The sequence below is a fragment of the Sorangium sp. So ce394 genome, from assembly GCF_051474665.1.
Taxonomy (GTDB): Bacteria; Myxococcota_A; Polyangia; order Polyangiales; family Polyangiaceae; genus Sorangium; species Sorangium cellulosum_D.
The window spans coordinates 2,249,191-2,479,876 of sequence record NZ_CP150339.1 but is presented as its reverse complement, the minus strand read 5'-3'; the positions used below and the strand labels follow the sequence as shown (position 1 = coordinate 2,479,876).

Sequence of the window (230,686 nt, the reverse complement as noted above, 5' to 3'; positions counted from 1 at the left end):
GCAACCAGGCTGGGATGTTCGCGACCAACAAGCGCGCCGACTTCGATCTGTTCACGTACCGCGACGGGTTCACCTGGATCCCGGCCGCGGAGGCGAACCAGCAGTCGGGCGCCGGCGTCGCGTCGAGCAAGAAGGCGGGTCCGGTGCTGGACGGGCTGGAGAACGGCGACTGGGCCATGTTCGGCAGCGTCGACCTGGGCAGCGGCGGCGTCCACGCGAAGGCGATCCAGCTGAAGGCCTCGAGCGCCGGCCAAGGCGGCGCCGTGGAGGTCTGGATCGATCCGCTGGCCGGCGGCTCGGCCATCGGCACCTGCGACATCCCCGACACGGGCGACTGGGACAAGTGGGAGACCGTCACGTGCGACGTGAAGCCCACCGAGGGCACCCACGAGGTCTATCTCAAGGCGACCGGCGGCACGGGCGAGCTGATGCGCCTCGCGTCCCTGCGGTTCGTGCCGGCCAAGTGACGGCGCTGCGCTAGCGCACCGGCGGCTTCAGGTCATCCGGCAACCTGCCTGCGGGCGGCCGCGGCAGCTCGGGCGGGCGCTCGAGCGGAGACGCCGGTGACGCCGCGCCTGGCCCGGCGTCGGGATCGCCCGCGTCGGGCTGGCCGCCGGCGTCGGGTTTGCCGCCGGCGTCGGGTTTGCCGCTGTCGCCCGCGTCGCTCCCGGGATCACCCGGGGGCGGGCGCGTGTCGTCGGTGCAGGCGCAGATCGCGCAGGCGGCGATGAGGGGGAGCCACGCTCGCATCGTCTGGCTCCCCGCTCAGTACTTGACCCAGATCTCGGTGCCGGGATGGATCGCCGTCAGCACCTCCGTATCCGGCTCGGTCATGATCAGGCTCTGGGTGTTCGGATTCGGGCTGTAGGCCGCCTTCCCCGCCCAGACGATGAGCGCGTCCTTGAAGACAGCGAAGTCGTGGACATGCTCGTTCACCGTGTACTTGTTCCACCCGGGCGAACGCGGCGGAAGGACCGCCAGCGACGGCGCTGGATTCGTGGCCGGGGTGCCCGCGTCCGCGTCGTGGTTGCCGTGCTCGCCGGAGGTATCCACCCATTCGGCGATGGTCTCTGTGCCATCCGGGGTGCGGCAGGTCTGGAGGGTCGGGAAGAACAGCGTCTTGAACGGCGCGTCCGGGACCTTGAACCGCACGGTCAGCTTGTAATAGTTGGTGTCCGCCGGAAGCACGTCCGCAACGGGCTTGGTCCAGACGACGGCGGTGACGTTGCCCTCGCTGTCCTTCTCCAGGACGGCCTTGCCGAACGTGCTGTCCAGCGGCCGCACCGACGTCACCCCGGCCGGGATCTGGACCTTGACCCGGTAGGTGTCCGCGCCGTCACAGCCGTGGCCGACACCGAAGGTGGCCTCGTGCGTGGCGCCGGCGAACGCGGGGCCCGACACGGAGATGTGCGCGCGGGCGACGGTCGCGACGGACAACGAGCCAGCGACGATCAGGCAGCTCTGCAACACCCTGTTCATCCCAAACACCTCCACCGAGGAAAGCTCGAGCACTCTAGTGGGGCCGTCATCCCTTGGAAATGCGACCTGTTGTCGCAGCGCCCCGCGACCGCGCGCGCTGCGGCCGAGCGTGTGGCCCGGGCGGGGCGGGACGGCGGGGCCGTGTCACCCGCCGTCACGGGGGTCCCGGGATCGCCGGCCCCGCCGCGATCAGCCGGCTCCCCTCCATCAGCCAGATGGCCGAGAGCTCCTGCTCGGCGTTCGTCCAGAGCACGTCCGCCTCGCCGTCGCCGTTGAAGTCGTTCGCCGCGACGACGATCCATCCATCGCCGGCGGGCCCCGGGATCAGCGGCCCCGGCGCGAGCAGCTGACTTCCCTCCATCAACCACACCGCCGTCAGGTTCCGCTCCGGATGGTCCCAGACGACATCCCCCATCCCGTCGAAGTTGGCGTCGCCGACCGCGAGCGCCTTCCAGCCGTCGCCGGCCGGACCGGGGATGAGCGGCCCGGGCGCGAGCAGGCGGTTTCCTTCCATCAACCAGATCGCCATCAGGTTCTGTTCGGGGTTGTTCCAGACCACATCGGCCATGCCGTCGCGGCCGTGGTCGGTCAGGTTCGGGACGACGACCCAGCCGTCGCCGATCGGCCCCGGGATGAATGGGCCCGGCGCGAGCAGCCGAGTTCCCTCCATCAGCCACACCGCCATCAGGTTCTGCTCGGGGTTGTTCCACAGCACGTCCGCCACGCCGTCGTGGTTGAAGTCGGCCGCCGAGGGCACGACCCAGCCATCGCCGATCGGCCCCGGGATGAATGGGCCCGGCGCGAGCAGCCGAGTTCCCTCCATCAGCCACACCGCCGCCAGGTTCTGCTCGGGGTTGTTCCACAGCACGTCTGCCATGCCGTCGTGGTTGAAGTCAGCAGCCGCGGCGGCGACCCAGCCCTCGCCGAGCGGCCCCGGGATGGCTGGGCCCGGTGCGAGCAGCCGAGTTCCCTCCATCAGCCACACCGCCATCAGGTTCTGCTCTTCGTCGCCCCAGAGCACGTCGGACATGCCGTCGAGGTTGAAGTCGGCCCCCTGCACGGCCTTCCATGCGCTGCCGTTCGCGCGCTGAGCCGCGGCGCCGAGCGACGCTCCCGCGGGCTCCAGGGTCCGCGGCCCTCGGTCTCGCTGGCCGGCGTCCTGCGCGCAGCCCAGCGCGACGAGGAGCCAAGAGGCCGCACACAGGACCTCCGGCGCCCTCCTGAGGCCTCGCAGCCGCATTCTCCTGCTCAAAGCGCGGGCGTCGGGATCAACCTCCGTCATACGGTCCCGGGATCACCGGCCCCGGCGCGAGCAGCTGGCTCCCCTCCATCAGCCACACCGCCATCTCGCTCGCCTCGCCCCGCTGCCAGACCACGTCGGCCATGCCGTCGAGGTTGACGTCGGCCGCGGTGCGCGCCACCCAGCCGTCGCCGATGGGCCCGGGGACGAACGGCCCCGGCGCGAGCAGCTGGCTTCCCTCCATCAACCACACCGCCATCAGGTTCTGCTCGGCGTTGTTCCACAGCACGTCCGCCATGCCGTCGCCGTTGAAGTCGGCGCCCCAGGCGATGGCCCAGCCATCGCCGATCGGCCCCGGGATCAGCGGCCCCGGCGCGAGCAGGTGAGTGCCTTCCATCAGCCACACCGCGATCAGGTTCTGCTCGACATGGCGCCAGACGGCGTCCGCCATGCCGTCGGCGTTGAAGTCCCCCACGGCGGCGACGTCCCAGCCGTCGCCGAGAGGCCCGGGGATGAACGGCCCCGGCGTGAGCAAACGGGTGCCTTCCATCAGCCACACGGCCATCACGCTCCGTTCCGCGTGGCTCCAGAGCACGTCCGCCATGTTGTCGGCGTTGTAGTCGATCGCCCTCGCGAACCAGCCGCTGCCCCCCGGTCCCGGGAGGATCGGCCCCGGCGCGAGCAGCTGGCTTCCGTCCATCAGCCATACCGCCATCGCGCCCTGTTCTTCGTGGCGAAAGAGCACGTCGCCCATGCCGTCGGCGTTGAAATCGCTCGTCTTGGCGAACCAGCGAGCGCCGACCGGCCCCGGGATGAGCGGCCCGGGCGCGAGCAGCCGGTTCCCCTCCATCAACCACACGGCGACGAGGCTCCGCTCGGGGTCGTTCCAGAGCACGTCGGCCATACCGTCAGCGTTGAAGTCGAGCGCCTGGGTGATCAGCCATCCACCTCCGTTGGCCCGCTGCACCGCCGCGTCGAGGGTGGCCCGGACGACCCCGGCGGCAGGCGCCTCGCGCTGCGGATCGACGCTTTGCGCGCAGGCGATGGGGGTGAGGATCGCACAGGCCACGATAGCGGCCTTCACGACAGCAGCAGGCTCTCTCATGCTCGCCTCGCTCGCACCTCGTGCGCGGTCATGGATCGGTCGCTGGCGGCGCCGCTCTGGCCCCCGTGAGCGCGCCGGTCACGCGCGCGGGGTGGCGGCAAGCGCCGGTCCATCGAATTCCGCACATGCGCTGGATCTCGGGGCGGCGCCCACATGCGCGCTCGACCCGGCATTCCCCGCTTCTTGCATGGCGGAGCGTCGCATAGGCCTGCTGTGCTCATCGAGCGGTTCGCTCTCCAGGGATCCGGACCCACGCGGCGCTTCGTGAGCCGGCGTCTGCGCCGTGATCACCGGTCTCGGGAGGAGCGGCCTCGCGCGGCGCAGGAGCGCCGCGGAGGCGATCGTTCTCTGGAGCTCTCCACGCCTGGGTAGCTCGCTCATCGCGATTCTGACGGCACCCCGAGGTTCAAGGATGTTTGCACCCGACGTAAAGATTGCGCTCGTGATGGCGGTGACGCTCGTTCCATCCCTCACCTGCGTGGGACCGCGCGAGGCGCCGGGGCCCGCGGACGGCGGCGGGGAGCGCGCCGGCGCCGGCGAGGCGCGCCAGGCCCTCTGTCATGGCCTGATCATCGCGAATGTGACGGTGCTCCCGGAGACGTATCACTGGGAGGACGCCGCCCACCTGCTCAGCGTGTCGGAGGGGTTTGGACCGCGGACGCTCGAGGTCGCGGTGTCGTCGAGCGTCGAGCCCACCGTGAGCATCGAGGGGACCGCCACGGGCACCTTCCCGTCCGCGGGCAACCAGCCCGCGCCGGGCGCGCTGGGCATCCCGGGATTCCCTCCCCTCAACGAGCTACCGGGCGTGCCTGGCACGCTGTTCCCGCCGGGGGCGCCTGGCACCCCCTCCGCGCCGGGCACACCGCTTGGTCCTGGAGCGCCAGGCACGCCGGGCACCCGCTCCCCCGCAGACTGCCCGCCCTCGTGGTGGATGCCGGGCGGCTGCATGCCCTCGGACGGCCAGCCCTCGTGGAACATGCCGGGAAACAGCGCGCCATTCAACGGCCAGCCCTCGTGGAACATGCCGGGGAACGGCGCGCCTTCCAACGGTCAGCCCTCGTGGAACATGCCGGGAAACGGCGCGCCTTCCAACGGTCAGCCCCCGTGGAACATGCCGGGAAACGGCGCGCCCTCCAACGGCGCGATGCTCGGCATACCAGGCGGCTGCGCGCCGACGCTCTCGGACATCTCCGCGGCGGTTGGATTCAGCGTGAGCGAGAACGTCACGCTCCAGGCGAGCTCGGTCTACTTCGTCCCGACGGCGGCGTACGCGCGCGTCTCCGCCTATCCCGTGTTCCAGAAGATCACCTGGGATATCGTCAGCCTCGGCGGCTGGAACCTGGGAATCGGTCCGGCAGGAGGCGTCGTGGTCGGCTCCGGCGTCGTGCTCAAGCCGGTGGGGGTCTACTTCGCGACGTACCGCATCTATGACCTCGCCGCGATGGGCGGGGGTGTGCTGAACCCGGGCCCGATCCTGGATCCTCCGACGAACGGCGCGGGCGGCAACGGCCCTGGAGGCAATGGCGCCGGCGGCGCAGGCGGAGATACGGGCCCGGGCGGCGCTACGGGTGCAGGCGGAGATACGGGTGCAGGCGGCGCAGGCGGCGATATGGGCGCGGGCGGCGCAGGTGGCGGCGCAGGCGGCGGTCCTGGCGCCGGCGGCGCAGGCGGCGATGCGGGCACCGGTGGCGCGGGAGCTACCGGCGGTGCGGGAGCCACCGGCGGCACAGGCGGCGCCGGCGGTTCGGGCGGGGGCCCATGAAATCCGCCGCCGGGAGCTCGCGCGCTCGGCGCGCCTCGCGGGCCGGCCAGCGCCGTGACGCGCGCCGGCCCGAGGCGCCCTGTCAAGGTTTGACCAGCTCGACCGGAGGGATGGACTCGCACACGATATCGCTCAGGACGCTGACGTCCGAGCCGCGGACGGCGATGCCCACGCAGCGCGCATGGGCGTAACGGCCCGGTCCCACGCTTCGCCCGATCGTGACCTTGTATCGCAAGACGTGGCCCCGCCCGGCGATCGGCATGGCCTCCTCGACCCCTATCACGTCCATGTGGTATCGCCAGCCCACGAACTCGACGATGCGCTGGAGGCGATCGACGCCGAAGAGCGGCGCATCGCCGAACACGATTCCACCGGGATCCAGCAGGTAATCGTGATGTCCGTTGTTGTCCCAGTACTCGCGCCCGGCGGCGACGACCTGGATCGCGAACCGCGCCGGCTCCGGGTAGTCGGCAGGATAGAAGATCCCGGAGAACACCCACCGCTCGGGGGAGCCCCACGGCGGCGCGGAGTCGTACCTGGCCGGGGCGACCCGCCATTCTCCGGCGGCGTCGCGGTAATGGACGAGCACCTGCTTGTCGTAGGCGATGTTGTCGACGAGCACCACGCCGGAGACCTCCGACACCGGCGGATCGCCGCCGCGCCGGCGCTTCGCATGTTCCAGGCGAACCACGTTCGTGCCGCTCATTGCGCTCCTCTGACCCAGCGCAGCACTCGCCGGGCCGCCTCGACGTGGGCACCGCGGGCACACGCCTCCTGGATACGGGCGCCTCTCACCCATCGAAGAGCATGCCGTGCACGGACGAGACACGCGCGCGGCCGTCATGAGCTCCTTCGAGGAGCGGCCGTGCTCGGCGCGCTTCCGGGTCGGGAACCGGCTCCGCTCCATGGCGCCGCGGAGACCCAGCACGACGGTGGCGCGCCCCCGTCGTTTCGTGTCAGAGAGGCCCCCCATGACCATGACCTCGCTTGCCGGCATCCCGGCGAAGCAGCTCGCGGCGGCCGCGGACGACAACCTGGCCGTCCACTCGAGCTGGGCGCAGGCGCATCTCCCCGGCGCCCACGTCGCGCGCGACGCCGGCCTCGTCGTCGTCGACTCCGGGCTGCCCTGCGACACCTTCAACTTCGTCCTCCGCGCCCGCCTCGACGCCGCGACGGCAGAGGTCCGCGTGGCGCAGGCCATCGACCACTTTCGCCGCGCCGGCCGCCCCTTCTCGTGGTGGGTCGGCCCCGCCGACGCGCCGGAGAACCTCGGCGATCTCCTCCGCGCCGCGGGGCTCGAGGCCGCCGAGTCGGAGGTCGCCATGGCCGCCGATCTCCACGCGCTCCCCGCCGATCCCGCCCCGCCGCGCGGCCTCGAGATCGCGCGCGTCAGGACCCCGGCGCAGCTGCGCGACTTCGCGCGCCTCCTCGCGGCCAACTGGACCCCGCCCGATCCCCACGTGATGCGGTTCTACGAGATGGCCGCCCCGGCGCTCCTGTCGGACGACGCGCCGCTGTGGCTCTACGTCGGTTACCTCGACGGCACGCCCGTGGCGACCTCGGAGCTCGCCGTGGGCGGCGGCGTCGCCGGCCTGTACAACATCTCGACCCTCCCGTCGCACCGGCGGCGGGGGATCGGCCGCGCGCTGACGCTGCGCCCGCTCTTCGACGCGCGCGCGGCCGGGCTCCGGGTGGCCATCCTCCAGGCATCGGCCGACGGGCTGGGCGTCTACGCCCAGGTCGGCTTCGTCGCGACCGGTCAGGTCACCGAGTACAAGCCGCCCGGCGAGGCCGCCCCCTGAGGGCAGCCCGCGCCGCGGCGCCCCCGCCTCAGCGCGCCGCCCGCCCGATCTCCTCCGCCGCCCGCGCCCGCTCCTCCGCCGCCTTCGCGAGCGGCCCCGCGAGGAGCGACTGCGCCTCGCGGAAGCGCGCGGCCACGTCGGCCCAGTAGCTCGGATCCGCGCCCTGCGGCGCCGCGATCTGCTTGATCAGCGCCGCGTCGTACGCCGCGATGCCCGCGTACGGCGAGGCCGGCTTCGCGCGCGCCACCCAGTCGAGCGCCGCGAGATCGCCCAGGCCGAGCCCGGTGAGCGGGGCGCGCCGCATCATGAGCGCCGCGTCCTCCGGGCCGTTGCGCAGGCCGAGGGCGAGCGCGAGCAGCATCGTCGCCTCGGGCGGGCGCGCGGCGCCCTCGGGCCACGCGGCGAGCAGCGCCGTCGCCTGGTCGAAGTCCACGGCGCGCCAGTACAGCCGGCCGAGCTCGAGCCGCGCACGCGCATAGAGCTGCCGCGCCTCGGGCGAGAGCTCGGCGGAGCGCAGCGCCGCGCGGTGCTGCAGCGGGACGCCGCGGCCGAGCAGGACGCGCAGGAGCTCGGGCCGCGCCGCCATCTCGGCCGGGATCAGGCGGCCCGCGTAGTACGTCGGCAGCCGGGCCGCGAGCCGCTCGACGCCCGACGCGGGCGCGACCGCCGGGAGCGGCGGCAGCTCCAGCGCGTCGAGCGCGTCGACGCGGCGGCCGCCGTAGAGGCGCGAGAGCATCGCGCGCGCGCCGTCGACGCGGTCGTCGCGGATCACGCCGACCGACGAGAGCTCGCGCAGGCCGACCAGCGCGGCGTCGCGGCCGCGGCTCTTCCAGGGCTCCAGCAGCTGGTCGAGCTCGCCGTAGTAGACGTTGCTGAGCTCCGCGTCCTTCCGCATGGCGTCGGGCAGCGGCGCCGACCTGACCGCCTCGACGAGCCGCATGTCGGCCCGCCCGGACTCCACGGCGACGATGCCCTTCGCGTAGAACGGCAGCTCGATCCCGAGCCGCCCGAGATCCTCGATCGCGCGGGCCTGGTCCGTCACCCACGCGAAGAGCGGCCCCTTGGTGAACGCGACGACGCGCTGGACGTCGTAGGGCGGCCGCAGCGCGGGCGGCTCGGTCGCGGTGCGCGCGAGCCGGGCGGAGAGCGTGAGGCCGAGCAGCACCTGGTAGAGGTCGCCCTTGAGCGTGGCGGGCGGCGCCTCGAGGTACGGCACGGCGACGGCGTCGCCGCACCCGGCGGGCGCGAGCTCGGCCCGGAGCGCGCGCGCGAGCCCCGTCTCGAGGCCCGCGCACGCCTCGACCCCCGCGAGCCGCGCGTCCCGCTTCGCGGCGTCCTCCTCGGCGAGCGCGGCGTCGAGCGCTTCGAGGGCGCCCCCGACATCGCCGCAGGGCCGCGCGGGCGCGACGGGGGCGCGCCGCGCGAACGCCGCGCAGGCGGCCGGCGGGGCGGGCACGCCGGCCGGCGCCGGGGGGACCAGCGCGGCCTTCGGGTCGAACGGCGCCTGCTTGAGGAGCGGCAGGAACTCGTCCTTGAGCGTGCCGTGGACGGCGAAGGCCTCCTGCTCGGGGAGCGGAGGCGGCGGCGGGGTCGCCGCGCGGGCGTCGCCCGGCGGGACGGGCGCGTGCGCCGCGGGCGGAGGAGCCGCGGCGCAGGCCGCGAGGGAGAGCCCCATCGCGGCGGCGAGGGCGGAGAAGATCGAGCGGGGGATCGAGCGCATCACGTCTCCTTGGACACGGGCGATCCGCAAAGGTTTCGCCGAGGGCCGGCGGGCGGCCGTCGGGACCCGAGCGGTGCGCGGTCGTGGATATCACCGCGGCGACGGGGCGGGGGCGCAAGGTGACGATCGGGAGAGCGACCGGCCCTCCATCGACGCGCTCGAAGGGAAGCGCTGGCGCCCGGCCGCGCGTAGTGCGCGCCTCGAAGGAGCCGCAGGGCGCATGGCTTGAAGGAGCCGCAGGGCGCATGGCGCGGCTCGCCGCCGGCTTCATCGTCGAGTATCTTCCTGCGCATGCAGTCTGTCCCGACGAACGCCGTCTCCGAGGCCGAGCGACCGCGGCCCCGTCACGAGGAGAGCGACCAGCACGTCATCCTCTACGGCATGACGTGGAAGGATTACGAGATCCTCCTCGCCGTACGGGGGGACCGGGCCGGCGTGCGCATGTACTACCTGAACGGAGCGATCGAGCTGATGAGCCCGTCTCGCAGTCACGAGGGCGTCAAAACGACCATCGCGCGGCTCCTCGAGGCCTATTGCGACGAGCGCGGCATCGAGCTCAGCGGATACGGCGCGTGGACGCTCCGCAACGCGCCGAAGGAGCGCGGGGCCGAGCCCGACGAGTGCTACATGGTCGGCGCTACGAACAAGGAGATTCCGGACCTGGCCATCGAGGTCGTCTGGACGCACGGAGGTCTCGACAAGCTCGAGATCTATCGAGGGCTCGGCGTCCCGGAGGTCTGGGTGTGGGATCGCGAGGAGGGCCTCCGCGTCTTTGCGCTCTCGGACGAGCGGTATGAGCCCCGCGCGCGGAGCGCGTTCCTTCCCGAGCTCGACCCCGCGTGGCTCGCGCGTTTCCTCGAGCAGCCGACGCAGAGCCAGGCCGTCCGCGCGCTGCGCGCGGCGCTGCGGTGAGACAGACGCCGTAATCACCGCGGATGCGGGCCCGCGAGCAGCGCGCGGGCCGCGCCGCGCCTCAGGCCCTCCGCGCGGCGCGCGGCGTGATCCTGTACCCCTTCCGCGCCAGCGCGGACCGGAACCCGGCCTGAAGGTCCCGGTGCGTGGAGAGCTGGCCGAGCTCGATGCCGAGATCGATGACGGTGCGGGCGACGCCGGGCGAGGCGCCGACGACGCTGCACTCGGCCCCGAGGAGCTGCGCGGCGCGCGTGGCCTGGACCAGGTGGCTCGCCACCGCGGTGTCCACCGAGGTGACGCCGGTGATATCGATGATGACGAACTCGGCCTGGTGCCGCTCGACCGCGCGGACGAGCGACTCCATCAACTGAGCGCCGCGGGAGCTATCCATCTGGCCGACGAGCGGGACGACGAGGATGCCCGGGTGGATGGGGATGCTCGGCGTCGAGAGCTCCTGGATGAGCTCGACGAGCCGCCGCTGGGTCTCGAGGGGGATCGCCTCGTGGCGCTTGGCGTCATCGATCTTCTTGCGCTCGGTGATGTCCTCGATGATCCCGAGGAGATAACGGCCCTTTCCCTCGGCGGCCTCCATCGGGATCCACCGGGCGTGGCCGATGCGGGGCCCGAGGCGCGACGAGGAGACGTGGATCTCGGGCATCTCGACCGGCACGCCCCCCGCAAGGACGGCGCGGCTCTCGGCGTCGATCCTCGCGGCCAGCTCCTTCGGCAAGTAGTCGGCGACGCGCTTGCCGATCAGCTCTCCCGGCGCATAGCCGTGGAACTCCTCGAAGCTCCGGTTCACCCGCACGTAGCGGAGCTCCGCTTCCTCCTTGACGAAGAGCAGGAGCGGCAGGTTGTCGATGATGGCGTCGAGGAGGACGCGCGTGCCCTCGAGCGACGCCTCCGTCGCCCGGCGCTGGGTGACGTCCTCGTAGAGCACGGCGAGGCACCGCTCTCCCAGCGGGAACGACCACGTCGTGAAGACGCGCGAGCCCTCCTCCGCGGGCAAGACCACCTCGCCCTCGGCGGCGCGGCCGCCGCGGATCTGCTCCGCGTAGCGCTGCGGAAGGCCGACCCGGCGCAGGCTGGGGACGCTCTCGTCCATGGTCTGGCCGACGATCGCCGCCGTGGGCCTGCTCGAGATCCGCTCGGCGGCGGGGTTTCTGTAGATGTAGCGGAGCGACCGGTCATCCGCCGGGTCGTCGAGGGTGAGGAACGTGCAGCCGAGCTGCATCGACGCGATCACCTGCGCGCAGCGGCGCTGGTGCTCCCGGGCGCGGCGCTCGCCCAGGTCGATGAGGCGGAGCAGCGCGCAGCGGCCGCCGCCGATCGAGCAGGAGAGCCCGCGGAGCGCCCAGCGCGGCGCGCCGGAGCCGTCGTCCGGCAGCTCGATCTCGGCGCGGTCGATCTCGCCCGAGAGGAGCGCCTGGATCCGGGCGAGGTCGACGGCCGCGGGGGATGGAGGCAAGAGCACGCGATCGCCCTCCGGCGACAGCGGCAGGATCGGCGCTCCCGGGCCCGCGAGGAGCCGCTCGAGCGGCTCGTTCTTGCACCGGATGGCGCCCCGCGCGTCGATGACGAGCGCGGGGTCGTCCAGGGCCTCGATCAGCGACCGCGGATCGATGCACAAGGTCTCTTCATCGTCGCCAGCTGCCGTCTGCACCAACCCCACCCCCGTCGCGCGTCGTGCGAGGGCCGAGCGCGGCTCTCACCCCTGGATGGTCGTCCGGGGCGCATCATCGCGCTGTTCCTGGGGTTGTGCACTCCCTGAATTGGGGACGGGCCTGGGCGCGGCCTCTGCCCGAGCTGCGGTGCGCGGCGGCCGATGCCGCTGCCGGGCCGGAGTCGCCGAGAAGGCGCCGAACGCCGCGCGCCGGCAGGGTGAACCCGATTCAGGTGGGGTCATCGGGCACGAGACAAAACGAGGACAACTCGACCGCAGGGTAATAGTAAACGAAGCCCGTGCACATCTCGTCCAGCGTGCCCATCCCCCACTGGACGTCGCGCGGCGTGGGGTTGTCGTACGTGCACGTCACGAGCAGCCGCTCGCCGGCGGCCGCCGACTCGTCGAGATCGTAGAACTTCTGCTCGTTGAAGTTCCAGTCCACATCGGCCAGCGGGACGCGGCTGCCCCCTTGGCGCACGAGCTCCGCCTGGATGCGGCGGCCGAGCATGTGCATGTGCGGGAAGATCATGAACGTATGCTCCAGCGGCCGGTCCAGCGTGCATTCCGCCGTCACGATCACGTCCTTCGCGTTGGCGGGGATGATGAAGTCGCCCTGCCCCACGATGAGAATACCAGCCCGCGCGAGCCCGTCGGCGTGCTCTGCGCCCACCAGGTTGACGTATGCTGGCGGCACCTCGACGGGGGTCGTCCCGGCGTTCATGAGGTGAAGCTGCATGAACAGCTGCGTCCCGCCGTCCAGCACGAGCGCGGTCCCCTCAGGGAACACTTGCGTGGGCGCGCCCGGGCCGCCAACGGCGACGAATGCGCCGTCGATGTTGGCGTCGCAGTCGGCGCCGCTCTCGATCGCACTCTCAGCGATCGAGACCTGATAGTGGTGGATCGCGTCCGCGGGCATCAGCGCCTCGATCGATCGCACCGCGAGCGGCTCCCCTTCGGGAACCGAAGCCGTCCAGCAGATGTACCGCTCCTGGCCCGGCTCGAGCCGAACCGGTGACGTGACGAGCTGCAGCCCTATCGCCGGCGGATCAAGCACGGCATCCCGCGGATCAGCGCCCGTTGATGCCTGACCGCCATCGCTTGAGCTGCACCCTGTAGCCCAGAGCGCCCCCGCGAGCGCGCACGCAGCTCCTCGGGCCAGCCTGCTTATCCGCAGCAAAGGCGCCCCGCTCGATCGTCGTCGATCATCCATTTGTTCCTCCTTCGCACGCTCAATTATCGGCGCACAACGGCCAGGGAGGGTGCGCGCTCTCCCCGCCCGCGCCGCGGTCTCGACGCGAGATATCTCCGTTAGTTGGAGTCGAGCAGCACCAGATCCGTCGAGCCGTTCGCAGGATGCACTTTACAGGCGCCGGATCACCCTGGCCAGTGAACGTTGGTGATGCACGACATCATGGATCTGAATACCCGAGCGTAAGCGCTCCTGGCGTCAGGACCGCACGCGGGGCGAGCCGCCGACAGCCCGATTTGACGGGGCGATGCGCGCGTTCCGCCTCGGCTTCCGAGCGAGGTCGCGGCGTCCGTGTTCCACCGGGTTCCGCAGAGCATCGATGACAACGTTCCGGAAGTGCCGGGTCTCGGGATCTGCATGGGTACGGGCATGCCACACGAGATCCATCGACATCCGAAGCCCGTGGAGCGGGGAGTCGACGATCCGCAGCGGGAGCAAGGCGCAAAACCGCTCGGCGGCTCGTCGCGGCATTCCGACCACGTAATCCGTGCGCGCCGCCACCGCCGCCGCCGTGAAGAAGTGAGGGACCGCGAGCACCACATCGCGGCGAAGGCCATGCTCGGCCAGGTGTCGCTCGGCGATGCGATGACCGATCCCCGGCCGGCCTTGCGCGATGAGTATGTCGATGTGCTTCAGCGAATTGAACAGCTCTCGATTCACGCCACGACGGACCCGAGGGTGTTGTTGCCCCACGACCAGCACCACGTCCTCCATGTAGAGCTCCTGGGAAAAGCGGTCTGACTCGTCGGCGGCTCCTCGCGGGACGATCGCCGCGTCGACGTCGCCGGTCGCGAGTCCATCGCTCGCGATGGCATGCTCGGCGGTGACCGCCCGGAGGCTCGCGCGGGGCATTCTGCGTGATAGCTCCTCGACGATCCTCGGCACGTCGTCGGCCGCGTGATTGTCGCCACACGCGAGGGTGAACTGTCGCGCGCTCTGCGCCGGGTCAAAGCACTGGCGCGCGTCGATGATCGCCTGTAGCTGGCTCACCGCCGCATCGACCAGTGGCCTCAGCTGCAAGGCTCGAGGTGTCGGCACCAGGCCGCGCCCGCCACGCACGACGAGCGGGTCCCCGATAATGTGGCGCAGCCGCGCGAGCGCGTTACTCACGGCAGACTGGGTGACGTGCAGCCGCCTCGCCGCCTGCGTCGCGCTGCGCTCCTCGAGGACCGCGTGCAGCACCAAAAACAAGTTCAGATCGACTCTGGATAGGTTCATGCACGACAATACCTCACGCGGCACGCGTCAGCCTCCAGTCGCGTCGTCTCGCAGGTTGCCCGGCGATCCGGGGTGAAAGCGGCCCCCTCGCTGCATGCATAAGTTGCTGACACAGCGTCACTCTTCCAGGAGGGATGCGGATCGCGTAAGGCTCTCCATGTCAAACGGCGCGTGCGGCGCGGCCGCGCGGTGGGACTGGTGGTGCCGCGGAACCATCACCGCGGGCGACGCGGCGGCGGAGGGCGCCCCTTCGCGCCACACCGGAGCCGCCCGCGGCGGCGAGACAGGCGGAAGCTATGAAATTGCTACTATTTCCGGCGACCGCTCGTCATCGACCGGTTTTGCTGGCGGGATTTCTCACACGCGGAGCTAGCGACTAGCGGGCGGGGCTCGCGCTCGTCAATACCACTCTCCGCCGAGCCCGAGCGTGAAGCTGAAGGTCGTGCCCTCGGGCAGGAACACCGGGTGGAGCTCGGCGGCCAGGGCGAACCCGCTGCGCCGCGGCCCGTCGCCGGACAGGCCGCCGAGGATGAGGGCGCCCCGCGCGTGCGCGCCGAAGTACCAGTCCGAGGTGCTGGCGCAGCCGGCGCCCGACTCGAGGCCCGCGAGCGTCGCGGAGCAGCTCGCGACGGCCACGTAGTCCATGGATGGGCCCGCGCCGAAGTCGAGGACATGAAACAAGGTGAAGCTCGCGAGGAGCGAGTTGTAGTCGATGAACCCGGCGTCGAACCCCGCGCTGTTGTCGGTGCTCTCGGGGGTGAGCGTCAGCATCGGGGTGTTTTGGTAGTAGATCCCGAACAGGTGATTGATCTGGAGGCCGAGCCGGCCGGTCCAGGCGAAGACGCCGCCGGTGCCCGTCGGCGCTTTGATGATCCCGCCGCCCAGCGTGCTGCCATACCGGAGCCGGACGCCGTCCCGGCCCTCGTCCTCGGGCTCCTTGTCCCCGGGCTCCTTGTCCTGCTTCTTCTCCTCCGGCTCGGCCGGTGAAGGCTCCGGCTCGTCCACGGTCACCGGGCCCGCCACCGGGGGCGGCGCAGCGCTCGGACGCGCCGGCTGGCTCCGGGACGGACGCGGAGCGACCGGCGGCGCGGGCGCGACGGGAGGCGGCGGCGCGGGCGCGACGGGAGGCGGCGGCGCGGGCGCAACCGGCGGCGGCGGCGCGGGCGCGGGCCCGACCGGCGGCGACGGCCCATACGGCGGCGCCGGCGAGTACGGCGGCGCCGGCGAATACGGCGGCGCGGGCGCAATCGGCGGCGCGGGTGCAACCGGAGGAGGCGGCGCGGGCGCGACCGGTGGCGGCGCCGGCGCAGCGGGCGGCGGCGCCGGCGCGGGCGGGACCGGCGGCGATGGCGACGGGATCGGCGTGGGCGCAGGCGCAGGCGGCGGCGCCGGCGCGGGCGGGACCGGCGGCGGGGACGGCGACGGCGTGGGCGCGGGCGGCGGCGGCGGCGCTGGCTGCGCGGAGGCAGACGGAAGCGGTTCCGGAGGAGGAGGCGGCGGCGGGAGGGGAGCCGCGTCCTGGGTCAGGGCCGTCGCCGAGACCGCCAAAGGAAGGGTGAGCGCCGCGAGCGCGGCAAGCCAGCGAGGGGGTGTCATCCGGTTTTCCTCGGCGCGCTCCTCGCAGCCGTCAAGCGCGCGGAGGTGCGAGCTGTCGGCCGCGGTGCGCAGCCGTGATGATCCCCCCGCACGCCAAGAAACGCCAGCCCACGGATCGCCGCCCGATGAGCCCCACATCCCCACCCCTCCACTTTTCATCACGGAACGCGGCGGCTCCGGCCACCAGCCCCCTCGAGCCATGCGTCGAGACCCCAAAACCCTTCTGTGCGGCATCAGCCCCCTGCTCGGGATCTTCCTGTCCGTCGCCTGCGTGGGGGAATCTTTCCACCAAGACGCGAACGGCGATGGTGGCGCAGGAAACGTCCAAGAAGCGACCGGCGCGGGCGATGGCGGCGCAGGCCTCGTGGGCCCAGGCAGCACCGGCAGCGCGGCAGGGCACGGCGCCGGTGCGGGGGACAGCGTCAGCGCTGGCGGCGGCGGCGGCGCTGGCGACGGCGGCAGCGCGGGCGACGGCGGCAGCCCCGGCGCAGGCGGCGGCGCGGGCGACGGCGGAGCGGCCGCGGGGCGCCCGTGCAAGCGCGGCATCGGATACGGCTACCACTCGGTCGCCGACCTCTCGGCCCTCTCGGCCAGCGTCGGCTGGTGGTACAACTGGGCGACCGTCCCCGACGAGGCGCTCCGGGGAGGCGCCTACGTCGACCTGGGCGTCGACTTCGTACCGATGGTCTGGGGCGGCCACTTCGACGCCGACCAGGTGAAGGCGGCGATCCCGAGCGGGGCGAAGTACCTGCTCGCGTTCAACGAGCCGAACTTCTTCGCTCAGGCCAACCTCTCCGCCGCCGAGGCCGCGGCGCTGTGGCCAGACCTCGAGGAGATCGCCGACGAGAAGGGGCTGGAGCTCGTCTCGCCGGCCGTGAACTTCTGCGGCGGCGGCTGCCACGAGACCGATCCGTTCGCGTACCTCGACGCCTTCTTCGCCGCGTGCGAGGGCTGCCGCGTCGATTTCATCGCGGCGCACTGGTACGCTTGCGACAGGCCGGCGCTCGAGTGGTACCTCGGCGAGCTCAAACGCTACCGGCGCCCGATCTGGCTGACCGAGTTCTCGTGCGGAGACGGCGCGGATCGGTCGCCCGAAGCCCAGGCGGCGTACATGCGAGAAGCGGTGCCCCTCCTCGAATCGGACCCCGACGTCTTCCGCTACGCCTGGTTCTCCGGGCGGACCGACGCGATCCCCAACGTGGACCTGCTCGGCGCGAGCGGGGAGCTCACCGCGCTCGGCGAGCTCTACGTCTCCCTGCCCCACGCGGAGAGGTGCAGCCAGTGACCGCCCGCGCGGCGGTCGCTCCGTCGACCCCGCCGCCGGCCGGCGCGGTCTCCGCCGTCGCCGCGGCCAGCCTCCAGGGCGCGCCGCCCGACTTCGCCGAGGTGTACGAGGAGATCTTCCCCTTCGTCTGGCGGACCGTGCGCCGCCTCGGCGTGGACGCCTCCGCGCACGAGGACGTGTGCCAGGAGGTGTTCGTGGTCGTGCACCGGCGGCTCCCGGAGTTCCGGGGCCGCTCGTCGCTGAAGACGTGGGTCTTCGGGATCGTGGTCAACGTCGTGCAGACGCACCGGAGATCGCTGCGCCGCAAGAGCCCCGCCCACCGCGGGACGGGGGAGACCGTGGATCCGGAGCAGCTCGCAGGGCCGAGCGACCTCAGCCCGTACGAGGCCATGACGAGGGCGGAGGCCGCGCGCGTGGCGCACGACCTCCTTGCGTCGCTCGACGAGGAGAAGCGCGTGGTGCTCCTCCTCGCCGAGCTGGAAGAGATGCCGGCGACGGAGATCGCTCAGGGTATCGGCGTGAACATCAACACCGTATATGCGCGGCTGAGGGCCGCCCGACAGGCATTTTCCGACGCGGTGCGCCGCCACCACGCCAGGATCCGAGGAGGCCGCGATGGATGAGCTGGGGCCTGGGGAGCGGGCGCTCCTGAACGCCCTCCGCGACGAGGACGAGCCGACCGACGACGATCGGCGGCGGATGCGCGCGGCCGTGTGGGCGAGGCTCGGCCTCGCCGGGGCGGCGGCCACGGCCGTGACCGCGAGCGCCAAGGGCGCCGCGGGGGCCGGCGCCGTCGGCTCGGCGAGCGCCGGGGCCGGAAGCGCCGCGAGCGCCGCGGCGGCGGCGCACACGGTCGGCTCCGCCGCGGGCGCGGCCGCGAGCGCGGGCGCGGCGGTCGCGAAGGGGGCGGCCGTCACGCTGCTCGGCGCCCCGCTGAAGATCGGGCTCGCGACGCTGATCGTGGGCCTCGCGACGGGCGCGGCGCTCTACCTCCCGGCGTCGGGCGGGGCGCCCGCGCCGCACGCGGCGGAAGCGCCGAGGGCCGCGGGCCTGACGCCCCGAGCGCCGCACGCCGCAGCGCGCTCCGGCGCGCCGGGCGACGAGGCGCCTCCGCCCGCCGAGGCCAGCGCCTCCGCCGAGGAGAGCGCCTCCGCCGAGACCAGGGCCGCCGCGCAGGCCAGCGCCTCTACCGGGGTGAACGCCCCTCCCCCGGCCAGCGAGCCCGCCGGGGCCAGCGCACCCGCGGCCAGCGCCGCGCCCGCAGCGGCCGTCGTGTCGCGCGGGTCGCCGGCGCGCGCGCCGGCGCCGACGGCCACCGCCGCGAGGCCGGGCGCCGAGGGGCTCGACGCGGAGGTCGCGCTGCTGCGCGACGCGCAGCAGGCGCTGCAGGCGGGCCAGTTCGCGCAGGCGCTCTCGAAGCTGAACGAGCACGGGAGCCGCTACCCGCGGGGCGTGCTCTCGACCGAGCGCGAGGCCTCGCGCGCGATCGCGCTCTGCCGCTCCGGCCGGGCGGCGGCCGGCAGGGCGATCGCGGCGAAGCTGCTGGCGCAGAGCCCGGGCTCGCCGCTCGCGACGCGCGTGCGCGCCGCGTGCGGGCAGGAGGAGTAGAGTGCGCGGGTGCACGTCTCAAGAGCGGCCTGGGCCCCGTCGGCCCTGCAGGCCCTGATCGTCGCGGCGGGGCTGCTGCCTGCCCGCGCGCGCGCGGCGCCCGCCGAGCCGCGCACCATCGATCTGCGCTGGGAAGCGCCGGACGGGTGCCCGCCGGCCGACGAGGTCCGGAGCGAGATCGACCGGCTGCTGGGAACGTCGGCGCAGCGCCAGCCGATCGCGGTCGAGATCGCCGTCGCCCGCCGGGGCGGCGCGCGCCTCCGGCTCGATCTGCGCATCCGCGCGCCGGTGCCCGGCGAGCGCGCGATCCACGGCGACGACTGCGCGGCCATGGCGCGGGCGGCGGCGCTGATCGTCGCGATGTCGATCGACCCCGACGCGGCCGCGCGGAATGCCGCCGCGCCGCCGGCGCAGCCCGCGCAACCTCCGGCGAGCGGCGGCGACGGAGCGGCCGCGCCGCGCCCGCCGCCGCCTGCGCGGGGCCGCGCGCCGCGGAGCCCGCCGCCCGCCGCGAACCGACCGCCTGCGCCGGACGAGCGCCCCGTGGAGGGGGCGCTCTGGCTGAGCGCGCAGGTCGAGCAGGCGCTCGTCCCGGCGATCGGCGTCGGGGTCGCCGCGGGCGGCGGGCTCCGCGTCGGCTGGCTCCGCGCGGACGCGGCGGCCGGCGTGGTGCCGTCGAGCTCCGGCCGCATCGCCGGGCGGACCGCCGGCGCCGACTTCCGGCTCTGGTTCCTCGAAATCGACGCGTGCGCGCGCGCCCTCGGCCGTCCCCTCGGCGTGTACGTCTGCGCGCTCGGCCGCCAGCACTGGCTCCTCGCCCGGGGGCGCGACGTCGACGAGCCCTTCACCCGCACGGCGCCGATCTTCGCGGCCGGCCTCGGGGCGCTGCTCGAGTGGCGCGTCGCCGCCCCCGTGAAGGTCGAGGGGGCGCTGCACGCCCTCGTCCCGCTGCAGCGGCCCCGCTTCGTCGTGGAGAACCTCGAGGGGACCGTCTATCGCCCCCCGGCCGCAGGTCTCAGCGCCCGCCTCGGCCTCGCGCTGGCCTTCTGAGCGTCACGGCCGATCCGGACCGGCGGTCCACGCGGCCTCGATCGCGCAGCCGGCCAGCGCCTCGCCGTAGATGCGCAGCTCGTCGTAGCGCCCTCCGAAGTACGGGTCCTGATCGAACTGGGACCGCCCGAGCCAGTTGTTCACGTCCTGGATCGCCGAGAGCGGAAAGCCGACCGGCGCGCTGCCGAGGAGCGCACCATCCAGGTAGAGGGCCAGGGACGCGGCCGCGCCGTCGAAGACGACGGCGACCTGATGGATCTCGCCGTCGTCGAGCGTCGGCGTGGTGGGGATCGCCACCTCGCCCGCCGCGCCGCTGTCGCTCGCGAGCGCGGCGACCCCCCGCGCGTCGAAGCCCGTCGACGGCGTGATGACCAGGTAGGACTCTCCCACGCTCCCGTCGCCCTCGACCGGATCTTCGCCCCCGCTGCCGATGCCGAAGTCGATGATGCGCAGGTAGGCGCCTCCGCCGTCGCGGGCGACCCAGGCCATGACGGTGACATCGCGCAATCCGGAGAGGAGCCCCGCGGGCAGATCGACGTAATCGTCGTCGCCGTCGAGGTCGAGCACCCCTCCGCCATCGAGGCTCGCGCCGCCGAGGATCTCGCCGTCGGCGCCGCCGACGGTATCGGCGACGATCGCTCCCGTCCCATCGAATGTGTACCGATGTATGGGAGACGGCAGCGCATCGCACGGAGTCGTACCACTACCCCCTTCACCGCCGCTGCCCCCTACACCGCCGCTGCCCCCTACACCGCCGCTGCCCCCTACCCCACCGCTGCCCGCCTCACCGCCGCTGTCCGCTCCGCCGCCGCTCGCCGGAGGCGCCGGGTTCATGCGACCCACCGCGATCTCCACGTCCGCTCCGCACCCGGACAGCCCGAGGAGCAACACCATCACCGTAGTCTTCTGCGCACAGAGCACGGCCTGATCCTAGCGCGCCTGTGCTGTCGATTTGATCACGAACGCAGCGCGCTCCGGCCACGAGGGGGTATCTGCCGATTCACACGCGGGAGCCGACGATGACGTTCAGACTTGACCGGGTGTTCGCGCGCCCCTGGCTCGCTGCCGGGGGGTGTCTCCTGAGCATCTCGTGCACTGGCATCCTCGGGAGCGAGGACGCTCCGGAGCAAGACGCCCCCTCCGCCGCGCCAGGCGGGATGCCTCTGCACCACATGACGGCGTCGGAGTACAACAACACCGTCGCCCACCTCCTGGGAACGCGCCTGAGGCCCGCGGACGGCTTCCCGGCCTTCGGCGCGAAGGGCTTCGACGCGAGCGTCAGCGCGCTCTCGAACCTGTCCCAGGTCCTGGTCCAGGGGTATTACGACGCCGCCAGGAAGCTCGCCGAGGACGCGTTCTCGAACGAGGCGCAGCGCGCGAAGATCCTCGTGTGCGACCCGGCGCAGGGCGCGGGCGACGGGTGCGCGCGCGAGATCATCGAGCGCTTCGGGCTGCGCGCCTTCCGGCGCCCACTCGAGGCGGCGGAGGTCGAGCGGTACGCGGCGCAGTACGCGGACGCGCTGAGCACCCTCGAGATGTCCCCGGTCCAGGCGGTGCAGCACGTCGTCCGGAGCCTGCTGACATCGCCGCATTTCCTCCTGCGGATCGAGGCGGGGCCCGATTCGGAGCGATCGCCGGGCGCCCTCAACGGCTACGAGATCGCCTCGCGCCTCTCGTACCTGCTCTGGAGCTCGCTCCCGGACGACGAGCTCTTCGACGCGGCGGAGGGCGATCGCCTGGCCACCGAGGACGAGCTCCGGCAGCAGGTGGACCGGATGCTGGACGACCCGAAGACCGCCGCCTTCTTCCAGAACTTCTTCGGCCAGTGGCTCGGCACGCGCACGCTCCCCAGCCACAACGTCGACGCGTCCCTGTTCCCGCTCTGGAGCGACGAGGTGAAGGGCGCGATGCTCGATCAGGCCAACGCCTACTTCGCCGAATTCACCACCGGCGAGCGGCCGTGGTCCGAGTTCCTCACGGCGCCCCACCCGGCGAATCCGCTGCTCGATCCGCTCACCGCGCGCGATCCCGAGGGCGTCCGCGGGGGTTTCCTCACGCTCCCCGCCTTCCTCACGCTGTCGTCGCGCGCGGATCGCACCTCGCCCACGTCCCGCGCGAAGACGATCCTGGCGCAGCTCTTCTGCGTGCCCCTGGCGCCGCCCGCCAACGTGGACATCCCCGAGCTCGACGCCCCGGGCAGCGGCTCGGGCGCGGTCGACAACGTCCGCGCGAAGCTCGAGAAGCACCGCGAGTCGCCCGACTGCGCGAGCTGCCACGACGTGCTCGACCCGATCGGGCTGAGCCTCGAGAACTTCGACGCGATCGGCGCCTACCGGACCGAGTACCCGAACGGCGATCCGATCGACGCGACGGGCAAGCTCGAGGACACGGAGTTCCAGGACTTCTCCGGCCTCCTGCCCAAGCTCCAGGCAGACCCCCAGCTCGGGGTCTGCCCCTCCGAGCAGCTCTTCACCTACGCCCTGCGCCGGCGCCCGACCGGCGCGGACATGTCCACGTTCAGGGAGATCGCCGCGCGCTGGGACAGCGGCACGCTCGCGGATCTCGTGAAGCACGTGGTGACCAGCGACGCCTTCCGCCTCCGCGGAGGCAAGGGCGAGGCGCAGTGAGGCCGCGGGCGCGCTTGTCGAACGACACCGGTCACGAAGGAGCGATGCGCACATGAAACGCTTGATGACACGCAGGAACCTGTTGCGCGGCGCGGGCGTCTGCCTGGCGCTGCCGTTTCTCGAGAGCCTCGCGCCGCGCCGGGCGCGCGCGGGGGAGCCCGGCACGCCGAAGCGCTTCGTGCTCTGCACCTTCCCGAACGGGGCGCCCCACCACTGGTGGGAGACGGCCCCGGCGTTCGGAAAGACGCTGAAGGGCGCCGATTTCAAGCTGCCGAGGGTGCTCGAGCACTTCGCGCCGGTGAAGTCGAAGATGCTCATGATAAGCCGCCTCGGCAACTACACCTGGAGCAAGGAGCAGAACCCGTTCATAGAACCGTCCCACTCTCGCTGCGCCGCCGCGCTGTCGACCTGCGTCGACGCCGATCAGCTGGGGAGAGCCGCGGGGCAGGACCTCGGCGAGTGGGTGGGCAACGGCGTCTCGGTCGACCAGCTCATCGTCCAGAAGGCCGGCCCGGAGCAGGCGACCCGCATCCCGTCGCTGCAAACGGGGCTCGGGGTCAAGCCAGGCTTCTTCGACGGGCGCAGCTACGCCTACAACCAGGCCGTCTCCTGGAAGGGCCCGCGCGAGCCGCTCAAGCGCTCGGTCAACCCGAAGGCGGTGTTCGACGCGCTCGTCGCCGCGGGCGCGGCGCCCGCGGCGCCCGTGCCCGGGCAGACCGACGAGCAGGCCAGGATCGAGGCGGAGCGCCGCGCGGCGACCGAGAAGAGCGTCATCGACGCCGTGCTCGCGGACGCGAACTCGCTCATGAACCGGGTCGGCTCGGACGATCGCAAGATCGTCCAGCAATACCTGGACTCGCTGCGCGCGATCGAGAAGAACGTGACCCGCGTCCAGTCGACGATGACGCCGGGGCAAGGGAGCCTCGGCTGCAGCCCGATCCGCGAGCCCGGCGTCGTCCCAGAGCCGCCCGGACAGCAGGAGGGGCTCAACGAGAACGACAGCACGGAGGCCGGCGAGTACAAGCACGACGATCACGCGAACGTCATGATCGATCTCATCGTCATGGCCATTCAATGCGACGTGACCCGCGTCGTCACCCACATGCTCGACGACGCGCGCTCCGAGTTCGAGTACCGGTGCATCCCGGCGGACGTCCGCGCGAAGGTGGGCCTCGAGTACCGGGAGGGCAGCAGCCTCCATTATCACTCCTGCCAGCACGGCCCGGGCAACCTGGGCAGCACGAACGAGGGCGGCCGCTACGCGGTCGTCGAGGAGAGCAACCTCGATTTCGCGGCGATCAACTGCTGGCTCGGCCAGAAGACGGCGCAGCTCGCGCAGCGGCTCGACGCGATCCCCGAGGGCGACGGGACGGTGCTCGACCACTGCGTGATGATGTACATGAGCGAGATGCGTACGCACGATCACGACGCGTACGATCTGCCCATCGTCCTTCTGGGCGGCGACGGCGTCTTCCTGAACGACGCGCACGTCGCCTACGACGCGCTCGGAAGCGATCGCCAGCTCCGCGATCTGTGGTTCACCGTCATGAACCAGTATTACGGCCTGGGCGTCGCGTCGTTCGGCGACGATCTCCGCGGCGAGCCGAACCGGCTGCTCGAGGAGATCCTGCGGTAGCGCGGGGAATCGCGGTTTTTCTGGATGGGCTCACGTCGGAGGGTAGCGCGATGATCGAACGCCGCACACGTCGGCTATTGTCTCGGGGTCTCCACGTCGCGCTCGGGCTGCTCGCGGCCTGCGCGGCAGGGCTCGGGTGCGCGGGCGACCCGTCGCCGGCGTCTCCCCCGCCGGGCGGCGGGGGCGCGCCGCCGGACGGCGGGGGCGGCGGGGGCGATCCCCCTCCTGCGCCGTGCGTGGAGGCGGACGGCGGGCCGTCGCTGCCGCGGGCGTTCGCGCTCAATTGCGGCGGGTGCCACAGCGCCCACGGCGGGACGAGCGGCGGGTTTCCCGATCTGTTCGCCTTCGACGGCTCCCTGGAGGCGTTCACGGCGCAGGTGCGCACCGGCAAAGGCCGCATGCCGGGCTTCGGCGAACAGGCGATCACGTCGGCCGACGTCGAGGCCATCTACGCCTATTTCTCCTCGGGCGCGCCGCCCGCCGCGACCTGCCCCGGCGGCGAGGTCGACCCCGGCGAGTGCTCCGGCGTGAGCGGCCAGATAGCCCCCCTGTTCCCCGCGGCCGCGGGCGGCAAGGCGATCACCACGACGGCCGCGGACGGGACGATCACGCTCGAGGCGGCGGGGCGCGTGCGCGGCCGCCACGAGCGAGAGGAAGAGTTCAGCCCGTTCCAGCCGCGCTATTTCGAGAACCGCAGCTACAAGTTCATCGTCGAGGACGCGATCCCGGCGGGCGGCAGCACGGTCAAGTTCACCTGGCTCCCGAACGCGAAGGCGTCGGACACGCAGGTGATCAACTTCCGCTGCTGGTACACGGGCGACGGCAACGTGTTCCACTCGAACAACGGCATGGACCGCGTCACGAGCACCCACTGGGAGTTCGTCGTAGATCGCAACGCCAGGGAAGGCAGGGAGATCCGCGAGGGCGATCTGCTCGAGTTCGAGTTCGGGGTGTTCCTCGACCCGGCCACCGTCGAGGGGAGGACCAGCTATTACAGCGACACGTTCCGCTACCGCGTCGGCAGCGGCGAGCTGACGCCGTTCGACCAGCCGAACGAGGCCGCGCTGTCGGGCGGAGACGGGACGATCCCGTACATCTACGCGGAGCCGCACCTCTATTACGAGCAGATGGCGCTGAACATCCAGGAGGGCTCGATCCAGCGCTTCCTCGAGGGGCGCCGCCTGTTCCACACCGACTTCGCCACCGGCGAGCACACCGAGGGCGGCAATCCCGCCTTCGACGAGCACGCGGGCAAGGCGGGGCCGCTCTCGAACCAGACGACGTGCGCGGGCTGTCATATCCACAACGGTCGCGGCGCCCCGCCCGAGCCCGGCGAGGCGATGGAGACCGCCGTCGTGAAGCTGTTCGGCGCCGGGGCGAGCGCCGACGGCAAGCCCGCGGCAGACCCGATGTACGGCCGGCAGCTGCAGGACAAGGGGCCCGACGGGCGCCCCGGCGAGGGCACGGCCACCGTGGCCTACGCGGAGGAGCCCGGGCAGCTCCCCGACGGCACGCCGTATGTCCTGCGCCGGCCCACGTTCCGCTTCGACGGGCTCTCCGCGGGGCAGATCGCGAGCTACTCGGTCCGCGTCGCCCGGCCGGTCGTGGGCATGGGCCTCCTCGAGGCGATCGCGGAGGAAGCGGTGCTCGAGCGCGCGGACGGGATGGACTGCAACCAGGACGGCATCTCGGGCCGTCCGAACCTGATCCCGGATCCGGTCTCGGGGGCGCTGCGGCTGGGGCGCTTCGGCTGGAAGGCGGGCAAGGTGAGCGTGCCCCACCAGGTCGCCGACGCGCTCGTCGCGGACATGGGCGTGACGACGAGCCTGTTCCCGGTCGAGGAGTGCGGCGAGGAGCAGGCGGGCTGCCGGGCCAGCGCGAGCGGGACGCCGGAGCTCTCCGACGAGGATCTCGACCGGATGGCGGCCTACATGCGCGCGCTCGGCGTGCCGCCGCGCCGCGACACGGCGGACCCGGCGGTCCAGCGCGGCGAGGTGCTGTTCAGCCAGGCAGGGTGCGCGAGCTGCCACGTCCCCTCGATGAAGACGGGCAGCCATCACCCGTTCGTCGAGCTGCGCGATCAGATCATCCACCCCTACAGCGATCTGCTCCTCCACGACATGGGCGAGGCGCTCGCGGACACATCGACGAGCGAAGCCCTGGCGGGGCCGCGCGAGTGGCGGACGCCGCCGCTCTGGGGCATCGGGCTGCTCGAGGCGGTGAACGGCCACACCCAGCTCCTGCACGACGGCCGCGCGCGGGACGTCGTCGAGGCGATCCTGTGGCACGGCGGCGAGGCGGACGCCGCGAAGCAGCGCTTCGTGGCGCTCCCCAGGGAGGACCGCGACGCCGTCGTCGCCTTCCTTCGCTCGCTCTGAGCGCTCAGAGCCCCGAGCGGCGCGCCATCCGCTTCGAGATCCAGCGCATCGGGCCGGGCGCCACGCGGGCGGCGAGGCTCGCCGTCTTCACGAAGAGGCTCGTCTCCCAGACGTCCTGGCGCGCCTCGACGGCGCGCACGATCCCCTCGGCGACCTCCTCGGGGCTCTGCGGCTTGTGGCCCGGCGGGCGGTAGCCGACGTTGTCGTCGGTGACCACGGCGTTCGCGTGGAACGGGGTCGCGACCGGGCCCGGGCGCACCACGAGCACGCGCACGCCCCGCGAGGAGAGCTCCGCGCGGAGCGACATCGAGAGCGCCTCCAGCGCGAACTTCGACGAGGCGTACGCGCCCATCCGCGGCGCGGCGACGAGCCCCGCGATCGAGGAGACCATGACGATCGTGCCCTGCGCGGCCGAGAGGGGCTCGATCGCGAGCTGCGCGAGGCGCACGGGCGCGACGACGTTGAGCCGGTAGATCGCCTCGAGCTCGGCGGGGTCGATCTCCAGCGACGGCGCGTAGTAGCCGCGCCCGGCGTTGTTCACCAGCACGTCGATCCGGCCGTACGCGGTGAGCGTCCGCTCGCAGAGCGCCTTACGGTCCTCCTCGGCGGTCACGTCGCCGGCCACGGCGAGGGCGTCGCCGCCCGCCGCGCGCACCTCCTCGACGACGCGATCGAGCGCCTCGCGCCCGCGCGCGCTCAGCACCACGCTCGCCCCGCGCTTCGCCCAGGAGAACGCGAGCGCCCGACCGATTCCGCTGGATGCACCGGTGATGACGACGACAGGAGCCATGTCGGCGAGAGTATACGCTCCTCGGGTGAGCTGAGGAAAATACGCAGTCCCCCGCCCTCCAGCGTCGGCCCAGGCGCGGCGCGCGTCGCACGTCACGGCGCGAGGTGCGGCCCGAGGCGCCGCGACGCCGATGTCGCACCGCGCCCGCGCCGCTCGCAGCACGCCGGACATCGAGGGACCTCTCCTCGGCGCCGATCGGAGTCCTAGGCCGCTGCGCGCGTGCTGTCTTCCACCGCGCGCACCGCGCGCGCGCCTACCATGCGGGCCTTGCTTCGCTGCGCGCAGGGGCGACACGACGCCGCCCGCTCCGCGCGCGTCGTCGAACCTCACCGGGTGAACATGAAGAAGCTGATCAGCGCGTTGCTCACGGGATCCTTCGTTGTCGCGGTGGCCGCCTGCGGCGACGACGGTCAGGCCGATCCGCCCTCGGGCACGGGAGGAAGCGGCGGCTCGGGAGAGGGCGGGAGCGTCGGCGGCGGCGACGGCGCCGCCGGGAGCGCCGGCGGCGGCGACGGCGGGGACGGAGGAGGCGTCCGGTGCGCCGGATCGGACCTCGTGTGCCCCGAAGGCACGCGGTGCGAGATCGACGCGGAGGGCAAGCCGTCGGGCTGCACGGCCGCGTGCGAGGAGGCGCGCGCCTGCGGCGACGCGGCGTGCTGCAGCCCCGGCGCCGCGTGCGTGGACGGCGGCTGCGCGGCGGCGGACCTCGTGCTCGAGCCCGCGCAGCGCGGAGAGCCCGTCACGTTCGCCGCGATCACCGTGGGCGAGGACGCGTGCGAGCTGATGCACGGCTGCGTCGGCGCGAGCGGGCGGCGGGCGCTCCTGCGCTTCAACGTCTCGCTCCGGAACGCCGGCGACGTGCCGCTCGACCTCGGCGCGCCCTCGGAGAGCGCCGTGTTCGAGCCGAATTTCTGCGAGGACAGCTACGTCGTCCCGCGCTTCTTCCGCGCGCGCCTCAAGCAGGGCGAGGCGGCGGTCGCCGAGGCCGAGCTCGACGCGCGCTGCGTCGCGACGCCGGGCGGCCAGTACAGCTGCAGCGCGCAGGGCCTCGGCCCGGGAGAGCGCGTCGATCAGCCCGGCACCGTCGCGTGCAACGCCGTCGACGTGACCGGCGTGCCGGCGGGGCTCTACGAGCTCGAGATCACCGTCAACCCGAACAGGACGATCGCGGAGGCGAGCTTCGACAACAACACGATCGTCCTCCCCGTCGACTACCCCGCCTGCGACGGCGCGATGTGCGGCGGCGCGTGCTGCCCGAGCGGCCACGCGTGCGCGGACGGGGTCTGCATGGTGCCCGACCTGCGCCCGAACAAGGAGCGCATCGTCGACACGGTCCAGTTCTCGTACCAGACGTTCCCCGCGGACGCCTGCGAGATCGTGGAAGGGTGCATCGCCGGCCCCGGCAGGCGGCACCTCCTCCAGTTCGAGGGGCGCATCGAGAACGCTGGCCCCGCCCACCTCGACCCGGGCTCCGAGTTCGACAACCCGCTCTTCGAGTACGCGCAGTGCCACGGGCACTTCCATTTCAGGGAGTTCACCGATTACCGGCTGGTCGACGCGAACGGCGAGGTCATCGCGCGGGGCCACAAGCAGGCGTTCTGCCTGACGGACATGGAACCGCTCGATCTCGAGTCCCCGGCGACGCCGGGCTTCCCGACCTCGGGGGGCAATGGGTGCAACTTTCTGAGCGCGGGGTGGGCCGACATCTACGACGTCGGCGTGCCGTGTCAGTGGGTCGACGTGACGGACGTGCCCGAGGGGGATTACATCCTCCGCGTCGCCGTCAACCCGACCGGCGCGGTCGCCGAGCAGTCGATCGAGAACAACGTGGTCGAGGTGCCCGTCCACGTCCCGGCGTACACGGCGTGCGTGCCCGAGCCGGAGATCTGCGGGGACCTCGTGGACCAGGACTGCGACGGCGTCCCCGACAACGGCTGCGCGGGCGCGGGGTGCGTCGTGCCGCTCCCCGAGGTGTGCGGCAACGAGGTCGACGAGAACTGCAACGGCGTCCCCGACGACGGCTGCGCGCCGATCCCGGGCGCCGACAGCTGCGAGACGCCGGGGGAGCTCGCGGCGTCCATGGATTACGCCGCGCAGATCACCGCGGAGAACACGTCGGACGTGGCCCTCTCGTGCGGCGGCGAGGGCGGCGAGGTGTTCTTCCGGTTCACGCTGCCGTCCGAGCAGGTCGTCTACCTCGGGACCCTGGACTCCGAGATCGACACGGTGCTCGCGGTGCTCGAGGGCGACGGGTGCGGCGGCGCCCCGGTCGGCTGCGCGGCCCGGAGCTGCGGCGCCATGTCGCTGGGCGCGCACTTCGCGGCGAAGCTCCCGGCCGGCGCCTACACGGTGGTGGTCAAGGCCGTGAGGCCCGGGGACTCCGGCCTGGTGCGCCTCCGGTTCGAGCGCCCGACATGCCTCGGCGAAGGCGCCGGGGTGATCGCGGGCAGCGGGCTCTTCAGCGGCGACACCACCGGGGCGCCGATCCCGCCCGCGGCCCTGTGCGGCCCGAGCAGCCCCGAGCAGCCGTACTATGTCCCCGTATGCCCGGGGGTCCCCATCCTCGTGTCGTCGTGCGGCCTGACGGAATTCCCGATGACGCTGAAGACCGCGGACGATGCCTGCAATCCTATCCATGTCCATTGCTCCAGCGCCCTCGGGGGGTGCCCGGGCGCGACGGACGGGGCCAACGCCTCGATCTTCGGGATGAGCTCGGGAGGGGGCCTCGGCTCCATCACCGTGAGCGGACGCACGCCGGTGGATTTCGGGCCATACCAGCTGTTCGTCACGCAGTTCTTCTGACCGGAGCGCGCCGCCGGGCGTGACCCGCGCGGCGGCGCTCCTCGCGCGCCACGAGCGAAGTTTGCGCTCGGCCTCGGGCGATCTGCGCTAGAACCGCGCCCATGCGAGCCAACCATCCGTCCGAACGGAGGCGCCTCCGGGCGCTCTCGTCCCTGTCCAGCGCGCTCGTCGCCGCGCTCGGCCTGACGTTGCCCGCCTACGCCGCGCCCCCCGCCGCGGCGCCCCCGGCCGCTGCGGCGCAGCCCGCGACGGCCGCGCAGCCCGCGACAAAGCCGGGCGCTGCGGCGCAGCCCGCGACGGCGGCGAAGCCCGCGGCCGCTCAGCCCGCGACGGCCGCGCCCGGGGCCAAGCCGGCCGCGCCGGCGCCGGCAGGGGCGACGCCGGCCACGACGAGCGTGAGCGTCATGATCCCGGTCGAGAAGTACACGCTGGAGAACGGGCTCGAGGTGATCCTGCACGAGGATCGCCGCACGCCCGTCGTCGCCGTCAACCTCTGGTACCACGTCGGCTCCAAGGACGAGCCGAAGGGGAAGAACGGCTTCGCCCACCTCTTCGAGCACATCATGTTCCAGGGCTCGAAGCATGTCGGCGAGGACATGTTCTTCAAGTACCTGGAGCGGGCCGGCGCGAGCGATCGCAACGGGACGACCAACGCCGACCGCACGAACTACTTCGAGACCGTCCCGGCCAACGAGCTCGGGCTCGCGCTCTGGCTGGAGAGCGACCGGATGGGGTGGCTGCTCGATCACGCGAACGACGAGACGTTCGCGAGCCAGCGCAACGTCGTGAAGAACGAGCGCCGCCAGAACTACGAGAACGCGCCCTACGGCCTCGTGCCGCAGTTCCTCCGCGCGGCCATGTTCCCGGAGAGCCACCCCTACCACCTGCTGACCATCGGCACGCCCGAGGACCTCGACGCCGCGCGGATGGAGGACGTCCGGGCCTTCTTCAAGACGTTCTACGTGCCGAACAACGCGACCCTCGTCGTGGCGGGCGACATCGATCGCGCCCGGGCGAAGGAGCTCGTCGAGAGGTACTTCGGCCCGATCGCGAAGGGCGCCCCGCCGCCCGTCGTGACGAAGCCCGACCCCGGCGACCTCGCGACCGAGAAGCGCCTCGAGATCGAGGCGGACGTGGAGCTGCCCCGCGTGACGATCAGCTGGGTGACGCCGCCGATGTTCGCGCCCGGCGACGCGGAGCTCGACCTCGTCGCCAACGTCCTCGCCTCGGGCAAGACGAGCCGGCTGTACAAGAAGCTCGTCTACGATCTCCAGATCGCGCAGGACGTGTTCGCGGCCCAGCAGTCGAGCCAGCTCGCCAGCACGTTCCAGATCACGGCCACGCTGAAGAAGGGCAAGTCGCCCGAGCAGGCGCTGAAGCTGATCGACGCCGAGCTCGAGAAGCTGCGCAAGGCGCCGCCGACGCAGGACGAGCACGACCGGGCCCGGGCGAAGCTGCTCTCGGACCTGATCTTCAGCATGGAGCAGGTGACCAACCGCGCGAACGCCATCAACAACTACAACCAGCTCACCGGCGATCCGGGGTACTTCCCGAAGGACGTGGCCAGATACGAGCAGGTCGCGGCCGCCGACCTGCAGAAGGCGGCCGCGGATCTCCTGCCCCAGGGCAGGCGCGTGATCGCGCTCGTCACGCCGAAGCCGGGCGCCCCGAAGGCCGGGCGCCTCGTGAAGCCCACCGCGGCCGCTGCGCCGGTGGCTGCGACGCCGGCGGGCGCGAAGCCCGCGGCGGCGCCCGCGGTCGCCGCGCCGGCGGGCGCGAAGCCCGCGGCGGCGGCGCCCGCGGCGCCGGCAGCGCCCGCGGCCGACCGGCCCGAGCCCGCGCCGGCCATCAAGAAGCCCGCGGGCGACAAGCCCGCCGTCGACAAGCCCGCGGCCGGCACGGCCGCGCCGAAGGGGGGTTGAGCCATGCGCATGAAACGAATCCTCTCCGTCTCGCTCGCCGCCGCGGCGCTCGCCGCCTGCGCCTCGAACCCGCCGGCGCCGCCCGCCGCGACCGCCAAGGCGCCGCCCGCGTCGCCCACCGCCGCGGCGCAGCCCCCCGCGCCCGCGGACGCCTTCCGCCGCTCGCCGCCGCCCCCCGGGCCGGAGGTGGTCTTCGTGCCGCCTCGGATCGAGGAGGCGAAGCTCGCGAACGGGATCCGCGTCCTCGTCGTGGAGCGGCACGAGCTGCCGATCGTCGCGGTGGACGTGACCACCGTCCGGGGCGCCGACCAGGCCGGTCCGGGCGTCGGCGCGTTCGCGGGGGCGATGCTCACGCAGGGCACCAAGACCCGCTCCGCGCTCCAGTTCAGCGACGCGCTCGGCAAGCTCGGCGCGAGCTTCTCGTCCGGGGTCAACTTCGACGGCGGCGGCGTGCAGGGCCAGAGCTTGACGCCGCGCTTCGGCGAGATGCTCACGCTGCTCGGCGACGCGTACATGAACCCGGCGTTCGCGCCGGCCGAGATCGAGCGCGAGCGCTCGCGCCGCATCACCCAGCTCGCCGAGCTGAACGACCGGCCCGCGTCGCTCCTCTCCATCGCCCAGGGCCTGGTCCTCTACCCCGAAGGTCACCCGTACAGCGCGCCGCTGCTCGGCACCGAGGCGGCGCTGAAGAAGATCACGGCGGGCGCCCTCGCGCGGTTCCACGCCGCGCAGTTCCGGCCGGAGCTGACGACCGTCGCCATCGCCGGGAACATCACCAAGGCCGACGCGGTGAAGGAGGTGGAGCGGGTCTTCGGCGCCTGGAAGGGCCCGACCGGCGCGCCGCCCGTCCCGGCGAAGGCGGAGCTCCCGGCCGAGCCGCCGGCGCTCGCGGCGGGCGCGCCGCGCGTCGTGATCGTCGACCGGCCCGGGCTCACGCAGTCGTCGGTGACGGTGACGCTGCCGGGCGTGCCGCGCGCGACCAAGGACTACGACGCGCTCCTCGTGATGAACACCCTCCTCGGCGGGCAGTTCTCGAGCCGGCTCAACCTGAACCTGCGCGAGAAGCACGCCTACACCTACGGCGCGCGCTCCAGCTTCGACATGCGCCACGGGGCGGGCCCGTTCTCGGCGGCCGGCGCCGTCGTGCGGGAGAACACCGGCCCCGCCGTGAAGGAGATCTTCGCGGAGATCGAGCGGATGCGGAGGGAGCCGGTCACGATCGAGGAGCTCGCCGACGCCAAGGCGAACCTCATCCGCCAGCTGCCGGCCCGCTTCGAGACGGCGGGCGCGACCGCGTCGACGGTCGCGAGCCTCGCGGTCTACGATCTGCCGCTCGACGAGTTCGCGACGCGGCCGGCGCGGATCCAGCGGATCACGCCCGCGGACGTGCAGCAGGTCGCGCAGAAGTACCTCGTGCCCGAGCAGCTCCGGGTCGTGCTGGTGGGCGACGCCGGCGCCGTCGGAGAGCAGCTCTCGGCGCTGCAGCTCGGCGAGGTCATCGTCCAGAAGGCGCCGGGCGCGACGGCCGCGCCGCCGGCGGCCGGCAAGCCCGCGGCGCCCCAGGCCGGCAAGCCTGCGGCCCCCGCGGCGCCCCAGGCCGGCAAGCCCGCGGCGCAGCCGGCAGCTCCCCCCGCAGCGAAGAAGCCGTGAAAGCCGCGGCGCCGCTCGCCTTCGCGTGCGCGCTGGCGTGGAGCCCGACGGCCGCCGCGCAGGCAGGCCCGGCGGCGCCCGACTGGGCGTTCGGGACGCCGGGCGGCGAGGTGGCCGTCGCCGCCGTCTGCACCGCCTCGCTCGGAGCGTACCTGCTCCCCCAGCGCCGCTCGACGTGGGGCGCCGCCTCCAGCGAGGAGCGCAACGAGACCATCGGCCTCGTCAGCGACATCACCGGCGCCGCCGTGGGCACGATGCTCGTCCTCGGCAGCGGGTACGCCCTCGAGGGCGGCTACCTCGCGGGCGCCGGCGTCCGCCGCCCCTTCTCGCGGGCGCTCAGGACGTCGCTGATCGAGGTCGAGGCCGCGGCGCTGTCGACCGGCCTCTCGAGCGTGATCAAGCGCCTGGCGGGCCGGTGCCGGCCGCGCTCGTGGCGGACCGATCGGTGCGGAGACACCGATCTCGACTTCGACGCCTTCCCGTCGGGCCACACCACCCCGGTCGCCGCCATCGCGGGCGCGCGGCTCAACCTCGCGCTGCGCACGACCGGCGACGCCGCGCCGCGCCTCGGCGCGCTGGCCATCGCCGAGGCGGCCACCGTGGTGACGATGGCGCTGCGGATCGGCTCGGGCGCGCACTCGTGGCAGGACGTCGGCGCCGGCATGATCCTGGGCCACGTGACGGGCTTCGCGATCGCGGCCATCCACCCGATCGCGCCGAGCAAGGCGCCGTATGCGGCAGGTGCGCTGCCCGAGCCGACGCCGGAGCCCGCCGCGTTCACCTGGTCGTGGACGTTCTGATCGAGCGACGCCGGCCGGTCCGTCACCGATCGCGGCTGCGCGGACGTCGCGGCTCGGGGCCGGCCCCTGCAGCGAGCTTCGCGCCGGCCCGCGCCGCACCGTCGAGCAGGCTGACCAGGACGTGCTTGCCCGACGCCTCGAACAGCAGGGTGAGGCGCAGCGTCCGGTCCTTCAGCGTCTGCGCGAGCTTCTGCCGCGCCGGACCCGCGGGGGTGCGCGCGATGGCCTCGCGCAGGTCGGCGATCTCCCGCAGGAGCTGCACTTCCTCGGGCGCGCTCCCCGCGCACCGCGCGAGGAGGACCTCCATCCGCTCGTCGCGGCTCAGCCCGCTGAGGTCGTCCTCCTTGAGCGGCTTGCCCTGCCCCGGGAGCCGGTCGAGCTCTCCGCGCGCGATCGCGCCTTGGATGCGCGATTCGACCAGCTGATCCAGCCCTCTGAACGCCATGCAGCCGTCCTCTCCATCCGCTGGCCGGTCGGCCGCCGGCCCCGGGGAACCGCGCGCCGCGCGCCCCGTGCTGCTCCTCTAGGGGGCGCCCTCGACCTTGTCCATCGCCGGCACCTCGGAGGCCCATGCAGTTCGCGGGCGCGCCGGCGGGCCGCGATCCATGCTCACGCCGTGCCCATCTTCGAGAAGCGCACGCGCATCGCCGCGCCCCCCGAGCGGGTGTTCGCCTTCCACGAGGAGCCCGACGCGCTGGAGCGGCTCACGCCCCCCTGGGAGAAGGCGCGCGTCCTGGAGAAGACCGGCGGCATCCTCGTCGGCGCGCGCGTGGTCCTCGAATCGCGCGTCGGCCCCGTCCCGGTGCGCTGGGTCGCGGAGCACACCCGGTACGAACAGGGCAGGATGTTCCAGGACGCGCAGCGCAGCGGCCCCTTCAAGCGCTGGATCCACACCCACCGCATGGACCCCGACGGCTCGGGCGGCTGCTATCTCACCGACCATGTGGAGTACGAGCTGCCGCTCGGGGCCCTCGGCCGGCTCGGCGGCGGCCGCTTCGTCCGGCGCAAGCTGGAGCGGATGTTCGACTACCGCCACGAGGTGACGCGGCGGGCGTGCGAGGCCCCGCCGCGGTAGCCCCTCCGCGTCCAGCCGCTGCGGCGGCCACGCCGGGCGCGCCCCATCGCGCCGCGCGCCCATCGCGCCGCGCGCGGGGACCGCAGCCCCTGCGCCGCGCGCGGGGACCGCAGCCCCTGCCCTGCGTCAGCGGCGCGGATCGCCCTCGGGCCGCCCCCCCGGGTGCGCCGGATCGAACTGCGCCGGCCGGTCTTCGTGCGGTCCGTCCGCCGTGTAGCCCCGCTGCGAGGCGCCCTGCTGGCGAGCGATCTTCTCGACGTCGCTCGATCCCTGCGTCGTCTCGTCGTCGAGCTGCCGCGTCGGCGCCCCCGGCTCCTGCTGTTCGCTGCCGATATGCTGCTCAGCCTGCTTGCTCGGTCCTGCGTGCTGGTTCGTGGGTTTCATCATGTCACCCTGGAGCCCGATCGCTGACTGTAAAGTCCCTGGTTGCGAAGACGGGCGCCAGCCCCAAATGCCTTGTAATGCCGCGTCACGCGGTGACGCTTTCCATCGAGCGCCGCGCAGCGGTGCAGCAAACGCGGCGGTGAGGGATCGTCGATTCCGCTCACCTCGACGCGCCCATTTGAGTTTCTGCGTGGCCCCGATGCGCCGCAATGGCGTGAGCGCGGGTGGGCGAACGGAACTTGGCCGGCGACCGCCCTCTCGGCGTAGTCACGGCGCGTGCCGAGCACACCGCACGAGGTCCTGATCGTCGCATTGCGCGAGCAACCGGGGTTGCTCGGCGCGCTCGTCTCCAAGCTCACCGGCGTGAAGCTCCCGCGGAGCCTCAAGCCGGCCGACGCCACGCTCCGCTTCGTGAAGCCCGCAGAGCTGCGGCTCGATCTCGTGCTTCAGGGCGGCCGGCGCCGCTGGGTCTTGGTCGAGCTGCAGCGCGGCGTCGATCCGGCCAAGCGGAGGCGGTGGCCCCTCGCGGCCAGCTTGCTCTTCAGTCAGACCGGCGCGATGGGCGACGTGATCGTCATCACCGCGCGCCGCGCCGTCGCCCGCTGGGCCGAGCGCGTCGCGTGCGTGCGCACGCGCCTCGGGACCGAGCTCCAGCTCAGGCCGGTCGTGCTCCACCTCGGCGCCGATGAGAGCAAGGCGCTGCTCGACGAGCGCCACCCGGAGCTCGCGCTGTTCGCGGCGTGGGCCATGCAGCACCGCCATGGGCCCGGGGCGCGCGCCGTCGTCGAGCGGGCGTTCGAGCTGACCGAGCGGCTGCCGCGCGCGTTGCGACGGGCCCAGCAGCGTGCGATCCTCTCCGTGCTCAGCGAACGCATGCTGGAGCTCCTCAGGGAGGCCTCGATGAACCCCGACAAGATCCCGGAGACCCCCGCCGCCAGGAAGCTGCGCCTCTTCCTCGAAGCGCAGGGGCGGAAGAAGGGCCGGGCCGAGGGCGAGGCCAAGGGCCGGGCCGAGGGCGAGGCCAAGGGCCGCCAAGACGCGCTCCTCACGCTGCTGCGGGCGCGCGGGCTCTCGCCCTCGCAGGACGACGAAGCGCGCATCCGGGCCTGCGCCGACGCAGCGAAGCTCGACCGGTGGATCGCGCAGGCCGCCACCGCGACGACCGTGCGCGAGGCCCTCGGGACGAGGACCCAGAGCGCGAGGGCTCGCCCCCGCACGCCGGCTCGCTCCCGGCAGTCCCCCGCGTCGCGCTCCTGAATCGCGCCGGCGGCGCCTCCGCCGATCCACGCAGCTGCGCGACCGCACCCGCTTTCCCGAGCGGACGTGCCCCGCCGCCGAGCGACGCGCCCCGCCGCCGAGCGACGCGCCCCGCCGCCGAGCGACGCGCCCCGCCGCCGAGCGACGCGCCCCTAGCCCGTCCCTGGAGCGCGCGACGACGTGCTCGGCTCTCCCCGCCCGAACGCCGCGCCCGCCGCCCCGCCGCGCACCGCGCGGTAGCGCGCCAGCTCGCCGAACTGCGCGAGCCGGGCGCGCACGATGTTCCTGCTGATGCCGAGCAGCCGCGCCGTCTGGAGCTGATTGCGATCGCAATAACGGTACGCCGTCCGGATGATCGTCTCCTCGATCTGCTCGTGCAGGTTCGGCAGGTTCTGCTCGAACAGCGCGAGCAGCGCGCCCTCCAGCGACGTCGCCTGCGGCGTCGGCCGCACCTGGGACACGGCCTCCGCGCCCGCCCGATCCGACGGCGGAGGGCTCGTCCCCGCCTTCGGCTGGAGCGCCGTGAGGCGCAGATCCGCCGGCGTGACCTCATGCCCTCTGCAGACCAGGAGCGCGTGGTGCATCGCGTTCTCGAGCTCCCGGATGTTCCCGGGCCACGGGTGCTCCAGGAGCCGCGCCGTCGCCTCCGCCGAGAGCGCGGCCGGCGCCGAGCCGAGCCGCTGCGCGTACAGCTCGAGGAAAAAACGCGCCAGCGGCAGGATGTCGCCCGGCCGCTCGCGCAGCGGCGGGAGCGAGAGCGTCGCCACGTTGAGCCGGTAGAAGAGATCCTCGCGGAATTTCCGCGCGATCACCGCCTCCTCCAGGTTCACGTTCGTCGCCGCGATGAGGCGCACATCGATCGGGATCGGCTGGCGCGAGCCGAGCCTCACCACCTCGCGCTCCTGCAGCACGCGCAGCAGCTTCACCTGGAGCGGCAGCGACAGATCGCCGATCTCGTCGAGGAACAGCGTGCCGCCGTCCGCGGCCTCGAACCACCCGGCCTTCGAGGTCGTCGCCCCGGTGAAGGCGCCCTTCTCGTGGCCGAACAGCTCGCTCTCGACCAGCGACTCCGACCAGGCACCGCAGTTGACCGCCACGAAGGGCCGGCCCCGCCGGTGGCTGAGCGCGTGGATGTGACGCGCCACGAGCTCCTTGCCCGTGCCGGTCTCCCCGGTCACGAGCAACGTCGCGTCGCTGGGCGCGATCTGGCGGATCCGGTCGAGGAGCGCCTGCGACCGGGGATCCTCGAAGACCAGCGCCTTCGCGCGCAGGGAAAGAGCCAGCGAGCTCGGGTTGGGAAGCGTGAGCAACGGCATCGTCATCGGGCTTTACTCACCATGATAGCGGATGTTCCGTCCATTATAACGGACGACCATGGCGTGCGCCAGAGATCTTTCTCCGGCGCAGCCTTACCGGGGGCCCCGGACGGACCCGGGGCCGTTCGCGCTACGCCTCGAGGAGGTAGCCGCGCACCTCGTCGGTGAGCGCCTTGATGTCGTGATCCGTGCGCGACCGGGGGCGCGGCACGCCGACGGGGACGATGCGCTTGATCCGCCCGGGCCTCGGCTCGAGCACCACGACCCGATCGCCGAGGAACACGGCCTCCTCGACGTCGTGCGTGACGAGGATCATGGTGATCTTCTCCTCTTGCCAGATGCGCTGGAGCTCCTGCTGCAGCTTCGTGCGGGTCAGCGCGTCGAGCGCGCCGAACGGCTCGTCGAGGAGCAGGAGCCCCGGCCGGTTGACCAGCCCGCGCGCGATCGCCGCCCGCTGCGCCATCCCGCCGGAGAGCTGGTGCGGGTAGGCCCGCTTGAACGCCGACAGGCCCACGAGCTCGAGGTGCTCATCGACCGCGCGGGCCTTCTCGGCCCGCGTCCACGCCGAGTTCTCGAGCCCGAGCGCGACGTTCTGCTCGATGGTGAGCCAGGGGAAGAGCCGGTGCTCCTGGAAGACGATGCCCCGGTCGAGGCTCGTCCCCTGGACGCGCGCGCCGCCGACGAGGATGTCGCCCTCGTACTCGGTGTCCAGCCCGACGAGCAGCCGGAGGAGCGTGGACTTGCCGCAACCGCTCGTGCCCACCACGCTGATGAACTCGCCGGGGTGGATGGTCAACCCGATCCCCTGGAGCACCTCTAGGGACTCGTCCTTGACCACGTACTTCTTGTTCACATCGCGGATGTTGATGACTCCAGGCGAGCTCATGGATTCCTCCTCGAAGATGTTCACACGCCGCGGACGCGCCAGCGGAGCAGGCGCTCCTCCGCGGCCGTGGCCAAGAGGTTCAGGCCGAAGCCCACGAGGCCGGACACGATGAGCCCGACCAGCACGACGTCCATCGCGAAGCGCTCGCGCCCGTCGACCATCAGGCTGCCGATGCCCGGCGCGGGCTCGAGCAGGTACTCGGCGCCGAGGGTGCCGAGCCACGCATAGATGAGCGCCTGATGGACGCCCGCGAAGAGCGACGGCGCGGCGGACGGCAGGACGACCTTGCGGACGACCTGCCAGCGCGAGAAGCGGAGCACGCGCGCCACCTCGATGTGCTCGACACCGACGCTCCGCACGCCCTCGTAGGTGTTCACGACGACCGGATAGAAGGCGGAGAGCGCGATGAAGGCGACCTTCGCCTGCTCGCCCACGCCGAGCCACACCGACATGAGCGGGATCCACGCGAACAGCGCGACCTGCTTCGCGGCGTGGAAGCTCGGCGAGAACAGCCGGTCGGCGGTGCGCGAGAGCGCGAGGAGGCCGCCGACCGCCGTGCCGGCCAGCGTCCCGAGCGCGAACCCGAGGAGATCCCGGCCCACGCTGGCCCGGAGGTGGGCCCACAGCTCCCCGCTCTCGTGCTGGGCCTTCGCGGCCTCCCACACCGCGAGCGGCGGGACCAGGATGCGGGTGTTGGCGAGATCGTAGCGGCAGACCACGATCCAGGCGAACACGACGAAGATGGGCAGGATCAGGCCGCGCCGCAGCCGCGGCTGGACCAGAGCTTGCGTGATGGCGCTCATCGTTCGGACCTCGCGGGTGTCACAGGGCGGCGCGCCGCCAGCGGAGGAGGCGGGCCTCGATCTTCTCGAGCCCCTTGTCGAGGACGAGCCCGAGGACGCCCACGACGAGGATCGCCGCGAGCACCACGTCGAGCTGGAAGAGCTGGCGGCCCCAGACGATCAAGAACCCGACGCCCTCGGAGGAGGCCAGGAGCTCGACCGTCACGAGCGACAGCCACGCTTGCGTGAGGCCGTACCGGATGCCGACCGCGATCGACGGGACCGCGGAGGGGAGCACGACCTTCCGGAGCAGCTGGACGTTGCTGAACCGGAAGACCCGGGCGACCTCGATGTAGGATCGAGGGACGTTCTTGATGCCCTGGAGCGTGTTGAGCGCGACAGGGATGAGGCTCGCCTGCGCGATGAGGATCAGCTTCAGCGACTCGCCGATGCCCACCACCATCATGAACAGCGGCAGCCACGCGAGCACGGGGACCTGCGCGAGCGCCTTGAAGAGCGGGTGCACGTAGTCCTCGATCCGCCGCGAGAGCCCCATGGCGACGCCGAGCAGCAGGCCGGCCGCGCCGCCGACGGCGAAGCCGCCGAAGACGCGCCCGAGGCTGATGGCGATGTTCGTGTGCAGATCTCCCGAGCTCGCGAGCTCGGTCAGCGTCTGGAGGACGAGCCCCGGCGCCGGCAAGATCTGCGGCGGGATCAGCTCGCGCTGCGAGGCGAAGCTCCACGCGAGGAGGAGCGCCGCCGGGAAGATGAGCCCGACGGCGACGTTGCCCACCCGCCGCGACAGGAGCCGCGCGGCGCCGCCCGCGGGCAGCGCCACCTCGGGCGCCGCGAGCTTGTAGGCGGCCTGGGTCTGGCTTTCTTGGATTCCCTGCTGCGTCATCTTGGTTGCCTTTCGATCGTGGCGGTGCGCCGTGCCGCGCGCGCTCCTCTCATTGCCTTCCGGGGTGCTTGACCTTCCCGTTCGCGTCGAACTCGGGCCAGTAGCCCTCGAGGTTCAGCTCCTTGAGCGCCGCGTTCAGGAACCGCAGATCGATCCACGAATCGACGTCGAACGTATTCCTGATGAGGCCGAACCGCTTCGCGTCGGCAACGGCCGCCTTGTAGCGGGAGATCAGGTACTCATCGAACAGCGGGCTCGCGCGCACCTTGAGCGCGTCGCCCGTCTGGTCCGCCTTGAAGTTCGCGTAGGGCGTCCCCGACTTGGACCAGAGCTGGAAGATCGGCGCCGGGTTGGCCTCGTTCTGCGCGATCCAGTGGGCGGCCTGCACGACCACCTTCACGACGCGCTTGGTCACGTCCGGGTACTTGTTCGCGAACTCCTCGGTGACGATCAGGTGAGCGTGCCGCAGGTAGGCCGGCGAGTCGTTCTTCGTCGTGTAGACGATCTTCGCGATCCCCTGGTCCTGGAGCGTGAGGAGGTCGTACCCGCCGAAGGCGGCGTCGATGTCCCGCGTGGCCAGGGCCGCCTTGGCGGTCGCGGAGTCCATGTTGAGGATCCGGAGGTCGCGCTCCGACAGCCCGCTCCCCGCGAGGATCTTGTTGACGGCCAGCTGGAGGTTCGTGCCCTTGAAGAGGGCGACCTTCTTCCCCTTGAGGTCGGCGAGCGACGAGATCGACGAGTCCGAGGGGACGGCCAGGTACGTGTGCTGGCGCGTCGACACGCCCGCGAGCAGCTTCGTCTTGAGCCCCCCTGCCCTGCCGATGCTCGACGGCAGGTCTCCCTGGAGCGCGAAATCGAGGAGGTTGTTCGCGTACGCCTCGTTGACGGCGGGGCCGGCGCCCTTGAAGAAGGACCACTCGATCTTGATGTTGTCCTTCTTGAACTCCTCCTCGAGGAGCCCGCGCGCGTGCACCACGCTGAGGCTGCTGCCGCCCACGAAGGGGCGGTTGCCGATGCCCACTCCGGCGAACGCGACGCGGATGACGCGCGGCGCGTCCGCCCGGGCCGCGTGCGTCGAGAAGGTCAAGAGCGCTGCGATGAAGATCTGTAGAATGATAAGAGCTCGTCTCATGCTTTCCTCTCCGAATCCGATGCTGCGCGCCGCGGGACGCGTCAGAAGCCGCCTTGCAGCTGGGCGAGCAGCTCGTGCTGCGCCCCTTCTTTGTTCGTGCGGTCGTCCCGTCGGTTGAAGTTGAGCTGGAACTTCGTCGTCTCCGCGAAGAAGACGTTGAAGCCGAGCGTGTAGACGTCGACCCGGTTCTCGAGCACCTCGGTGCTCGGATCGAAGAGGTCGACGCGGATGAACGGCTGGTAGGTCTTCGGCCACCAGTCGTCGTATCGACCCTGGTTCCGGTAACCCCTCAGGAACTGCTCACCCCAGTTGTAGAAGAACGTCGCGACGTGCGACAAGCTCGAGAGCCTCGTCTTCTGGGGGTCCTCCAGCGTCGTCCCGAGCGTGACGTCGTCCTGGCCGTAGATGAACTCGTAGGTGACGCCGATCGGGTAGTGGTTGTAGTAGATATCGCCGCCGTACCGGCGCTTCGCGCCCTTCCCGGACAGCGTCTTCTTCTCGTCCTTGAGGAACGTGTTCTGCCAGCCGATGTACACGCTGCCGCCCAGCGTGATCTGCCGGAGGATGGAGTTGTAGTCGGACGGCACGGTGAACGCGAGGCGGCCGATGATGTCCTTCTCGCTGTTGTCGTCGGGCGTGTTCGGGCCGCTCCCGTTGACGAGGCCCACGGCGTAGGCGAGGATGGGCGCCCGGTAGTTGTAGCCGTAGTCCACCTGCGGCAGGATGTCGCCGCGGACGATGAGGCCGAGCTCGCGCCGGTTCAGCCCGAGCCGCGTCGTGAACTGCGCGTTGGTGATGACGGGCTTGAGCTCCTCGCTCGCCGGCACCTCCAGCCCGAACGGCAAGAGCTGCTGTCCGAGGGTGATTTGCAAGACCCAGTCCTCGGGGGCGAGGGTGGGGAGCACGGAGTACGACAGCTGGGCGTCCAGCAGGTTGAGGAAGCTGTTGTTGCTCGCCTGCTGGGGCGAGGCCCCGAAGCGGAGGGAGTAGGTGAGGTTGCGCCCTTCCTCGTAGTCCTTGTAGAGGATGCCGTTGAACGACAGGAGCGCGGCGCCCGTGTCGAACGTCACCTTGCGATCGTTCGAGGTCGCCGTGGTCACCGGCTGCTCCGACCACCCGATGCGCGTCTGGACGACGCCGCCGATGGTGAGGGAGCGCGTGGAGATGGCGGTGTGGAGATCGCGCTCGCGCTGCCACTGGAACTTGAAGTTCTCGAGGTCGGTGACGAGCCCTTGCAGGTCGTCCCGCGTGACGGCGTTGGGATCGGGCTCGACGAAGGCCTCCGCGGCCGCGTCCCCCGCGGGCGCCGGGACCGGGGATGGCACGCCCGGGGCTGCGCCGGGCGCCGCAGGAGCCGCAGCGGCGGCGCCCGGCGCGGCGGGCGCGGCGCCCGGTGTCGCGGCTGGAGCCGCGCCGGCAGGCGCCGGGGCCGCGCCGGCGGGCGCTGGGGCCGCGCCGGCGGGCGCTGGGGCCGCGCCCGCTGGCGCCGGGGCCGCGCCCGCTGGCGCCGGCGCGGGTCGCTCCCCCTGGGCCCTGCCGGGCGGGTTCTGGGCGCTCGCCTGGGTCGCGCAAAGGGCGATGGCCGTCGCGAGGATCGTGGAGACAGATGTTCTTGAACGGTCAAGCAGACGCATGAATGGATCCAAAGAGGTTCGTTAGATTCGCCATCACCGCCGCGCGGGGCTGCTTCCGTCAGCCCCGCGCGGCGCATCTCCGTCAGGCCGCCTTGCTCTTCGGCAGCTTCTGCTCGACCGCGGTCCCTGCGAAGAAGCCGGGGTTCTTGCCGGCGAAGAAGTTGTACGGGTGGGTGAACACGAGATCGCGGAAGTTCGCCTCCGTGAGCGCCCCGCGCTCGACGAGGCTCCAGGTGTCGGCGAGGACCTCGGTCAGATCCGGCACGTCCCAGTGCCCGCTGTCCGACGCCCAGAAGGCGTTGAGCTGCACGCCGAGCGGGTTGACCTTGGTGTTGAACGCGTACGCGATCGTCGGGTCGTCCGCCTCCGAGCCGAAGTAGAAGTTCGGCACGTACCGATCGCGGATGTCCTCGATCCGCTCGATGCCCGCCGCCCCGAAGTCGTCGAGCGCGGCCGGGTCTTGCGGCTGGCGGCGCGAGTTGTTCGACACGCCGAGCGCCCCCCCGAGGACGGCGTTGATGTCGCCGAGCCGCGCCTCGACCTCCTGCCCGCCGTACTGCTGGTACAGCGCGTACAGCAGCTTCGCGTCGATCAGGTCAGGGTTGTAGTTCTGGACGGCCCGGCCGTTGCGCTTCTCCCAGTGACCGACGAGATCGGCGAAGAGCGTCGCGCCCCACGCCGCCCCGCCCTCGAGGAAGCCGACGCGGAGATCGGGGAACCGCCGGGTCACGCCGCTGAAGAACAGCGACTTCGCGAGCGCCTCGGAGGCGGAGGCGAAGTGGCCGATGTGGTTGTACATGTAGTTCGAAAACGAGCTGCGGCTGGTCCACCCCATGCCGGCAGAGTGGGTGGTCAGCACGGTCTTGAGCTCGACCGCCTTGGCCCAGAACGGGTCGTAGTTGTATTCGCTGTCCACGCCGAACGTGTCGAGCCAGTTCGCGTGCCGCGCGACGTCCGGATGGTGGCGGGACGGGTACTTCTCGGCCACCGCCCGGATCGGCCGGCGGAGGTTGCCCGGGATGAGCGCGACCTTGAGGCCGAGCTCGCGCACCGCGAACTCGAGCTCCTCGACCCCCTCCTCCGGCGTGTGCAGCGGGATCGCGGCGACCGGCGTGAGGCGGTCGGCGTACGGCCGGTACACGTCGGCGTGATACGCGTTCACCGCGCGGATGAGCACCCGGCGCAGATCCTCCTTGCCGACGTGGGTGGCGAACGTGGAGACGTTCGGGAACAGGACCGCGTAGTCCGTGCCCGACTCGCCGAGCCGCTCGTGCAGGAGCCTGGGCAGCGACACCGTGGCGAGGTCGAGCGTGTTCTTCGTCGGCAGGGCCCACCACGGCGGGCGGACCGAGCGCTGCGCGGCGCGCTGCTCGGGCGTGAGATCGTACCACTCGTTGCTCAGGTAGCCGAAGCCCCGGTTGATCGCCTGGCGGAACTCGTCGACGTACTTCGCGCCGCCGTACTTCGCGATGTAATCCTCGAGGATCGGGGCGAACTCGATCGTGTGCAGATCGGTGTCGATGACCGGGTAGTCGAGCTTGTCTCGCACCGCCCGCGAGCGGGAGGTCTTCTTGCCGTCTTTCAGCGAGAGATGAGAGGATGAGATGCTCATGACGATGTCTCCAGGGTGCGACCGTGCCGCGCGCTCGCTTCCGGCGCGGGGCAGCCGCGATCAAGGCGCATGAGGCGGCGCGCCGAGGGGCGACCGCTCCTGTGCTGAGAACGTGAGAGGCCTTCGAGCTAGAGCGCCGCGAGCGCGGCGCTCGGACAGCGCGTGGCCGTCCATCGCTCGACGTCAGCGCCGACCCGGCGGGGCGCACCCTGCGGCGAGCGCCGGAGGGAGGAGCGCGCCTGCGCCGGCGCGCCGATGGCAGCGCTCGTCGCGACGCGGCGCCGCACGACGGTCCGCGCGCCCGGACGGGCGTTCGTCACGATCGTGCCGGCGAGGATGGATGGGATCGCATCGAGCGCGATCACGGGGTCTTTCATGGCTGTCATCACGTGAACGCTCGCCCTGACGCATTGCATTGGGCGGACCAATGCGTTTGCTGGCCCCAGCAGGGCAGGCCGGGCGGAAGCCGATCGAAGCGCTCCGCGTCGCGAGCGCGACCGCCCTCTCCTGAGCGCCGTCCCGGGGGAAAAACAGAGAGGGCCTGAAGAGCCCGACGCCTCCCGATGGCGAAGGAAGATCAGCGGGTCGCAGCGCGCGCGGCGCACCCGGTCAGAAGAGCAGATCGACGAGCGTTGCTCCGCTGTCGCTTCCGTTCTGCACGCGCCGTACCAGGCTTATGTCCGCTTCGAAAGACGCGGATCCGTTATACCGGATGCCCCCGTGCTGCTGGAGCAGCAGGGGTGTGCTGCGGGGGTGCTGCTCCAGCAGCAGTCCCCGAGCGGGTGCGTCATCGCGGGGACGGCGGCGCGGCCGGCAGGTTCGTCGCGGTCGCGAACGCGATGCCGCTCTGCAGGTCGCGGCGGGTCACGATGCAGGAGAGGTCGATGTCGAGGCCGACGATCGCCTGGGACACCTCGGGTCGGATGCCCGTCAGGACGACCTGCGCCCCGAGCAGCCGGACCGCCCGCGCGACCTGCAGGAGGGCGTTCGCCGAGGCCGTGTCGATGTGCGGCACGCCCGTGACGTCGATGATCGCCACCCGCGCCTGCCGCTCGACGACCTTGCTCAGCAGGTTCTCCATCATCTGCTGCGCCCGCACCGTGTCCAGCGCGCCGACGAGCGGCAGCACGAGGACGCCCTGGCTGATGGGCACGATGGGCGCCGACAGCTCCAGGAGCGTCTTCGCCTGCATCCGGAGCTGGTCCTCGAGCTGCTTTCGCTTGGTGATCACCTCCGTGAACAGCATGATCCCGCCGATCTCGCCGTTCGGCGCGTACCACGGGAAGATCTTCCACATCCCCCATTCGACGTGCCCGTCGCTCCGCGGGAAGGGCTCCTCATCATTCCCTTCCGAGGCCCCCGCGAGACAGCGCTGGTGGATCTCCTTCCAGTGCTCGGGGACGTCGGGGAAGATCTCATAATGGCTCCGGCCGACGAGCTCCTGGTCGCCCAAGCCGAACTCCGCCCGGTAGCGGTGACTGGCCATGACGTAGCGCATGTCACGATCGAACATGGCGAACGCTGCCGGTGTGTAGGTGACGAAGAGGCGCACATGCTCCTCGCTCCGGCGCAGCGCCTCCTGGAGGCGAGCCCGCTCCTCCTCGGCGCGCTCCAGCTCCCGGATACGCTGCCTCAGGCGCTCGTTCTCGGCAACGACATCATTGTAATCTACGTTACATGTCATCCGGATCCCCGATTCTGTCCTGGACTTATACCAACGACGGAGGACCGGTGGCGACCGAAGGGGCGCCGCATGTGTGCTGCCGACGACGGAGGGGCGCCCCATCGCCGGGACGTGCCCGGAGCGCGAGGGATCGCCACCCCGCCGTGCTCGGGCAGCCGCTCGCCTCGGTCAGACCGAGCTGCTGGCGGCAGGCGCCGCGCCGGCGCTCAGCGCGCTTCGTGTGCGGCCTTGAGGCCGGCGATGTCCAGCTTCACCATCTTGAGCATCGCCTCGGAGACGCGGCGCGCCTTCTGGGGGTCCGGGTCGGCCATGAGGTCGCCGAGGACGGTCGGCACGATCTGCCAGCACACGCCGAACTTGTCCTTGAGCCAGCCGCACTGCTCGGCGGAGCCGCCCTCGAGCAGCGCGTTCCAATAGCGATCCACCTCGGCCTGGTCGTCACAGCTCACCACGAACGAGATGGAGTGGTTGAACGGGTCGAGCGGGCCGGCGCTGATGGCCATGAAGGGCTGACCGCACAGCGTGAACTCGACGACCTTGACCGAGCCGGCGGGGCCGCCCGGCGTGTCGCTCGGCAGCGGGGTCACGCGGTCCACCCGGGAGTCGGGGAAGATCGACGCGTAGAACCGGGCCGCCTCCTCCGCCTCCTTCGCGTACCAGAGGTGCGGCGTGATCTTCTGGACCCTGGTGCCCGCCTTGCTCTCCTCGCCGCCCGAGTCGAAGAGGACCGCGAACCCGCCCCAGATCATGCGCTTGGGGTCGAACGGCGGCGCTTCCGTCGTCTGCATGCGCGGGTCGGCCATCACCTTCGCGCTCGCCTGGTCGCGCACCTCCTTCGAGGGCCACACGATCCAGGAGAACACGATGGTCTCGCCCGCCTCGGCCTTCACCGCGCCCTTGAAGTCGGTGATCTTGCCATCGGGGACGTCGTCGCCCCAGCACTCGACGATGCGCGTCGCACCATACTCCCGGAAGACCTGCGCGGCTTGCGCGCAGAGCTCGCGATAAGCCTCCTTTTTGCCCGTGGGTACCGGAGTCACGAAGCCGTCGATGTAGCTCATGGCGCGAGTATGCAGATCTGCCGTTTATGCCGTCAAGCACGGCGGATCCAGACGAACGGCGGGCTCGACCATGGACGAGAGTCGATCGCTCCGGGATCGGCCGAGCGGATCGCGGCCAACCGACCCACGGCAGCGAGCAACGGCCCGGAGAGGGAGAAATCGAGACGCGCATTCGGAATGCATCCTGCGCGCCCCTCGGAGAGGGGCGACTCGCGATCTCCTCTTCGAGCCTTCCTGTCCTGCCGCACGGCTGCCGAGCCGTGTCGAGCTGGCGCCGACGCGCCGCCGCTCCAGCTCGGCGCAGCGTCGAGGCGACCGCGACCGCCGTCGGGCGGCCGCGCCCGTCCCTTCAGCGGGACGTCACGGCCGGCCGCGCGAGACGTCTTGCGCTTCCCGGCGCATCTCGCGCAGGAGGGCGGCGGCGACCGTGCCCGGGTGGGTGCGCTCCGGCGCGGCGCCGAACGCGGCGAGGACCTCCGCGAGCGGGCGGGGCTCCTCGCCCGCGGGCGGCGGCCCGCCGAAGCGCGCCGCTGCGACGAAGAACCCCGCCGCGTAATAGGCGAGGGCGATCGCGCGCGCCACGCGCGCCCGCGCGCGGTCGTCGTCGCTCGCGGGCCTCCCGAGGTACGCCTCGAGCAGGGCCTCGCGCTGCTCGGGCCGCGGATAGGCGAACACGCCGAGCTGCGCGAGGTCGACGAACGGATCGCCGGCGCCCGCGGTGGTCCAGTCGACGAGGTACACGCGGTCGGCCGCGACGAGCACGTTGTTCGGGTTGACGTCGCGGTGACACGGGGCCGCGTGCGCGTGGGGCCCGCTCACCCGCTCGAGCGCGTCGGCGGTGCGGACGAGCTCCGCCGGGAGGCCCACGCCCGCGAGCGCGGCGCACTGCGCGTCGAGGGAGCGCAGGAAGTCCATGCGCGACGGGCCGCGCGGAAACGGCGGACCGTCGTGGAGCCGCCGCAACGCCGCCGCGACCCGCCCGAGCAGCGCCGGGTCGCGCGTCGGGCGGAGCGGCGTCCCCGCGATGCGGTCCATGATCGTGACGCCCGCCCGCGCGTCCGCGTGGCGCAGGCGCGGGGCGACGCCGCGCTCGGAGGCGGCGCGCATGCACGCGGTCTCGCGCGCGAAGCGCCCCGGATCGCTCGGATCGGGCGCGAAGCGCTTCGCGACGTACGGCGCGCCGTCGACCGCGAACGCGAGCAGCGTGGCGCCGGAGAACCCGCCGGACAGCGGCGTCACGTCGGTCACCGGGCGCCCGGGGAACGCGGCCTCGAGCGCGGCGGCGAGGTCGGGGTGCAGCTCCGGGGCGCTCATGCCGTCCCCCGCGTCGCGGCGAGCCGCTTCGCGTAGAGGCGGCTCCGCGCCGCGAGGTCGGCGGGCCGCGCCCAGTCCCATCCGATCGCCCGCCAGTCCGGGTCGTCGGGATCGAGCCCGAGCGACGCGACGAACGCGCGATCGGCGACGAAGAAGTGGCGCTTGTACGTGAGGAGATAGCTGCGCGGCGCCTGCGGCAGCGCCTCGAGGTGAGCGCGCGCCTCGTCGTAGGTCGTGAACCAGTGGTGCAGCACGCCGGCATCCCGGCCGTAGAGCAAGGCCCCGAGCTCGGGCGCGCCGGGCTCCCCCGCGAGGGCGAGGCGCGCGCGCTCCCAGCTCGAGAAGCCGCACTCGCGCGCGACCACGGCGAGGCAATGCTTGCGGCGGATGCCGGGGACGGCCGCGGCGAGCGCGGCCTCGTCGGCGCGCACGAGCTCGGGCAGCGCGCGCAGGCGCGAGAGCGCCTGGGCGTCGTTCGACGCGAGCCGCTTGTGCAGCAGCTCGGCGCGGATCTTCAGCTCGCGAACGGGATCGATCATGGACGTCTCCTCTCGAATCGGCCGCTGCCCGCTCCCTCGGCCCGAGGATCTCGACGTGCTCATGACGGTGCGAGGTGACCCGCGATCGTCGCGTTGCAGGGTGAAAGGCTTCTTTCCGGCGGGGAGGGCGCCCCTGCGCACCCAGAGCGACGTCCATAGCGCTTCACGCCCGGGCGCGCCAGGTGGAAGATAGTCGCATGATGCCGCCGCTGCTCATGGTTCCTGGTTATTCCGGCTCGGGGCCTCGCCACTGGCAGACGCTCTGGGAGCAGAAGCTCCCTTTCGCGCGTCGCGTGGAGATGCCCGACTGGGCTCATCCGGACCGGGGCGCGTGGGTGGAGGCGCTCGACCGGGCGGTCGCAGACAGCGCCGCCCCTCCGGTGCTGATCGCGCACAGCTGCGGTGTGAGCACGGTGGTCCACTGGGGGGCGTCGGGCGCGCGGCCCGTGCGCGCCGCGCTGCTCGTCGCGCCGGCCGACACCGAGTCTCCGAGCCATCCGCGCGACGCGTCGACGTTCCACCCCTTGCCCAGGGTCAGGCTCCCGTTCCCCTCGGCGGTCGTCGCGAGCGCGAACGATCCCTACTGCACCCCGGAACGAGCCGAGGCCTTCGCGCGCGCCTGGGGGAGCCAGCTCATCCACGCTGGACCGTGCGGGCACATCAACACCGACGCCGGCTTCGGGCCATGGCCCGACGGCGAGCGGATCCTCGCCGCGCTGATCGGCGAGCCCGTCTCACGGGTGTTTCGCGCCTGACGCGGCGATTGCTGACGACCCGCCGGATCCGCGCATTGTCGCGCCTATGCGCGGCTCGCCTCGAGCTCGCGCGGCCGCTCGTGGCCCCATTGTCGACGGATCGAGGGGGCGCCTGGCGACACCATCACATCACCGCGCCTCCCCTCCCGTCCCCTCCTCATCCGGCGCCCCGCCGTCCCTCCGGCGCTCCACGCAGCGGCCCATCGCCTTTTGGATCATCGGCAGCGGCAGCGCGAGATCCATCGAGAAGCGCCCTTTGCGCGGGCTCACCCGCGCGAGGTCGAGCAGCTCGACGAGCTGCTCCTCCCCGTCCGACTGCGCCTTCAGCCGGGCCAGCGAGAGCGCGGTCCCGAGCGTCTTGCCGAGATCGTCCACGTCGGCCGCCACGGGCCCCGTCACGTCGGCCACGATCGCGACGTCCTCCGACGCGTCGACGTGCAGCTCCACCTGGCCCACCGCGCCGCGCAGCCGCTCGGCGATGTCCGGCTCGCTCCCCTCGAGGAGCTCCGCCACGTCGTCGGCCGAGAGCACCCCGTAGGCATCTCCATAGCTCGCCCACTCGGGGATCACCGGCGGCGCGGGCGCCACCTTGTCCTCCAGCCTGTCGATCGCGGCCTCGATCGCCGCCGCGTCCCTGCCGAGGAGCAGGAGGCCGTCGCCCCAGCGGCCGAACACCGGCACGCGCCCATCCTCCTCGAACAGCGTCCCCCGCGCGCCGTACGCGCGGCGGCTCCCCCGCAGGGAATCGAAGCGCGCCGACGGGAACTGGCCCGACACCACCACGAGCGCCCCCGACGTCGCCGCGATCCGGTCGATGTCCTCGAGCACGTCGATCCCGAACTCGTCCTCGATCTCCTCGAAGCTATCCATCTCGACGTTCGCGAGCATGCAGTCGAGCCAGAGCTTGCCGGCCGGCGACTCCTTGATGGCGCTCGCCTCGAAGACGACGGCCGACGTGGCCCTGTCCGTGGGCAGCGCCGTCAGCAGCGGGTCGCGCGAGGGCCTCGGCGCCGCGCTCGGGTCGAGCGCCGGCGGCGGCAGCGTGCGGCGGCGCAGGCTGCGCTCGAGCTCGGGCTCCCGCGGGCCGCGCGGGAACTCCACGCGCGCCTTCTTCTTCGGGGACGTCGCCTTGACGTCGCCGCGCGACATGAGCCACGCCGCGAGGCCGAGGAGGAGGACCGCAGCGAGGAGCCAGGCTCGGTGGCGCATGGAGCTCAAAAGTCCTTCTGTTCGAATCCCCAGATGCCGAAGGCGACCGCGGCGAGGCCGAAGACGGCGATCCCCGCGAGCTGGCTCGCGAGATCGAGCGCCTCGACGTGCGCCGAGGCGGCGAGCTCGGCGGAGGTGTCGGCCAGCGTGGAGACGCGCGGCAGGAGCGCGGTCACGGCGCGGAAGAGCGCGCGGGGGGCGCCGGACTCGAAGAAGCTCGAGAGGCGCTCGCGGTAGCCGGCGACGATGCCCGCGACGAAGAGGGCGCCGCCCGTGGCGGCGGAGAGCGCGGCGCTGCGCGCGAACACGGCGACGGCGAGCATGGCGCCGTAGAGGGCGGCGAAGGTGACGCTCGCGAGGAAGGCGGCGAGGACGGGGCGCAGCGTCCAGACGCCGGTCTTCACGGCGAGCAGGAGCGTGAAGCCGCCCGCGCCGTAGAGCGCGCCGGCCAGGGCGAGGGCGAGCACGCCGAGGAAGGTGCCGGCGAGCAGCTCCCAGCGCTGGACGGGGAGCGCGAGGAGGTGCTCGATGCGGCCGGGCGCGAGCAGGCTCGGGGCGAAGTCGGCGCACGCGAGGACGCCGAAGCCGAGGCCGCCGTAGAAGATGACGTACGCCGCCGCCCGGAAGATGGGCCGGAGGGCGACGTCGACGGACCGGATGTCGGTGGGGACGACCTGGCCGAAGAGGCGCGTGGCGGCGAGGGCGCCGTCGACGACGTCCATGCGCAGGGTGAGGCCGGCGACGCCGAGCAGGAGCGTGATGCCGGCGCCGAGGGCGAGGAACCACCGGCGCGAGGCGGCCTCGCGGACGAGGTCGAGCGCGACGGCGAGGACGGTCTTCACGACGGTCCTCCGGAGCTCGGCCTGCCCTGCGCCCCGAGGGCCTCGGCGAGGACGTCCTCGAGATCGCGCATGTCGCGGGCGAGCTCGATCAGCAGGGCGCCCCGGGCGCGGGCGCCGTCGAGCAGGGCGTTGAGGTCCTCGGGGCCCCCGGCGTCGCAGATGAAGGCGCCCTCGGCGTCGCGGGCGACGAAGCCGAGCGGGGCGAGCGCGGCCGGGTCGCAGCCGGGCGCGAAGCGGACGCGGAAGCGCGTGGCGCTGCCGCAGAGGGCCTCGAGGGCGCCTTCGCGGACGAGGCGGCCGCCGGCGAGGATGCCGATGCGGTCGCAGACGCGCTCGGTCTCGGAGAGCAGGTGCGAGTTGAGGAAGAGGGTGGCGCCGCGGGCGCGCTCCTCGGTCAGGATGCGGCGGATCTCGGCGCGGCCGAGGGGGTCGATGCCGTCGGTGGGCTCGTCGAGGACGAGCAGGTCGGGCGCGCCGAGCAGGGCCGCGGCGAGGCCGAGGCGCTGCTTCATCCCCTTGGAGAAGCCGCCGATGCGGCGCTCTGCGCTGTCGCGGAGGCCGACGCGGGCGAGGTCGCGGAGGAGCGCGGCCTCGGTCATCGAGAGGCGCTTGAGCCGGGCGACGCTGGCGAGGAAGGCGACGGGCGTGAAGGCGTGCGGGAGGTGGAGGCGCTCGGGGAGGTAGCCGATGCGGGCGCGGACGGCGCGGTCCTCGGGGGCGCCGCCGAGGACGCGGACGACGCCGGAGGTGGGGCGGACGACGCCGAGGAGGGTCTTGATGAACGTGGTCTTGCCGGCGCCGTTCGGGCCGAGGAGGCCGAACGCGGCGCCGCGGGGGATGGCGAGATCGAGGCCGGCCAGGGCCTGGTGGCCCTCCCGCCGGAAGAGGCCCGCGTAGGTCTTGCGGAGCGCGGCGGCTTCGATGGCGAGCACGGCGGGAGCATAGCCGACGCGGGCGAGAGCAGCAGGGGTCGGGCGCTCGCCGGCGCCGCCCGGGCCGCCGAGAGCGTGGCCGCGCGGACGCGCGCGGGCGCATCATGCCCGCCGGACGCGCCGCACGGCCTGCGGGGGTCGCTCGCCGCGATCGAGGAAGTCCATCCGCGGGTCATGGCCGCACGGCGCCTCCCTCGTACCGGCGACCGTGGCGCGTGGAGCTGGTGCCCTCGATACGACCCCGGAAGTCGATGCCTTGGACAGCGCTGCGACGGGAGAGGGCCTCGACTGCGAGCGCGACCCGATGTCGCGCCGCACAGCCATCGAGAAGAAATGGTCCGTTTCATGGCATGGACGCGCATCGTGTGATCGCGGCTGGTGACGCCTCGGCCGAGAGAGCCGAGGGCAGCAGCGATTGCACCCTACTGGCAATCTTCCAACCAGCGTCCTCGATTCTCGCTTGTGTGGGACATGATCGACCCGGATAGACACGATTGTCGGACGCGGCCGCCCGGGATCGTGTAGGATGCGAATGTGGCGAATCTCGACGAGATCTCGGACCGGACTTACGTGGCTGCGGGCGCGGACTTCGCCTTCGTGATCACCCGGCGGGGGAGGCTCGTCACCCGGCGAGCGCCGCGCGACATGTCCGAGGAGGGCCGCAGGCGGATCGTGGAGGCGGCGCTGAGCCTCGGGAGCCAGAGCCGGCTCGGTCATGTGGAGCTGCCGCGCGAGGACCTGGTCCCGTACGGGGGCGCGGCGCCCATCGACGTGTATTTCGGCGTGGCCGACGAGGAGATCCTCTGCGTGGTCATGCCCACGTGGGCGGACCGTCAGGGCGTGTGGCCCGCGCTCGAGCACGGCCTGCGCGCCATCGACGAGGCGGCCGCGGCGGCGTCGCGGCCGGTCCACAAGGGGCACCGGCGCACCCGGTCGCGCCCGCGCGGGGAGGCGGCGCCTGCCTCCGCGCGCCGCCCGGTCGTCGAGGTCCGCGAGCCGCCGCCGTCCACCCGCGCGGTCGCGGCCGTCTGCGAGCCGCCGCCGCCCGCGAGGCGCGCCTCCCCGCCGTCGCCGCCGGCCAGGCGCAGCGCCGTCGCGGGCCTGGTCCTCCTGGCCAACGGCGGGCCGCCCCGCTCGCTCGCGCGCCCGGTGATGCTCCGCGACGCGCCCCCGCCGCCCGACGCTGCGGGCGCGGCGTCGTCGCCAGAGCTCCGCATCGGCGAGGCGGCGCTCGGCCGCGAGGGCCACGCCGCCGTCGCGCGGGCGCTCGGCGGGGCGCTGTCGTCGGCGCCCGAGATCCGGGTGGGCATGGCGTCGGTGGGCCACGAGACCCTGGCGGCGATCGAGGCCGAGCTCCAGCAGCCGCCGCGCCCCGGCTCGATGCCCGAGGCGTTGCGCGTCGAGCTGGTGAGCATCAGCCGCGAGAGCCTGCTGGAGATCGCGGCCGAGGAGGCGCGCCAGGCGACCGCGGGCCCGCGGCCGTCCGCGCCGCTGGTGCGCCCCGAGCGCCTCACCTTCCCCTGGGTGGAGCCGCCCGATGACGCCGACGTCGAGCCGGAGGCCGAGATCGCCGGCGCGGCGCACGCGAGGCGCGCTCGCTCGGGCTGAGCCTCGTTCTATCGATTCGTGGGAATCGTGGGAAGAGGACCGCAAGGGCGCAAGCGGCGCAGGGGGAGGAGAAGAAGATGATTCGCTCTCTGTCCCCCTTGCGCCTCTTGCGCCGTTGCGGTTTCTCCTCTTGACCATGACGCACCTCGTGCTCGCGCCGGAGCAGCAGACCGCCCCGGGTTGCTGCTGAGGCAGCAGCGCACCAGCAGCGCTCCGGGCTCCTCTCAGTGCGGCACCGCCCGCCAGCGGGCGCGCGCGGGCCGGCGGCCACCGCCGCGCGGCGAGCGGACCTACGGCACGGCGGTTGCCCGCGGTCGCCGGTCGCCGCCCGCCGCTCGCCGCCTCAGGCATCGCCGGCCGCGGCCCCCTCCCCGCGCGACGCCCGCGCGCCCCCGAGCCTGACAAGGAGCCTCCCGTGACCGTGCCCCACCGACCCGGCAAACTGCACCTCAACGCGTTCCTGATGACGATAGGACACCACGAGTCGGCGTGGCGGTTCCCGGAGAGCAACCTGACCGGCACGTGGGACGTGGCGCATTACAAGCACCTCGCCCGCGTGGCCGAGCGCGGGACGTTCGACTCGATCTTCTTCGGCGACGGCCCGGCGCTGCAGGGGGACATCCGGTACCGGCCCGTGGGCCGGCTCGACCCGACGGCGCTGCTGCCGGCGCTCGCCGCGGTGACCGAGCGGATCGGGCTCGTGGCGACGGCCTCGACAACGTACAACGAGCCCTACAACCTGGCCCGCCGCTTCGCCACGATAGACCACATCAGCGGGGGCCGGGCCGGGTGGAACATCGTCACCACGGCGGGCAGCGACGCGGCCCAGAACTTCGGCCTGGACGAGGTGCCGGAGCACCGGAATCGGTACGAGCGCGCGGCCGAGTTCGTCGACGTCTGCCTCAAGCTGTGGGACAGCTGGGAAGACGACTTCCTGATCGGCGACAAGGCGACAGGGCGCTTCGCGGACGGCGACAAGATCCACCGCATCGACCACGAGGGCCGGTTCTTCCGCGTGCGCGGCCCGCTCAACGTGCCGCGCACGCCGCAGGGCCACCCGCTCCTCGTACAGGCGGGCTCCTCGGAGGACGGCAGGGAGTTCGCCGCGCAGTACGCCGAGGCGGTGTTCACGGCGCAGCAGACCCTGGCCGAGGGGCAGGCGTTCTACGCGGACCTCAAGCGGCGGGTCGCCGCGTTCGGCCGGAACCCGGCCCTCGTGAAGATCCTCCCGGGGATCGTGCCGATCCTCGGCGGCACCGAGGAGGAGGCCCGGCGGCGCGAGGACGGGCTCGCGGAGCTCCAGGTGCCCGCCTACGGCCTGAAGCAGCTGTCCGGCCTGATCGGCGTCGAGCTGACCGAGGCGGACCTGGACAGGCCGCTGCCCCCCGTGGGCGACGTGAAGGCGGTGCGGGGGATGCAGAGCCGCTTCGCGCTCGTCACCGACCTCGCGCGGCGGGAGAACCTCACCGTGCGGCAGCTGCTCTCGCGCCTCGGGGGCGGCCGCGGACATCGCACGTTCACCGGCACGCCGGAGCAGGTCGCGGACACGATCGAGGAGTGGTTCACGCACGGAGCAGCGGACGGCTTCAACGTGATGCCGCCGCTGCTCCCCGCCGGCCTGGAGGCGTTCGTCGAGCACGTGGTGCCCCTCCTGCGGCGGCGCGGCCTGTTCCGCACCGAGTACGAGGGCACGACGCTGCGGGACCACTACGGGCTCCCTCGGCCGGAGAACCGGTTCGCGGCGCGCCGGGCGGCCGGCGGCCAGGCCGCCGCCGCCGCGGCGCGCTGAGCGCGCGCCCGGCGATCCTGTCGCGCGAACGAGGCCAGGATCTCATCCACCGGCGGCCACGTCTGTCGTCGGCGCCGTGTGGAGACGCGGCGTCTCATGTCCTGCCGTACCTGTCGCGATGGCGGCCCCCGGACGCGGGGCGGAGGCGTCGGCGCTCCTCCTGTTCCGGAGCCTCTTGACGACGAACGCGGTCACCGCGCCGGCCGATGCCGCCTTGGCGAGGACCACTCCGAGGGACGCGAGGCACGCAGGGCACATGGGGCTCTTCTCCTCCTGTCGGCGGTGCGCGCGGCGCTCCGCCGCCGACGCAGAGAGATGACACACCCCCCGCGGCGGCGAGAGCAACATCGATGTCGCGATTGAGGGGGAGAGAACCACGGCCTGACACGAATCGATGAACCATCAGCGTCTCCGCCGTTCTGCGGGGTCACTCTCCTCTTCGCCGGCGCCCCGGCGTCGTTGACGAAGGTGTGGTGCGCCCAGGGGACCGGCGCCCGGACGCTGGCCCGGACGCACGGCGGGGCGCCGCGCGCCGCGCGCCGCGCGCCGCGCCACCCGCGCCGCTCCCCGGAGCCGCGGGAGACGCTCGGCGAGGGGGGCGACGAGCCTCCGAAGAGGGCTGGAGTCGACCAAGGACCGAGGAGGACGGCGCTCGGGGCGCGCCGGACCGAGGCGGAGAGTGCGCCCGCTGACACTCGCGCCGGCGACGCGCCCTATCCGGAGGCCCTCTGGACAGAGCACCGTGCGGGTCCGTGCGTGCGTGCACGTGCGCTCCGTGCGCTCGCACCCCCCGGATTCCCCAGCAAACCCCGATATTTTCGACGACAGTTCGGTGGCCCACGCCGTGCTTGGGGCGAAGCAGACGACGCAGCGTGGCGCGCCCGTGGCGCCGCGCCCCCTGCTGGCCGAGGCGTGCCGCCCGGCGCGGTCCCCGCAGGACCGAAGCCGCGCTCGCCCCGCGCTGCCAAGGAGAGCACCGCGATGCCCACCGACGACGATCGCATGATTCCGAGCAGCATGTCCCCCCTGACCCTCCGGCAATACGAACAGGTGTCCCGCTCGCTGATCGACAGCTCCCCCCCGCAGCCGGGAGAGGTCGACGTCGCGCCCCGCGGCGCCGGCAAATACGGCGCCTGGATCCGGCAGCTCGTCACGGGCGCCGCGGGCTGGCTGAGCACGAGCCGCGCCGCCTTCTGCATCCCGCTCGTCACCTTCCTCGTGCTGCTCACCGTCCTTGTCTTCCGGCCAGGGCAGCTCGACGCGACGGTCGCGGTCGACCTCCGCCTCCCTTCGGAAGAAGCCATTCCGAAGGAGCAGCTCGCGCACGGCGTGGAGGAGATCGACCCCGAGGACATCGTGTGGCGCTTCCGTTATGGCGCCACGGGCACCGAGTTCGGCGGCGGCGTCCCCTACTGGATCTTCCGCGTCATGCCGAAGATCTTCGACGACGAGTTCAAGGGGCGCGGCTACGATCGCTTCGGCTTCGGCGCCGACGACGGCGCCTATTACGCGTCGCGACCGGTGGGCCGCGGGCTCTTCCTCGCCGACTCTACGCTGAACATCCCGCTCTTGCGCACCCGCTTCGCGCTGAAGCGCGTCGCCATCAACTGCTCCGGCTGTCACCGCGGCGAGTACCTGAACGAGCGGGGCGAGCCGGTCTACGTCGACGGGATGCCGAACCACACCGCCGACCTTCAGGGGTTCAAGCGCTTCTTCGCGCGCGCCTTCCAGGACGAGCGCATGACCGGCGATCGGCTCATCCTGGAGATCAACGCCGCGCTCGCCGAGGAAGGGGCCGCCCCGCTCACCGCCCGCGAGCAGGCGCTCTACCGGATCCTCCTCGTCGAGCTGAAGAAGCGGGGGAGCTCCGGGGCGTTCGACTGGATGGACCTCCGCGCCGACAACGGCCCGGGGCGCATCGACCCCTTCAACGCGGTCAAGTTCGAGGTCCTCAAGGCGCCCGACGACGGCACCGCGGCCCAGATCGACTTCCCCTCGCTGTGGAACCAGCGCGCCGAGATCCGCGAGTGGCACCACGTCGACGGCAACTCGATGAGCTCCAAGGCGCGCAATCGCGGTTCGGCCATCGGCGTCGGCGCCGTCCCGATGTCGCTCAACAAGGCCACCATCGACGCGATCGGGCGCTGGCTCGACCGCGACCTCCCGGCGCCGAAATACCCCTTCACGGCGCCCGCGACCGAGCGGGTGGAGCGCGGCCTCGCGGTCTTCACCGAGCATTGCGCCTCGTGCCACGGGCTCTACGACCCGGAGAGGCGCACGATCGAAGAGGTCGAGGGCAGCCTCTACATGGAGCGCCTCGACACGGGGACCGACGCGGAGCGCTCCAAGGCGTTCATGAAGCCGGCCGCGGACGCGCTCAACGCGTACGGCGAGCGGCGCCTGCTCTGGGAGAAGGACGCGTTCCGCCCGGTCAGGGAGGCGGGCGAGTACCTCGCCGGCCCGCTCGACGGGATCTGGGCGCGCGCCCCCTACCTCCACAACGGCTCCGTGCCCACGCTGGCCGACCTGCTCAAGCCGCCGGCGCCCCGCGGCAAGCTCGCTCCGGAGAAGGCGCGGGAGTTCCGGCCGAAGCAGTTCTACCGCGGCGACCGGCGCTTCGACGAGCGGAACGTCGGGTGGGTGTCGACCGAGCCGATGGAGGGCGAGCGCGCGCTCTTCCTCTACCGCACCGTCGACGACAACGGCAAGCCGATCCCGGGCAACGGCAACGAGGGGCACACGTACGGCACAGGCCTCCCGCCGGAGGACCGCGAGGCCCTCATCGACTATCTCAAGACCCTTTGATCCAACCGGACAAGAAGGAGCAGAGTCATGATCCCCCTCTTGGAAACCGCGCTGGCCTTCGCCATGATCATGCTCACTGCGAGCCTGTTCGTGAGCGCGGTCGTGCAGGTGATCGTCAACGTCGGGCGCTACCGTTCCTGCGTCCTCATCCACATGCTGCGGTCGCTCATGCACGGCTTCCGCGCGTTCCACAAGGACCCCGACGTCGTCGATCCGGCGACGGGGCTCCCGGCGCGAGGCGCGCTCGCCAGGAACGAGGCCTGCGAGATGCGCTTCGTGCACGAGGTGCTCTCCGATCCGGTCCTGCACGCGCGCAGCGCGAAGCTCGCGTACGGCTCGGACCCCGAGCGGCTCGCGGGCCTCGTCGAGTACATCGACGTCGAGGACCTGATCAGCATCGCCACCGGCGCCTCGGCGCCGGCCGAAGGGGACGGGCGCGAGCTCCTCTTGCCCAGCCGCTGGGTGAGCTGCGGCCAGGGCGGCTCCAGCGCGCCGAAGCGCTACGCGACGCTGGAGCAGTTCTCCACGTACGTGCGCCGCTGGTTCCCCACCCTCGAGGGCACGGCGTCGCAGACGTTCAAGCTGCGCGTGCGGCGGCTGACGCTCCTCGTCTCGATGATGGTGGTCATCCTCTTCAACTTCGACGGCTTCCAGGTGCTCGCGCGGCTCCACCAGAGCGGCGCCGCGCGCGCGCAGGTCGCCGCCCACGCGGACACCGTGACGATCACCGCGGCGCGCCTGGGCGAGCGCCCGGCCGGCGCGCCGGCCGAGCTCCCCGACCCCACGCTCGAGGAGCTCGGGATCGAGATGCAGAAGACGGCGACCCTCCTCGACGAGGCGAACCTCGGCGTCGGCTGGCAGCAGAGCTGGATCGTCCAGCGGTTCCGCGCGTACCGCCACGACGTCCTCGCGCCCCCGCCGACCTCGCTGGAGCTCCTCCAGGACTCGCTGTTCTGGCTGGCCGGGCTCGCCTTCTCGTGCGGGTTGCTCTCGCTGGGAGCGCCCTTCTGGGTCACCACGTTCGCTCGGCTCATCCAGATGCGCAACGAGGTGCAGCACCGGAAGCGCCAGGAGATCGCGTCCGGCGTGAAGGTCGCGACCGCCGCCCTGCCGCTCCACGCGCGCGAGCGCGCCGTCGCCAAGCTTTCCTGAGGCCCCCAACGACATCGAGGATCTTGGTCATGAACACGACGCTCAAGCTCCACGAGGAGTACCCGCCGCCCGGCGAGGAAGACAGCATCCGCCAGATCACCGAGATCATGAGGCGCAATTACGAGCAAGCGTACCCCAAGGGCGCCTCGCCCGCGCTCCGCGGGGTGCACCCGAAATCGCACGGCTGCGTGAGGGCCCACTTCATCGTCGACGAGGGCTTGCCCCGCGAGCTCCGGCACGGCGTCTTCCGGGAGCCGCGCGTCTACCCGGCGTGGGTCCGGTTCTCGTCGACGTCCTCGCGCGTCCAGTCGGACATGAAGCGCGACTCCCGCTGCATGGCGATCAAGCTGCTCGGCGTCGAGGGGGAGAAGATCCTCGACGGCGAGAAGGACGCGACGACGCAGGATTTCCTGATGGGGAACACGGACGTGTTCTTCTCGCGGAGCGTCGCGGACTACCTCGAGCTCATGTCCGCCATGAGCGCGGGCAAGCCCCTCTCGTATTTCTGCTCGCTCCGCCCGCCCCGCCTCCGGCTGCGCGAGCTCATGAACTATCTCTCCGTCGTGCTCAAGCCGGTGAAGAACCCCCTGCACGCCCGGTACTTCAGCCAGACGCCGTTCCGGCTCGGCGAGCGGGCGATGAAGTTCTGCGTGGTCCCCCGGCCCTGCGGCGCGCCCGGCGTCGAGGTCGAGCCGGGCGACGACGCGCTCAAGCAGGCGGTGGCGCGGCAGCTCGATCAGGGAGACTGGATGTTCGACTTCCTCGTGCAGCTCCAGGCCCACCCGACGAAGACGCCGATCGAGGATCCGACGATCCGCTGGAGCGAGGCGCTGTCGCCGTTCACCAAGGTCGCGACGATGATCATCCCGGCGCAGCGCCTCGACCTCCCGGGACACGCGGAGTTCGAGGAGAACCTCTCGTTCACGCCCTGGCACGCGCTGCCGGCGCACCGGCCGCTCGGCGGGCTGAACCGCGCCCGGCGCGCGGTCTACGAGGCGATCTCGCGGCTCCGCCACGAGAGGAACGGGGCCCGCCGCGAGGAGCCGGCGGCGCCGCGCGCCGGGCGCGCGCGCGCGCCGTCGAGCGCAGAGCCGGCGCGGCTCGGATTCGGGTGAGGTCATCGCCATGCTGTCCAGGAACGACATCACCCATGCTCATGCCGACGTGAACGGCGTCCGCCTCCATTACGCGTCCAGGGGCGCGGGCAAGCTCATCCTGTTCATCCACGGCTTCCCCGAGCTCTGGTACGCCTGGAAACGGCAGCTCTTCGATTTCGGCCGCCACCACCGCGCGGTGGCCCTGGACCAGCGCGGCTACAACCTGTCGTCGAAGCCGTCGGCCGTGGACGCCTACGGCATCGACCTCCTCGCCGCGGACATCGCGGCGCTGATCGAGCACCTCGGCGAGGAGAAGGCCGTGCTGGTCGGCCACGACGTGGGCGCGGTCGTGGCCTGGGCCGTGGCGCTCCGCCACCCGGAGCGCGTCGAGAAGCTCGTCTCCATCAACATGTCTCACCCGGCGTGCTTCGACCGGGCGCTGCGTGAGGACCCAGCGCAGCAGGCCGCGAGCCAGTACATGCACCTCTTCCGGAGCCGGTCCGCGGAGGAGCACCTCTCCCAACACGACTACGGCTTTCTGAGGGAGATCTTCCTCGATCCAGGGCTGTCGCAGGGATATTTCAGCGAAGCGGACGTCCGTGTCTACCTGGAGGCGTTCGCGCAGCCGGGCGCGATGACGGGCGGGCTCAACCTCTACCGCGCGGCGCAGATCGGGCCTCCAGGGCCGGGCAAGCCCGTCGGGGGGAGCAACCTCACCCGAGGGCTCCGCTCGCTCACCGTCTCCGTGCCTGTCCTCGTGATCTGGGGCGAGCGCGATCCGTACCTCTTGCCGGCGAGCAACCTCGCCGGGATCGAGCTCTACGTCCCCGATCTGAGGGTGATGCGCGTGCCCGAGGCGACCCACTGGATCGTCCACGAGGAGCCCGAGATCGTCAACGCGGCGATCCGCGGCTTCCTCGCGCGCGAGCGACCTGGCGGCCATCAACGGGCGAAGCCCGCCTGATTCATCGCCTCCTCGGGCCGCGTCCGTCAGCCGTCAGGAGAGCACGTCGGCGGCCGTGGAAACGGGAGCTCTACTGCCCGCCTCCCGTCGAATCTCTCCAGGGCAGATCCGGCCCCCCGCGCACCGCCAGCCACGGCCTCCACGGCCGCGGCTGCCCGCGCAGTACGGCTCGGCCTGGCGCGGTCGCGGAACGTTACGGAACGTTACCGATGTCCGCGTCGGCCTCCCGTGATAAAATCACGCTCCGGAATCTCCTCCGTGACGTCCACGACGACCCTGACCGATCGAAGCCTCCTGTGGGGCCGGAACGACCTGGAGCCGGCCCCGGAGTTCTTCCACCTGGTCATCGCCTGGTCGCGCGAGGAGCCGCACCGCGTCGGAGAGGCGGCGCTCGTCGACGCGCGCTGCGTGCTCGGCCGCGGCGGGCCGCAGTCCCAGGACAGCGCGCCGCGCCTCGCCTTCCACCGTCAGCGGCCGGTGGGCTGGGCCATGATGCCTCCGCTCGAGGGGCCGCGGATCTCGCGCCTCCAGCTCGAGCTCACGCCCACCGAGGACGGGCTGCTCGCCGTGCGCTCGATCGGGCGCTGCCCCCTGCTCATCAACGGCGCGCCCGCGACGCAGGGGCTCGTGAAGGCCGGCGACACGCTCACCCTGCACAACGCCCTCGTGCTGTTCGTGGTGCGGCGGCGGTGGAGCCTCGAGGTGATCCAGGCGCTCAAGGAGACGCCGCGGTTCTCGTTCGGCGACGCCGACCCCCACGGGATCGTCGGGGAGAGCCCGGCGGTGTGGGCGCTGCGCGGCGCCCTCGCGTTCGCGGCGCAGTCCGGCAACCACGTGCTCGTGCGCGGCGAGAGCGGCGCCGGAAAAGAGCTCGCCGCGCGCGCCATCCACGCGCTCTCCCGCCGCCGCGCGGGCGTGTTCGTCGCGCGCAACGCCGCGACCTTCCCCGAGGGGCTCGTCGACGCCGAGCTGTTCGGGACGGCCAAGGGCTACCCCAACGTCGGCAGCCCCGAGCGCCCCGGGCTCATCGGCGAGGCGGACGGCGGCACCCTCTTCCTCGACGAGATCGGCGAGCTCCCGCCGCACCTGCAGGCCCACCTGCTGCGGGTGCTCGACCGCGACGGCGAGTACCAGCGGCTCGGCGAGTCGCGCGTGCGCCGCTCGGATCTGCGCGTCATCGCGGCGACGAACCGCCCCCTCGAGTCGCTGAAGCACGACTTCCTCGCGCGGTTCCTCATCACCGTGAGCGTCCCCGGCCTGCCCGATCGCCGCGAGGACATCCCGCTGCTCCTGCGGCACCTGCTCGCCACGGCCGCGCGGGAGAGCCCGGAGCTGACCGAGCGCTTCTTCGAGCGCCGCGGCGAGCGGCTCGCCGAGCCGCGGATCGCGCCGGCGCTCATCGAGGCGCTGCTCCGCCACCCCTACACGCACCATCTGCGCGAGCTGGAGCGCCTCATGTGGATCGCCCTCGGGTCGAGCCACGACAACTTCCTCGCCCTCACGCCCGATCTCTGCGCGGTGCTCCGCCCGGACACGGGCGACCCCAAGACCGATCCGCGGGCCGGCCCCAAGACGGATCCAGGCAAGTCGATCCCGCCCCAACCGTCCGACTCCGGCTCGCTCGGGCGCGTCGAGATCGAGGCCGCGCTCGCGGAGGCGCAGGGCAGCGTGACGACCGCGGCGCGCCTCCTCGGGCTGAAGAACCGCTTCGCCCTCTACCGGCTCATGAAGCGCCACGGCATCGCCGGGCCGGACGAAGAGGCGAGCGAGGGCTGAGCCGGCGCGGGCGGCGGCGCCCGCCTCACGCGCCCGCCGCGACCTGGGCGGGCGCGCGCTCGCCCGCGCGCATCCGCGAGACGATGGCGCGGTAGGCGCGGGTCCACGCGTCCCGGTGCGCCTCGGTCCAGTCCGCGGCGCTCACCTCGGACAGCGCCGCGACGAGCGCCTCGCCGAACCCCTCGTACATCTCCGGGGTCACGCCGTAGGCCGCGTGCTGGGCGCCGAGCCGCGCGAGCTTCTCGCACAGCCAGACGTCGTCCTCGAGGTGGTCGAGCACCGCCATGAGCGCCCGCTCGAACATCGTGCCCTGCGCCCCGGGGCTGTTGCGGGTGAAGAGCCGCCTCGCCTGCGGGTACCGCTCGAACAGGGCCCGGTACACGAGGCGAGGGAACTCGTGATCACGCTGCACGACGAGCTCGAAGCTGTCGCGCAGCAACTCGGCATCATGGGGTGACATGAAGGAACGCCCTTCCGTCGGGGTGTGCATCGATCCCGCGATCAGCATCGTTCGTGCCGCGAAGCATCCGCCGACGCGCGCGGCGCGCCGGTCCGGCCGCGGCCCTCACCCCGTGCGCGCACGCCCTAGGGCGTGTGCGCGCACGCCTCCACGTGCACACCTGAACAGAAACACGTCCACCGACACGCCGCTCGCTGTAGTGCAATGCCGGCCCCAGCAACAAGGCAAAGACCGATCCGCCGGGCTGTCCAGTTGGGTATCCTCGCATGCGCACCGGGCGGTCACTCCGCGCGCTCGGCGCGGCCGTGGTGGTGGAGGGCTCGATCCGTGTCGTTCCTCGAAGGTTCTCTGGTTGCGGGTCGGTTCCTCATCGAAACGCTGGCCAGGCGGGGCGGCATGGGGGAGGTATTTCGCGCCCGGGACGTGACGACGGGCGCGCCGGTGGCCCTCAAGCTGCTGCACGCCGACGCCGCGCGCTCGGAGGAGACCGAGCGTTTCCTGCGGGAGGCGCGGTTCCTGGCCGATCTCGAGCACCCGGCCATCGTCGCGTACCTGGCGCACGGCAAGGCCCAGGACGGTCGGCCTTATCTCGCGATGGAGTGGCTGTCGGGGAAGGACCTCGGCGAGCGCCTCGACCGCGGGCCGCTGCGCATCTCCGAGTGCGTGACGCTGCTCACGCGGGTCGCCGACGCGCTCGCCGTCGCCCACGGCCGGGGCGTGGTCCACCGCGACATCAAGCCGAGCAACCTGTTCCTGCGCGACGAGCGCGTCGACGGCGTCACGGTGCTCGATTTCGGCATCGCGCGCTGGGCGGCGGCCGGCATGACGCTCACGGGGACCGGGCGCTTCGTCGGCACCCCCGGCTACATGGCGCCGGAGCAAGCGCGGGGCGACCGCGAGCTCGGGCCGGCCGTCGACATCTTCGCCCTCGGGTGCGTCCTCTTCGAGTGCCTGACCGGCAAGCACCTGTTCGCCGGCCGGGATCTCGTGGGCGTGCTCGCGAAGATCCTGTTCGACGACGTCCCCCCGGTCGTCTCGCTGCGCCCCGACACGCCGCCCGCGCTGGCGGAGCTGCTCGCGCGGATGCTCGACAAGGATCCGCGCCGGCGCCCCCGCGACGCGGCGGCGCTCCGCGAGCAGCTCGCCGCCCTGACGCTGCCGGAGGAGAGCGACGAGGCGCCGGCGCCGGCGCTCGCGGCGCCGCCGACACCCCGGGCGCTCACCGGCGAGGCGATGCAGCTGCTCAGCGTCGTCCTCGCCGTGCCGGCCTCCGGCCATCCCAGCGAGACGCTGCCGCCCGCGACGGCCCAGACCTGGGCCCGCCCGACGCGCGACGCCCTGCGCTTCCGGCTCGCGCGCCTCGGCGGCCGCGCCGAGTGGCTCGCGGACGGCTCGCTGATCGTGATCGTGTCGCCGGCGAGCAGCGCGGTGGATCAGGTCTCGACCGCCGCCCGCTGCGCCCTCGAGGTGCAGCAGCACTGGCCCGAGGCCCGCATCGCGCTGACCACCGGCCGCGGGCTGCTCCAGGGCGGGGTGCCCGCCGGAGAGGCGATCGACCGGGCGGTGGCGCTCTTGCGCGCCGGCGCGGAGCCGACCGTGACCGCCGAGCCCGACCCGGAGGGCGCGGCGCTCGAGCCGGGGATCTGGCTGGACGAGCTGAGCTCGAGGCTGCTCGAGCCGCGCTTCCTGATCACGACGATGGGCGGGCAGCTGGCCTTGACCGGCGAGCGCGCGAGCGTCGACGAGTCGCGCCCGCTGCTCGGCCGCCCGACGCCCTGCGTCGGCCGCGAGCAGGAGCTCTCGATGCTGCTCGGCGCGATCGACGGGTGCATCGAGGAGGCGTCGCCGTCCGGAGCGCTCGTGATCGGGGCGCCCGGCATGGGCAAATCGCGCCTGCGGCACGAGCTGCTCCGGCGCCTCCGCGCCCGGTCGCCCGACCTCGAGGTGCTGTTCGCGAGCGGCGCGCCGATGAGCGCCGGCTCGCCCTACGCCCTGCTCGGCGAGGCGCTCCGCCGCCTCTGCGACGTGCAGGTCGGGGATCCGCCCGCGGCGCAGGAGGCCAAGATCCGCCAGCGCGTCGGCCAGCGCGTCCCGCCGGCCGACGCCGAGCGGGTGAGCGAGTTCATCGCGGCCCTGTGCGGCATCGCGGTGGAGCGGCCGAGCGCCTCGCTGAGCGCCGCGCGCAGCGATCCGAAGATCATGAGCGAGCAGATCCGCCGCGCCTTCCTGGATCTGCTGAGCGCCGAGGCCGCGGCGCGCCCGTGCCTCCTCGTGCTGGAGGATCTGCACTGGGGCGACGCGGCCACGGTCAAGCTCGTGGACGCCGCCCTGCTCGAGCTGCGCGAGCGCGCCTTCTTCGTGCTGGCCTTCGCGCGCCGCGAGGTGCACGACGCGTTCCCGAAGCTGTGGCAGGGGCGGGTCGTGCACCGGGTCCCGCTCGCCGGCCTGACCAGGAAGGCGGCCGAGCGGCTGGTGGTCGCGGTGCTCGGCGCCGAGGTCCCGCCCAGCCTGGTGGCGCGCATCGTCGAGCAGGCCGCGGGCAACGCGCTGTTCCTGGAGGAGCTGATCCGCGCGGTGGTCGAGGGCAAGACCGAGGGGCAGCCCGCCACGGTGCTGGCGATGCTCCAGGCCAGGCTGTCGTGCCTCGAGCCGGAGGCGCGCAAGGTGCTCTGCAGCGCGAGCGTGTTCGGACAGACGTTCTGGCGCGGCGGCGTGCTCGCCATGCTCGGGCAAGAGCGCCCGGCGGCCGACGGCGACGGAGCGGATCGATGGCTGGAGAGCCTGGTGCGCTCCGAGATGGTGGAGATGCAGTGGAGCAGCCGGTTCCCCGGCGACACGGAGTACCGGTTTCGCCACGTCCTCGTGCGCGACGCCGCGTACGGCCTCCTCGCGGCGGAGGATCGGCGGCTCGGCCACCAGCTCGCCGGGGCGCACCTGGAGCAGGCGGGGGAGGCGGACCCCATGGTGCTGGCCGAGCACGCGCACCTCGGCGGGGATCTCGAGCGCGCCGCGCTGTATTACCTGCGCGCGGCCGAGCAGTCGTACCGGAGCAACGATTACGACGGCATGCTCTCGCGCGTCGAGCGCGGCATCGCCTGCGGGCCGCGCGGCGACATCCTGGGCCGGCTCCTCGGGATGAAGCTCGACGTGTGCTTCCTGCGCGAGGACTGGCACGTGGGCCTGGAGATCGGCAAAGAGGCCCTGTCGCGCTTGCCGCGCGGGAGCGTCGCCTGGAACCGGGCGGTGGGCCGGCTGGTGGTGATGACGGGCCACCTCGGCCTGGCGGGCGACCTGGAGCCCCTCGTGAACGCGATCATGAGCAGCGAGCCCGAGCCCGGGGCCGAGGCGGCGTGCTGCATGCCCGTGGCGACGGCGATCACGGCCCTGAGCCACTGGGGCATGCGCGATCTGTCGCGGAGCCTCCTGGCGCGCCTGGAGCAGCTCGCGACCCGCGTGCCCGAGAGCGAGAAGCTCGCGCACGCGCAGCTGCACTACAGCCGCTCGACGTTCCTGCGGCTCCTCGGGGACGATCCCTGGCAGGCGTACGAGGACGCGCGGCGCGCGGAGGAGGTCTTCTTCGAGGTGAGCCCCTGGCGCTGGCGCGAGTTCGCGGCGAGCTCGACCGCGCTCTCGATGGCGGAGCTCGGCGAGCACGCCGAGGCGGAGCGCAAGCTGCGGGAGTCGCTGGAGCGCACGCTGCGCATCAACGACGCCTTCACGGTCTCCAGCGTCCGTGTGTGGCTGTTGATCCTCCTCTCGGAGTGCTGCGCGCCGGAGCAGCTGGACGAGATCACGGACCTGGCGAACCAGCTCATCAAGATTGGCGCCATGGAGGCGACCGTGGGGCCGGCGCACGGCGCGCTGGCGCGGGTCCTCGTGGCGCGGGGCCGCTTCCCGGAGGCGCGCCAGGAGGCGGAGAGGGCGCTCGCGGTCCTGCAGCGCGACCGGTTTTACCGGCCGCTGGTCTACCGGACGCTCATCCAGGCGCTGCTCCGCGAGGGGCGCGCGGAGGCCGCCCGGCAGGCCTCGGAGGAGGGGCTGAGCTGCCTCGCGGCGCTCGGCGGCTCGCTGGGGTACAGCGAGATCCCGCTGCGCCTCGCGGTCAGCGAGGCGCACCTCGCCGGCGGGGACGCGGCGCGCGCGCGGGCCGCGATCGAGCAGGCGCTGCGCGCGGTCGAGGAGCGCGCCCGGAAGATCCCCGACGCGGCCGCGCGGCTCCGCTACATGGAGCAGGTGCCGGCGAACGCGCGGGTGAGGGAGCTCGCGCGCGCGTGGCTCGGGCGCGACGTCGAGCGGCCGGCCGAGCTACAGGCGCGCGAGCGGACGGCGTGAGCCGCCGCGGCGTCGCGCCGCGGCGACGTGGGTGGAGCCGGCGCGGGGCGATCAGCGAAGAGCGGGTCTCGGCTGGGACTGAGACACCGTCCTCGTCTCCCGTCCTCGTCTTCCGTCCTCGTCTTCCGTGCGCGTGCGCGTGCGCGCTGATCCGGGGAGTCGCGCACGCGCACGCGCACGAAGGACGCGCACGAAGGACGCGCACGAAGACGGGAGACGGAAGATGGGAGACGGAGACGGAGACGAGAGACGGAGGACGATCTGTCAGTCCCAGCCAAAAACCGCTCTAGACGTTGACCTTGTAGTTCAGCTTGACCTCGTCCCCGTGCATGCCGCGGAACCCCCAGTCGTGAGGCGGCGACTCCGAGATGCAGATCTCGATGTCCTGGTGATCGATGCCGACCTCGTCCCGGATCCTGTCGAACAGGAGCCGCACGAGCTTCTTCTTCGTCTCCACGGTGCGCCCGGTCATCATCGAGATCTCGATGATCGTATACGCGTCGGTGCGCCCGCCCGGCGCCAGCATGTCCTCGCGCTCCATCGGGAAGAAGCGGTGCGCCCGCTTGTCCTGCGGCATCCCCAGCGCCTCCATGACGCAGGCGTGGATCACACGCGACAGCTTCTCCTTCACCGGGTTGAGCCGGTCCTTGATCCCGTAAATCTTCACCTGAGACATTGAATCACTCCTGGATCGGCGCCATCGCCGCAGTCCGCCACGGCTCCATCCACGCCGATTACGCCGATTACGTCGATTACGTCGATTACGCCGATTGCCCGAACAGGACCACGGCGATCGACAGGTTCGCGTGCTGGTTCTTGCCGCGGACGAAGCACCCCTGCTCCCCGAACGTGAAGCTGCCGAGGAACGGCGTCGGCCCCAGCGCGGCGCTCATCCCCTGGACGACGCGGTCGATGTCGTCGCGCACCGCCAGCATGCACCCGGCGCAGAAGATCACGAGCGCGCCCTGCGGCTGGAACGAAGGCCGCGCGACCTCCAGCGCGGCGCCCGCCACGGCCGTGATGCGATCGAGCAGGCCCTCTCTGGACCCCTTCATGAGCACGAGCTCGTCGCCCTCGCTGATGTGCACGCCGAACGTCAGCGCGTTGTCCTGGTCCACCGCGTTCGGGTGGATGAGCAGGAACTGGGGGGCCTTGCCGGCCCAGCCGGAAGGCCGGCCGAGCGGGCTGAGCGCGCTCTCCGCCGCGACCGAACCGCCGCCGAGCTGCGCGGCGAACCTGCCGCCGGTCCACCGGTTGTAGACCTCCGCCGCCGGCTGCCCGTCGATCTCGGGCACCCGCCGCCCCTCCGAGCGCGTGACCCACCCCCGGTGCTCGGTCGGCGTGTAGCCGGAGCCGAACGCATAGGCGATCTCGCCCGACGGGTACAACGCCGACAGCAGCACGGCGTCGCGGTGCGCCTGCCCGCGCCCGAGCTGCGACAGCGCCCCGTCGAGCGAGTTCGCCGCGGAAGTGCCGCCGAACACCGGCACGTCGGCCCCGACCGCGTCCTCGATCCCGCAGAGGACCTGCTCCTCCACCCCGAGCGGCGCGGTCAGCCAGAACAGCGCCGGCGGCTTGCCCGCCCGGTCGGCGTCCTCCATCGCGCGGCGCGCCGCGCGCGCGGCGGCGGCGCGCGGCGACTCCCCGATCGGCTCGGCGGCCGCGCCGTACGCGCCCCGCGCGTCCGCGATGCCGAACAGCGCCAGGCCGGCGCCAGGCGCGCCGTGGACCCCGGCGGCGGTCATCACCGAGAGGCAGGAGCTCGACCCGTGGACCCGCACCGACGGCGGAAGCGCCGCCGTGGCGCGCGCGAGCTCGCCGAGATCGTGGCCCTCGGTGTAGCTCAGGAAGAGATGATCCGGCTCGCCGCCGAGGCCCGCGCGGAGCGCGGCCAGGGCCTCGGCGAACGCGACGCCCGTCGCGTCCGCCGTCGAGGACGCGGAGGCCATCTTCATCGTCCCCGCCGCCCCTTCCGCGCCCGCGCGTCCCGCCCGCAGAGCCTCGTTTGCGCCGGAGAGCGCGCCGGTCCCACTGTCCACGTCGTTGTTGCTCATCGGATCTGGACCTCCTGCGGCGCCCCCGGTCGGGTCGATCTCGCAGGATCCCTATACACCACCGCGCGCCGCCGGTCTGCCGGCGCGCGCGCTCATTCCTCGGGATCGTCGCCCTTGGGCCCGGACTGCCCCGCTGCGGCCTCGTCGCTCTCCTCGCCGTCATCCTCGGCGACCCCGGCGTCCGCCGCGCCCGCGCTCGTCGCCTCCGCGGCGAGCGCCATCCGCTCGGCGAGGGGCCGCTCGGGGAGCGTGAGCAGCGGCCCGTCGCCGAGCTCGCCGAACATGTTGAGGTACGCGTTCATCGCGTGACACACCGAATCGGTGCGCACGTAGCGGTCCCGCACGCTCCAGAACACCCCGCCGGCGGCGGCCTTCGGGTTCTTCACCATGAAGGAGTTCTCGGGCCCATAGGTGTATTGCAAGATCTGCCGGATCGCAGCGACCACCGCGTCCTTGTACCGGTCGCAGCCCGGCATGGCCTTCGTTCGGCAGTGGTGATGGACCTCCGACATCACCTCGGCGAGCCACCCGCTCCCGCTGCTCGAGAGCGACCGCTGCCAGCGGCCGTAGCGGTAGGCGTCCTCGGTCCTGCGCCACTGCCGCTTCACGAGGTCGTCGGCGCAGCGGAACACGGTCTGCTCGACGCGCTGATCGCCGCTCGCCTTGACGAAGTCGAGCAGCGACTGCACCGCCCACGAGCTCGAGATCGGGTTGGGCTTCCTGTACTCGTCGCCGAGGAAGCAGCCCTTCTTAGCGATCCTGGCGAGCAGGAGGTCCGCGGTCTGGGCCGCGGCGTCGAGGTATTTCTTGTTGTTCGTGGCCCGGTAGGTGCGCGACAGCGCGGAGAGGACCTGTCCCGTGTAGAGCGTCGACTCCTTCCCCTGGACCTTCCACGCGCCGCCCTCTTGCCCGACCAGGGCCGAGCGCACGCTGCCGTCGGGCCGCTGCATCGAGATCAGCCAGTCGGCCGCCATGACGGCGGACTCCAGGTACTTCTTCTCCTTCGTGATGTTGTAGAGCTCGATCAGCGTGAAGATCGACTTCGACGCCGTGCCGACGACCAGCCGGCGCTCGGGGCGCTTGCGCTCCAGATCGAACGCGTAGAAGAACGCGCCGGCCGTCCGATCGCCCGTCTCGAGGCTCTGCATGCCCATCATGAAGCCGGCGGCCTCGGTCGCCGTGCGGAGCAGGCGCGGGTCGGGCTTGTAGGCGTGCAGCTTCAGCAAGGTCAGCGCCGTGGACGCGGTGTAGATCGTGTGGAGCTCGTCCTCGAACCGGTCGGCGGGCGCGTGGTAGTACTTGTGAACCCCCTTGTGCGCCGGATCGATGACGCGCAAGAGATAGCCTTTGCCGTCCTCGATGCGCTTCGCGAGGAGGGCCTTGTCGAGGGCGCGGACCGGCACGAGCCCCTGGGTGAGCTCGAGGCCCTTCCCCTTGCGCTCGACGCTCTCGATCATCGACTCGTGATGATCCGGCAGCTCCACGACGAGCCGCGCGCCGGCGAGCGCCTCGCGCGCGCCCCCCGCCGCGGCCACGGCCCGCCGCGCGGCCTCCTTCAGCGCGACGCAGAGCCCCGCGTCCGACGCCTCCCCGCGGGCGATCTGCTTCCCTTCCTGGAACCCGATCACGACGGCGCGGAAAGGCCGTTTGGACGACACGGACAGATCGCACGTCACCTTGTCGCCGCCCGCGGTCACCTGGCGGACGAAGGCGACGGTGCGATCGCGGAAGGTGTCATTGTCGAGCTCGGCGCCCGCGCCGCCGCCCTCCGGGACCTGGATCGCCGGGTCGGGCACCCGGGGCAGATTCGCCGCGATCTGGGCCGCGAAGCGGTCGTCGCCCTGGGTCGCGGCGGCCTTCCGGACCGCCGGGGCGCCGGTCGCCGCGGCCGGCGCGGCGGCGTCGGGCTTCCCCGCCGCGGCCTCCTCGGCGGGCTTGCGGCTATCGCAACCGATCGCGAGCGCGGAGGACACGGCGGCCACGGCCAAGAGGGTTGCGGCGGAGAGAGCGCGTGAAGACGGCATGGACAAGGTCCCCGGAAGCAGCGATATCGACGCGTACCAAGAACCCCGGGGCCCCGCAAGGCCGAACGGGGACCGCCGCACCCCGGACTCGGGCGCTCGCCCCCTGTCGCCGCGACTCGATGCTCACATCGGCGCCGCGTGTACGCGCCGCCGCGCGTGCCGTGCGCGCGGCGAGCCCACTGCCGCCTGTGACGGCCGCGCGACAGCAAGGCTCGTAGATGTTCCCGGGTGATTCATCGCTTGCGCCGAGTGCGGGGAGGCGGCGAACTACATGGGTTTCGTGCCCTCATCGGGTCTGAGACGAAAGGAGCCGGGTGGCGGGATGCACTTGTTGACACAACGCAATACAGCGTTGACATCGTGGCTCGGGGCGGCCCTCCTCGCGATCGGTCCGGGATGCGCGGCCGGAGCGGCCGCGGAGGAGACGACCGCAGCCGTCGAGCGCCTCGGCGGGAGCACGTCGTTCGTGTCGGCGGACGATCTGCCCACGATGTTTTCCGGGGAAGAGGAAGAGGAAGAAGAAGAGGAAGAGGAGGAAGAAGAGCAGACCGAGCTCGAGGAGGGCGACATCTACCGGGTCCTCGGGGACGGGCATCTCCTGAACCTCAACAGCTACCGGGGCCTGCAGGTCATCGACATCCACGATCCGGAGAGCCCGGCGATGGTCGGCCAGATGCCGGTCGCCGGAACGCCCGTCGAGATGTACGTCGATGGCGACCGCGCGATCGTGCTGCTGAACGACTGGGTCGGGCTCCGCGCCACCCCGGGCAGCCTCATCATGGATCGCCGCGCGGGTGGGGCGGTCCTGCTCATCGATCTCACCAACCGGAACGCGCCCGAGCTCCTGTCACAATTCGATATACCTGGAACCATTCAGACAAGCCGTTACGCGAACGGCGCGACCCGGAACGCCCTTTACGTGGCCAGCACCAACTGGGGATGGACGGATCTCGGGAACGATCAGTACGAGTGGCACAACGAGGCTGTGGTCAAGAGCTTCGAGGTGACGCACGGCGGGCTCGTGGAGCGAAGCCAGCTCGATCTCGGCGGGTACGTGACGGACATCCATGGCGAGGGGGACGTCCTGCTCGTGGCGCGGGGGCCCGTGGGCTGGGACGACGAGAACAGCCAGGTGTCGCTCGTCGGCATCTCGAGCGTCGACGGTTCGATGACCCTCCGCGATACCGTCACCGTGGACGGCCATGTGCGCTCGCGGTTTCACATGGACTTCCGCGGCGACATGCTGCGCGTCTTCTCCGGCCCGCAGCGGGGCGGCGGGTCGAGCCACCTGCAGACGTGGGACGCATCGGACCCGGACGAGCTCGCGCCGATCGACAAGGCGGACTTCGGCGACGGACAGCCGCTCTTCGGCGCGGTCTTCCTCGACGACCGGGCGTTCGCCGTCACCTACCTCCGCGTGGACCCTTTCCACGCGTTCTCGATCGATCCCGACGGGAACATCGAGGAGAAGAGCGAGCTCATCGTCTCCGGCTGGAACGACTTCTTCCGCCCGGTGCTCGGCGCGACCCGCCTCATCGGGATCGGCGTGAACGACGAGGGCGGGACGCGCAGGCTCGCGGCCAGCCTGTACGACATCACCGACCTGGAGAACCCGAGCCCGATGCTCGCGCGCGCCGAGGTGAGCGGGGACGAGGGCGGCTGGAGCTGGTCGGAGGCCAGCTGGGATCGCCGCGCGTTCACCGTGCTCGACGACGCGGTGAGCGTGGAGGCGCCGACCGGCGAGACCGAGACGGGCCTCGTGCTGCTGCCGTTCACCGGTGACGACACGTCGAGCGGCGTGTCGAAGCACGCGTCCGGCGTGCAGATCTTCACGTTCTCGGGCGCGACCCTGACCCGCCGCGGGGTGATGAGGCACGCCTCCCCCGTGCGGCGCTCGTTCCGCGTCGACCCGAGCACCGCGGCGAACGTGTCGGAGACGCAGCTCAGCCTCTACGACCAGCGCGATCTCGACGCCCCGGAGCGGCTCGGCGCGCTCGATCTCGCGCCGTCCTACGACACGATCCTCGCGTACGGCGATCACCGCGTGCGCATCCGCAACCCCGAGCAGGACGCCGTGCAGCGCGAGCCCGACGCGATGGCCCTGGCGGAGGTCATCTCCGCGGACGACGACGCCGGCATGGCGACGCCGCTCGCGACCATCCCGGTCACGCCCGACGCGAGCTACTACAAGGTCGGCGACGACCTGCTCGCCGTCGTGACCTCCCGGTACGTGAGCTGGCCGGACTACGAGACAACGATCAGCGTCGTCGATTTTTCGGACCCGCGGAGGCCGCGGGCGGCGGGCCAGCTCGTCACGACGGCCCTGCCCCCGACCCGCGGCGCTGCTCACGATGGCGACCATGACCAGCCGACGCGGGTCCACGTCACGAACAGGTCGCTCACGTTCACGCGCAAGACCGACGTCTGGTCCAATCTCGGGCCGGGCGATCAGTGCGATTCGCACGTCGTGTACGCTCGCGGCGACCACGCCTGCACCGGACTCGACGGCTGCACCTACTACACGGGGCAGCGCACCTGCCAGTCGATCGACGGGGGGCCGGAGTACTGCGCAGGCGGGTTCGCCGCGTGCACGACGCGGCTCGGCGCCAGGGACGCCTGCGCGCCGGTCCTCGACGAGGCCGCGCTCGACGGGCTGCTCGAGTCGTATTGCTACGCCGGCGACGTGGGCCGCCAGATCCGGCAGATGAGCGTCCACGTGGTCGACCTCTCGGACCCGGATCATCCGACCCTGGCGCCGCCCCTCGCGCTGCCGGCCGACGAGGACGCCGTGAGCTCGCTGTCGCACGAGGGCGACGTCTACGTCTCCGTCAAGCTGCCGGCCGCCGTGCCCCACGACCCGCGCCCCCACGCGCGCTATTTCCTCCGGCGCGTCGACCTGTCCCACCCGAGGGCGCCCGCCCTCGGCCCGGCGATCAACATCCCCGGCGAGGCCCTCGCGATCCGCGGCACGAAGGTGTTCACCCGCGACCGGGTGTGGGGCCCCTCCTTCATCGAGCCGGCGCTCGCGAAATCGACGCTGTACGGCGGGCGCGCGCACCTCAACAACTACCACGAGCTCACCGGCAGGGCGCTCGGCGACACCGTCCTCATCGATCAGCACCAGAGGGCGCTCTTGACGTACGGCGAGCGGAGCTGGCCGACGTACTGGCGATGGAGCCACGGCGACGAGCTCCGCAGCTTCGCGATCCTGAGGGCCAGCGACACGAGGTCGTCGACCGGGTTCGACGTCCTCTCGGAGACGCCCGTCGACAGGTGGATGACGCTCATGCCGTACGCCGCCGAGCGCCGCGCGTTCTTCAACGTGTACGGCGGCACGCTGATGGTCGACTACGACGACCCGCGGAGCCCCGTGGCGCAGGCGTTCTTCCACGGCGCGTGGTCCCCCCGCGTGCTGCTCGATCGGGCGCGCGACGAGATCGTGGTCGCCGCCGATCGGTACGGCATCCACCAGCTCGACCTCGACGCCTCGAACCTCCTGCCGTGACCCGCGAGGGAGGCGGCGCGCGCCTCCCCTGCCCGCCCTCCCACCCTTCGCCGCCCGGCGCGCCGCGCGCTACGCTTCCCGGATGGGACCGGCGCAGATCAAGGGCAAGAACGTGGACATCAAGCTGTGGACCCGGCCGGAGGAGGTCGAGCGGGTCGCGCTTGAGCAGCTGCGCAACATCAGCGCCCTGCCCTGGGTGTTCCACCACGTCGCCGCGATGCCCGACGTCCACTTCGGCAAGGGCGCGACCGTCGGCTCGGTCATCGCGATGCGGGACGCCGTCGCGCCCGCCGCCGTCGGCGTCGACATCGGCTGCGGCATGGGCGCGCTCCGCACGAACCTCACCGCGGCCGACCTGCCCGACGACCTCAAGCAGATCCGGAGCGACCTCGAGCGGGCGATCCCCGTCGGGTTCGCCGCCCACGACACGCCGCTCAAGGGGTTCGCGGGCCTGCCGCTCTGGGACGAGTTCGCGAGCCTGACCCCGAAGGTGAAGGGGCTGTTCACGAGGGCGCGCTGTCAGCTCGGCACGCTCGGCGGCGGCAACCACTTCATCGAGCTCTGCCTCGACACGGACGGCGGCGTGTGGCTGATGCTCCACTCCGGCTCGCGCAACATCGGCAAGGAGCTCGCCGAGATCCACATCGCCACGGCGAAGAAGCTCGCCCACAACCGCGACCTGCCCGACCGCGAGCTCGCGGTGTTCCTCGCCGGCACCCCGGAGATGAAGGCCTATCGGCACGACCTGTTCTGGGCGCAGCGCTACGCCCGCGCGAACCGCGAGGCCATGTTCCACCTCGCCGAGGGCGTCCTCCGGCGGCACTTCCCGCAGCTCGAGATCCAGGAAGCCATCTATTGCCATCACAATTACGTGTCAGAAGAGATCCATTTCGGCGAGGAGGTGCTCGTGACGCGCAAGGGCGCGATCCGCGCCGGCAAGGGCGAGCTCGGCATCATCCCCGGCTCGATGGGCACGCGCTCCTACATCGTCCGCGGCCTCGGCAACCCCGAGGCGTTCGAGAGCGCGTCGCACGGCGCGGGCCGCAAGATGAGCCGCGGCGAGGCGAAGCGGCGCTTCACCACGAAGGACCTGGCCGCGCAGACGGCCGGCGTCGAGTGCCGCAAGGACGGCGGCGTCCTCGACGAGATCCCCTCCGCCTACAAGCCGATCGAGCGCGTCATGGAGGACCAGCGCGATCTCGTGGAGATCGTCGCCGAGCTCCGGCAGGTCCTGTGCGTGAAGGGGTGATCGACCGGCGCGGGCCCCGCCGCGTCTCCGCGAGGCGCGCCCGGGGTTCGCGGTCCCTTCCCGCCCCGCTCTCGGCTAGCATGCGCGTCGCTGCCGCGACGCACGCCGCGATCGGACGTGCCGCGCGCCGCAGCGCAGGGAAGCCATGAAGTCGGACTGGATCGATCTGGGCCCCCTCTCCGAATTTCCGGCGGAGGAGCCCGTGCTCCGCAAGGACGACGCGGGGCGGCGCTTCGCCTGCGTCCTCCGGGGCGGCGAGGTCCACGCGCTCGACGATCGTTGCCCTCACCAGGGCTACCCGCTCTCCGAGGGCGCGCTGCGCGGCGGCGTGCTGACGTGCGCGTGGCACAACTGGAAGTTCGACGTCGCCTCGGGCGCCTGCACGTTCGGCGGCGAGCCGGTGCGGCGCTACGCCACCCGCGTCGACGGCGGCCGCGTGCTGCTCAACCGGGCCGTCGACACCGCGGCCGAGGTGCGGCGCCTCGTCGCCAGCCTGCGCGAGGCGATCCTCCGCGACGACCCGGCCCGCGCCCTGCGCGACGGCCTCCGGCTGGGCGCGCTCGGGCTCCACCGCATGGAGACCGGCCTCGGCAGCCTCCACCTCGCGTTCGAGGTGCTCGCCAAGGACGGGGCCGAGCGCGCCGAGTACGGCTTCGATCACGGCCTCGCGCTGCTCTCGGATCTCTGCGCCTGGGTCGAGCGCGGCTGGGTCCCCGCCGAGGAGGCGTTCGTGGTCGCCGCCCACGCGATCGGCGAGGCGTCGGCCCGGCTCGGCCCGCGCGGCAAGGGCGCCGGCAGGGCGACGGCGCGCTCGCCGCTCGCGCGCATCGTCGAGTTCGAGCTCGACGAGCCGGCGAAGGTGAGCGAGGCGCTCGCGGCGGAGCGGCGCGACGAGGCCGAGGCGCGGATGCGCGAGCTGGTCGAGGTCCGCGGCGCCGCCGGCGCGCGCCGGGCGCTCCTGCCCTTCGTCGCGCAGCACCTCTACGACTACGGGCACGGCGCGATCTTCCTCGCGAAGGCGCTGGAGCTGGCCGAGCGGTTCTCGTCCGCGGCCGACGAGGTCCTCGCCGCCTCGACCGTGCAGCTCGCCTGGGCCACCGCCGACACGAGCCTGCCCCCCTTCGCCGCCACGCGCGCCGCGCTCGCGCGCCTCGCCGAGCTGCCTTTGCCCGGCGCCGAGGAGCCCGCGGGCTCGAGCGGCGCCGGCCCGGCCGCCGCCGGCGCCGCGCCGCTCGACCCGGCGGAGCGCGCCGCCTTCGAGGCGGAGGTGCTCGCCGGGGAGCGGCCGGCCGTGGAGGCGACCGTGCGCTGGCTCGCGCGCGGCGCCGGCCCGCTCGCGCTGCTCGTCGCGATCGGCCACGCCGCGGCCGTCCGCCTCGCGCGCTTCGATCCGGCCTGGGAGCAGCGCCTCGACGCCGAGGTCGGGGTGCTCGACGTCACCCACGCCGTCACCTTCGCGGAGGCGGCGGCCGCGCTCGGGCGCGAGGCCTCCCCGCGCGAGGCCGCGCAGCTCGCCGTGCTCGCCGCCGGCTTCGTCGGCAAGCTCCGCAACGCGGACGCCGCCGCGCCGCCCGCGCTGCCCGCGCTGACGACGCGCGCGCCCGGCGGCACGCTGCTCCAGGCGGCGGAGGCGCGCGACGTCGGCGGGGCGCTCGCGATCGCGCGCGAGCTCGACGCCGGCGGGCGCCTCCGCGCCTTCGCGGAGCTCGCGCCGTTCGCCGCGCTCGACGCCGCCGTGAGGCCGATCTTCACGGCGCACGCCGTGAAGACGCTCGAGGCGCTCAGGCGCCTCGAGTCGTCCGATCCGCAGCCCGACGGCGCGTACCTCGCGGCGCTGCTCGCCTACGTGGTCCCCGTCCGGCGGGAGCTCCACGCGCGCCGGCTCGCGGCCGTGGCGAAGAAGTTCATGTCCGATGGTCGGCCACCCGAGGGGCTGTATTGAGCCGCGCGCGGATCCGCGGCTCCGTCAGTGGCCAGACTAGGGACCATCATGCATACTGATTGTCTATGCGGCTTGAGCCTGGGTCCCACGTAGCGCCGCACCTTACGCTCGTCAGCCTCCTCAGGATGGGGGGGATCGGCAGCATCTGGACGGCGCACCACCTCGGGCTCGGCAGGGACGTCGCCGTCAAGTTCATCTCTGCGTCGCTCGCGACCGATCCGATCGCGGTCGCCCGGTTCCACCGCGAGGGCGCGCTCATGGCGAGGATCAAGAGCCCTCACGTGGCCGAGGTCTACGAGCACGGCGTCGCCGGCGACGGCCTCCCGTACATCGTCATGGAGCTGCTGCGCGGTGAGGAGCTGTCCGACCGGCTCGCGCGCTCCGGGCGCCTGTCCCTGCAGGAGACGGTCACCCTGGTCTCGCAGCTCTGCGGGGCGCTCACCGCGGCGCACAGGCTCGGGATCATTCACCGGGACATCACGCCGGAGCACGTCTTCCTCGCCGACGACGGCGGGAGCATCTGCGTCAAGCTGCTCGATTTCGGCGTGGCCAGGGGGGATGTCGACCCCGACGGGACGACGCTGACGGCCACGGGCGCGGTCGTCGGCAACCTCGTCTACATGAGCCCGGAACAGTTCTTCAACCCGAAGAGGGTCGATGGCCGCTCGGACCTCTGGTCGGTGGCCGTCATGGCGTACCAGGCGCTCACCGGCGCGCCGCCGTTCGAGCAGAAGGGGCTCGAGGCGCTGCTGGGCGCCATCCGTATCGGCATCTTCCCGCTCCCGAGCGAGCGCTCCGCCGACGTCACGCCTGCCCTCGACGCGTGGTTCGTCCGGGCGCTGTCCCGCGAGCCGACCGGCCGCTTCGGCTCGGCCGAGGAGATGGCGGACGCGCTGCACCGGGCCATGGCCGCCGGGCCGCCGAGCCCTGTGGGCGCGCCTCCCGAAGCGGGCTAGCCTAGCCGCCATGGCGCGCGCCCGCATCCCGAGCCGTCCCAACCACGAGCTCGTGTTTCGCAGCGCCCGCAAGGGCGAGGAGGGCACGCTCGCCTCGGTCGCCTACCGCGCGTTCCAGGCGGGCGATCCGGAGGCGTGGCTGCGGTATTTCACCGAGCACGCGCACCTCGCCCTCGACAACGTGATCGTCGCGGAGACCGACGGCCAGCTCGTCGGGCACGTCTCCTCGCTCGACCTGACGATGAGCTTCGCGGGCGCGGACGTCCCCTTCCAGGGCCTCGCGTCCGTGGCGGTGCTCCCGGAGTTCCGCCGCCGGGGCATCGCGGATCGGCTCGTCCGCGAGAGCCTCCGCCGCATGCGCCGCCGCGGCGAGGCGCTCGCGCTGCTCCACCCCTTCCGGCTCTCGTTCTACCGCAGGTTCGGCTTCGGCGTGTGCGAGCTCCGGGACATCGTGCGCACCTCGCCCGACCGGCTCCCGGACTCGGTGCTGCGCCGCCACGTGCGGGCCTTCTCCCGCCCGCGGGACGAGCCGCTCATCAAGCAGGCCTACGACCTCGCGCGGGCCGACACCACGGGGCAGCTCTCGCGGAGCGACTACTGGTGGGACGTGCGCGTGTTCAAGCGCTCCCCGAGCGGCGCGGTCTACGTCGATCCGGGCTCCAAGGCGATCGCCGGCTACTTGTTCTTCGACGTCCCGGAGGGCGGCTCTTACGGCGTCCAGCAGCTGCTCGTCCGCGAGCTCCGCGCGCCGACGTCGGGCGCGTACCGCGGGCTCATCGGCTTCCTCGGCGCGCTCGGCGATCAGTACGAGGTCGTGGAGCTGGTGCTGCCGCGCGGCTACGGCGCGCCGCTGCTCGACGAGCCGGGCATCCGCGACGAGCCGATGGTGTACGAGACGGCGGCCCGGCACCCCGGCCTGTGCCCGCCCGTGCACACGGCGCACCGCCGCAACGTCCTCGGCCTGACGGCGGCCGGCGCGATGGGGCGCATCGTCGACGTCGCCGCCGCGCTCGCGCTGCACCCGTCGCCGCGGAAGCACGGCGTCCGCGGGGCCATCGGCCTCGACGTCGAGGACCCCGTGTTCACCGACGCGCCGCGCGCCTTCGACGTCACCTTCGCGGCCCGCGGCGTCCAGACGGCGCCCGGCAGCACGGCGGGCGACCGCCTCTCGTTATCCATCGAGCGGCTCACGCAGATCTATTTCGGCGCCACGTCGGCGCGCGATCTCCTGAGCCAGGGCTTCGTGGTGGGCAGCGCCAAGGCGGCCGCGCTCCTCGACGCGGCGTTCGCCGGCCCCCCCCTGTTCCTCGGCGCCTACAACGGATTCTGAAGCGCGGCGCGCCGCTCAGGCGCCGCGCCGGCTCCGGAGGAAGAGCTTGAGCGAGCGCGCGATCAGCGCCGTCTCTTCCCCGCCCTTGCGCGTCTCGGTGGCCGCGTCGTCCTGCGTGTCGACGAGGAGCTGCCACGGCCTGGGATCGTCGGCGAACGGGAGCTGGAACGGCAGGTCGCACTCCGAGGCGTTGAGCAGCAGGACGAAGTCGTCGTCGACAAGCCGGTCGCCGGACTCGTCCACGTCGTCCAGCCCCTCGCCGGACAGGAACACCCCGAGGCACTTCGTGCACGGGTTCGACCAGTCCTCGTCGGTCATCAGCTCCCCGTCCAGGCGATACCACTGGATATCGTACGCCTTGCCGCCGCGGATCGCGCGCCCCTTGAAGAACGTCGAGCGCCGGAGCGCGGGGTGCTCGTGCCGGATGCGGAGGCACTTGCGCGTGAACTCCAGGAGCGCGCGCGACGGCTCGTCCCAGGTCCACGGCTGCCAGGTGAGCGGGCCGTCCTGGCAGTACCCGTTGTTGTTCCCCTCCTGCGTGCGCCCCCGCTCGTCGCCGTGGAGGATCATCGGCGTGCCCTGCGAGAAGAGGAGCGAGGCCATGATGTTCCGCATCTGGCGCGCGCGCAGCCGGAGGATCTCGGGATCGTCGGTCGGCCCCTCGGCGCCGCAGTTCCACGAGCGGTTGTCGTCCGCGCCGTCGCAGTTGCCCTCCCCGTTCGCCTCGTTGTGCTTGTGGTTGTACGAGACGAGGTCGGCCAGGGTGAAGCCGTCGTGGGCCGTGACGAAATTGATGCTCGTGTACGGCTTGCGCCCGCTGTTCTCGTAGAGGTCGCTGCTCCCCGTGATCCGGAACCCAAGATCGGAGGCGACCTCGCCGGCGCCGCGCCAGAAGTCGCGCAGCGTGTCCCGGTAGCGGCCGTTCCACTCCGCCCAGCGCACCGGGAAATTGCCCACCTGGTAGCCGCCGGGGCCCACGTCCCAGGGCTCGGCGATGAGCTTCACCTGGCTGAGCACCGGGTCCTGGTGGATGATCGTGAAGAAGCTCGAGAGCTGCTCGACGTCGTGGAGGCCGCGCGCCAGCGCCGCCGCCAGGTCGAACCGGAACCCGTCCACGTGCATGTCGAGGACCCAGTACCGCAGCGAGTCCATGATCAGCTGGAGCGTCTGCGGGTGGCGCACGTTGAGGGTGTTGCCCGTGCCCGTGTAGTCGAAATAGTAGCGCTCGTTGCCGGGGACGAGCCGGTAATAGGTCGGGTTGTCGATGCCGCGCAGGCTCAGCGTCGGGCCGAGGTGGTTGCCCTCGGCCGTGTGGTTGTAGACGACGTCGAGGATGACCTCGATGCCGGCGGCGTGGAGCGCCTTCACCATCTCCTTGAACTGCCGGACCTCGGACGCCACCTCGGCGCCCGCGCGGTAATCGACGTCCGGAGCGAAGAAGCCTATCGAGTGGTAGCCCCAGTAGTTCCGGAGCCCCTTGTCGAGCAGGAACTTCTCGTGCACGAAGGCGTGCACCGGCAAGAGCTCGATGGCGGTGATGCCGAGGTACCGCAGGTACCCGATGATGGCCGGGTGGGCGATGCCCAGGTAGGTCCCGCGCAGCTCTTCCGGCACCTCCGGGTGCAGCATCGTCAGGCCGCGGACGTGCGCCTCGTAGATGACGCTGCGGTGGAACGGGACGTACGGGCGCCGATCTCCGCTCCAGTCGAACGAGGGGTCGATGACGACGCCGAGCGGGGCGCCGAGCGCCTCGCCGTCGGCCATCACGAGATCGCCGTCCGGCTCGCCGCTGCGGTGGGCGAACGCGTTGGCGTCCCACCGGACCCGCGACGCGAGCGCCTTCGCGTAGGGATCGAGCAGGCGCGCCCGGGGGTTGAAGCGCAACCCCCGCTCCGGCGCCCACGGGCCGTGCACGCGATAGCCGTACTTCTGCCCTGGCCCCACGTCGGGCACGTAGATGTGCCACACCAGCGAGGTGCGGTGGCGCATCGGCAGCCGCTGCTCGTTCCCCTCGTCGTCGACGAGGCACAGCTCGACCGCTTCGGCGTTCTCCGAGAACAGCGCGAACTGCGTTCCAACGCCGTCCCATGTCGCGCCGAGCGGGTAAGGATCCCCCGGTCGCAATCCCTTGCGCTTCTGGTTCATGCTGTTCTCCAGGCCGGGAGTGGGCCCCCCCGTCTCGGCCTTGTTGCGGTGGGCGTGCGTTCGCTGGCTAGGCCACGTGGCTGCGGCGGCTGTGCAGGACGTCGGTCACCGCGTCCGCCACGCTCCGCGCCATCCCCTCGGCGATGCGGAGGGTCTGGGCCTGGTCGCCCTCCGGGGTGCAGAACCTGAGGCGTTCGATCATGTCAGCGAGCCGCCGGGCTAGCTCGCACGCCTCAGCGATGGAAGCTGATGACTCGAGGGAGGCCCTCCGCTGCGGGAGGGGGACCAGTTCTTCGGTCGGCGTCATCGGGGTTGAAATCATGCCTGGCTCCTTCGATATCGGTGATGCCTACAGTCAGCTACCACGGAGAGCAGGCATCATGCCAGCAACACTTCCGTGTGTACGCTCACCGCGGACACAACAGCCGGCGCTCCACGGTGGAGCTTGGGGCAACAAAATCGCCACACGTGGGGCGAATTGTCTCCCACAGCGTCGGCCATCGGTGCCCCGGACAGCCAGATGCCAAAATTGTAAGCACATTGCGCGCCCGTGAGGGTAATATCATGACAAAAGATGTCCTGGACGGCCGTGTGAGCTCTACCGGGGCGGGCGCGGCTGCGCGACGGCGGCCGCCGCTGGCCGCTGCGCAGGGGTCGCCGCCGATGGGTCGCGGCGCGCCTCGTCCGCTCCGTTCCGGCCGCACGTTCGTCGTTTCAGTGCTCTTCGCCCTGATTCATCTTGACTCGAGCGCCTGGAGCGCAGCGCGAGATCCTGTGCGAAGCGCTCGCGCGCCGCGGGGCGCGGGCGGGGCCGATCGCGCACATCGGGAGAGGCCGTCTCGGCCGCGGCGTGGACGAACGAGGCGGCTGTAGCAGCGCCCGGGGGGCCCAGGTTAGACTCCGGTCCGCCGCGGCGGCCGCCGGTCCAACGCGCCGCGGTCGAGAAAGCTCATGATCGGAACACTCCAGGCGAAGCTCCAGTATCTCAAGAACAAGAACCTCCACAACTGGCTCGGCGGCTACGCCCGCCAGAGAATCGAGAACGCCCGCAGTCCGCGTCCGATCGGCCCGCGACACCTCCTCTTCGCGGTCTGCGACCACTGGGAGCCGGGGTGGGAGAACGCCACGCCGGAGGTCGGCGACGCGCGGGTGAGGGCGTGGTCAGAGCGATATCCCGAGATGGCCGGCGCCTACCGCGACGCGGACGGCCGGCACCCGCGCCACAGCTTCTTCTTCCCGGGGGAGCAGTACACGCCCGGGTGGCTCGACGCGCTGGCGGATCTCACGCGCCGCGGCTTCGGCGAGGTGGAGCTGCACCTGCACCACCACAACGACACGGAGGAGAACCTGCGCGCGGACATCCGCAGGTACCTGGAGATCCTCGGGAAGCACGGGCACTTCTCGCGCGACGCGGACGGGCGCATGCGATACGGGTTCATCCACGGCAACTGGTGTCTGGCGAACTCCGGGCGGGACTCGCGGAACTGCGGAGTCGACGCGGAGCTCCCGCTCCTGTTCGAGACCGGCTGCTATGCCGACTACACGTTCCCGTCGGCCCCTGACGAGTCGCAGCACAGCATCGTGAACCAGATCTACTGGCCGACCGGCAACCTGGCGCGCCGGAGGGCCCACGCCGTCGGCGCCCGGGCCAAGGTCGGCGAGGTGCTGGAGGACCGGATCCTGATGATCGAGGGTCCGCTCGCGCTCGCGCTGACGCGCCGGGGGAACCGGGTGCGGGTGCGGATGGAGTACGGCGCGCTCCAGGCGGTCGATCCGCCGACGCCGGACCGGGTGAAGACGTGGGTGGATCAGAACATCCACATCGAGGGGCGGCCCGAGTGGGTGTTCGTCAAGGTCTACACGCACGGGGCGCCCGAGGATCAGGCGGAGTCGCTGCTCGGCGCGGGGAGCCACACGCTGCACCGGGAGCTCACGACCCGGTACAACGATGGTAAGGAGTGGGTGCTCCACTACGTGACCGCGCGCGAGATGTACAACATCGCGATCGCGGCGCTCGATGGCAAGACGGGCAACCCCGGGGACTACCGGGATTACCGGCTGAAGCCGCCGCCCTGCGCGAGCTGACCGCGCCCGGAGACCCGGCCTCCGGGGGCCCCCCGCGCGACGAGCTGCCTCCCACGGGGCCGGGCAGCTCTCGACAGAGCCTCAGCCCGCCCCGCGCCGCTCCCGGAGCACCTCCTCGAGGAGCGCGTAATAACGATCCCCCACGACATCCCACGAGAGCGCGCCCACGCTGCCCCGCAGCGCCTCCGGATCCCACGCCATGTCCAGCGCGCGGACCAGCGCGTGCCCGAGCGCCTGCGGATCGCCCGCGGGGACGAGCAGGCCGTTGCCCCCCGGCCCCTCGCACACGAGCTCCGGCACGCCGCCCACCCGGGTCGCGACGACGGGGCGGCCCGAGGCGAGCGCCTCCAGGACGACGTTCGGGCAGCCCTCGCGGCGGCTCGGCAGGCAGAACACGTCGCACGCCGCCATGTACTCCGGGATCTCCGCGGGCAGCGCCCAGCCGTACAGCCGCGCCCGGTCCGCGAGGCCGAGCGCGCGCACCCGCGCGCGCAGCGGCTCGAGCAGCTCGCCGCCGCCGACCATCATGAGGTGCACGTCGCGGCGGCCCGCCTCGGCGAGGCGCGCCATCGCCTCGACGAGGACGTCGACACCCTTCTCGGGCACGTGGTAGCCCGCGTAGAGCACGACCTTCGCGTCCACCGGCAGACCGAGGCGCTGCCGCGGCTCGACCCGGTCCCGGATCGAGAACCGCGCGCCGTCGACCGCGTTGAGCTGCACCACGACGCGCTCCCGCGGCACCCCGAGCTCCACGAGGCGCTCGCCGAGCGCCCCGCTCACCGCCACCACCCGGGCGCAGCGCTGGAGCGCCGGCGCGATCTGCGCCCGCAGCACGGCGTCCCTCGGCTGCTCGTTGATGTCGCTGCCGAGCACCGTCGTGACGAGCGGCACCCCCGCTTCCCGCGCGAACACGTCCGCGGCGACCGTGTCGGGATAGGCCCAGGCGGCCAGGATCACGTCGTAGGGGAACTCGCGCCGGAGCCCGGCCATCGTCCGCCCGAGCGACGCGTGGATCGCCCGCGCGTGCAGGCGCGGCTGCCCCGGGATCGACCAGTAGGTGGGGAACAGCGCGTCGATGCCGGTGTGCGACTCGCGCGTGCCGCCGATGAGCTCCTGCGACGCCCCGCGCACGCGCGTCCACCAGGGCGTCGGGGCCACGAGCCTGAGCTCGCAGCGGCGCGCGAGCGCCCGGTACGTGTGATAGCTGTACGGCGCCATCGTCGGCAGCCGCATCGAAGGGTAATGGTGGGTGAAGACGAGGACCTTCATCGCGCGCTCGCCCGTCACCCGAGGCCGAGATAGAGCTGCTCGTACTTGCGCGTCATCTTCTCGAACGAGAAGTCGTCGCGGACCCGCGCGTGCCCCGCCTCGCCGAGCCGCCGCCGCAGCGCGGGATCGCGCGCGAGCCGCTCGATCGCGGCCGCGAGCGCGTCGGGGTCGTCCACCGGGACGAGCAGGCCGTGCTCCTCGCTCCGCACCACCTCGGGGACACCGCCGACCGGCGTCACCACGACAGGCAGGCTGCGCGCCATGGCCTCGAGCACCGCGAGCGGCAACCCCTCGTCGCGCGAGGGCAGCACGAAGAAGTCGGCGGCGAGGAGCAGATCGGGCACGTCCTTGCGGAACCCGAGGAAGCGCGCCTCCTTGCCGTGGATCCCGAGCTCCCTCGCGAGCCCGTGGATGCGGTCGCGCTCGTCCCCGTCGCCCACGATGAGGACGGTGACCGGGACGCCGCGGTCCCGCAGCCGCGCGAGCGCCCGGAGCAGCACGTCATGCGCCTTCACCGGATGAAACGCGGCCGGCATGATCCCGACGAACGCGCCGCCGGGCGATCCCGCGGGCTCGGGCGATTGCGCGGGCGGCGGGTCGGCGCCGAAGCCGAGCTCGGCGCGCACCTCCTCGCGCGTCCGCCGCGCCGGGGTGATGTCGATCCCGTTGTGAATGACAGAGATGTTGCCGGCGACGCCCACGGCGCCGCTCTTGTCGGCCGTGTCCTGCGAACATCCGACGACGGCGTCCGTCGCCCGCCACTCGAAGCGCGAAGGAACGCGGATGATCCCGCGCGTCTGGGCGTGATCGGTGAAGACGAGCCGCGCCCGCGTGAGGAGCTTGCCGACCGTGGCGTAGTGGAGCGCAGTGGGGTTGTGCGCGTGAATGACGTGCGGACGCGCGCGCGCGAAGGCCAGCGCCGCGTGCGCCGCGCGCGCGGGCAGGCGCCCGCCGAGCACGGTGGCCGGCAGCGCGCGCTGCCGCGCCAGATCCGCGAGCGGCCCGCCGCGCAGCGCGAGGATGGAGGCGTCGTGGCCGTGGCGCCGCTGCGCCTCGGCGAGGCGCAGCACGAAATGCTCCATGCCGCCGCCGTTCAGGCTGCTCACGACATGGACGATCCGCAGCGTCGAAGTCCCCATGGAGGGTTGCTACCCGAATCGGGTCTCCTGTTGAAGCGCAAACCGCACCGCGCGCCGTCACCCACGCTGCCAACACGCCTCGCCGGGGCGCCTGCGTTCGTGACGTTTGGCGCGGGGTCACGCCGAGTCGCGCCGAGTCACGCGCGGTCGCGGCGAGTCGCGCTCGCGCGCTGATCGTTCGCGCTCGTTCGCGCTCGCCCTTGCCCAGAGGACGCCCCGGGTCGCTGGGTCATCCTACCACCTCGCCTCGCCGTCACCGCACTTTTGATTTGGCGAGCGGAAGCGGCTACTAGACGGGCATGAACCCTGAACTTCGGCGCGCCCTGGACCAGGGCATGCGCCGCGTGCCAGGCATGAGCGCCGCGGCGAGGCTGCTCGCCGTGCGGCTCGAGACCGTCAAGGCGCTCCTCGCGCGCCGGCTCGACGAGAACCCGCTCCCGGTGCCCGACGCCGTCACCCCGAGCGACATCCCGTCGGTCGCCGAGCTCGGCCCCGGGGACAGGGTGCTCGCCGAGCTCGATCAGGACGGCTTCGCCTTCGCGCTCCACCCGGCCGACGTCCCCTTCTTCAACCGCAGGAGCGAGAAGATGCCGCGCCTGCGGTACCGGCTGCACGTCGTCCTGCGCCGCGGCTACGTCTGCGTTCGCAAGCGCTTTATCGGCCAGCCGCGGAACGCGCCCGCGAGCGCGCACCTCTCCTCCCTGCTCGGGCTCTTCTTCTACAACGAAGCGGCCGCGCTCCTCCGCCTGCGCGATCTCCCCAGCGTCCCGAGGATTCGCGATCTCCACCTCACCACGCGCACCCTGTTCATCGACTACGTGCGCGGCCAGACGCTGCAACATCAGGTCGCCGAGCGCGGGGAGAAGGTCCTCGACATCGACCTCGCGCCGCTCGGGCAGCTGTTCGATCCGGAGCGCGATCGGCGCGAGATCGAGGCGTTCGCGAGCGGCGGCGGCGAGGCTCACCGCGGCCGCATCGAGGAGATCGTCCGGGCGATGAACGCGCGCGGCGTCGCGCCGCTCGACGTCAAGCTCGGCAACGTGCTCATCGGCGAGAAGACGGGCGCCCTCTACTGGGTCGATTTCGAGCGGGCCGCGATCGAAGGCGCGCCCCGCTACCGCGAGCAGCTGGCGGAGCACCATGACCTCGTGAATCGGTGGTTCGGGCTCTCCCTCCCGGGCGACGGCGGGGCGTGAGGCGCGGCGGGCGCGATCGAGGGTGCGATCGATGACACGAGAGGAAGGCAGGGCGCCGCGGGGCGCGATCGAGCGGATCGGCGAGAAGGCGGGGCGGTCGTGGCCGAGCATCGAGGCGGCCGCGCGGCTCTCGGCGGAGACCCGGGCGCGCCTCGCGGCGCTGCTCCGCGAGCAGATCCCGTGCGACACGAGCGCGGTGGTCTTCGGCTCGCTCGCCCGGGGCGAGTACACGACCGGCAGCGATCTCGACTGGACGCTGCTCATCGACGGTCAGGCCGACGAGGGGCACTTCAGCCAGGTCCAGGCCATCACGAAGCTCCTGAAGGAGGCGAAGTTCCACGAGCCGGGCCCGACGGGCGTGTTCGGCAACGTGGCCTTCAGCCACCCGATCCTCCACCAGATCGGCGGGCAGGAGGACACGAACAAGAACACGACCCAGCGCATCCTGCTGCTCCTGGAGTCGCTCGCGATCGGCAAGCCGGACGCCCACGAGCGCGTGCTCAGGCTCGTGCTCTCGCGCTACGTGGAGGACGACCGCGGGCTGCACTACGGCAGCAAGCGCGAGATCATCCCGATGTTCCTGCTGAACGACATCGTCCGGTACTGGCGCACCGTCGCCGTCGACTTCGTCTACAAGCAGCGGGAGCGCAGCTCGGGCTGGGCGCTCCGCAACGCGAAGCTCCGGATGTCGCGCAAGCTCATCTTCGTGAGCGGGCTCATCACCTGCTTCGGCTTCGAGCTGTTCGGCAAGGACCGGGCGACGTGGGCCGACGACGGCGACCGGATCTCGACGCCCACGCTCGTGCGCTTCCTCCGCGAGCGCATCCGGGTGACGCCGCTGGAGAGCCTCGCCGAGGTGCTGCTCCGGCCCGCGATCTCGGCGGAGACGGCGCGGACGCTGTTCGACAGCTACGACGCGTTCCTCGAGCTCCTCTCGAACGAGGAGGAGCGGGGCCGGCTGAAGCAGCTGCCGCTCGACGAGCAGCTCGGCCACGACCCGACGTTCAAGCGGGTGCGCGACATCGGGCGCGAGTTCCAGCGCGGGCTCGACCGGCTCTTCTTCGAGGAGGACCCGGAGCTCCGCAAGCTCATCCAGACGTACGGGGTGTTCTGATGCGACCCATGGGCTACTCGACAGGGGCGCTCGCGCTCAGCGACGTCGAGCGGGCGCTCTCGATGCTGGAAGGGAGCTCCGCGACCGCGGTGGAGCTCTCCGCGCTGCGCATCTCGGAGCTCAAGCCGCTGCTCCGGCTGCTCGGCTCCCTGGACCTGTCGCGCTATCGCTACGTGTCGTTCCACGCCCCGAGCCGCTTCGACGCGGCGGAGGAGCGCGTCGTCGCCGACGCCATGGCGGAGGTGGCCGCGCTGGGCTGGCTCATCGTCCTCCACCCCGACACCGTCCACGACCTCGGCGCGTTCCGGCAGCTCGGCGGCCTGCTCGCGCTCGAGAACATGGACAAGCGAAAGCGGACGGGCCGCACGGTGGACGAGCTCCGGCCGTTCTTCGACGCGCTGCCGGACGCGTCGTTCTGCTTCGATATCGGCCATGCGCACCAGGTCGATCGCACGATGACGGAGGCGCACTTCCTGGTGAAGGCGCACAGGACGCGGCTGAAGCAGCTCCACGTGAGCGAGGTGAACTCGGGCAGCCGGCACGACGCCCTGAGCCAGAGCGCGGCGCACGCGTTCCAGCGGGTCGCCGCCCACGTCCCGGGCGACGCGGCGCTGATCCTGGAGACGCCGGCGTCGCCAGAGGAGCTGGAGCGGCAGATGGCCATCGCGAGGGCGGCGCTGACGATCCCGGACGGCTTGGAAAAGACGCCCGGCTGATCCTGGAGACGCCGGCGGCGAGGGCGCGGGCGCGCCGGTTTCGCCGGTCGCCGGCATCGATCGTGGCGAGCCCTGGCCTCGCAGCCTCGACGAGCGGCTTCGGGGGCAGCGCGGCGCCCAACGGACGGTCTGGGGGCGCCCGAGGCGCTACGCTGCGCCCGTTCTCGGCGCGCCCAGGGCCGGATCGGGGGGACCACGATGAAGCTGAAGACGCTCGCGGCCGCGAGCACCGCATGGCTCGCCGCCCTCGCGCTGCTGACGGCGAGCGGGCTCACCCTCAGCACCGCGTACATGGACCGCGAGGTCGCGTGCCTCTTCAACCTGGTCCGAGAGGTGCGATCCACCATGGAGCTGGAGGTCCACCTCCTCTCGTACGAGCGCGAGAGCGCCCGGGTCGCGCTGACCCAGCTCCCCGAGCACGCGCGCGCGCGCGACGCCGCCGGGCGCGAGGTGAAGCGGTGGCTCGACGACATCCGCGACAACCCCGTCACCGTGGACAACGCGGACGTCGTCAAGGCGACCGAGCGGGCTCTCGAGCGCTACCTCGCCGCGCGCGCGCTGGCGGACGCGGCGGCGCCGCCAGCCGCCCCCGCGGAGCGCGGGCTCTCCGAGGAGGTCGATCGCGCCTTCCTCGCGCTCGAGCGGCTGCTCGCCGCGAAGCTCGAGGAGGCGCGGATCGCCCGGGGGCGCGTCGACGCGGTAAACCGGCTCTCGGAGACGGTGAGCCTCGGGGCCGCCGCGATGCTGCTCACCGGGGTCCTGCTCGCGCTGTGGCAGATGAGCGGGCGCGTCTATCGCCCGCTGCTCGCGATCCGCGCCGCGATCGACCGCTACGGGGCCGGCGCGCTCGACGCCCGCGCGCCGCAGGGCGGGCTCGACGAGCTGCGCGAGATCGCCGTCGCGTTCAACGAGATGGCCGAGGCGCTGGCCGAGCAGCGCCGGAGGCAGCTCGGGCTCCTCGCGAGCGTGGCGCACGATCTGCGCAACCCGCTCGCCGCGCTGAAGCTCACCGTCGACCGCCTCCGGCCGGATCGGCCCCTGCCGCCCGAGGAGCGGCTCAGGCCGATGCTCGCCCGCATCGGGAAGGAGGCCGCGCGCTGCGATCACATGCTCACGGACCTCATGGACATCGCGCGGATCGAGGGCGGCGAGATCGAGCTGCGCCACGAGATCCGGGACGCCTGCGAGATCGCCCGCGAGGTCGTCGAGCTCTACCGGCCGACGGCGACCGCGCACGAGATCAGGCTGTCGCTGCCCGACGAGGCGGTCCCGCTGCGCTGCGATCCGGTCAGGATCGAGCAGGTCCTCAACAACCTGGTCGCGAACGCCATCAAGTACTCGCCGGAGGGCGGCGCCGTGCTGGTCGCCGTCGCGCGCGAGGGCGCCGAGGTCACGATCGCGGTCGCCGACCAGGGCGTCGGCATCGCGGCCGAGGACCAGCGGCGGCTGTTCGAGCGCTACTGGCGCGCGCCGTCGTCGCGCTGCGTGGCCCCGGGCGTCGGCCTCGGCCTGTGGGCCGCGCGCCGCATCGCCGAGGCGCACGGCGGGCGCATCGAGGTGACGAGCGCCGCCGGCGAGGGCTCGACGTTCACCCTGCGCCTGCCGTCCTAGTCCCTAGGGCTCGTCCGGATCGAGCTCCCAGCCGAAGACGCCGGGGGTGCGCGCGCGGTGCCTGCCGAGCGCCTCGCCGGGGAGCCAGGGGCCGTCGGCGGCCCAGCGGGTGGAGAAGGCGTCGCGCAGCACGAGCTCCGCCAGCTTGCCCCTCGGCGAGAACCCCCACTCGGCCTCCTGCGAGACGTCGTCCGGGTCGGCGTAGAGCCGCCAGACGAAGAAGCCGGCGCAGGTGCGCGCGTCCAGGAACGGCGCCATCACGGCGGCGTAGGCCTCGGCCTGCGAGCGCTGATCGACGACCACGTCCTTCATGCGGTCGGGCCACTCCCACGGGCGCACGGCGGGATCGCGCCGCGTGGTGTAGCCGATCTCGGTGAGCAGGACCGGCTTGCCCCACGCGCGCGCCACCGCGTCCACCCCGGCCGCGACCTTGCGCCCGCCGCGCAGGAGCTCCTCGAACGACGCGCCCTCGCGCTCGGCGAGCGGATAGAACGCGTTGATGCCGATGAGGTCCAGCGCGTCGAAGATCAGCGTGTGCTCGACGTCGTCCCAGTTCGCCGAGTAGGTGAGCAGCCCCGGGTACACGCGGCGCACCGCCTCGATGATCGGCAGGAAGCTCGCCGCCCGCGCCGTCGTCACCCAGCTCCGCAGCTCGACGCCCACGCTGAGCATCTCGGCGCCGCCCTCGCGCGCGACCTCCGCCCAGGTGAGCAGGAACCGGCGGTACGACTCGGCCCAGCGCGCCCAGCCCGCGTCGTCCCCCGGGTCGATCAGCGCCCGCCACTCGCCGCTCTCGACCCAGAGGTGCGGGACGAGCAGCACCTTGAGCCCGCGCGCGTGCGCCTGCGCGATCGCCGCGAGCACGTTGCGCCGGTTCTCCTCGAACGGCGCCTCGAAGACGAGATCGACGCCGGTGCCCTTGCCGTCCCACACGCGGCCGAACGGCGTCAGGCTGACCCAGGTCGCGCCCATCGCCACCGCTTCATCCATCGCTCGCCCGCTCGCCGAGGTCCCGTAGCCGCGGCCCGGATGCCGGAGGTTCTCGATCGGCCCGATCGTCACGCCGCGCACGCCGCCCCAGCCCGACTCGGCCCACCCCGTCGCGCCGTACGGAAGGCGCTCCGGCGAGATCCGCGGCGCCTCCGGCGGGACACGCAGCGCCTCCGGCGCGACGCGCAGCGCCCCCGGCGCGACGCGCGGCGCCCCCGGGGCGGCCGGCGGCGCCTCCGCCGCGCTCCGCGGTGCCTCCTGCGCGATCCGGGGCGCGGCGCTCGCGGGCCGCGCAGCGCCGCAGACGGCCGCCGCCGACACGGCGAGGGCGGCGCCCGCGGCGCCGGCGAGCGCGCGTACTTCTCGACTCATCGCTGGCACGGGGACGCCTTATACCAGGCGGGCGGCTCGCGGTACCCCGGACGTCAGCCGCCGTCGGTCTCCTGGGGCCGCGGCCCGCCGTGACCCTGCTCGGACGGCTGCGGCGCGGCCGTCGCCGGCCCCTGCGGCTGCGGCGCGGCCGCCGTCTCCCCCGGCCGCGGCGCGGTCGCCGCCTCCGACGGCTGCCGCGCGCGCAACAGCGCGTCGCGCTCCTGCCGCGCGCGCTCGGTCCCCTCGCGCCACCGCTGCTCGCGCTCCATCTTCTCGCGCCGCCGCCGCTCGCGCTCGACCTCGTCGTAGATCACGTCGGGCCGCTGCGGCTGGTACCGGAGCCCGCCCGGCGGCACGGCTTGCAGCGCTCCGCCGTCCGGGCCCGGAGCGCTCTCGGCATCCGGCCCCGGCGCCGCGGGCTCACCCGACGCCACGGCCGCGGCAGGTACGGCCGCGCCCGGCCGCCTCGCCGCGGCGGCGGAGCGCGCCTCCTGGACCGCGCGCTTCGCCACGCCCTTCGATGCCAGCACCGCGCTCTCATCGACGCCGAGCGCGCCCGTCTGCACGAGCCACACGCCGCCGACCCCCGCGGTCATCCCGAGCACCGCGAGCGCGATCGCGAGCCGGCGCGGCCACGGCGACGGCCCGCCGCGCACGACCGTGAGCCGCTCCGTCTCGGCCGGCGCGCGCGCCTCGGCCGGCGTGACGCGCGGCGCCGGGTCGACGGTGACGCGATGCGCGACCTCGCGGTCGAGCGGAACGGGCGTTCCGCCTGCCGGACGCTGCCCTGCCCGGCCCCGTGGGTCGGTGGGGAGCTCCGGCGGGCTAACCGTCAGGACCGGGGGCGGCGTGCGGCTCGGCCGCAGCTGCTCGCCGCCGTCCCAGGACGCGCCCGCGTGCGACACCAGCGTGATCTCGCCGTGGCGGACGCCTCCTGGCGCATCCCACTTGGCCGTCGTCTCGAGGTCGCCCATGAGATCGTCGGGCGACATCATCGGCAAATCGGCCAGCGTGTCGGCCTCCCACTCGTCCTCGACGGGCGCGGGGGCCGGGGTCGCCATGCGGAGCGTCTCGTCCTCCGCCCGGAGCGCCTCCCACACGCGCTCGGCCGCGTCGTCCGCGCCCTCGCCCCCGAAGCGCGCGAGCGCGAACGCGAGCTTCGCGACGTCCGAGGGGCGCGCCTCCGGGTCCTTGTCGAGGCAGCGCAGCACGAGGCCCCCGAGCTCGGCCGGCTCGAACCGCGGCGCGAACGGCGCGGGCGGATCGTTCAGGACCTTGTTGCAGATCTCGAGCTCGGTCCGCGCCTCGAACGGGCTCGCCCCGCAGAGGAGCGCGTAGGCCACCGCGCCGATCGACCAGATGTCGGCGCGCTCGTCGATGCCGCCCGCCGACCGCATCTGCTCCGGCGCCATGTAGAGCAGCGAGGTCCGCATGGCGCCGGAGGCGGCGTTCGGGCCCTCGCTCTCGACGCCGCACGCCACGGCCGACACGCCGAAGTCGAGCACCTTCACGCTCGGCGCGCCGTCGCCGAAGCTGAGGAACACGTTCTCGGGCTTGAGGTCGCGGTGGAGGAGCCCGACGCCGTGCGCCTCGGCGACGGCCTCGCAGATCTGGAGGAGGTACTTCACCGCCTCCCTGGGCCGCAGCGGCCCGCGGCGCTGCAGGTAGCTCGCGAGATCGGAGCCCTCCAGGTACTCGCTGACGACGAACGGCACGCCGCCCTCGACCCCGACGTCGAGGACCCGCGCGACGTACCTGCCCGAGAGAGCGCGCGCGGCGCGAGCGCCGCGGAGCAGCCGGTCGACGGCGTGCCGGTTCTCGGCGATCCTGGGATCCACGCGCTTGAGCGCGACGCGCTGGCCCGACGCGCGATCGATCGCGAGGTGGACGGCGCCGACCCCGCCGAGGCCGAGCCGGGTCTCCACCGCGTACCTGCCGGCGACGACCTCCTGGCCCCCCGCCGGAGCCTCGGCCGCCCGAGGCGCACGCTCGGCGTCGGTCCACTCTCGCGCGGCCGCGCGATCCTCTCCTCCGGCCTTCAGCGACGTCAACGCACTGCCTCGGTGGGGTCCGCGCGCTCCGCGAACCGGGTCAAAACCTGTCCTCTGAATAGCAGATCCAGAGTGCAGCAACGCGTCCATGACGTGTCGTCTACCGACCACGACGACAGGGGGATGTCCGTTCTGTGCGCAGCCGGCTGGCCGGCCAGCTGGCCGGCCGGCCGGCCCGCCTCCATCCATCGCTGCCGCGAATGCAGCCGATCCATCGCCCTTCGCCATCCAGACATTCCCAGCCATGCAGCCCAGCGATGCGCCGTCCGTGCCATGCAGTCCGGGGCTGCGCCGCGCGGGGCGCGCGGGCCTGCGCTCCGGCCGTCCACGCGGCTCACGGCGGGAGCCCGAGCGCGAGCGCTACCAGGGTGTCGATGCCGGCCAGGACGAGGACGAGCGCCGCGGCGGACCCCGCGCCGAGCCCGAGCGCCTTCACCGCGCGAAGGCCCCGCCCCCCGCGGGCGTCCGGCCGCCCGTGCTGAACGCCGCGCGTGACCCAGCACCACCCGAGCATGGACAGCGGCCCGAACGCATAGAGCGCTGCGCCCCAGGTCGCTCCGTTCCAGCAAGCGGCGCGCTGCTCGGGCGTAAGCCGCCGCCGATCCCACCGCTGCAGCGCGAGCGGCAGCGCAATGCCGAGCAGCATCTGGATTGCGAGGCGGAGAGCGCTCATGTCGCGCGAGGGGATCCCGGGCGCGCGATCCGCTCAGGCAGCGCCGGACAACCGCTGTTCGATCGAGCACGCCGCAGCGCGTCGCGGCAGAGCTCGGGTGAGCGACTCGATGCCCGTCTTCGCTGTCCTGCTGCGCCGCGGAAAGCACCCCAAAAATCGCGTGCCGGCCTTCTCGATCTCCACGGGGATTGATACGAACGAGGAATGACAACGACTGAGGCAGGGGACATCAGGAACGTTGCAATCATCGGACACAAGGGGGCTGGGAAGACATCGCTCGCCGAGGCCATGCTGTACGTCGGCAAGGCGACGGCCAAGCTCGGCAAGGTGGACGACAAGTCGAGTGTCCTCGACGATACCGCCGAGGAAAAAGAGCACGTTTGCTCGTTCGAGGCGAGCGTCGCGCACCTCTCCTGGGGCGGGAAGAAGATCAACCTCGTCGACACGCCCGGAGAGGGGAGCTTCCTCGCCGAGACGCGGCTCGCGCTCGCCGCGGTCGACGCGGCCATCCTCGTCGTGAGCGGCAAGGACGGCGTGCAGCCGATCACCGAGCGTGTCTTCGGGTGGGTGAGGGAGGCGAAGCTGCCGTGCATGGTCGTCGTCACCAAGGTCGACGCCGAGAACGCGCGACCCGACGAGGTGATCGCCGAGGTCCGCGCGCGCCTCAAGGCGCCGCTCGCGATCATGGAGGAGCGCGTCGGCGAGGGGCTCCAGTTCCGGGGGGTCGTGGCGATCCGGACGAAGAAGGCCTGGCTCGACAAGCCCGAGGCGCCCGCCGCGGCCGCCGGCGCTCCCGTGCCGGCCGACGTCGCGGGGGCGGTCGAGAAGGCCCGGGGCAAGCTCGTCGACGACGTCGCCGGCAGCGACGACGAGCTCACCGAGCGGTACCTGACCGAGGGCGACCTCACGCAGCAGGAGCTCGATCAGGGGCTCCGCGCCGCGGTCCGCCGGGGGGCGCTGGTCCCGGTCTACTTCGCCTCCGGGGTCCGCCCGAGCGGCGCCGCGGCGCTGCTCGACGGCATCGTCGAGCTCGTGCCCCCGCCGACCGAGCACCCGGCGTGGGCCGGCGTCGTCCCGAGCGGCAAGCCCGGCGCCGCGCCGCAGGCCGCCGAGCGGCCGCCGTCCGCGGAGGCGCCGGCGGCGGCGTTCGTCTTCAAGACGTCGATCGATCCGCACGCCGGCCGCACCTCGTTCGCGCGCGTGCTCTCCGGCGCGCTCCGGCCCGACGCCACGCTGCTCAACGCGAGCACGGGCAACGCCGAGCGCCTCGGCAAGATCCACGCCGTGGTCGGCAAGGACCACAAGCAGGTGGAGGAGGCGCGCGCCGGCGACATCGTCGCGCTGCACAAGCTGAAGGCCACGCTGAGCGGGCACACGCTCTGCGACGAGAAGCACGCGTTCCTCTTCAGCGCGCCGGAGCTGCCGCCGGCCCTCTTCTCGCGCGGCGTGAGGTTCGACGCGAAGGGCGGCGAGGACAAGGTCGGCAACGCCCTCTACCGGCTGACCGAGGAGGACCCGGGGCTCAGCGTGCACCAGGACCCGTCGACCCGCGAGCTCGTCGTCTCGGGCCTCGGCGCCCTGCACCTGGAGATCACGGTGGAGCGCATCCGCCGGCGCGTCGGGATCGACTGCCGGCTCGGCCCGCCGCACATCGCCTACAAGGAGACGATCTCGCGGAAGGCCACGAACGTCGAGGGCAAGCACAAGAAGCAGACCGGCGGTCATGGCCAGTTCGGCGTCTGTTACATCGACATGGAGCCGCTGCCGCGCGGCGGCGGCTTCGTCTTCGAGGACGCGGTCGTGGGCGGCGCCGTGCCGCGGCAGTTCATCCCCTCGGTCGAGAAGGGCATCGTCAAGTCGATGTCGAAGGGCGTCCTGGCCGGCTACCCGATGGTCGACGTCAAGGTGCGGCTCTTCGACGGCAAGTACCACGACGTCGACTCGTCGGACGCGGCCTTCCAGATGGCGGGCAGCAAGGCGTTCAAGGCCGCCGCCGCGCAGTGCGCGCCGGTGCTGCTCGAGCCCATCGTGCGGCTCTCGGTGACGGTGCCGAGCGCGACCATGGGCGACATCATCGGCGACATCAACAGCCGCCGCGGGAGGATCATCGGCACGGACTCGGTGGAGGATCAGACGATCGTGAACGCGTTCGTCCCGCTGGCCGAGGTGCTCGAGTACGAGTCGAAGCTGAAGAGCATGACCCAGGGCAAGGGCACGTTCACGATGAGCGTCGAGCACCTGGAGGTCTGCCCGCCGGCGGTGCAGGAGAAGGTGATCAAGGAGAGCGGCTTCAAGGCCGAGGCCGACGAGGACTGACGGGGGCGACGCCCGGGCTACGGCGGGCTACGGGTGGATGTGGACGATGGTCCCCTCCCCCGTGGCCTTCCCCGCGCTGACCCCGTGCCACCCGTCGGGCACCGGCGGATCGGTCCAGAGGAACACCCTGCGCGCGTCGATCGGCGACAGGTTGATGCACCCGTGGCTGCGCGGCTTGCCGTAGTCGTCGTGCCACGGCGCCGCGTGGATCGCGTAGCCCGCCTCGAAGTACTGCACCCACGGCACGTCGCGGAGCTCGAACTTGTTGTCGACCTCGTGCGCGTCCATCGTCGTCGTGACGTGCTTGTCGCGGATCCGGAACGTCCCGCGCACGGTCGAGAAGGTCTTCTTGGGGTCGCCGAGCCCGTCGCGCCCCGTCGCCGCCGCGGTCGCGTAGACCGGCCGCTTGCCCTCGTAGAGGATGAGCGTCTGGCTGAGGATCGAGATGTCGATCCACTTCACGTCCCCCTGCGCGAACGACGGCAGCTCCGAGGGCTTCACCGCGATGGCGACGTCGGAGTCGCGCACCCACGTCCCGTCCTTCGCCTCGACGAGGCGCGCGCCGCCCACCTTCCTCGATCGCCCCGTGAGCTGCACGGCGGTGTGCCAGGGCAGCTCGCCCGCCTTTTCCATCTCGCCGCCCGAGATGTCGTAGCGCTTCGCGTCCTGCCGGTGCACGAACGCGAGGGGCAGCTCCCACCCCTTGGTCATGTCGACGCCGCGGAACGTGGAGCCGCGGGCGGGCTTGAGCTTCGACGTGGGCACGAGCCGCGCGTCGGTGGTCATCGCGAAGCGCCGCCCGCCGTCACCCATGAAGGTGTCGATGAGGGCGAGCCCCGCCTTGCGCGCGATCCGGTTCGTGATGATCGCGTAGCCCGGGACCTTGAACGACGAGATGTTCGGGAGCTGCCGCCCGCCCTTGAAGAACCAGGGGATCTCGTCGCTGCCGTTGCCGCCGTAGAGCTCGCTGTCGCCGAGCTCGGGTGGCTCGGCGGGCGGGTCGCCGGTCGCGTTGCCCTGCGCGTCGAGCGGCACGTCGTTGGCGCCGACCTTGATCTCGTCCCACTTCTTCTTGAGCTTCTTGTAGCTGCGGAGGTGCCGCTCCAGGCTCATCTCGTACTGGAGCTGCTCCTTCATCGACGGCATCCGGTAGTAGTTCGGCGCGATGGCCCTGACGAAGGCGTACGGGTACGGCATCGGCTTGGACAGGTCGGGCCGCCGCGTGAGCGCCCGGAGGATCGGGTGCTTCATGTCGATCGTGGCGTCGCTGTCCGCGCACATGTACCCGGCGGGCAGCACGCGGTAGTAGCCGCCCTGGCAGTCGTCGAACGACACGGGCTTCTCCCCGCGGGGCGCCGTCCCGCCCGCGCGCAGGTAGCCGAGCTTGGCGGAGCGGCGGTCCGCCTTCTCGTAGATGGGCGCGACCATCTGCACGGCGCCGATGCGGGGCCCGTCGACGCGCGGGAGGGTGGCGGGGTCGTTCTCGGCGGACGTCTGCGCCGCGCCCGCGGAGAGGCTGATGATGCCCTCGGGCGTGGCGTTCTCCCCGCCGCTGCAGGCCGAGAGGACCGGCAGGGCGAGGGCGGCGAGCGCCAGGGCGGGCGGCGAGAAGCCGCGCGCGAGGGCCGGGATCGCAGAGCTTCGCTGTCGGGCGTCCATGCCCCGGGGATGCCGGACAGACGGGCGGGTGGCCAAGTTTTGGCGCTCCCCGATCGGCCCGAAGCGCGAGCAACCGGGCCCCAGGGGCGCTCCTGCGGGGGGCGCCCACCGCGGGCGATGCTCGGAGGCGACGGCGGGCAGTGCGCGATGATGCTGGAATGGGGTTGCGCTGGAGCCCGGCGTTGGGTAGGTTCCGGGCCCTCGCGAACCCCGCGAGCATGCGCCACTAGCTCAGCTGGATAGAGCGTCGGCCTCCGGAGCCGAAGGCCAGTGGTTCGAATCCACTGTGGCGCGCTGGGTTGTCGATGATCCCGGGACCTCGGGATCGCGCCCGGAGTGCGGCGAGGCGCCGCTCCGCGATGCGCTCACACAAACCACGCGTTGAGCTCGGCGTACGTCAGCGGCGCATCGTGGAACGGCGGCGGCGCCCACCGGCCGGCGAGCAGCTGCTCCGCGTCCTGCCTCGCGGCCGAGAGCGCCGTCAGGGCGAGGCGCGGCCCGACGCTCACCCGGCGCACGCCGAGGGCTCGGAGCTGCTCGACGGGCGGCAGCGCCGGCGAGGCCCACACGTTGAGCGGGGCCTGCACCTCCGCGGCGACGCGCGAGAGCCCCTCGGCCGCCGCGAGGCCCGGCACGAAGACGCCGTCGCAGCCCGCGTCGACGTAGCGCCTGGCGCGGCGCACCACCTCGTCGAGGGCCGCGGGGGACGCGGGCGCGCCGCGCAGGAGCACGTCGGTGCGCGCGTTCAGGAACAGGTCCAGCCCGGCGCGCTGGAGCGCCCCTCGCGCCGCGAGCAGCTTCGCAGCCAGCGCCTCGGGCGGCTCGGCGCCGTCCTCGAGGTTCACGCCCGCGACGCCAGCCTCCGCGAGGCGGCACACCGCGTTGGCGACCCCCTCGGCGCTCGTGGCGTAGCCTCGCTCGAGATCGACGCTCACCGGGACGCGCACGGCGCGGAGGATGTCGCGGGTCGAGGCGAGCAGCCGGTCGAACGGCAGGCGCTCGCCGTCGGCCGCGCCGTGCGCCCAGGCCACCGCCGCGCTGCTCGTCGCGACCGCGGCGCCGCCGGCGGCCTCGGCCATGCGGGCGCTCACGGCGTCCCACGCGTTGAGCAGGACGAGGAGCTGTCCCGGCGCGTGCAGCGCCCGGAAGCGCGCCGCGCTGGAGTGCGGCTGGCTCATTCGCCGCTCTCCGCGTCGGGCGCCGCCGGGAACCGGTAGGCCACGGCGATGCGGTTCCAGGCGTTGATCGTCGCCGCGACCGACGTCAGCGCCGCGAGGTCGGCGTCGGAGAACGCGCTCGACACCTCGCTGTACACCTCGTCGGGCACGCCGCCGTCCGCGAGCTGCGTCAGCGCGTCGGTCCACGCGAGCGCCGCCCGCTCCGGCGGCGTGAAGCAAGAGCTCTCGCGCCAGCGGGCGAGCGCCTCGAGCCGCTCGCCCGAGATCCCGAGCCGTCGCGCCTCGCGCCGGTGCATCGCGAGGCAGAAGGAGCAGCGGTTCACCAGCGAGGCGCGCACCTTGACCAGCTGGATGAGCTCCGCGCCGAGGGCGCTCTGCTTCGTGGCGGCCGAGATCGCGAGCAGCGCGCGATCGGTCTCGGGGGCGAGGCGCCGGAACCCCGCGTAGTCGAGCCGGGAAGTTTTGGTTGCCATGGCCCGGCAGGATAGGTTCATGATGGCCCAGCGACAGTGCCAAGAACCTCGAAAACGAGTGGGCCATCGTGACCCGCCGCGGAGCCAGGCTCTCCCCGGTGCGCCGGCGGCAGCGGAGCGCCGGTACGCTGCAAGCGCAGCTCTACGACCGGATCCGCCAGGCGATCCTCTCCGGCGCGCTCGCGTCGGGCGCGCGGCTCCCCTCGGCGCGCGCCATGGCGCTCGAGGCGGGCGTCTCGCGGGGGACCGTGGACGCCGCGTACGCGCGCCTCTCGGTCGAAGGGTTCCTCGTGGCGCGCGGCGCGGCCGGCACGTTCGTCACGACCCCGCTCCCCATCGCCGCCGCCTTCGCCCCCGCGGCCCCTCCGGAGCCGCCGCGCAAGGAGCCCCGCGCCCGCGCGGCGCTCCGCCCCTTCCAGATCGGCGTCCCCGCGGTCGACGCGTTCCCCGTCGCGACCTGGTCGCGGCTGCTCGGCCGGCACGCGCGGCGCGCCCGCGCCGGCGATCTCGCGGGCTCCGACCCGTGCGGCGACCGCGCCCTGCGCGAGGCCATCGCCGCGCACCTCGCGGTCTCCCGCGGCGTCGTCGCGCGCGCGGAGCAGGTGATGATCACCGGGGGCTACCACGGCGCGCTCGGCCTGCTCGCCCGCGCGCTCGCGCGGCCGGGGGACGGGGCGTGGTTCGAGGAGCCCGGCTACCACCGGGCACGGGCCGCGCTGGAGCTCGCCGGGCTGCGGCTCGCGGCCGTGCCGGTGGACGCCGAGGGCCTCGACGTCGCCCGCGGCGCCGCGCTCGCCCCGCGCGCCCGGTTCGCGTTCGTGACGCCGAGCCACCAGATGCCGCTCGGCATGGCGCTCTCGCTGCCGCGCAGGCTCGCCCTCCTCGCCTGGGCGCGCGGCGCCGACGCGTGGGTCATCGAGGACGACTACGACGGCGAGTTCCAGCGCGCCTCGGCGCCGCTGCCCGCCCTCAAGAGCCTCGATGACCAGGGCCGGGTGATCTACGCGGGGACCTTCAGCAAATCGATGTTCCCCGCGCTGCGCCTCGGCTTCCTCGTCGTTCCGGACGGCGCGCGCGACGCGCTCGCCCGCGTGGCCAGCCTGCTGCACCCGGCCCCGCTGCTCGCCGTGCAGCGCGCCGCCGCCGACTTCCTCGGCGAGGGGCACTTCGCGCGTCACGTGCGGCGCATGCGCGCGCTCTATGCAGAGCGGCACGGCGCGCTGTCTCGCGCGCTCGAAGAGCTCTCCTCGCCGCAGCTCCAGGTCGAGGAGGGGACGGGCGGGCTGCACCTGATCGCGCGCCTGACCGGCGCCCGAGACGGCGAGGTGGTCGAGCGCGCGAGCCAGCTGGGCCTCGCGCCCGGCGCCCTGTCGAGCTTTTATCGATCCGACCCGGCCGAGGGGCGGCTCGACGGGCTGCTGCTCGGGTTCGCCGCGCTGCCCGCCTCGCGCGCGCAGAAGGCCGTGCACCGCCTCGCGCAGGCCATCGCGCCCTCGCCGCCGCCCCGGCATCACCCCCTGGCGAGGACCATCTCCGTCGACGTGAACGGCAGCGGCGGCAGGTCCGCGCGGTTACGGAACCCGAACCGCGCGTAGAACGTGTGCGCGTCCTGCGTGCCGAGGTGGACGTGGCGCGCGCCGCGGACCGCCGGGTGCGCGAGCAGCAGGCGCACCACCGCCTCGCCCACGCCGAGGCCCCGCAGCGAAGGGGCGACCATCACGTCGAACATCCACGCGCGCTTGCTCCCGTCGCTCACCGCGCGCGCCGTCGCCACGAGCCGGCCCGCGGCGTCGCGCGCGCCCACCCACGCCGACGAGCCGAGCAGCGCCCGCGCGATCACCTCGCGCGGCACGCCCTGGCTCCAGTAGGCCCCCTCGAGCAGATCGACGGCCGCGCCCACGTCGCGCGGCCCGAGCGCGCACGCGAGCGCGCAGCCCGCCGGCGCCCGCAGGAACTCGGGCACCGGCGTGTCCGGGCTCGCGCCGCGCACGAGCTCGATCGCCTCGGGATCGCCCGGCGAGCCCCGCTCCCAGAGCTTCGTGAGGAGCCGCGCCCGCTCCTCCGGCGCGCGGCGCTGCGCGAGCTCCGCCTTGCCGTCGAGCCTCTCGAGCGAAACCGCGAGCACGAGGATCCCGTCGATCGCCTCGCGGTCGAGCGGACCCCGGGCGTCGAGCGGCGCGTCCCCGCCCTCGGGCTGGTACTTCCGCGTCAGCGCCTCCAGCACCTCGGCCTTGCGGTCCGGATCGTCCACGCGCTCGATCACCCCGTGCGCCCGCGCGCGCCGGTGGAGCGTCGTCGCCGGACAGGCGCGCGCTGGCTCGGCGAGATAGCTCGGGATCGAGGCGACGATCTGCTCGCACGACACCACCGCCGCCCGGCCGACGGCCTCGATCTCCTCGCCCGCGGGCGCGCCGTGGAACGCGATCGACCCCCGGACCACGACGCCCTGCACCGCCCGCAAGAGCGGCTCGCCCTCCGCCGTCGTCGAGGCCACGTGCACCACCTCCGCGCGCCCGAGGAGCTCCTCGGCCTCCGCGCGATCCATGCGAACGTCCTTCCTGCGCATGGCCGGAGCGTGCCGCGCGGCTGGTACGTCCAAAAGATCCGGTCCATGGATTTCTGCTAGACCAGTCGGCGTGCCCTGGGAGCTCTCGCTCGCCGTCGATCCCGCCGCGTCGCAGCCGATCTTCCTGCAGATCGCGCGCGCCCTCGCCGACGACATCCGCCGCGGCCGGCTCCGCGCCGGCGACGAGCTCCCGGGCAGCCGCGCGCTCGCGCGGTCCCTGTCGGTCCACCGCAACACCGTCCTCGCCGCGTACCGCGAGCTCGCCGCCGAGGGGTGGATCGAGGCCAGCGCCGCGCGCGGCACCTTCGTCTCGGCCGAGCTGCCGGCGCCCGCGCCCCGGCGCTTCGCCCGGCGCGCCGCGGTCCGGGCCGAGGTGCCGCCGAAGCTCGGCTTCGACCTCGGCGCGACCTCGCTCCGGCCCCTGCCCCTCGCCCCCGAGGGCGCGCTCCGGATGAGCGGCGGCCTCCCCGACATACGCCTCGTCCCGACCGCGGCGCTCGCGCGCGCCTACCGCCGCGCGCTCCGGGCCGAGCCGAGGCGGCTGCTCGACTACGCCGATCCCCGCGGCCACGCCCGCCTCCGCGCCGCCCTCGCCGCGATGCTCTCGGCGGTGCGCGGCCTCGCCGCCGGCCCCGAGTCGGTGCTCGTCACGCGCGGCAGCCAGATGGCGCTCGACCTCGTCGCGCGCGCGCTGCTCGCGCCGGGCGACGCGGTGGCCGTCGAGTCGTACGGCTACCGCCCCGCGTGGGAGGCGCTCCGCCTCGCCGGCGCGCGGCTCGTCCCGCTGCCGGTCGACGCCGCGGGCCTCTCGGTCGACGCGCTCACGGAGCTCGCCGATCGCGAGCGCCTCCGCGCCGTCTACGTCACCCCGCACCACCAGTACCCCACGACCGCGGTGCTCGCGCCCGGGAGGCGGATCGCGCTCCTCGAGCTCTGCCGCAGCCGCCGGATCGCGATCCTCGAGGACGACTACGATCACGAGTTCCACTACGACGGCCGCCCGGTGCTGCCGCTCGCCAGCGCGGACACGGCCGGCATCGTCGTCTACATCGGCACCCTGTCGAAGATCCTCGCCCCCGGGCTCCGGCTCGGCTTCGTGGTCGCGCCCGAGCCCCTGATCGAGCGGCTCTCCCTGCACCGCACCTTCGTCGACCGGCAGGGCGACCACGCGGTGGAGCGCGCCGTCGCCGAGCTGCTCGAGGACGGCGAGGTGCAGCGCCACGCGCAGCGCGCGCGGCGCATTTACCGGGCGCGGCGCGATCTCCTCGTCGCGTCGCTGCGCGCCCGGCTGGGCGGCGCGCTCGACTTCCGCGTGCCGGTCGGCGGGATGGCCCTGTGGGCCAAGGTGGACGCCGCGATCGACGCGGACGCCTGGGCCGAGCGCTCGCTCGCGCGGAAGGTCGCGTTCTCGGCGGGGCGACGGTTCGCGTTCGACGGCAAGAGACGCCCCTTCCTGCGGCTCGGGTTCGCGGCGCTGGACGAGCGAGAGATCCGCGAGGCGGTGGAGAGGATGGTCCAGGCGCTCTGACCGGCGAGGCGGACAGCCGGCCAGAGCGCCCCGGCGCCCGACAACGCGGCGAACGCGGCAGCGTCTGGAGAGCGCGGGTGTCCGCGGTCCGGGGGCGGCCCCCACCTCCGGGCGATGGCGGCACGTCCACAAAATCGCGGTCTCTCCCTGTCTCTCCGGGGAAAGCTACTCTATGCAGCGGGGGCGAACCGAAGGAACAGACACCACCCGATGAATCCAGAAGTCGTGACCGCGCTCGGGCTCGTCGCGGCGACCCTCACCACGGTCTCCTTTCTCCCGCAGGTGCTCCGCACGCTGCGCACGCGGGACACCCGCTCGATCTCGGTCGGCATGTACGCGGCCTTCGTGACCGGCGTCGGCCTGTGGCTCGTTTACGGCCTGCTCACCGGGGACGTGCCGATCATCGTCGCCAACGCGATCACGTTCGTCCTCTCGGGCACCGTGTTCGTCCTCAAGCTCCGGTACGGCTGAGCTGCCCCCCTCCCGCGCGGCGCCCCCCTTGCCGCCTCGCCCAGACAACCCCACTCCGCCCCGGCGGCGCGCACTGGCCTCTCCGGTCCTCTCGCCGAAGCCGGCCTTTCCGAGCCTCGCTTGACACGGCATTTCCCGCGTTCTACTGCATTGCCAGTCCCAGCAGCGGGACGAGGGCGCAGATCCCCAGTGGACCATGTCGTGCTCGGCGCGCTGGGGCGAGAGATCGGCTCTCGCGCCTCGATCGCCGTGCCGTGGGCTGCCTTGGTCCTGAGAGGGTGATTCATGAGACGATTTCACGGGCTGGGTCTGCTGCTGGCGCTCGCGGCGCTGGGCTGCGGGGATTCCGATGAGGCGCCGATCGCCGAGGCGGGGGAGAGCTGCGGCGGCTTCACCAACGGCCCCGCGCCCGTCTGCGCCACGGGGCTCTATTGCAGCTACGCGCTCCAGGACAGGTGCGGCTGGGCGGACGCGGCAGGCGTCTGCGAGGAGCGACCGGCGTCCTGCACGGAGGAGCTCAATCCCGTCTGCGGCTGCGACGACAGGACTTACGCGAATGCCTGTCTGGCCGCGATGGCCGGCGTCGCCGTCCAAGCGATGGGCGAGTGCGACGCCGCCACGACCGATGGATGAGCCGAGCTCGCCGCCACCCGCGACGCATACGTCCCCGGCTCGCGCGCCGCGAGGTGCGCTGCGCCCGCGGTGAATCGACGACGGTTCCGATACGGCACCAGGCCGCGCCGGCTTGACCGCACCCGCGCCCCCTCTCACCATCCAACGTAAGGGGGAATACAATGAATGGCGCGGTGCTCTACGACCTCGCGATGCGGCTGCCGCTCGCCGTCCTGATGCTCTATAACGCCCTGTTCGTCGGGCGGGATATCTACGTTCACCTGTTTCTCGGGCGCGGGCCCGCGGGGCTCACGTACGGGACGACGCTGGCCGCGCTCCTCGCCACCGAGGCGTATCTCTTGCTCGTCGCGGCGCTCACGCTGGTTCGCCTCCGCCCGGTGCGCAAGCTGAGCGGCGTCGTGCCTCGCGTCACCGCGCTCGCCGCCGGCCTGCTGCCGGCGAGCCTGGCGTGGCTGCCCAAGGTTGCGCCGACGCCCGGCCGCCAGATCGCGGGGACGCTGCTCCTCGTCGCGGGGCTCTCGCTCGCCGTGGTCAGCCTCGGCTGGCTGGGCAAGTCGTTCAGCGTCATGCCCGAGGCGCGCCGGCTCGTCACGGGCGGCCCGTACCGGCTGGTGCGACATCCAGTCTACCTCGCGACGGTGATCCAGGGCGCCGGCGTGATCGTGCTCTATCCGTCGATCGCCGCGATCGTGCTCTACACGGTCGAGCTCGTCTTGCAGGTCATCCGCATGGGGTACGAGGAGCGCGTGCTGCGCGACACCTTCCCCGAATACGACGAGTACGCGCGCCAGACCTCCGCGCGGCTCATCCCCCGCCTCTACTGACGAGCGACGACGCGCCCGCGCGCCGCTTCGCCCCCGGCGGCGTTGCGCGACAAAATGCCACGCGCGTCGCACGCGCGCCGCGTCGAGGGCGCCGCGTCGGGATATGCGCGATACGCCGCCTCGATGACGCAGCACGGCGGGCGCAGCGCGCGTTCCTTGGCGTCGGCCCTCCGTCGTTGGAGAGGAGAAATGCCCCGACGAGCTCAGCGTGGCAATCGCCGCGACCGGAGGAACGGCGGCCGCGGCGGGCTCGGCGGCTCAACCGGACGGATTCGCCACCCGGCCGACGAACAGGATCGCGCCGGTCGCGTGGTCCCGGATGAAGAAGAGGAACGGACGGTCGAAATGGATGGTCGCGGGCTCGGGCGCCGACGTCTCGCCGATGACCACCCCCGTCGCCGCCGCCGCCTCGGTGCCCGCCTCGTTCACGGAGACGAACGCCTTGTGGAGCACGTCGCTGATGAAGAGGCCGCCTTGCCCGTTCATCCCCGAGAAATCCGCGAGGCCGGAGAAGGCGATGGGCATCCCCAGCTCCGTGAGCGGCTGGACGAGATCGAGGGTCGACGCGAACTTGAACCTCGGCAGCGTCATCGTGACGCTCCGCGATCCGAGCGAGGCGAGGACTCCATCGAGCCGCTCCCGGTCGAGCCCCGCCTCGAAGCCCCCGAGCTCCGACGGGAGCACGAGCACCATCGACAGCTCGCCGCCCTCATAGGGCATCTCCAGCGCCTCGTAGCCGTCGCCGTCGCCATAGCGGACCTGCGCGTTGCCGGTCATCATCGGCACCGAGACGATGGAGCCGTCCGCCAGCGTGAAGTCGCCGGGGGCGGTCGCCTCCTCCTCGAACGGAAACTGCCACGCTGCGTTGAAGTAGATGGCGTTCGTCAGCACGAGCCGCGTCGCGGGCTGGATGGCGCCCTCGGGCAGGATGTCCTTGATCCGGTCCTCGGTGCGCTCTGCCACCCAGCCGTTGATGATCCCCCGCGCCTCCTCGGGCGCCTGGGCGAAGTCGACGACGCGCAGCCCGGCCCCGTAGCTCTCCGCGAGCACGTCGAGGAACGACGGCGCGAACGAGGAGCCGACCTGTCCCCAGAGCGCGTTGGCCACCTTGAGCCGGAACCCCGCGCCGTCCTGCCCCTCGGCGCCCTCGCCGCGGCGCGCGAGCGCCAGGTCGAGCGCGTTGAACGCCGGATGAAGCCGCTCCTGGGGCAGGGTGAAGCGCAGCGCGCGCGCCATCTGCTCCGCCGTTTCGCCGCGGGCGCCGGCGTACGTCATCGCCAGCGCGCTCGACACGCTGTACGGCGAGCAGAAGAGGTTGCCAGGCTCGGCGCCGACCTGACGGTAGAGCTCGAGCGCGAACGCCGTGTTGCCGGCGACGAGCTCCTTGGCGTCGGCCTGGGGCACGTCGGGCGCGCGGATCCGCGGCTTCTCCGAGGCGATGACGCAGCCCGCCGTGTCCGGATCCCTGCAGCCGGAGGCCGAGGGCTGCGGTGAGGGCTTCGCCGCCGCGGCGCCGTCGGAGGTGCAACCGGCGGACATCAGGGAAAAGGGCAACAGGACCGCGGAGATCGGAGGCCTACGCATGCGCCCGGCGGAGCAGGGGGCGTGCCGGCCTGCCGTGGTCCGAGCGCCGGCGGGCGTGCAGGACACGGCGCCGCGCATGATAGGATGCGACCACCATGCGGAGAGCCCGTGAGAGAGGCGCCAGCGGGGCGCGGCGCCCGTGATCGTGGTCGTGATGGGCGTGAGCGGCGCCGGAAAGACCACGGTCGGGGTGCGCCTCGCGCGCGACCTCGGGTGGGAGTTCCTCGACGCCGACGACCTCCACCCCGCCGCCAACATCGAGAAGATGCGCTCCGGCAAGCCGCTCGACGACCGGGATCGCGCGCCGTGGCTCGCCGCGCTCGCGGCGCGGATCCGCCAGCTCCTCGACGCGGGGCGCGACGCCGTGATCGCCTGCTCGGCGCTCAAGGCGGCTTACCGCGCGCAGCTGCTCGTCGACCCCGCGCGCATGCGCCTCGTGCACCTGACCGGCGATCCCGCGCTGATCGCCGCGCGCCTCGCGTCGCGGACGGAGCACTTCATGCCGCCCGGCCTCCTGGCGACGCAGCTCGCCGCGCTGGAGCCGCCGGAGGACGCGATCCGCGTCGACATCGGCGGCACCCCCGAGGAGATCGCCGCCGCCGTCCGCCGCGCGCTCGGCCTGTGAGCCGGGCCCGCCCCGCGCAGCGCCTGCGCGACGCCGCAGCGCCTGCACGACGCCGCAGCAGCGCCTGCGCGAGGTAGCAGCTGCCTGCGGGAGGCAGCAGCCGCCTGCGGGAGGCAGCAGCGCCTGCACGGGTCATGGCGCGCGGAGGGGCCGAGGACACCGCCGAGCGAAGGACCCGGCGCGCCGGGCGCGGTCGGTGGTGCTCAAATTTGCCGGAGAGAGTTCCCATGAAGGCGGGAAGGCAGGAAGATCATTGATCTTTTCTTCCCGCCTTCCCGCCTTCCCGCCTTCATGCTCAATTTCGAGCACTGCCGCGCGGTCAGTCCGATTCGGGCAGCCGGGCCACGAAGAGCGCGCCCTGCTCGCTGGAGAGCTCGTCGCCCCCCAGCGCGATCGTGCCCTGGAACCCCCCGGCGAGCACCGGCTTCTCCCACGGGTCCAGCTCCAGCCCGACGACGCGGACGTCGGCGCCGATGCGCTGGGTCCACGCCTCTTCCCCCCCGCTCGGGCTCAGCCCGGCCGCCCACGCGCTGCACGACGCCGGCTCCTCCGCCGCGCACAGCGCATCGCCGGCCAGCACCACGCTCTCCTCGCTCGCCGTGACCTGGCGGGGGCTCCGCGCGTCGAAGCGCTTCACCCAGAGCACGTCGCCGTCGTCGTCGAGCTTGGCCACGAACGGCCGCGGGCCGCCCGGCAGCTCGGGCTCGCCGAAGACGCCGCTGCCGGAGAGCAGCGCGGCGCCGTCCGGATCCACGGCGAGATCGAACGCCATCTCCAGCTGATCCGACGAGCCGCGGAACCGCTTGTGCCACTCGAGCTGTCCGTCGTCGTCGAGCTTGGTCACGAACGTCGCCGTGCCGCGCCCGTCCTGGCTCGCGATGAGCGCGTTGCCGTCGTCGTCGACCTCGATGCCGATCTCCTCGCTGTCCGCGCCGCTCGGCGGCAGGCTGACCCACACGACGCGACCCGAAGCGTCGAGCCGGACGACGAAGGCGCCGATCGCCCGCCGCTCGATCCGCACGCCGGCGACCTTCGCCGCCCCCTCGAGCCTGCCGAGCATGAGCGCGCCACCGTCGACGTCAGCCGCGAGCGCCGTGCCGCTCAGGATGGAGTCCTCCTCGGCGCTGATCTGCACGGCCCAGCGGGTCGCGCCGTTCGAGCCGAGCTTCGCGAGGAACAGATCGGCGCCCCAGGGCGACGCCGCCGTGAGGTGGTGCGCCCCGAGATCGAGCGCGCCGGTGAACTCGCCGAGCACGAACGCGTGCCCCCCCTTGCCCGCGGCCACGTCGATGGCCCCCTGCGCCGCGGCGTCGCCGAACCGCTTGGCCCAGATCGGATTGCCGCACGCGTCGAGCTTCGCCACGAAGACGTCCGCCGCGCCCGCGCTCTCGAGCCGGGTGTCGCCGAAGGTCGCGTCGCCCTCGAGGGCGCCGGCGAGCAGCGCGTTGCCCGCCGTGTCGATGGCGAAGCCGCGCAACGTCGCGCCCGTGGCGGGGAACTGCCGGCTGAACGGCCGCCGCCGGCAGCCCGGCTCGGCCCGAGCGGCCGCGCTCGGCCCACCCGCGCCGGACACGCTGCCGCCGCGCGGGGCCGCGGCGCCCTGACACACACCGCCGGGATCCGCTGCCCCCGTCCCGCACATTCCCGCGGGCGATCTGTGCTCCGCGTTCGCCCCGATCGGATCCACGCCGTCGCGCCCCGGCTCTCCCTCCGCCGCGCCGCCCCCAGCCCCCGAGACACACCCAGCTCCCCAGCAGATGACGCCGCAGAGCGCGCCCAGCGCCCCCAAGACAGACCGCATACCGCATTCTCCTCGCCCGCCTCGACGCGGGCAGACTGGAAACACTGCAGGATGTGGACCATGACCATTCCATTTCAAACTTCTTGGAAGTACGAAAATCTCGTCCTCTATCGGGGCGCGCGAACTCATCTGGGACGGGAGGGCGCGATCGGATAGAACCGCTCCATGCCCTCTTCACGCCGCCACTTCCTCTCGCTCACCGCTGCGGCGGGCTCGATGGCTGCGTTCGGCTGCTCCTCCGCGCCGAGGCCCAGCCCGGCCGCGGCGGCCGGCGCCGGGCCCGTTCCGGGCGGCGGCCAGGCGCCCGCGCCTGCCCCGCCGGCGTCGCCGCAGCCGACCGCGTCCTCCGGGAGCTCCGGAAAGAAGACGCTCCTCGTCCTCGGTGGAACAGGCTTCCTCGGGCCCGCCGTGGTCGAGGCGGCGAAGGCGCGCGGCTATACCGTCACCCTCTTCAACCGCGGCAAGACGCGGCCGCACCTCTTCCCCGATATCGAGAAGCTGCACGGCGACCGGGATCCGAACAAGGGTGATGGGCTCAAGGCCCTCGCCGGCCGCGCGTGGGACGCCGTCATCGACAACTCGGGGTACGTGCCGCGGATCGTCAAGGCGTCCGCGGAGCTGCTCGCCCCGAACGTGCAGCAATACGTGTTCATCTCGAGCCTCTCCGCCTACGCGACCCACACGACCCCGGGGGCCGACGAGGCGGCCCCGGTCGCGACGATGGCGGACCCCACCGTCGAGACGATGGGCAAGGACTTCGAGAACTACGGCCCTCTCAAGGCGCTCTGCGAGCAGGCCGCCGAGGCGGCGATGCCCGGCCGGGTCACGAGGGTCCGCCCCGGGTTCATCGTCGGGCCCGAAGACCCGACCGACCGGTTCACGTACTGGCCCGTTCGCGTCGAGCGGGGCGGAGAGGTCCTCGCCCCGGGCACGCCGCTCGACCCGATCCAGATCATCGATGTCCGCGATCTCGCCGCGTGGCTCGTCGCCGTCGTCGAGGCCCGGACGACTGGCATCTTCAACGCGACCGGGCCCGGCGAGCCGCTCACGATGGGCGGGCTGCTCGACACGTGCAAGGCCGCGCTCGGCGGCGGCGCGAACGCGCGCTTCACCTGGGTGAGCGCGAAGTTCCTCGAGAAGCCGGGCGGCGAGCCGGTCGACCTGCCGATCTGGGCCCCCGCAGAGGGCGAGACCCAGGCCTTTCACCTGCGCAGCACCGAGCGCGCGCGCAAAGCAGGGCTCACGTTCCGCGCCGTCCAGGAAACGGTCAAGGACACTTTGTCGTGGTGGAAGACTCTTCCGCCGGAGCGGCAAGCCAAGCCGCGGGCAGGGCTCTCGCCGGAGCGCGAGGCCGAGCTCCTGCGCGCGTGGCGAGCGCAGCCCAGAGGCGCCGGCAAACTGCCACAGTAGCGCACCCCTGCCCACTTGGGGTAGAATGCTGCCGCACGACTCCGGCGGACGTCGCGCCGCTGGAGGAGCCCGCTGTCGCGGGCGACGATGGCCCCCTCCATGACCCCCCATCCATCTACGATCACGACGGAGCTCCCAGCGAGCGAAGGGGCCACCGCGCGGACACCCACGCCGGCACCTCCGACCCCGCTGCCGGCGCCCCTCCGCGATCGCCTCGGAGATGGCGATGAAGCTCCTCTGCAAATCGGCTGACGAGCGCTATCCGGGCGCGCAGGTAACGAAGGTCGATGTCGAGGCGTACCTGAGGCGCCGGGACGCGCGCCCCGACGCCGCTCCGTGGGATCTCGGCGCCCTCGCGCCGCCGCTCGTCGATCCGCACGAGCGCGCGGAGGTCGCCGCGATGAGCCTGGCGGCGGGCCGCAAGGCGAAGGAGCAGGGCGCGCCCTCCGAGGCGGCCGGCTTCTTCGAGGCGGGGCTGTCGGCGCTGCCGGACGGGAGCTTCAAGGAGGACCCCGAGCTCGCGTTCTCGCTGCACGCGGAGGCGGCCGAGTGCGCGTACCTCGGCGGCCAGATCGAGCGCGCGGGGTCGCTGCTCGACGTGCTCGCGGCGGAGGCGCGCTCGGACCTGGAGCGCGCCCGGGCGTACGAGCTGCGCATCGCCGTGTGCGCCGCGCAAGGCCGGCTGGAGGAGGCGCTCGCGCTCGGGAAGACGGCGCTCGCGATGCTCGGCGTCCCCCTCCCCGAGGACGGGCCGGCGCGGAAGGCGGCCGCGGACGCCGAGCTCGCGGCGGCGCGCGCCGCGCTCGGCACGCGCAGGCTCAGCGACCTGCTCGACGAGCCCGAGACGTCGGACGCCCGGGTCCGCGCGGCGCTCCGGCTCCTCATGGCGCTGACGATGCCCGCCGCGCGGATCTGCCCGCCGCTCTGCACCTTCATCGCGGCCAAGCAGGTCAACCTCTCGCTGGAGCACGGCCACGGCGGCGCTTCCCCGTACGGCTACATGGCCTATGCGTGGATGGCCGCGCGGGTGCTCCGCCGCTACGACGAGGCCTACGAGGTCGGCGAGCTCGCGCTCGAGATGAACGAGAGGGCCGGACAGGACGAGCTCTCGTGCCGGCTGCGCCTCGTGCTCGGGGCGCACATCAGCGTCTTCACCAAGCACCTGCTCTCGAGCCTCGACCTCTTCAAGGAAGCCCACGAGGCCGGGCTCCGGGCGGGCGATCCCTCGTACGTGGCGCAGACGTGCGTGCACACCGCCCTGGTTCGCCTCGGGCTCGGCGACGAGTGCGCGGCGGTGCGGGCCGAGGTCGACGAGTCCCTCGCGCTGGTGCAGCGCGGCCGCGATGAGCTCGCGCTGGCGGCGCTCACGGGGGTGCGCCGCGCGCTCGACGACCTGATGAGCACGACGGCGCCGGTCGGCGCGTCGCGCGCGCCAGAGCCCGTCATCGACGAGGCGACCGCGGCCTACGAGGAGAAGATCTCGGCGCCGGCCTACAGCGCCGTCGCGCTCATCCATTACGCGCTGCGGCAGCAGGTCTGCTTCCTGGTCGAGGACTACGAGGGGGCGCTGCGCATGGGATCGCTCGCCGAGGCGAAGATGCAGGGCCGCGTCGACGATCACCTCGCGACCGAGGTGTTCTTCTACACCTGCCTCACGCTGCTCTCGCCCGCGGTGTCGCGCGGCCGGCAGCTGACCCCCGTCTCCGTGCCGAGCTACCGGGATCGGCTCGCGGCGTGGGCAGAGCGGTGCCCGGACAACTACCGGCACAAGCACCTCCTCGTCCGCGCAGAGTCCGCGCGCGCGGCCGGCGAGGAGCTCGCGGCGATGAAGCTCTACGATCAGGCGATCGAGGCGGCGAAGGTGAACGGGTTCGTCCGCGACGAGGCGCTCGCCAGCGAGCTCTGCGCGAAGTTCCACCTGGCGAGCGGGAGGGAGCGCATCGCCCACGTCTACATGACCGACGCCCACGAGGCCTACCTGCGGTGGGGTGCGACGGCCAAAGTGCGACAGCTGTCTCGGAAGTACCCACACCTCGTGGCGCGCACGACGCTCTTCGGGCAAGCGAGCCGGCCGCCGGAGGCCGCTCCGCCGGCGAGCACGCAGCGTCCTTCGCTCGATGCGCTCGCCCTCCTCCGCGCCTCGCGCGCCCTGCACGGGGAGCTCGTCCTCGAGCGGCTCTTCGAGCGGCTCCTCCGGGTGCTGCGCGACATCACCGGTGCGCGGCGCGCCGTGCTGCTCCTCGCGCGCGACGGCGCGCTGAGCGTCGAGGCCGAGCTCGCCGCCGACGCCGAGGGGGTGCGGATCGACGCTGCGATGCCGCTCGAGTGCGCGTCGGATCTCGCCGCGGGCGTCATCCAGCACGTCGCGCAGACGCAGCAGCCGGTCGTGCTGGCGAGCGCGGCGGCGGACGAGCGGTTCGCGCAGGATCCCTACCTGCTCGAGGCCGGTCCGCGGTCGATCTTGTGCCTCGCCATGACGCACCAGGGCCGCCTCACGGGGGTGCTCTACGCGGAGAGCGACGCGGGCGCCGGGGCGTTCCGCGCCGGGCAGCTCGAGCCCTGCGGGTTGCTCGCGTCGCAGGCGGCGGTGGCCGTGAACAACGCGCTGCGCCACCGCGAGGTGCAGAGCGCCGCGAGCGATCTCCGGCGATGCAACGAGGCGCTCGCTGCAGAGGTCGCTCGCCTCACGGAGGAGCTCCGCGCCTCCAACCGCGACGCCGAGAGCCCCTGGAGCGAGCTGAGGCGCTGCAGCGACGCACGGTAGCCCCACACCGCGGCGCCGGTGCGCCGCTCCACGGCGGCGCCGAAGCGCCGGGCTCGACCCGGGCTCGAGGAGAGGGCGATCGCGTCGCGCGGCGCGGGGCCCCGCCGGACTCGTCCGAGAGCGCCCTCCGGCGAGGCGGGAGGAGCGCGCTCCACCGGGGTCAGACAGCGGCCCTCGGACATCGGCCCTCCCCGCGCCGCGCGAAGAGCCCCCTCGTGTCAGGTCTTCCGCCTTCGCGGCGGACTCCGCCATGGGCCCTCGCTACGCGGCGACCATGAACCGGGGATGCGCCAACGCATCGCCGGCGCTCGACGCGATGGAGATCTCGGCACGAACCCATGACGCTGGATTCAGGCGGCCGCAAATGATGCATAGCTGGAAGCTGCCCGCCGGGGCTCCGTCCGAGATGCGTGGGAGCGCGGGGGCGAGCGGCAATGCGAAAGCGGCGCGCGGCAGCGCGAAAGGCGCGTGCCAGCGCACGCAAATCTGCGCAGCAACCAGCGCGGCAGAGCTGCGCAGCCACCAGCGCAGCGAGCGCCAGACGCAGAGACCCTCCAGGCCGGATAAACCGGCACCGGAAGGCCCATGACCTGAAATGAGGGTGCTCCGGATATCACGGGAAGGAGGGAGGACGCAAAGCGTCTTCCGTCTCCCTGCCTTCCCGTGATCCCCTTCGAGCTACGATGGGATCGCTCCCGCTCCCTCCGCATCGCGGGTCGGGAGCGGGAAACGCATCAAGGACGCGCTCGGCTCAGGCGCCTTCGCCGCCCTCACCAGCGCCGCCCTCACCAGCGCCGCCCTCGCCGCCGGTGCCGCCACCCTCGCCGCCGGTGCCGCCACCCTCGCCGCCCTCGCCGCCGGTGCCGCCACCCTCGCCGCCCTCGCCGCCACCCTCGCCGCCGGTGCCGCCGCCCTCGCCGCCGGCGCCGCCGGTGCCGGTCGTCGCCGCGCTGGTCGTCGTGGTGGTGGTCGTCGTGCTGTTGCCGGTGTCCTCGTCATCGCCGCATCCGGCGCCAATCATCATCGTCGCGCCAAGCAGCAGCGCGCTCGCAAAGATGCTCATCGAAGCTTTCATGTACGTTCTCTCCCTTGGGTTGTTCCCCCCCAAAGAATCGCGCGGCGCAGCCACACGCCGATCACCGCTCCACACCGCCACGGCGACTCGATTCACGCCGAAAATCGCGCGAATGTGCGCTCGCAAGACGCGCGAGCGCCCTCACCTGCAATGGTTCGGTGTCGGCTACATGGTGATTCCGTTATTGTGGATGATAGGCCACCATACTGGATTACGCAAGCTTTTTGTCTCACTGCATCATCGTTGCATGTGCGCGGCCCACCGCGAGCCCCCGCCGGTCAAGCACATTCGCCGATGCGCGCTCGAGGCGCATGTGAAGTATCGAGAGCGACTGCGCTTGACGCGGCATCTGCTATAACGGATAAACCTCCAGAGGTGAAGCCCCATGAGCCCATGCGTGCTCGCGTGCGCGTGCTCGACGTGGAGGAGCACCGCCGGCGCGCAGCGCGCGACCGCGGCCCGGCCGCGGTGCGGGTGCGCTTCGTCCGGCTCCCCGCGTCGGGGCTGGCTCGCGTCTGGCCCAGGGGGACATGTTGCGCGGAGTGAACTGCAAGTCCCAGGCCTACCGCTCGTCACGCCTCGGGGCTCCATGTCGGTGGTCGCCGTCGATGGACGAGCCCGCGGACGCTCAGGCCGCCAGGCGCCGGCCCCGGCAGCTGTCGTGTCGTTCTGCCCGCCTCCTGGATGGCCGCGTGATGGGTCCCGCTCAGGTCGAGCGGTCCGGGAAATCACGGATGGGAGTCTGCGGGACCGGCCTGACGAGGGCCCTTGTCCGGCTCATGAGCGCGGGCGCACCGGACGAGACTCGATATCGATCCCGCTCGCCCGCTCGAGCTCGCTCGGGCGCGGCCTTCGAATCAGGTGTCGTGTGCGAGCGCAAGGGGCGCGACGGCGCTCCTGACCAACGACGCTCGCTCACCGCGCGGCGCGTCCCCGGCCGGCCGAACGATGGTGCGGGAGTCGCCCGGCCGCCCTCCGCTCCCCTCGCCCGTCACGGGTTGATCTCGTCGCCAGAGCCTCGCTCCCAGGGGCAGGTGAGCTCGCCGGCGCGGGCTCTGGCCGCGAGGCTCGCCACGGCGGCCACGAGGGCGGCCGGCTCGATCGGCTTTGTGGCGTGCATGTGGAAGCCGGCGTCGAGCGCGCGCTTCTGATCCTCCTTGCGAGCATACGCCGTCAGCGCCAGCGCGGGCAAATCGCCGCCGGCGTGCGGCGGGCGCTGACGGATGGTGCGGATGAGCTCGTAGCCATCCTCGCCCGCCATGGCGATGTCGCTCACGAGCACATGCGGGCGAGCCACGCAGAACGCGGCGAGCGCCTCGCTGGCCGAGGCCACGGCCGTCACCTCGGCGCGGTGCTGCGAGAGCACCTCCTGGAGGAGCTCCCTGGCGTCCGCGTCGTCCTCGACGAGCAAGACGTGGAGCCCGCCGAGATCGGAGGCGGCCTCCGGCGGCGAGAACGAGCGCGCGCGACCCTCCTTCGCCGACGCCGCCAGCGAGCTGCGCTCGACCCCGAGGAGCGGGAGCCGGACGACGAACGTCGACCCCTTCTTCAGCCCAGGGCTCTCGGCCACGACCGAGCCGCTGTGGGCCTCGACGATGTGCCGCACGAGCGACAGCCCGATGCCGAGCCCCGCGTGCGTCCTGCGGCTCGTGCTGTCGGCCTGGCGGAACCGCTCGAAGACGAAGGGCAGGAAATCCGGCGCGATCCCCTCGCCCGAGTCGCGCACCGTGAGCTCCGCGTAGGCGCCGGCCCGCCGGAGCGAGACGAGGATATGGTCCCCGGGGCGCGTGAACTTGAGGGCGTTGGACGTGAGGTTCGAGACGACCTGCTGCAGCCGATCCGCGTCGCCGTTCACCTCGACGAGGGGGTCGAGCGAGACGTCGATCGTGAGCCCCTTCGCCTCGGCGGCCGGGCGGATCGCGTCGATGGCGATCTCCACGACGGGCGCGAGCGCCATGGGCGCCGCGCTGATGCGCAGCTTGCCCGTCGCGACCCGGGAGACGTCGAGGAGATCCTCGATGAGCTTCGTCTGCGCGGCCACGTTGCGCTCGATCACCTCGAGGCCGTGCGACACCCGCTGCTCGTCGAACGGCTCGCTGCGCAGGAGGTGCGTCCAGCCGAGGATCGCGTTGAGCGGGCTGCGCAGCTCGTGGGAGAGCGTGGCGAGGAACTCGTCCTTCAGGCGGTTCGCCTCGCGCGCCTCGGCGTGCACGCAGTTCTGGATGGCGATGGACGCGAGCTGGGCGAGCTGCACGAGGACCGTCTCGTCGTCGTCGGAGAACTCGCCGTCGCGCCGGTCCGAGAGCTGGATGGTCCCGATGTTCTGGCCGTCGGCCGCGGTGAGCGGCACGGCGAGGTACCCCCGCGGCGGCGGCCTCTGCCCGCCGTCGTCCAGCCACTCCGGGTGCTGCGAGAGCTCCAGCTGCGTCATCCGGAGGGGCCGGTTCCTGCCGCACACGTACGCGCACAGCTTGCCGGCGATGGAGGGCGGCGGCTCCTGCTGGAACGTGGCGTACCGCTCCGAGAGCGACACCGCGGTCCGCGCCCGCTCGCCGGGCCTCTCCAGCTTCACGAGCGTCATGGCGTGATGGGCGCCGCCGACGTCGCGCGCCGCCTCCGTGATCGCCGCGACCATGGCGTCGAGCGACAGGGCCGAGTTGATCGTGAGCGCGGCGCGGTTGAGCCGCTGGAGCTGCTCCGCGTGGACGCGCAGCGACTCCGCCTGGAGCTTGATCTTCTGTGTCTTCTTGAAGAGATCGACGAAGACAGACACCTTGGTGCGGAGGACCTCGGGGGCGAACGGGGTCATGATGTAATCGACGGCCCCGAGCGAATAGCTGCGCTCGACATAGACGCGATCGTTGTGCGCCGTCAGGAAGATGATCGGCGTGTGCAGCGTGCTCCGCCGCTTGCGGATGAGCGTCGCGGTCTCGAAACCGTCTATCTCCGGCATGTTGATGTCGAGGAGGACGACCGCGAACTCCTCCTGCAGGAGGCAGCGGAGCGCCTCCCTGCCGGACGACGCCTTGATGACGTTCTCGCCGAGCGGAGCGAGGACAGCCTCCAGGGAGAGCAGCTGCTCAGGCCTGTCGTCAACGACGAGGATGTTGACCCTGCCTACTTCTGCCCTCATCCCGCGTCTCCTTGCCCTCCTGCCCGGCGTCAGCGCCGCGGCCAGCCTCGCAGCATCCTCAGGAACTCTTCTGTGTCCACCGCTTTCGGGCGGCGCCCGCCGCGCCTGCTCCAGGGTTCCGATCGAGGAGGCCCATGGAGACGATGTGGGCCGAGCGGCGCAGCGCGACCGCGCGGCCGAGGACGGAGCCGCGCTGCGTCGCCACCGGGCGGCTGCCGGCGCCGCCGCCCACGCGCCGGGAGGCACCCCCGGCGGCGATCGAGCGCGCGCGGACCGCGCTCCCGGCGCGATCGGCCGCGGAACGCTCGGCCTCCTGCGCATGGCCGCTCCGTTGATCCATTCCAGCCCTCCCTGAACTGCACTGACGAGCCCGTATCGTAGTCGAGGCGCGCTCTTACCCGCGACCCAGGGCTGGCCTGCAGTGACAATAAGGGGGCTCCCGATGCTGCTCCATGATCCCCGCACACTGACCCTACACCGAAGTGCGGCGGCGAGGAAAGAGGATTTCGCGGCGCCCTGGAAGGAGCGCTCCGTTCCGAGTTTCCGCCCGCGAGGTCCCGAGAGGCTCCGAAAGGCCGTGAGGGAGATCGCGAATCGGGAGAGTCCACGAAGGAAACCCGCGCGAAACACGCCTGAACCGCGAGAGGCGAAATCGATGCGCAGACTGGCTAAGTGGAAGAGCGCCGCTCCTGCAAGGAACGCGAGTGCCGGAGGATCACCTCGAACACCTCGGCGACCCCGTCGGCGTCCAGGCCGAGCTCGGCGGCGCGGCGGCGGCGCGACTCCATGAGGCGCGCTTCGCGCAGGGGATCCCGGACGGCGGCGCCGATCGTGGCCTTGGCCCGGGCGGCGCGCTGGACGAGCTCGGAGCGGCGCGCGAGCAGCTCGACGAGCTCCAGATCCAGCTCGTCGATGAGCTCCCGCGTCTCGCGGAGCTCGGGAGAGAGCGAGCCGAGATCCGGGATCGAGAGCGCGGCGAGGTCCTCGGGCGCGGCGTCCTCGGTCGGGATGTCGAGGCTGCGATCGACGGCGAGGAGCGCGTTGATGAGCCGGCGGCGCGCCTCGCCCGCGAAGGGGTTCTCGCGGTGCAGCGCCGCGAACAGGTGCCCGGCGTCGACGCGCACCGTCTCGATCGTGTGCGCGATGCCCTGGAACGAGGGCGGCGCGTACGGCGCGCCGGCCGGCACGCCGGCGTCGAGCATGCCCTTCGCGATGAAGAACGCGAGCGCGTGCGTGAAGGCCATCACCCGGTCGTGCTCCTCCGGGGCCTGCTCCAGCACCTGACACCCGATCCGCTCGAACAGCGCGGCGACCTGGCGCACCGCGTCCGGGTGGGCCGGGTTCGGGCAGACGACGACGCGCAGCGGGCGCTCGCCGCGGGCGAGGCTCGCCGGCCCGAAGAGGGGGTGCGTCGCCACCCAGGGCTGGCCTTCGCCGAGCACCTCGGCCATGGCGCGCGCCGGCACGGTCTTCACGCTGCCCACGTCGGCCACGACCTGCCCCGGCGCGAGGTGCGGCCGCAGCGAGGCGAACGCCTCGCGCATCGCCGGCACCGGGACGGCGACGAGGACCAGGTCCGCGCCATCCACGAGCTCCGGGAGCGAGCCGGCCCGCGCGGCGCCGTGGATCTCGGCGCCGGGGTCGAGCGCGCGCACCGCGATCCCCGCGTCGCCCAGCAGCGACCCGAGCGCCGCGCCGAAGCGGCCATACCCGAGGAATGCGACCTTGCCGATGCGCCGGGGCGGAGCGGAACCGCCCCCGGACTGTGGGAGAGAATGCGGCATGCGACGGATACTACGACAGCCGGTGTAGGCCGACGTCACGTTTTCTCGGCGCGGCCGCGAGGTGCAGCGCGCGCGAAGGCGCGGGCGCCCGGCGTCGACGGGGCGGCCCGCCCGGCTCCTCGCTGCCCGCCCCGCGCTGGCGCCACGGGCGAGCTCCGGCGGCGATCCTCGACGGAGTCGCGGCGGCGCGATCAGCGCAGGCTCATTTGAGCTGCGCCGCGGCCACGCCGAGGATCGCGAGCAGCGACGCGAGGGCCGCGAGGATCGCGAGGCGCGTCGTGGGTCTCCCCAGGAGCGACGTCGTCTGCGGGAAGGTCCGCGAGAGCGCCGGCGCGCCCGGCTCGGCGCCCTGCAGCAGGCGCGGCGCGGGGCGCTGCTTCGCGTTGAGCCCGAGCCCGATCGTCGGGAGCGAGGCGCGGGGGCGCGGCGGCAGCGTCGCGCCGAGGATGCGGGCGGCGCGCTGCGCGTAATCCTGGCTGCCCACCGGCGCGTGAGGGGCGAGCGCGATCGCCAGCTCGGCCACGTTCGCGGGCCGCCGCGCCGGCTCCTTCGCGAGGCAGCCGAGGAGCACGCGCTCGACGGCGGGGGGAATGTCGGGCCGGAGCGCGCTCGGGAGCGCCGGCTCGGCGCTCGCGACGCGCAGCGCGAGATCGGCGGGCGAGCTCGCCGCGAAGGGCGGCTGCCCCGTCAGGAGCCGGTAGAGGATCGCGCCGAGCGACCAGATGTCGGCGCGCGCATCGACAGGGCGCGACGGCTTCAGCTGCTCCGGGGCCAGGTAGAGGGAAACGCCGAGCCCCTCCTGCGCCGCCGCGCCGCCGTCGCCCGCGGAGGACGGCTCCGACGAGATGCCGACGTCGAGCACCTTGAGGAGCGTCGCCCCGCCGGCGGTCGTCGTGAGGAACAGGTTCGCCGGATCGAGGTTGCCGTGCACGATGCCCGCGGCGTGCGCCTCGGCCATCGCCACGCAGGCCTGCAGCACGTAATCGATGGCCTCCGAGATCTCGAGCTGGCCGCGGTCGCGGAGCAGCTCGGCGAGGTCGCGGCCGTCGAGGTGCTCCATGACCAGGTACGGGACGCCCGAGTCGAGCTGGCCGACGTCGAGCACCCGCGCGACGTGCTCGCCCCTGAGCCGCACCGCCGCGCGCGCCTCCCGGAGGAACCGCTCCACGAGCGCAGGGCTGGAGTCGCCGACCAGGAGCTTGATCGAGACCCGCTCGGGCTGGACGAGGTGGCTGGCGCCGACCACCACCCCTTTCCCGCCCCTGCCCAGGACCCGGTCCACCCGGTACTTCTCCGCGATCACGTCCCCTGCGACCACAGGTGCGTTCATCGAAGCTCCCCGCTGCGCGCACCGGCGCGGGGCAGCGGCCCACCCCGGACATGCGCAGCTTCATTCTATCACCTTCGCTCGCTGGAATGATCGAGGTCGAGCAGCCTGCGCGCTCGCCCGGAAGCGCGGAGCAGCGCGCTGCGCGGAGCAGCGCGAGCAAGCGTGCGCCGTGAGGGACCGGACGGGATACATCGAGCGCCCGTTCCACGGAGTTCGATCCAAAGGGCGCCAAGGTGCCCAAAGGCGCCCAGGGTGCGCCGGCGCCTCGCGCGCTGCGCGTCGGCAGAGCCCAGCTGGACGAGCGACCGCTCGCCGCTCGAAGTAGCGTTGAGCCCGGCGGTCGGCCGATCGAGCGTCATCGAGCGTCGATGCGCCGAGAGGGCCGCGTGGCTGCCCGCCCGGCCCGAAGGGCCGAAGAGGGTTGAAGCCGAAGTGGAAGCGTGGACCGGTGTTCCCGCGGCGTCGTGAGACCGAGGACTCTCGACTAGCGCACACACGCACCCGGCTTTATGATCCCGTGAAGTGCGCGAGGGGGACGCGTATGACTCGGGCGGAGACGACCGAGATTCACCGCTGCGGCCGCTTTCGGCTCCGCAGGCTCACGCTCGCCGGCAGGACGGTCGTGCAGAAGACCGTCCGCGGGACCCCTCCGGCCCCGGGCGCCGCGGCTTTACTGCTGCGCGAGCACGCCTTCCTGCGCCGGCTCGACGTGCCGGGGATCGCTCGGCCCCTCGCCCTGGAGGGCCCGGAGAGCGCGCCCGCGCTCCTCCTCGAGGACGCGGGCCCCGAGGATCTGGAGCGGCGGATCGGCCGAGGGCCGCTCGCGCTCGACGCGTTCTTCCACGTCGCCGTCGCGCTCGCCGACGTCTGCGCGCGCATCCACGCGGGCGGCGTCGTCCACCGCGCGATCGCCCCGAGCCGCGTCGTCCTCGGCGCGGATGGGCAGGTCACCCTCGTCCATTTCGCCGACGCGGCCGAGCTCACGAGCGCGCCCGGCGCCGTGGAGCTCGAGAAGCTGAAGGCGCTCCCCTTCCTGTCCCCCGAGCAGCTCGGGCGCACGGGCCGGTTCGTCGACACGCGCTCGGACCTGTACGCGCTGGGCGCGACCTTCTACGCCATGCTCATCGGCGCGCCGCCGTTCCAGGAGCTCGATCCGCTCGCGCTCGTGCACGCCCACATGGCGAGGAGCCCCGTGCCCGCGCACGCGGTGAGCCCCTACGTGCCAGCGGCGCTCTCCGAGATCGTGCAGCGGCTCCTCGCCAAGATGCCGGAGCTGCGATACCAGAGCGCCGAGAGCCTCGCCCAGGACCTGCGCGAGGCGCGGCGGCGGTGGCTCGCCGCGGGCGACGTCGCGCCGTTCGAGCTCGGCCGCCTCGACCTCGCGCGGCGGCTCCCGCTGCCCGAGCGCCTGTTCGGGCGCGCGCGAGAGCTCGCCGCGCTGCACGACGCGCTCGCCCGCGCCGCGGAGGGCCGGACGGAGCTCGCGCTGGTGACGGGAGATGCGGGCATCGGGAAGACCGCCCTCGTCAGGGCTCTCGGAGACGCGGTCGCCGAGCGGGGCGGGCGGTTCATCGAGGGCAAGTTCGATCTGCGCGCCGCCAACGTGCCCTACGCCTCGCTGGCGGAGGCGCTCCGCGGCCTCGCGGCCGCGCTCCGCGCCGAGCCGGAGGACAGCCGCGCAGCGCTCAGGGAAGCGGCGAGCGCGCCCTGCCGCGCGCTCGCCGAGCTCTGCCCGGAGCTCGCCGACCTGCTCGCCGCCCTGCCCGAGCTGCCCGCGGCGGATCCGAGGCGCGCGGAGAGCCGCTTCCTGCTCGCGATCCAGGGCTTCGTGCGCGCGGTGGCCGCCCAGCGGCCGCCGCTCGCGATCTTCCTCGACGATCTCCAGTGGACCGACGCCGCGTCGCTCCGCGTCCTGCGCGCGCTGGCCGCGGATCCAGGCAGCCGCCACGTGCTGCTGATCGCGGCGTACCGGCCGAAGGAAGTCGGCCTCACGCACCCGCTCCAGGGCGCGCTGGAGGAGCTCCGGCAAGCCGAGATCCCGACCACCCGCGTGCCGCTCGGCCCCCTCGACGCCGAGGCGATCGTCGCGCTGCTCGCCGGCGCGCTCCGCTGCGAGCCGGAGCGGGCGCGGCCGCTCGCGGAGCTCATCCTCGTCAAGACCGCGGGCAACCCGTTCTTCATCCGCCAGCTCCTCCGATCGCTCCAGGAGAAGCGGCTGCTCCTCTTCGACGCGGGCCGCTCGACGTGGACGTGGGACCTCGGCCGGATCGAGCGGGTCGGGGCCACCGACAACGTGGTCCAGCTCATGGCGGAGTCCGTTCGCAAGCTGCCGGAGGAGGCGCAGGAGCTCCTGCAGATCGCGGCGTGCATCGGCAAGCGCGCGGCCCTCGAGATCGTCGCGGCGGTGTCGGGACGGTCCGTCGACGAGGCGCTCGCGTCGCTCGGCAAGCCGCTCTGCGAGGGCCTCCTCCTGCCGGACAGCGCGCGCGAGCGCGGCGCGGAGCTCGCGATCCGGTTCGCCCACGATCGCGTCCAGCAGGCCGCCTACGAGCTCGCGCCCGCGGAGCGGCGGGGGCAGCTGCACCTCGAGATCGGCCGCTTCCTCCTCGAGGCCTCCCCGGGCGGCGGCGCGGAGGGCGCGCTGTTCGACGCCGTGGACCAGCTGAACCTCGGCCCGGCGCCGCTCGATCCGGAGCAGCGCGGCCGCCTCGCGGAGCTGAACCACCGCGCCGGCCTCAAGGCGCGACGCGCCGCGGCCTACGGCCCGGCGCTCGCGTACTTCCGCAGCGGCCTCCGCCTGCTGCCCGAGGGCGCCCCTCGCTCGTGCTACGCGCTCTGGTTCTCCCTCCACCGCGACGCGGCGGAGTGCGCCGCGCTGACCGATCAGCACGCCAGGGCCCGCGCGCTCGTGGAGGAGGGGCTCCGCCACGCGGCGTCGATCCCCGAGCGGGTCGACCTGGAAGCGCTCCGGATCATGAGCGCGACGATCACCGGCGAGCACGATCTGGCGCTCGGCTGGGGGCGAGACGCGCTGCGCGCGCACTTCGGGGTCGAGCTGTCCGCGCCGGATCTCGACGAGGAGATCGCGGCGCAGCGGCGGGCCATCCGCGCGCACCTCGGGGCGCGCTCGCCCGAGTCGCTCGTCGACCTCCCGCGCGCGACCAAGCCGGAGGAGCGGGCCCACATGAAGCTCCTCGCCGAGATGGTCGCCCCCGCCTGGTTCGCGGACCGGAAGCAGCTCTTGCTCCTCACCTCCCTCGGCGTCCGCCTCGCGCTGGAGCACGGCAACGCGAGCGCGTCGATCCTCCCCTACGCAGGGCACGCGATGCTCCTGGCGGCCGAGGGCGAGCTCTGGTGCGCCCAGGGCTTCGGCCGGCTCGCCGTGGAGCTCGCGCAGAGGTTCGAGGATCGCGCCCAGGAGACGATCGCCCGGTACATGGTCAACGAGTTCGTTCGCCCGTGGGTCGCCCCGCTCGCCTCGAGCGCGGGGTCGTTCCGCGAGATCGTCGCGCTGGGCCTGTCGTCCGGCGAGCTCCGCTTCGCCTCCTACGCGCGCACCGGGCTCGTGGAGCACTCGTTCGCCGCAGGGGTGGAGCTCGATCGCGTGCTGGTCGATCTGAACGACGCGATCGCGTTCAGCCGGCAGACCGGCAACAGGTCGACGCTCTTCTACCAGCTCGCCTACCGGCAGACGATCCGGTGCCTCAAGGGGCTGACGAGGCGCCGAGGCGCGGCCGACGACGCCGAGTTCGACGAGACGGCCTTCTTCGAGGCGGCGCAGAGGGAGCCGCCGGCGAGGTGCGTGTACCATATCCTGCGCCTCCAGGCCTCTTACGTGTACCGGGACCTGGCGCAGGCCACCGCCCACTCCGACGCGGCGGTCCCGTGCATCCACTTCATCAGCGGCTACATCCCCGAGTGCCAGCACGCGCTGTACACCGCGCTCACCCTGCTGCAGCGGTGCGATGAGGCCGACGCGCCGGAGCGGGCCGCGCTGCTCGCGCGCGCGGCCGACCTCCGGCGCGTCCTGCAACGGTGGGAGTCGGGCTGCGCGGAGAACTTCCTCCCGCGGCGGCTCCTCGTCGACGCGGAGATCGCCCGCGTCGAGCGCGAGCTCGAGCTCGCCGGCGCGCGCTACGACGAGGCCGTCGACGCGGCGACGCGCGGGGGGTTCCTTCAGCTGTCGGCCCTCGGCAACGAGCTGGCCGGGCGCTTCTACCACGGGCTCGGGCGGGCGCGGATCGCGGCGCTGTACCTGCGCGCCGCGCGGCAGGGGTTCGCCCGGTGGGGCGCCTCCGAGAAGGCGCGCGCGCTCGCGGACGAGTTCGGGCTCTCCGGGCCCTGCGAGGAGCCCGAGCTCGCCGAGGAGCGGCTGCCGGCGGTCGCCCTCGACGCGCTCAGCCTGCTCAAGGCCGCCGAGACGCTCTCCGGAGAGATCGTGCTCGATCGCCTGCTCGAGAAGCTCCTCGGCGTCTGCCTGGAGGCCGCCGGCGCGCAGCGCGGGGCGCTCGTGCTCGAGGAAGAGGGGGAGCTCTTCGTCCGGGCCCTCGGGTCCGTCGCCGCCCCGGTCTCCATCGAGCGCGCGCCGCTCTGCCGGTCGCGCGAGGTCCCGCGGCGGGTCGTCGAGCACGCGCACCGGGCGCAGGAGACCCTCGTGCTCGACGACGCGGCCAGCGAGCCGGAGCAGGGCCGCGATCCCCGCTTCGCCGACGGCGGATCGAGGTCGGTCCTGGTCCTGCCCATCCGGCGGAACGAGGCGCGGCTCGGGGTGGTCTACCTCGAGAACGACCTCACCACGCAGGCCTTCACGCGCGACCGCGTCCACGTGCTGGAGCTCCTGTCGGACCAGATCGCGATCGCCCTGGAGAACGCCCGCCTTTACCGCGAGGCGCAGCACGCGATCCGCGTGCGCGACGACTTCCTCAGCGTCGCGTCGCACGAGCTCCGCACGCCCGTCACCTCCCTGCGCCTCGGCATCCAGGCGCTGCTCCGGCGCAACGGCCACGCGCCCGACGATCGCGTCGGGCGCGCCCTGCACAGGCTGGATCGGCAGGTGCAGCGGCTCACCCGGCTGATCGACGATCTCCTGGACGTCTCGCAGCTCCACACCGGCCGGCTGGAGCTGCACGTCGAGCCGGTCGACCTCGCGGAGGTCGTGGACGAGGTCGTGGAGCGGCTCGGCGAGCGCGTGGCGCAGTCGGGCTCGCCCCTGAGCGTGCGCGCCGCGCCGTCGATCGTGGGGTCGTGGGACCGGAGCCGGCTGGAGCAGGTGGTGTCGAACCTGCTCGACAACGCCCTCAAGTTCGGCGCGGGCAAGCCGATCGAGATCACGGTGGCGCGGAAGGACGGCGCGGCGGAGCTCGTGGTGCAGGATCAGGGCATCGGGATCCCGGCCTCGCGCCTCCCCTACGTGTTCGAGCGGTTCGAGCGCGCGGTGTCGAGCCGCCACTTCGGGGGGCTCGGGCTCGGGCTCCACGTCGTGAAGACCATCGTGGAGGCGCTCGGCGGCGCGGTGCGCGTCGAGAGCCGCCAGGGCGAGGGCGCGCGCTTCACGGTGGAGCTGCCCTGCGAGCCGCCGGCCGCGAGCCGGACGGCGCCGGCGTCGCTCGGCGGCCCGGGCCCCTGACGCGCGCCGGCCCGGGGACCGCTACGGCCTGCGCGCCGGCGGCTGTGGGACCATGAGGATGTACGGCGTCTCCGGCTCCTCTCCCGGCGGTACCGCCTGCGGCGCGCGGGCGCCCTTCGCGCCGAGGCTCCGGATGAAGCGGTACATCGCCACGAGGTCGCGCTCGTGCATGGTGGCGTAGTTGAGCCAGGGCATCGGCGGGCGCCCGACGGCCGCGCGGAACATCCTCACCCACGCGTCCTCGCTGAGGTCCTGGACGGAGAGCCGGAGGTTCGCCGCGTAGCTCGTCCCCCACGGACCGCGGTAGCCGACGCCGTTGCCCGTCAGCCACTCCGAGGCCGGGAGCCTGCCGCTCGATCGATCCCAGCCCGGCGTGTGGCAGTCGTTGCACCCGCCCACGAGGATCAGGTACCGGCCCGCCTCCTCCGGGCTCGCCGCGGTCACGTGCGGCGTGGCGGGCGGCTGAGCACAGTCGGCACAGCCGATCACCGCCGCCAGCGCCGCGCCCGGCAGCCCGCGCACAGCCCGGCGCGCCGCGCGCAGCCGCGCGGCGGAGGACCTCGATCCAGCGCGCATTTCCCTCTCCATCCCGGCCATTTCATCCGCCGTGCAGCGCGCGTACCGGGCCGCGGCCCCGCGCGGGGCGGAACGCGCCCGCCGCCGCCCGGACCCGCGCGCCGCGCCGGCTCACCGGCGGCCCGCGCGGGCCGCCCTGCGCGGCGCCGCCATGAGCGGACGGAGGCCGTTCACGCAGGCGAGGACCGCGGAGCCGTTGTTCATGAGCGTCGCCGCGACCGGGTTGAGGAGGCCGGGGATCGACAGCGCGTACGCGACCGCGTTCACGGCGAGGATCATCGAGAAGTTCTGGTGGATGATGCGCATCGCGCCGCGCGAGATGTCGATCGCCTCGACGAGCTTCGACAGGTCGTCCTCCACGAGGACCACGCCCGCCGTCTCCCGGGCGATCTCCGCGCCCGCGGACACGCTGATGCCGATGTCGGCGTACGAGAGCGCCGGGGAGTCGTTGATGCCGTCCCCCACGACCGCGACCGTGCGGCCCTCCTGCGTCAGCCGCCGCGTGATCTCCGCCTTGTCCTCGGGCAGCATCTCCGCGAAGTACCGCGTGATGCCGAGCTCGAGCGAGACCTGCCGGGCCACCTCGCGGCTGTCGCCCGTCAGCATGACGATGTCGTCGATCCCGCGCTCGCGCAGGCTCCGGATGGTCGCGCGGCTCTCGGCCCGGATCGCGTCGCGGTAGGCGAGCGTGGCGACGTGCTGCCCGTCGACGGCGAGGAAGAGGAGCGACTTCGCCGACGCCTCGAGCGCCTGCCGCGCGCCGGCCTCGGCGCGGCACGGCACGCCGAGCTCCTCGATGAAGCGCGGGCTGCCGAGCTGGACGACCTTGCCGAGGACCCGGGCCTGCACGCCCCGGCCGACGAGGTAGCGGGACTCCTCCCGGTCCGGGATCGACAGCCGCCACGCCTCGGCGAGGCGGAGCACGGCCTGCGAGACGGGGTGCGTCTGCCGCGCGGACACCGCGGCGGCGAGCGTCGCCGCCTCGCGCTCGGACAGGGCGTCGTGGACGAGGAAGTCGGTCACCTCGGGCACGCCGGAGGTCAGCGTGCCGGTCTTGTCGAACACCACGGTCGACACCCGCGCGAGCTTCTCGATGTACGCGCCCCCCTTGATGAGGATGCCGCGCCGCGCCGCGGCGTTCATCGAGGCGAGCACCGTGGTCGGGGCCGAGACGCGCGGGCCGGTGCCGAAGTCGATGGTCAGGATGGCGGACACGCGGCCGAGGTCCCGCGTCGCCGCGAGCACGACCGCCGAGCACGCGAGCGCCGGCGGGACGAGCCGGTCCGCCACCACCTCCGCGTAGTTCTGCGCGCGCGTCTCCAGCGCGGGCGCGCTCTCGATGAGCCGCGCGGTGCTCGCGGCGGTCGTGTCGCCGCCGACGCGCTCGGCGCGCACGTACAGCTTGCCGTCCTTGATGACGGTCGCCGCGAAGCAGCGGTCGCCGGGGCCCTTGAGCACCGGCATCGACTCGCCGGTCAGCGTCTGCTGGTCGACGAGCCCCTCGCCGTCCGTGACCGTCCCGTCGACCGGGATCACCGAGCCGGTGTAGATGACGACGACGTCGCCCACGGCGAGCTCGGCCACCGGGACCTGCACCTTCGCGTCGCCGCGCACCACCCAGGCGAGGTCCTGCTGGTAGCCGAGCAGGCCGCGGATCGCGCGCCGGGCGCGGGCCTGGGTGAGATCGCGGATGTGATCGCCGAGCGTGACCAGCCAGATGATGCCGGCCGCGTTGATGGCGTCGCCGGTCGCGACGGCCGAGGCGATCGCCAGGCTGTCGAGCAGGTCGACGTTGAGCTTGCGCTGCCGGGCCACCGACTGCCACGCCCGCTTGAAGATGGGCGCGCACGTCGCGGCGATGAACGGGTACGCGAGGAGCGGCGAGACGAAGCCGAGCGAGAAGAGCATGCCGGCGCTCGACAGGTAGAGCGGGCGCCTCGCCAGGGCCGACGCGCGGCGCGCCTTCCTGGCGCCGCGCGCGGCGCGCAGCGCCCCCCGCGGGGCCGGCGCGGCGGAGGCCGCGGCCGCGGCGCGCACGATGGCGCCGACGTCGACGATCCGCGGGTCGTGCTCGACGACGGCGCTCGACGCGCCCTCGGCGATGCGCACGGACAGGACCCCCGGCACGGCGGCGAGCCCCGCCTCGAGCAGCGGGCCGAACGCCTCGTCCCGCCCGATCCGCGGCAGCCGCAGGCGGACCCTGCCGGGGATCGCGTGGACGACCGAGACCGCGCAGGTCCCGCTCGACAGGAGCGCCGCCATGGTCACCCCGCCTCGCCGCCGGCCGGCGCGCCCGAGCCCGCGAGGAAGCCCTGGATGCGGGCGTGGTTCAGCACCACGAAGGCGTCGACCCCGTACTTGATGAGCGTGATCCAGTGGGGCATGCCCGGGGAGCGCCGCAGCAGCACCTGGAGCATCCCGGAGCCGACGAGGAGCGCCGGGATCACGATCTTGAGGTCGACCTGCGGCGGCGGGACGGCCTGCGACGCCGCGTTCAGCCGGCCCGCGGCCTGGACCACGAGGCGCGCCGTCCGGCCGGGGCTCGGCGGCTCGGCGGGCGCCGCGCAGCGCGGCGGCGGGGGCGAGAGCGCGTCGATCGGGTGACAGCCGCAGTCCGCGAGCTCCGGGATGCTCGCGAGCTCGGAGAGGACGGTCTCCAGCGGGACGTCGGGCTCGTGCTCGACCGTGAGGCTCCCGGCCCACGCGCTCGCCCGCGCGTCGACGACGCTCGGGCAGGCGCGCGCCGCCTCCGCGATCTCCTCCGCCCTCGACGGGTCCCCGCGCAGCGCGGGGACGCCGAGGCGCACGCGCCCGAGAACCCTGTGGATGATGACGACCCCTCGATCGCTCGGCATGGCTCACCTCCCGGCCGGCCGGGCCGGGTCACCGGAACACCCTCTCGTCAGGCCGCGGGCGGCTCGATCTCGGCGCGCGCGTGCGCCCGCGCGCCGCCCGCGCCGGCGCGCTGCTCTTGCCGGGCCATCTCCTCCCTCACCTCGGCGACGAGGTCGCCGAGCCGCTCCCTGCCCTCGCCGAGCGCGCTTTTGAGCGCGTCGGCGGCGACGAAGCCGAACCGCAAGGCCCTCTTGACGGTCGGACGGGTGATCCTGGTCAAGCTGGCGAGTCCCACGCCGATGATGATGCCGAGCCCGAGGCGTTCCATCCCCCCTCCTCTTCTCGAAATCCACGACCGGCGGCGCCCGGCGGCGCCGCTGCAACACAAAGCATCGGAACCACAGAGGCACAGAGGCACAGAGGACACGGAGAGAGACAGAAGAAGCGCTCTGTCCCTCCGTGCTCCTGTGGCTGATCCCTGGGGTTCTTGGCTGTTCGGGACGCTAGCGACGCGCGATGTCGGCGCCGCGCGGCCACGGCCAGGACGGGCGACGTCGCGCGGGCGGCGGCGCCGGATCCGGAAACTTGGGAGGGCGCCTTCGAGCGAAGATCACTGCTTCCGCGACTTCCGTGAGAGCACCCACGCATGATTTGTAACACTGTAGTCTCTCGCTCGCCATGTACATTTCATGTCCACTCGACACCTGACTTGCGCGCTGACGGAGCGCCCTACGCTGTCACGCGCTGTTACCCGCTGTTACGCGCTGTTCTGCACGGTTCAATACGGCCGTGCGCGGGCGTCCGAGGCGCGCCGCCCCGCCGTCACGTCAGCGCGATCGGCGCGGGCAGATGGGGCGCGGCGTGCGCGGGACCGCGCCGCGCCGGCCGCGGACGCCCGCGTGTCCGTCGCTTCCAGCCGGCGAGCGACCGTGGTAAATTTGTGGACATGCAAGCGGGGCAGCAAGAAGAGCCGGCGACGGAGAGCGGCGGCTCTCTGCTCGAGGAGATCCTGGCGGAGGCGGGGATCCCCCCGGCCAACGAGGCCTACCAGGACGTGAAGCGCGGCGTGGAGGCCGCGCTCGACAGGGTGGCCGGCCGGCCGGACGCCGGCCCGGCGCTCGACAACGCCCTCATCGACCTGTGGATCGCCGAGATCGACCTGCGGCTGTCGCGCCAGATCGACCAGATCCTGCACCACCCGGCGTTCCAGCGGCTGGAAGCCGCGTGGCGCGGCCTCAAGTTCGCGGTCGATCGCATCGACTTCCGCGAGAACATCCGGATCGAGGTCCTCAACTGCTCGAAGGACGACCTGCTCGCGGATTTCGAGGACTCGTCCGAGATCGTGAGGAGCGGCCTTTACAAGATCGTCTATTCGTCGGAGTTCGGCTCCTTCGGCGGCAAGCCGTTCGCCGCTGTGATCTCGAACTACGAGTTCGGCCCCGGGCCCCAGGACATCGCGCTCCTCCAGAAGTGCGCGGCGGTCGCGACGATGGCGCACGCGCCCTTCCTGGCCGTCGCGGGCCCGCAGTTCTTCGGGCTCGCGGACTACCGGAAGGTGCCGCACCTCGGCGACGTCAAGGCGCTCTTCGAGGGGCCGCAGTACGTGAAATACACCTCGTTCCGCGAGTCCGAGGACGCCCGCTACGTGGGCCTGCTCCTCCCCCGCTTCCTCCTGCGCCTGCCCTACGGGGCGAGCACCGTCCCGGTCCGGGCGTTCTCCTACGAGGAGGACGTCGTCGGCAACCACGCGGCGTATCTGTGGGGCGCCCCCACCTACGCGATGGCGACCCGGCTCGCCGAGAGCTTCGCGCGCCACCGCTGGTGCCTGCACATCATCGGCCCGCAGTCAGGGGGCACGGTCGAGGGGCTCACGCTCCACGAGTACGAGGCGCTGGGCGCCATCCAGACGAAGATCCCGACCGAGATCATGCTGACCGAGCGCCGCGAGTTCGAGCTCAGCGAGGAGGGCTTCATCGGCCTCACGTTCCGCAAGGACACGGACAACGCCTGCTTCTTCTCCGCGAACTCGGTGCAGAAGCCGAAGTTCTTCGGGCAGAGCGAGGAGGGGCGCGCCGCGGAGATCAACTACCGGCTCGGCACGCAGCTGCCCTACGTGCTCCTCGTCAGCCGGCTCGCCCACTACCTCAAGGTGATGCAGCGGGAACAGATCGGCACGTGGAAGGAGCGCGGCGATCTCGAGCGCGAGCTGAACAGCTGGCTGAACCAGTATGTCGCGGACATGGATGTCGTGTCGCCCGCCGTGCGCTCGCGCAGGCCGCTCCGGAAGGCGCGGACCACGGTGACCGAGGTGGAGGGGAGCGCGGGCTGGTACCGGGTGCACCTCGAGGTGCGCCCGCACCTCAAGTACATGGGGGCGTACTTCACCCTGAGCCTGATGGGGAAGCTCGACCGGGAGTGAGGCCGCCCGCGCCTCGGGCGACGGCGGCCGAGGGCCGAGGGGGCGATGGCTGGCCTGCGTCGCGGGCTCCGCGCGGCCGGCGGTCGCTGTCCGCGCAGCGCGCGGTTCGTGGTAGAGCGCCGCATGCGCACGCAACGACCGCTCGCAGCCCCCCTCGCGATCACCCTGGCCCTCTCTGCGCTGCCGGCCTGCGGCCCGGCCGCGGGCCCGCCACCTCCGCCCCCCTCGGCCGTGAAGGCGGCGGCCCCCCCGCCTGCGCCGCAGGGCCTCCCGATCGTCGAGACGAAGCTCGAGAACGTCGGGCTCGACGAGGCCGCGCTCGACCGCTCGGCCAACCCCTGCGAGGACTTCTATCAGTTCGCCTGCGGCGGATGGCTGGCGAAGACGGAGATCCCGGGCGACGAGGCCATGTGGATGCGGAGCTTCAACGAGATCGAGCAGCGCAACGAGGCGGAGCTCCGGCGCATCCTCGAGGAGGCGGCGCAGGCCGGCGACCGGGATCCGGTGAGCAAGAAGATCGGGGCCTACTACGGCGCGTGCGTCGACGAGGCCGCGATCGAGGCCGCCGGCGCGAAGCCGATCGCGGATCTCCTCGCCAAGGCGCGGCGGGTGCGCGACCCGAAGAGCGTCGGGGCGCTCGTCACCGAGCTCCACAGCCGCCGCATCTGGGCGCTGTTCGACATCGCCTCTGCGCAGGACATGAAGGACGCGACGCGCGTCATCGCCCAGCTCGACCAGAACGGGCTCGGCCTGCCGGACCGCGACTACTACCTGAACGAGGACGACAAGTCGAAGGCGCTCCGCAAGACCTACGAGGAGCACGTCGCGCGGATGATGCGGCTCGCCGGGGCCCAGGAGGCCGCAGCGAAGGCGGCGGCGGTCGACGTGGTGCAGATCGAGACCGAGCTCGCGAAGATCTCGAAGACGCGGGTCGAGCGGCGGGACCCGAAGGGCCTGTACAACAAGATGGATCGGGCGGCGCTCGCGAAGGCGGCGCCGGATTTCCCCTGGGACGCGTACTTCCAGGGTCTCGGCCGCCCGGACATCAAGGAGGTGAACGTGACCTCCGTCCGGTTCTTCGAGGGGCTCTCGCGGCTGCTCAAGTCGGCGAAGCCCGCCGCGTGGCAGAATTACCTGGCGTGGCACGTGGTGCGCTCCCTCGCGCCCGCGCTGTCCAAGGCGTTCGTCGACGAGACCTTCACGCTGCAATCGGCGTTCACCGGGCAAAAGGAGGTCCGGCCGCGCTGGAAGCGCTGCGTCGACGCGACCGACAACGCGCTCGGCGAGCTGCTCGCGCAGCCGTTCGTCAAGACGAGCTTCTCCGGCGAGAGCAAGCCCGCGGCCGAGGCGATGGTGCGCGCGATCAGCGAGGCGTTCGGCCGCGAGGTGCGGGCGCTCGACTGGATGGATGAGGGCACGCGGCAGCGCGCGCTCGCCAAGCTCGGCGCGATGGCGTACCTCATCGGGTATCCCGACAAGTGGCGGACGTACGATTTCGAGGTCGATCCCAAGTCGTACGCGAAGAACGCGCTGGCGGCGCGCGCCTTCCACACGCGGTGGGATCTCGGGAAGATCGACAAGCCGGTCGATCGCGACGAGTGGCAGATGAGCCCGCCCTCGGTGAACGCCTATTACGATCCGCAGCGCAACCACATGGTCTTCCCCGCCGGCATCCTCCAGCCGCCGTTTTACAGCGTGAAGTCGGGCGTCGCGGTGAACCTCGGCGGCATCGGCATGGTCGTCGGGCACGAGCTCACGCACGGGTTCGACGACGAGGGCTCGCAGTTCGACCAGAAGGGCAACCTGGAGGACTGGTGGTCGAAGGAGATCGCCGCTGCGTTCAAGGCGAAGACCGAGTGCGTCGAGGCGCAGTACTCGGGCTACGAGGCGCTGCCGGGGGTGAAGCTGAACGGCAAGCTGACGCTGGGCGAGAACATCGCGGATCTCGGGGGCCTGAAGCTCGCGTTCGCGGCGTACCGCACGATGCGCAAGGGCGCGGCGGAGCAGACGGTCGCGGGCGGGTTCACCGAAGATCAGCAGTTCTTCCTGGCGCACGGGCAGGCGTGGTGCGGCAAGATGCGCGACGAGGCGCTCCGGCTGATGGTGCAGGTGAACCCGCACTCGCCGCCGCGGTTCCGCGTGAACGGGCCGCTCGCGAACCTGCCGCAGTTCGCCGAGGCCTTCAAGTGCGCGCCCGGCACGCCGATGCGGCCGGCGAAGATGTGCTCGGTCTGGTAGCCGCGGCCGTCGTTGGAGAGAGGAGGAACCATGATCCTGATTGGCCAGTACGACTCGCCGTTCGTGCGCCGCGTCGCCGTGGCGCTCCAGCATTACGGGCTCGCGTACGAGCACCGCCCGTGGTCGGTGTGGGCCGACGCGGAGTCCATCGCGAAGTACAACCCGCTCCGGCGCGTGCCCGTGCTCGTGACGGACAGCGGGGAGTCGCTCGTCGAGAGCGCGGCGATCCTCGACGCCCTCGACGACCTGGTGGGGCCCGATCGCGCGCTCCTGCCGCGCTCGGGCGAGGCGCGCCGCGCCGGGCTGCGGGTCTGCGCGCTCGCCACGGGGCTCGCCGACAAGGCGGTGAGCCTGCTCTACGAGCACGTGCTGCGCGCGGGCGACCGCCGCAGCCAGGTCTGGGTCGACCGCTGCGCCGCGCAGCTCGGCGAGACGCTCGATCTCCTGGAGCGCGAGCGCGCCGCCCGGGGCGGCGATTTCTGGTTCGGCGCCTTCACCCACGCCGACATCGCGGTCGCCTGCGCGCTGCGGTTCATCGGCGAGGCGCACCCGTCCGTCACCGACGCGGCGAGGCGGCCGGCGCTGGCCGCGCACGCGGCCCGCTGCGAGGCGCTCCCGGCGTTCGCGGCGGTGGTCCAGCCCCTCCACGTGGCCGTGAAGGCCTCCTGACGCGCGGCTGCTGCTGGAGCAACACCCCTACGGATCGTCTGTTGCTCCGCCAGCAGCCGGCCCTTGCGATGGCCCCGTCGCTCCGACCGCACCTGCCAGCACCGCGGCGTGGGCCGCCGAGGCCGAGCGCGCAGCATCGCTGACGTTCTACCGAGCCTTCAGCGCGCCGCGCCTACCGCGGCTGCGCGACCATCGCGCTCCCGCCGTGACGTCGGACCGGCTCGGCGACCGCGGTCACGGTGCCATCGCCGTGGAAGCGGAGGGCGGTGGCCGCGCCGATCTCGCCGCCCAGCGTGGCCGCGTCGGAGAGGGCGTGGCCCAGGGACGCGAGCCCCTCGGCCTCGGGGGCGCTCAGGAACGCCGTCTCCGCGTCGGTCGATCCGTCGCCTGAGTTGCGCTGCGAGAGGCGCGGCGCCGAGAGCGCTTCGTCGATGGGAAGGCCGAGGTCGATGTGATTCACGAGGATCTGCAGCACCGTGGTGATGATCGTGGACCCGCCCGGAGAGCCCAGCGCGAGCGCGGGCTTTCCGTCCTTGAGGACGATCGTCGGGCTCATGCTGCTGCGCGGGCGCTTGCCCGGCTCGGCCACGTTGGGGTGCGGCGCGCTCGGGTCGGGCGGGATGGTGAAGTCGGTGAGCTCGTTGTTCAGCAAGAAGCCGTAGCCGGGGACCACGATTCCGTTGCCGCCCTCGTACTCGATGGTGCACGTATAGGACACGATGTTGCCGGCGGCGTCGCTGACGGTGATGTGGGTCGTCTCGTTGTCGTCCGCGTCCTTCGGGCCAGCGCTCCCGCCCTTCGCCGCCCGGGCGCGGCCCGGCGCGGGGCTCGGGTCGCTCTGGAACGCGTAGGGGTCGCCCGGCGCCGCCGCGGCGGAGGGGGCCGCCGCGAGGTCGATCAGCGCGCGCCGTGAATCGGCGTAGTCCTTCGAGAGCAGCCCCTTCACGGGGGCGTCCACGAACTCGGGATCGCCGAGGAGAGCGCCGCGATCGGCGAACGCGAGCCGCGAGGCGCCGAGGTAGCGGTGGAGCACCTCGACCGGCGTGAGGGTCGCCATGTCGTAGCCCTCGAGCAGGTTGAGCGCCTGTGCGACGGCGATCCCGCCGCTGCTCGGGAGGCCAACGCCGTAGATGGTGTAATCCCGGTACGTGGTCGAGAGCGCCGGGCGGACGCGGGTCTCGTAGTCCCGGAGGTCGGAGAGCTCGAGCACCCCGGCGCGGACGTCGAGCGCGCTCCCGAGCTCGACCGGAGGCTCCTTCACCGCGGCGACGATGGCCGCGGCGACCTGTCCTTCATAGAAGGCCTTCTCTCCGCTCTCGGCGATGAGGCGGTAGGTGGCGGCGAGATCCGGGTTCTTGAAGAGGGTGCCGAGGGGCCACGGCTCCGCGTCGGGCCCCAAGAAGAGCGCCTTCGTGCTCGTGATCGCCTGGAAGCGCGAGAGGTTCCGCTGGGTCTGATCGAAGAAGGTCTGGTCGACGTCGAACCCCGCTTCCGCGACCTGGATGGCCCGCTGGAGCACGTCCCCGAGCCCGAGGGTGCCATAGCGGCGGAGCGCGTCGCTCCAGCCCCGCACGGCGCCGGGGACGCCGACCGACAGGCCGCTGGTGACGAGCTCGTCGAACGCCACGGGCGCGCCGTCTTCGTAATAGAGCCGCGCCTCGAGCCGCGACGGCGCCGTCTCGCGGTGATCGAGGGCGATCACCTCGTCCCCGTCGGCGAGGTAGATGAGCATGAAGCCGCCGCCGCCGATGCCGCAGGAGAACGGATCGGTCACGCCCAGCACGCCCGCCGCGGCGACCGCGGCGTCGACGGCGTTGCCGCCTCGCTTCAGGACCTCGATGGCGGCCAGCGTGCCGCGGAGATCGACCGTCGCCGCCGCCCCGCGCTGCCCGGTCGCCGTCGGCGCGATCGTCGGGAGCTGGGCGAAGAGATCGCCCTCGGCGCCGCCCCCGGAGGCGTCCGGCGCCGCGCCCGCGTCGCTCCGATCGGCACCGCCGGCGCCGATCGGAGCGAGCTTTTCGTTCGGGCTGCACGCGGCGCAGAGGAGGAGGAGTGCGACGAGGGGCGTGTTGTTCTTCATGGCTTCTCTCGCGAAGAGCGCCGGGCGCGGCCACGCTGGGGCGTCCTGCCTCACGGGGCGACAGCGGCTGTGAAGCTCTGTCCAGGAGCAGCGATGTGGCGCTCGCCGTCTCCCGGAAAATCACAATGCAATCGCCGTACCGGCGCCGCGGCCGGCCCGCGAGCGCCCGCGGCCGGCCCGCGATCGAGCGGACCGGCGCGGTCGGGCCGGCGCGGATCGGCGAGGGATTGGCGACATCCCCCCGCCGGCCGGCGCTCGGGCGCCTGCGCGGGCCTCAGCGCTCGGGGAGGCGCAGCGCGGCGAGCCGATCCATCGACGCCTGACTCACCTCTTCCGGCAAGCCGGGGAAGATCTCCGCGGCGCTCGCCGGGATCGCCGCGGGGTGCACGATGCCCACCTGGACGGTGCGCTTCGCCTCGTCGAGCAGGATGAAGAAGAACCGATCGTCGAGGGGACGCCGCCACACCGGGCAGCCTCCGCCCGGGTCGTCGGCGTCGAGGACGGCGCCGGCGTCGAGCGCGGCCTGTCCGCACGCGTCCAGCAGATCTGCGGTGTCGGGGAACGACGCGACGTCGCAGCGCTGCTTGCCGCAGACGCTCCCGCCCAGGTGGCCGACCTGGTACGAGCGGAGCCCGGTGCTGAGGATATCCCGGTTGCCGTACTCGAGCCCTTCGGCCTCCGACACCGTCTCGAAGACGTTGATCTCCCCGCAGCCGTCCCCCACCCCGGGGTCGGTGTTCGCATAGCAATGGCAAGGGTGATACTTGCCCCAGCCGTCGCGCATCAGCTCCGACGCCGAGAACCCGACCCACGGCGCGTCGGTCCAGCCGTCGCTCGGGCCGTCGGCGCAGCTGAGCTGCGCGAGCGCCGGGTCGTCCGCGTAGGGCATCGACGCGAGCAGCACCACGAGCTTCGAGCCCTCCCAGCCGTGGTAGTTCACGTCGGGCCCGCCAGAGGGGCAGTACGGATCGCTGCCCGGCCCGCAGGGGAAAGGCGCGTCGCGCATCGCATACCAGTGGCATGCATTGCCCAGATCGCCGGTGAACGCGCCCGCGCCGTCCGGCCCGGTGAGCTTGAGGTCCGCGAGCGCCTGCGGCGCGCGGCGATCCCAGAACGAGCGGCGCACCCAGCGATCGCCGGCGCCTCCCGGCTGGTAGACGGCGAGCTGCTTGGCGCGGAGCGGCCCTCGCAAGATGAGGGTCATCTGCTCGTTGAAGGGCGAGAGCGACGCGCTCGTGACCTCGTGGCGCGTACGGCAGCAGAACTCGTCGCCCCAGGAGAAGTTGAGCGTCGTCGACTCGACGTCGCAGCGCGGGTCGCCCGGCTCCGCCTCGATGCGGCGACCCCAGTAGCCGGGCGCGCCGATGTTCTGGAACGTCATCGTTCCTCCGCGGGTCACCGGCCCGACATTCTCCGTCGGATAGGGATCTCCGCCCGGCGCTCCCCCGCTCCCGACGCCGGCGGCTCCGGTCCCCGCGGCGGCTCCGGTCCCCGCGGCGGCTCCGGTCCCCGCGGCGCCGCCGGTGCCGCCGTTCTCGCCGTGAGCGGCGCCGCTCCCGCCCGGCGTCCCGCCTCCGCCTCCGCAACCGGCCGCCGCCATGGCGAGCCCGAGCGCGGCCGCCGTCCCGAAGAGATCCCGTTCGACTCGCCTCTTCATGAGCTGCCTCCGTGCCCCCCAGGTCCTCGATCATCGCGAACAGCTGCTCCCGCCGAGAGCGCGCGCTGCGCGAGCGCGCGCAGGTCGGAGAGGCTCGCCCCCTCGAGCGGCGCGGTCCCGGCGTCCAGGGGCGCGGCGGCCTCGCCGCGGCCGAGCTCCTCCAGGAGCCAGCGCCCCGTGAGGACGTCGCCGCCGAGCCATGCGCGCGCCGGCGCCTCGCCGAGCGCCGCGGCCTCGATCCAGCCGATGGGCACGCGCGCGACCACGGCGGCGCCGGCGCCCGGCGGCGCCGGGTCGTCGGGCGCGGTGATGGGCTGGAAGGGCCCCTCGCCGAGCTCCGGCGCCTCGCCGCCGTCGACCCGCGGGAGCCCCGCGCCGAGCGCGACCGCGTCGACCACGGCCTGCGCGAGCGCCTCGAGCGAGCTCCGCGCCGGGAGGACCTCGGCCAGCGCCGCCGGCGCCTTGCCCAGCCAGCGGTCGACGGCGCGCTCGTCGGGCGCCGCGAGCTCCGCGGGCACCGCGAGCGGCGCGTCGTGGCCGGCGAAGACCTCGATGAGGACCGCGCCGTCGCGCGCCGCCTCGACGCCGAGCAGCGCGGCGGGGCGGCGCTGCAGCGCGATCCACTCGCGCCCGCCGTAGTGCGCGGGCGCGCCGGCGCGGGCGAAGCCCTTGAGGAAGCCGCGCACGTTGCGGTTGAGGAGCGTCCGGGCCGTGGCGTCGGGCGCGAGCGCGGCCACGTGCGGCAACGCCAGGGTCCACACGACGCCGCGCCCGCCGAGGAAGGCGGCGGTGCCGGTCGTGGCGCGCCGCACGACCGGCACGCCGCGCGCCGCGCAGACCGCGAGGTCGACCACGCGCGCGGCGCGCTGCAGGGCCCCGAGCACCACGGCGGGGCCGTCGACGAGGCTCGCGGCGAGCCACGGCGCCTCCGGCGCGGCGCGGGCGCGCGCGAGCAGCGCCGGGCCGAGCGCGAGCGCGCCGGCGAGGGGGCGATGGGCAGGCGGGAGGGAGCGCATGGCCCCGCGGGGCGGCGCCGGTGTTACCATCGCTCCATGTTGACCGAAGAGGAGCTGGCAGAGCAGCGCGTCGGCACGCGGATCGGCCCGTGGGCGGTGGAGCGCGTCCTTGGGGTCGGCGGCATGGCGAGCGTCTTCTTCGGCCGCCGCGCCGACGGGTGCGTGGCGGCGGTCAAGGTCCTGCACGCCGAGCTCGCCAGCATCGACGAGGTGCGCAAGCGGTTCCTGCGCGAGGGGCCGATCGGGAACGCGCTGGCCGCCGTGGCGCCGCTCTGCGAGGGGCTCCCCCAGGTGCTGGAGTCCGGGGCCACCGACGACGGCGCGGTCTACATGGCCATGGAGATGCTCGAGGGAGAGACCGTGTTCGACCGCATGGTCCGGCACGGGACGCTCCCCGTCGGCCAGGTGATCGCGCTCGCCGAGCGGGTCCTCGACGTGCTGATCGTGGCGCACGAGCACGGCATCGTACACCGCGATCTCAAGCCCGAGAACCTGCACATCGGCAACGACGGGCGCGTGCGGGTGCTCGATTTCGGCCTCGCGCGCGTGCTCGACCCGCTGCTCGAGGACGTCGCCGGCGTGCCCGAGATGACGAAGACGAGCACCGGCGTGTCGATCGGCACCGACGATTACATGGCGCCCGAGCAGGCGCTGGGCCTCATCCGCGAGATCGACGGCCGGACGGACCTGTTCGGCCTCGGCGCGACGATGTTCCGCCTGCTCGCGGGGCGCACGATCCACGGCAACCTGGACGAGGCGCGCCTGCTCATCGCCGTCGCCACCGAGAAGGCGCCGCCGCTGGCGCAGCACGCCCCCACGGCGCCGCCGGGCCTGTGCGCCGTGGTGGACCGCGCCCTCGCCTTCCTCAAGCAGGAGCGGTACCCCGACGCGCGGACGATGCGGGGCGACCTCGCCGCGGTGCGCGGCGGGCGCGAGCCGCCGTATGCGACGGCGGCGGCGGCGAGGGGGCGGGCATAGCGCGCTGGCGACGCGCCGGCGACGCGCTGGTGAGCTGCGCGGCGCGGTGTACGCTGGCGGCATGCTGCAAAGATCCAACGCTCGGCTCCGGCACGGGCCCAGGGGCCCGCAGGCCGCAGGGCTCCATCGCGCGGCGCCAGCCGGCGAACGCGCGGCGCTCATCGCCTGCTACGCGGAGGCCGAGGGATGCACGGACGCGGCGTTTCCCGGCCTGAAATTCGTCCGTGTGTCGCGCCCGACGACCTGTCGGATCCTGCACGCGCTCGGTCCGGCGCTCACCGTGGTCGGTCAAGGCAGGACGACCGCGCGGTTCGACGAGGTCGAGCTCGAGGTCGACGCCTCGCGCTATGCGGTCGTGGCGAGGGACGCGGCGTTCGAAGAAGCGATAACGGAGGTCGACAGCGCCTCTCCGTACCTCGCCATGAGCCTCGAGATCCCGCCGGACGCGATCGCCAGGATGCTGCTCGCGCTGGCCGACGCGAGCGCCGAGCCTAGGGCCGAGTCGGCTCCCGCCGTCGTCTCGGACCTCGACACGCCGATCGAGGACGCCGTCGTCCGGCTGCTCCGCGCGATCCGCGACCCGGTGGAGCGCCGGATCGTCGCCCCCCTGGCGTTCGAGGAGCTCGTCTTTCGCCTGCTCCGCTCGGAGGCCGCCGCGATGGTTCGAGGCGCCGTGGGGCGCGACCGCGACGCGGACAAGATCCACGCGGCGATGCGCTTCCTCCGCGCGAACGTCGAGCGGCCGCTGTCCGTGGAGGAGGTGGCGCGGCACGTCGCCATGAGCCCGTCGCATTTCGCGCATCGATTCCGCGCCGTCGCCCGCGTCTCTCCGATGCGCTACCTGAAGCAGCTGCGCCTCCAGCACGCGCGCGCCCTCCTGCTCTCTGGCCTGCGCGCGAGCGAAGCGGCGCAGCGCGCCGGGTACGAGAGCGCCTCGCACTTCACCCGCGACTTCAAGCGCCGCTTCGGCGCCGCGCCGGGCGACTACGCCGAGCGCCTCCGGAAGCCGTAGCGCGCCGGATCGCAGGATCGGGCAAGAGAAGCGCAGCTCTCGCCCTGCCCCACCCCCGGGCGCGACCATAGACTCCCGCCATGATCATCCTCACCGGCGCCACGGGGCACCTCGGCTCGTCCGTCCTCAAGCACATCCTCACGCTGGTCCCCCCCTCCGAGATCATCGTCTCGTTGCACAACCGCCTGGCTCGCGCAGAGCTCGAGAAGGCGGGAGTGCAGGTGAGGTCGGGAGACTATACCGACCCCAGATCCCTGGAAGACGCGTTTCGAGGTGGAGACAAGCTGCTGATCGTCTCTCATCCGTCCTTCTCCGACGACCTGCGCGTCACGTCGCACAAGAACGCGATCGACGCAGCGGTGAAGGCGGGGGTGAGGCATGTCTACTACACCTCTCTCGCCTTCGGGCGAGAGAGCAAGGCAGCCGTGATGAGGGCGCACCTCGACACGGAGGCGTACCTGAGATCGCGCGGGATCACCTACACGATCCTCCGAGAAGGCGTGTACATGGAGAGCTTCCCCGTCTTTCTCGGCTTCTTCGGCGCCGGACACGACGAGGTCGTCGTACCGGGCGACGGTGGGGTCGCCTGGGCCGCGAGGGACGACCTCGGAGAGGCGACGGCGAGGATCGTCGCGGGCGGCGGATACGAGAATGAGACGATCGCCCTCGTCGGGCCAAAGGCGTACACGCTGGAGCAGACCACCGCGCTCATCTCGTCCATCCTCGGCCGCGAGATACGCTTCTCGCTGGTGAGCCAGGACGAGTTCGTGCGGCGGAACAGCGCGAACGGAGATGTCGCGAGGTTCTGGGCGTCCACGTATCCGGCGCTGGAGGCAGGCGAGGCGTCCAGCGTCAATCCGCTCCTGGGGGCGGTCCTCGGGCGGCCGCCCGTGTCCTTCGCGTCGAGGTTGAGGGAGCTGCTCGAGCTCGAAGCGGAGCCGCGGAAGGAGCTCTCCAGCTGGATCGACAACGGACGAGGGCCAGCGCGCTGAGCGCTGTCCGCCCTCGCTATGCCTATCGGATCGCGGCGCCGCCGGCGCTGGGCCGCACGCTCCAGTTTCTCGCGGATCATCTCTGAGGCATACGCAAGGCGGCCGCCCTGTGCGCCGCGAACGGCACGACCTCACTCCACGGCTCCGGGCTCGAGGATCGCCGTCCACGCCGGGTGCCCGGCCATCTCCGCCGGCGTCCGCGGCGGCGCGGGCGCGCCGTCGGGCGCGCGCAGGGCGAGCCGCCACCAGCCGACGTCGCGCCACGCGCCCTGCTTCCAGCCGACGTCGCGGTAGACGCCGACCGGCTCGAAGCCGAGCGCCTCGTGGAGGCCGACGCTGGCCGGGTTCGGCAGCGTGACGCCCGCGTGGGCGACGTAGAAGCCCTGCAGGCGCAGGAGCTCCAGCAGCGCGCGGTAGAGCGCGCGGCCGACGCCGGTGCGGTGGTGCGCGGCGTCGATGTACACGCTGGTGTCGACCGACCACCGGTATGCCGCTCGCTCGCGGTGGCGCGCCCCATAGGCGTAGCCGACCACCGCGCCGTCGCGCTCGAGGACCAGCCACGGCGCGTGGGCGAGCACGCCCGCGATGCGCGCCGCCATCTCGTCCACGGTCGGCGCCACCAGCTCGAACGAGATCGGCCCCGAGACGCTCGGGGCGTAGATCGCCGCGATCGCCGCGGCGTCGCCGGCGTGGGCCATTCGTACGGTGTCCATGGCGGTGAACCTAACGGCCGCGCTACCATGCTTCAATGCAATCGAAGCAATGGTTCGCATCGATATCCTCGATGGAAGCGCCTCCGTGGACGTCGCCCAGCTGACGGCCTTCCTGCGCGTCGTGCGCGAGGGCAGCTTCACCCGCGCCGCGCGGACGCTGGGCATCGGCCAGCCGGCGGTGAGCGCGCGCATCGGCGCGCTCGAGGCCGAGGTCGGCGGCGCGCTGTTCACCCGCGGCCGGCGCGTCGCCCTGACGCCGCTCGGCGAGGGCTTCGTCCCGTTCGCGCGCCGCGCCACCGAGGTGCTCGCCGAGGGCCTCGAGGCCGCGCGGCTCTCGCGCACCGGACAGCGCGGCCGCGTCACGCTCGCCTCGCTCGGCTCCGTGGCCGCCGGGCTGGTCGGCCCCGCGCTCGCGACCGTGGCCGCCGCGCACCCGTCGCTCGAGTGGCTGGTGCGCTCGGCCGACCACGAGGGGGTGCTCGCCATGCTGTTCGACGGCCTCGTCGAGCTCGGCGTCGTCGTGTGGCCGTGCCTCGACACCGGCGCTGCCGACCTGACCCGCCTGTTCCTCCTGCGCGAGCCGATCGTGCTCGCGGTCGCGCCGGATCACCCGCTCGCCCGCCGCCGCCGCGTCGATCGCGACGATGTCGCGCGTCTCGGGCGCCCGTTCCTGCGCCTGCGCTGGTGGCGCGCGCATCACCCCGAGGTCACCCGGCTGGCGGAGCGCGCCGCGGTGTCGATGGATGTGCCGATGGAGACCGCGCGGTATCTCGTCCTGCGCGGCGCCGCCGTCGGCTTCTTCCCGACCACGTACATCGCCGACGATCTCGCCGAGCGAAGGCTGGTCGCCGTGCCCGTGCACGATCTCGCGCCGCTCACGCGCACCATGGCGCTCGTGCGCGGCCGCCGGCCCGCGCCGCCGGCGCCGCCGACCGCCGCCGTGATCGCCGCCCTGCGTGAGCAGGCCCGGGCGCTCGGCATCCTGCGCGGGTGAGCGGCCGCGCGTCCCCCGTGCGCTCCCCGTTCGTGGCGGCCCGAGGATTGACGAGCTACGCCGCGCGGCGCTAAGCACGAAGGAGCACCCTCATGATCATCCACCACACCGGAATCGGCGTCTCCGATGTCGCCCGTTCGGCAGCGCTCTACGACGCCGCGCTCGGCGCGCTCGGTTACCGTCGGGTCATGCAGCTGCCGGAAGACACCGGCGCCGATGCCGTGGGTTACGGCGTCGACTATCCGGCCTTCTGGATCGATCGGTTTCACCCCCACAGCACGCGGAACCATACGGCTTTCGCGGCGCGCAGCCGCGCGGAGGTCGATGCCTTTCATGCGGCGGCGTTGAGGTCGGGCGGCACCGACAACGGCCCGCCTGGGCTGCGCGATACCGCGGAAGGGTATCCGCCCGGCTACTACGCGGCGTTCGTGCTCGACCCGGACGGCAACAACATGGAGGCGCTCTTCATGGAGCGCGGCTCAGCGGCGCCTTAGCCCGCGACGGGCTCGCCTGGCTCCTGTCATGTCCGCCCGCGCCCGATCAGCGCTGCAAGCCCTCGTCGTCGCCGCCGTCCTGCTGACCCTCCTCGCGCTCGGCGAGGCGGCGCGCCCCGCCGCGCGGAGCCTCTCACCGCGCGACATCGCCCAGGGAGTCGCCGCCGGCGGCGGCATCTTGCTCGGCAGCATCGCCGTCATGCTCGCCGTGTTCCGGGAGCGCTGGACCACGCTCGGCTTCCGGCGCGAGGCGCCGGCCGCCGTCCTCGGCTGGGGCCTGCTCGGGCTGATCGCCAGCTACCTGCTCGCCGGCGCGGGGACGGTCGTCTATGGGCTGACAGCGGGCGTCTCCCCGGAGCAGCTCGCCGCTCAGAAGACCGCCGCGCTCAGCGGCTTCTCCGAGCTTCCGCCGGCGCTCATCCTCCCGCTCGCGCTCTTCACCGGCACGTACGAAGAGCTGGTCTTCCGCGGCTTCTTCATCTCGCGCCTGCGCGCCGCCCTGTCCCCAAACCCCCACGACCCCGCCGCCGCCGCTGGCGCCGTCGTGCTGACGTCCGCTCTGTTCGCGATCGGCCACTTCTATCAAGCCACGCTCGGCGTCGTGCAGACCTTCGCCATCGGCCTGGCGCTCGGGGCGCTCGCGGTGCGACGGGACAACGTCTGGCCGTGCGTCGTGGCGCACGCGGGCATCAACCTGATCGGGATGCTCGCGCTGCGGCTCGCTTGAAGCGGCGCCCCGCGGCCCGTCCTCGTCGTGAAGGGAGCGGGGTTGTCACGCTGGCACGTGACATGTCGCGCGGCGCGCTCCGAGGACAGCGATCTTCCTGGGCGATCGCCGGTCGAGCCTCTCGCTGGATGACCCGCCGCGCTCGGCTCCCCTGGCCGCGTTGACGCAGCGCGGCCACGGGGATAATCGGCGGCCCCTCATGGAGCTCGCATGAGCCGTACTTCGCTCGCGCCCTCCGGCGCCGACGCTGGCGCCGAGCTGCGTACGCTGGCCCGACTCGCGCTGCCGATCACCCTCGCTCAGATCGGCCTCGTGTCCATGGGCCTTGTCGACACGGCGATCATCGGCCGCGCCTCGGTCCAGGATCTCGCGGCCATCGGCGTCGCTCGCTCCATCATGTTCGCGGCGACCTCGTTCGGGATGGGCGTCGCGTTCGCCCTCGAGCCGCTCGCGTCCCAGGCGATCGGCGCCGGCCAGCCCGCGCAGGCGTGGGCGGCGCTGCGGTCGACGCTCCGCGCCTGCGCGCTCCTCTCGCTGCCGAGCGTCGCGCTCTCGTTCCCCGCGACGCTGCTGCTCGAGCCGATCGGCGTCGAGGCCGCGCTCATCCCGGGCGTGCGCGCGTACCTGCTCGGCCACGCTCCCGGGTTCTTCCCGTTCCTCGCGCACCTCGCGTACCGGACGTTCCTGCAGGCCCACGGCGAGACGCGGCCCGCGCTGGTCGCCTCCGTCGCCGCCAACGTCGTCAACGCGGCGCTCTGCGGGCTGCTCGTGCGCGGCGACGACATGCTCGCGTGGCTGCGCCTCCCGCCGGTCGGGCTGCCGCGCCTCGGCGCCCTGGGCGCCGGGCTCGCGACGAGCGCCGGCAGCCTCGTCCTCGCCGCCGTCGTCCTCCGCGCGGCGCGAGCCGGCGCCGCCGCGCCGCGCGGAGGACGACGGCCCGCGCCTCCGCGCGAGCGCGTCGCGACCGGGGCGGTCTTCCGCCTCGGCGTGCCCATCGGGCTGCACCTGCTCGTCGGCAGCGGCGCCTTCGCGGTCCTCGGGATGATCGTGGGGCGCCTCGGCGCCCCCACCGTCTCGGCGCACCAGATCGCCCTCGGGCTCGCGAGCTTCACCTTCATGGGCGCGCTCGGCGTCGCGGGCGCAACGTCGGTGCGCGTCGGCCACGCCATCGGCGCCGGCGCCCCTCCGCGGCGATCCGCGCTGCTCGGGCTCGCCCTCGGCACGTCCGTCATGACGTGCGGCGCCCTCCTGTTCGCCCTGGCCCCGCGCCGGCTCGTCGGCCTGTTCACGTCGGACGCCGAGGTGCTGAACATCGGCGTCCAGCTGCTCTATGTGGCCGCGCTGTTCCAGCTCTTCGACGGCGTCCAGGTGGTCGCGGCCGGGGCGCTGCGCGGCGCGGGGGACGTGCGGTTTCCGTTCCTCGCCAACATCGCCTCTCACTGGCTGGTCGGCTTCCCGCTCACGCTCCTGTTCGGCTTCGCGCTGAGCCTCGGCGCACAAGGGCTCTGGTGGGGGCTCACGGCAGGGCTCGTGACGAACTCGGTGCTCCTCGTCGTCCGGCTCCTGCGCCTCACGGGGGGCAAGATCGTCCGCGCCGGGGTCGGCGCCGCCGGCGCGGCGCGGGTCGCCTGAGGGGAGCCGCGTGCCGCTCACCCTCTGGAGCGGTATGCCCGCCACCTCGATCGATGCCATCGCTCCGCGCGCTGGTCTCGTCCTGCATATCCCCAATCGCGCGCTCGGGCGGCGGCACGCGGACGTCAGCCGAGGCGCTTTCTCATGCTGAGGCTCGTGAGCCGGTAGCCGAGCGACTCGTAGAGCCCCCGCGCCGGAGCGTTCTGCGCGAAGACGTGCAGCTCGATGTCCCGCGCGCCCAGGCCGCGGGCGACCTCCTCGGCGAGGGCCATGACCCGGCGCCCGATCCCCCGGCCGCGGGCGTCCTCGCGCAGGTGGATGTCGTAGAGGAACGCGCTGCGAAACCCGTCCGCGCTGGTCATGCCGATCCAGAGGTGGCCGACCACGGCGCTGCCCTCCAGCACCGAATAGATGTGGTGGTCGGGGGTCGCGAGCCCCTGCGGCAGGAACGCCTCGATCTGGGAGCGCGCGTTGCGCTGCTCGTCCTCCGTCCGCGCGTCCACGGCGCTCGCGCGCTGCTCCGCGTACGAGCAGGCCACGAGCTCGACGAAGGCCTCGAGCTCCGCGATCTCGAGCGGCCGTAGAGAGATGGGCAGATCCGGCATGGCGCCAGGTTACCACCAGATGGCGCAGGAGGCCCACGTCGCCCCGGACGGAGGCGCCGATCGGCCCCGGCGCCGTCACTGGATGACGTGCAGCATCCCCATCATGCCGGCCTCGGCGTGGTCGAGGATATGGCAATGGAACATCCACATTCCCGGCCGGTTGTCGTAGCGGACCGCGAAGCGCGCCGCCCCGTCGACAGGCACGTTCACCGTGTCCTTCCACTCCATCGGCCGCACCGGCTTCCCGTCCGCGCCGAGCACCTGGAAGAAGAAGCCGTGCAGGTGGAACGGGTGGTCGAAATCCATCGTGTTCTCCACGGTCCACACCGAGGTCTCGCCCACCGCTGCCACGAGCGGCTCCGCCTTCCAGGAGGGCACGCCGTTGATGCCCATCTCCACGCCGCCCGGGCTCTCCTGCTGCGTGAGCTTCAGATCGACGCGCGTCGCCGCCGCCGTGTCGAGCGCCGGGATGTCCCTCCCCACCTCGGGGAGCGGCGCGTCCTCGGCCGCGGGCTCGTCCGCGAGGCGGAGGCGGAACGCCTCGACCTCCGGCCTCCCGAACGTGGCGCCATAGCCGCGGTCGTAAGGCACCCAGCGCACCGGGAGCGTCGAGCCCGGCGCGCCGCGCGGCACGATCAGGACGTCGGCGCGCTCGCCCGGGGTGAGCAGGATCCTGTCCGTCGTGACGGGGCGCTCGAGGAGCCCGCCGTCGCCGCCGATCCGGGTGAACCGGTGATCCGCGATCATGAGCTGGTAATAACGGGACTTGGCCGCATTGACGATGCGCCACCGCTGCCTGAGCCCGGCGCGCGCCTCGATCACCGGGTTCACCCGCCCGTTCACGAGGAGCAGGTCACCCTCGCGCCCGAACAGCGTGCCGAGGTTGCCGCCCACTTGCGGGTCCTCGAGCGTGCCGTCGTCGCGCAGGCTGATGTCGCTGAGCACGAGGACGAGCGCGTCGCCGAGCCCCGCAGGCTCGCTCGGGTCCTCGACGAGCAGCGGGCCGTAGAGGCCATTGCCCGCCTGGACGGCGGAGTCGACGTGCGGGTGGTACCAGTAGAGCCCCGCGTCGGGGACGACGAAGTCGTAGGTGAAGCCGCCGCCCGGCGGCGTCTCGGGCTGGCTGTGCCCGGGCGCGCCGTCCATCGCCGCCAGCAAGCGTATGCCGTGCCAGTGAATCGTCGTGGGCGCCGGGAGCTCGTTGCGGAAATTCACGATCACGCGATCACCCACCCTGGCGCGGATCAGCGGGCCTGGCAGTCCGCCGTCATACGTCCAGGTGGGCGTCCGCTTGCCGGGCACGATCTCGACCTCCTCGACGCGCGCGGTCAGATCGACCTCGACGACATCCGGCCTGGCGTCGCGATCGAGCGCCGGCCGCAGCGCCACCGCGCTGTCCCACCCCTCGGGCTGAGACGGGCGATCGGCCGCGCATCCGGCGGCGGCGGCGGCGACGAGCAAAGGGCTCACGAAAAGGAAGAGAGGGCGTTCGTACGGCATGTTGCGGGGACCGACTTTACCACGCGAACGGCGGAGGACCCGCGCGTTCTCGTGCGGCCGGCGGCGCCGCCCGCGCGGCCCCGGGGACACCGCGCTCCCGGGGGCTGCGGCGCGCGCGTGCCGCTCGACCTCGCTCGCGCTTTTCTCTGGACAGGCGCCAAGGTAGGGCGCGATATTACGCTGTCGGCCTCTCATTGGTTTCATGCGGCTCGATAGAATGGAGCACCGAATGAAGAAGCGCGCCTTGCTCGTTGGCATCAACGACTACGCAGGCAATCCGCTCGCCGGTCCGGTGAACGACGTCGCGTTGATGGGCGAGTTCCTCAGAGACCGGTGTGGTTTCAGCGTCGACACGGAGATCGTCTCCGCCGTGCAGATGGCAGGTACCAAGTCGGACATCCTGGAGGGGCTCCAGTGGCTCGTGCGCGAAGCCGAGCCGCAGGATCAGCTCCTCTTCCACTTCAGCGGCCACGGCGACCAGCTCGACGCGTCGGAGGACGCCGGAGAGCTCGATCGGCTCGACGAGGTGCTCTGCGCGCTCGGCTTCGACAGGACGAACGCCACGTCGATCCGCGACGACGAGCTCACCGCGCTGTTCTCCACCCTGCCCAGGGGCGCGCACGTCGTGTGGACCTGCGACTCCTGCCACGCTGGCGGAATGCCCCCGGCGTCGGCGCGGGGAGGACAGCCGGCGGCCGAGAACAGGACCGCTCGCGGCTGGAGCGCCGCCGCGGCCCCCGAGCCCCGGAGCGCGCGGGGGAACGATCGGAGGCGCGCGGAGCGCCGGATGCGCAGGGCGATGAGCGAGCTCCCCGTCGTCTTCATCGGCGCCTGCACCGAGGGGCAGCGCGCGTACGAAGGCCCTCTGGGCGGCCGGGTCCACGGGGCGCTCACCTATCACCTCGTCCGGGAGCTCGAGCAGCCCGGCGGGCTGACGGCCTCGCTCGCGCGGATCGTCGAGAGCGCGACGCGCGCCATGAACCGCGCCGGGTACGCCCAGGATGCCGTCCTCGCGGCGCCGCGCGGGCGCGAGGCGGCTCCGCTCTTCGGGCGATGAGCGGGAGCAGGGCATTCTCGCGCTCTCACGCGGGCGAATCGCCAGGAGACGAACAATCATGACGGACCAACACAGGTGGCCGATCGGGCTCATCATGCTCGCCGCGCTCTCTTCGTCAGGGTGCCCCGAGGACCCGGAGGTGGAGAGGTATCTCATCGTCGCGCCGGCCGCGAAGCAGCCGGGCTCGCCGGCGCTGGGGACCAGCGTGCTCGTCCAGCAACGAGGGGGCGCCTACCTGCGCCTGAAGACGATCGCGGGCAAGCTCGATCTGTCGACGGGCGCGCCCGGCAGAGCCGCGCGACAGCCATCGTGCATCCCCGCGCCCCCGCCCGGGGAGCCGCTGTTCTTCCTCGTGCTACCGGACGATGTCGAGTGCGAGCTGTACGTCGATCTCCTCGGGCCCGGCCGCGGCGACGGCGCCCCGGCCTGCTCGGGGCCGCTGCTCGCGAGCCGGCTCCTGCCGGTCACGAACGTGCGGCAGAACCCCTCCGGTGACGGCGGGGGAGGCGCGGGGGGTACGGGCGGGGACGGCGGCACAGGCGGCGCGGGCGGGGACGGCGGCACCGGCGGCACAGGCGGCGCGGGCGGGGACGGCGGCGCGGGCGGCACGGGCGGCACGGGCGGCGGCGGCGCGGGCGGCGCGGGCGGCGCGGGCGGCGCGGGCGGCGCGGGCGGCAGCGGCACAGGAGGGGATGAACCGTGAATGAGAGGCGGGAGCGCACGCTCCTCAAGTCAAATCATGATGCGCCGTGGGTGCGGATCGCGCGCATCGCGGCGGCCATCTGCGCGATCCTCCTCACGACGAGCACCGTCCGTGCAAACGGCACATGCAGGGACGTCAAGCAAATATGCAACGGCGACGATGACAAGACGTGCGTCGGGAAGCTGAGCGGCGTATTGCTCAACCTCAAGACGGAGGTCAAAAACGAGATAGACGCTCTCGAGAGACGCGCCCCCGCCGCCCCCAGCGCCAGCGTGGCAGCCGCGGTGAATGACGCAAAGACCAAGAGCGACGCGTTCCTCGCGAGCCGCCAGACCGCGTCCAACGCTACAGGTACGGACGCCGAGAAGAGGGCGGCAGCGGTCAAAGCCATCGACGATCACTGCGATTACGTCAACGCGAGGAACAAGGCAGACCAGGAGCTCTCGAGGCCCCCGGCTGTCCCCCCCAGCGGCCTCGCGGCTCCGATACAGGACTGCAGCGATCCTGCCAAGGCGAGCGCTTGCATCAACCAGCTGCTCAGCGAGGCCGCCAAGGCCCAGAACGACCTCACGTCTGCCGTGGCGGCGGGCAAACGGCTCGCGGAGGAGCTGAGCGAGGACATCCCCGCCATCGCGGGCCGCGCCGAGGAGGTTCACGATCGGCTCGACGAGATCGACGTCGCAGCGATCGTCGATTCGCTGACGAAGCAAGCCAGCGATCCGAACCTGAACGACGCGACGAAGGCGTTGAAGGCCTATGAATCGCTGCGCGCCGTGGGCGCGCTGGTCGCCGCCGCCGGCGCTTTGCAGGCGGAGCGCCAGGAGATCCAGCAGATCTGCACGAGCTCATGCAAGGCCCCTGGCGCCTTCTGCATCGACGCCAGATCGGGCGAGCCGCTCTGTAAGGGTCTGACGCCTGACGTCTACTCGCTCGTCGGCTCTCTATCCCCTGGAGACAAGCTGCTCGTGCGCGTGTTCGGCGAGGCTGCGCTCAAGGACGAGCTCAAGCTCTCGGTGAGCTTCATCCGCTCGCCGGACCGCCGCTTCGACGACCGGGCGAAGGGCGACCGGGCTCCCCCGAAGCTCGAGCTCCTCGCGGAGCAGACCGGGGAGGCCCCCGAGGACACGTCGATCACGTCGCTGAAGATCCGCTACGAGCTCGCGGGCGACGGACCCGAGAGCGCGATCGACGAATCGTACGCCGTGCCCATCGATCACGGGCAGTACTACCTCGAGTTCGGCGCCCTCTTCCCGCTCGTGATCGACGGGTCGCGGCGCGTCGTCCAGACCACGGTCCCCGGCGCCGGCGGCGAGCGACGTCTCTCGGTCCAGGAGGACTGGAGCGTCAATCCATCGATCGTGCTCAACGTCTTTCCCGGGGGCCGGCGCCGCGGCGTCATCTCATCGTTCCAGGACATGCGGCTTTCGACGACGCTGGGCGACCTGCTCGGGGTGCAGGCCGGCGTGGACCTCGACCTCGGCGAGCCCTTCGATCGCATCTTCCTCGGCGGGGTGATCGAGCCCGTGGCGGGCCTCAGCTTCAACGCCGGCGTGGCCTTCGTCCAGCAGGAGTACCTCCCCGCGGGCCACGCGGAGGACATGATCCTGCCGGCCGGAGAGTCCGTGTCGCCCGTGCGCCGATACGCTCCTCGTTTTTACTTCGGTGCCACGCTGACGCTCGACATCGTGAACACCGCGACGACGGCCACCACCAGCTTCGCGGGCGCGCTCAAGCGCTGAGCTCGCTCCGGCGTCAGATGTACCGCCTCACCGCGTCGAGCAGCGCGGCGAGGTTCACGGGCTTCTTCAGGATGTCGACGGGCCCGAGCTCGGCCGCGCGCGGCGCCGCCCCCGCCGTGAGCACGACCACCGGGACGTCGGCGATCGCCGGAATGCGCAGCTGCTCCGCGCGGAAGGCATACCCGTCCATCATCGGCATCATCAGATCGAGGACGATGAGCGCCGGCGCCGGCGCGTCGCGGAGCCTGGCCAGCGCCTCGGCGCCGTTCCTGGCCGTCATCACCTGGTAGCCCTCGTCCGACAGGACACCCACGAGCGCGTCGCTGACGCCCTGGTCGTCCTCGATGACGAGGATCGCCCGCGATCGCGCGGGGCCGCCCTCCGCGGCGCCGCGCCCAGGAGCGCGCAGGGCATCATCCTTATCGCCCGAGCGCGGTCCGTTCGCGACCATGGAGGCCCCATAAAGCTTTCCCCCACAGCGCGCAATTTGAATCGCCCCGCGGCGCACGGCGCGCGGAAGGATCGCCCGCGACGAACCGCTCAGGCCCCTGCGCGCAGCGAGCTCGTCAGGAGCGGCGCGGCGCGCGACGGCGCGAGACCGCGGTACGGGCGCTGCATCCTTGCGGCCCCATGAACGTGGCCGTGATCTTCTATTCCCTTTATGGCGATACGGCCGCGCTCGCCGCCGCGGTCGCCGAGGGCGCCGAACAGGCCGGAGCGACCGTGCGGCTCCGGCAGATCGCCGATCTCGCGGCGCCGCAGGAGCGCTGGAGGACGAGTGAGCGGATCCGTGCCCTGCGGGAACACCTCGCCTGCGTCCCGGTGGCGCGCCGCGACGACCTCCTCTGGGCCGACGGCATCGCCCTCGGCTCGCCTGCGCGCTACGGCACGATGAGCGCCGAGCTCCGCCGCTTCCTCGACGGAGCGAGGCAGCTCTCGGGCGATCTCGCCGGCAAGGTGGCGTCCGTGTTCTGCTCGCCCTCGCCGATCGCGGGGGCGCAGCGCGCCGCCCTCCAGGCGATGATCGTCTCCCTCCTCAGCCATGGAGTCCTTGTCCAGCCCCCCGCCCGCGCCGCGATGGATCCGCCGGACACCGCCGCCCGGCGCGGCGGCCCGCCCCGGGCGAGCTCGGGCGAGCTCGATCTTACGCTCGCGCGCGCGCTCGGCGGCCGCCTCGCCCTGACGGGACAACAGACGCGCAGGTGAGCGCGGCGCGACGGCCGCGCCGCCGGCCTGTGCCGTGACCGCGCCGCCGCGGCGAGCCCTGGAGTCCCGGACAACCGCGCAGCAAATCAGCAGGAGCTCTGCTCCTCTCCTGCACATTGCAGTGAGCGCGGCCGCGAGGGGCTGTTACATCTGCGCCGATACCTCGCTACCGGTCGGAACCGATGGACCGTCAGGCGGGGCCCGACGCGCGGGCCGCCGGCGGCCACCTCAGCCGTAGACAGGAGAGAGCTCAGCGAACCATGAGCGCACAAGCTCACCGCAAGGACTATCACCCTTCGCCGCGGCGCGGGGGCAGGATCGGGCCGTCGAGGCGCTCGCCGTCGATGGCCGCCGAGCGGCGCGCCGCGCCGAGCCGCGCGGCGGCCGGCGGGGCTCGGCTCCGGTTCTTCCTCCGCGTGGGCGCCTATTTCACGGCGGAGTGGGCGCGCATCGGCGCGCTCTCCCTCCTGGTCTGCGTCTCCATCGCGATCAGCCTCCTCCAGGTGTGGCCCGTCGCCGTGATCGTGGATCTCATCTCGAGCGGGCCGCGCAACGAGGACCTCGTCCACCGCCTCCTGCTCGCCCCGCTCCCGGACAGCCTGCTCGGCCGCGTCCTCGGGCTCGCGGCGATGACGCTCGTCCTCCGCGTGGCGCAGGAGTTCGTGGGCATGGGCCGCGCCCTGCTCAACTTCCGCATCGGCTACGGCGGGCTCACGCGCGTGCGCTGCGACGTGTACAGGAAGCTCCAGGCGCTCCACATCGGCTATCACCGGGCGCAGCCGCAAGGGGACGCCCTCTACCGGCTCAACCAGGACGCCGCCGGGTTCCACGGGATCCTCAACGTGGCCGTCGCGGTGATGGGGAGCGCGCTGACGCTCGCGGTGATGATCTGCATCATGGCCTCGCGCAGCCTGCCGCTCACGCTGCTCGCGCTCGCGGTCGTGCCGCCGCTCCTGCTCACGAACCAGCGGTTCGGGCGCGCGCTGCACAAGCGGTGCACCGAGGCGAAGGAGGTCGAGAGCGAGCTCACGACGTCCGTGCAGCGCTCGATGGCCTCGATCGGCCTCGTCCAGGCGTTCGGCCGCGAGGCGGACGAGGAGGCGCGCTTCCACGCGACGCTGCGCAACAGCGTGAAGGCGTGGCTCAGGCTGCACCACGACGAGCTCGGCCACATGCTCACCGTGGGCTCGATCCTCGGGCTCGGCGGCGCGCTGGTGCTCGGCTACGGCGGCTACCTCGTCGTCGAGGCGCGCAGCGGCGCGGGCGACTCCGCCATGACGCTGGGCGCGCTCACGGCGTTCCTCGGCTACCTCGGCATGCTCTACGATCCGCTCTGCAAGCTGACCGGCGCCGGCGCCGCGGTGCAGGGCGGCGTCGCGGGCGCCCAGCGCGTCTTCGAGGTGCTGGACCGCGATCAGGCGGTGGTCGACGCGCACGACGCGGCGACGCTGCCGACCGAGCCGCGCGTGCTCTCGCTCGACGGGGTCGGGTTCGAGTACCGCACGGGCCACCCGGTGCTGCGCGGGGTCGACGCGACGATCCGGCCGGGGCAGATGGTCGCGTTCGTGGGATCGGTCGGCTCCGGCAAGACCACGCTGCTCAGCCTGCTGCCGCGCTTCCACAACCCGACGCGCGGCGCGCTGAGGCTCGACGGCATCGACACGCGCGCGATCCGCGTGGCCGACCTGCGCCGGCACATCGCGCTCGTCCTCCAGGACAGCATCCTCCTGCCGGCCACGATCGCGGAGAACATCGCCTACGGCCGCCCCTTCGCGACCGACGGCGAGATCCGGAGGGCGGCCGAGATGGCGGGCGCGGCGGGCTTCATCGAGGCGCTGCCGGACGGCTACGGGACGCAGATCGCCGACGGCGGGCTCAACCTGTCGGCCGGGCAGCGGCAGCGCATCGCCATCGCGCGCGCGCTGCTGACGGACGCGCCCATCCTCGTGATCGACGAGCCGACCGACGGGCTCGACGCCGAGCACGAGCGGACCATCGGCGAGGCGCTCCGCGCGCTGAAGGGCCACCGGACGATCATCCTGATGAGCCACCGCCTCAGCACGGTCGTCGACTGCGATCAGATCTTCGTGCTGGAGCGCGGCCGCATCGTCGAGCGCGGCGCGCACGCGGAGCTCCTGCGCCGGGACGGCGTCTACACCACGATGGCGCGGTGGCAGCACCTGCACACCGGCCACGCCGGCGGTCCGAAGAGCGGCCCGCGCCGCGCCCTCCCGGCGCCGTCGCCCGACGCGCTCCGCTGCGACGACGGCCTGTGGGCCGATGGGCTGATGGGCTGAGGCGGGGCGGAGCGGCGGCGCGGCGCGCGCCCACGCGGCGTCGCGCCGCGCGCGGCGCGCGCGTCACGCCGCCGGAGCGGCGCTTTTCGGCCCGCCCGCCGCCCCCGGAGCCACGGAGACGTGATAGAGCTCCGGTGGCGCGAGAGCCGCGCCTCACGCCGGGTCGCCATCGATGCTGCGGGCCACGAACATCGACAGCTTGAGCCGCGGGACCTTCGACGTCCTCGTCCTCGGCGCCGGGATCAACGGCGCCGTCGCCGCCGCGGCCCTCGCCGCGAAGGGGGCCAAGGTCGCGCTGATCGACCGCGGCGACTTCGCCGGATTCACGAGCCAGGAGTCGTCGAACCTCGCCTGGGGCGGCATCAAGTACATGGAGAGCTTCGAGTTTCCGCTCGTGCGGAAGCTCTGCAAGTCGAGGAACCTCCTGCTCAGGAGCTATCCGTCGTCGGTGCAGGAGATCCGGTTCTATACCGCGCATGAGCGAAGGTTCCGCCACGGCCTCTTCAAGCTCTTCCTCGGCACCTGGCTCTACTGGATCATCGGCAGCTTCTTCACGAAGATCCCCCGCCTGCTCTCCCGCCGGGTCATGGCGCGGGAAGAGCCCATCATCAACCTGGACGGCTGCGACGGAGGATTCGAGTACTCCGACGCGTACCTCGTCGACAACGACGCGCGGTTCGTCTGGGGCTTCGTCCGCGCCGCGCTCGATCACGGCGCGCGGGCGGCCAACTACGTCGAGTCGCTCGGCGCGCGGCGCGAGGGGGACGCGTGGCTCACGCGCGCCCGCGACGTCGTGACGGGGCGGGAGCTCGCCATCCGCTCGCGCGTGCTCGTGAACGCCTGCGGGCCGTTCGTGGACGCGCACAACGCGCTCACCGGTCAGCGGACGAGCCACAGGCACATCTTCTCGAAGGGCATCCACCTCATCGTGGAGCGGCTCACCCCGAGCCGCCGGGTGCTGACGTTCTTCGCCGACGACGGCCGGCTGTTCTTCGTGATCCCGATGGGCCCGAGGACGTGCATCGGCACGACCGACACCCGCGTCGAGAGCCCTCACGCCGTGGTGACGCCCGAGGATCGGCGCTTCGTGCTGTCGAACATCAACAAGCGCCTCAACCTGCCGCGGCCGCTCACCGAGGCGGACGTCATCGCCGAGCGCTGCGGGGTGCGCCCGCTCGCGGTCGCGAACGGCGGCGGCGGCGAGGACTGGCTGCAGCTCTCGCGCAAGCACGCCATCGAGGTCGACCGCGCGCAGGCCCACGTGAGCATCTTCGGCGGCAAGCTCACCGACTGCATCAACGTGGGCGAGGAGATCTGCGCCGCCGTGGAGGAGCTCGGCGTCGCGCTGCCCCGCCCGGCGCTGCGCTGGTACGGCGAGCCGGCCGAGGAGGTTCGTCACGAGTTCTTCCAAACGGCGCGCCGCCTCGATCTCGATGCGCTGACGCCGCCGCGCGCCGCGGAGCAGCTCAGCGCGCGGCTGTGGCGCCGGTACGGCGCAGCGGCGCGCGAGCTGCTCGAGGAGATCCGGCGCGACCCGAGGATGGCCGAGGCGCTGATCGAGGGGGCGGAGGACGTGCGGTGCGAGATCGCGCACGCGGCGCGGCACGAGATGATCGTGAAGCTCGAGGACTTCCTGCGGCGGCGCACGAAGATCTCGCTCCTCGTCCGCGCGGGCGAGCTCGCGAGGTCGCCCGGCCTCCGGGAGGCGTGCCGGATCCTCTTCGGGGACGACGCCGATCGGCGGCTCTCGGAGTACTTCCAGGAGCAGCACGGCGCCCGCGAGCGCGCGGAGGGGGAGGCGCCCCCCGCGGCGCAGCCGGTCCGGTAGCGCCGCGCCTCGGGCGGACCGCGCTCCACCGCGCGGCGATCCCGCCATTGAACAAGGCCCCACCAGGCCGCGGGTGGTGGCCGGATTCGAACATGAAGGCGGGAAGGCGGGAAGAAAAGGTCAATGATCTTCCCGCCTTCATGTGAATCACGCCGGGGCGAATCGGGCCACCGCCGGGCCCCGGCGACGGAGGGCGCGGGCGTCCCCCCTTTGCACGCCCGGTGCGTGGCAAGGTGAAGTCATCTGCCATTCCGTGCCTCATCGCTCCACATGTAGGTCGGCGAGGCACGATGTGCTGCGGCGTTCCGGATCGCCAGCGCCAGAATCCACCCGCAGGAAGGGCCTGAGACGCGGTGCGGCGCGCCACAACTGCAAGTGAGGAGATGGCGGCGCGCGCGGGCGACAGGCGCGCGACATCCAGTCCTGAGACGGCAGCACGCGTCGCGCGCGCACCGGTGTGCCGCGCGTAAGCGGCGACGCCGGCCGGGATCACGGTGGCGCTAGTTTTGCGCGGCGCGGCCCGCGAGTGTGTTGTTCCCGTCTCCAGGGCCCGCCGTTCGCCAAGCTCGTTCGGATCATGCCTTCGCCGCTTCTCGGCGCTTGACACGATCGCCTCCTCTCGGGCGCTTGACAAGGAGGGTTAATCGTCGGTTACGCTGTCCTCTTACGATGACCAGGAGGGGATGAAGCGGGTGGAAAGGAGTCGCAGGCGTTCCACACGGGGATCGCGATCAGCGGTCGAGCGGGCCTTGGGGCAGCTCGCGTCCCCAGCGCGGATCGCGCACCGCTTGAGTCCGCCTTGTGCGCGGCCAAACGACGCTCTGGCGGCGCCGGTCCGGCCGGGGACATTTCGCCGCATCGCCGAGCTGCTCGCCGCTCGGCTGGCCGGAGCCTTCCGACCGCGCCGCGCCGTCCAGCCCCCGCGGGCGCCGGCGGCGCTGCTCGCCGCGGCGCTGCTCCTCGGGAGCTGTCTCCTGCTGCTCAGTTCGCCGCTCACGGCCGGCCCCGAGGCCACGCTCTATGTCTATGCCGTCACGCCGCTTCGCGCTCGGGCGCTCGAGCAGAAAATCGAGGACGCGATGCCCGGCGTCGACGTGACGGTGTTCGGCAAGCTGAGCGATTTCAAGACGGCGCTCGAGGTCAGCCCGCCGAACGCGGCGCTGTCGCCCAGGCCGGTCCTGACGTCGCTCAACCGGGGCGTCGACCTCCAGGGTCTGAGGGCGGGGAGCGACGCAGAGCAATACCTCCTGGTCTCGACGAAATTGCTGGCCAGGGACATGCTCTCCTCCTTCCGGTACGGCATCGTCGACCTGGTCGAGCGAAAGTCGCTCCCGAGGTTCGTCGCCGGTCTGCTCGGCGTGAACGACGCGCCGGAGGTCCAGCGCGTCACCAAGATCGAAGATCTGCTGCAGCTGCTCCAGTTTCAAACGGCCGACGCGGTGCTCCTGCCGGAGCGGTTCCGCGCCGATTTCGAGTCCAAGAGCAAGATGAGCTTCACGATCCTGAGTCTCTCGACCGCCAAGGTCGGGCTTGTGGCGGTCACGTTCCTGAGCGAGCGTCAATCGATCGAGGGCGCGATCCGGAGGCTCCCGAAGCACGTGCTGGCGGATCTGGGGGTGGACGAATGGCGATGAAATCGACGCGTCCGCGCGGTCCGCGCTCGCTCTGGCGAGCCTCCACCCTGCTCGGGCTCCTCTTGCCCCTGAGCTGCTCGCCGGGCCCGTCCCCGCAGGCCGCCAGAGATCCGGCCCCGCTGTCCGAGGCGCCGCCTCCGGACGGCAAGCCGGTCATCTCCATCATCGCTCCCGCGGACTCGCAGCTCGAGGACATGCTGAAATCGCTCCGCGTCGAGCTCTCCGACGAATACCGTGTCACCATTTCCCCGCTGCGCGTCGAGGAGTCGGGCCCCGAGGCCGTGGGGCGGATCGTGTCGAGGGATCGCCCGCGCGCGGTGGTGCTGGTCAACAACTCGACCGTGCTCCTGTACCGCAGCTGGGTGCGCGCCGCCCCGACACCGCCGGTCGCGCTGATCCTGATGTCGTCCTTCGCCGAGGAGCTCCAGCGCACCGTCCCCAACTCGGTGGCGATCTCGTACGAGGTGCCGGCGGTCACGGCCATGGTGGGGCTGCGCACGCTGGGCCTCGACGTCCGCCAGGTCGGCGTCGTGTACCGCCAGGGCTTCGCCAGCCACATCGCCCGGCAAGAAGCCCTGATGCAGGTGGAGAAGCTGGCGTTCGTGAAGCAAGAGCTCTCGAACAAGCCGCGCGTCCAGGACCTCCGCGCCGCGCTGGTGAGGCTCCAGCGCGCCGAGGTTGACGCGATCTGGCTGCCGAACGACAATGGCCTGCTGAGCCCGACGTTCCTCACCGACGTCTGGCTGCCGTACGTGGATCGGCTCGGCGCGCCGGTGGTCGTGGCGGTGCGCTCCCTCGTGAACGAGCACGCGGAGTTCGGGACGTTCGCGGCCATCCCCGACACGCAGGCGCTTACGCTGCAGGCGGCGGATCTCCTCTACGAGCTCGGGGACGCGGACTGGAAGCTCCGAGCGTCGGACGTCCGCCTGCCCATCTCCGTGAAGCGCCTGGTCGACGTGCGGCTCGCGCGGCGCTTCGGCCTCGATTCCAGCCAGTTCGGAAAGGTTGACTTTCTCGTCGGTCGATAACCGCAGTTCGGAGGGGGACTGGAGACGCCATGCCGTTGCCTTTTCAAATGCATACAGGTCCCCGAAGCTGCGGGTCGGCTCGCGCCCTCCAAGGTCGTCATCGCTGCGCCTCGCCGGCCTCGCCGCGGCGGGAGCGTCGCGCGGCCCTGCGGCTGCCCCGGAGGATGCGCTCGTGATCCGGGTGCTCGTGATCGACGACGACGAGATCGCCCGCGAGGCGATGTGCAACGTCCTCGTCAGGGCTGGCTACGTCGTCTCCGAGCTGGCCACCCCCATCGGCGCGACGTCGGTCATCAAGCGGGACGGCATCACCGTGGTCGCGCTCGACATCAACATGCCGACCATCAACGGAGACAAGCTGGCCAAGCTGCTCCGGGAGAACGCGCACCTCTCGAACCTCGGGATCATCCTCGTCTCCGGCTGCGACGTCGAGCAGCTGAGCGCGATCGGCGAGAAGGTCGGCGCCGACGGCATCGTCTCGAAATCCAAGCTGCACGTCGCCCTGGCGCCCGCGGTCGAGCGCGCGGTGGCCGCGCGCGCCGCGAAGAGCGGCGCGACCTCATCGGTGACGACCCTCTCCGCGCCCCCGCCGGCCTCGTCGCGGCGTCCACGCTGAGTCATGCCCACCCCGAACTCCCACGGCTCGCTCCGTAACAAGCTGCTGCGCCTGATCCTGGGCGCGCTCCTGCTCCTCGGCGGCGCCACGCTCCTGTCGAGCGGCGCCCTCATCTACTCCACGGATCGCGAGGTCCAGGCCACGCGCGAGCAGGAGCTCCTCGGCGGCCTCGAGGAGAAGGCGCGCCTGCTCGGCTTCAATCAGTCGCTGGCGCTGCGCAGCCTGGTGGCGGACAACCTGTTCGGGGACGTCAAGGCGCTCATCCACCAGACGGTCTCGGAGAACAGCGACATCGCGTATGGCCTGTTCGTCGACTCGGAGAGCCGGGTCTGGGCGGCGAGCGGGCTCGGCCCCGCGAGCGCCGCGAAGGACGCGCCGGCCCTCACGGCGAAGGATCTGCAGGCGCTCGGCATCAGCACGGAACACCAGCCCCGGCCGTCGCTGAAGCGGCGGGCGAACCCCATGGGCGGGGTGGACGTCCTCGAGGTCTCGGCCCCGGTCGTCTCCGAGGGGACCCAGGCCGGGACCGTGATCTACGGCATCAGCACGAAGAGCGTCGCCGAGCGGATGGCCCACGCCCGCGAGCTCGCGAGGAGCCGGCTCGCGACCACGCTCGGCCTGATCGTGGCGCTGATCCTCGGCTGCGTCGCGGCGAGCTATTTCCTCGTCAAGCGCGTCGCGGTCCACATCACGGAGCCGCTGCTCGCGCTGCGCTCGGCCGCGGGGGCCATCGCCACCGGGCTCCGCGCGAACGCGCCGCTCGCCGAGTCGACCGGCACGGCGCGGAAGAGCTGGGAGCGCGTGCAGATCTCGAGCGGCGACGAGCTCGAGCTGCTCGGCGCCGCGTTCAACAGCATGGTCGAGGCCAACGAGCAGGCCTTCGAGGAGCTGCGCGTCAAGACCGAGCAGGCCCTCGAGGCGTCGCGGCTGAAGAGCGAGTTCCTCGCCAACATGAGCCACGAGATCCGGACGCCGATGAACGGGATCCTCGGGGTCATCCGGCTCATGCAGAGCCAGGCGCTCGACGGCAAGATGCGGCGTTACGTGGAGACCGTCGACGCCTCCGCGAACACGCTGATGGCGATCATCAACGACGTCCTCGACTTCTCGAAGCTCGAGGCCGGCAAGTACGTGGCGCAGCACGTGTCCTACGATCTGCGCCTCGTCGTGCAGGAGGTCGCGGAGCTGATGGCGAGCCAGGCGCACGAGAAGGGCCTCGAGCTCGTGTACCGCGTGGAGCGCCGCGTCCCCACCGGCGTCGTGGGCGACCCCGATCGGTTCCGCCAGGTGCTCACGAACCTGGTCGGCAACGCGATCAAGTTCACCGAGCGCGGCGAGGTGCTGATCGACGCGACCACGGCGCAGCAGGACAAGGCCTCCGCGGTGCTCAAGCTCGCCGTCGTGGACACGGGCCCCGGCATCGCGGCCGACGACCAGAAGAAGCTCTTCTCCGCCTTCACGCAGGTGGACGGCTCGCTGGTCCGCAAGCACGGCGGCACCGGCCTCGGCCTCGCGATCAGCAAGCACCTGGCGGAGGCGATGGGCGGAGAGATCGGCGTCGACAGCACGCCGGGGCAGGGCAGCCGGTTCTGGTTCACGATCAAGGTCGGGGTCACGGCCGGGGCCGAGCAGATCCGGTCGGCCGAGTGGGCGAGCGGGCGCCGCGCGCTCGTGGTGGAGATCAGCAAGAGCTGGCGCGACGTCGTCGTGGAGCACCTCGTGGCCTGGGGCTTCGACGCCGAGGCCACGGCCTCCGGGAGAGACGCGATCAACCGGCTGGAGCTCGGGCTGCTCGAGCAGCGGCCGTTCAGCGCCGCCGTCGTCGGCGCCCAGATGGACGATCTCGGCCTCGAGCAGTTCGTCCGGACCGTCCAGTCGGTGCCGGGGCTCCACCGTTTGCCGATCGTGGCGCTCTACCACATGGGCTCGAGCGTGGCGCTGAGCGGGCTGGAGTCCAGCGTCGTCACGCAGCTCCCCAAGCCGCTCCGCGTGTCCGAGCTCTACAACACGCTGCAGAGCGCGCTGACGGGCGCCGCGGCCGCGCCCGTCAGCAAGCCCGGCGTGGAGCCGGGCCGGATCGCGAGCAAGCTCCCCGTCTTGGTCGTCGACGACAACGAGATCAACCGTTACGTGGCGATGGAGCAGGTGGAGCAGCTGGGCCTGCGCGTGGAGACCGCCAGCAACGGCCTGGAGGCGCTCCAGTGCGTCAAGCAAAAGCAGTACGTCGCCGTCCTCATGGACTGCCAGATGCCGGTCATGGACGGATATACCGCCACCCAGCAGATCCGCGAGTGGGAGCGCGGGATCGGCCGCCACACGGTGATCATCGCGCTGACCGCGCACGCCCTCGTCGGCGAGCGGGACCGGGTGCTCGCCGCCGGGATGGACGACTACCTGGCCAAGCCGGTGCGACCGCAGTCGCTGCAGAAGACCTTGTGGCGGCACGTGGTGCTGAACCGGGACGAGCCGGAGCCGGGCCCGCCGCTCCCCGACGCCGACAGGCCGTCGGCGGCCCTGCCCGTGCTCGACCCCGAGGTCCCGCGGTCGCGGAAGCTGATCGAGCTCGTCCTCAAGAACGTGCCGGGGCAGCTCGACAGCCTGGAGTCGGCCTTCAAGGAGGCCATGACCAAAGAGGTGATGGCGAGCGCGCACAAGCTGAAAGGCAGCATGCTGTCGATCGGCGCGGCGCGCGTCGCCGAGCTGGCGGAGAAGATCCAGCTCGCCGCCCGCGACGGCGACCTGCCGCGGAAGGGCGACCTCTCGCGGCTACGGCAGGAGTTCGATTCTGTCAGCGTCGCCCTGCGGCAGGAGCTCGCCGCCACCGCCAAGGCGAGCTGACGATTGGCCCGATTCCACCATGGCCGCAGGCTCAGAACGAAGCGTACTCGCATGACCTTTGCCTCGCTCGATACCAAGTGGATTGTTGCCCTGGTGCTCGCCGCGACGCCGGGCGCCGCGTGGGCTCAGCCGACGGCCGCGACAGCACCGGGAGAGCCGAGGTCCGCGGGGGAAGCGCAGCGCAATGACGCGCTCGAGGGCGTCGATCTCTTGCGGCTGCTCGACGTCGAGGTGTCCACCGCCAGCAAGACGCTGGAGACCCTCGACGACGCGCCCGCCCTCGTGACGGCGATCACCGCCGAGGAGATCCGGCGCTGGGGGTACAAGAGCGTCGGCGAGGCGCTCCAGCACGTCATCGGTTTTTACCTGGTGGACGACCACATCCTGCCGAACGCCGGCGTGCAGGGGATGACGGGCGGGCTCGGGGCCGAGAGCGGCGGGATCAAGGTGATGATCGACGGTCGCTCGGTCGCGTTCCGGACCACCAGCGGCAACTGGCTGGGCACGGAGCTGATCCCGCTGTCGGCCATCAAGCAGATCGAGGTCGTGCGCGGCCCGGCGTCGGCGCTCTACGGCGCGGACGCGTTCCTCGGCGTCGTCAACATCATCACCCTGTCGCCGGAGGACATCCCCTTCGTCGACGGCACGGTGCACGCCGGCGTGACGAAGGATCACCCGAGCGGCCGCCTCGACGTGGTGGGAGGCTGGAGCAGCAGCCGCTTCGACATGATGATCTCGGCCGCGGGTGAGCTCGACGATCGGAGCGGCCTGGAGATGCCTCGCCAGTCCCCGGCCCCCCGCGTCCCGATGTACAACGAGGGGCGCGTCGACGCCCAGAACCTCGAGCGCCTCTCCGGGGTGGTCGGCTCGCGCATCGCGTTCCGCGATCCGAGCCACGGCCACCACCTCGCGCTCAGCGCGTACTGGTCCGGCTTCCGGCGCGGCGGCGATTTCGCGCAGTGGGCGCAGCTCACCGGCGGAACGGACGCCTCCGGGCGCGAGGCCGGCACCGTGATCAGCCTGCAACAGCGCCGCGTGGCGCTCGACGGGCTCTTCCAGCTGAACCGAGAGCTCGCGTTCGCGGTGCAGGGCACGTACTTCCAGGGCGGCGTCCTGCCGGGCGACCGCGTGGACGTCGCCGGCGGCTGGTACTACATCGAGCGGCGCATGGCTTACCGCGGCGTCGACGCCAACGTCGAGCTCCGGTGGGTTCCGTGGGACCGGTTCAACGTGATCTTGAACCTCGAGTCCATCTACGACAAAGAGGACCTGCCGTCCTTCCGCCGGATCAGCAAGATCACGGGCGAGGCGTTCGGCTCGCCGGAGCGGGAGCGGCTCTCGGCCGAGCTGGTCGACGTCGGGGCGCTGCTCAGCGCCAACCTCAAGGTGCTGGATCCCTGGCTGAAGGTGACCGGCGGCTTCCGCTACGATCGCCACAGCAAATACGGCAATCAGATGACCGGCCGCTTCGGGGCGACGTCGCACCTCGGCAAGACGGTCGTGGCGAAGCTCTTGTACGGCAGCGCCTTCAAGGCGCCTTCCCCGTATCTGCTCTATGCCGAGCCCCTCGTCCCGGGCGACGTGATCGGCAACGTGGATCTCAGGCCTCAGCGCATCCACACCGTGGACGCCGAGGTGACGTGGCGGCCGACCGCCTGGGCCTCGGCGAGCACGAGCGTGTCCTACAGCCGCCTGAACGACAAAGCAGAGTTCGTCCCGCGGGGCATCAACCAGACGGCCGAGAACCTCGCCAGCCAGACGTCCGTGTTCTGGGCGACGCGCGCCGAGCTGCGGCGCGGCGACGCCCTCGGCGGCTACGCGTCGTTCGAGACGGTCCACTCGACCCGGGACTCCGGCCAGGTGGGCTATCAGGCCGATCTGGTCGGTCCGGCGATGGTCGCTTACCCGACCTGGGTCGCCCGGGCCGGCGCCTACGTGAAGCTGCCGTCGCCGAGCTCCCTCCCGCTGGAGCTCTCGACGCAGGGGATCGTCGTCGGCCCGCGCCGCGCCGCGGACGCGAGCATCCTGGAGAACGGCCGCAGCTTCGACCTGCCGCCGTATCTCCTGTGGAACGCCAGCCTGGTGGCGCGCAACCTGTGGGTGATTCCGGGTCACGAGACGACCGTCGCGCTCCGCGCCAAGAACCTCCTCGGCGCCACCGGTCCGGACCCCGGGTTCTCGGGCTTCGAGTACCCGCTCTCGCCGCGCGAGGTCTTCCTCGAGCTACGGCACCGCTACTGAGTCGCGCCGAGCGAGTCGAGGAAGAGGTTGTACTCGTCGACCTTGGTCGACAGCACCACGTCCAGGCCGACGTCGAGCCGGCTCTCGTCGAACATCTGCGGGGCGAGGGCCTTCTTGGTCGCCTCGAGGCCGATGGTCCTGATGCCGTAGAGGATGTAGGGCACGAGGTACCCCGCGTAGTACTGCCGCTGGGTGTGCGTCGCCCTGATGAGCCCCTGACGCATGTACTCGACGGTCTTCAGATCGTAGTCGAAGGCGACGACCGGGAGGTCCGTCCGGCCCGCGGCCTCCGCGGCCATCGCGCACCGGTACGAGATGTCGTGCAGGCCGAGCAGCCCCACGACCGGCGGGTCAGCGGTCTCGATGAAGGTCCTCATCTCCGCGACGTCATCGACCTCCCCGTTCGGGCCCCAGGTGACTTGACGCACCACGACCTTGTAACCGGCCTTCTCGAGGACGCCCCGGGCCCCCTGCATTCGGTTCAGCCCGTCGAGCCAGGACGGGTCGACGTTGCCGTGGATCACCACCGTCCCCGGCGTCCCGGGCAGCAGCTTGAGCAGGGTCTCTCCTGCCGTCTTACCGGCCGCTTCGCTGATCGTCCCGACATAGATGAAGCGCTTCGAGCTCTTGGCGTCGGTGTCGAGCGTCACCACAGGAACCCCGTCGGCGACGGCCGCGTCGATGCCGGCCGCGATGGCGTCGCCGAAGGGGGAGATGCCGATCCCTTCGGCGCCGTCCGTCACCGCCTGTCCAATCTGCTCATTCTGGGCCTCCGCCCTCTGCTGATGATCGCCCCCCGTTCCGCTGGGCCCGACCACGTTCCCCGTGACCCCGAGCTCGCTCATGGCCCGGTTCGCCCCCGTGGTGATCGGCGTGAAGAACCCGCCGAGGGCCTTCAGCAGGATCGCCATCTGCATCGGCTCGATGGCGCCCTCGTTGATCTCGGCGACGAGCGCGTCGAGCGTCGCCTCGATCTCCGTCGCGGTGAACTCGCTCGCGGGCGTCGGCGCGCGCTTGATGGGCGCGGCTTCCTCGCCCTCGCCGGTGGTGTCGCCCGATCCACATGCCGCCGTCATCAGCGCGAGCCCGAAGGCCGCCACCCAGCGTCGTCCAATCCTGTTCATGAGACCCCCTTTGTGATCCGTGGTTCATCCGGCCATGCGCGGTATCCTTACGTGAAGCTCCGATCTGGCAGCGGGCTCATCGCCCGGGAAAGCAGCCGACGGGGACGGGGTCGAGATCGACGAAGGCGTCGCCGTCGACGGTCCACAGCTGCATGAAGTAATGCCTGTTCGCCCCGTATCTATCGAACTCGTACTCGGCGGCTGCGCCGACGTAGCGGAGCGGGATGCCCGCGTGGAGCTTGGTCATCGCCGCCGGCAGGTCGCGCCACGAGGCCGCCTCGTGGGCCGGGTCGTTGAGCTCGCGGATGATCTCGTGCAGCTCGTGCCCCGAGGTCGGGATCTCCCCGGTCTTCGCCTGGGCGTACACGAGGCCCATCGCGATGAGGACGACCCCGTCGTAATAGAAGTGCGCCGCGGGCAGCGGCGCCTCGCCGTCCCACCCGCTGGAGAAGTGCCCGATGAAGGCATCGGCGTTGCCCGTCGCGCAGTCCACCGCCCCCTGGCCCTCGGCCGTCGCGCGGCACTCGCTCCGCAGGCTGAGCGACGGCGACACCCCGACGTGCCCGTCGAGAGCGCCCGTCGGGATGTTGGCGAGGAGCACCTCGGTGCGCAGCGCGGGACCGAGGAACCAGGTGCCCGGGCGCCCGAAGACGGTCCATTCGGTCACGATGGTCGAGCCGGTGCGGGGATACGCGGCCAGCAGCGTCCGGCCGGCCTTCGCGCCGAAGGCGGACTCGATCTTGCTCGCATACGTCTGCTGGCCCGGCCTGAACGTCACCGAGGCGAGGCTCCTCCCCCCGAGCGCCGCGAAGTGGGTGGTGAACTCGCTGCTGACGCTGGTGTTGTAGTCGTCCCACGCGGCCAGGGTGTTCACCGTGGGGATGCCGTCGTCGAAGGCGAGGCGCGCCAGCGTGCAGCCGACGTCGAACGCGGAAGGGGCGAGCCGCATCCAGCCCCCGTCCGCCTCGCTGCGCGCGACGGGGGGCGCGGCATAGCCCGGCAGCATTTGAAACGCGTCGGCCAGCTTCACCTCCTGCACGCTCTTGTTGGCGAGCGAGTTCTCTTCTGGCCCGATCAGGTAATGGACCTCATCCGTGTAGAGCAGGTGGAGCAGCTGATCGAACCCGCGCTCCGAGCTGGAGTGGCTGTCTCGGCTCCGGAGGTGGAACGGCCGCCCCTCGATCCCCCCCGCGGCGTTCAGGTCATGGACCGCGAGCAACATCGCTTGCTCGAGGTTGCGGCCGATGGACGACTCGCTGCCGGAGAAGGGCAGGAGTGCCCCGAGGACGATCGCGTTCTCGGGTCGACCGGGCTCCTCGGGCGTGCACGAGGCCGAGAGCAGGGACGCGACTCCCACCGAGAGCCCGATCTCCACCCAGCGCGTGCTTCGTCGGCGAGGGGCGACGCACACGCCGGCTCGGCGGAGGCGATGCGGCGTGGCAGGCATCCGAAGGTACATTCTTCCCCCGCGGGATACGCCATCACATCGAGCTCCGTTCTGTCAAGGGCACATGAGCACAAGCGACGAGTCCTGGAACGACGACTCACGCGCTGATGCGATACAGAACACACACCGACCAATACCGTTGCTCACCTGCCGCGATCTCTGTCCGTCGAGCGCGGTGTTCAGGCCGAGAGGTGAGCGCATGCGCGCGGACGGACGAACCCATGAGGGCCGAGTCGAGGGGCGCGCGGCGCCGAGCGAGCAGGGTGAGCGTCAACGGCGGATGCGATCCGCCGACACGGCGGCCGGGCCAGCCCGGCTCACCGCGCCGGCGCGCCGCAGATGCGGTGGACCAGCTCGAGCAGCGGCTCGATCTGGAGCGGCTTCTTCAGGAGCCCCGCGGCGCAGAGGCGCGACGCCTCCTGCTCGGCCCGCACGTCGGCGGATACGATGACCACCGGGACCGACGAGAGCGCAGGGTCGCGCTGGAGCTCGGCGCGGAGCTGCCATCCATCCATGATCGGCATCATGAGATCGAGCAGGATCAGCGCGGGTGGCCCGTCCTTGCGCAGCAGCGCGAGCGCCTCGGCGCCGTCCGCCGCCTCCTCGACCTCATAGCCCTCGAACGCGAGGAGCTGCGAGAGGATGCTCCTGATGTCCAGATCGTCCTCGACGACCAGGATGCGGCCCGTTTTCTCGATCATCCTCGAACCTCACCACCGGACCGCGCCGCGCGGCGCGCTCCCTTCCCGCTGCTCCGCCGGGCAGCCCAGCTGCGGCCCTGACCGATCGAGCGTTCATGGGGCCCGTGAAGCACCTTGAGCGCGCGCAACCGCCGCCGCAAGCGGCCAGTGCCACGAAGCGGCGCGCAGCCCGCCCGAGCCCGGCGCGCGGTCCTCGAGGGAGAGGCCTCCCCCTCTCCCTCGAGGCATCTCCGTCGAGGACGGCGCGCCACGCCTACTGCGCGGCCTCCTCGGGGACCTCGTCGGCGTCGCCCGGCGCGCCGTCGCGATCCTCGCCGACGTCCGCGCGCCACGCGGGCAGGAGCACGCGGAAGCACGCGCCCTTGCCGACCTCGCTCTCCACCGCGATCTCGCCCCGGAAGCTCGTCACGATGCCGTGGCAGATCGCGAGGCCGAGCCCCGTCCCCTCCCCGATCGGCTTCGTCGTGAAGAACGGGTCGAAGATGCGGCTCCGGAGCTCGGGCGCGATCCCCGGCCCGGTGTCGCGCACCTCGATGCGCACGCGGCCGGGCGGCGCGGGCGCGGCGGTGATCCGGATCTCGTTCTCCGCCTCCTTGCCGTCCGGCAACGCCTGGGCGGCGTTCACGAGCAGGTTCAGGATGACCTGGCCGAGCTGCGCCTCGTTCGCGTGGACGGGCGGCACCGCGCCGAGCTCCACGACGAGCCGCGCCTTGCTCCGGATCTGCTGCTGCGCCATCCGCAGCACGAGCTGGATCACGCGGTCGACCTCGACCGGGCCGAGCTCGCCGTCGTCGGCGCGCGAGAACGTCTTCAGGCCGCTCATGATGTGCCGGACGCGCGCGCCGCCCTCCGCGGCCTCGTCGAGCGCCGACAGGAGCGCGTCGAAGCGCGCGGCGGCGCCCTTCTGGCGGAGCTCCTTACGCGCGAAATCCACGTTCGCGACCATGTACGCGAGGGGGTTGTTGATCTCGTGCGCCACCCCGGCCGCGAGCGTGCCGAGCGAGGCCATGCGATCGGCGAGCAGGAGCCGCGCCTCCAGCTGCCGGCGCTCGGTGACGTCGGACACGGCCCCGAGCATCCGGTACGCCCTGCCGCACGCGTCGCGCATGACGATGCCCCGGTCGTGGACGTCGGCGTAGCTGCCGTCCGCGAGCACGCACCGATACCAGAGCTCGAACGTGCCGTCGCTCCCCTCCATCGCGCGCCTGAGCCCGTTCATCACGCGGTCGCGATCGTCGGGGTGGACGCGCTCGAACCACCACACCGCGTCCTCCTCGATGTCGGCGCCGCCCGTGCCGTAGAAGCTCCGCATCCGCTCGCTCCCGGTGACGCGCCCCGACGAGAGGTCCCAGTCCCAGAACGCGTCGCTCGTGGCGCGCACGACGAGCCGCATGCGCTCCTCACTCGCGCGGAGCGCGTCCTCGGCGGCCTTGCGCGCCGTCATGTCGACGATGAAGCAGACGCCGCGATCGCGGGACCCCTCGACCAGCGCGGGGGCGAGGAGCACCGGCAGGCGCCGCCCGTCGCGAGCGAGGAACTCCTTCTCGAACGGCGGGCAGATCCCGTGCTTCAGGACCTCCGAGAGCGCGCGCTGGTCCGCGTCGCGGAGCTCGGGCGGCGTGATCGCCACCCAGTTCAGGCGGCCCGCCTCGACGTCCTCGCGCGCGTAGCCGATCATGCCGAGGAACGCGTCGTTCGCGTCGAGGATGCCCCCCGCCGCGTCCCACACGAACAGGCCGATCACCTCCGTGGACGCGTCGCGGAAGGACCGCGCGGCGCGCTCGAGCAGCGCGCGCTCCGCCGGCGCCCGGCCGGCCACGTGCGCCGACGGCCGCCGCGTCCACCACACCGCGGCGTCGAGCTGGATCGCGATCGACGGCTCGCTCGCCTCCGCCACGACCGTCGCGCCCGCCTCGAGCAGCGCCGTGGCCGCGCCGGCGCTCCCGGTGACGGCGACCACGGCCACGCGATCGCCGCCCGGCGCCGCGCGCAGCCTCCGGCAGAGCGCGAGCGCCTCGGGGAGCGGCCCCTCGGCCCCGAGCACGGCCACGTCGAACGGCTGGGTCGCCAGGAGATCCAGCCCCGCCTCGATGTCCCGGGCCACGGCCGCGACGTAGCCGCGGGCGGCCGCGAGCGCCTGCGCCGCGCCCGCGGAGCCGCCTGGGAAGATCAAGACCCTGGGATGCTGTGCTCCCGCCACCCGCGCAACATCCCGCGCGCGGCGCGCAGACGCAATACCGGCGCAGCGCGCTCCTGCTCGCTCCTGCTCGCTCCTGCTCCCCCCTCCTTCCTTTCCTCCCCCCTCCTCCCCCCTCCTTCCTTTCCTCCCCCCTCCTCCCCCCTCCTTCCTTTCCTCCCCCCTCCTCCTCCCGCTCCCCGCCGCCGCGGCTTCCCCTCCCCTACCCCGCTCTCCTCCGCCGCCTCACGCCTCTCCGCGCGTCACCCGACCCCGGTCCTCTGGTCGTCGAACCACTGCCAGGGGTTCGCGAACCCCGCGCGCTGGGACGACTTCTTGTAGCAGAGGAAATAGAGCCTCCCGTCTTGAACACCGCACTCCGTGCGGTCTTTCCAGCAGGCGAGCCGCTCCGGATCCACGGCCGGATTGCTCGCGATCGTCACCCCCTCCTCGAGCTCGGGCATCTCGCCGGGGCAGCCCACCGGGCCGGAGGTCATCGGGACGCCCACCGTGTCCGACGCGATGCCCGTGTTGAAGATCGCCTCGGCCACCCGGCGCGCGGCGGCGGCGCGGTCCGTGCCGCACAGAGCGAGGATATCGACGCTCGCGCGGTCGACCTGGACGAGCACGAAATTGCGCCCCTCGGTGACGGTGAGCCCGAGCCCGCCCGCAGTGTACTCGTGGCGGAGCAGATCGGGCGTGTCGTCCGTGGCGGCGTGGAGCGCGTGGCGCGCCCCCACCGCCTCGTTGTGCGGGTTGAGCTCGCTCCTGAAGATGGAGTCGCACCAGTAGAGCGAGTCGGCGCGCGCCTGGGCCGGCACGTCGTCGAACCGCGCGACCGGCGCGAAGCCGCCCGGCGGCACGCGCGCCACGGCCGAGAGCCACGCCGCGACCTTCGCGTCCACCTCGTGCGTGAGACATTCCTGCGCGTTCATCGAGACCTCCGGACTATCGGTATGTCGCCACGATCTTCTCGACGCGGAACCCCTCGTTCGGCGCCGAGCTGAACCAGATGAGCCCCCAGAAGACGCCCAGGATCGGCTCCACGCTGTCGAACACCCCGGCGCCGCCCGCGTAGTACCGCGTCACGCCGCCGTGCGCGAACTCGAGGCACGCCTCGTACCGGTTGAGCCCGGGGCTGAGCGTCCCGTCGGGGAGGCGCGTATGGGAGGCGGGGTACGTCCTCCCCTCCTCGACCGGGCCGTCGATGAGCGCCGCGCGCCACACGCGGCCCCCCACGATCTGCGTCGTGTCGAGCCCCGCCCACGGCCGCTCCTCCAGATCGGCCGACAGCGTCTTGCGCCCGCCTCCGACGTTGGGATCTCCCCAGACCACGAGGATCCGGGTCCGCCCGGGAATCCCGAGCTGGCGCAGCATGCCGCGGAGGAGGCGGACGATCGCCTGACACTCGCCCGTCTCCTCCACGTGATCGGTCATCGCCCAGGCCCCGCCCTGGTCGTTCAGGTACGTCGGGTGGTGGTACTCCCGGGGCACCCTGGGGCTCGGCAGGAGCGTGTACGTCGGGAATCGGGCCATGATCGACGCGACGATCTCGTGTGGATCGAGGGTGTTGAGCGGCGCGACCCAGGAGACCGCCCTGTCCATCCGCTTCAGGGTCACCCCGTCTTCCTGCCAGACATCCTGCCTGTCGGTCAGGGGCCTGCCCATCGTGACATAAACGACGTTCGCGGTGCGGCCGGGCGACAGCGAGGCGCCTCCGCCCGCCGACCAGCTCAGGTTGAGGTTGAGCTTCTGGATCCTCCTCTCGATCTTCCGCGAGGACGTGAGCTCGACGGGCGCCCCGAAGGCGGTAGTCCCCCCGCTCTCGAAGGTGATCCCCGCCGGCCCTACGCCGCGGATCGCGACCGGCGCCGCGGGCGCGCCGCCGCTCGACGACAGCCCGAGCCGGATGACGACGCTCCGGCCCATCGAGATCGACACCGGGACGGACCGCTCCGGCGTCCACTCGGGCTGGGGGCACGGCTCCCCTGCGTTCCTCCAGCCGGTCCCTCCCTCGCAGCCCTTCAGGAGACCGTGATCGGACACGAACTCGATGGAGTCCAGCGCGATGGAGCGCGCAGCGTCGGGCTGCGGGCTCTCCGTGGTCGGATCCGCCATATCGACCTTCCTCGCTCGCGGCGCAGATGGACTCGACACCTGCCGGCCACCCGCCGATTCACGGGGATCGTAACGCCGCAGCCGGCCGGGCCAAGTCGGGAGTGGACGCAGGGGGCGAAGGCGCTCTGCCGACGGGCGCGCGACGCCGGGCGGCGCGCGGGCGCGGGGACGCCGGGCGGCCCGCGCGCGGCTAGGCCAGCTGACGCCGTGAGGCCCCGCGCGCCCGCGCGTCACGAGCCGGGTTCCTGCGGAAGCGCGACCGAGCTAGATTGCGCGCATGCAGAGCAGCCTGTTCATCGTGCATGTCCATGTGCATGTCAAACCCGAGCACGTGAGCGCCTTCCGCCAGGCGACGCTCGACAACGCGCGCGAGAGCGTCAAGGAGCCGGGGATCGCCCGGTTCGACGTCGTCCAGGACATCGAGGATCCCGCGCGCTTCGTGCTCGTCGAGGTTTACAGGACCAAGGAGGCGCCGGCCGCGCACAAGGAAACGGAGCATTACAAGCGGTGGCGCGACACCGTCGCCGACATGATGGCCGAGCCGCGGACCAGCCGGAAATACGTCAATGTCTTCCCAGACGACGCGGGGTATTGACGTGGCGCCTCCGCCTTCCGGGCCTTCCGAGCTCGCCTTCGAGTTCGCCACCGCCACGCGCATCGTCTTCGGCGCGGGCAAGCTCGCCGAGGTGCCCGCGGCCGTGCGGGGCCTCGGCGGGACGCGGGCGCTCGTCGTCACCGGGCAGCGCCCGGGCCGCGCCGCCCCGCTCCTCGCCGCGCTCGCCGAGGCGAAGATCGCCGCCGTGACCTTCGCCGTCGCGGGCGAGCCCACCGTCGAGATCGCGCGCGAGGGCACGGCGAGGGCCGCGGCCGAGCGGTGCGACGTCGTCGTGGCCCTGGGCGGCGGCAGCGCGGTCGACGCCGGCAAGGCGATCGCCGCGCTGCTCGCGAACGGCGGCGACCCGCTCGACTACCTCGAGGTCATCGGCCGGGGGCAGGCGCTCTCCCGGCCGTCCGCGCCGTTCGTGGCGATCCCGACGACCGCGGGCACCGGCTCGGAGGTGACGCGCAACGCGGTGCTCGCGTCGCGGGAGGCCGGCGTGAAGGCGAGCCTGCGCAGCCCGCACATGCTGCCGCGCCTCGCGGTCATCGACCCCGACCTGCTCGCGGGCGCGCCGCCCGAGGTGCTCGCCTCGAGCGGGCTCGACGCGCTCTCGCAGCTCATCGAGCCGCTCCTGTCGATCCGCAGCAACCCGCTCACCGACGGCCTCGCGCGCGAGGGCATCCGCCGCTCGGCGCGCTCGCTCCGCCGCGCGGTCCTCGAGGGCGCGGACGCGCCGGCGCGGGACGACCTCGCCGTGGCCAGCCTGCTCGGCGGCCTCTGCCTTGCGAACGCCGGCCTCGGGGCGGTCCACGGCTTCGCCGCGCCGGTGGGGGGCACGTTCGACGCGCCGCATGGCGCCGTGTGCGCCGCGCTCCTGCCGGCCGTCCTCGAGGTGAACCTGCGGGCGCTGCGCGGCCGCGCCCCGGCGCACCCGGCGCTGCCGCGCTTCGACGAGCTCGCCGCGCTCGTCACCGGGCGGGCCGGGGCCGTCGCCGAGGAGGGGATCGCCTGGGTCCGCGAGCTCTGCCGCGACCTCGCGATCCCGGGCCTGCGGCGCTACGGCGTGAGCGAGGCGGATCTCCCGGCGCTCGTGCAGAAGGCCCGGGCGGCGAGCAGCATGAAGGCGAACCCGCTCCCCCTCACCGACGAAGAGCTGACCGACATCGCCGCGGCGTCCTTGTGACGTCGGGGACGGTGGTATCATCCCCGGGTGGCAAGCCCCTACCGCACGCGACCGTCGTCTCCGTCCGTCCGGCCGACCGATGAGAGGCGGCTCGGCGTCGCGACCCTCGCCTTCGGCCTGGCCTGCGGCGTGATGGGGATCTCGCTCGCCGACGAGGGCCGGGCGGAGTGCGCGCTGCTCACGGGCCTCGGCGGCTTCGCCCTGCTCCTCCAGCGCGCGGGCGCTCGCTAGCCTCGCCCTCCCCTCAATCCCCGACGACCGGAGCTCGATGAAGAACGATCCCGCCCCGAATCCCACCCTCGACGCCATGCTCGCCGCCCAGCGCATCGCGTTCGCGCCCGTCATGTTCCAGGTGGCGCGGGTCATGAGAAACCGTGGCGTGCTCAGGGCGCTCCAGCGCGCCGGCAAGGGCGGCCGGACGGCGGCGGAGGTGGCCCAGGACACCGGCCTCTCCGCCTATGCGGCCAAGACCTTGCTGGAGGCGAGCCTGAGCTTCGGCCTCGTGGAGCTCGCCGGCGGCAACGGAGACCGGCGAGAGGGGCAAGGCGGGCGAGGCGCGCGCGAAGGTGAAGAGCGCTACGCGATCACGCGGGTCGGGCTCGTCGTCGAGAACGACCGGATGACCCGTATCAACATGGATTTCATCCATGACGTTTGCTACGAGGGCATGCGCTTTCTCGACGAGGCGATCGAGGGCGGCAAGCCGGCGGGCCTGAAGGTCTTCGGCGATTGGCCGACGGTGTACGAGGCGCTCCCGGAGCTCCCGCCGAAGGTGAGGGAGAGCTGGTTCGCCTTCGATCACCTCTACTCCGACTCGGCGTTCCCGAAGGCGCTGCCCATCGTGTTCGAGCGGCGGCCGAAGACGCTCCTCGACATCGGCGGCAACACCGGCCGGTGGGCGATCCAGTGCTGTACGCACGACCCCGACGTGCGGGTCACGATCCTGGACCTGCCGGGCCAGCTCGAGGACGCGCGCGTCAACGTGGAGCAGAACGGCCTGCTCGGCCGCGTCATGGGCACGCCCATCGACTTCCTGGATCACGGACAGGCGTTCCCGACGGGGTTCGACGCCATCTGGATGAGCCAGTTCCTCGTGTGCTTCTCCGAGGCGGACATCACCCAGATCCTCCGGCGGGCGCGCGCCGCCATGGGGGAGCACACGGAGCTCTGGATCCTCGACACGTTCTGGGATCGTCAGGAAAACGAGGTGGCGGTCCACTGCCTGCACGGCTCTTCCCTGTATTTCACGTGCCTCGCGAACGGGAACAGCCGCATGTACAGCGCCGCCGACATCAAGCGCTGCATCGAGGAGGCCGGGCTCACCGTCGACGCGGAGATCGACCACCTCGGCCTCGCCCACACGCTGCTCCGGTGCCGCCGGCGCGACGCGCCCGCCGGCAGGCGTGCGTGAGCGCGTGAGCGCGTGAGCGCGTGGGCCTGGCGCGCCGCGCGACGCGCCCGCAGCGGAGCGCGCGCGGCGCCCGGGACCGGGGAGAGCGCGTAGCAGCCTGGACGATCGGGCCTCCGGGCCCTCTGGGGGAGGCGCGCGAGGCGCGGGAGGCGCGCGAGGCGCGATACAACGGATGAGCCGGCCCGCGGCGGAGGGGGCCGCGGGCGCGCTCGAACGGCTTTCGCCTGCGGTCCTCGCGGTGCATAGTGGGACGCCGCGGTCGCCTCCGCCGCGCCGCGCCATGCACCCACAAGGAGAAACCGTCGTGTCCCATCCTCCGCTCACCCAGCTCTCCGACGAGGAGCGCCTCTTCCGCGACTCGGTGCTTGATTTCGCCCGGAAGCGCGTCGCGCCGCGCGCGGCGGCGATGGACGAGCAGGGCGCGCTCGACCGCGATCTGCTCCCTCCGCTGTTCGATCTCGGCCTCATGGCCATCGAGATCCCGGAGTCGTACGGGGGCTCCGGCGCGAGCTTCTTCAACGCGATCCTGGCCGTCGAGGCGCTCGCCGTTGTCGACCCGAGCATCAGCGTGCTCATCGACGTGCAGAACACGCTCGTGGCCAACGCGCTCCTCCGCTGGGGCAGCGACGCGCAGAAGGAGCGGTATCTCCCGCGGCTGAGCCGGGAGTGGGTCGGCTCGTACGCGCTGAGCGAGGCGGGCTCCGGCTCGGACGCCTTCGCGCTCGCGGCCCGGGCCGAGCGCAAGGGCGACCGCTGGGTGCTGAACGGCCGCAAGCTGTGGATCACGAACGCGAACGAGAGCTCGCTGTTCCTTGTGTTCGCCAGCGTCGACCCGTCGAAGGGGTACAAGGGCATCACGGCCTTCGTGGTCGAGCGGACGTCCCCTGGGTTCTCGGTGGGCAAGAAGGAGAACAAGCTCGGTATCCGCGCCTCCAGCACGTGCGAGCTCGTCCTCGAGGACTGCGAGGTGCCGGAGGGCAACGTGCTCGGCGAGGTCGGCAAGGGCTACAAGATCGCGATCGAGACGTTGAACGAGGGTCGGATCGGCATCGGCGCGCAGATGCTCGGCCTGGCCGCCGGGGCGTTCGAGCACGCGATGCGCTACATGGGCGAGCGGAAGCAGTTCGGCCAGTCGATCGCGAGCTTCCAGGGCGTGCAGTTCCAGTATGCGCGGGTGGCCATGGAGATCGAGGCCGCGCGCCTCCTCGTCTACAACGCCGCGCGGCTCAAGGACGCTGGCCAGCCGTTCGTGAAGGAGGCCGCGATGGCCAAGCTGTTCGCGTCCGAGGTGGCCGAGCGGGCGGCGTCGTTGAGCATCGAGTTCATGGGCGGCGTCGGGTTCACCAAGGACTATCCGGTCGAGAAGCTCTACCGCGACGCGAAGATCGGGAAGATCTACGAGGGGACGTCGAACATGCAGCTGTCGACGATCGCGAAGCTGCTCCAGGCGGAGTACGACGTGAAGGGCTGAGCGGGGAGCTCTCCCCGACGAGCGGCCAGCGCCGCCCTCAGCGGCTCGGCTTCTAGAGCGGTTTGCACTCGGGTTCGATGCAGACGTCTCTCGTCTCTCGTCTCTCGTCTCTCGTCTCTCGTCTCTCGTCTCTCGTCTCTCGTCTCTCGTCTCTCGTCTCTCGTCTCTCGTCTCTCGTCTCTCGTCTCTCGTCTCTCGTCTCTCGTCTCTCGTCTCTCGTCTCTCGTCTCTCGTCTCTCGTCCCCGTGCGCGTGCGCGTGCGCGCTGACTCCGGAAAATCGCGCACGCGCACGCGCACGAAGGACGAGCACGGAAGACGGAAGACGGAAGACGGAAGACGGAAGACAGGAGACGGGGACGAGACGACGCACGGTGTATCGGCCGCGGCCGAAAAGCGCTCTAGAACTCGGGTCTTCGGCGCGTGTGAAAGCACGCGACGAAGACCACGACGCCCTCACCGTGACCGTGCGCGCGCCTGGGCGACGACCTCACCCCACGTGAGCCCGACCGGTCCCTCAGCCTCGAGCTCGTCAAGGCGCCGCTCGAGCTCGACGCGCTGCGCGTCGCTGAGAGGGAACGCGTCAGGGTCTCGCCCGAGGCGAGCCCAGAGCTCGTCGAGGAGGTCGAGCTGCTCGTCGCGGCTCAGTCGGGCGATGTCCAGGGCAGCCTTGGCCATACGTCGGGAAGTATCGCACGGCGCGCCCGCCGGAACAATCCGCCGCGCCCGGCCGCGTCACGGCAGCTGGCGCTTGAGGTCGGCCAGCGTCCGGAGCGTCGACACCTGCTGCGGCAGGATCACGTCGCGCACCAGGACGTGCGACTCACAGTCGAGCTCCTCAAGGTCGTTCCGGTAGTCCTTCAGGCCGTGATCCTCGCCCTCCGCCAGCACCGAGAGCGCCGTCTTGTGGCCGAGCGCCACCGCGGTCCGCTCGACCACCTTGGCGAACGCGCCCCATGGCCCGGAGCTCGACGGCGGGTCGCCCCCGAGCTCCTCGATCCGCCGGCGCAGCATCTGCACCCGCGCCTCGTGCGACGCCAGGTTGCGCCGGAGCTGCCGCACCAACCAGTCCTCGCGCGCGGCGGCGATCGCCTGACGGTAGGTCTCCACCGCGGACATCTCGCCCCGGCAGAACGATTTGAGCTGCTCGATCGAATCGTCATCGATCAGGCCGTCCAGGCCCACGCTCTCGTCTGCGAATGCGATCGGTTCCATGGGTACTCTCCTGAGGTTGCTGGTGAACGCCGATTCGTCTCCTCCCTACCTCCCGAGCAGCAGCCGGCGCGACCTACGTCCGCGCGAGAACCGTGAGCGAGACCGCCGATGTTCGACCTCGTCGCAGAGAGCGTACGGCCATCGTTGCGTCAGGGGTAATCCACGTCTCAGACCGGGGCGGCCTCGGTTGAGCTCTCTGGATTCTATTCAAACCCCGTTCCACCCGTACTGATTCCCGCTCGTGCGACGGCGGGCTCAGCACGGGAGCGAGGCGTTCGGGCGGCGGAGCTGACGAGGAGAGGACGAGGAGAGCTCGAGCCGCCAGGGCGCCAGGGACGCCAGGAGAGAAGCGAGAGGTGCACTCTGGGCTCTCCTGGCGTCCTTGGCGCCCTGACGGCGCGCGGTGGAGGCATACCGCCGCAGCTGGGGCGGCCGAGCGCGGCGTCAGAGGGTCGCGAAGACGCGGGCGCCCTTGCTGGTGCCGCAGGACTCCCCGGCGCCGACCCCGCGCAGGATCGCCTGCACGTCCGCGGCATCCGCGTCGTCGCGCGCGAGCACGCCGATGAGCATCGCCCCCTCCTTGAGGCGCCGCTCGACCTCCGGCGCGCGCGGCTCCGGGATGCCGGCGTCGACGAGCACGCTGCCCAGGCTGGCGGTCTCGCCGCCCGAGCTCGCGTCGGCGAGCTTCACCGCGATGGGGCCGGCCACCGCGAGCCGCAGCCCCGGCACCACGAGCCCCGCGCCCGCCGCGGCGAGGATCGCGCTGAGCGCGTTGCCGTTCACGGCCGCGCCCTGCACGCGCGAACGCGAGAAGTGCTGGCGTCGGGCGGCCTCGCTCACGATGACGCAGATGTCCCTGCGCGAGTGTCCGTGGTCGAGGATACGCCGGATGGCGTCCTCGGCCTCCACACGTGTCCGCACCATCTCGGTGACCAACCTCTGGCTCGCCATGCATGTCTCCTTGGCTGAGGGTCCTCGTCGTTCGCTTCTCCTTCGCAGAACACGAAACGTACCGGGCGCGTCCATCGCGTGAAGTCTGCGTAGCTGCTCACGGATCGACGGCAGAACGCCCCGCGCCCGGGGCACAATGCCACGGCGAGATGGCCACGCTGTGACGGGGGGACACGGCGCACTCGTCGGCTGCCCGCGGCGGCGCGGCGCCGGGCGCAGCAAGCGCGGGAGCTAGGGTTGCGCTGGGGACGGGTCAGGCAGCGGCGCGCCGCTGCCCGCTCGGGCGCTTCGCGTTCTTCGGGCGCTTCACGCTGCTCTTCGGGCGCGCTGCGCTCCTGTCCGCCCGCCGCGCCTTGACCGCGCGCACGCTCTCGCGGAGCTGGGTGGCGAGCGGCACCGCGTCGCGCTCGCTGAACCCGCGGACGATCCGGAGCATCGTGGCCTCCTCGGGTCGGAGCGCCGCGATCGCCTCGTCCGTGACCGCCTCTTCCGCCTCGAGCAAGGTCTGCAAGGCCCCCTCGGTGTAGGCGCGGATCACGGCGGGGTGGACATAACAACGCTGGCAGACCGCGCGCGTGTTGCCGAGGCGGGCGGACACCATGTCGATCACCTGCGCCACGCACTTCTTCATCTGGCGGGCCGAGGTGGCGACCTCCATCTCGCAGAAGAACGACGCGCACAGCACCGTGCCGGTCCAGGTGCGGAAGTCCTTCGCCGTGAACTCCTGCCCCGCGAGGGAGCGCAGGTACTCGTTCACATCGTCCGAGTGGATGCGCTGCCGCTGGCCGTCGCCGTCGATGTACTGGAACAGCTCGTGGCCGGGCACGTCCTGGCAGCGCTTCACGATGCGCGCGAGGCGCCGGTCCCGCACCGTCAGCTCGTGCTCCTTGCCGCTCTTGCCCCGGAAGTGGAATCTGATGAGATCGCCCTTGATCTCGACGTGCTCGTCGTGGAGCGTCGTCAGACCGTACGAGTTGTTGTCGCGCGCATACTCGTCGTTCCCGATGCGGATCGACGTCTCGTCGAGCAGGCGCACCACGGTCGCCAGCACCTTCTCGCGCGGGAGCCCCGGCAGCGCGAGATCGCGCTCCACCGCCGCGCGGATCGCCGGGAGCGCCGCGCCGAACGCGAGCATGCGATCGTACTTCGTCTCGTCGCGGACCTCGCGCCAGCGCGGGTGATACCGGTACTGCTTCCGGCCGCGCGCGTCCCGGCCGGTGGCCTGGATGTGCCCGCGCTCGCTCTGGCAGATCCACACCCCGGTCCACGCGGGCGGGATCGCCAGGCGCCGGATCCGCTGGAGGGTCGCCTCGTCCTTGATGAGGCGACCCTCGGGGTCGAGGAACTTGAAGCCCTTGCCCACCTTCCGGCGGGAGATGCCCGGCTCGTCGTCGTTCACGTACCGGAGCCCGGCCGACTTCGCGGACTCGACCGGCGACGGGGTGAGCGGCGCGGCCGCCGCGAGCTCGCCCGCGGCGCGCGCGAGCTCGACCGTCTCGACGGTCTCGACCGACAGGCTGACGCGGTGCCGCTGGACGACGACGCCGCTCGGGGCGGCGCGCCGCGCGCGGCGCGGCGCGCTCCGCGGGCGGCGCCTGGATCGGGGGGTCTTGGTGCTGGCGCTCGGCATGGCGCGGCTAGCTCAGACAGCTCCCCCCAGGGTCGCGCCATGAGCGCGCCGCGACCGCTCGCGGTGCGCCTCGTCGATGTACCGCCGCACCTCCGAGTCGATCGCGGCGATCGCCATCCGCTTGAACATGCGCAGCGGCAACGGCACGTCGATCTCGACATCGACGGTCTTGGGCCGGAGCTCGAGCCGCCCCGCGACCTGGAACCCCTTGAAGCACAGGCCGAGATCCGCGCGCCATTCGTCGCTCCAGAGCATCGACGGCGCGTACTCCGCGTACCGCTCGCGATACCGCTCCATCGCCCTCAGGACGGCGTTCTTGGCTTCTTCATCGTTCAGGTCGTGATGGACCGTGTGCTTCATGATGACCTCGGGGTTGGCTGGAGCTCGGCTCCAGCGGAGGCTGACGTGCGACAGGCTCGGCAGCGCAGCGGTCGCCAGGGGTCGGCGTGGCAATCGGGGTTAGCAATCGGGGTGCCCGCCGGGTCCGGCGGGGGGCGACCGCCTCGAACAGAGCATTTCTCGGGAAATCCGGGCAAGATCGCGCACTTTCGCGCCCCGCGCGTGGCGACCTCCGCCACACGCGAGGCAGATCGCTACGGCGAGCCCAGCGCCCGCCGGCCGCGATGCGGGCCAGCTCGGCGGCACGGCGCGTGCGTTCCGCCCGTTCATGCCGGGAGCTTTCGCCGTGACGTCGTCGCGTGGCCTCAGAGGGTGGCTCGGGCCGCGCATGAGCAAGGCGCTGAAGGTGATGTTGATCCTGCCGATCGCGCTCTGGCTCGGCTACGTCGTCATCGGCAACGTCATGCTGAGCACGAAGCTCGTGGCGAGGCTCGTCAGCTACAACCCGACCGACGCGACGCTGTTCTACGGGTCGGCCTGGAGCCTCTGGCCGGGCGTCGTGCACGTGAAGGAGCTCCGGCTCAGCGGGTCCGACAGCACGCTGGAGTGGGCGGTGCTGCTCGACGAGGTGGAGGCGGACATCCACCTGATCGATCTTTTCCGGAAGAAGTTCCACGCGGAGGACATCCGCGCCGAGGGCTTCACGTTCCGCATGCGGCTGCTCGTGGATCCCACGAGCGAGCGCGATCTGGAGGCGCCGCACATCAAGGCGCTCCCCCCCATCCCGGAGTTCACAAACCCCCCGCTCAAGCCGGAGCTGCCGCCGAGGCGCGATCTCGAGAACTCGGACGAGGGCTACAACCTCTGGACCGTGCACCTGGAGCGCGTGGACACGACGCTCAAGGAGGTCTGGATCCAGCAGGTCCGGTACGCCGGCGGCGGCCGCGTGCGCGGGGGGTTCTACTACAAGCCGCTCCGCTCGGTCCGCGTCGGGCCCGTGGCGCTGGAGCTCCGTTCGGGCGAGGTCCACCTCGCCGACCGCGTCGCCGCGCGCGTCGACGCCGACCTCGACGTCACGATGAACACGTTCGATCCGCGGGACATCGAGGGGCTCGACGTCTTCGACACCACCTGGGCGCGCGTGCGCCTCGACGCCCAGCTGCCCGGGCTCGACTTCATCCACTTCTACACCGGCGAGGGCGCGGAGCCGCGGATCGAGGACGGGAGCGGAGGGCTCCGGGCGAACCTCGTCGTGAACCGGGGCAACGTCGAGCCGGGCAGCACCCTCTCGTACGGCACGAGCCACCTCGCGGCCTCCGCCGGGTCGCTCCGGGCGGCCGTCGCGGCGGACGTGGATCTCCGCGTCGACGAGCGCGGGCAGGCGCGCCTCGCGGTGGCGGTCCCCCGCGCGACGCTCGAGCGCCCAGGCAAGGGGCTGCCGCCCATCGTGGTGGAGCGGGCGAGCGCCGCCTTCGACGCGCCGGAGCTCCACCTCATGCGGCTCCCGCCGGGGTTCTCGTCGAAGGTGGACGTCGTCGCCGCGGCGATCCCGGACCTGCGCTGGCTCAACCCGGACGGCGCCGGCCCGGACGCGCCGCGGTTCACGGGCGGCGCCGCCTTCGCGCGGAGCAGCCTCGAGGTCGACCCGCTGGGCCGAGGCACGGGGGCGGTGAGCCTCCTCCTCAAGCAAGGGGCGCTCGCGTGGAAGGAGACGCGGGTGAAGGGCGACATCAAGGCGCGCGTGGCGCTCGAGGCGGCGAACCTCCTCGGCCCGACGGCGAAGCTCGGCAAGAGCCGCATCGAGATCGAGGACCTCGCGATCGAGCACGAGGGCGAGGCGCTCCCCGGCTGGTGGGCGCGCATCGACGTCGACGACGGGAAGGTGGGGCGGGGGCTGATGGAGGCGGCGATCCGGCTCGAGTGCAAGGACGCGAGGCCCGCGGTGGCGCTGCTCGACGCCGAGGACGCCATCCCCGGGTGGGCCGCGGGGCTCCTCACGATGGAGGGGCTCAAGGCCTCGGCGACGGTGAGGCGCAAGGAGGGCGAGGTCGATTTCAGGCTGCTGGAGGCGCAGGGCGGCAACCTCGCCATCCGCGGGCGGCTCACCAAGTCGGACGGGCAGGACCCGCTCGGCGCGTTCCTCGTGAAGAGCGGCCTGCTCTCGGTGGGGATCGACCTCGAGCGGGACGGGGCCGGCGTGCACCCGCTCGTGGGGGACGACTGGGTGAACGAGAAGATGGCCGCGCTGGGCCGGTGAGCCCGAGCGGCGTCGCCCCGCCGTCGTCCCCTCGAGCGCTCGGCTCAGCGGATGTAGCGATTGACGATGTTCTCGTACAGCTCTTGCTGACCGCTCGTGAGCTTGACCTCGCCGCCGGCGTTGCCGATCTCGGCCAGCTGCTCCAGCGTGAGCTTCCCCTGCTCGAAGTCCGCGCCCTTGCCGTTGTCGAACGACGCGTAACGGGCCTTGCGCATCGACTCGAGCGGCGACTTGCGGATCAGGTCGTCGGCGATGATGAGCGCGCGGGCGAACACGTCCATGCCGCCGATGTGGCCGTGGAAGGTGTCGATGAGATCCGTCGAGTTGCGGCGGCGCTTGGCGTCGAAGTTCACGCCGCCGCCCTGGAACCCACCGCTGCGGAGCAGGATGAGCATCATCTCCACGGTCTCGTTGATGTTGTAGGGGAACTGGTCGGTGTCCCACGCGTTCTGGTAGTCGCCGCGGTTCGCGTCGATGCTGCCGAGCATGCCGGCGTCGGCGGCCGCCTGCATCTCGTGCTCCATGGTGTGGCCGGCGAGCGTCGCGTGGTTCGTCTCCAGGTTGAGCTTGAAGTCCTTGTCCAGGCCGTGCTGACGCAGGAACCCGATCACGGTCTCGGCGTCGAAGTCGTACTGGTGCTTGGAGGGCTCCATCGGCTTCGGCTCGATGAAGAAGGTGCCCTTGAAGCCGCGCGAGCGCGCGTAGTCGCGCGCCAGGGTCAGGAAGCGAGCGAAGTGGTCCTTCTCGCGCTTCATGTCCGTGTTCAGCAGGCTCATGTAACCCTCGCGGCCGCCCCAGAACACGTAGTTCTCGCCGTTCAGCGCGATGGTGGCGTCGAGGGCGTCCTTGAGCTGGGCGCCGGCGTAGGCCACCACGGCGAAATCCGGGTTCGTGGAGGCGCCGTTCATGTAGCGCGGGTTGGAGAACAGGTTCGCCGTGCCCCACAGGAGCTTGATCCCCGACTGCGCCTGCTTCTGCTTGGCGTATTCGACGATGCTCTGGAGGCGGCGCGACGTCTCGGCGCGGCTGTCGCCCTCTTCCACGAGGTCGATGTCATGAAAGCAGTAGTGCGTCGCGCCGAGCTTGGTGATGAACTCGAAGCTCGCGTCCATCTTCATGCGAGCGCGGGCCAGCGCGTCCTTGCCCTCGTCCCAGGGGAAGTTGATCGTCCCCGGCCCGAACGGGTCGTGTCCGCGACCACAGAACGTGTGCCAGTAACACACCGCAAACTTGAAGTGATCCTTCATCGCCTTGCCGGCGACGACGCGATTCGCGTCGTACCACTTGAAGGCGAGGGGGTTGTCGGACTCGGGCCCCTCGTAGGGGATCTTGCCGACACCGGGGAAATACTCTTTGTCTCCAATTACAACGGTCATGACCGGATCTCCAGCTCGTGGTTTGCGTGTGCCTTCGTTCGGAGGGGGCTCTCGGCGGCGGGGCCCGCGAGGTGAGCCCAGGGGCTCTGACCTCGGGGCCAGGGGGAGTCAGGTTCGCCACGCCCAGGTTGGGCCTTTCAAGCACGTGAGCTTCTCGTGGCTTCGACTCTCCTCACGCCAGGCGAACCACCGACGCGCGTCAATTCGCGTCAATTGCACGCGTAGTGGAATTCCGGCTAGCAATAACATGGTGACGGGTCGGTGGCTAGGGTCGGCGCCGGCATCTCCGCCGTTGACCGAAGCTAGCTGAGCCGGGGGCCGCCCGCAGCCGTCACGCCAAACGATTCCGGCGATGCTGTAGGGCCGCGCACCTCCACGGCGAGCCGCCGCCCGCTCGCCGCAGGAACAACGCAGGCGGCCCCCGATGGAGCGCAGTGTAAGACAGGTGCGCCTAGACGCCGGGCCGGCGCGAGGCGGAGACCTGGTGATGGCGGCGGCGGTCAGCGGTCGACGCGGTAAATCGCGTCTTGCGCTATCACGAAGACGTGGCTCTCGTCGACCGAGAGCCCATCGGCGAGGAAGAAGCCCGACGCTGTCCTTCGAGCGCCCGTGCCGTCCGTCTTCACCTGCCACAGCTCGACGCAGCCAAAGCCTTGAAGCCAGTAGACCGTATCACCGCTCACGGCGATGGCGGAGGGCGAGGAGTCCGCGTTCGGGACCTTTTCGATGTCGTGGAGGACGTCGATGGCGGCGGCGCCGTCGCGCCACCGGTTGACCGTGTGGAGGCTGGTGTCGGTCCAGAAGACGCTCTCGCCGGCCGCCGCCATCGGCCCGCCGAAGAACACCTCCGCGAGCGGCTCACGGGTGCCGCCTTCGCGCGGCACCCGCTCGAGCTGGGTCGTCTGGAAGTCGAGCCAGTACAGCGCGCCGTCGTGGCTGATCATGCCGAGCGGGTGGCCGCTCGGCACCAGCACCTCGGGGGCGCTGCCGCCGGCCAGAGCGACCTTCCAGATCGCCTGCGGGTCGCCCTGATCGTAGTAGGCGTTCGTGTCGTCGAGCGCGAGCATTTGAGGAGGGAGGATGTCCTCCGCGAGCACGGTCGAGGCGCTCAGGTTCGTCGCCGGCGCGGCGAGCAGGCGCACATTGCGTTGCGAGCTCAGCTCTTCGGTCCAGACGAGGGTGTCGCCGACCATGGAGTGCCATCCGCTGGGCAAGTCCCCGAGCGTCTCCGCGGGGCCGCCGGCGACCGGCACGCGCCGGAGCTGGTAGTCCGCGTCGAAGTACACGTACCCCCCCGAGAGCGCGCTCCCTCCGACGGACTCGATCCAATTGATATCGTCGTCGCGGAACAGCGCCACGACGCCGCCAGGGCCGACCTCGCCGGGCTTGAGGTCGAGGGTCACGCACTCCCACGGCCCGCCTCCGCCCTGCGCGCCGGCGCCGCCGCCCCCGTCCGCGCTCCCGCCTTCCCCTTGCGCGCCTCCGGCGCCCGCGTCCCCGCCCGTTCCGCCCGGCGGATCGCCCCCCTCGGACCCGCACCCCAAAAGCGCAAGCGCCACCATCACGGCGCCCGCAGCCGCTGCCGCGGTCTGCTGCATCGACACGACCATGTTCACCTCACCTGCCGTGGTGTACGGCCATCGCCTCAGGACACTTCCTCGGACCGGCGAATACACACAGCGTACCAGCGACCCAGCCGCGTCCCGATCTCGACACCGCGTTCCGCGCGCACCGCTGCCGGAGCTGCGAGCGGCAGGAAGGCTCGCGATGGACGGCGCCCGCGGTTCGTGACGGCGCAGGATCCCCCCTCGCGAGGGCCGGCAGGCCCACAGCGAGGAGCGAGCTTCTCAGCCGAGCCCGAGCTTCTCCAGCGCCGGCGCGAGCCGCTCCTTGTAGGTTCGCTGGCAGAGCAGCGCGAGCCGGACCTCGCCGAGGAGCCCGAGCGTCGCCCGCTCGGGCTCGGGCCAGCGGTCGAGCGACCGGTCCTCCGCCGGGACGCGCGCGAGGACCTGCTCGGCGCGATCGAGGTGCCCGCGCACGAGCCGGCCCGTGAACCCGCGCCACGCGGCCCGCTTCGCCGGGGGGAGATCGCGGAGCTTGCGCGCGACGAGCTCGGGGCCGAAGGCCTCGTGCTCCGCCTCGTCGCCCGCGATCGCGGCGAGCACGGCGCGCGTGACCGGGTGGTCGGCGCGGGCCTCGAGATCCAGGAGGTAGCCGACCGAGAACGCCTCGGCGATCAGGAAGAGCGAGATGGCGCTCGCGAGCACGCGCTCGTCGAGCGGGACCTCGCGCAGGTCCGCGAGCGGCGCGGCGACGTCGCGCGGCGCGGGCGCGCGGCCCCCGAGCGCCGCGCACATGCGGCCGCACAGCTCGGCGTGGCGGATCTCCTCCTCGACGGTCTCCGCGACGGCGCGGGAGACGTCGAGCGGCTCGCCTGCCGCGAGGGCCTCGCCGAGGAAGCGCGTCGCGATCTGGATGGACTGGTACTCGGTGCGAACACGGTCGGCCCAGACGAGGCGCGCCTGCTCGACGAGCGCGGGCGGCAGCGCGCCCGGATCGAGGGCGGCGAAATCGATGGCGGAGTCGGTCGGCGTCGGGCGCATGATCTACCTTCGCGGGGGTCTCGGGTTGCACAGGATGGCACAACTGGGGCCTGGTGAACGTCGGCGGTTTGCGCTGCTTCCGGGCCCATCGAGCCCACGTGGCAAAGAAAGGACCAGCGCCACGGCACAGTGCTCGGCTGGCACATCATGTGCTGCTGACGAAGAGATGCACCATCGAACGAGCTTACCTCTCCTCGTCTCCCTCATGACGTTCCTCGTCTCCCTCGCCGCATGCAACGTCGAGATCATCGACGGCGGCGGCACCGGCGGCGCCGGCGGCAGTGGCACAGGTGGCATTGGCGGCACCGGTGGCATTGGCGGCACCGGCGGCACCGGTGGCATTGGCGGCACCGGTGGCACCGGTGGTATTGGCGGCACCGGTGGCATTGGCGGCACCGGTGGCACCGGTGGCATTGGCGGCACCGGTGGCATTGGCGGCACCGGTGGCACCGGTGGCATTGGCGGCACCGGTGGCACCGGTGGCATTGGCGGCACCGGCGGCGGGCCTAGCTGTCATCCGTACACGACGGCGGTCTTCGCGTGCGCCGACCTCGACCTCCCGGAGGTGGATCCCTCGAGCTCTCATCGCACGTTCGCGTTCTCCGGCACGGTGACGGCCGTACGCCCACCCGGCCCCGACGAGCCGTGCACGCGTCGATGGACAAAGATCGCACACGGCACGCCCGAGGTCATGATCGACCTCGCGGACGAGGCCGGGAATGCGCTCACCGTGGGCTTCGCGGTCCCGGGCTTCTCGTCCAGCGCCGTCGCTGTGGGCGACGCGCTCGACGTCGACTTCTTCGCCTACGAGTTCGTGGATTGGGACCTGAAATCGAGCACCCGCATTCGCCTCGAGCGAGGCGGAGCGCTCGTCGTCGGCGTGGGAGAGAACGAGCCCCTCGGGCTCACCCTCCGCGACGGCGAGCGTGAGTGCTACCGCGAGGAGGATGACATCTGCGGTTACGGGAGGCTCGGGATGTCCGTGTCGGCCGGCGACGGGCCCGCGGTCTCGATCCCGACCGGAGAGAGCGCCGAGGTCGGCGCGCTGACCGTCACCAACCATCGCTATTTCAGGAACTACGACCTCACCGGAGACTGCAACTTCGGCCTCTCGGTCGAGTACGTCGTCAGCGCCACGTCTACGCCCTGAGCGCCCGCCCCGCACCGCCCCGTCGCCCACGAGGACGCCGCGCGTGACCAGGGGGTCCGGCGTCGGCTGGCGTCTGGCGCATGATCCACCTTCGCGGACGGGTGGTGGCCCAACTCGCCCCGGAGTGATTCACATGAAGGCGGGGAGATCATTGATCTTTTCTTCCCGCCTTCCCGCCTTCATGTTCAAATCCGGCCCCCACCCGCGGACGCGCCGAGTTGCTCAAGATGGCACAGTGAGGACCCGGCCAGCCTCGGCCTTTCGTGGACCTTCGGGTCGGTCATCCCTGCTGAATCGCACGGGAAAGACCAGCGCCAGCGGCACAGTGCCCGGATTGGCACATGGTGTGCTGCCGGTGAAGGGATGCACCATCGAACCAGCTTGCCTCTCCTTGCCTCCCTCATGACATTCCTCGTCAGCCTCGCCGCGTGCAGCGTCGAGATCAACCCCGGTACCGGCACGAGCGCCGGCACCACCGGCACCGGCGGCACCGGCGCCGGCGGCAGTGACCCAGCTGGCACCGGCGGCGGCGGCAGCGACCCAGGTGGCACCGGCACCGGCGGCTCTGGCACCGGTGGCACCGGCGCTGGCACCGGTGGCACCGGCGGCACGGGCACCGGCGGCGGACCTGCCTGTGAGGCGCACGAGCCCAGGGTCTTCGCGTGCGCCGACGTCGACCTCCCGGCACGGGAGGGGGAGGGCTCGAGCGTGCCGTGGACCCTCGCGTTCTCCGGCACGGTGACGGCCGTGCGCCCGCCCGCCCAGGGCGAGCCCTGCGCGCTCCGCTGGAGCGCGATCGGACGCACCGCGCCCGAGGTCATGATCGACCTCGCCGACGAGGCCGGGAAGGCGCTCACCCTCGGCTTCACGGTCCCGGGCTTCGCGGCGAGCGCCGTCGCCGTCGGGGACACCCTCGACGTCGACTACTCCTATGCTGAAACGACGGATTGGCAGGAGCACGTCACCCGAGTCCGCGTCGAGCGGGACGGAGAGCTCGTGGTCGCCGTGGGCGAGAACGATCCCATCGGCCTCTCCATCGCCCAGGGCGAGCCCACCTGTTACAGCGAGGATGGGCTGTGCGGCTACGAGGAGCTCGCGATGACCGTGGAGGCCGATGACGAGCCCGCCGTCTCGATCGCGAACGGCGAGAGCGCCGAGGTCGGCGGGCTGACCGTCACCAACGAGCGCTATCTCAAGAACTATGACATCAGCGGCGGCTGCAACTTCGGCCTCGCGGTCGAGTACATCGTCGGCGCCGCGCCAGCGCCCTGAGCGCCCGCCCCGCGCTCGGGGCACGGGCGAGCCGTGCGCGCGTCAGCTCCCGGGAATCCCCGGCGCGGCGAGCGCCCGCGCCTTTGCGAAGAGATCGGGGCGCGCCAGATCGTGGGACCAGCCTTCCGGGTACGAGGCGACCGCCGAGGGGCGGCCCCGCACGCGGCGCTCGTAGGCGTCGAGCGCGGGATGGCCGGCGAGCGACAGCCCGCGCCGCTGCATGTAGGCGAGCACGGGGTAGAACGCGCAGTCGGCGAGCGTGAAGGCGTCCGACGCGATGAACCGTGTCCTCTGGGCCCGCGCCTCCCACAGCGCGAGCTCGCGCTCCACGCCCGAGAGCGCGCCCGCGATGGCCGCTCGCCGGTCCGGCGACAGGGCGTCCGGACCGGCCTCGAAGAGGCTCTCCAGCGGGTCGTAGACGCACGCGGTGGCCTCGGACTCCTGCGCCAAGGCGAGCGCGCGGGCGAGCGCGCCGGGCTCGGCGGGCGGCGGGAGGAGCGGCGGGTCGGGATACCGCATCTCCAGGTACGTGAGGATCGCCAGCGACTCGTTCATGACGGTGCCATCGGGCTCGACGAGCACCGGGGCCTGGCCCCGCGGATTGAGGGCCAGGAACTCCGCGGCGCGCGTCTCGCGGGGCTCGCGCATCACGCGCAGGCGGCGGGGCTCGAAGGCGAGGCCCTTCTCGCGAACGGCGAGGAGCACGCGCCAGCTCGAGATCGAGCCGTTCACGAAATACACCGCCCGCTGCGCGCTCATCGGTCGCCTCCGGGCCCCTGCAACGTGCGGAACGTGCGAAAATTGAGCGCCTCGAAGCCCGCGCGGTACGCGGCGGCGTCGAAGTCGGCGTCGATGTTCTCGGCGCGGAAGAGCTGGAGCATCCGCTCTGCCTCGGCGCGCTCCGCGGCCTCCCGCTCCGGCTCGGCGAGCGCGGACCGGGCCCGGGCGCGCGCCTCGGCCTCGGCGCGCTCCGCGGCGGGCGCGCCGACGCCCCAGACAGCCCCGGTCGCCGGATCGTGAAACGTGCCGATATGCCGGAAGGTGAGCGAGATCCGCGACGCCCGGTCCTCGCCCTCCGCGTCGCCCTCCTGCCGGATGGCGTGATAGAAGCGGCGGTTGGTCTCCAGGTCCATGACGAGCAGCGAGCCGTGCGGCAAAGGGACCTTCTGGACGGCATCCCCTTCGGCGGCGCGCTTGGGCCGGAGCACCATGGTGCGCTGTCGCCCGAGCGAGACGTTCACGATGAACGACGGGCGCACGAGGTCGAGCGTCTTGTCGGAGTGCTCGCTGATCCAGTCGCGCCCGGTGCGGTAGAGCTGGAGCAAGCAGTGGTTGAGCGGGTGCCCGACGCGGCGCTCGACCTCCCTGCGGATGCGGTCGACGGCGGGGGTGAAGGCGCCGAGCTCCGGTTGCTCGTCGACCGGGTGGCGGTAGAGCGGCACGGCGCCGTCGGGCGCGCGCTCGCCCTGGATCGCGACGAGGCGCGGCACCTCCCCGCCGCGGTGGAGCATCGTGGTCCACGCGACCTCGCGCTCGACGGCCTCGAAGGCGCCCGCGCCGCCATCGAGGCGCTCGTCGAGGGCGCCGCACCACAGCGCCGTCCCGCCCGCGCCGATGCCGGCGACGCACACCGGCCCGGGCCCGTCCGAGAGCACGTCGGCCCAGCGGCGGCGCCGGCCGCCGAGGCCCTCGATCTCGCGCAGCGCCGCGGCGTGCTTGCCCGCGGTGCTCGCCGCGGTCGCGTCCTCGAGGACCTCGACCTCGAAGCCGAGCCGGCGCGCGTCGCGGGCGGCGGCGAGGACGCACACGTTGGTCGCGACGCCGCACAGGATCACCGCGGTCACGCCCGCCTCCTCGAGCCGGGCGCGCAGATCGGTGTCGCGGAAGGCCGAATACCAGCGCTTCTCGACGTGCCAGTCCGCGGCCCCCGCCGGGCGCTCGGCGCGCACCGGGGCGAGCGCCGGGAACAGCTCGGCGCCCCACGTGCCGCGGGCGCAGCACGCGCCGTCGGTGTGCGTCTGCCCGCGGAGCGCGTCCGGGGCCGCGTCGATCTCGCCGTAGGCCGAGGTCACCCACACCACGGCGCGCCCCTGCGCGCGCGCGGCGCGCACCAGCCAGGCCACGCTCTGGGCGAGCTGATGCGGATCGCAGTGCCGCTTCGAGAACGCGCCCCCCTCCGCGAGGAAGTCGTTCTGCATGTCGATGACGAGCAGCGCCGTGCGCGCCGGGTCGTTGGGGTGTGGGCGCTCTCTCACGTCCTTGACCTCCTGGTACCACCTCGTCGGTCGATCGACCAAGCGCCGCGGCGCGCGACGCGCCGCGAGGCGGCCGCGTCGGCGCGCGGAGGCTCGGTGAAGCTACCGGCGCTTTCCTGGAGGGCAGCTCGCGGAGGGCAGCTCGCGGAGGGCAGCTCGCGGAGGGCAGCTCGCGGAGGGCAGCTCGCGTCGGCGCTTGCGGCCTCATCAGGGCGCGATTCGATAAAAAAGCGCCCCCGCCGGACTCCCGGTTCGGCTACACCCACGAGGGATCCCGATCGAACCCCCCGCGCCTGGCCGCACGGCCCCCGCGTGCGGCGCGCCTTTGGCTCACCACCCTGAGGAGGTCTGAACATGGCTCACGTACTGGCAAGGCTCACCGGCGCCACGCTCGAGGACGTCAAGCAGCAGCTGGCGGCCGACGCGGCCAGCCACGCTGAACAGGGGATGCACCTGGAGCACGTCTGGACGAACGACGACGATCCCGGCGACATCCTGTTCCTCCTGCGGGTCGACGACCTGAGCCACTGCAAGCAGCTCATCAGCAGGGTCCACACCGAGATCCACCGGGACGACCCGAGCGCCAAGCTACCTCACATGACGTTCCTGAAGGAGGCGTGAGCGGTCACTCCCCCTCACGACACGCGGGATCGGTTATCGCCGAGTTGCAACGTGCTCGGCGCCCTGGCCACTCCGCCCCACCCTGCTCCTCGTCAACGGTCGTTGACGAGGAGGCCTGACCGGCGCTGGGAGAGGCGACCAATGACGTGGCGCGCCGGGGGCGCGTCAGCCCTCGCCCGAGAGCACCGAGGCGATCGCGGCGCGCTGCCCGCGCGGCCGCCCGGCCGCGTCGGCGTGCGCCATGTCGAGGGCGGCCAGCACCGTCGAGAGCGTCGTCTGGTCCAGCACCGACGACGCCTCGATGGCATCGAGGTCCTCTCCCACGAAGTTCTTCGGGCAGGCGTCGATGACCGGCAGCGCGCGCCCGCCGGACGGCGCGAACCGGATCGGCAGGCCGTGCGTGCGGCAGATGAGCGGCCGGGCCGCGTAGAGCGCGCACCTCCCCTCCCCGTCGAGCGCCGGGCACACGCCGGGATCGCCCGCTCGCGCGCGGCCGGCGAGCGCCGCGCGCTCGGCCTCGGGGAGCGCCGCGAGCGCCTCGCGGAGGGCGTCGGCCTCGATCGACGTCACCGAGAACCGCCGCCGGCAGCAGTCGCTGCACCCCGTCGCGCACGCCATCCGCCCGCCGTGGCGCGCGCTCGCGTTCGCGAAGAACGCGTCGACCTTGGCGAAGAGCTCGCGGAGGCGATCGAGCGGCTGGGGAGTCACGCGCCGGGTTCTAGCACCCGAGCCCCCCGGCGCCCTCGCCAGGGACAGGGAATCGTCCGCCAGGGACAAGGGCCGCGCCGGCTGGGACAAGGGCCGCGCCGGCTGGGACAAGGGCCGCGCCGGCTGGGACAAGGGCCGCGCCGGACACGACCGAGGGAGCTGCCGCCAGGGACAGGGACGCCGGCGCCAGGGACACGAGCGAGCGGGCCAGGGACACCGAGGCCGCTGGCAGGGACGCGGGGGGACGCGCCGGGGACACCCGGGCGGGCGAGCCGCTGTCCCTGGCGCGGCCAGGAGGGCGCACGATCGCCCCGGCGGGACCGAGGCAGCGCGCTCGGGCGACCTCGCCCCTGCTTCAGGGATCGATGCGGAACGGATAGCCGTCCGTGGCCACCACGATCGGCTCGGCGCCCGGCGCGCCGCGCGGGCGGACGGCGAGCACGTGCGCCCCGGCGTCGTCGAGCGCCGGAGGATCGCGGTAACTGAACTCCTCGCGGCGCACCTCCCCCTGCGCGTTCAGGGTTTCGCATTCCCATCCAACGACGACGCCGTTGTGGCGCTTCTCCCGGAGGTCGCGCAACGGGAGCAGCACGACTTCGGGGGAGCTCGCAGCGCGGCGCAGCGCGCGGAGCTTCGACCAGGTTTCGCCCACCAGCTTGACGCCCAGCACCAGCAGGACGGCGGCGAACCCCGCGCTCCCCGCCGCGATCAGCAGCCGCGGTGTCCTCAGGGCGGGCTCCGCGCTCGTCATGAGCTCGCCTCCGCTCCTCCGCACCTCGATGTCCGGCAACACCCCCGGCGCCCAGGCGACCAGGTAGCTCACCTCCTGCTCCTCGCCGTCGGCGCGAAAGCTCACGACCACATCGGTGAGATAGTCGTCGGTCCAGGCGGTGTGGCCGTGAGGCGTCACCGAGACGAGGCCGTCGACGGCGACCGGCTCCGCGGCGGCCCAGCGGCCCGGCTGCGCGAGCACGTCGCGCGCGATCTGGACCGCGCCCACGCCGGCGATCGCCATGAGCGCGCCGTTGAGCGGCGCCAGGAGGACCACGCTCGCGAGGGCGATCAGGAGATAGCGCGGCCGGAGGCGCAGCGCGCCCCGGTCGAGGCGCCGCCAGAGCTCCGCGAGCGGCAGGGCGGCCGCGGCCCGCCGCGCGGCCTGCGCGTCGGCGCGGCGGATGACGAAGCCCACGAACCCGACCGCGAAGCACATCGCGGCGAGGCCGAGCAAGGTCCAGGCATCGACGCGCGCCTTGCGCGGACCGTCGCCGAGCGACAGCACGAGCGCGTCCTCGTCGGCCGCCTCGGGCAGCCCCCGGTCCACCAGCAAGGAGCGCTGTCGGCCCGTCGGCGCGTCGAAGGCGCCCGTGAGCGGCTGGCCGGGCGGCGGACACAGCGGCCCGTCCGCGCTCACCAGGGCCACGACCTCGCCGAGCGAGGGCGCGAGCAGACGGCCGTACCGCGTGCCCGCGAGCTCCACGCTCCCTTCGCACGAGAACTGCGCGTCGGTCAGCTCCACCCACACAGCCTCCGTCCGCGCGCGGCGCAGCGCCTCCGCCGCGCTGAGCCGCACCGGCGCGTCCCCGAACGCCGCCACCCGCTGCCACGCCCGGACCGAGAGCACGCCGAGCGTGACGCCGGCGATCAGCCCGAGCGCGACGCCGATCCAGGGCCGCCGCTTCAAGCCTCCCGCGATGCGGTTGCTGACGTCGCTCACGCCGATGCTCCTCCGAGGGTGGCAGGCGCGCCAGCCAGGCCCGCCGCGCCGTATCGGGACGCAGCGGCCTCGGCTGGGCGGCCGTTTCAGCAGTTGAGCCGGATGCGCTCCCCGAGCAGCTTCACATCGTCACGAGCCGTGATCGCTGCGCTCCACCGTTAGGCGGTAGTCGTCGACCGGGATCACGCGCACCGGCTGGCGCTCGATCAGATCGCTCATGAGAAACCAGGAGGTCGCAACGCGAGCCCGAAGTCAAGCGCTGCATACCGCGCTCGCTGGAGCGCCGCGGGAAAGGTGCGTGTCGCTAGGACGCCTGCGCAGCAAGACGTTCTCTCCCACGGCCCACATCTCGGCTCCGCTCCGTCGTCGCCCCACAGCGCGTGGCGCTGCTGATCGGACCTGAGGGAGGGGCGCGTCCAGGTGCGGCCCTCGTCCTCGCTGACCGCGAGGAAGCCGCCATCGCCGGCCGCGATGGCCTGGCCGGCGGGGCCGAGCCACAGCGCCTGGATGGAGCGCCCGCTCCCGGTGGAGTGCGACTCCCAGGAGGCGCCTGCGTCCGGCTCGTGTGAATACGGCCGTCGCCGTCGCCCACGACCACGATCCCCCCGCGAGCGCAGAGCGCCCGCGGATGCCGGCCAGGGATCTCGTGGCGTACCCACGTCGCTCCTTGCAGGGTGGCGAGCTCTCCTTCGAGCGCCAGCGCGAGGAAGCGGCCCTCGGCGTCGATGGCGGCGGCCTCCAGGCAGAGGTCCTCGAGGCCCGGCCCGGCTTCCCAGGTCTGGCCGCGATCGCGGGAGCAGAGCACCGTCCCGCCGAGCCCCACCGCGATGGCCTCGCCGTCGTCCCGCAGGGCGACGCCGCGCAGGTCCGCCTTCGCGCGGCAGCTCACGTCGATCCAGCGCCGCCCCTCATCGCTCGAGGACAGCAGGGTGCCGCTCTGTCCGGCGGCGATCAGCGCCGGACCGGCGCCTGCGAGCGCGCGCAGATCCTGGCGGACGGGCGTCTGCATCCTTCTCCAGCGCTGGCCTCCATCCTCCGAGCGCAGCACGTGCCCCGCGGAGCCCACGACGATCAGAAGGTGACGTCGCCCCCAGACGGCGCTGTGCCAGATGCTCATGCCGGTCAGGATAACCTGGCCATGTCCATGCATGCTCGCCTGCCACCGCCCCTCCGATGTCCACGCCGCTGGATGAGCCGCGCCGGCGAAGCGAGCAGCGCGCCGGGGGCGACAGCGACCGCGGCCGCCTTGCCCTCCGCATCGATGTCGAGGACAGCCGGCTCGCGCTCAGTCACGACGCGCAAGGTGGGAAATCTCACGCCGAGGGACACGAGAGGGAGCGCTTGACGGAACATCCGATGCTGCCGGGTGCGAGCGTTCCTCGAAACCAGGAAAGCTCGCATGGTGCCGGTGCCGCGACGTGACAAGCTGGAAAGGCGCGGAAGGGCCACATACGATGTTCGACGGAGCAACGCTCAGGACGCCTCCGCGAGAGCTGCATTCTTTCGTCACGGAGGAAGGTCGATGATAAGCATCGTACGAAGCACCATGTCAGCGCTCATCGTGCTGGCTGTCCTCCTCGCGGGGTCGCGCGCCGCGCGCGCACACCGCATCGACGTGCCGGAGGACTATCCGACGATCCAGGCCGCCGTCGACGCGGCCGCGGAGGGCGACAGGATCCGCGTCGCCCCGGGGACATACGCCGAATCCATCGTGTGGACCGGCAAGGCCATCGCGCTGATCGGCGCCGGGCCGGACGCGTCGATCGTGGATCCGAGCCTCGGGCCCGGCGGCCGGTGCCTGACGCTGGTCGACGTCCCCCGCGGCGGCTGGGTAGAGGGGTTCACCTGCCAGAACGGCACGGCGCTCGAGGCCAGCAGCCCGAACGGCGGCGGAATGCTGATCCGGGGGGGCCGTCCGAAGCTGAAGAGGGTCGTGTTCCGCAGCAATATCGCGAGCGAGAATGGAGGTGGCGTGTGGATCGACGGGGGCGACGTGACCGTGCACGACGCCAGCTTCCTCAATAACGAAGCGGCCGTCAGCGGCAGCGGCGGAGAAGGCGGTGGGCTGGGCATCACGCGCGGGAGCCGGCTGAAGATGGTGCGAGCCACCTTCTCCCGCAACTCCACCAACCCGTCCGGGGGCGGGCTTGTCGTCCTCGACGGCAGCAGCGCGACCGTGGTCGCGTCCCGTTTCGAGGAGAACTTCGGCAGGAGCGGCGGCGGGATCTGGTGCGTCGACAGCGTGCTCAGGGTGTCCGACTCGATCTTCTTGAACAATCTCAGCGATTTCGATGGGGCTGCGCTCGGCGCCATCAACAGCAGCGTCAAGGTGGCCGACGCGACGATCGACGGCAACTCTGGGGACACGCGCAATCGCCCCGTGGTCAGCGTCCGCGGCAGGCTGGCGATGTTCCGGTCGAGCGTCACCAACAATACGGGCGGCGGAATCGGCGCCGACGGCGACGTCACCGTGATCGACTGCTCGTTCGAGAACAACACAGCAACGAGGGGTGGCGCGATCATCGCCGCGGGTACCCTGAGCGTGACCAACTCGGTCTTCTTCGCCAACAGGGCGAACGGCTTCGGCGGCTTCAACGAGATCCAGGCGCTAGGCGGCGCGATCCACGCGGACGGCGACGTGAACGTGACGCACTGCACGTTCTATGGCAACACGGCCCAGGGCTTCGATATCCCAGCCGATGGCGGCGGGCTCTACGTTTCCTCCGGGAGCGCGACGGTGCTCAACTCCATCCTCTGGGGAAGCGCGCCCAATGAGATCGCGGGCCCGGGCGCGGCCGAGATCACCTACAGCGACGTGATGGGCGGCTATCCCGGCACGGGCAACATCGACCAGGACCCGCTCTTCGTGGCCCCCGCCGACGGCGACCTGCACCTCCAGGCTTGCTCACCCGCCCGGGACGCCGGGCTATTCACCTGCGGCCTGCCGCCGATGGACCTGGACGGGAATCCGCGCGTCGTGGGCGCCGCTCCCGACATGGGCGCTTACGAGATCGTCAACGGAGAAGAGGGGAAGCATCGTTGACCTCAGGGTTGCCTCATCGTCGGTGCTCTAGCAGTCGAACACCCCGACGCCTCGCTCGATCTCGCCGAACGGATCCACGAGCGCGCGCACGAGCACGCGCGCCGGCGCGCTCTCGATCCCCCCCGCCGCGCGCCACGTGGCGTAGCGGAGCTCGCCCAGGAGCGCCCCGGCGAGCGGCGTGTAGACCAGATCGAGCGCCGACGGGCGGACGCCGTTGGCCTCGTAGCCGTACTCCCAGAGGTGGGTGCCGGCGATGGCGAAGGCGACCGCGGCCGGCACGCCGAACCGGCAGCTCCGCGCCCTGAAGTAGATCTCGCTCCCGAGCAGGCCGTGGCCGATCACGTTGATCGGCCACGGGTCGTGATCCCATCGAAACGCGGGCTGATCGGCGTCGAACAGCGGCGGCTTCGTGAACGCCTCGCCGTAGTGGTACCCCCAGCGCTCCAGGCGGAAGTCGGCGAACGGATCGGGCCACAGCACCGCCTCCACGCTGCGGGTCACCGTGAACACGGCCAGCGTGTGCACGATCGGCGGCGCCCAGGCGGGCTCCGCGCCCGCGGCCGCGACGGCGCCAGGCCGCGCCCCGGGCGCGCCGGCCCGAGGCGCGCGACGCGGAGAGGCAGCCGCGCCGGCCGGCGGAGCGACCGAGGGCGCCTGCGGAGCGGCCGAGTCGACCTGCGGAGCCGTCGCCGGCGGAGCCGTCGTGACCGGGCCGGCGCACGCGGACGAGAGGACGGCGAGGGCAGCGGCGGCGTAAAGGCGGATCGAGGCCATCAAGACAGCGGGCGCGGCGCGCGCGAGGAGCACGGCGGCCGGACGCGAGTCTAGCGCGCCAGCGACCCCGGCGACGCGCCGCTCTCGCCAGCGACCCCGGCGGCGCGCCGTCTTCGCCGCCGGCCCGCGCTAACCTCCCGCCATGGCCGGGATCATGATCGTCACGGGCGGCAGCCGCGGGATCGGCGCCGCCACCGCGCTGCTCGCCGCGCGGCGCGGCTACGCGGTCGCCGTGGGCTACCTGCGCGACGCGGGCGCCGCCGCCAGGGTCGTCGACGAGATCCGCGGCCGCGGCGGCGCCGCCCTCGCGATCGCCGCCGACGTGAGCGCCGAGGACGACGTCGTGCGCCTGTTCCAGACCGTCGACGGCGCCCTCGGCCCGGTCAGCCGCCCCCCTCACCGCCGCCCGCCCGCCCCGATCGCCTCGCCCACCACCGCCGCGAGCGTCCGCGCCGCCTCCGCCAGCGCGGGCTCCGCGTGCGCGCCGAACCCCAGGATCAGCCCCGGCGCGCGCGACGCCCTGGCGCGCCCCGCCGCGCCGCGCGAGAGCGGCATCGCGTCCACGCCCCGCGCCGCGAGCGCCTTCACGATCGCCACGTCGTCCGAGCCCTCGGGCAGGTCCAGCGTCAGCACCGAGCCGCCCGCGGGCGCGCGCACCCGCACCGCGGCCGGCAGCGCGCGCCCGAGCTCCGCGAGCAAGAAGTCGCGGCGGCGCCGCGTCGCCTGCTTCAGCTTCCGCAGGTGGCGCGCGAAATGCCCCTCGTCGATGAAGTCGGCGAGCGCGGCCTGCAGCAGGTACGGCGGCGACCGCGTCGACGCCGCGCGCACCTGGGCCACCGCGCGCACCAGCGCCGGCGGCACGATCATGAAGCCGAGCCGCAGGCCAGGGAACAGCGAGCGGCTGAACGATCCCACGTGGATCACGCGGTCGTTCACGCCCTCGACGTCGAGGCCGAGCAGCGACGGCAGCGGGGAGCCGTCGAACCGCAGCTCGCCCTCGTAGTCGATCTCGACGACCACCGCCCCCGCCCCGCCGGCCCACGACAGGAGCTCGATGCGCCGCGGCAGCGTGAGCCGCGCGCCGGAGGGGAACGCGGAGGCCGGCGACACGAACGCGACCCGCGCGCGCGGCGCCCGGCGCGCCCCGACGTGCACGCGCAGCCCCTCGTCGTCGACCGGGATCGCGATCGGCCGGGCGCCCGCCATGCGCACCGCCGCGCGCAGGGCGAGCGGCCCCGACGCCTCCACCCACGCGGCGTCGCCCGGGTCGAGCAGCGCGCGGCAGCAGAGGTCCAGCGCGCCCTGGGAGCCCTCCGTGATGAAGACCTGGTCGACCGTCGCGCGCACGCCGCGGGCCACCGCGACATGATGGAGCACCGCGCGCCGGAGCAGCAGCGCGCCCCGCGGATCGTGGTGGAGCGCGCCCTCGGCCGACATCGCGCGGAGGCGGCGCGCGAGGCACCGCTCGAAGATGCGCCACGGGAGCAGATCGAGGTCCGGCAGACCGACGCCGAACGGGCGCGAGCGCGGCCGGCCGCCGAGGAGCGCGTCGAGCCGGTCGGGAGGCACCACCGCCGCGAGGCGCCGCGCGCTGCGGGACAGCCGCGGCAGGGCCGCCGCGGGCTGGGCGCGGGCGGCGCTCTGCCCCCCCGCGCGCACCGGCACGTGCGCCACGACCGGCGCCCGGCGCGCGCGGACCAGGACCGTGCCGTCCGCGGCCAGCGCCTCGTACGCCGCGGCGACGGTGTTGCGCGACACGCCGAGCTCCCGCGCGAGCTCGCGCGACGACGGGAGCAGGTGGTCGGGCTGCAGGACGCCCTCGAGCACGGCGCGGCGCAGCTGCTCGACCAGCTGCGCGGCCAGCGTCGCCGGCGCGCCGCGCTCCAGGCGGAGGAAGGCGTGGGGGGCGTGGGAGCTGTGGGGCGCTGGCACCATCGAAACCGGCCGCCGTGGCACTTTCCAGGGTGCCAGATCCGGGTCACGGTGTCGACGAGGAGCCCGCCATGGCGACCACCGACGACCTCACGACACCGGACACCGCGCGAGAGGAGCAGGCCACCGCTCGTCCGCCGCGGGCGCCGGAAGGCGGCAAGACGAGCGAGCTGTCGTCGCGCATCGCGCGCCGCGCGGCCGAGGCGCACGCCGGCCAGCCGCTCGATCGGCTGCTCGCGGAGGGCCTGCCGGGCAACGAGCTGACCACGCTGCTGCTCCATTGCCTGCGCCAGCGCGCGCTGCGGCGGAGCTTCGCCGAGGTCCTGGACCACGCGGAGCGGGCGCCCATGACCCACGCGTCGGCCGCGGACGCCCGGCGCATCCACGCCTTCGACGCGGCGGCGTACGCGGCGGCGGCGGGCTTCGAGGCGGTGGATCTCGCGCCGGTCGGCCCGCTCGGCGCCACCGCGTGCGCTGGCGTCGAGCCGAACAACGTGCTCGCGACGGTGCGCTTCGCCGAGGTCGCCGCCGACCCGACCACCGGGCTCGCGCTGCACGCGGCGCGGCGCCGGCGCGAGACCCGGGGCGGCGAGCCGCTGCGCTTCTGCGCGAGCCAGCGCGTGCTGCGCATGCAGCCGACGAAGCACCCCGGCTTCTCGCCGCACTTCCGCCTGTTCGCCCTCGTGACCGCGGCCCGCTCGCCGGGCCGGAGCGAGGACGACGCGTGCGAGCGGCGCGCCCTGCTCGAGCACCTGCTCGTCTGGGCCGACCTCATCCGCGCGCTGCCCGCGGCCGGCTTCCGCGCGGCGGGCCTGCGCGTGGTCCTCTCCGACACGGCCGTGGTCCGGGCGTGCCTCGGCGCGCGCGGCCTCGACGCGGACGCGCTGGCGCAGCGGGCGAAGGCGCACGAGCCGGGGTCGTCGGAGGCGGCCCTGCGCGAGGCATCCGTGGATCTGCCGCGCGCGGCGGCGGACTACGTGGGGGCGGCGCGGTCGCTCGGCCTCGGTCCGGAGCCCGTCGCGCGCGCCGAGCGCTGGGTCGCCGAGGTGGGCGAGCCGCTCGCGCGCGCGCGGCCGGAGGTCGAGATCGTCTACGATCTCGCGCGGTTGCAGGGGCTCGGCTACTACGCCGGGCCGTTCGTCCAGCTCGTCGTCCGTCGGGACGACGGGCTCGAGCTCCCGGTCGGGGACGGGGGCGCGGTGCCGTGGCTCGGCGCGCTGCTCTCGAACCGCCGCGAGCGGATGGTCGCGACCGGCATCGGGACCGAGATGGTCGTGAAGCTGTTCGATCGCGCAACCGCCCGAGCCGGCGAGGCTCGATCCACCCCCCGAGCCGGCGAGGCTCGACCGGAGGAACCGACTCCATGATCATCGAGACCCCCTCCCTCACGCTCCGTCCCTGGACCGCGGCCGACGTGGACGCGCTCGTGAAGAACGCGAACGACCGCCGCGTCTGGGCGAACCTCCGGGATCGCTTTCCGCACCCGTACACGCGCGCCGACGCCGAGCGTTGGGTCGCGCTGTGCGCCTCGCGCGCGCAGCCCGCCGAGGCCCTGGCGATCGTGGTGGACGGGGAGGCGGCCGGCGCGATCGGGCTCGAGCGCTTCGACGACGTGCACCGCTGCACCGCCGAGATCGGCTACTGGCTCGGCGCGGCCTACTGGGGCCGCGGGCTGGCCACCGAGGCGGTGATCGCGCTGACGCGGGCCGGCCTCGAGCAGCTCGGCCTCGAGCGCATCCAGGCGGGGATCTTCGACTGGAACCGCGCGTCGGCCCGCGTGCTCGAGAAGGCGGGTTACGCGTTCGAGGCGCGGATGCGCCGGCACGTGGTGAAGGACGGGCGGGTGGGCGACGTCCTGCTCTACGCGCGGGTCCGGGAGGAGGCGCCGGCCGGCGAGCGGCGGTGACGCGCAGGGCGCCCCGAGCGGGGCTCGCGTCCCGGCGGGCGCCTCACCCGCCGGCGCGAGGGTCGCCCTCCGCGGACAGCGCGGGCGCCTCCTCCGCGGCGGACGCCCGCTGCGCGGCGGGCTCGACGAGCGGGAGCGTCACGTAGAACCGGGCGCCGCGCCCGACCTCGCTCTCCGCCCAGATGCGGCCTCCGTGCGCGTCGACGATCCCCTTGGCGATGTAGAGCCCGAGCCCGGTGCCCCTCTCCCCGGGCGCCTCGACCTTCCAGAACCGCTCGAAGATGCTCTGGAGGTCCTCGCGGGGGATCCCGGGCCCCGTGTCGATGACGCCGAAGCGGGCCATCTCGCTCTCCCGGTCGACCGAGAGGGTCACCCGGCCGCCCTGAGGCGTGAACTTCAGCGCGTTGCCGACGAGGTTCGACAGCACCTGGAGCACGCGCCCCCGCTCGGCGGAGATCACGAGCCCGGGCGCGCTCACGCTCTGCTCGAGCCGAACCTGCTTGGATTCGGCGAGCGGCCCGAACAGCTCCAGGGTCTCGCGCAGGAGATCGTCGACGGCGCACGGCGCGGGCGTCACCGAGAACTTGCTGGTTTCCAGGGTCGCCGCGTCGAGCATGGTCCGGATGAGCTGCTCCATCCGCTTGGCGACGTTCTCGATCGACTCCGCCTGCTGCCGTACCTGCTCGGAGTCGGCCGCCCTCCGCAGCCGGGCGGCCTTCAACGTGATCGCGCTGAGCGGGTTGCGCAGGTCGTGGGCCACGATGCCCATGAGCTCGTCGCGGGCCGTCACCGCCCTGCGCGCGGCCTCGCGCGCCTCCCGCACCTGCTGGTACAGGCCGCCGAGGCGCCTCGTGAAGTACCATGCGACGCCGAGGCCGGTCGACGCCAGGAGGCCCAGCAGGCTGTACAGCCGCAGCGCGAGCTCGGCTCGCTCCGCCCGCGCGCCGGCATAGGCGGCCTCGATGGCAAACTCCTTGTGGTCGACGAGGCGCTCGAGGGAGCGATAGAGATCGCGGCGACGCGGCCGCAGCTCCTCGTCGAAGCGGCGCGCGATGAGGCCCGCGTCCTCGGTCCGCTCCCGGGCCGCGAGCAGCTCCCTCTGGATCAGGATGAAGCGCCCGGCCGCCTCCTCGACGTCCGCGACCAGCTGGAGAGCCGTCGGGCTGAGCGACTCGGCGCGGAGCGCGCGGATGTTCTCGCGGAAGCGCGCCTTGGCGTCCTCGGCCTCGTCGAGGAGCTCTCGATTTCCGGAAACGAGGTAGCCCCTGCCGTGAGACACGACGAGCTCGGCGGTCCACCGGAGCCGCTCCACGAGCGTGATGTTGCGCTCTTTCTCGCTCAGCCACTCGATCTGAGCGTCCGCCACGGACGAGAACCGGCGAAGGGAGAACGCCATGCCGACCGCCAGGAGCAGGATCAGGATGGCATAGCCCCTCCTCGCCGTGGCCTCGAAGCGCGTCCGCGTCGGCATAACCAAGGTTTCCTCCCTGCTCTCGACGGGGCTAGCGGGCCAGCGGATGGAGAGGGCCCTCGCTCCTTCGTGGCTGATCCCCGCTCAAAAGCTAGGCCGGGCAGCGCGGGGAGCAAGCTGCCCCCGGAGCCGCGCCGGGGGCGGCCCCGGCGCGCCGGCGTCGCGCCGGAGCACGGCAGTCCGCCGTTGCTCCCACGCGCTCCACGTGCGCCACTCGGCCTTCTTCAGCGTCCTAGAGAAGACCGCCGACCGGCGCTGGGGCGCTGGCGCTCGACCGACGCGCTACCGCGCTCGTGCGCGGGCGGCCGAGCGGGATGGCCCGGCCGCCGGGGCGTTCGCGCGCGAATGCGGTGACAAGCATGCGTTCCTCGATGTAAAGATCACGCGCCATGGCCGGCCGAGCCGCCAACCGGGTCCGCGAGCGGCGCGAGGCGCGCGGGCTGTCGCAGATCGCGCTCGCGGAGCGCGCCGGGCTCACGCGGCAGAGCGTGGGCGCCATCGAGGCGGGCCGCGCGACGCCGGCGGTCGACGTCGCGCTGCGCGTCGCGCGCGCCCTCGACTGCCAGGTCGAGGACCTCTTCGGCGCGCCGGGCGCGGCGGCCGCCATCGCCGCCGAGCTCGACGCCCCGGCGGCGTCGGGCCGCGCCGCGGTGGCGCGCATCGCGGGCCGCTGGGTCGCCTACCCGCTCGACCACGACGCGGCGCGGACGGCGGCGGACGGCATCGTGACCGGCGAGCGGCGCGGGAAGGCGGACGTCGAGCCCCTCCGGGCGCTGGCCGAGGTCGAGGACAACGTCGTCGTGATGGGCTGCGCGGCGGGGCTCGGGCTGCTCGCCGACCGGCTCAACACGCGGCCGGGGCCGGGGCGGTTCCTCTGGTTCCCCCGGTCGAGCACCGCGGCCCTCCAGGCGCTCGGCGGGCAGCGCGCCCACGTCGCGGGCGTCCACCTCGTCGACGCGCGCACCGGCGAGGCGAACGTCGCCGACGTCCGGAAGCTCGGGCACGCCGAGCCGATCGCCCTCATCACGCTCGCGCGCTGGGAGGCGGGCCTCGTGGTCCGCCTCGAGGACGCGGCCCGGATCCGCGGCGCGGCCGATCTCGGCCGCCCCGGCCTGCGCCTCGTCGGGCGCGAGGCGGGCGCGGGCGCCCAGCGGCTCCTCGAGCGCGAGGTGCGCGGTCACGGGCTGCCGATCGAGCTCGCGCGCAGGCCGCCGCTCCGCGCCGCCGGCCACCTCGACGTCGCGCGCGCCGTGGCCATGGGCGCGGCGGACACCGGCGTCGCCACGCGCGACGCGGCGATGGCGTTCGGGCTCGGCTTCGTCGCCCTGGCCGAGGAGCGCTACGACCTCGCGATCCCGCGCGCGTCGCTCGCCGACGCGCGGGTCCAGCGCCTGCTCGACGTGCTCGTCTCGGGGGCGTTCCGCCGCGAGCTGTCGGTCCTCGGCTACGACGTCCGCCCGGCGGGCGAGCGGGTCGCGGAGGTGCGGGCGGCATGACGGCGCGCGCGGGGAGACGGCCCCCAGGGGCCTTGCGGACGCGCCTCGCCCGACGACCGCTGGTGCGCGCCTTCCCGCGCCTGGTCCTCGCGGCGTGCCTCGTCGCCATGTTCGGCTGCGGGCGCTCGGGGCCTCCGTCTGCCCCGCGCGAGGACAGGCTCGCCGTCTTCGCCGCCGCCTCCCTCCGGGAGGTGTTCACCGCGATGGGCGAGGACTTCGAGCGCGCTCACCCCGGCGTCGAGGTCACGTTCAACTTCGCCGGCACGCAGGAGCTCCGCACGCAGCTCGAGCACGGCGCCGCGGCCGACGTGCTCGCCTCGGCCGATCAGCGCCACATGGACGAGCTCGTGAAGTCCGGGCGCGCCGTGGGCCCGGTCGTCTTCGCGCGCAACGAGCCGGTCCTCGTCGTCGCGCGCGAGAGCGCCGGCGCGATCCGGGGGCTCGCCGACCTCCCCGGCGCGGACCGGATCGTCCTCGGCGCCCCGGAGGTCCCGATCGGCCGCTACACCCTGCAGATCCTCGATCGCGCGTCCGCGTCCCTGGGCGCGGGCTTCCGCGCGCGCGTCGAGGCCAAGGTCGCCTCGCGCGAGCTCAACGTGCGCCAGGTGCTCACCAAGGTGCGCCTCGGGGAGGCGCAGGTCGGCGTCGTCTACCGGACCGACGCGCAGGCGGCGCAGGACGGCGTGACCGTCGTGGCGATCCCGCCCGAGGTCAACGTCGTCGCCGAGTACCCGATCGCGGTCGTGGCCGGCGCCGCGCACCCGGGGCTCGCGCGCGCCTGGGTCGACCTCGCGCGCTCGGAGGCCGGGCAGAGCGCGCTGCGGCGCGCCGGGTTCCTCGCGCCGTCCGGGGGCGGATCGGGCCCGTGAGCGCGCGCCTCCGCGCGGAGCAGGGCGCCCTGGCCGCGATCGGCGCGGTCCTCGTGGCGTTCCTGGCCGTCCCGATCCTGGCGCTGTTCGTGACGGCCACGGCGGCGGACGTCGAGCAGGGGCTCAGCCACCCCCTCGTGTGGCCCGCGCTGCGGCTGAGCCTCGTCACCACCGCGGCCAGCCTCGCCCTCGTGGTGGTCCTCGGGACGCCGCTCGCCTGGACGCTCGCGCGCGCGCGCGGGCGCCTCGCGCGCGCGGTCGAGACGGCGGTGCAGCTGCCCATCGTGATCCCGCCGGCGGTCGCCGGGGTCGCGATGCTGCTCGCCTTCGGGCGGCGCGGGCTCCTCGCCGGCTGGCTGTACCCGGAGGGGTGGTCGGTGACGTTCACGACCGCGGCGGTCGTCATGGCCGAGGTGTTCGTCTCGGCGCCGTTCTTCGTGCAGGCGGCGACGAGCGCGTTCCGGCGGGTCGACCCGAAGCTCGTGGTGGTGGCGCGGACGTTCGGCGCGTCGCCGCTCCGGGTGTTCTTTCGCGTGGCGCTGCCGCTCTCGGCCCCGGGGCTCGTCGCGGGGGCGGCCATGAGCTGGGCGCGCTCCCTCGGCGAGTTCGGCGCGACGCTCATGTTCGCCGGGAACCTGCAAGGCCGGACGCAGACGCTGCCGCTCGCCATCTACACGGCGCTCGAGTCGGACATGCGCGCGGCGCAGGCGCTGTCGATGGTCCTCGTCGCCGTGGCGTTCGCGCTGCTCCTGTTCGTGCGGGCCGCGGCGCGGCGCTCCGCCGGGCGCGGCGAGGCGGCGCCGTGACCGGCGCGGAGGGGCTTCGCGCCCGCGTGGCCGCGCGGGTCGGGCGGCTGCGCATCGACGCGGAGCTCGAGACCGGAGCGGGGACGCTGGCCCTCGTGGGGCCCAACGGCGCGGGGAAGACGAGCCTGCTCTCGCTCCTGCTCGGCGTGCTCCCCGTGGACCGGGGGCGGGTCGAGATCGGGGGCGCGGCGCTCCTCGACACGGCCGCCGGCATCGACGTGCCGGTCGAGCGGCGCGGGATCGGCTACGTGCCGCAGGACTACGCGCTGTTTCCGCACCTCACCGTCCGGGAGAACGTCGCGTTCGCGGTGAGGAGCGATCCATCGCGCCGGAGGGGCGCGGCCGTGGGCGCGCGCGTGGACGCGGTGCTGCACGACCTCGGCATCGCCGAGCACGCGGACCGCCGGACCGAGGCGCTCTCCGGGGGCGAGAGGCAGCGCGTGGCGCTCGCGCGCGCGCTCTCCGTGAGCCCGCGGGCGCTGCTGCTCGACGAGCCGCTGGCCGCGCTCGACGTCCATTCCCGCCGCGAGGTGCGGGCGTTCCTCGCGGGGTACCTGGAGGCGCTCGCCCTCCCGACGATCGTCGTCACGCACGACGCGGCCGACGCGCGGCTCCTCGGGAGGCGCATCGCCGTGCTCGAGGCGGGGCGCGTGACGCAGGCCGGGACGTGGGAGGAGCTGGAGGCCCGGCCGGCGTCGCGCTTCGTGGAGGAGCTCGTCGCGTCGGTGCGCGGCGGGGGCGAGTGACGCAGTCGACGCCCTGAGCCACGGCCGACCTCGGAAAACGAGCTGCCGCCCGCGCGCCGCGCCGTCAAAACGCGACGCCCAGGCTGAGCGCGCCCAGGGATTGCGCGATGAGGGGAGCGGAGCGCGCCTCGTCGACGGCGATGACGGGGCGCGGCAGGAGCGTGAGGCAGGTGAGCTCGAAGCCGAGGCTCACGCTCGGAAGAAAGAAGAACTGGGCGCTCAGCCCCACGTCGGCGGCAAAGAAGAAAAACCCCTCGCTGCGCCCCACGAGCGGCAACGTGACGTCGCCGGTGGCCTGGAGATGATAGGCGCCGATGCCGAGGAGCGGCCCCCATTCCCAGTGAGGACCGGCAGCTGCTGGCGCGAGGTTCCAGCTGGCCCGGAGGAGCGCGAGCTCCTGGCGCACCTGGGCAGCGCCGCCTCCACCACGGAACTCGGCGCCGAAGAGGGGGCCGCCCAGGAGCAGGCCGAGACGGAGGCTCTCGTCGACGCGATAGTGCGCCCCGATCTGCGCCCCCGCGCCGCCGCCGATCGGAGGCGTGAAGAGGACGAGCCCTCCGGTGCGCAGGTGGAAGCGGGGAGGCTTCTGGGAGAAGCGGAGCACCTCGGGGGCGGGCGGCTGCGCCTCGACGCCGAGCACGTCCCGCGCGGGGGCTTCGCCCGAGCCGAGCTCGAGGAGGCTTGCGCGCAGCAGATCGACGGCGCGCACGGCGAGGAGCATCGGGCCATCGCTCGAAGGGTCGATGAGGAGCCTGCGCGTGGTCGTCTTGCCGGTCACGCGATCCACGATGCACACCTCGGCGGCCGTGCCGCTGCCGTCGCGGCTCAGCGCGACAGCCGCGAAGGCCTCGCTCTCCTGCGCCTTTCGCTCGAGCTCCTCGGCCCCGGGAGGGCGCGCGGCGCTCCCGAGCGCGATCACCTCGAAGGACTGCAGCTCGAGCTCGGCGCTGAGCCGTCCGAAGGCCTCGAAGAGCGTGGCGTCGCGCGGGGGCGGCCGCACGACGAGCACCCGCTGCGCCCAGGCCAGTCGAGGGCAGGCGAGCAGCAGCAGCAGGACGAGGAGCGTTCGCGCCCGCTGACCCATGGATCAGGGCTGCGCGGCGAGCTGTCGGGCCGTCTTGGCGTGGACCCCGCTCGGAAAGAGGCGCAGGTACTCCTGCGCCACCGCGCGCGCCGCGGCGGGCCCCTCGAGGATCTGGACGGTGCGCATCTTTCCCGCGAGCGATTCGGCGGCGAAGGGGCCGCTCGGCGCCTCGCGGAGCGCCGTCTCGTACCAGGTCCTGGCGCGCGCGGCGGCGCCGCGGCCCTCGTGCAGGCGCCCGAGCAAGAAGGCGGCCCGGCTCCCTGCGGCCTTCGCGTAGCGCGAGCGCAGGGCCAGCAGGGCCTGCTCGGCGAGCTCGCCCTGCCCCACATAGCGGGCGGCGTCGGCCAGGGCGTTCAGATCGGCGGCGTCGCAGGAGGCGAGACAAGCCTGCTCGCCCCGCGCCGCGGCCTCCTGGACGACGCGCCGGAACTCGCCCTGAGAAACGAGCTTGGTCCAGGACGGTTTGCCGCTCGGCGGGGCGGCCAGGGGCGCCGGATCTTCGGAGGAGCTCGGCTCCGGAGAGCCCGCGGGCTCCGGCGGCGCCGGCGCGACCTCGGCGCCCTCTCCCTGCGCGGCGGGAGGCGCGGGCTCGGGGCCGTGCGCCGCGGTGTCGCTGACGAGGAGCGTCCTCGCCGACGCGTCCCCCACGAAGCGCTGCCCCGCGCGCACGCTCACGGCGCCGAAACCGGCGTAGCCCTCCACCTCGACCGAGCCCTCGTGCAGGATCACCTCGATCCGCTCGCGGTCGGCGTCCCAGTGGAGCTCGAAGCGCGTGCCCGTGACGCGGACCACGAAGGGACCCGCCACGAAGCGCCAATCGCTGTGCCCGGTGTGCGTGATCTCGGCGTCGACGCGGCCGCGCTCGACCGAGACGCGGGCGCCGCTCTCGTTCTTGATCTCGTCGATGCGAAGCCGCGCCCCTGCCGCCGCCCGGATCTGCGTCCGATCGGAGAAGGTGATGGCGGCCGGGTGATCGAGGGGCACGCGCACATAGCCGCTCTCCTCCTCCGCCCCTTCAACGACATAGTCGAGGCCTCGCTCCGGCAGCCAGAGGAAGAGAGCGAGCAACACGCTCCCGGCGAGGGCGAGCGGCGCTGCCCAGCGCACGACCGCCCGCGGCTTGCTCGCGCGAGCCTGCTCCTCGTCGACGCGGCGCAGGAAGGCGGCGCGCGCCTCGATGCGCTCTGTCTCGCTCAGCCGAGCGGCGCGCTGCAGGAGCTCCGCAACGGGATCGAGCTGTCGTCCGGGGTCGCTCATGGCCAGAGTCCTTCACGCTGAGACAAAAACTCCTGGAGGGCTGGCTCACGCGCCTTTCGCAGGAGCTCGCGTGCGCTCTCGAGCTCCCGGCGCAACGTCGATTCGGACACGCCGAGGGCCGCGGCCGTCTCGAGCATGTCGAGGCCTTGGACGTGGCGCAGCACGAAGGCCATGCGCCGGCGCGTGCTCAGCCTGTCGAGCACGCGGTGGAGAGCGCGGAGCACCTCGCGATGCTCGAAGTCGACGCGCTCGAGGGCGCGCTCGGGGAGCTCCCCGCTCGGGGAGAGGCCCACCCAGCGGCGTATCTTGCGCTTCCGGATCTCGAGCGCCGCGTGCCGCGCCGCGATGGTCGCGAGATAGCCACGGAGGGCCTGCCCGTCCTGGATGCGCGCGGCGCCCTGGATCAGGGACAGGAACACCTCCTGCACCAGATCTTCGAGGCTCGTATCGGGGCCGAGGGCGCCATAGAGCACACCGCGCACGAGGCCGGAGTACCTATCCCAGATGACGGCCATGGCCTCGCGCTCTCCTGCGGCCGCGCCGGCGACCAGGCTCGCGTCCGACCGCTTTTCAGCGGGAAAGCGGGCCAAGGTGGGCACCGGCGGCGGTGATACGGAGCGCGTGGGGTGAGCCACTCCCCCCTAGTTACTTGGGGGCGTCTCGACCCGCCAGAAAAATTCGGCAGCTGCCGGCCCGCGGGGTCGAGGCAGGAAACTCGGAGCATTTTGCTTGCGCTCCACGGCATGGCCTCCCAGCTTTGCCTCGTTCCTTATGCGTCTCTCCCGCAGCACCTGGGTCCTCGGAGCCGCCGCGCTCTCGGCCGCGGCCTGGGGGTTTTCCTGTGAGGACCAGCTCATCCAGACGGCCACGCGGCTCCCCGGAGACGCGGGCCTCGGCGGCAGCTCTCCTTCCCTCGCGGACCTCGCTTGCGAGGGAGATTCGCCCGACGACGAGCTCCCTCCGGGCGCCGCCTTCGGGGAAGGAGAGGAGCTCGCGCGGTCGCCGCTCGTCAGCGAGAGCTATGGTGCGCTCGAGGGCCCCGGTCTCTCCATCACGGCGCGCGATACCTTCCGCGTCTATTGGAACGGCGCCCTCATCGCCGTGAGCGAATCGGCGCGCGCTCCGCGCTTCGTGCCCCTCTCCTTGCTCCCGGGCGACAACGTGATCGCCGTGAGCGTCCATGCCGCAGCGGGGACCCCCGCGGCGCTCGTCCAGCTCGACGAGCTCGAGCGCAGCTACGGGAGCGGCAGCGACTGGAAGCTGAGCACGGCGCCGGAAGGAGACTGGACGGCGCCTGGCTACGACGACAGCGGCTGGATGGCGGCGCGCGAGCTGGGGAGCGCGGGAGATCTGCCGGGCTGCGATCCCGGGGGTTCCTTTCCATCGAACACGACGGCTCGCTGGATCGGGCCGGCGCCCGGGACGAGGGGGCCCATCGCCCTCCGGAAGGTGATACGGGTCGAGCCGGTCGGCTTCGGCGAGGGCACCACCGGCGGCGCAGGCGCGACGCCCGTGCTCGTCTCGAGCTGGGCCGATCTCGAGAGGCTCGCCGGCTCCGCCGAGCCGGCGGTGCTCTTGCTCGCCGAAGGCATCCACGATTTCCGCCGCAGGGGAGCGGACGTCGCGGACATCGAGGTCTGCCCGAGCGCCTGCTCGGAGGATGCCGAGAAGACGTTCTATCAGGTCCTCACCGGAGATGCGACCTGCGCTAGCCAGCTCGTCGGCGCGACGCGGGACGATCGCATCCTCCGCTTCGGCTCGAACAAGACGTTGGTCGGGCTCGGACGCGGCGCGGCGCTGCCGGGCGTGACCATGGCCCTCGACGAGAGCCAGAACGTCATCATCCGCAACCTCGCCCTCTACGATCTGAACGCCGGCCTGCTCGAAGCGGGCGATGCGTTCACGCTGACACACCCCTCCAGGGTCTGGATCGATCACACGACCGTCAAGTGGATCAGCGACGCCTTTACCGACATCCTCGCGGGCACGAGCGCGGTCACCGTCTCCTATGTCCACTTCGACGGGAGCAACGAGGCCGAGTGCGGCGGCCGCGAGCGCTGGGCCTCCACGATCACCGACTCCGAGGTGACGATGCACCACTGTCGCTTCGATGAAGCGAGCACGCGCGCCCCCATCGCGGTCGGATCCCGGGCGCGCGTCCACCTGTTCAACAACGTGTTCTCGAACATCTCGGAGTGGGCGGTAGGCGCTTCGTGCGAGGGGCAGCTGCTGCTCGAGGCGAGCGTGTTCGAGAACGTCGAGGCAGCGACGCGGCGCACGACCTGCAGCGATGAGACGGGCATCGGGCTCCTCCTGGCCGTCCCTGGCTCGAACCTCTACCGCGACGGGAGCGGCGTTCACCTGGGCGGCGGGGGCGAGGAGCCAGCCGATGACGTCTTCACGCCTCCTTACGACTACACGCCCGAGCGGGCGAGCGACGCCTTTCCCCAGGTGATCTCTCGCGCCGGCGCGGGAGGGCCCTGGGCGCTGCCGCTCGCGCGCGAGTAACGCCCGCCTTTTTTTTTGACGGGTCCGACCTCCCTCGAACAACCACCCGTCGTGTTGCCCTTCAGCGCGCTCTTCCGCCATTCCGACGGCAGTCGAAACTTCCATCATCGTTCGCTCGGAGCGGTCGCGTGGATCTGCGCGGGCCCTCTCGCTCTCGTTGGCTCGTTCGCCTGTTCGAGCGAGCAGGACGCCGACCCGCTGACCTCCGCGGCCGGAGGCGGCTCATCCGCCGCATCCGGCGGGCCCTCGAGCGGCACGACCGCGTCCGGCGGGCCATCGAGCGGCACGACGGGGAGCGGAGGCGCGGTGTCGCCCGGCGGCTCGGGAGGCGCTGGCACCGGCGCGAGCGGCGGCGTGCCCGTCGATTGTTCCCCGATCGAAGAGGCCGGCTTCGAGCTTTGCACCTCGGGCGAGGATTTCTGCGGCGCCGTCTTCCAGAACGGGAGCGGCTGCACGGCGGCGTGCGGAGCCGCAGGCCTCGCCTGCGAGGCCGCCTACGAGAACCTCGAGGGAAGCTGCGGCGCCAACGAGGCGCTCCCGGCCGTGCCGTGCGACTCGGGGCACCAGTCCGACTACTGTCTGTGCCGCGGCCCTGCGAGCGGCGCGGGCGGCAGCTCGGGGACCGGCGGCGAGGGCGGCGGCGGCTCAGGCGCAGGTGGCTCGGGCGGCGGCAGCGGCGCGTCCGACTGCAACAGCGTGACAGGTGGGCCGCTCGTCGAGGTGAACCGGGATGGCTCGGGGGATTTCACCTCGGTTCAAGCCGCGATCAACAGCGTCGCCAGGTCGAACACGACGCCCACCGTGATTCGCATCGCCCCTGGGACCTACGCCGAGAAGCTCGTCGTCGACCGCCCCCACCTGACGCTCTGCGGCCAGGCAGGTCAGGCGGAGACGACCGTGCTCACCTACGGCGACAGCGCCAACACCTCGAACGGCGCAGGGGGCACGCTGGGCACCTCGGGGAGCTTCAGCGTCAACATCTCCGCGAGCGACGTCTCGGTCGAGAACATCACCTTCGCCAACAGCACGGGCCCAGGCATCCAGGCCGTCGCTCTCCTCGTCTCCGGGAGCCGCGTGCAGTTCCGTCGCTGCCGGGCCCTCGGTTACCAGGACACGCTCTACGTGAAGAACGGCACGCAGTACTTCAGGGACTGTTACATCGAGGGCAGCGTCGACTTCATCTTCGGGGGCGCCACGGCCGTCTTCGAGAACTGCACGATGCACAACGCCGCGGGCGGGACGGCGATCACGGCGCCGAGCACGGACGAATCGATCCCTTTCGGGATCGTGTTCCTCGGAGGACGGGCCACGGCGGCCGGCTCGGTCAGGTCCGGCTCGGTCGCCCTCGGTCGCAACTGGAGGCCCTACGGAGCGACCGCCTACCTCGGGACCGAGCTCGGCGGGCACATCGCGCCCCAGGGCTGGGTCCGCATGGGCGACAACACGCTCGCGACCGCGCGCTTCGCCGAGCACATGACCACGGGACCTGGCGCGAAGCCGCGCGAGCGAGCCCCGGAATCCAGGCAGCTCAGCGCGGCCGAGGCTGCGAGCTACACGGTCGAGAGCATGCTCGCGCCCTGGAGGCCCACGTTCGCGGACTGAGAGCGCCTCTCATCGACCCTTGTGCCTCGAGACCAAAGAAAGATCAAAGCGCGATGAAGCAGAACCTCGTCGCCTCCTTCGTCCTCGCGCTCTCCCCGCTCGGCCTCGCCCTCGCCTGCGGGACTTCAGCGCCCGACGGCCCGGGAGGCACGGACTCGCTGGCAGGGGGAAGCGGGAGCACGGGCGCGACGATGGGAGGCGCGGCGAGCGGAGAGAGCTCGGCCGCCGGAAGCTCGGTCACGGGTGGAGATCCGAGCCCGGGAGGCACGGGGGGCGGCGGCTCGGCGAGCGCGTCGGGGGGAGCGGGCGGCGGCGAGCCGGGCGCGGGTTCGGGGGGTGCGGGCGGCGACGGAGGCGGAGGCGCGGGCGGCGCGGTCGACAGCGAGGGGTGTCCCCTGACCCTGGAGGGCTTTGCCAGTGTGAGCGGCGAGGGCCAAGACGGGACCTATGGCGGACGAGACGGAGAGACGGTCACGGTGACGACGCAGGCCGATCTCGAGAAGTACGCCGGCGCGGCCGAGCCCTATGTGATCCGGGTCCAGGGAAAGATCACGATGTCCCCCAAGGGCAAGGAGATCTCGGTCGCGTCGGACAAGACCATCGTGGGCGTGGGCGCGACGGCCGAGATCTCCCAGGGGGGGTTCTTCCTGGGGAGCGGGGTGCACAACGTCATCCTGCGGAACCTGACCATCGGGGACACCTTCGTCGAAGGAGACTGGGAAGGGAAGACGCAGGACTTCGACGGCGTCCAGATGGACACGGCCCACCACGTCTGGATCGATCACTGCCATTTGCACCACATCGGCGACGGCATGATCGACAGCCGCAAGGACACCTCGTACTTGACGGTGTCCTGGAGCATCTTGAGCGATCACAACAAGGCGTTCGGGATCGGCTGGACGGAGAACCTCACCGCGCAGATGACCATCCACCACAACTGGTTCCGCGACCTGAACCAGCGGAACCCCAGCACGGACAACGTGCTCCGCGCCCACCTCTACAACAACTGGCTCCAGCGCATCGACTCCTACGGCAACTACGCGCGCGGCGGCACCAACATGGTGCTCGAGAACAGCGTGTTCGACACGGTGAATCGCCCGCATTACTATGACGACGGCACGCTGGTCGCCACGGGGAACATCTACCGTTCCACCTCGGGGGACAAGGAGTCGAGCGGATCGACGTATTCCTTCTTCGATCCGAGCGACTTCTACGAGTACTCGCTCGATCCCGCCGACCAGGTCGAGGCCCTGCTCACCAGGTGCGCGGGTCCGAGACCCGGCCTCGGCCTTTGAGCCGCCCGCGGCGCCTAGCTCCGCGACGACCTGCTCGGTCACGCGGATCTGCGCGCGGGACGCCGGATCCGTCGGGCTCGCGGCCAACCGGCGAGCGAGGTCACGCCCTCTGACGACGCGCCCGGGGCGGCTCGGGCGCGCCGCCTGAGGCGGCCTTCGGACGGCCGCCGACGAACGCCGCCAGGTGCTCGCCGGTCAGCGTCGACTTCGCCGCCACCAGGTCGGCCGGGGTGCCTTCGAACACGATCCGCCCGCCGTCGTGGCCCGCGCCCGGCCCGAGGTCGATGATCCAGTCGGCGTGCGCCATCACCGCCTGGTTGTGCTCGATCACGATGACCGACTTGCCGGCGTCGACAAGCCGGTCCAGGAGCCCGAGCAGCTGCTCCAGGTCGGCCAGGTGCAGCCCGGTGGTCGGCTCGTCGAGCACGTAGACGCCGCCGTCTTCGCCCATGTGCGTCGCGAGCTTGAGCCGCTGCCGCTCGCCGCCCGACAGCGTGGTGAGCGGCTGGCCGAGCCGGAGGTAGCCGAGCCCCACGTCGGCCATGCGCTGCAGGATCGCGTGCGCGGCCGGCGTACGCGCCTCGCCGGCGCCGAAGAAGCGGGCCGCGTCGTCGACCGACAGGTCGAGCACCTCGGCGATGTTGAGCCCGCCGAACCGGTACTCCAGCACCGACGCCTGGAACCGCCGGCCCTCGCACTCCTCGCAGACCGTGGCGACGCCGGCCATCATCGCCAGGTCGGTGTAGATCACCCCGGCGCCGTTGCAGGTCGGACAGGCGCCCTCCGAGTTGGCGCTGAACAGGGCGGGCTTCACGCCGTTGGCCTTCGCGAACGCCTTGCGGATCGGCTCCAGCAGGTCGGTGTACGTCGCCGGGTTGCTCCGCCGCGAGCCGCGGATCGGGGTCTGGTCGACCGCCACCACCCCTTCCCGGCCGCACACCGAGCCGTGGATGAGCGAGCTCTTGCCCGACCCGGCCACGCCGGTCACCACCACCAGCACGCCGAGCGGGATGTCGACGTTGACGTTCTGCAGGTTGTGCGTGCGGGCGCCGCGCACCTTGATCACCCCCGACGGCTTCCGCACCGACGGCTTCAGGGAGGCCCGGTCGTTCAGGTGGCGGCCGGTGAGCGTGCCGCTGGCCCGCAGCGCGTCGACGGTGCCCTCGAAGACCACCTTGCCGCCGGCGGTGCCGGCGCCGGGGCCGAGATCGACGACGTGGTCGGCGATCGCGATCACCTCCGGCTTGTGCTCGACCACGAGGACGGTGTTGCCCTTGTCGCGCAGCCGCCGCAGCAGGTCGTTCATCCGCTGGATGTCGTGGGGGTGCAGCCCGGCCGTCGGCTCGTCGAAGACGTAGGTCACGTCGGTGAGCGACGACCCGAGGTGGCGGATCATCTTGGTGCGCTGCGCCTCACCGCCCGACAGCGTGCCCGACGGCCTGTCGAGGCTGAGGTAGCCCAACCCGATCTCCACGAACGAGTCGAGCGTCTCCCGCAGCGTCGCCAGGAGCGGCGCGACGGACGGCTCGTCCAGGCCGCGCACCCACGCGGCGAGGTCGCTGATCTGCATCGCGCAGGCGTCGGCGATGTTGATCCCCTTGATCTTGGAGGACCGGGCCGCCTCGTTGAGCCGGGTGCCGCGGCACTCGGGACAGGTGGTGAAGGTGACCGCGCGGTCCACGAACGCCCGGATGTGCGGCTGCAGCGCGTCGACGTCCTTGGACAGGTACGACTTCTGGATCGACGGGATCAGCCCTGCATAGGTGAGGTTGATGCCGTCGACCTTGATCTTGGTCGGCTCCTTGTGGAGCAGGTCGTGCAGCTCTTTCTTGCTGAACTTGCGGATCGGCTTGTCCGGGTCGAAGAAGCCGCAGCCCCTGAAGATGCGGCCGTACCAGCCTTCCATGCTGTAGCCGGGGATCGTGATCGCGCCCTCGTTGAGCGATTTCTTGTCGTCGTACAGCTGGGACAGGTCGATGTCGGAGACCGAGCCCATCCCCTCGCATCGCGGGCACATGCCGCCGTTGACCTCGAACGTGCGCGCCTCGGTCTTCTTCCCGCCGGCCTTCTCGACAACGATCTGCCCGGCGCCGCGGACCGAGGGGACGTTGAACGAGAAGGCGTTGGGCGACCCGATGCGCGGCTTCCCGAGCCGGCTGAAGAGGATGCGCAGCATGGCGTTGGCGTCGGTGGCCGTGCCGACCGTCGACCGGACGTTGGCGCCCATCCGCTCCTGGTCGACGATGATCGCGGTCGTCAGCCCTTCCAGGACGTCGACCTCGGGCCGGGCCAGCGTCGGCATGAACCCCTGCACGAACGCGCTGTAGGTCTCGTTGATCAGCCGCTGCGACTCCGCCGCGATGGTGCCGAACACGAGCGACGACTTGCCCGATCCCGAGACGCCGGTGAACACGGTCAGCCGCCGCTTGGGGATCTCGACGCTGACGTCTTTCAGGTTGTTCTCCCTGGCGCCCTGGACGCGGATCAGGTCGTGGCGGTCTGCGGCGTGCTGGCTGGAGGCGGTCATGTTTCGCGATCCTGTCATGGATGTTCGACGGTGTGTGAAGAGATCCCCCCGGCAGGCTGCCCGCTCAGTCGGCGGCCCGCCCGCTGCGCCACTTGGTGGCATACGGCAGCACGAACAAGTACAGGCCGGTGAACAGGAGCAAGGCGAGCGGGAGCAGCGGCGAGTAGGTCACCCAGGCGGGAGGCTGCCCCTGTCCCGAGGCCAAGGCGACGAAGTTGGCGATGACGGCCACCGTGAAGGCGACGGACACCCAGCGGTGGCTCTGTCGAACCAGTTTGTTCACGGGAGCCTCGCGAGCAGGTCGACGAGCTTTCCACCCATCATCTTCCAGCCGTAGCGCGCGCCGCCGAAGTTCTGCTTCTGGTCCGGCTTGAAGCCCGATTGCTCGAGCGACAGGCGGGTGCCCGACGCCGTGGGGGTGAGCGTGAAGGTCACGACGGTGTCGAGGAAAGGCACGTTCCACGTGTAGCTGATCTTCCTTTGCGCCTCGATCTCGAGGATGCGGCAGTCCACGGTGCCGTCCCAACCGGGGTACGGCTGCGTCTTGAACGTGAACGCGGCCCCGGGATCGAGCTTGAACCCGACGGCGGGCAGGAGCCACTCCGCGAGCAGCTCGGGGTCGGTGAGCGCGCGCCACACCTTCTCCGGTGAATGGCGCAGATCGAATTCGAAGGAGATGGATTCGGTTTGCGACGGGGCGGTATTGTCGATGAGGCTCATTCGTCCATTTTCTCCAGCAGGGCTTCGAGGCGATCGATGCGGTCTGTCCAGAAGGCGCGGTAGTGTGAGATCCAGTCGAGGAGCGGCTTCATCCCGCGCGGCTCCACCCGGTAGTAGACGCAGCGCCCTTCGCGCCGGGCGTTCACCAGGCCGGCGTCCTTCAGGGTGGCGAGGTGCTGCGAGACCGCCGGCTGCGAGATGTCGAAGCGCGCCGTGAGGTCCTTCACCGCCGCTTCGCCGCGCGTGAGCGACTCGAAGATCGCCCGGCGGCTGGGGTCGGCCAGCGCCTGGAAGATCTTGTCCTCGGCCGCGGCCGCGCGCTGCATGACCAACCTATAAGCCGACGCTTATGGATTGTCAAGCGCGCAGACAGGGCCGCCGGGACCGGCGGAGCGGGGCCACGATCCTCACGCTTGGTGCGTGACCTCCGAGAGCGGCCCCCTCCGCGGTGAGCTGCGGCACACCGAGGGGCGCGGGCTTCCCGTCGCTCTAGCCTGCGCGCGCGTAGCGGCTCGGAGGCTGGCCCACGTGCCGGCTGAACGCCGTGCTGAAGGTGCTCGCCGAGCCGTAGCCGACGCGCTCGGCGACCTCGGCGATCCCGAGGTCGTGGCGGCGGAGCAGATCCCTCGCCACGGCCATGCGCAAGGCGAGCAGGTATTCCATCGGCGGCAGGCCGACGGCGCGGGTGAAGCGCTCGAAGAACGTCGAGCGCGAGAGCGCCACCGCCTTCGCGAGCTCGGCCACCGTCCACGAGCGCGAGAGCTCGGCATGCATCCGCCGTATCGCCGGCGCGAGCCGCGCATCGGCGAGCCCGCGCAGGAGCCCCGGAGGCGCGTCGTCGCCTGACGTCGACCGCAGCGCCTCGACGAGCATCACCTCCACGAGCCGCGTGAGCACGAGATCGCGACCCGCCTTCTGCTCGTTCGATTCCTCGCCGACCAGCCGCACCAGGACCGAGAGCCGCTCGACGCCGCGCACGTGCACCAGCGCCGGCAGCAGCGACACCATGAGGGCCGCGTCCGGCGCGTCGAAGACGAAATACCCGCCGAGCAGCCGCGCGTCGGGGCGTCCGCCGCGCGTGCCGTGGCGGACCTCGCCCGTCGGCGCGGGCGTGAGCTTGGGGTCGACGCGCTCCGGCCTCACCGGCTCGAAGCCCGACAGCGTGAAGCCCGGCGTCGCCGGCAGGAGCACGAAATCACCTGCCTCGAGCGTGACGGCGCGCTGACCATCGACAGCGAGACGGCAGCGGCCCTCGAGCACGGCAGAGAAGCTCGGTTGGCCAAAGTCCGAGTAGCGACCCCCCCAGCGGCCAGCTCCGCTGATGACCTTCGAGAACACGGCGCGCGGCTGGAGCAGCGCGATGACTTCCGAGAGCGGGTCGTTCACGTCCGGACTCTAGCAAACGAAATGCGGACTGTGCACGATAGATCGTCCGGCGTGCCGCGACTACTTTACCCCCATGAACGCCGCGCGCACCGCGGCAAAGAAGTCGACGAGAACAGAACGAATCGATTTCGCGCAACGATGACCGCACGCCCCGAAGAGGCGACGCGCTGGGAGGTAACGCGATGAAAACGGTGCTCATTACTGGCTGCTCTTCTGGCTATGGCCTCGAGACAGCGCGCCACTTCCACGCGCACGGCTGGAACGTGGTCGCCACCATGCGAACGCCGCGCGAGGACGTCCTGCCCCGATCGGACCGGGTGCGCGTGGTCGCGCTCGACGTGACGAAGCCCGAGAGCGTCGCGGCCGCGATCGAGGCGAGCGGGCCTATCGACGTGCTCGTCAACAACGCGGGCATCGGGCTCCTGGGCGCCTTCGAGGTCACGCCGATGACCACGGTGCGCGAGGTGTTCGAGACCAACACCTTCGGCGTGATGGCGATGACGCAGGCCGTGCTGCCCCAGCTCCGCGCGCGCAGGTCGGGGGTGATCGTGAACGTGACCTCGAGCGCGACGCTGGCGCCCATGCCGCTGGTGGCCGTGTACACGGCGAGCAAGACGGCCATCGAGGGGTTCACCGCGTCGCTCGCGTTCGAGCTCGCGGAGTTCGATGTGCGGGTGAAGCTGGTCGAGCCGGGCTATGGCCCCAGCACGAGCTTCACGAGCAACGGGGGGGCCCGGATGCAGGGGCTGATCCCCGAGGCGTACGCGCCTTTCGCGCAGCGCATCTTCGCATCTCTCGGGCAGCCGTCCGCGGTGACGAGGGAGTCCGACGTGGCCGAGGTGGTGTGGCGCGCCGCGAACGACGCGACCGGGAAGCTCCGTTTCCCGGCCGGCCCCGACGCGGTGGCGCTGGCTCGGTCGACATGAGCACCGTCGACGGGGCGCGGGGGCCGTCGCGAGCCGCCACCGGGACGCCGTCGCGCGCGCGTTCTCGGGGCTGCCGCTGGCCCGGTCAGCCCGGGTGTGCCGGCTGCCGGACCGAGTACTCGGTGCCCGAACGGAAGGGCACCGTCATCGACGCGAAGCCGTGGCGCGGATCGCGCACGTAGGCGACATAGTCGCGGTAGTCGGCCCTGAAGACGCCGACGTTGTCGGTCACCACCACGGCGCCCGGACGCAGGGCCGGGGCGACGAGCTTCAGCACGTCGAGGGCTCGCAGGGGAAACCCATCGTTGAGCATGAAGTCCACCTCGCCGAGGTCGGCCCGCAGCGTCTCCGTCGCGTCGCCGACGCGGATCTCGGCGAAGGACGCGAGCCCCGCCTCCTCCAGGTTCGCCTGCGCGCGCCGCGCCTTCTCCGGCACGAGCTCGGTGCCGATGACGCGGCCGCCGCCGTTGTCGCGCACCGCCGCCGCCAGCCACAGCGTCGAGACGCCGAACGACGTGCCGAACTCGACGATCGTTTTGGCGCGGAGCGCCCGCGCCGTCAGGTAGCAGAAGGCGCCCTGGTCGCTCCCGATCGCGAGGTACTTGTCGGCGAAGTCGAGCTCCGTGCCCGGAGCGTCGATGCGGCGGCCGAGGAGCATCCGCGGCAGCTTCGGCAAGAAATGGAGGATGACGCCAGGCACCTGCCGGTCGGCGTCGTCGTGGAGGCGCCGCAGCACGGCGCGCACCCGCCCGTCGGGCAGGATGGCGAAGGGATCAGATTTCATGGGAGGAGAGCCTAAGCAACCGGCGCCTTGACCGCATTGCGCAATCAAGACAAATTGTTGTTCAAAGCGGTCATGGCAGCGAAGCGGCGGAGCTCGGGGGCGACACGGATTGAGCATCCGACGGGCTGGACGATCCGCGGAGACGTCCAGGTGGCGAACGAGCCCCGTGGCGCGGCGGCGTCGCTCGAGTCGCTCGCGACCCGTTTCGCGCTCGAGGCGCGTGGGCGCTGGAAGACCGAGGTCGCGCGGCCGGTGAACGCGATCGGGCTCAGCATGGCGAGCGGCGGGCTCGAGAGCGAGCCTCACGCGCACCGCGAATCGCAGCTCATGTACCTGGTGCGCGGAGAGCTGGTCTGCGAAGGGTCGAGCGCCCTCTGGATCGTGCCGCCGCAATCGGCGCTGTGGATCCCCGCGTCGGTGACGCATCGGATCCGCGCGCGGGCGCCGCTCGAGGGCTACAGCGTCTTCGTCGAGCCCGGCGCGGCGCCGAACCTCCCGCGGGATTGCTGCGCGGTGTCGGTGACGCCGCTCCTCCGCGAGCTGTTGCTGCGCCTGGCGACGCGCCCCGCGCTCTACGACCTCGAAGGGCCGGACGCGCGGCTGGTGAGCGTGCTCCTCGACGAGCTCGCGACCGTCTCCATCGAGAAGCACCGCCTGCCGATGCCGACCGATCCGCGGCTCCGTCGTCTTGTGGACACGATGACCGCCGATCCGGCGAACGGCGCGACGACGAAGGCGTGGGCGAAGCGAATCGGCGTCGGCGAGCGCACCTTGAACCGTCTCCTGGTCGAGGAGACGGGCTTGAGCTTCGGCCGCTGGCGCCAGCAGCTCCACATCATCCTCGCCATCCAGAAGCTCTCCCGCGGCGCGACCGTGCAAAGCGTGGCGCTGGACCTCGGCTACGAGAGCGCGAGCAGCTTCGTGACCATGTTTCGCAAAGCGCTCGGGACGTCGCCCGCGCGGTACATGGCGGGCCGCCTGGCCGCGCCTGCTTGAGCGGACTTGCTTGAGCGGAGGCGGATGGGGAGGCCGGGAGGCGGGCGCTCCGGGGAGGGAGTCGCCGCGCTACCGCAGGATCTCCTCGAGCAACGCGTTCGGCGCGCCGCGGCGGTCCTCGCCGAACGACGTGACGCCCAGGCCGTAGTACTGGTTCATGATGGTGAACCACAGATCGCGGAGCTGGCGATCGCTGCCGAGGGCGCCGTAAGCGACGTGCGCGTCGTTCAAGAAGACGCCGTCGCCGCCGAGGAGCACGATGGGCAGGTCGTACCCGTCGTGATCGTGCGAGCGCATCTCGCTCATGTGCACCATGACGCAGTGATCGAGCACCGTGCCGTCGCCCTCGGGGATCGCGTCCAGCCGCTGCGCGAGCTGCGCGCTCTTCTGGTTGAGCCAGCAGTTGATCGCCGCGTAGTCGAGGTTGCTCTGCGCGATGATCTTGTACTGGCCATTCTGGGTCGCCTTGTCCAGGTTGCCGGCGGCGTGCTGGGAGGAGTGGTAGTGCAGGCTGCTCTCTCTCCTGTACGCGAGCCCCACCTTGGCGCGGACGTCCTCCGGGATGCACCGGTACTCGAACTCGGAGCGCATGTCGTCGAGCATGTGGGTGATCACGCGCGTCACGTCGCATTGAATGGCCATGACGATGAGGTCGATCATGACCTTCGCGTGATCTTCGTGCTTGTACGGGCCGGCTCCCGTGTTGTCGTTCTCGTTGAGCCCCTCCGCCTGGCCCGGCGGCTCGGGGACCACGCCGGGCTGGCCGATCGGGCTGCAGCCGAGGCTCCCTTGCCCCGGCGTCATCGTGTCCTGGACGCGGGTCGCGTTCTTCTCGATCTCGCGCAGCGAGTCCAGGTATTGCTGGACGATCTTGCGATCCTCGGAGCCGACCCGGTTCATGAGCGAGTTCGCGTCCGCGAGCACGCCGTCGATGACGCTCTTCTCGGCCGCCGCGCGGCGCTCCGCCTCGATCCTGGCCTCCTCGTCGCTCTGCCCTGGCACGCCGGCCCCCACGCCCGCGCCGACGAGCGCGTCGAACACCGCCTTCGGGTTGACCGAGCGCTTCAGCGGCTCGCGCGGGCTCTTCCACGAGACGACCTGGTTGTAGGCGTAGCTG

Annotated in this window: 182 protein-coding genes, 1 tRNA gene and 2 pseudogenes (2 of these 185 running past the window's edge); 91 read left to right on the top strand and 94 right to left on the bottom strand. The window is 72.5% G+C overall.

All coding sequences use genetic code 11. The features are described 5' to 3' along the window. Positions 1–467: the end of a family 43 glycosylhydrolase gene (locus tag WMF33_RS09180; RefSeq protein ID WP_437336792.1), read on the top strand. Its footprint begins 1,996 nt before the window's first position; only the last 467 of its 2,463 coding nucleotides appear in the window; its start codon lies off the left edge, out of view; the stop codon is at positions 465–467. 10 nt (positions 468–477) lie between these two features. Here the strand turns inward: WMF33_RS09180 and WMF33_RS09175 are convergent, their stop codons facing one another. The 4 genes from WMF33_RS09175 to WMF33_RS09160 all read right to left on the bottom strand — a co-directional run bounded on the left by WMF33_RS09175 (position 478) and on the right by WMF33_RS09160 (position 3,803). Then, a complete protein-coding gene (locus WMF33_RS09175; protein WP_437336791.1) occupies positions 478–750 on the bottom strand; it encodes a hypothetical protein in 273 nt (90 codons plus the stop codon). A 15-nt stretch (positions 751–765) separates the two neighbouring features. Next, on the bottom strand, positions 766–1,479 hold the full coding sequence (locus WMF33_RS09170) for a YcnI family copper-binding membrane protein (protein WP_437336790.1): 714 nt from the start codon (positions 1,477–1,479) through the stop codon (positions 766–768). A gap of 154 nt (positions 1,480–1,633) precedes the next feature. Beyond that, entirely contained in the window at positions 1,634–2,719 is a 1,086-nt protein-coding gene (locus WMF33_RS09165; protein ID WP_437336789.1) for an FG-GAP repeat domain-containing protein, read from the bottom strand. A gap of 28 nt (positions 2,720–2,747) precedes the next feature. Then, positions 2,748–3,803, bottom strand: a complete 1,056-nt coding sequence (locus WMF33_RS09160; protein ID WP_437336788.1) for an FG-GAP repeat domain-containing protein — start codon at positions 3,801–3,803, stop codon at positions 2,748–2,750. Positions 3,804–4,236: 433 nt separating this feature from the next. On the opposite strand from WMF33_RS09160, the gene WMF33_RS09155 reads away from it, so the two are divergent. Further along, positions 4,237–5,586: a hypothetical protein gene (locus WMF33_RS09155; protein WP_437336787.1), complete on the top strand. Its 1,350-nt coding sequence runs from the start codon at positions 4,237–4,239 to the stop codon at positions 5,584–5,586. An 82-nt stretch (positions 5,587–5,668) separates the two neighbouring features. Here the strand turns inward: WMF33_RS09155 and WMF33_RS09150 are convergent, their stop codons facing one another. Then, a complete protein-coding gene (locus tag WMF33_RS09150) occupies positions 5,669–6,292 on the bottom strand; it encodes a hypothetical protein (RefSeq protein ID WP_437336786.1) in 624 nt (207 codons plus the stop codon). Positions 6,293–6,557: 265 nt separating this feature from the next. On the opposite strand from WMF33_RS09150, the gene WMF33_RS09145 reads away from it, so the two are divergent. Further along, complete coding sequence (locus WMF33_RS09145; protein WP_437336785.1) at positions 6,558–7,388, top strand: GNAT family N-acetyltransferase; 831 nt, start codon at positions 6,558–6,560, stop codon at positions 7,386–7,388. Positions 7,389–7,416: 28 nt separating this feature from the next. Here the strand turns inward: WMF33_RS09145 and WMF33_RS09140 are convergent, their stop codons facing one another. Next, the gene (locus WMF33_RS09140; RefSeq protein ID WP_437336784.1) at positions 7,417–9,108 is read right to left on the bottom strand and encodes a hypothetical protein; all 1,692 of its coding nucleotides are present in this window, start codon (positions 9,106–9,108) and stop codon (positions 7,417–7,419) included. A gap of 291 nt (positions 9,109–9,399) precedes the next feature. Here WMF33_RS09140 and WMF33_RS09135 point away from each other — a divergent pair, with 291 nt between their 5' ends. Next, a complete protein-coding gene (locus WMF33_RS09135) occupies positions 9,400–10,020 on the top strand; it encodes a Uma2 family endonuclease (RefSeq protein ID WP_437336783.1) in 621 nt (206 codons plus the stop codon). A gap of 61 nt (positions 10,021–10,081) precedes the next feature. On the opposite strand, the gene WMF33_RS09130 is transcribed toward WMF33_RS09135, so the two are convergent. From WMF33_RS09130 to WMF33_RS09115, 4 genes are all read right to left on the bottom strand, one after another. After that, positions 10,082–11,683 carry a PAS domain-containing protein gene (locus WMF33_RS09130; protein WP_437336782.1) on the bottom strand — a complete coding sequence of 534 codons (1,602 nt, stop codon included), beginning with the start codon at positions 11,681–11,683 and terminating at the stop codon, positions 10,082–10,084. Positions 11,684–11,912: 229 nt separating this feature from the next. Further along, the gene (locus WMF33_RS09125) at positions 11,913–12,896 is read right to left on the bottom strand and encodes a hypothetical protein (protein WP_437336781.1); all 984 of its coding nucleotides are present in this window, start codon (positions 12,894–12,896) and stop codon (positions 11,913–11,915) included. Between the two features lie 237 nt (positions 12,897–13,133). Beyond that, entirely contained in the window at positions 13,134–14,153 is a 1,020-nt protein-coding gene (locus WMF33_RS09120; protein ID WP_437336780.1) for a LysR family transcriptional regulator, read from the bottom strand. A 399-nt stretch (positions 14,154–14,552) separates the two neighbouring features. Continuing rightward, positions 14,553–15,164 (bottom strand): hypothetical protein, encoded by a 612-nt coding sequence (locus WMF33_RS09115; RefSeq protein ID WP_437336779.1) that lies wholly within the window; start codon positions 15,162–15,164, stop codon positions 14,553–14,555. Between the two features lie 784 nt (positions 15,165–15,948). Here WMF33_RS09115 and WMF33_RS09110 point away from each other — a divergent pair. Genes WMF33_RS09110 through WMF33_RS09095 form a run of 4 tightly spaced genes read left to right on the top strand, consistent with a single transcriptional unit; the run spans position 15,949 to position 19,692 of the window. Beyond that, positions 15,949–17,034 (top strand): glycoside hydrolase family protein, encoded by a 1,086-nt coding sequence (locus WMF33_RS09110; RefSeq protein ID WP_437336778.1) that lies wholly within the window; start codon positions 15,949–15,951, stop codon positions 17,032–17,034. Next, positions 17,031–17,657 (top strand): RNA polymerase sigma factor, encoded by a 627-nt coding sequence (locus WMF33_RS09105; protein ID WP_437336777.1) that lies wholly within the window; start codon positions 17,031–17,033, stop codon positions 17,655–17,657. The genes WMF33_RS09110 and WMF33_RS09105 overlap by 4 nt, the downstream gene beginning before the upstream one ends. Beyond that, entirely contained in the window at positions 17,650–18,642 is a 993-nt protein-coding gene (locus WMF33_RS09100; RefSeq protein WP_437336776.1) for a hypothetical protein, read from the top strand. Before WMF33_RS09105 ends, WMF33_RS09100 begins: the two co-directional genes overlap by 8 nt. Positions 18,643–18,651: 9 nt before the next feature. Next, complete coding sequence (locus WMF33_RS09095; RefSeq protein ID WP_437336775.1) at positions 18,652–19,692, top strand: hypothetical protein; 1,041 nt, start codon at positions 18,652–18,654, stop codon at positions 19,690–19,692. A gap of 3 nt (positions 19,693–19,695) precedes the next feature. On the opposite strand, the gene WMF33_RS09090 is transcribed toward WMF33_RS09095, so the two are convergent. Then, positions 19,696–20,613 carry a LamG domain-containing protein gene (locus tag WMF33_RS09090; protein WP_437336774.1) on the bottom strand — a complete coding sequence of 306 codons (918 nt, stop codon included), beginning with the start codon at positions 20,611–20,613 and terminating at the stop codon, positions 19,696–19,698. A 98-nt stretch (positions 20,614–20,711) separates the two neighbouring features. On the opposite strand from WMF33_RS09090, the gene WMF33_RS09085 reads away from it, so the two are divergent. The 3 genes from WMF33_RS09085 to WMF33_RS09075 are packed head-to-tail and all read left to right on the top strand — an operon-like array spanning position 20,712 to position 26,333. Continuing rightward, positions 20,712–22,319, top strand: a complete 1,608-nt coding sequence (locus WMF33_RS09085; protein WP_437336773.1) for a DUF1592 domain-containing protein — start codon at positions 20,712–20,714, stop codon at positions 22,317–22,319. Positions 22,320–22,371: 52 nt separating this feature from the next. Beyond that, positions 22,372–23,955, top strand: coding sequence for a DUF1552 domain-containing protein (locus WMF33_RS09080; RefSeq protein ID WP_437336772.1), 1,584 nt, complete (start codon positions 22,372–22,374; stop codon positions 23,953–23,955). A 50-nt stretch (positions 23,956–24,005) separates the two neighbouring features. Further along, positions 24,006–26,333, top strand: a complete 2,328-nt coding sequence (locus WMF33_RS09075; protein WP_437336771.1) for a di-heme oxidoredictase family protein — start codon at positions 24,006–24,008, stop codon at positions 26,331–26,333. Between the two features lie 4 nt (positions 26,334–26,337). On the opposite strand, the gene WMF33_RS09070 is transcribed toward WMF33_RS09075, so the two are convergent. Next, positions 26,338–27,123, bottom strand: coding sequence for an SDR family NAD(P)-dependent oxidoreductase (locus WMF33_RS09070; RefSeq protein WP_437336770.1), 786 nt, complete (start codon positions 27,121–27,123; stop codon positions 26,338–26,340). A 339-nt stretch (positions 27,124–27,462) separates the two neighbouring features. On the opposite strand from WMF33_RS09070, the gene WMF33_RS09065 reads away from it, so the two are divergent. The 4 genes from WMF33_RS09065 (at position 27,463) to WMF33_RS09050 (ending at position 34,297) form a co-directional block, all read left to right on the top strand. Continuing rightward, a complete protein-coding gene (locus WMF33_RS09065) occupies positions 27,463–29,925 on the top strand; it encodes a lysyl oxidase family protein (protein WP_437336769.1) in 2,463 nt (820 codons plus the stop codon). Between the two features lie 101 nt (positions 29,926–30,026). After that, positions 30,027–31,847 carry a M16 family metallopeptidase gene (locus tag WMF33_RS09060; RefSeq protein ID WP_437336768.1) on the top strand — a complete coding sequence of 607 codons (1,821 nt, stop codon included), beginning with the start codon at positions 30,027–30,029 and terminating at the stop codon, positions 31,845–31,847. 3 nt (positions 31,848–31,850) lie between these two features. Beyond that, complete coding sequence (locus WMF33_RS09055) at positions 31,851–33,497, top strand: M16 family metallopeptidase (protein WP_437336767.1); 1,647 nt, start codon at positions 31,851–31,853, stop codon at positions 33,495–33,497. Next, entirely contained in the window at positions 33,494–34,297 is an 804-nt protein-coding gene (locus WMF33_RS09050; RefSeq protein ID WP_437336766.1) for a phosphatase PAP2 family protein, read from the top strand. The genes WMF33_RS09055 and WMF33_RS09050 overlap by 4 nt, the downstream gene beginning before the upstream one ends. Before the next feature lie 22 nt (positions 34,298–34,319). On the opposite strand, the gene WMF33_RS09045 is transcribed toward WMF33_RS09050, so the two are convergent. After that, complete coding sequence (locus WMF33_RS09045; RefSeq protein ID WP_437336765.1) at positions 34,320–34,742, bottom strand: DUF1992 domain-containing protein; 423 nt, start codon at positions 34,740–34,742, stop codon at positions 34,320–34,322. A gap of 171 nt (positions 34,743–34,913) precedes the next feature. Between WMF33_RS09045 and WMF33_RS09040 the strand changes: the two genes are divergently transcribed. After that, positions 34,914–35,372 (top strand): SRPBCC family protein, encoded by a 459-nt coding sequence (locus WMF33_RS09040; protein ID WP_437336764.1) that lies wholly within the window; start codon positions 34,914–34,916, stop codon positions 35,370–35,372. A gap of 126 nt (positions 35,373–35,498) precedes the next feature. Here WMF33_RS09040 and WMF33_RS09035 read toward each other — a convergent pair whose 3' ends face one another. Next, positions 35,499–35,756, bottom strand: a complete 258-nt coding sequence (locus tag WMF33_RS09035; protein ID WP_437336763.1) for a hypothetical protein — start codon at positions 35,754–35,756, stop codon at positions 35,499–35,501. A 276-nt stretch (positions 35,757–36,032) separates the two neighbouring features. Between WMF33_RS09035 and WMF33_RS09030 the strand changes: the two genes are divergently transcribed. Further along, positions 36,033–37,013, top strand: a complete 981-nt coding sequence (locus tag WMF33_RS09030) for a hypothetical protein (protein ID WP_437336762.1) — start codon at positions 36,033–36,035, stop codon at positions 37,011–37,013. Positions 37,014–37,165: 152 nt separating this feature from the next. On the opposite strand, the gene WMF33_RS09025 is transcribed toward WMF33_RS09030, so the two are convergent. From WMF33_RS09025 to WMF33_RS08965, 13 genes and pseudogenes are all read right to left on the bottom strand, one after another. Further along, a complete protein-coding gene (locus tag WMF33_RS09025; protein ID WP_437339459.1) occupies positions 37,166–38,329 on the bottom strand; it encodes a sigma-54 interaction domain-containing protein in 1,164 nt (387 codons plus the stop codon). 130 nt (positions 38,330–38,459) lie between these two features. Next, positions 38,460–39,215, bottom strand: a complete 756-nt coding sequence (locus tag WMF33_RS09020) for an ABC transporter ATP-binding protein (RefSeq protein WP_437336761.1) — start codon at positions 39,213–39,215, stop codon at positions 38,460–38,462. A gap of 20 nt (positions 39,216–39,235) precedes the next feature. Beyond that, positions 39,236–40,018 (bottom strand): ABC transporter permease, encoded by a 783-nt coding sequence (locus WMF33_RS09015; protein WP_437336760.1) that lies wholly within the window; start codon positions 40,016–40,018, stop codon positions 39,236–39,238. A gap of 19 nt (positions 40,019–40,037) precedes the next feature. Then, the gene (locus WMF33_RS09010; protein WP_437336759.1) at positions 40,038–40,898 is read right to left on the bottom strand and encodes an ABC transporter permease; all 861 of its coding nucleotides are present in this window, start codon (positions 40,896–40,898) and stop codon (positions 40,038–40,040) included. Between the two features lie 49 nt (positions 40,899–40,947). Continuing rightward, entirely contained in the window at positions 40,948–42,030 is a 1,083-nt protein-coding gene (locus WMF33_RS09005) for an ABC transporter substrate-binding protein (RefSeq protein ID WP_437336758.1), read from the bottom strand. Between the two features lie 41 nt (positions 42,031–42,071). Continuing rightward, positions 42,072–43,355: a hypothetical protein gene (locus WMF33_RS09000; RefSeq protein WP_437336757.1), complete on the bottom strand. Its 1,284-nt coding sequence runs from the start codon at positions 43,353–43,355 to the stop codon at positions 42,072–42,074. 391 nt (positions 43,356–43,746) lie between these two features. After that, positions 43,747–45,276: an amidohydrolase family protein gene (locus tag WMF33_RS08995; RefSeq protein WP_437336756.1), complete on the bottom strand. Its 1,530-nt coding sequence runs from the start codon at positions 45,274–45,276 to the stop codon at positions 43,747–43,749. Between the two features lie 128 nt (positions 45,277–45,404). Then, a complete protein-coding gene (locus tag WMF33_RS08990; protein ID WP_437336755.1) occupies positions 45,405–45,653 on the bottom strand; it encodes a hypothetical protein in 249 nt (82 codons plus the stop codon). Positions 45,654–46,063: 410 nt separating this feature from the next. Then, complete coding sequence (locus tag WMF33_RS08985) at positions 46,064–46,960, bottom strand: STAS domain-containing protein (RefSeq protein WP_437336754.1); 897 nt, start codon at positions 46,958–46,960, stop codon at positions 46,064–46,066. 206 nt (positions 46,961–47,166) lie between these two features. Then, the gene (locus tag WMF33_RS08980; protein WP_437339458.1) at positions 47,167–47,709 is read right to left on the bottom strand and encodes a VOC family protein; all 543 of its coding nucleotides are present in this window, start codon (positions 47,707–47,709) and stop codon (positions 47,167–47,169) included. Between the two features lie 21 nt (positions 47,710–47,730). After that, a pseudogene (locus WMF33_RS08975) lies at positions 47,731–48,021 on the bottom strand (DUF1428 domain-containing protein); the annotation flags it as partial. Between the two features lie 360 nt (positions 48,022–48,381). After that, the gene (locus WMF33_RS08970) at positions 48,382–49,335 is read right to left on the bottom strand and encodes a phosphotransferase (RefSeq protein WP_437336753.1); all 954 of its coding nucleotides are present in this window, start codon (positions 49,333–49,335) and stop codon (positions 48,382–48,384) included. Further along, a complete protein-coding gene (locus WMF33_RS08965; protein WP_437336752.1) occupies positions 49,332–49,874 on the bottom strand; it encodes a hypothetical protein in 543 nt (180 codons plus the stop codon). The genes WMF33_RS08970 and WMF33_RS08965 overlap by 4 nt, the downstream gene beginning before the upstream one ends. A 200-nt stretch (positions 49,875–50,074) precedes the next feature. Between WMF33_RS08965 and WMF33_RS08960 the strand changes: the two genes are divergently transcribed. Then, positions 50,075–50,629, top strand: coding sequence for an RBBP9/YdeN family alpha/beta hydrolase (locus WMF33_RS08960; RefSeq protein ID WP_437339457.1), 555 nt, complete (start codon positions 50,075–50,077; stop codon positions 50,627–50,629). Positions 50,630–50,758: 129 nt separating this feature from the next. Here WMF33_RS08960 and WMF33_RS08955 read toward each other — a convergent pair whose 3' ends face one another. Genes WMF33_RS08955 through WMF33_RS08945 form a run of 3 tightly spaced genes read right to left on the bottom strand, consistent with a single transcriptional unit; the run spans position 50,759 to position 53,612 of the window. Beyond that, the gene (locus WMF33_RS08955; RefSeq protein WP_437336751.1) at positions 50,759–51,838 is read right to left on the bottom strand and encodes a hypothetical protein; all 1,080 of its coding nucleotides are present in this window, start codon (positions 51,836–51,838) and stop codon (positions 50,759–50,761) included. Between the two features lie 5 nt (positions 51,839–51,843). After that, positions 51,844–52,680: an ABC transporter permease subunit gene (locus tag WMF33_RS08950; protein ID WP_437336750.1), complete on the bottom strand. Its 837-nt coding sequence runs from the start codon at positions 52,678–52,680 to the stop codon at positions 51,844–51,846. Beyond that, complete coding sequence (locus tag WMF33_RS08945; protein ID WP_437336749.1) at positions 52,677–53,612, bottom strand: ABC transporter ATP-binding protein; 936 nt, start codon at positions 53,610–53,612, stop codon at positions 52,677–52,679. The genes WMF33_RS08950 and WMF33_RS08945 overlap by 4 nt, the downstream gene beginning before the upstream one ends. A 534-nt stretch (positions 53,613–54,146) precedes the next feature. Between WMF33_RS08945 and WMF33_RS08940 the strand changes: the two genes are divergently transcribed. The 7 genes from WMF33_RS08940 to WMF33_RS08910 all read left to right on the top strand — a co-directional run bounded on the left by WMF33_RS08940 (position 54,147) and on the right by WMF33_RS08910 (position 64,803). Then, the gene (locus WMF33_RS08940; protein ID WP_437336748.1) at positions 54,147–55,220 is read left to right on the top strand and encodes a hypothetical protein; all 1,074 of its coding nucleotides are present in this window, start codon (positions 54,147–54,149) and stop codon (positions 55,218–55,220) included. Positions 55,221–55,635: 415 nt separating this feature from the next. Next, a complete protein-coding gene (locus WMF33_RS08935) occupies positions 55,636–57,009 on the top strand; it encodes an LLM class flavin-dependent oxidoreductase (protein ID WP_437336747.1) in 1,374 nt (457 codons plus the stop codon). A gap of 981 nt (positions 57,010–57,990) precedes the next feature. Next, positions 57,991–59,814: a hypothetical protein gene (locus tag WMF33_RS08930; protein WP_437336746.1), complete on the top strand. Its 1,824-nt coding sequence runs from the start codon at positions 57,991–57,993 to the stop codon at positions 59,812–59,814. Between the two features lie 27 nt (positions 59,815–59,841). After that, positions 59,842–60,966: a hypothetical protein gene (locus tag WMF33_RS08925; protein ID WP_437336745.1), complete on the top strand. Its 1,125-nt coding sequence runs from the start codon at positions 59,842–59,844 to the stop codon at positions 60,964–60,966. Positions 60,967–60,995: 29 nt separating this feature from the next. After that, the gene (locus WMF33_RS08920; protein WP_437336744.1) at positions 60,996–62,081 is read left to right on the top strand and encodes a catalase family protein; all 1,086 of its coding nucleotides are present in this window, start codon (positions 60,996–60,998) and stop codon (positions 62,079–62,081) included. A gap of 10 nt (positions 62,082–62,091) precedes the next feature. After that, positions 62,092–63,027 carry an alpha/beta fold hydrolase gene (locus tag WMF33_RS08915; RefSeq protein ID WP_437336743.1) on the top strand — a complete coding sequence of 312 codons (936 nt, stop codon included), beginning with the start codon at positions 62,092–62,094 and terminating at the stop codon, positions 63,025–63,027. Positions 63,028–63,285: 258 nt separating this feature from the next. Next, positions 63,286–64,803 carry a sigma 54-interacting transcriptional regulator gene (locus tag WMF33_RS08910; protein WP_437336742.1) on the top strand — a complete coding sequence of 506 codons (1,518 nt, stop codon included), beginning with the start codon at positions 63,286–63,288 and terminating at the stop codon, positions 64,801–64,803. A 25-nt stretch (positions 64,804–64,828) separates the two neighbouring features. Here the strand turns inward: WMF33_RS08910 and WMF33_RS08905 are convergent, their stop codons facing one another. After that, entirely contained in the window at positions 64,829–65,263 is a 435-nt protein-coding gene (locus WMF33_RS08905; protein WP_063752127.1) for a globin domain-containing protein, read from the bottom strand. A 396-nt stretch (positions 65,264–65,659) separates the two neighbouring features. Between WMF33_RS08905 and WMF33_RS08900 the strand changes: the two genes are divergently transcribed. Continuing rightward, complete coding sequence (locus WMF33_RS08900; RefSeq protein ID WP_437336741.1) at positions 65,660–69,595, top strand: serine/threonine-protein kinase; 3,936 nt, start codon at positions 65,660–65,662, stop codon at positions 69,593–69,595. 286 nt (positions 69,596–69,881) lie between these two features. Here the strand turns inward: WMF33_RS08900 and WMF33_RS08895 are convergent, their stop codons facing one another. The 3 genes from WMF33_RS08895 to WMF33_RS08885 form a co-directional block, all read right to left on the bottom strand. Continuing rightward, a complete protein-coding gene (locus WMF33_RS08895; protein WP_061624068.1) occupies positions 69,882–70,271 on the bottom strand; it encodes a tautomerase family protein in 390 nt (129 codons plus the stop codon). An 85-nt stretch (positions 70,272–70,356) separates the two neighbouring features. Continuing rightward, on the bottom strand, positions 70,357–71,649 hold the full coding sequence (locus tag WMF33_RS08890; RefSeq protein ID WP_437336740.1) for an FIST signal transduction protein: 1,293 nt from the start codon (positions 71,647–71,649) through the stop codon (positions 70,357–70,359). Between the two features lie 92 nt (positions 71,650–71,741). After that, entirely contained in the window at positions 71,742–73,622 is a 1,881-nt protein-coding gene (locus WMF33_RS08885) for a D-glucuronyl C5-epimerase family protein (RefSeq protein ID WP_437336739.1), read from the bottom strand. A gap of 403 nt (positions 73,623–74,025) precedes the next feature. On the opposite strand from WMF33_RS08885, the gene WMF33_RS08880 reads away from it, so the two are divergent. The 5 genes from WMF33_RS08880 to WMF33_RS08860 all read left to right on the top strand — a co-directional run bounded on the left by WMF33_RS08880 (position 74,026) and on the right by WMF33_RS08860 (position 82,655). Beyond that, the gene (locus WMF33_RS08880) at positions 74,026–77,178 is read left to right on the top strand and encodes a beta-propeller domain-containing protein (protein ID WP_437336738.1); all 3,153 of its coding nucleotides are present in this window, start codon (positions 74,026–74,028) and stop codon (positions 77,176–77,178) included. Positions 77,179–77,260: 82 nt separating this feature from the next. Beyond that, positions 77,261–78,427: an RtcB family protein gene (locus WMF33_RS08875; RefSeq protein WP_437336737.1), complete on the top strand. Its 1,167-nt coding sequence runs from the start codon at positions 77,261–77,263 to the stop codon at positions 78,425–78,427. A 145-nt stretch (positions 78,428–78,572) separates the two neighbouring features. Further along, complete coding sequence (locus tag WMF33_RS08870) at positions 78,573–80,369, top strand: Rieske 2Fe-2S domain-containing protein (protein WP_437336736.1); 1,797 nt, start codon at positions 78,573–78,575, stop codon at positions 80,367–80,369. 125 nt (positions 80,370–80,494) lie between these two features. Continuing rightward, positions 80,495–81,325: a serine/threonine-protein kinase gene (locus tag WMF33_RS08865; RefSeq protein ID WP_437336735.1), complete on the top strand. Its 831-nt coding sequence runs from the start codon at positions 80,495–80,497 to the stop codon at positions 81,323–81,325. Positions 81,326–81,335: 10 nt separating this feature from the next. Then, positions 81,336–82,655: a GNAT family N-acetyltransferase gene (locus tag WMF33_RS08860; protein ID WP_437336734.1), complete on the top strand. Its 1,320-nt coding sequence runs from the start codon at positions 81,336–81,338 to the stop codon at positions 82,653–82,655. Between the two features lie 15 nt (positions 82,656–82,670). Here the strand turns inward: WMF33_RS08860 and glgX are convergent, their stop codons facing one another. Together glgX and WMF33_RS08850 are read right to left on the bottom strand one after the other, a co-directional pair. Further along, a complete protein-coding gene (gene glgX / locus WMF33_RS08855) occupies positions 82,671–84,800 on the bottom strand; it encodes a glycogen debranching protein GlgX (RefSeq protein ID WP_437336733.1) in 2,130 nt (709 codons plus the stop codon). Between the two features lie 67 nt (positions 84,801–84,867). Further along, on the bottom strand, positions 84,868–85,002 hold the full coding sequence (locus tag WMF33_RS08850; RefSeq protein ID WP_437336732.1) for a hypothetical protein: 135 nt from the start codon (positions 85,000–85,002) through the stop codon (positions 84,868–84,870). A gap of 749 nt (positions 85,003–85,751) precedes the next feature. On the opposite strand from WMF33_RS08850, the gene WMF33_RS08845 reads away from it, so the two are divergent. Further along, positions 85,752–86,885, top strand: coding sequence for a hypothetical protein (locus tag WMF33_RS08845; protein WP_437336731.1), 1,134 nt, complete (start codon positions 85,752–85,754; stop codon positions 86,883–86,885). An 81-nt stretch (positions 86,886–86,966) separates the two neighbouring features. Here the strand turns inward: WMF33_RS08845 and WMF33_RS08840 are convergent, their stop codons facing one another. After that, entirely contained in the window at positions 86,967–88,154 is a 1,188-nt protein-coding gene (locus WMF33_RS08840) for a glycosyltransferase family 4 protein (protein WP_437336730.1), read from the bottom strand. Between the two features lie 14 nt (positions 88,155–88,168). Next, the gene (locus WMF33_RS08835; protein ID WP_437336729.1) at positions 88,169–89,293 is read right to left on the bottom strand and encodes a glycosyltransferase family 4 protein; all 1,125 of its coding nucleotides are present in this window, start codon (positions 89,291–89,293) and stop codon (positions 88,169–88,171) included. A gap of 299 nt (positions 89,294–89,592) precedes the next feature. Between WMF33_RS08835 and WMF33_RS08830 the strand changes: the two genes are divergently transcribed. The 4 genes from WMF33_RS08830 (at position 89,593) to WMF33_RS08815 (ending at position 93,930) form a co-directional block, all read left to right on the top strand. Beyond that, the gene (locus WMF33_RS08830; protein ID WP_437336728.1) at positions 89,593–90,489 is read left to right on the top strand and encodes a hypothetical protein; all 897 of its coding nucleotides are present in this window, start codon (positions 89,593–89,595) and stop codon (positions 90,487–90,489) included. Positions 90,490–90,520: 31 nt separating this feature from the next. Continuing rightward, positions 90,521–91,603: a nucleotidyltransferase domain-containing protein gene (locus tag WMF33_RS08825; RefSeq protein WP_437336727.1), complete on the top strand. Its 1,083-nt coding sequence runs from the start codon at positions 90,521–90,523 to the stop codon at positions 91,601–91,603. Beyond that, entirely contained in the window at positions 91,603–92,319 is a 717-nt protein-coding gene (locus WMF33_RS08820; RefSeq protein WP_437336726.1) for a TIM barrel protein, read from the top strand. Before WMF33_RS08825 ends, WMF33_RS08820 begins: the two co-directional genes overlap by 1 nt. Positions 92,320–92,517: 198 nt before the next feature. Continuing rightward, positions 92,518–93,930: an ATP-binding protein gene (locus WMF33_RS08815; protein ID WP_437336725.1), complete on the top strand. Its 1,413-nt coding sequence runs from the start codon at positions 92,518–92,520 to the stop codon at positions 93,928–93,930. Positions 93,931–93,933: 3 nt separating this feature from the next. Here the strand turns inward: WMF33_RS08815 and WMF33_RS08810 are convergent, their stop codons facing one another. From WMF33_RS08810 to WMF33_RS08800, 3 genes are all read right to left on the bottom strand, one after another. Continuing rightward, complete coding sequence (locus tag WMF33_RS08810; protein WP_437336724.1) at positions 93,934–95,292, bottom strand: glycoside hydrolase family 113; 1,359 nt, start codon at positions 95,290–95,292, stop codon at positions 93,934–93,936. A 53-nt stretch (positions 95,293–95,345) separates the two neighbouring features. Beyond that, positions 95,346–97,343 carry a protein kinase domain-containing protein gene (locus tag WMF33_RS08805; RefSeq protein ID WP_437336723.1) on the bottom strand — a complete coding sequence of 666 codons (1,998 nt, stop codon included), beginning with the start codon at positions 97,341–97,343 and terminating at the stop codon, positions 95,346–95,348. A 334-nt stretch (positions 97,344–97,677) separates the two neighbouring features. Beyond that, positions 97,678–98,016, bottom strand: coding sequence for a transcriptional regulator (locus WMF33_RS08800; RefSeq protein WP_437336722.1), 339 nt, complete (start codon positions 98,014–98,016; stop codon positions 97,678–97,680). Between the two features lie 204 nt (positions 98,017–98,220). Between WMF33_RS08800 and fusA the strand changes: the two genes are divergently transcribed. Then, positions 98,221–100,332, top strand: coding sequence for an elongation factor G (fusA, locus tag WMF33_RS08795; RefSeq protein ID WP_437336721.1), 2,112 nt, complete (start codon positions 98,221–98,223; stop codon positions 100,330–100,332). Between the two features lie 27 nt (positions 100,333–100,359). Here the strand turns inward: fusA and WMF33_RS08790 are convergent, their stop codons facing one another. Continuing rightward, positions 100,360–101,991, bottom strand: coding sequence for a L,D-transpeptidase (locus WMF33_RS08790; RefSeq protein WP_437336720.1), 1,632 nt, complete (start codon positions 101,989–101,991; stop codon positions 100,360–100,362). A gap of 220 nt (positions 101,992–102,211) precedes the next feature. Here WMF33_RS08790 and WMF33_RS08785 point away from each other — a divergent pair. Next, a tRNA-Arg gene (locus WMF33_RS08785) sits at positions 102,212–102,285 on the top strand. Positions 102,286–102,356: 71 nt separating this feature from the next. Here WMF33_RS08785 and WMF33_RS08780 read toward each other — a convergent pair. Continuing rightward, positions 102,357–103,169: an isocitrate lyase/PEP mutase family protein gene (locus WMF33_RS08780; RefSeq protein ID WP_437336719.1), complete on the bottom strand. Its 813-nt coding sequence runs from the start codon at positions 103,167–103,169 to the stop codon at positions 102,357–102,359. Next, positions 103,166–103,642, bottom strand: coding sequence for a carboxymuconolactone decarboxylase family protein (locus WMF33_RS08775; protein WP_437336718.1), 477 nt, complete (start codon positions 103,640–103,642; stop codon positions 103,166–103,168). Before WMF33_RS08775 ends, WMF33_RS08780 begins: the two co-directional genes overlap by 4 nt. Before the next feature lie 68 nt (positions 103,643–103,710). On the opposite strand from WMF33_RS08775, the gene WMF33_RS08770 reads away from it, so the two are divergent. Then, a complete protein-coding gene (locus WMF33_RS08770) occupies positions 103,711–105,237 on the top strand; it encodes a PLP-dependent aminotransferase family protein (protein WP_437336717.1) in 1,527 nt (508 codons plus the stop codon). Here WMF33_RS08770 and WMF33_RS08765 read toward each other — a convergent pair. Beyond that, positions 105,153–106,187, bottom strand: a complete 1,035-nt coding sequence (locus tag WMF33_RS08765) for a GNAT family N-acetyltransferase (protein ID WP_437336716.1) — start codon at positions 106,185–106,187, stop codon at positions 105,153–105,155. The genes WMF33_RS08770 and WMF33_RS08765 overlap by 85 nt on opposite strands. Positions 106,188–106,278: 91 nt before the next feature. Between WMF33_RS08765 and WMF33_RS08760 the strand changes: the two genes are divergently transcribed. The 4 genes from WMF33_RS08760 (at position 106,279) to WMF33_RS08745 (ending at position 109,664) form a co-directional block, all read left to right on the top strand. Continuing rightward, the gene (locus WMF33_RS08760; protein ID WP_437336715.1) at positions 106,279–107,736 is read left to right on the top strand and encodes a PLP-dependent aminotransferase family protein; all 1,458 of its coding nucleotides are present in this window, start codon (positions 106,279–106,281) and stop codon (positions 107,734–107,736) included. A gap of 210 nt (positions 107,737–107,946) precedes the next feature. After that, positions 107,947–108,207 (top strand): SemiSWEET transporter, encoded by a 261-nt coding sequence (locus WMF33_RS08755; protein WP_061622741.1) that lies wholly within the window; start codon positions 107,947–107,949, stop codon positions 108,205–108,207. Positions 108,208–108,492: 285 nt separating this feature from the next. Next, positions 108,493–108,840: a Kazal-type serine protease inhibitor domain-containing protein gene (locus WMF33_RS08750; protein ID WP_437336714.1), complete on the top strand. Its 348-nt coding sequence runs from the start codon at positions 108,493–108,495 to the stop codon at positions 108,838–108,840. 161 nt (positions 108,841–109,001) lie between these two features. Beyond that, the gene (locus tag WMF33_RS08745) at positions 109,002–109,664 is read left to right on the top strand and encodes a methyltransferase family protein (RefSeq protein ID WP_061622743.1); all 663 of its coding nucleotides are present in this window, start codon (positions 109,002–109,004) and stop codon (positions 109,662–109,664) included. 258 nt (positions 109,665–109,922) lie between these two features. On the opposite strand, the gene WMF33_RS08740 is transcribed toward WMF33_RS08745, so the two are convergent. Next, positions 109,923–111,203, bottom strand: coding sequence for a serpin family protein (locus WMF33_RS08740; protein WP_437336713.1), 1,281 nt, complete (start codon positions 111,201–111,203; stop codon positions 109,923–109,925). 184 nt (positions 111,204–111,387) lie between these two features. Between WMF33_RS08740 and WMF33_RS08735 the strand changes: the two genes are divergently transcribed. After that, the gene (locus tag WMF33_RS08735) at positions 111,388–111,873 is read left to right on the top strand and encodes a gluconokinase (RefSeq protein WP_020733718.1); all 486 of its coding nucleotides are present in this window, start codon (positions 111,388–111,390) and stop codon (positions 111,871–111,873) included. Between the two features lie 319 nt (positions 111,874–112,192). Here WMF33_RS08735 and WMF33_RS08730 read toward each other — a convergent pair whose 3' ends face one another. After that, positions 112,193–113,674 carry a hypothetical protein gene (locus WMF33_RS08730; protein ID WP_437336712.1) on the bottom strand — a complete coding sequence of 494 codons (1,482 nt, stop codon included), beginning with the start codon at positions 113,672–113,674 and terminating at the stop codon, positions 112,193–112,195. 165 nt (positions 113,675–113,839) lie between these two features. Between WMF33_RS08730 and WMF33_RS08725 the strand changes: the two genes are divergently transcribed. Continuing rightward, on the top strand, positions 113,840–115,084 hold the full coding sequence (locus WMF33_RS08725) for an SDR family oxidoreductase (RefSeq protein WP_437336711.1): 1,245 nt from the start codon (positions 113,840–113,842) through the stop codon (positions 115,082–115,084). Between the two features lie 226 nt (positions 115,085–115,310). Continuing rightward, complete coding sequence (locus WMF33_RS08720; RefSeq protein WP_437336710.1) at positions 115,311–117,848, top strand: GAF domain-containing protein; 2,538 nt, start codon at positions 115,311–115,313, stop codon at positions 117,846–117,848. A 751-nt stretch (positions 117,849–118,599) separates the two neighbouring features. Here the strand turns inward: WMF33_RS08720 and WMF33_RS08715 are convergent. The 4 genes from WMF33_RS08715 to WMF33_RS08700 form a co-directional block, all read right to left on the bottom strand. Next, the gene (locus WMF33_RS08715) at positions 118,600–118,923 is read right to left on the bottom strand and encodes a hypothetical protein (protein WP_437336709.1); all 324 of its coding nucleotides are present in this window, start codon (positions 118,921–118,923) and stop codon (positions 118,600–118,602) included. A gap of 991 nt (positions 118,924–119,914) precedes the next feature. After that, entirely contained in the window at positions 119,915–122,056 is a 2,142-nt protein-coding gene (locus tag WMF33_RS08710) for a response regulator (protein ID WP_437336708.1), read from the bottom strand. Between the two features lie 668 nt (positions 122,057–122,724). After that, a complete protein-coding gene (locus WMF33_RS08705; protein ID WP_437336707.1) occupies positions 122,725–123,840 on the bottom strand; it encodes a prephenate dehydrogenase/arogenate dehydrogenase family protein in 1,116 nt (371 codons plus the stop codon). 202 nt (positions 123,841–124,042) lie between these two features. Continuing rightward, entirely contained in the window at positions 124,043–125,170 is a 1,128-nt protein-coding gene (locus tag WMF33_RS08700) for a serine/threonine-protein kinase (protein ID WP_437336706.1), read from the bottom strand. A gap of 541 nt (positions 125,171–125,711) precedes the next feature. Between WMF33_RS08700 and WMF33_RS08695 the strand changes: the two genes are divergently transcribed. Beyond that, positions 125,712–130,796, top strand: coding sequence for a sensor histidine kinase (locus WMF33_RS08695; RefSeq protein WP_437336705.1), 5,085 nt, complete (start codon positions 125,712–125,714; stop codon positions 130,794–130,796). A gap of 21 nt (positions 130,797–130,817) precedes the next feature. Here the strand turns inward: WMF33_RS08695 and WMF33_RS08690 are convergent, their stop codons facing one another. The 4 genes from WMF33_RS08690 to WMF33_RS08675 all read right to left on the bottom strand — a co-directional run bounded on the left by WMF33_RS08690 (position 130,818) and on the right by WMF33_RS08675 (position 134,535). Beyond that, complete coding sequence (locus tag WMF33_RS08690) at positions 130,818–131,372, bottom strand: hypothetical protein (protein ID WP_061622284.1); 555 nt, start codon at positions 131,370–131,372, stop codon at positions 130,818–130,820. Between the two features lie 111 nt (positions 131,373–131,483). Continuing rightward, complete coding sequence (locus WMF33_RS08685; RefSeq protein WP_437336704.1) at positions 131,484–133,634, bottom strand: heavy metal translocating P-type ATPase; 2,151 nt, start codon at positions 133,632–133,634, stop codon at positions 131,484–131,486. Positions 133,635–133,636: 2 nt separating this feature from the next. Further along, positions 133,637–134,227: a hypothetical protein gene (locus WMF33_RS08680; protein ID WP_437336703.1), complete on the bottom strand. Its 591-nt coding sequence runs from the start codon at positions 134,225–134,227 to the stop codon at positions 133,637–133,639. Between the two features lie 47 nt (positions 134,228–134,274). After that, positions 134,275–134,535 carry a hypothetical protein gene (locus tag WMF33_RS08675; RefSeq protein WP_437336702.1) on the bottom strand — a complete coding sequence of 87 codons (261 nt, stop codon included), beginning with the start codon at positions 134,533–134,535 and terminating at the stop codon, positions 134,275–134,277. A 618-nt stretch (positions 134,536–135,153) separates the two neighbouring features. Here WMF33_RS08675 and tssC point away from each other — a divergent pair. The 3 genes from tssC (at position 135,154) to WMF33_RS08660 (ending at position 139,533) form a co-directional block, all read left to right on the top strand. Continuing rightward, positions 135,154–136,626: a type VI secretion system contractile sheath large subunit gene (gene tssC, locus WMF33_RS08670; RefSeq protein WP_437336701.1), complete on the top strand. Its 1,473-nt coding sequence runs from the start codon at positions 135,154–135,156 to the stop codon at positions 136,624–136,626. Positions 136,627–136,749: 123 nt separating this feature from the next. After that, on the top strand, positions 136,750–138,864 hold the full coding sequence (locus WMF33_RS08665) for a M13 family metallopeptidase (RefSeq protein ID WP_437336700.1): 2,115 nt from the start codon (positions 136,750–136,752) through the stop codon (positions 138,862–138,864). A gap of 30 nt (positions 138,865–138,894) precedes the next feature. Then, positions 138,895–139,533, top strand: a complete 639-nt coding sequence (locus WMF33_RS08660; protein WP_061629692.1) for a glutathione S-transferase family protein — start codon at positions 138,895–138,897, stop codon at positions 139,531–139,533. 172 nt (positions 139,534–139,705) lie between these two features. On the opposite strand, the gene ggt is transcribed toward WMF33_RS08660, so the two are convergent. From ggt to WMF33_RS08645, 3 genes are all read right to left on the bottom strand, one after another. Next, on the bottom strand, positions 139,706–141,613 hold the full coding sequence (gene ggt, locus WMF33_RS08655) for a gamma-glutamyltransferase (protein WP_437336699.1): 1,908 nt from the start codon (positions 141,611–141,613) through the stop codon (positions 139,706–139,708). 274 nt (positions 141,614–141,887) lie between these two features. Continuing rightward, entirely contained in the window at positions 141,888–143,270 is a 1,383-nt protein-coding gene (locus WMF33_RS08650) for a DUF2403 domain-containing lipoprotein (protein WP_437336698.1), read from the bottom strand. Continuing rightward, positions 143,267–144,286, bottom strand: a complete 1,020-nt coding sequence (locus tag WMF33_RS08645) for a lipoyl protein ligase domain-containing protein (RefSeq protein ID WP_437336697.1) — start codon at positions 144,284–144,286, stop codon at positions 143,267–143,269. The genes WMF33_RS08650 and WMF33_RS08645 overlap by 4 nt, the downstream gene beginning before the upstream one ends. Before the next feature lie 36 nt (positions 144,287–144,322). On the opposite strand from WMF33_RS08645, the gene WMF33_RS08640 reads away from it, so the two are divergent. The 3 genes from WMF33_RS08640 to WMF33_RS08630 all read left to right on the top strand — a co-directional run bounded on the left by WMF33_RS08640 (position 144,323) and on the right by WMF33_RS08630 (position 147,268). Beyond that, the gene (locus WMF33_RS08640; protein WP_061623696.1) at positions 144,323–145,264 is read left to right on the top strand and encodes a serine/threonine-protein kinase; all 942 of its coding nucleotides are present in this window, start codon (positions 144,323–144,325) and stop codon (positions 145,262–145,264) included. Between the two features lie 61 nt (positions 145,265–145,325). Next, complete coding sequence (locus WMF33_RS08635) at positions 145,326–146,276, top strand: AraC family transcriptional regulator (RefSeq protein WP_437336696.1); 951 nt, start codon at positions 145,326–145,328, stop codon at positions 146,274–146,276. Between the two features lie 80 nt (positions 146,277–146,356). Continuing rightward, a complete protein-coding gene (locus WMF33_RS08630) occupies positions 146,357–147,268 on the top strand; it encodes an SDR family oxidoreductase (protein ID WP_437336695.1) in 912 nt (303 codons plus the stop codon). Between the two features lie 131 nt (positions 147,269–147,399). On the opposite strand, the gene WMF33_RS08625 is transcribed toward WMF33_RS08630, so the two are convergent. Next, positions 147,400–147,981 (bottom strand): arsinothricin resistance N-acetyltransferase ArsN1 family B, encoded by a 582-nt coding sequence (locus WMF33_RS08625; protein WP_437336694.1) that lies wholly within the window; start codon positions 147,979–147,981, stop codon positions 147,400–147,402. 49 nt (positions 147,982–148,030) lie between these two features. On the opposite strand from WMF33_RS08625, the gene WMF33_RS08620 reads away from it, so the two are divergent. The 4 genes from WMF33_RS08620 (at position 148,031) to WMF33_RS08605 (ending at position 151,828) form a co-directional block, all read left to right on the top strand. Continuing rightward, positions 148,031–148,975: a LysR family transcriptional regulator gene (locus WMF33_RS08620; RefSeq protein WP_437336693.1), complete on the top strand. Its 945-nt coding sequence runs from the start codon at positions 148,031–148,033 to the stop codon at positions 148,973–148,975. Between the two features lie 95 nt (positions 148,976–149,070). Continuing rightward, positions 149,071–149,469 carry a VOC family protein gene (locus WMF33_RS08615; protein ID WP_437339456.1) on the top strand — a complete coding sequence of 133 codons (399 nt, stop codon included), beginning with the start codon at positions 149,071–149,073 and terminating at the stop codon, positions 149,467–149,469. 28 nt (positions 149,470–149,497) lie between these two features. Continuing rightward, positions 149,498–150,196 carry a CPBP family intramembrane glutamic endopeptidase gene (locus tag WMF33_RS08610; protein ID WP_437336692.1) on the top strand — a complete coding sequence of 233 codons (699 nt, stop codon included), beginning with the start codon at positions 149,498–149,500 and terminating at the stop codon, positions 150,194–150,196. A gap of 210 nt (positions 150,197–150,406) precedes the next feature. Then, positions 150,407–151,828 (top strand): MATE family efflux transporter, encoded by a 1,422-nt coding sequence (locus WMF33_RS08605; RefSeq protein ID WP_437336691.1) that lies wholly within the window; start codon positions 150,407–150,409, stop codon positions 151,826–151,828. Positions 151,829–151,953: 125 nt separating this feature from the next. On the opposite strand, the gene WMF33_RS08600 is transcribed toward WMF33_RS08605, so the two are convergent. Both WMF33_RS08600 and WMF33_RS08595 read right to left on the bottom strand, forming a co-directional pair. Then, positions 151,954–152,433, bottom strand: a complete 480-nt coding sequence (locus WMF33_RS08600; protein ID WP_437336690.1) for an N-acetyltransferase family protein — start codon at positions 152,431–152,433, stop codon at positions 151,954–151,956. A gap of 75 nt (positions 152,434–152,508) precedes the next feature. Further along, positions 152,509–153,903: a multicopper oxidase family protein gene (locus WMF33_RS08595; protein ID WP_437336689.1), complete on the bottom strand. Its 1,395-nt coding sequence runs from the start codon at positions 153,901–153,903 to the stop codon at positions 152,509–152,511. A 259-nt stretch (positions 153,904–154,162) separates the two neighbouring features. Here WMF33_RS08595 and WMF33_RS08590 point away from each other — a divergent pair, with 259 nt between their 5' ends. The 3 genes from WMF33_RS08590 to WMF33_RS08580 are packed head-to-tail and all read left to right on the top strand — an operon-like array spanning position 154,163 to position 157,432. Then, positions 154,163–154,990 carry a caspase family protein gene (locus WMF33_RS08590; protein ID WP_437336688.1) on the top strand — a complete coding sequence of 276 codons (828 nt, stop codon included), beginning with the start codon at positions 154,163–154,165 and terminating at the stop codon, positions 154,988–154,990. 58 nt (positions 154,991–155,048) lie between these two features. Beyond that, entirely contained in the window at positions 155,049–155,693 is a 645-nt protein-coding gene (locus tag WMF33_RS08585; RefSeq protein WP_437336687.1) for a hypothetical protein, read from the top strand. Beyond that, complete coding sequence (locus WMF33_RS08580; protein ID WP_437336686.1) at positions 155,690–157,432, top strand: hypothetical protein; 1,743 nt, start codon at positions 155,690–155,692, stop codon at positions 157,430–157,432. Before WMF33_RS08585 ends, WMF33_RS08580 begins: the two co-directional genes overlap by 4 nt. 13 nt (positions 157,433–157,445) lie before the next feature. Here WMF33_RS08580 and WMF33_RS08575 read toward each other — a convergent pair whose 3' ends face one another. After that, positions 157,446–157,883, bottom strand: a complete 438-nt coding sequence (locus WMF33_RS08575) for a response regulator (RefSeq protein WP_437336685.1) — start codon at positions 157,881–157,883, stop codon at positions 157,446–157,448. A gap of 179 nt (positions 157,884–158,062) precedes the next feature. On the opposite strand from WMF33_RS08575, the gene WMF33_RS08570 reads away from it, so the two are divergent. The 8 genes from WMF33_RS08570 to WMF33_RS08535 all read left to right on the top strand — a co-directional run bounded on the left by WMF33_RS08570 (position 158,063) and on the right by WMF33_RS08535 (position 171,120). Continuing rightward, positions 158,063–158,638, top strand: a complete 576-nt coding sequence (locus tag WMF33_RS08570) for an NAD(P)H-dependent oxidoreductase (RefSeq protein ID WP_437336684.1) — start codon at positions 158,063–158,065, stop codon at positions 158,636–158,638. Between the two features lie 260 nt (positions 158,639–158,898). Continuing rightward, complete coding sequence (locus tag WMF33_RS08565) at positions 158,899–160,935, top strand: ABC transporter ATP-binding protein (RefSeq protein ID WP_437336683.1); 2,037 nt, start codon at positions 158,899–158,901, stop codon at positions 160,933–160,935. Between the two features lie 172 nt (positions 160,936–161,107). Then, positions 161,108–162,763 (top strand): glycerol-3-phosphate dehydrogenase/oxidase, encoded by a 1,656-nt coding sequence (locus WMF33_RS08560; RefSeq protein WP_437336682.1) that lies wholly within the window; start codon positions 161,108–161,110, stop codon positions 162,761–162,763. A gap of 788 nt (positions 162,764–163,551) precedes the next feature. Continuing rightward, positions 163,552–164,397 (top strand): hypothetical protein, encoded by an 846-nt coding sequence (locus WMF33_RS08555; RefSeq protein WP_437336681.1) that lies wholly within the window; start codon positions 163,552–163,554, stop codon positions 164,395–164,397. Beyond that, entirely contained in the window at positions 164,394–165,425 is a 1,032-nt protein-coding gene (locus tag WMF33_RS08550; protein WP_437336680.1) for a hypothetical protein, read from the top strand. Before WMF33_RS08555 ends, WMF33_RS08550 begins: the two co-directional genes overlap by 4 nt. 172 nt (positions 165,426–165,597) lie before the next feature. Continuing rightward, positions 165,598–166,041, top strand: coding sequence for a response regulator (locus WMF33_RS08545; protein WP_020733683.1), 444 nt, complete (start codon positions 165,598–165,600; stop codon positions 166,039–166,041). Positions 166,042–166,044: 3 nt separating this feature from the next. Next, on the top strand, positions 166,045–168,879 hold the full coding sequence (locus tag WMF33_RS08540; RefSeq protein ID WP_437336679.1) for an ATP-binding protein: 2,835 nt from the start codon (positions 166,045–166,047) through the stop codon (positions 168,877–168,879). Between the two features lie 51 nt (positions 168,880–168,930). Further along, entirely contained in the window at positions 168,931–171,120 is a 2,190-nt protein-coding gene (locus tag WMF33_RS08535; protein WP_437336678.1) for a TonB-dependent receptor plug domain-containing protein, read from the top strand. On the opposite strand, the gene WMF33_RS08530 is transcribed toward WMF33_RS08535, so the two are convergent. The 6 genes from WMF33_RS08530 to WMF33_RS08505 all read right to left on the bottom strand — a co-directional run bounded on the left by WMF33_RS08530 (position 171,114) and on the right by WMF33_RS08505 (position 178,686). Further along, positions 171,114–172,244, bottom strand: a complete 1,131-nt coding sequence (locus tag WMF33_RS08530; RefSeq protein WP_437336677.1) for a substrate-binding domain-containing protein — start codon at positions 172,242–172,244, stop codon at positions 171,114–171,116. The two genes, WMF33_RS08535 and WMF33_RS08530, sit on opposite strands and share 7 nt — an antisense overlap. Before the next feature lie 76 nt (positions 172,245–172,320). Beyond that, positions 172,321–173,601: an ABC transporter substrate-binding protein gene (locus WMF33_RS08525; protein WP_437336676.1), complete on the bottom strand. Its 1,281-nt coding sequence runs from the start codon at positions 173,599–173,601 to the stop codon at positions 172,321–172,323. Between the two features lie 407 nt (positions 173,602–174,008). After that, a complete protein-coding gene (locus tag WMF33_RS08520) occupies positions 174,009–174,392 on the bottom strand; it encodes a response regulator (protein WP_061628355.1) in 384 nt (127 codons plus the stop codon). Between the two features lie 253 nt (positions 174,393–174,645). Beyond that, entirely contained in the window at positions 174,646–176,565 is a 1,920-nt protein-coding gene (locus WMF33_RS08515; RefSeq protein ID WP_437336675.1) for an ATP-binding protein, read from the bottom strand. A 266-nt stretch (positions 176,566–176,831) separates the two neighbouring features. After that, positions 176,832–177,503: a hypothetical protein gene (locus WMF33_RS08510; RefSeq protein WP_437336674.1), complete on the bottom strand. Its 672-nt coding sequence runs from the start codon at positions 177,501–177,503 to the stop codon at positions 176,832–176,834. Positions 177,504–177,516: 13 nt separating this feature from the next. Next, positions 177,517–178,686 (bottom strand): hypothetical protein, encoded by a 1,170-nt coding sequence (locus tag WMF33_RS08505; protein ID WP_437336673.1) that lies wholly within the window; start codon positions 178,684–178,686, stop codon positions 177,517–177,519. Between the two features lie 277 nt (positions 178,687–178,963). Here WMF33_RS08505 and WMF33_RS08500 point away from each other — a divergent pair, with 277 nt between their 5' ends. From WMF33_RS08500 to WMF33_RS08480, 5 genes are all read left to right on the top strand, one after another. Next, the gene (locus tag WMF33_RS08500) at positions 178,964–179,281 is read left to right on the top strand and encodes a putative quinol monooxygenase (protein WP_437336672.1); all 318 of its coding nucleotides are present in this window, start codon (positions 178,964–178,966) and stop codon (positions 179,279–179,281) included. Position 179,282: 1 nt separating this feature from the next. Continuing rightward, complete coding sequence (locus WMF33_RS08495) at positions 179,283–180,470, top strand: iron-containing alcohol dehydrogenase (RefSeq protein WP_061625984.1); 1,188 nt, start codon at positions 179,283–179,285, stop codon at positions 180,468–180,470. 27 nt (positions 180,471–180,497) lie between these two features. Further along, positions 180,498–180,701 carry a hypothetical protein gene (locus WMF33_RS08490; RefSeq protein WP_437336671.1) on the top strand — a complete coding sequence of 68 codons (204 nt, stop codon included), beginning with the start codon at positions 180,498–180,500 and terminating at the stop codon, positions 180,699–180,701. A gap of 37 nt (positions 180,702–180,738) precedes the next feature. Beyond that, a complete protein-coding gene (locus tag WMF33_RS08485) occupies positions 180,739–181,881 on the top strand; it encodes a class I SAM-dependent methyltransferase (RefSeq protein ID WP_437336670.1) in 1,143 nt (380 codons plus the stop codon). Positions 181,882–182,185: 304 nt separating this feature from the next. Next, a complete protein-coding gene (locus WMF33_RS08480) occupies positions 182,186–183,352 on the top strand; it encodes an acyl-CoA dehydrogenase (protein WP_437336669.1) in 1,167 nt (388 codons plus the stop codon). 454 nt (positions 183,353–183,806) lie between these two features. Here the strand turns inward: WMF33_RS08480 and WMF33_RS08475 are convergent, their stop codons facing one another. The 5 genes from WMF33_RS08475 to WMF33_RS08455 form a co-directional block, all read right to left on the bottom strand. After that, on the bottom strand, positions 183,807–184,028 hold the full coding sequence (locus tag WMF33_RS08475; RefSeq protein WP_437336668.1) for an addiction module protein: 222 nt from the start codon (positions 184,026–184,028) through the stop codon (positions 183,807–183,809). Between the two features lie 57 nt (positions 184,029–184,085). Continuing rightward, positions 184,086–184,565 (bottom strand): DUF2383 domain-containing protein, encoded by a 480-nt coding sequence (locus WMF33_RS08470; protein ID WP_020733668.1) that lies wholly within the window; start codon positions 184,563–184,565, stop codon positions 184,086–184,088. A 444-nt stretch (positions 184,566–185,009) separates the two neighbouring features. Continuing rightward, a complete protein-coding gene (locus WMF33_RS08465) occupies positions 185,010–185,516 on the bottom strand; it encodes a hypothetical protein (RefSeq protein WP_437336667.1) in 507 nt (168 codons plus the stop codon). Between the two features lie 253 nt (positions 185,517–185,769). Beyond that, positions 185,770–187,146: a DNA topoisomerase IB gene (locus WMF33_RS08460; protein WP_437336666.1), complete on the bottom strand. Its 1,377-nt coding sequence runs from the start codon at positions 187,144–187,146 to the stop codon at positions 185,770–185,772. Between the two features lie 12 nt (positions 187,147–187,158). Beyond that, a complete protein-coding gene (locus WMF33_RS08455; RefSeq protein WP_061625990.1) occupies positions 187,159–187,506 on the bottom strand; it encodes a polyhydroxyalkanoic acid system family protein in 348 nt (115 codons plus the stop codon). Between the two features lie 367 nt (positions 187,507–187,873). On the opposite strand from WMF33_RS08455, the gene WMF33_RS08450 reads away from it, so the two are divergent. Beyond that, positions 187,874–189,742: a hypothetical protein gene (locus tag WMF33_RS08450; protein WP_437336665.1), complete on the top strand. Its 1,869-nt coding sequence runs from the start codon at positions 187,874–187,876 to the stop codon at positions 189,740–189,742. A 44-nt stretch (positions 189,743–189,786) separates the two neighbouring features. On the opposite strand, the gene xylA is transcribed toward WMF33_RS08450, so the two are convergent. From xylA to WMF33_RS08435, 3 genes are all read right to left on the bottom strand, one after another. After that, positions 189,787–191,118, bottom strand: coding sequence for a xylose isomerase (gene xylA, locus WMF33_RS08445; protein WP_437336664.1), 1,332 nt, complete (start codon positions 191,116–191,118; stop codon positions 189,787–189,789). Between the two features lie 500 nt (positions 191,119–191,618). Beyond that, positions 191,619–192,728, bottom strand: coding sequence for a hypothetical protein (locus WMF33_RS08440; RefSeq protein WP_437336663.1), 1,110 nt, complete (start codon positions 192,726–192,728; stop codon positions 191,619–191,621). 237 nt (positions 192,729–192,965) lie between these two features. Next, complete coding sequence (locus WMF33_RS08435; protein ID WP_437336662.1) at positions 192,966–193,721, bottom strand: ferritin-like domain-containing protein; 756 nt, start codon at positions 193,719–193,721, stop codon at positions 192,966–192,968. 205 nt (positions 193,722–193,926) lie between these two features. Here WMF33_RS08435 and WMF33_RS08430 point away from each other — a divergent pair, with 205 nt between their 5' ends. After that, positions 193,927–194,871: a hypothetical protein gene (locus tag WMF33_RS08430; protein ID WP_437336661.1), complete on the top strand. Its 945-nt coding sequence runs from the start codon at positions 193,927–193,929 to the stop codon at positions 194,869–194,871. Between the two features lie 402 nt (positions 194,872–195,273). Next, positions 195,274–196,143, top strand: a complete 870-nt coding sequence (locus tag WMF33_RS08425) for a hypothetical protein (RefSeq protein WP_437336660.1) — start codon at positions 195,274–195,276, stop codon at positions 196,141–196,143. A gap of 42 nt (positions 196,144–196,185) precedes the next feature. Here the strand turns inward: WMF33_RS08425 and WMF33_RS08420 are convergent, their stop codons facing one another. Next, positions 196,186–196,902, bottom strand: coding sequence for a glutathione S-transferase family protein (locus WMF33_RS08420; protein ID WP_437336659.1), 717 nt, complete (start codon positions 196,900–196,902; stop codon positions 196,186–196,188). Further along, positions 196,899–198,398: an isochorismatase family protein gene (locus tag WMF33_RS08415; RefSeq protein WP_437336658.1), complete on the bottom strand. Its 1,500-nt coding sequence runs from the start codon at positions 198,396–198,398 to the stop codon at positions 196,899–196,901. Before WMF33_RS08415 ends, WMF33_RS08420 begins: the two co-directional genes overlap by 4 nt. 354 nt (positions 198,399–198,752) lie before the next feature. Here WMF33_RS08415 and WMF33_RS08410 point away from each other — a divergent pair, with 354 nt between their 5' ends. Next, positions 198,753–199,019: a hypothetical protein gene (locus WMF33_RS08410; RefSeq protein WP_437336657.1), complete on the top strand. Its 267-nt coding sequence runs from the start codon at positions 198,753–198,755 to the stop codon at positions 199,017–199,019. A gap of 165 nt (positions 199,020–199,184) precedes the next feature. On the opposite strand, the gene WMF33_RS08405 is transcribed toward WMF33_RS08410, so the two are convergent. From WMF33_RS08405 to WMF33_RS08395, 3 genes are all read right to left on the bottom strand, one after another. Beyond that, positions 199,185–199,727 (bottom strand): YkgJ family cysteine cluster protein, encoded by a 543-nt coding sequence (locus WMF33_RS08405; protein ID WP_437336656.1) that lies wholly within the window; start codon positions 199,725–199,727, stop codon positions 199,185–199,187. A 355-nt stretch (positions 199,728–200,082) separates the two neighbouring features. Further along, a complete protein-coding gene (locus tag WMF33_RS08400; RefSeq protein WP_437336655.1) occupies positions 200,083–201,441 on the bottom strand; it encodes a hypothetical protein in 1,359 nt (452 codons plus the stop codon). Positions 201,442–201,745: 304 nt separating this feature from the next. Then, positions 201,746–202,558 (bottom strand): hypothetical protein, encoded by an 813-nt coding sequence (locus tag WMF33_RS08395; RefSeq protein ID WP_437336654.1) that lies wholly within the window; start codon positions 202,556–202,558, stop codon positions 201,746–201,748. Positions 202,559–202,614: 56 nt separating this feature from the next. Between WMF33_RS08395 and WMF33_RS08390 the strand changes: the two genes are divergently transcribed. Together WMF33_RS08390 and WMF33_RS08385 are read left to right on the top strand one after the other, a co-directional pair. After that, positions 202,615–202,863, top strand: a complete 249-nt coding sequence (locus tag WMF33_RS08390; protein WP_437336653.1) for a hypothetical protein — start codon at positions 202,615–202,617, stop codon at positions 202,861–202,863. Between the two features lie 124 nt (positions 202,864–202,987). Continuing rightward, positions 202,988–204,484: a choice-of-anchor Q domain-containing protein gene (locus tag WMF33_RS08385; RefSeq protein WP_437336652.1), complete on the top strand. Its 1,497-nt coding sequence runs from the start codon at positions 202,988–202,990 to the stop codon at positions 204,482–204,484. A gap of 27 nt (positions 204,485–204,511) precedes the next feature. Here the strand turns inward: WMF33_RS08385 and WMF33_RS08380 are convergent, their stop codons facing one another. Then, positions 204,512–205,258, bottom strand: coding sequence for a DUF3943 domain-containing protein (locus WMF33_RS08380; protein WP_437336651.1), 747 nt, complete (start codon positions 205,256–205,258; stop codon positions 204,512–204,514). A 142-nt stretch (positions 205,259–205,400) separates the two neighbouring features. Between WMF33_RS08380 and WMF33_RS08375 the strand changes: the two are divergent. Continuing rightward, a pseudogene (locus WMF33_RS08375) lies at positions 205,401–205,646 on the top strand (SDR family NAD(P)-dependent oxidoreductase); the annotation flags it as partial. Positions 205,647–205,654: 8 nt separating this feature from the next. On the opposite strand, the gene WMF33_RS08370 reads toward WMF33_RS08375, so the two are convergent. After that, on the bottom strand, positions 205,655–207,193 hold the full coding sequence (locus WMF33_RS08370; RefSeq protein ID WP_437336650.1) for a PLP-dependent aminotransferase family protein: 1,539 nt from the start codon (positions 207,191–207,193) through the stop codon (positions 205,655–205,657). A 68-nt stretch (positions 207,194–207,261) separates the two neighbouring features. Here WMF33_RS08370 and WMF33_RS08365 point away from each other — a divergent pair, with 68 nt between their 5' ends. Both WMF33_RS08365 and WMF33_RS08360 read left to right on the top strand, forming a co-directional pair. Next, positions 207,262–208,557 carry a hypothetical protein gene (locus WMF33_RS08365; RefSeq protein WP_437336649.1) on the top strand — a complete coding sequence of 432 codons (1,296 nt, stop codon included), beginning with the start codon at positions 207,262–207,264 and terminating at the stop codon, positions 208,555–208,557. Further along, on the top strand, positions 208,554–209,096 hold the full coding sequence (locus WMF33_RS08360) for a GNAT family N-acetyltransferase (RefSeq protein WP_437336648.1): 543 nt from the start codon (positions 208,554–208,556) through the stop codon (positions 209,094–209,096). The genes WMF33_RS08365 and WMF33_RS08360 overlap by 4 nt, the downstream gene beginning before the upstream one ends. Positions 209,097–209,139: 43 nt before the next feature. Here WMF33_RS08360 and WMF33_RS08355 read toward each other — a convergent pair whose 3' ends face one another. Continuing rightward, positions 209,140–210,567, bottom strand: coding sequence for a sensor histidine kinase (locus WMF33_RS08355; RefSeq protein WP_437336647.1), 1,428 nt, complete (start codon positions 210,565–210,567; stop codon positions 209,140–209,142). A gap of 389 nt (positions 210,568–210,956) precedes the next feature. Here WMF33_RS08355 and WMF33_RS08350 point away from each other — a divergent pair, with 389 nt between their 5' ends. The 4 genes from WMF33_RS08350 to WMF33_RS08335 all read left to right on the top strand — a co-directional run bounded on the left by WMF33_RS08350 (position 210,957) and on the right by WMF33_RS08335 (position 214,484). After that, positions 210,957–212,063: a substrate-binding domain-containing protein gene (locus tag WMF33_RS08350; RefSeq protein ID WP_437336646.1), complete on the top strand. Its 1,107-nt coding sequence runs from the start codon at positions 210,957–210,959 to the stop codon at positions 212,061–212,063. Between the two features lie 62 nt (positions 212,064–212,125). Then, complete coding sequence (gene modA, locus WMF33_RS08345) at positions 212,126–212,932, top strand: molybdate ABC transporter substrate-binding protein (protein WP_437336645.1); 807 nt, start codon at positions 212,126–212,128, stop codon at positions 212,930–212,932. Further along, positions 212,929–213,738 carry an ABC transporter permease gene (locus tag WMF33_RS08340; protein WP_437336644.1) on the top strand — a complete coding sequence of 270 codons (810 nt, stop codon included), beginning with the start codon at positions 212,929–212,931 and terminating at the stop codon, positions 213,736–213,738. Before modA ends, WMF33_RS08340 begins: the two co-directional genes overlap by 4 nt. Continuing rightward, entirely contained in the window at positions 213,735–214,484 is a 750-nt protein-coding gene (locus tag WMF33_RS08335; RefSeq protein ID WP_437336643.1) for an ABC transporter ATP-binding protein, read from the top strand. Before WMF33_RS08340 ends, WMF33_RS08335 begins: the two co-directional genes overlap by 4 nt. A 64-nt stretch (positions 214,485–214,548) precedes the next feature. Here the strand turns inward: WMF33_RS08335 and WMF33_RS08330 are convergent, their stop codons facing one another. The 3 genes from WMF33_RS08330 to WMF33_RS08320 are packed head-to-tail and all read right to left on the bottom strand — an operon-like array spanning position 214,549 to position 217,424. Continuing rightward, positions 214,549–215,568 carry a hypothetical protein gene (locus WMF33_RS08330; RefSeq protein ID WP_437336642.1) on the bottom strand — a complete coding sequence of 340 codons (1,020 nt, stop codon included), beginning with the start codon at positions 215,566–215,568 and terminating at the stop codon, positions 214,549–214,551. A 3-nt stretch (positions 215,569–215,571) separates the two neighbouring features. Further along, entirely contained in the window at positions 215,572–216,825 is a 1,254-nt protein-coding gene (locus WMF33_RS08325) for a FecR domain-containing protein (protein WP_437336641.1), read from the bottom strand. Further along, entirely contained in the window at positions 216,822–217,424 is a 603-nt protein-coding gene (locus WMF33_RS08320; protein WP_437336640.1) for an RNA polymerase sigma factor, read from the bottom strand. The genes WMF33_RS08325 and WMF33_RS08320 overlap by 4 nt, the downstream gene beginning before the upstream one ends. A gap of 172 nt (positions 217,425–217,596) precedes the next feature. Here WMF33_RS08320 and WMF33_RS08315 point away from each other — a divergent pair, with 172 nt between their 5' ends. From WMF33_RS08315 to WMF33_RS08305, 3 genes are all read left to right on the top strand, one after another. Then, positions 217,597–219,333, top strand: coding sequence for a hypothetical protein (locus WMF33_RS08315; RefSeq protein ID WP_437336639.1), 1,737 nt, complete (start codon positions 217,597–217,599; stop codon positions 219,331–219,333). A 306-nt stretch (positions 219,334–219,639) separates the two neighbouring features. Continuing rightward, entirely contained in the window at positions 219,640–220,935 is a 1,296-nt protein-coding gene (locus WMF33_RS08310) for a pectinesterase family protein (protein WP_437336638.1), read from the top strand. Between the two features lie 53 nt (positions 220,936–220,988). Continuing rightward, positions 220,989–222,230, top strand: a complete 1,242-nt coding sequence (locus WMF33_RS08305) for a pectate lyase family protein (RefSeq protein WP_437336637.1) — start codon at positions 220,989–220,991, stop codon at positions 222,228–222,230. Positions 222,231–222,330: 100 nt separating this feature from the next. Here WMF33_RS08305 and WMF33_RS08300 read toward each other — a convergent pair whose 3' ends face one another. The 5 genes from WMF33_RS08300 to WMF33_RS08280 form a co-directional block, all read right to left on the bottom strand. Further along, the gene (locus tag WMF33_RS08300) at positions 222,331–224,757 is read right to left on the bottom strand and encodes an ATP-binding cassette domain-containing protein (RefSeq protein WP_437336636.1); all 2,427 of its coding nucleotides are present in this window, start codon (positions 224,755–224,757) and stop codon (positions 222,331–222,333) included. A gap of 64 nt (positions 224,758–224,821) precedes the next feature. Next, on the bottom strand, positions 224,822–225,040 hold the full coding sequence (locus WMF33_RS08295) for a hypothetical protein (RefSeq protein ID WP_437336635.1): 219 nt from the start codon (positions 225,038–225,040) through the stop codon (positions 224,822–224,824). Beyond that, positions 225,037–225,477 (bottom strand): SRPBCC family protein, encoded by a 441-nt coding sequence (locus tag WMF33_RS08290; protein WP_437336634.1) that lies wholly within the window; start codon positions 225,475–225,477, stop codon positions 225,037–225,039. Before WMF33_RS08290 ends, WMF33_RS08295 begins: the two co-directional genes overlap by 4 nt. Then, complete coding sequence (locus WMF33_RS08285) at positions 225,474–225,803, bottom strand: ArsR/SmtB family transcription factor (RefSeq protein ID WP_437336633.1); 330 nt, start codon at positions 225,801–225,803, stop codon at positions 225,474–225,476. The genes WMF33_RS08290 and WMF33_RS08285 overlap by 4 nt, the downstream gene beginning before the upstream one ends. Positions 225,804–225,966: 163 nt before the next feature. After that, the gene (locus WMF33_RS08280; protein ID WP_437336632.1) at positions 225,967–226,863 is read right to left on the bottom strand and encodes a cupin domain-containing protein; all 897 of its coding nucleotides are present in this window, start codon (positions 226,861–226,863) and stop codon (positions 225,967–225,969) included. Positions 226,864–227,045: 182 nt separating this feature from the next. On the opposite strand from WMF33_RS08280, the gene WMF33_RS08275 reads away from it, so the two are divergent. Next, the gene (locus WMF33_RS08275) at positions 227,046–227,789 is read left to right on the top strand and encodes an SDR family oxidoreductase (RefSeq protein WP_437336631.1); all 744 of its coding nucleotides are present in this window, start codon (positions 227,046–227,048) and stop codon (positions 227,787–227,789) included. 85 nt (positions 227,790–227,874) lie between these two features. Here the strand turns inward: WMF33_RS08275 and WMF33_RS08270 are convergent, their stop codons facing one another. Further along, complete coding sequence (locus WMF33_RS08270) at positions 227,875–228,573, bottom strand: O-methyltransferase (protein WP_437336630.1); 699 nt, start codon at positions 228,571–228,573, stop codon at positions 227,875–227,877. Between the two features lie 150 nt (positions 228,574–228,723). Between WMF33_RS08270 and WMF33_RS08265 the strand changes: the two genes are divergently transcribed. After that, complete coding sequence (locus tag WMF33_RS08265; RefSeq protein WP_437336629.1) at positions 228,724–229,569, top strand: AraC family transcriptional regulator; 846 nt, start codon at positions 228,724–228,726, stop codon at positions 229,567–229,569. A gap of 69 nt (positions 229,570–229,638) precedes the next feature. Here the strand turns inward: WMF33_RS08265 and WMF33_RS08260 are convergent, their stop codons facing one another. Continuing rightward, positions 229,639–230,686, bottom strand: partial view of a DUF1552 domain-containing protein gene (locus WMF33_RS08260; protein ID WP_437336628.1) — the 3' portion only. The gene runs 530 nt beyond the window's last position; only the last 1,048 of its 1,578 coding nucleotides appear in the window; its start codon lies off the right edge, out of view; it ends in the stop codon at positions 229,639–229,641.

Bases quoted from the DNA above. Each gene is read 5' to 3' on its own strand.
- WMF33_RS08865 (WP_437336735.1), top strand. From the start codon at position 80,495: ATGGGGGGGATCGGCAGCATCTGGACGGCGCACCACCTCGGGCTCGGC.
- WMF33_RS08955 (WP_437336751.1), bottom strand. From the start codon at position 51,838: ATGCGCCACCGAGCCTGGCTCCTCGCTGCGGTCCTCCTCCTCGGCCTC.
- WMF33_RS08510 (WP_437336674.1), bottom strand. From the start codon at position 177,503: ATGAACGCGCAGGAATGTCTCACGCACGAGGTGGACGCGAAGGTCGCG.
- WMF33_RS09085 (WP_437336773.1), top strand. From the start codon at position 20,712: ATGACGTTCAGACTTGACCGGGTGTTCGCGCGCCCCTGGCTCGCTGCC.
- WMF33_RS08825 (WP_437336727.1), top strand. From the start codon at position 90,521: ATGACACGAGAGGAAGGCAGGGCGCCGCGGGGCGCGATCGAGCGGATC.
- WMF33_RS08750 (WP_437336714.1), top strand. From the start codon at position 108,493: ATGAGACGATTTCACGGGCTGGGTCTGCTGCTGGCGCTCGCGGCGCTG.
- glgX (WP_437336733.1), bottom strand. From the start codon at position 84,800: ATGAACCAGAAGCGCAAGGGATTGCGACCGGGGGATCCTTACCCGCTC.
- WMF33_RS09005 (WP_437336758.1), bottom strand. From the start codon at position 42,030: ATGAGACGAGCTCTTATCATTCTACAGATCTTCATCGCAGCGCTCTTG.
- WMF33_RS08725 (WP_437336711.1), top strand. From the start codon at position 113,840: ATGCCCTCTTCACGCCGCCACTTCCTCTCGCTCACCGCTGCGGCGGGC.
- WMF33_RS08970 (WP_437336753.1), bottom strand. From the start codon at position 49,335: ATGAGCGCCCCGGAGCTGCACCCCGACCTCGCCGCCGCGCTCGAGGCC.
- WMF33_RS08745 (WP_061622743.1), top strand. From the start codon at position 109,002: ATGAATGGCGCGGTGCTCTACGACCTCGCGATGCGGCTGCCGCTCGCC.
- WMF33_RS09010 (WP_437336759.1), bottom strand. From the start codon at position 40,898: ATGACGCAGCAGGGAATCCAAGAAAGCCAGACCCAGGCCGCCTACAAG.
- WMF33_RS08925 (WP_437336745.1), top strand. From the start codon at position 59,842: ATGATCCCCCTCTTGGAAACCGCGCTGGCCTTCGCCATGATCATGCTC.
- WMF33_RS09150 (WP_437336786.1), bottom strand. From the start codon at position 6,292: ATGAGCGGCACGAACGTGGTTCGCCTGGAACATGCGAAGCGCCGGCGC.
- WMF33_RS08475 (WP_437336668.1), bottom strand. From the start codon at position 184,028: ATGGCCAAGGCTGCCCTGGACATCGCCCGACTGAGCCGCGACGAGCAG.
- WMF33_RS08430 (WP_437336661.1), top strand. From the start codon at position 193,927: ATGACGTTCCTCGTCTCCCTCGCCGCATGCAACGTCGAGATCATCGAC.
- WMF33_RS08590 (WP_437336688.1), top strand. From the start codon at position 154,163: ATGAAGAAGCGCGCCTTGCTCGTTGGCATCAACGACTACGCAGGCAAT.
- WMF33_RS08540 (WP_437336679.1), top strand. From the start codon at position 166,045: ATGCCCACCCCGAACTCCCACGGCTCGCTCCGTAACAAGCTGCTGCGC.
- WMF33_RS08700 (WP_437336706.1), bottom strand. From the start codon at position 125,170: ATGAACGCACCTGTGGTCGCAGGGGACGTGATCGCGGAGAAGTACCGG.
- WMF33_RS08300 (WP_437336636.1), bottom strand. From the start codon at position 224,757: ATGACCGCCTCCAGCCAGCACGCCGCAGACCGCCACGACCTGATCCGC.
- WMF33_RS09145 (WP_437336785.1), top strand. From the start codon at position 6,558: ATGACCATGACCTCGCTTGCCGGCATCCCGGCGAAGCAGCTCGCGGCG.
- WMF33_RS08330 (WP_437336642.1), bottom strand. From the start codon at position 215,568: ATGGGTCAGCGGGCGCGAACGCTCCTCGTCCTGCTGCTGCTGCTCGCC.
- WMF33_RS08960 (WP_437339457.1), top strand. From the start codon at position 50,075: ATGCCGCCGCTGCTCATGGTTCCTGGTTATTCCGGCTCGGGGCCTCGC.
- WMF33_RS08675 (WP_437336702.1), bottom strand. From the start codon at position 134,535: ATGGAACGCCTCGGGCTCGGCATCATCATCGGCGTGGGACTCGCCAGC.
- WMF33_RS09125 (WP_437336781.1), bottom strand. From the start codon at position 12,896: ATGGATGATCGACGACGATCGAGCGGGGCGCCTTTGCTGCGGATAAGC.
- WMF33_RS09070 (WP_437336770.1), bottom strand. From the start codon at position 27,123: ATGGCTCCTGTCGTCGTCATCACCGGTGCATCCAGCGGAATCGGTCGG.
- WMF33_RS09135 (WP_437336783.1), top strand. From the start codon at position 9,400: ATGCAGTCTGTCCCGACGAACGCCGTCTCCGAGGCCGAGCGACCGCGG.
- WMF33_RS09165 (WP_437336789.1), bottom strand. From the start codon at position 2,719: ATGCGGCTGCGAGGCCTCAGGAGGGCGCCGGAGGTCCTGTGTGCGGCC.
- WMF33_RS08980 (WP_437339458.1), bottom strand. From the start codon at position 47,709: ATGATCTGGGGCGGGTTCGCGGTCCTCTTCGACTCGGGCGGCGAGGAG.
- WMF33_RS08810 (WP_437336724.1), bottom strand. From the start codon at position 95,292: ATGAGTCGAGAAGTACGCGCGCTCGCCGGCGCCGCGGGCGCCGCCCTC.
- WMF33_RS08835 (WP_437336729.1), bottom strand. From the start codon at position 89,293: ATGGGGACTTCGACGCTGCGGATCGTCCATGTCGTGAGCAGCCTGAAC.
- WMF33_RS09080 (WP_437336772.1), top strand. From the start codon at position 22,372: ATGAAACGCTTGATGACACGCAGGAACCTGTTGCGCGGCGCGGGCGTC.
- WMF33_RS09120 (WP_437336780.1), bottom strand. From the start codon at position 14,153: ATGAACCTATCCAGAGTCGATCTGAACTTGTTTTTGGTGCTGCACGCG.
- WMF33_RS08790 (WP_437336720.1), bottom strand. From the start codon at position 101,991: ATGGACGCCCGACAGCGAAGCTCTGCGATCCCGGCCCTCGCGCGCGGC.
- WMF33_RS08570 (WP_437336684.1), top strand. From the start codon at position 158,063: ATGAACGTGGCCGTGATCTTCTATTCCCTTTATGGCGATACGGCCGCG.
- WMF33_RS08565 (WP_437336683.1), top strand. From the start codon at position 158,899: ATGAGCGCACAAGCTCACCGCAAGGACTATCACCCTTCGCCGCGGCGC.
- WMF33_RS08915 (WP_437336743.1), top strand. From the start codon at position 62,092: ATGCTGTCCAGGAACGACATCACCCATGCTCATGCCGACGTGAACGGC.
- WMF33_RS08520 (WP_061628355.1), bottom strand. From the start codon at position 174,392: ATGATCGAGAAAACGGGCCGCATCCTGGTCGTCGAGGACGATCTGGAC.
- WMF33_RS08690 (WP_061622284.1), bottom strand. From the start codon at position 131,372: ATGCGCGCTGGATCGAGGTCCTCCGCCGCGCGGCTGCGCGCGGCGCGC.
- WMF33_RS08505 (WP_437336673.1), bottom strand. From the start codon at position 178,686: ATGGCGGATCCGACCACGGAGAGCCCGCAGCCCGACGCTGCGCGCTCC.
- WMF33_RS08285 (WP_437336633.1), bottom strand. From the start codon at position 225,803: ATGCAGCGCGCGGCCGCGGCCGAGGACAAGATCTTCCAGGCGCTGGCC.
- WMF33_RS08765 (WP_437336716.1), bottom strand. From the start codon at position 106,187: ATGGATCGCGCGGAGGCCGAGGAGCTCCTCGGGCGCGCGGAGGTGGTG.
- WMF33_RS08985 (WP_437336754.1), bottom strand. From the start codon at position 46,960: ATGACATGTAACGTAGATTACAATGATGTCGTTGCCGAGAACGAGCGC.
- WMF33_RS08365 (WP_437336649.1), top strand. From the start codon at position 207,262: ATGGCGACCACCGACGACCTCACGACACCGGACACCGCGCGAGAGGAG.
- WMF33_RS08850 (WP_437336732.1), bottom strand. From the start codon at position 85,002: ATGATCGAACGCCTCAGGTTCTGCACCCCGGAGGGCGACCAGGCCCAG.
- WMF33_RS08315 (WP_437336639.1), top strand. From the start codon at position 217,597: ATGCGTCTCTCCCGCAGCACCTGGGTCCTCGGAGCCGCCGCGCTCTCG.
- WMF33_RS08380 (WP_437336651.1), bottom strand. From the start codon at position 205,258: ATGGCCTCGATCCGCCTTTACGCCGCCGCTGCCCTCGCCGTCCTCTCG.
- WMF33_RS08355 (WP_437336647.1), bottom strand. From the start codon at position 210,567: ATGCCGACGCGGACGCGCTTCGAGGCCACGGCGAGGAGGGGCTATGCC.
- WMF33_RS08820 (WP_437336726.1), top strand. From the start codon at position 91,603: ATGCGACCCATGGGCTACTCGACAGGGGCGCTCGCGCTCAGCGACGTC.
- WMF33_RS08410 (WP_437336657.1), top strand. From the start codon at position 198,753: ATGGCTCACGTACTGGCAAGGCTCACCGGCGCCACGCTCGAGGACGTC.
- WMF33_RS08270 (WP_437336630.1), bottom strand. From the start codon at position 228,573: ATGAAATCTGATCCCTTCGCCATCCTGCCCGACGGGCGGGTGCGCGCC.
- WMF33_RS08645 (WP_437336697.1), bottom strand. From the start codon at position 144,286: ATGCGCTCCCTCCCGCCTGCCCATCGCCCCCTCGCCGGCGCGCTCGCG.
- WMF33_RS08800 (WP_437336722.1), bottom strand. From the start codon at position 98,016: ATGAGCGCTCTCCGCCTCGCAATCCAGATGCTGCTCGGCATTGCGCTG.
- WMF33_RS08705 (WP_437336707.1), bottom strand. From the start codon at position 123,840: ATGCCGCATTCTCTCCCACAGTCCGGGGGCGGTTCCGCTCCGCCCCGG.
- WMF33_RS08640 (WP_061623696.1), top strand. From the start codon at position 144,323: ATGTTGACCGAAGAGGAGCTGGCAGAGCAGCGCGTCGGCACGCGGATC.
- WMF33_RS08620 (WP_437336693.1), top strand. From the start codon at position 148,031: ATGGTTCGCATCGATATCCTCGATGGAAGCGCCTCCGTGGACGTCGCC.
- WMF33_RS08460 (WP_437336666.1), bottom strand. From the start codon at position 187,146: ATGCCGAGCGCCAGCACCAAGACCCCCCGATCCAGGCGCCGCCCGCGG.
- WMF33_RS08895 (WP_061624068.1), bottom strand. From the start codon at position 70,271: ATGTCTCAGGTGAAGATTTACGGGATCAAGGACCGGCTCAACCCGGTG.
- WMF33_RS08500 (WP_437336672.1), top strand. From the start codon at position 178,964: ATGCAGAGCAGCCTGTTCATCGTGCATGTCCATGTGCATGTCAAACCC.
- WMF33_RS08350 (WP_437336646.1), top strand. From the start codon at position 210,957: ATGGCCGGCCGAGCCGCCAACCGGGTCCGCGAGCGGCGCGAGGCGCGC.
- WMF33_RS08965 (WP_437336752.1), bottom strand. From the start codon at position 49,874: ATGATCGATCCCGTTCGCGAGCTGAAGATCCGCGCCGAGCTGCTGCAC.
- WMF33_RS08485 (WP_437336670.1), top strand. From the start codon at position 180,739: ATGAAGAACGATCCCGCCCCGAATCCCACCCTCGACGCCATGCTCGCC.
- WMF33_RS08585 (WP_437336687.1), top strand. From the start codon at position 155,049: ATGACGGACCAACACAGGTGGCCGATCGGGCTCATCATGCTCGCCGCG.
- WMF33_RS08990 (WP_437336755.1), bottom strand. From the start codon at position 45,653: ATGAAAGACCCCGTGATCGCGCTCGATGCGATCCCATCCATCCTCGCC.
- WMF33_RS09060 (WP_437336768.1), top strand. From the start codon at position 30,027: ATGCGAGCCAACCATCCGTCCGAACGGAGGCGCCTCCGGGCGCTCTCG.
- WMF33_RS08995 (WP_437336756.1), bottom strand. From the start codon at position 45,276: ATGAGCATCTCATCCTCTCATCTCTCGCTGAAAGACGGCAAGAAGACC.
- WMF33_RS08575 (WP_437336685.1), bottom strand. From the start codon at position 157,883: ATGGTCGCGAACGGACCGCGCTCGGGCGATAAGGATGATGCCCTGCGC.
- WMF33_RS08455 (WP_061625990.1), bottom strand. From the start codon at position 187,506: ATGAAGCACACGGTCCATCACGACCTGAACGATGAAGAAGCCAAGAAC.
- WMF33_RS08840 (WP_437336730.1), bottom strand. From the start codon at position 88,154: ATGAAGGTCCTCGTCTTCACCCACCATTACCCTTCGATGCGGCTGCCG.
- WMF33_RS08775 (WP_437336718.1), bottom strand. From the start codon at position 103,642: ATGGCAACCAAAACTTCCCGGCTCGACTACGCGGGGTTCCGGCGCCTC.
- WMF33_RS08680 (WP_437336703.1), bottom strand. From the start codon at position 134,227: ATGCCGAGCGATCGAGGGGTCGTCATCATCCACAGGGTTCTCGGGCGC.
- WMF33_RS08470 (WP_020733668.1), bottom strand. From the start codon at position 184,565: ATGGAACCGATCGCATTCGCAGACGAGAGCGTGGGCCTGGACGGCCTG.
- WMF33_RS08605 (WP_437336691.1), top strand. From the start codon at position 150,407: ATGAGCCGTACTTCGCTCGCGCCCTCCGGCGCCGACGCTGGCGCCGAG.
- WMF33_RS08305 (WP_437336637.1), top strand. From the start codon at position 220,989: ATGAAGCAGAACCTCGTCGCCTCCTTCGTCCTCGCGCTCTCCCCGCTC.
- WMF33_RS09065 (WP_437336769.1), top strand. From the start codon at position 27,463: ATGAAGAAGCTGATCAGCGCGTTGCTCACGGGATCCTTCGTTGTCGCG.
- WMF33_RS08890 (WP_437336740.1), bottom strand. From the start codon at position 71,649: ATGAGCAACAACGACGTGGACAGTGGGACCGGCGCGCTCTCCGGCGCA.
- WMF33_RS09170 (WP_437336790.1), bottom strand. From the start codon at position 1,479: ATGAACAGGGTGTTGCAGAGCTGCCTGATCGTCGCTGGCTCGTTGTCC.
- WMF33_RS08730 (WP_437336712.1), bottom strand. From the start codon at position 113,674: ATGCGGTCTGTCTTGGGGGCGCTGGGCGCGCTCTGCGGCGTCATCTGC.
- WMF33_RS08685 (WP_437336704.1), bottom strand. From the start codon at position 133,634: ATGGCGGCGCTCCTGTCGAGCGGGACCTGCGCGGTCTCGGTCGTCCAC.
- WMF33_RS08715 (WP_437336709.1), bottom strand. From the start codon at position 118,923: ATGAAAGCTTCGATGAGCATCTTTGCGAGCGCGCTGCTGCTTGGCGCG.
- WMF33_RS08900 (WP_437336741.1), top strand. From the start codon at position 65,660: ATGGGGGAGGTATTTCGCGCCCGGGACGTGACGACGGGCGCGCCGGTG.
- WMF33_RS08905 (WP_063752127.1), bottom strand. From the start codon at position 65,263: ATGTCACCCCATGATGCCGAGTTGCTGCGCGACAGCTTCGAGCTCGTC.
- WMF33_RS08920 (WP_437336744.1), top strand. From the start codon at position 60,996: ATGAACACGACGCTCAAGCTCCACGAGGAGTACCCGCCGCCCGGCGAG.
- WMF33_RS08815 (WP_437336725.1), top strand. From the start codon at position 92,518: ATGAAGCTGAAGACGCTCGCGGCCGCGAGCACCGCATGGCTCGCCGCC.
- WMF33_RS08660 (WP_061629692.1), top strand. From the start codon at position 138,895: ATGATCCTGATTGGCCAGTACGACTCGCCGTTCGTGCGCCGCGTCGCC.
- WMF33_RS08385 (WP_437336652.1), top strand. From the start codon at position 202,988: ATGTCAGCGCTCATCGTGCTGGCTGTCCTCCTCGCGGGGTCGCGCGCC.
- WMF33_RS08425 (WP_437336660.1), top strand. From the start codon at position 195,274: ATGACATTCCTCGTCAGCCTCGCCGCGTGCAGCGTCGAGATCAACCCC.
- WMF33_RS09020 (WP_437336761.1), bottom strand. From the start codon at position 39,215: ATGAGCTCGCCTGGAGTCATCAACATCCGCGATGTGAACAAGAAGTAC.
- WMF33_RS08695 (WP_437336705.1), top strand. From the start codon at position 125,712: ATGACTCGGGCGGAGACGACCGAGATTCACCGCTGCGGCCGCTTTCGG.
- tssC (WP_437336701.1), top strand. From the start codon at position 135,154: ATGCAAGCGGGGCAGCAAGAAGAGCCGGCGACGGAGAGCGGCGGCTCT.
- WMF33_RS08440 (WP_437336663.1), bottom strand. From the start codon at position 192,728: ATGGTCGTGTCGATGCAGCAGACCGCGGCAGCGGCTGCGGGCGCCGTG.
- WMF33_RS08420 (WP_437336659.1), bottom strand. From the start codon at position 196,902: ATGAGCGCGCAGCGGGCGGTGTATTTCGTGAACGGCTCGATCTCGAGC.
- WMF33_RS08665 (WP_437336700.1), top strand. From the start codon at position 136,750: ATGCGCACGCAACGACCGCTCGCAGCCCCCCTCGCGATCACCCTGGCC.
- WMF33_RS09175 (WP_437336791.1), bottom strand. From the start codon at position 750: ATGCGAGCGTGGCTCCCCCTCATCGCCGCCTGCGCGATCTGCGCCTGC.
- WMF33_RS09035 (WP_437336763.1), bottom strand. From the start codon at position 35,756: ATGAAACCCACGAACCAGCACGCAGGACCGAGCAAGCAGGCTGAGCAG.
- WMF33_RS08275 (WP_437336631.1), top strand. From the start codon at position 227,046: ATGAAAACGGTGCTCATTACTGGCTGCTCTTCTGGCTATGGCCTCGAG.
- WMF33_RS08630 (WP_437336695.1), top strand. From the start codon at position 146,357: ATGATCATCCTCACCGGCGCCACGGGGCACCTCGGCTCGTCCGTCCTC.
- WMF33_RS08755 (WP_061622741.1), top strand. From the start codon at position 107,947: ATGAATCCAGAAGTCGTGACCGCGCTCGGGCTCGTCGCGGCGACCCTC.
- WMF33_RS08465 (WP_437336667.1), bottom strand. From the start codon at position 185,516: ATGGCGAGCCAGAGGTTGGTCACCGAGATGGTGCGGACACGTGTGGAG.
- WMF33_RS08395 (WP_437336654.1), bottom strand. From the start codon at position 202,558: ATGAGCATCTGGCACAGCGCCGTCTGGGGGCGACGTCACCTTCTGATC.
- WMF33_RS09045 (WP_437336765.1), bottom strand. From the start codon at position 34,742: ATGGCGTTCAGAGGGCTGGATCAGCTGGTCGAATCGCGCATCCAAGGC.
- WMF33_RS08370 (WP_437336650.1), bottom strand. From the start codon at position 207,193: ATGGTGCCAGCGCCCCACAGCTCCCACGCCCCCCACGCCTTCCTCCGC.
- WMF33_RS09075 (WP_437336771.1), top strand. From the start codon at position 24,006: ATGATCGAACGCCGCACACGTCGGCTATTGTCTCGGGGTCTCCACGTC.
- WMF33_RS08360 (WP_437336648.1), top strand. From the start codon at position 208,554: ATGATCATCGAGACCCCCTCCCTCACGCTCCGTCCCTGGACCGCGGCC.
- WMF33_RS08600 (WP_437336690.1), bottom strand. From the start codon at position 152,433: ATGCCGGATCTGCCCATCTCTCTACGGCCGCTCGAGATCGCGGAGCTC.
- WMF33_RS09055 (WP_437336767.1), top strand. From the start codon at position 31,851: ATGCGCATGAAACGAATCCTCTCCGTCTCGCTCGCCGCCGCGGCGCTC.
- WMF33_RS08780 (WP_437336719.1), bottom strand. From the start codon at position 103,169: ATGAGCCAGCCGCACTCCAGCGCGGCGCGCTTCCGGGCGCTGCACGCG.
- WMF33_RS08875 (WP_437336737.1), top strand. From the start codon at position 77,261: ATGGGACCGGCGCAGATCAAGGGCAAGAACGTGGACATCAAGCTGTGG.
- WMF33_RS08740 (WP_437336713.1), bottom strand. From the start codon at position 111,203: ATGTCCGCCGGTTGCACCTCCGACGGCGCCGCGGCGGCGAAGCCCTCA.
- WMF33_RS08610 (WP_437336692.1), top strand. From the start codon at position 149,498: ATGTCCGCCCGCGCCCGATCAGCGCTGCAAGCCCTCGTCGTCGCCGCC.
- WMF33_RS08930 (WP_437336746.1), top strand. From the start codon at position 57,991: ATGCCCACCGACGACGATCGCATGATTCCGAGCAGCATGTCCCCCCTG.
- WMF33_RS08870 (WP_437336736.1), top strand. From the start codon at position 78,573: ATGAAGTCGGACTGGATCGATCTGGGCCCCCTCTCCGAATTTCCGGCG.
- WMF33_RS08530 (WP_437336677.1), bottom strand. From the start codon at position 172,244: ATGAACAGGATTGGACGACGCTGGGTGGCGGCCTTCGGGCTCGCGCTG.
- WMF33_RS08830 (WP_437336728.1), top strand. From the start codon at position 89,593: ATGAACCCTGAACTTCGGCGCGCCCTGGACCAGGGCATGCGCCGCGTG.
- WMF33_RS08710 (WP_437336708.1), bottom strand. From the start codon at position 122,056: ATGAGGGCAGAAGTAGGCAGGGTCAACATCCTCGTCGTTGACGACAGG.
- WMF33_RS08390 (WP_437336653.1), top strand. From the start codon at position 202,615: ATGTCCACGCCGCTGGATGAGCCGCGCCGGCGAAGCGAGCAGCGCGCC.
- WMF33_RS08450 (WP_437336665.1), top strand. From the start codon at position 187,874: ATGAGCAAGGCGCTGAAGGTGATGTTGATCCTGCCGATCGCGCTCTGG.
- WMF33_RS09110 (WP_437336778.1), top strand. From the start codon at position 15,949: ATGCGTCGAGACCCCAAAACCCTTCTGTGCGGCATCAGCCCCCTGCTC.
- WMF33_RS08720 (WP_437336710.1), top strand. From the start codon at position 115,311: ATGAAGCTCCTCTGCAAATCGGCTGACGAGCGCTATCCGGGCGCGCAG.
- WMF33_RS09100 (WP_437336776.1), top strand. From the start codon at position 17,650: ATGGATGAGCTGGGGCCTGGGGAGCGGGCGCTCCTGAACGCCCTCCGC.
- WMF33_RS08325 (WP_437336641.1), bottom strand. From the start codon at position 216,825: ATGAGCGACCCCGGACGACAGCTCGATCCCGTTGCGGAGCTCCTGCAG.
- fusA (WP_437336721.1), top strand. From the start codon at position 98,221: ATGACAACGACTGAGGCAGGGGACATCAGGAACGTTGCAATCATCGGA.
- WMF33_RS08635 (WP_437336696.1), top strand. From the start codon at position 145,326: ATGCTGCAAAGATCCAACGCTCGGCTCCGGCACGGGCCCAGGGGCCCG.
- xylA (WP_437336664.1), bottom strand. From the start codon at position 191,118: ATGACCGTTGTAATTGGAGACAAAGAGTATTTCCCCGGTGTCGGCAAG.
- WMF33_RS08625 (WP_437336694.1), bottom strand. From the start codon at position 147,981: ATGGACACCGTACGAATGGCCCACGCCGGCGACGCCGCGGCGATCGCG.
- WMF33_RS08650 (WP_437336698.1), bottom strand. From the start codon at position 143,270: ATGAAGAGGCGAGTCGAACGGGATCTCTTCGGGACGGCGGCCGCGCTC.
- WMF33_RS09155 (WP_437336787.1), top strand. From the start codon at position 4,237: ATGTTTGCACCCGACGTAAAGATTGCGCTCGTGATGGCGGTGACGCTC.
- WMF33_RS08290 (WP_437336634.1), bottom strand. From the start codon at position 225,477: ATGAGCCTCATCGACAATACCGCCCCGTCGCAAACCGAATCCATCTCC.
- ggt (WP_437336699.1), bottom strand. From the start codon at position 141,613: ATGAAGAACAACACGCCCCTCGTCGCACTCCTCCTCCTCTGCGCCGCG.
- WMF33_RS08550 (WP_437336680.1), top strand. From the start codon at position 164,394: ATGAAATCGACGCGTCCGCGCGGTCCGCGCTCGCTCTGGCGAGCCTCC.
- WMF33_RS09015 (WP_437336760.1), bottom strand. From the start codon at position 40,018: ATGAGCGCCATCACGCAAGCTCTGGTCCAGCCGCGGCTGCGGCGCGGC.
- WMF33_RS08560 (WP_437336682.1), top strand. From the start codon at position 161,108: ATGCTGCGGGCCACGAACATCGACAGCTTGAGCCGCGGGACCTTCGAC.
- WMF33_RS08535 (WP_437336678.1), top strand. From the start codon at position 168,931: ATGACCTTTGCCTCGCTCGATACCAAGTGGATTGTTGCCCTGGTGCTC.
- WMF33_RS08435 (WP_437336662.1), bottom strand. From the start codon at position 193,721: ATGCGCCCGACGCCGACCGACTCCGCCATCGATTTCGCCGCCCTCGAT.
- WMF33_RS08845 (WP_437336731.1), top strand. From the start codon at position 85,752: ATGATCGGAACACTCCAGGCGAAGCTCCAGTATCTCAAGAACAAGAAC.
- WMF33_RS09025 (WP_437339459.1), bottom strand. From the start codon at position 38,329: ATGCCGTTGCTCACGCTTCCCAACCCGAGCTCGCTGGCTCTTTCCCTG.
- WMF33_RS09140 (WP_437336784.1), bottom strand. From the start codon at position 9,108: ATGCGCTCGATCCCCCGCTCGATCTTCTCCGCCCTCGCCGCCGCGATG.
- WMF33_RS08860 (WP_437336734.1), top strand. From the start codon at position 81,336: ATGGCGCGCGCCCGCATCCCGAGCCGTCCCAACCACGAGCTCGTGTTT.